Source organism: Salmonella sp. A7 (assembly GCF_020181675.1).
Classification (GTDB): Bacteria; Pseudomonadota; Gammaproteobacteria; order Enterobacterales; family Enterobacteriaceae; genus Salmonella; species Salmonella enterica.
The window spans coordinates 173,014-403,699 of the sequence record NZ_CP084001.1 but is presented as its reverse complement, the minus strand read 5'-3'; the positions used below and the strand labels follow the sequence as shown (position 1 = coordinate 403,699).

192 protein-coding genes, 1 tRNA gene, 2 other RNA genes and 5 pseudogenes (2 of these 200 running past the window's edge) are annotated in these 230,686 nt (G+C 53.9%); 83 read left to right on the top strand and 117 right to left on the bottom strand.

The genetic code is table 11. The features are described from left to right. Positions 1–415: the 3' portion of a cAMP-activated global transcriptional regulator CRP gene (gene crp, locus LCS67_RS01790; protein ID WP_000242758.1), read on the top strand. Its footprint begins 218 nt before the window's first position; the window shows 415 of its 633 coding nt (coding positions 219–633); its start codon lies off the left edge, out of view; its stop codon occupies positions 413–415. A 48-nt stretch (positions 416–463) separates the two neighbouring features. Next, on the top strand, positions 464–2,551 hold the full coding sequence (locus LCS67_RS01785; protein ID WP_000269311.1) for a YccS/YhfK family putative transporter: 2,088 nt from the start codon (positions 464–466) through the stop codon (positions 2,549–2,551). Between the two features lie 42 nt (positions 2,552–2,593). Here the strand turns inward: LCS67_RS01785 and argD are convergent, their stop codons facing one another. From argD to ppiA, 5 genes are all read right to left on the bottom strand, one after another. Then, positions 2,594–3,811, bottom strand: a complete 1,218-nt coding sequence (gene argD, locus LCS67_RS01780) for a bifunctional acetylornithine/succinyldiaminopimelate transaminase (RefSeq protein WP_000190027.1) — start codon at positions 3,809–3,811, stop codon at positions 2,594–2,596. An 85-nt stretch (positions 3,812–3,896) separates the two neighbouring features. Beyond that, positions 3,897–4,460, bottom strand: a complete 564-nt coding sequence (gene pabA, locus LCS67_RS01775; protein ID WP_000601879.1) for an aminodeoxychorismate synthase component 2 — start codon at positions 4,458–4,460, stop codon at positions 3,897–3,899. Between the two features lie 31 nt (positions 4,461–4,491). Then, positions 4,492–5,094 (bottom strand): putative adenosine monophosphate-protein transferase Fic, encoded by a 603-nt coding sequence (locus tag LCS67_RS01770; RefSeq protein WP_001280675.1) that lies wholly within the window; start codon positions 5,092–5,094, stop codon positions 4,492–4,494. Beyond that, positions 5,084–5,251 carry a YhfG family protein gene (locus tag LCS67_RS01765; protein ID WP_001519136.1) on the bottom strand — a complete coding sequence of 56 codons (168 nt, stop codon included), beginning with the start codon at positions 5,249–5,251 and terminating at the stop codon, positions 5,084–5,086. The genes LCS67_RS01770 and LCS67_RS01765 overlap by 11 nt, the downstream gene beginning before the upstream one ends. Before the next feature lie 113 nt (positions 5,252–5,364). Further along, complete coding sequence (gene ppiA / locus LCS67_RS01760; RefSeq protein WP_000920478.1) at positions 5,365–5,937, bottom strand: peptidylprolyl isomerase A; 573 nt, start codon at positions 5,935–5,937, stop codon at positions 5,365–5,367. 276 nt (positions 5,938–6,213) lie between these two features. Between ppiA and tsgA the strand changes: the two genes are divergently transcribed. The 7 genes from tsgA to LCS67_RS01725 all read left to right on the top strand — a co-directional run bounded on the left by tsgA (position 6,214) and on the right by LCS67_RS01725 (position 19,662). Further along, positions 6,214–7,395 carry an MFS transporter TsgA gene (tsgA, locus tag LCS67_RS01755; RefSeq protein ID WP_000185265.1) on the top strand — a complete coding sequence of 394 codons (1,182 nt, stop codon included), beginning with the start codon at positions 6,214–6,216 and terminating at the stop codon, positions 7,393–7,395. A 319-nt stretch (positions 7,396–7,714) separates the two neighbouring features. Beyond that, positions 7,715–10,258 carry an NADPH-nitrite reductase large subunit gene (nirB, locus tag LCS67_RS01750; RefSeq protein WP_000049256.1) on the top strand — a complete coding sequence of 848 codons (2,544 nt, stop codon included), beginning with the start codon at positions 7,715–7,717 and terminating at the stop codon, positions 10,256–10,258. Further along, entirely contained in the window at positions 10,255–10,581 is a 327-nt protein-coding gene (nirD, locus tag LCS67_RS01745; RefSeq protein ID WP_000084812.1) for a nitrite reductase small subunit NirD, read from the top strand. Before nirB ends, nirD begins: the two co-directional genes overlap by 4 nt. A gap of 264 nt (positions 10,582–10,845) precedes the next feature. Further along, positions 10,846–11,655 (top strand): nitrite transporter NirC, encoded by an 810-nt coding sequence (gene nirC, locus LCS67_RS01740; RefSeq protein ID WP_000493571.1) that lies wholly within the window; start codon positions 10,846–10,848, stop codon positions 11,653–11,655. Positions 11,656–11,666: 11 nt separating this feature from the next. Continuing rightward, positions 11,667–13,040, top strand: coding sequence for a siroheme synthase CysG (gene cysG, locus LCS67_RS01735; RefSeq protein ID WP_000349904.1), 1,374 nt, complete (start codon positions 11,667–11,669; stop codon positions 13,038–13,040). 336 nt (positions 13,041–13,376) lie between these two features. Beyond that, positions 13,377–19,298 carry an autotransporter domain-containing protein gene (locus tag LCS67_RS01730; protein WP_155982828.1) on the top strand — a complete coding sequence of 1,974 codons (5,922 nt, stop codon included), beginning with the start codon at positions 13,377–13,379 and terminating at the stop codon, positions 19,296–19,298. A gap of 193 nt (positions 19,299–19,491) precedes the next feature. Then, complete coding sequence (locus LCS67_RS01725; protein ID WP_000472321.1) at positions 19,492–19,662, top strand: YhfL family protein; 171 nt, start codon at positions 19,492–19,494, stop codon at positions 19,660–19,662. A 144-nt stretch (positions 19,663–19,806) separates the two neighbouring features. On the opposite strand, the gene trpS is transcribed toward LCS67_RS01725, so the two are convergent. The 12 genes from trpS to LCS67_RS01665 all read right to left on the bottom strand — a co-directional run bounded on the left by trpS (position 19,807) and on the right by LCS67_RS01665 (position 30,092). Next, positions 19,807–20,811 carry a tryptophan--tRNA ligase gene (gene trpS, locus LCS67_RS01720; protein WP_000165562.1) on the bottom strand — a complete coding sequence of 335 codons (1,005 nt, stop codon included), beginning with the start codon at positions 20,809–20,811 and terminating at the stop codon, positions 19,807–19,809. Continuing rightward, a complete protein-coding gene (gph, locus tag LCS67_RS01715; RefSeq protein ID WP_000359652.1) occupies positions 20,804–21,562 on the bottom strand; it encodes a phosphoglycolate phosphatase in 759 nt (252 codons plus the stop codon). Before gph ends, trpS begins: the two co-directional genes overlap by 8 nt. Beyond that, the gene (gene rpe, locus LCS67_RS01710; RefSeq protein WP_000816283.1) at positions 21,555–22,232 is read right to left on the bottom strand and encodes a ribulose-phosphate 3-epimerase; all 678 of its coding nucleotides are present in this window, start codon (positions 22,230–22,232) and stop codon (positions 21,555–21,557) included. The genes gph and rpe overlap by 8 nt, the downstream gene beginning before the upstream one ends. A gap of 17 nt (positions 22,233–22,249) precedes the next feature. Beyond that, positions 22,250–23,086 (bottom strand): adenine-specific DNA-methyltransferase, encoded by an 837-nt coding sequence (gene dam / locus LCS67_RS01705; protein WP_000742132.1) that lies wholly within the window; start codon positions 23,084–23,086, stop codon positions 22,250–22,252. A gap of 180 nt (positions 23,087–23,266) precedes the next feature. Next, positions 23,267–24,544: a cell division protein DamX gene (gene damX / locus LCS67_RS01700; RefSeq protein WP_000343143.1), complete on the bottom strand. Its 1,278-nt coding sequence runs from the start codon at positions 24,542–24,544 to the stop codon at positions 23,267–23,269. A 97-nt stretch (positions 24,545–24,641) separates the two neighbouring features. Beyond that, positions 24,642–25,730, bottom strand: a complete 1,089-nt coding sequence (gene aroB / locus LCS67_RS01695) for a 3-dehydroquinate synthase (protein WP_000439821.1) — start codon at positions 25,728–25,730, stop codon at positions 24,642–24,644. A 56-nt stretch (positions 25,731–25,786) separates the two neighbouring features. After that, a complete protein-coding gene (gene aroK, locus LCS67_RS01690; protein ID WP_000818621.1) occupies positions 25,787–26,308 on the bottom strand; it encodes a shikimate kinase AroK in 522 nt (173 codons plus the stop codon). Between the two features lie 464 nt (positions 26,309–26,772). Next, positions 26,773–28,011: a DNA uptake porin HofQ gene (gene hofQ, locus LCS67_RS01685; protein WP_031567546.1), complete on the bottom strand. Its 1,239-nt coding sequence runs from the start codon at positions 28,009–28,011 to the stop codon at positions 26,773–26,775. Beyond that, positions 27,926–28,327, bottom strand: a complete 402-nt coding sequence (locus LCS67_RS01680) for a HofP DNA utilization family protein (RefSeq protein WP_000648142.1) — start codon at positions 28,325–28,327, stop codon at positions 27,926–27,928. Before LCS67_RS01680 ends, hofQ begins: the two co-directional genes overlap by 86 nt. Next, a complete protein-coding gene (locus LCS67_RS01675; RefSeq protein WP_000992473.1) occupies positions 28,317–28,790 on the bottom strand; it encodes a hypothetical protein in 474 nt (157 codons plus the stop codon). The genes LCS67_RS01680 and LCS67_RS01675 overlap by 11 nt, the downstream gene beginning before the upstream one ends. Beyond that, complete coding sequence (locus LCS67_RS01670) at positions 28,774–29,313, bottom strand: PilN domain-containing protein (protein WP_000951391.1); 540 nt, start codon at positions 29,311–29,313, stop codon at positions 28,774–28,776. The genes LCS67_RS01675 and LCS67_RS01670 overlap by 17 nt, the downstream gene beginning before the upstream one ends. Next, complete coding sequence (locus tag LCS67_RS01665) at positions 29,313–30,092, bottom strand: hypothetical protein (protein WP_000874742.1); 780 nt, start codon at positions 30,090–30,092, stop codon at positions 29,313–29,315. Before LCS67_RS01665 ends, LCS67_RS01670 begins: the two co-directional genes overlap by 1 nt. Positions 30,093–30,212: 120 nt before the next feature. Between LCS67_RS01665 and mrcA the strand changes: the two genes are divergently transcribed. Further along, positions 30,213–32,765: a peptidoglycan glycosyltransferase/peptidoglycan DD-transpeptidase MrcA gene (gene mrcA, locus LCS67_RS01660; RefSeq protein WP_000673815.1), complete on the top strand. Its 2,553-nt coding sequence runs from the start codon at positions 30,213–30,215 to the stop codon at positions 32,763–32,765. 95 nt (positions 32,766–32,860) lie between these two features. On the opposite strand, the gene nudE is transcribed toward mrcA, so the two are convergent. Beyond that, positions 32,861–33,424: an ADP compounds hydrolase NudE gene (gene nudE, locus LCS67_RS01655; protein ID WP_000045725.1), complete on the bottom strand. Its 564-nt coding sequence runs from the start codon at positions 33,422–33,424 to the stop codon at positions 32,861–32,863. 322 nt (positions 33,425–33,746) lie between these two features. Here nudE and igaA point away from each other — a divergent pair, with 322 nt between their 5' ends. From igaA to hslO, 4 genes are all read left to right on the top strand, one after another. Continuing rightward, positions 33,747–35,879 (top strand): intracellular growth attenuator protein IgaA, encoded by a 2,133-nt coding sequence (gene igaA, locus LCS67_RS01650; protein WP_000104092.1) that lies wholly within the window; start codon positions 33,747–33,749, stop codon positions 35,877–35,879. Between the two features lie 64 nt (positions 35,880–35,943). Further along, positions 35,944–36,612, top strand: a complete 669-nt coding sequence (gene yrfG, locus LCS67_RS01645; protein WP_001520508.1) for a GMP/IMP nucleotidase — start codon at positions 35,944–35,946, stop codon at positions 36,610–36,612. Between the two features lie 10 nt (positions 36,613–36,622). Next, positions 36,623–37,024: a ribosome-associated heat shock protein Hsp15 gene (gene hslR, locus LCS67_RS01640; protein WP_000660721.1), complete on the top strand. Its 402-nt coding sequence runs from the start codon at positions 36,623–36,625 to the stop codon at positions 37,022–37,024. A gap of 24 nt (positions 37,025–37,048) precedes the next feature. Beyond that, on the top strand, positions 37,049–37,927 hold the full coding sequence (gene hslO / locus LCS67_RS01635) for an Hsp33 family molecular chaperone HslO (protein WP_001135571.1): 879 nt from the start codon (positions 37,049–37,051) through the stop codon (positions 37,925–37,927). A 108-nt stretch (positions 37,928–38,035) separates the two neighbouring features. On the opposite strand, the gene LCS67_RS01630 is transcribed toward hslO, so the two are convergent. Continuing rightward, positions 38,036–39,745, bottom strand: a complete 1,710-nt coding sequence (locus LCS67_RS01630) for a DUF4153 domain-containing protein (protein ID WP_031567536.1) — start codon at positions 39,743–39,745, stop codon at positions 38,036–38,038. 379 nt (positions 39,746–40,124) lie between these two features. On the opposite strand from LCS67_RS01630, the gene pckA reads away from it, so the two are divergent. Beyond that, a complete protein-coding gene (gene pckA, locus LCS67_RS01625) occupies positions 40,125–41,744 on the top strand; it encodes a phosphoenolpyruvate carboxykinase (ATP) (RefSeq protein ID WP_001265689.1) in 1,620 nt (539 codons plus the stop codon). Positions 41,745–41,818: 74 nt separating this feature from the next. On the opposite strand, the gene envZ is transcribed toward pckA, so the two are convergent. Both envZ and ompR read right to left on the bottom strand, forming a co-directional pair. Continuing rightward, positions 41,819–43,171: a two-component system sensor histidine kinase EnvZ gene (gene envZ / locus LCS67_RS01620; RefSeq protein ID WP_001253818.1), complete on the bottom strand. Its 1,353-nt coding sequence runs from the start codon at positions 43,169–43,171 to the stop codon at positions 41,819–41,821. Then, positions 43,168–43,887, bottom strand: a complete 720-nt coding sequence (gene ompR / locus LCS67_RS01615; RefSeq protein ID WP_001157751.1) for a two-component system response regulator OmpR — start codon at positions 43,885–43,887, stop codon at positions 43,168–43,170. Before ompR ends, envZ begins: the two co-directional genes overlap by 4 nt. 225 nt (positions 43,888–44,112) lie before the next feature. On the opposite strand from ompR, the gene greB reads away from it, so the two are divergent. The 6 genes from greB (at position 44,113) to LCS67_RS01585 (ending at position 51,438) form a co-directional block, all read left to right on the top strand. Next, positions 44,113–44,586 carry a transcription elongation factor GreB gene (gene greB, locus LCS67_RS01610; RefSeq protein WP_000856695.1) on the top strand — a complete coding sequence of 158 codons (474 nt, stop codon included), beginning with the start codon at positions 44,113–44,115 and terminating at the stop codon, positions 44,584–44,586. Between the two features lie 98 nt (positions 44,587–44,684). Further along, entirely contained in the window at positions 44,685–47,015 is a 2,331-nt protein-coding gene (locus tag LCS67_RS01605; RefSeq protein WP_031567535.1) for a Tex family protein, read from the top strand. A gap of 436 nt (positions 47,016–47,451) precedes the next feature. Next, positions 47,452–47,679 carry a ferrous iron transporter A gene (gene feoA, locus LCS67_RS01600; RefSeq protein WP_001160955.1) on the top strand — a complete coding sequence of 76 codons (228 nt, stop codon included), beginning with the start codon at positions 47,452–47,454 and terminating at the stop codon, positions 47,677–47,679. Positions 47,680–47,697: 18 nt separating this feature from the next. Further along, on the top strand, positions 47,698–50,016 hold the full coding sequence (feoB, locus tag LCS67_RS01595) for a Fe(2+) transporter permease subunit FeoB (protein WP_000736970.1): 2,319 nt from the start codon (positions 47,698–47,700) through the stop codon (positions 50,014–50,016). A gap of 12 nt (positions 50,017–50,028) precedes the next feature. Further along, on the top strand, positions 50,029–50,265 hold the full coding sequence (gene feoC / locus LCS67_RS01590; RefSeq protein WP_000157589.1) for a [Fe-S]-dependent transcriptional repressor FeoC: 237 nt from the start codon (positions 50,029–50,031) through the stop codon (positions 50,263–50,265). 234 nt (positions 50,266–50,499) lie between these two features. Next, positions 50,500–51,438: an Rpn family recombination-promoting nuclease/putative transposase gene (locus LCS67_RS01585; protein ID WP_000235947.1), complete on the top strand. Its 939-nt coding sequence runs from the start codon at positions 50,500–50,502 to the stop codon at positions 51,436–51,438. A 35-nt stretch (positions 51,439–51,473) separates the two neighbouring features. On the opposite strand, the gene bioH is transcribed toward LCS67_RS01585, so the two are convergent. Beyond that, complete coding sequence (bioH, locus tag LCS67_RS01580) at positions 51,474–52,244, bottom strand: pimeloyl-ACP methyl ester esterase BioH (RefSeq protein WP_000998138.1); 771 nt, start codon at positions 52,242–52,244, stop codon at positions 51,474–51,476. A gap of 37 nt (positions 52,245–52,281) precedes the next feature. On the opposite strand from bioH, the gene gntX reads away from it, so the two are divergent. The 3 genes from gntX (at position 52,282) to gntT (ending at position 55,292) form a co-directional block, all read left to right on the top strand. Further along, positions 52,282–52,965 carry a DNA utilization protein GntX gene (gene gntX / locus LCS67_RS01575; protein WP_000958733.1) on the top strand — a complete coding sequence of 228 codons (684 nt, stop codon included), beginning with the start codon at positions 52,282–52,284 and terminating at the stop codon, positions 52,963–52,965. Positions 52,966–53,023: 58 nt separating this feature from the next. After that, on the top strand, positions 53,024–53,599 hold the full coding sequence (gene nfuA, locus LCS67_RS01570) for a Fe-S biogenesis protein NfuA (RefSeq protein WP_000619387.1): 576 nt from the start codon (positions 53,024–53,026) through the stop codon (positions 53,597–53,599). A 376-nt stretch (positions 53,600–53,975) separates the two neighbouring features. Continuing rightward, positions 53,976–55,292: a gluconate transporter gene (gene gntT, locus LCS67_RS01565; protein ID WP_001131741.1), complete on the top strand. Its 1,317-nt coding sequence runs from the start codon at positions 53,976–53,978 to the stop codon at positions 55,290–55,292. A gap of 118 nt (positions 55,293–55,410) precedes the next feature. Here the strand turns inward: gntT and malQ are convergent, their stop codons facing one another. Continuing rightward, on the bottom strand, positions 55,411–57,489 hold the full coding sequence (malQ, locus tag LCS67_RS01560) for a 4-alpha-glucanotransferase (RefSeq protein WP_000428707.1): 2,079 nt from the start codon (positions 57,487–57,489) through the stop codon (positions 55,411–55,413). Positions 57,490–57,498: 9 nt separating this feature from the next. Further along, complete coding sequence (gene malP, locus LCS67_RS01555) at positions 57,499–59,892, bottom strand: maltodextrin phosphorylase (protein ID WP_079971672.1); 2,394 nt, start codon at positions 59,890–59,892, stop codon at positions 57,499–57,501. Positions 59,893–60,485: 593 nt separating this feature from the next. Between malP and malT the strand changes: the two genes are divergently transcribed. Then, positions 60,486–63,191 (top strand): HTH-type transcriptional regulator MalT, encoded by a 2,706-nt coding sequence (gene malT / locus LCS67_RS01550; protein WP_000907030.1) that lies wholly within the window; start codon positions 60,486–60,488, stop codon positions 63,189–63,191. A gap of 24 nt (positions 63,192–63,215) precedes the next feature. Here malT and LCS67_RS01545 read toward each other — a convergent pair whose 3' ends face one another. The 3 genes from LCS67_RS01545 to glpE all read right to left on the bottom strand — a co-directional run bounded on the left by LCS67_RS01545 (position 63,216) and on the right by glpE (position 65,300). After that, the gene (locus tag LCS67_RS01545; protein ID WP_000815084.1) at positions 63,216–63,974 is read right to left on the bottom strand and encodes a DeoR/GlpR family transcriptional regulator; all 759 of its coding nucleotides are present in this window, start codon (positions 63,972–63,974) and stop codon (positions 63,216–63,218) included. A gap of 93 nt (positions 63,975–64,067) precedes the next feature. Beyond that, positions 64,068–64,898, bottom strand: a complete 831-nt coding sequence (gene glpG, locus LCS67_RS01540) for a rhomboid family intramembrane serine protease GlpG (protein WP_000928701.1) — start codon at positions 64,896–64,898, stop codon at positions 64,068–64,070. A gap of 75 nt (positions 64,899–64,973) precedes the next feature. After that, positions 64,974–65,300: a thiosulfate sulfurtransferase GlpE gene (gene glpE / locus LCS67_RS01535; protein WP_000434523.1), complete on the bottom strand. Its 327-nt coding sequence runs from the start codon at positions 65,298–65,300 to the stop codon at positions 64,974–64,976. A gap of 198 nt (positions 65,301–65,498) precedes the next feature. Here glpE and glpD point away from each other — a divergent pair, with 198 nt between their 5' ends. Further along, on the top strand, positions 65,499–67,007 hold the full coding sequence (gene glpD / locus LCS67_RS01530; protein ID WP_000448181.1) for a glycerol-3-phosphate dehydrogenase: 1,509 nt from the start codon (positions 65,499–65,501) through the stop codon (positions 67,005–67,007). 46 nt (positions 67,008–67,053) lie between these two features. Here the strand turns inward: glpD and LCS67_RS01525 are convergent. The 10 genes and pseudogenes from LCS67_RS01525 to asd all read right to left on the bottom strand — a co-directional run. Further along, a pseudogene (locus tag LCS67_RS01525) lies at positions 67,054–67,473 on the bottom strand (hypothetical protein); the annotation flags it as partial. Then, the gene (locus LCS67_RS01520; RefSeq protein ID WP_031567492.1) at positions 67,467–68,174 is read right to left on the bottom strand and encodes a hypothetical protein; all 708 of its coding nucleotides are present in this window, start codon (positions 68,172–68,174) and stop codon (positions 67,467–67,469) included. The gene LCS67_RS01520 and the pseudogene LCS67_RS01525, both read right to left, overlap by 7 nt. A 9-nt stretch (positions 68,175–68,183) precedes the next feature. Then, positions 68,184–68,591 (bottom strand): annotated as a pseudogene (locus tag LCS67_RS01515) (PstS family phosphate ABC transporter substrate-binding protein); the annotation flags it as partial. Positions 68,592–68,722: 131 nt separating this feature from the next. Beyond that, positions 68,723–69,265: a hypothetical protein gene (locus LCS67_RS01510; RefSeq protein ID WP_000338410.1), complete on the bottom strand. Its 543-nt coding sequence runs from the start codon at positions 69,263–69,265 to the stop codon at positions 68,723–68,725. 99 nt (positions 69,266–69,364) lie between these two features. Next, on the bottom strand, positions 69,365–71,812 hold the full coding sequence (glgP, locus tag LCS67_RS01505; protein WP_000993424.1) for a glycogen phosphorylase: 2,448 nt from the start codon (positions 71,810–71,812) through the stop codon (positions 69,365–69,367). A gap of 19 nt (positions 71,813–71,831) precedes the next feature. Next, positions 71,832–73,265, bottom strand: coding sequence for a glycogen synthase GlgA (glgA, locus tag LCS67_RS01500; protein WP_001197669.1), 1,434 nt, complete (start codon positions 73,263–73,265; stop codon positions 71,832–71,834). Beyond that, the gene (gene glgC, locus LCS67_RS01495) at positions 73,265–74,560 is read right to left on the bottom strand and encodes a glucose-1-phosphate adenylyltransferase (RefSeq protein WP_000253995.1); all 1,296 of its coding nucleotides are present in this window, start codon (positions 74,558–74,560) and stop codon (positions 73,265–73,267) included. Before glgC ends, glgA begins: the two co-directional genes overlap by 1 nt. Before the next feature lie 14 nt (positions 74,561–74,574). Continuing rightward, on the bottom strand, positions 74,575–76,551 hold the full coding sequence (glgX, locus tag LCS67_RS01490) for a glycogen debranching protein GlgX (RefSeq protein ID WP_031567481.1): 1,977 nt from the start codon (positions 76,549–76,551) through the stop codon (positions 74,575–74,577). Continuing rightward, entirely contained in the window at positions 76,548–78,734 is a 2,187-nt protein-coding gene (glgB, locus tag LCS67_RS01485; RefSeq protein WP_000098553.1) for a 1,4-alpha-glucan branching enzyme, read from the bottom strand. Before glgB ends, glgX begins: the two co-directional genes overlap by 4 nt. Positions 78,735–79,111: 377 nt before the next feature. After that, positions 79,112–80,218 (bottom strand): aspartate-semialdehyde dehydrogenase, encoded by a 1,107-nt coding sequence (gene asd, locus LCS67_RS01480; RefSeq protein WP_000799940.1) that lies wholly within the window; start codon positions 80,216–80,218, stop codon positions 79,112–79,114. Positions 80,219–80,344: 126 nt separating this feature from the next. Here asd and LCS67_RS01475 point away from each other — a divergent pair. Next, positions 80,345–80,719 (top strand): annotated as a pseudogene (locus tag LCS67_RS01475) (MarC family protein); the annotation flags it as partial. On the opposite strand, the gene gntU reads toward LCS67_RS01475, so the two are convergent. The 5 genes from gntU to LCS67_RS01450 form a co-directional block, all read right to left on the bottom strand. Next, complete coding sequence (gene gntU, locus LCS67_RS01470; protein WP_000105950.1) at positions 80,642–81,982, bottom strand: gluconate transporter; 1,341 nt, start codon at positions 81,980–81,982, stop codon at positions 80,642–80,644. The pseudogene LCS67_RS01475 and the gene gntU sit on opposite strands and share 78 nt — an antisense overlap. Further along, positions 81,979–82,512, bottom strand: coding sequence for a gluconokinase (gntK, locus tag LCS67_RS01465; RefSeq protein WP_000108342.1), 534 nt, complete (start codon positions 82,510–82,512; stop codon positions 81,979–81,981). The genes gntU and gntK overlap by 4 nt, the downstream gene beginning before the upstream one ends. A gap of 138 nt (positions 82,513–82,650) precedes the next feature. Then, positions 82,651–83,646, bottom strand: coding sequence for a gluconate operon transcriptional repressor GntR (gene gntR / locus LCS67_RS01460; RefSeq protein ID WP_000730239.1), 996 nt, complete (start codon positions 83,644–83,646; stop codon positions 82,651–82,653). 129 nt (positions 83,647–83,775) lie between these two features. Continuing rightward, positions 83,776–84,471: a pirin family protein gene (locus LCS67_RS01455; protein WP_000639793.1), complete on the bottom strand. Its 696-nt coding sequence runs from the start codon at positions 84,469–84,471 to the stop codon at positions 83,776–83,778. A gap of 123 nt (positions 84,472–84,594) precedes the next feature. Then, positions 84,595–85,632: an oxidoreductase gene (locus tag LCS67_RS01450; protein ID WP_000172381.1), complete on the bottom strand. Its 1,038-nt coding sequence runs from the start codon at positions 85,630–85,632 to the stop codon at positions 84,595–84,597. 467 nt (positions 85,633–86,099) lie between these two features. Here LCS67_RS01450 and yhhY point away from each other — a divergent pair, with 467 nt between their 5' ends. The 5 genes from yhhY to LCS67_RS01425 all read left to right on the top strand — a co-directional run bounded on the left by yhhY (position 86,100) and on the right by LCS67_RS01425 (position 90,900). After that, positions 86,100–86,588, top strand: coding sequence for an N-acetyltransferase (gene yhhY, locus LCS67_RS01445; protein WP_001290279.1), 489 nt, complete (start codon positions 86,100–86,102; stop codon positions 86,586–86,588). 264 nt (positions 86,589–86,852) lie between these two features. Then, positions 86,853–88,067 (top strand): PfkB family carbohydrate kinase, encoded by a 1,215-nt coding sequence (locus LCS67_RS01440; RefSeq protein WP_000667447.1) that lies wholly within the window; start codon positions 86,853–86,855, stop codon positions 88,065–88,067. A 15-nt stretch (positions 88,068–88,082) separates the two neighbouring features. Next, on the top strand, positions 88,083–88,844 hold the full coding sequence (locus LCS67_RS01435) for a glutamine amidotransferase (protein WP_001066509.1): 762 nt from the start codon (positions 88,083–88,085) through the stop codon (positions 88,842–88,844). 53 nt (positions 88,845–88,897) lie between these two features. Then, positions 88,898–89,869 (top strand): DMT family transporter, encoded by a 972-nt coding sequence (locus tag LCS67_RS01430; protein WP_001038949.1) that lies wholly within the window; start codon positions 88,898–88,900, stop codon positions 89,867–89,869. Next, the gene (locus LCS67_RS01425) at positions 89,866–90,900 is read left to right on the top strand and encodes a phosphotriesterase (protein WP_000675715.1); all 1,035 of its coding nucleotides are present in this window, start codon (positions 89,866–89,868) and stop codon (positions 90,898–90,900) included. The genes LCS67_RS01430 and LCS67_RS01425 overlap by 4 nt, the downstream gene beginning before the upstream one ends. A gap of 44 nt (positions 90,901–90,944) precedes the next feature. Here the strand turns inward: LCS67_RS01425 and ggt are convergent, their stop codons facing one another. Further along, positions 90,945–92,687, bottom strand: coding sequence for a gamma-glutamyltransferase (gene ggt / locus LCS67_RS01420; RefSeq protein WP_000805102.1), 1,743 nt, complete (start codon positions 92,685–92,687; stop codon positions 90,945–90,947). 125 nt (positions 92,688–92,812) lie between these two features. Between ggt and LCS67_RS01415 the strand changes: the two genes are divergently transcribed. Next, positions 92,813–93,229, top strand: coding sequence for a DUF2756 family protein (locus tag LCS67_RS01415; RefSeq protein ID WP_000826035.1), 417 nt, complete (start codon positions 92,813–92,815; stop codon positions 93,227–93,229). Between the two features lie 12 nt (positions 93,230–93,241). Here LCS67_RS01415 and ugpQ read toward each other — a convergent pair whose 3' ends face one another. The 11 genes from ugpQ to livK all read right to left on the bottom strand — a co-directional run bounded on the left by ugpQ (position 93,242) and on the right by livK (position 103,725). Continuing rightward, a complete protein-coding gene (ugpQ, locus tag LCS67_RS01410) occupies positions 93,242–93,982 on the bottom strand; it encodes a glycerophosphodiester phosphodiesterase (RefSeq protein WP_000073553.1) in 741 nt (246 codons plus the stop codon). After that, positions 93,979–95,049, bottom strand: coding sequence for a sn-glycerol-3-phosphate import ATP-binding protein UgpC (locus LCS67_RS01405; RefSeq protein ID WP_000907832.1), 1,071 nt, complete (start codon positions 95,047–95,049; stop codon positions 93,979–93,981). The genes ugpQ and LCS67_RS01405 overlap by 4 nt, the downstream gene beginning before the upstream one ends. Positions 95,050–95,051: 2 nt before the next feature. Continuing rightward, on the bottom strand, positions 95,052–95,897 hold the full coding sequence (ugpE, locus tag LCS67_RS01400; RefSeq protein WP_000572196.1) for a sn-glycerol-3-phosphate ABC transporter permease UgpE: 846 nt from the start codon (positions 95,895–95,897) through the stop codon (positions 95,052–95,054). Further along, entirely contained in the window at positions 95,894–96,781 is an 888-nt protein-coding gene (ugpA, locus tag LCS67_RS01395) for a sn-glycerol-3-phosphate ABC transporter permease UgpA (protein WP_000099303.1), read from the bottom strand. Before ugpA ends, ugpE begins: the two co-directional genes overlap by 4 nt. A 104-nt stretch (positions 96,782–96,885) precedes the next feature. After that, positions 96,886–98,202, bottom strand: a complete 1,317-nt coding sequence (ugpB, locus tag LCS67_RS01390; protein ID WP_000624747.1) for a sn-glycerol-3-phosphate ABC transporter substrate-binding protein UgpB — start codon at positions 98,200–98,202, stop codon at positions 96,886–96,888. 232 nt (positions 98,203–98,434) lie between these two features. Beyond that, a complete protein-coding gene (locus LCS67_RS01385) occupies positions 98,435–98,713 on the bottom strand; it encodes a hypothetical protein (protein WP_000621258.1) in 279 nt (92 codons plus the stop codon). 163 nt (positions 98,714–98,876) lie between these two features. Further along, positions 98,877–99,590: a high-affinity branched-chain amino acid ABC transporter ATP-binding protein LivF gene (gene livF, locus LCS67_RS01380; RefSeq protein WP_000416114.1), complete on the bottom strand. Its 714-nt coding sequence runs from the start codon at positions 99,588–99,590 to the stop codon at positions 98,877–98,879. A gap of 1 nt (position 99,591) precedes the next feature. Continuing rightward, positions 99,592–100,359 carry a high-affinity branched-chain amino acid ABC transporter ATP-binding protein LivG gene (gene livG / locus LCS67_RS01375; protein WP_000082083.1) on the bottom strand — a complete coding sequence of 256 codons (768 nt, stop codon included), beginning with the start codon at positions 100,357–100,359 and terminating at the stop codon, positions 99,592–99,594. Continuing rightward, complete coding sequence (gene livM / locus LCS67_RS01370; RefSeq protein ID WP_000803764.1) at positions 100,356–101,633, bottom strand: branched chain amino acid ABC transporter permease LivM; 1,278 nt, start codon at positions 101,631–101,633, stop codon at positions 100,356–100,358. Before livM ends, livG begins: the two co-directional genes overlap by 4 nt. Beyond that, complete coding sequence (livH, locus tag LCS67_RS01365; RefSeq protein ID WP_000003007.1) at positions 101,630–102,556, bottom strand: high-affinity branched-chain amino acid ABC transporter permease LivH; 927 nt, start codon at positions 102,554–102,556, stop codon at positions 101,630–101,632. Before livH ends, livM begins: the two co-directional genes overlap by 4 nt. A 59-nt stretch (positions 102,557–102,615) precedes the next feature. Next, the gene (livK, locus tag LCS67_RS01360; RefSeq protein WP_000822976.1) at positions 102,616–103,725 is read right to left on the bottom strand and encodes a high-affinity branched-chain amino acid ABC transporter substrate-binding protein LivK; all 1,110 of its coding nucleotides are present in this window, start codon (positions 103,723–103,725) and stop codon (positions 102,616–102,618) included. A gap of 421 nt (positions 103,726–104,146) precedes the next feature. Here livK and panM point away from each other — a divergent pair, with 421 nt between their 5' ends. Then, positions 104,147–104,530, top strand: a complete 384-nt coding sequence (panM, locus tag LCS67_RS01355; RefSeq protein WP_000778873.1) for an aspartate 1-decarboxylase autocleavage activator PanM — start codon at positions 104,147–104,149, stop codon at positions 104,528–104,530. Then, entirely contained in the window at positions 104,508–104,642 is a 135-nt protein-coding gene (locus tag LCS67_RS01350; RefSeq protein ID WP_001517957.1) for a hypothetical protein, read from the top strand. The genes panM and LCS67_RS01350 overlap by 23 nt, the downstream gene beginning before the upstream one ends. 83 nt (positions 104,643–104,725) lie before the next feature. On the opposite strand, the gene livJ is transcribed toward LCS67_RS01350, so the two are convergent. The 5 genes from livJ to ftsY form a co-directional block, all read right to left on the bottom strand. Next, positions 104,726–105,829 (bottom strand): branched chain amino acid ABC transporter substrate-binding protein LivJ, encoded by a 1,104-nt coding sequence (gene livJ, locus LCS67_RS01345; RefSeq protein ID WP_001528146.1) that lies wholly within the window; start codon positions 105,827–105,829, stop codon positions 104,726–104,728. 321 nt (positions 105,830–106,150) lie between these two features. Then, on the bottom strand, positions 106,151–107,005 hold the full coding sequence (rpoH, locus tag LCS67_RS01340; RefSeq protein ID WP_000159621.1) for an RNA polymerase sigma factor RpoH: 855 nt from the start codon (positions 107,003–107,005) through the stop codon (positions 106,151–106,153). Positions 107,006–107,250: 245 nt separating this feature from the next. After that, the gene (ftsX, locus tag LCS67_RS01335) at positions 107,251–108,306 is read right to left on the bottom strand and encodes a permease-like cell division protein FtsX (RefSeq protein ID WP_001081707.1); all 1,056 of its coding nucleotides are present in this window, start codon (positions 108,304–108,306) and stop codon (positions 107,251–107,253) included. Next, the gene (ftsE, locus tag LCS67_RS01330; protein WP_000617729.1) at positions 108,299–108,967 is read right to left on the bottom strand and encodes a cell division ATP-binding protein FtsE; all 669 of its coding nucleotides are present in this window, start codon (positions 108,965–108,967) and stop codon (positions 108,299–108,301) included. Before ftsE ends, ftsX begins: the two co-directional genes overlap by 8 nt. A gap of 2 nt (positions 108,968–108,969) precedes the next feature. Next, positions 108,970–110,445, bottom strand: coding sequence for a signal recognition particle-docking protein FtsY (gene ftsY / locus LCS67_RS01325; protein WP_023213327.1), 1,476 nt, complete (start codon positions 110,443–110,445; stop codon positions 108,970–108,972). Positions 110,446–110,570: 125 nt separating this feature from the next. Here ftsY and rsmD point away from each other — a divergent pair, with 125 nt between their 5' ends. Then, positions 110,571–111,167 carry a 16S rRNA (guanine(966)-N(2))-methyltransferase gene (rsmD, locus tag LCS67_RS01320; RefSeq protein ID WP_000753844.1) on the top strand — a complete coding sequence of 199 codons (597 nt, stop codon included), beginning with the start codon at positions 110,571–110,573 and terminating at the stop codon, positions 111,165–111,167. Then, a complete protein-coding gene (locus tag LCS67_RS01315; protein ID WP_000906762.1) occupies positions 111,157–111,426 on the top strand; it encodes a DUF1145 family protein in 270 nt (89 codons plus the stop codon). The genes rsmD and LCS67_RS01315 overlap by 11 nt, the downstream gene beginning before the upstream one ends. A 21-nt stretch (positions 111,427–111,447) precedes the next feature. Here the strand turns inward: LCS67_RS01315 and LCS67_RS01310 are convergent, their stop codons facing one another. Then, positions 111,448–111,819, bottom strand: a complete 372-nt coding sequence (locus LCS67_RS01310; protein WP_000042850.1) for a DUF2500 domain-containing protein — start codon at positions 111,817–111,819, stop codon at positions 111,448–111,450. 141 nt (positions 111,820–111,960) lie between these two features. Between LCS67_RS01310 and LCS67_RS01305 the strand changes: the two genes are divergently transcribed. The 3 genes from LCS67_RS01305 to tcp all read left to right on the top strand — a co-directional run bounded on the left by LCS67_RS01305 (position 111,961) and on the right by tcp (position 116,709). After that, positions 111,961–112,587, top strand: coding sequence for a lysoplasmalogenase (locus tag LCS67_RS01305; protein ID WP_000964735.1), 627 nt, complete (start codon positions 111,961–111,963; stop codon positions 112,585–112,587). An 80-nt stretch (positions 112,588–112,667) separates the two neighbouring features. Then, positions 112,668–114,866: a Zn(II)/Cd(II)/Pb(II) translocating P-type ATPase ZntA gene (gene zntA / locus LCS67_RS01300; RefSeq protein ID WP_000106673.1), complete on the top strand. Its 2,199-nt coding sequence runs from the start codon at positions 112,668–112,670 to the stop codon at positions 114,864–114,866. Positions 114,867–115,065: 199 nt separating this feature from the next. Beyond that, positions 115,066–116,709 carry a methyl-accepting chemotaxis citrate transducer gene (tcp, locus tag LCS67_RS01295; RefSeq protein ID WP_000789669.1) on the top strand — a complete coding sequence of 548 codons (1,644 nt, stop codon included), beginning with the start codon at positions 115,066–115,068 and terminating at the stop codon, positions 116,707–116,709. A gap of 23 nt (positions 116,710–116,732) precedes the next feature. On the opposite strand, the gene tusA is transcribed toward tcp, so the two are convergent. Further along, a complete protein-coding gene (tusA, locus tag LCS67_RS01290; RefSeq protein ID WP_001541054.1) occupies positions 116,733–116,978 on the bottom strand; it encodes a sulfurtransferase TusA in 246 nt (81 codons plus the stop codon). A 169-nt stretch (positions 116,979–117,147) separates the two neighbouring features. On the opposite strand from tusA, the gene LCS67_RS01285 reads away from it, so the two are divergent. Both LCS67_RS01285 and LCS67_RS01280 read left to right on the top strand, forming a co-directional pair. Next, complete coding sequence (locus LCS67_RS01285; protein WP_001531644.1) at positions 117,148–117,813, top strand: 7-cyano-7-deazaguanine/7-aminomethyl-7-deazaguanine transporter; 666 nt, start codon at positions 117,148–117,150, stop codon at positions 117,811–117,813. A gap of 72 nt (positions 117,814–117,885) precedes the next feature. Next, a complete protein-coding gene (locus tag LCS67_RS01280; protein ID WP_001245277.1) occupies positions 117,886–118,443 on the top strand; it encodes a DcrB family lipoprotein in 558 nt (185 codons plus the stop codon). A gap of 3 nt (positions 118,444–118,446) precedes the next feature. Here the strand turns inward: LCS67_RS01280 and LCS67_RS01275 are convergent, their stop codons facing one another. Then, a complete protein-coding gene (locus LCS67_RS01275) occupies positions 118,447–119,706 on the bottom strand; it encodes an MFS transporter (protein WP_077906276.1) in 1,260 nt (419 codons plus the stop codon). A gap of 89 nt (positions 119,707–119,795) precedes the next feature. On the opposite strand from LCS67_RS01275, the gene LCS67_RS01270 reads away from it, so the two are divergent. The 3 genes from LCS67_RS01270 to nikR all read left to right on the top strand — a co-directional run bounded on the left by LCS67_RS01270 (position 119,796) and on the right by nikR (position 121,968). Then, a complete protein-coding gene (locus LCS67_RS01270; protein ID WP_000179588.1) occupies positions 119,796–120,845 on the top strand; it encodes an AI-2E family transporter in 1,050 nt (349 codons plus the stop codon). 51 nt (positions 120,846–120,896) lie between these two features. After that, on the top strand, positions 120,897–121,475 hold the full coding sequence (gene acpT, locus LCS67_RS01265; RefSeq protein ID WP_000284366.1) for a 4'-phosphopantetheinyl transferase AcpT: 579 nt from the start codon (positions 120,897–120,899) through the stop codon (positions 121,473–121,475). A 91-nt stretch (positions 121,476–121,566) separates the two neighbouring features. Continuing rightward, a complete protein-coding gene (nikR, locus tag LCS67_RS01260) occupies positions 121,567–121,968 on the top strand; it encodes a nickel-responsive transcriptional regulator NikR (protein ID WP_001190057.1) in 402 nt (133 codons plus the stop codon). Between the two features lie 102 nt (positions 121,969–122,070). Here nikR and LCS67_RS01255 read toward each other — a convergent pair whose 3' ends face one another. The 4 genes from LCS67_RS01255 to LCS67_RS01240 form a co-directional block, all read right to left on the bottom strand. After that, complete coding sequence (locus tag LCS67_RS01255; protein WP_001214764.1) at positions 122,071–123,195, bottom strand: ABC transporter permease; 1,125 nt, start codon at positions 123,193–123,195, stop codon at positions 122,071–122,073. Beyond that, a complete protein-coding gene (gene rbbA / locus LCS67_RS01250; RefSeq protein ID WP_000987350.1) occupies positions 123,195–125,936 on the bottom strand; it encodes a ribosome-associated ATPase/putative transporter RbbA in 2,742 nt (913 codons plus the stop codon). The genes LCS67_RS01255 and rbbA overlap by 1 nt, the downstream gene beginning before the upstream one ends. Continuing rightward, entirely contained in the window at positions 125,933–127,000 is a 1,068-nt protein-coding gene (locus tag LCS67_RS01245) for an HlyD family secretion protein (RefSeq protein WP_000359836.1), read from the bottom strand. The genes rbbA and LCS67_RS01245 overlap by 4 nt, the downstream gene beginning before the upstream one ends. Positions 127,001–127,305: 305 nt before the next feature. Further along, on the bottom strand, positions 127,306–128,502 hold the full coding sequence (locus LCS67_RS01240) for an NAD(P)/FAD-dependent oxidoreductase (protein ID WP_000439244.1): 1,197 nt from the start codon (positions 128,500–128,502) through the stop codon (positions 127,306–127,308). Between the two features lie 230 nt (positions 128,503–128,732). Between LCS67_RS01240 and pitA the strand changes: the two genes are divergently transcribed. Further along, positions 128,733–130,229 carry an inorganic phosphate transporter PitA gene (gene pitA / locus LCS67_RS01235; protein ID WP_100521901.1) on the top strand — a complete coding sequence of 499 codons (1,497 nt, stop codon included), beginning with the start codon at positions 128,733–128,735 and terminating at the stop codon, positions 130,227–130,229. 140 nt (positions 130,230–130,369) lie between these two features. On the opposite strand, the gene uspB is transcribed toward pitA, so the two are convergent. Next, positions 130,370–130,705 carry a universal stress protein UspB gene (gene uspB / locus LCS67_RS01230; RefSeq protein ID WP_000626193.1) on the bottom strand — a complete coding sequence of 112 codons (336 nt, stop codon included), beginning with the start codon at positions 130,703–130,705 and terminating at the stop codon, positions 130,370–130,372. Between the two features lie 387 nt (positions 130,706–131,092). Between uspB and uspA the strand changes: the two genes are divergently transcribed. After that, on the top strand, positions 131,093–131,527 hold the full coding sequence (uspA, locus tag LCS67_RS01225) for a universal stress protein UspA (RefSeq protein WP_000323565.1): 435 nt from the start codon (positions 131,093–131,095) through the stop codon (positions 131,525–131,527). Positions 131,528–131,851: 324 nt separating this feature from the next. Beyond that, entirely contained in the window at positions 131,852–133,324 is a 1,473-nt protein-coding gene (dtpB, locus tag LCS67_RS01220; protein WP_001098274.1) for a dipeptide/tripeptide permease DtpB, read from the top strand. Between the two features lie 91 nt (positions 133,325–133,415). Here dtpB and rsmJ read toward each other — a convergent pair whose 3' ends face one another. The 3 genes from rsmJ to LCS67_RS01205 all read right to left on the bottom strand — a co-directional run bounded on the left by rsmJ (position 133,416) and on the right by LCS67_RS01205 (position 137,676). After that, on the bottom strand, positions 133,416–134,174 hold the full coding sequence (rsmJ, locus tag LCS67_RS01215; protein ID WP_001165130.1) for a 16S rRNA (guanine(1516)-N(2))-methyltransferase RsmJ: 759 nt from the start codon (positions 134,172–134,174) through the stop codon (positions 133,416–133,418). A 6-nt stretch (positions 134,175–134,180) separates the two neighbouring features. Then, positions 134,181–136,223 (bottom strand): oligopeptidase A, encoded by a 2,043-nt coding sequence (gene prlC / locus LCS67_RS01210; protein ID WP_000184178.1) that lies wholly within the window; start codon positions 136,221–136,223, stop codon positions 134,181–134,183. 181 nt (positions 136,224–136,404) lie between these two features. Continuing rightward, on the bottom strand, positions 136,405–137,676 hold the full coding sequence (locus LCS67_RS01205) for an acid phosphatase (RefSeq protein ID WP_000766150.1): 1,272 nt from the start codon (positions 137,674–137,676) through the stop codon (positions 136,405–136,407). Positions 137,677–137,886: 210 nt separating this feature from the next. Here LCS67_RS01205 and LCS67_RS01200 point away from each other — a divergent pair, with 210 nt between their 5' ends. Together LCS67_RS01200 and gorA are read left to right on the top strand one after the other, a co-directional pair. Beyond that, complete coding sequence (locus LCS67_RS01200) at positions 137,887–138,729, top strand: 23S rRNA (adenine(2030)-N(6))-methyltransferase RlmJ (protein WP_000954235.1); 843 nt, start codon at positions 137,887–137,889, stop codon at positions 138,727–138,729. A gap of 104 nt (positions 138,730–138,833) precedes the next feature. Then, positions 138,834–140,186, top strand: coding sequence for a glutathione-disulfide reductase (gorA, locus tag LCS67_RS01195; RefSeq protein ID WP_000160765.1), 1,353 nt, complete (start codon positions 138,834–138,836; stop codon positions 140,184–140,186). Between the two features lie 46 nt (positions 140,187–140,232). On the opposite strand, the gene fraE is transcribed toward gorA, so the two are convergent. From fraE to LCS67_RS01170, 5 genes are all read right to left on the bottom strand, one after another. Next, positions 140,233–141,276, bottom strand: coding sequence for a fructose-asparagine asparaginase (gene fraE, locus LCS67_RS01190; protein WP_000702755.1), 1,044 nt, complete (start codon positions 141,274–141,276; stop codon positions 140,233–140,235). Between the two features lie 58 nt (positions 141,277–141,334). Beyond that, a complete protein-coding gene (locus tag LCS67_RS01185) occupies positions 141,335–142,654 on the bottom strand; it encodes an anaerobic C4-dicarboxylate transporter family protein (RefSeq protein ID WP_000498935.1) in 1,320 nt (439 codons plus the stop codon). A gap of 53 nt (positions 142,655–142,707) precedes the next feature. Further along, positions 142,708–143,553, bottom strand: coding sequence for a fructose-aspartate kinase (gene fraD / locus LCS67_RS01180; RefSeq protein ID WP_000028427.1), 846 nt, complete (start codon positions 143,551–143,553; stop codon positions 142,708–142,710). A 63-nt stretch (positions 143,554–143,616) separates the two neighbouring features. Beyond that, a complete protein-coding gene (gene fraB, locus LCS67_RS01175; protein ID WP_077916009.1) occupies positions 143,617–144,594 on the bottom strand; it encodes a 6-phosphofructose-aspartate deglycase in 978 nt (325 codons plus the stop codon). A gap of 175 nt (positions 144,595–144,769) precedes the next feature. Continuing rightward, complete coding sequence (locus LCS67_RS01170; protein WP_000572566.1) at positions 144,770–145,489, bottom strand: GntR family transcriptional regulator; 720 nt, start codon at positions 145,487–145,489, stop codon at positions 144,770–144,772. Positions 145,490–145,814: 325 nt separating this feature from the next. Between LCS67_RS01170 and LCS67_RS01165 the strand changes: the two genes are divergently transcribed. Beyond that, entirely contained in the window at positions 145,815–147,464 is a 1,650-nt protein-coding gene (locus LCS67_RS01165) for an alpha,alpha-trehalase (protein ID WP_000934254.1), read from the top strand. A 12-nt stretch (positions 147,465–147,476) separates the two neighbouring features. On the opposite strand, the gene LCS67_RS01160 is transcribed toward LCS67_RS01165, so the two are convergent. Further along, positions 147,477–149,066 carry an STY4199 family HEPN domain-containing protein gene (locus LCS67_RS01160; protein ID WP_000185004.1) on the bottom strand — a complete coding sequence of 530 codons (1,590 nt, stop codon included), beginning with the start codon at positions 149,064–149,066 and terminating at the stop codon, positions 147,477–147,479. Between the two features lie 280 nt (positions 149,067–149,346). Here LCS67_RS01160 and LCS67_RS01155 point away from each other — a divergent pair, with 280 nt between their 5' ends. Continuing rightward, positions 149,347–149,703 carry a glycoside hydrolase family protein gene (locus LCS67_RS01155; RefSeq protein ID WP_001120252.1) on the top strand — a complete coding sequence of 119 codons (357 nt, stop codon included), beginning with the start codon at positions 149,347–149,349 and terminating at the stop codon, positions 149,701–149,703. A 5-nt stretch (positions 149,704–149,708) separates the two neighbouring features. Here the strand turns inward: LCS67_RS01155 and LCS67_RS01150 are convergent, their stop codons facing one another. Further along, complete coding sequence (locus tag LCS67_RS01150; RefSeq protein ID WP_001196081.1) at positions 149,709–150,311, bottom strand: response regulator transcription factor; 603 nt, start codon at positions 150,309–150,311, stop codon at positions 149,709–149,711. A gap of 631 nt (positions 150,312–150,942) precedes the next feature. Here LCS67_RS01150 and LCS67_RS01145 point away from each other — a divergent pair. The 3 genes from LCS67_RS01145 to LCS67_RS01135 all read left to right on the top strand — a co-directional run bounded on the left by LCS67_RS01145 (position 150,943) and on the right by LCS67_RS01135 (position 154,616). Beyond that, complete coding sequence (locus LCS67_RS01145; RefSeq protein ID WP_001556251.1) at positions 150,943–151,842, top strand: LysR family transcriptional regulator; 900 nt, start codon at positions 150,943–150,945, stop codon at positions 151,840–151,842. A 72-nt stretch (positions 151,843–151,914) separates the two neighbouring features. After that, positions 151,915–152,943, top strand: a complete 1,029-nt coding sequence (yhjD, locus tag LCS67_RS01140; RefSeq protein ID WP_000191230.1) for an inner membrane protein YhjD — start codon at positions 151,915–151,917, stop codon at positions 152,941–152,943. A 350-nt stretch (positions 152,944–153,293) separates the two neighbouring features. Beyond that, positions 153,294–154,616 (top strand): MFS transporter, encoded by a 1,323-nt coding sequence (locus LCS67_RS01135; protein WP_001148981.1) that lies wholly within the window; start codon positions 153,294–153,296, stop codon positions 154,614–154,616. Between the two features lie 39 nt (positions 154,617–154,655). Here the strand turns inward: LCS67_RS01135 and LCS67_RS01130 are convergent, their stop codons facing one another. Together LCS67_RS01130 and pdeH are read right to left on the bottom strand one after the other, a co-directional pair. Next, positions 154,656–156,716 carry an AsmA family protein gene (locus LCS67_RS01130; RefSeq protein WP_000158670.1) on the bottom strand — a complete coding sequence of 687 codons (2,061 nt, stop codon included), beginning with the start codon at positions 156,714–156,716 and terminating at the stop codon, positions 154,656–154,658. Between the two features lie 109 nt (positions 156,717–156,825). After that, on the bottom strand, positions 156,826–157,593 hold the full coding sequence (gene pdeH / locus LCS67_RS01125) for a cyclic-guanylate-specific phosphodiesterase (protein WP_000595623.1): 768 nt from the start codon (positions 157,591–157,593) through the stop codon (positions 156,826–156,828). A gap of 228 nt (positions 157,594–157,821) precedes the next feature. Between pdeH and LCS67_RS01120 the strand changes: the two genes are divergently transcribed. Next, complete coding sequence (locus LCS67_RS01120; protein ID WP_000037591.1) at positions 157,822–158,751, top strand: sugar kinase; 930 nt, start codon at positions 157,822–157,824, stop codon at positions 158,749–158,751. Positions 158,752–158,804: 53 nt separating this feature from the next. On the opposite strand, the gene LCS67_RS01115 is transcribed toward LCS67_RS01120, so the two are convergent. The 9 genes from LCS67_RS01115 to bcsR all read right to left on the bottom strand — a co-directional run bounded on the left by LCS67_RS01115 (position 158,805) and on the right by bcsR (position 174,661). Next, complete coding sequence (locus LCS67_RS01115; protein ID WP_001163183.1) at positions 158,805–160,292, bottom strand: M16 family metallopeptidase; 1,488 nt, start codon at positions 160,290–160,292, stop codon at positions 158,805–158,807. Positions 160,293–160,511: 219 nt separating this feature from the next. Next, positions 160,512–161,798 (bottom strand): C4-dicarboxylate transporter DctC, encoded by a 1,287-nt coding sequence (gene dctA / locus LCS67_RS01110; RefSeq protein ID WP_000858228.1) that lies wholly within the window; start codon positions 161,796–161,798, stop codon positions 160,512–160,514. Positions 161,799–161,955: 157 nt separating this feature from the next. Beyond that, positions 161,956–163,962, bottom strand: a complete 2,007-nt coding sequence (gene hmsP, locus LCS67_RS01105; protein WP_001266362.1) for a biofilm formation regulator HmsP — start codon at positions 163,960–163,962, stop codon at positions 161,956–161,958. A gap of 173 nt (positions 163,963–164,135) precedes the next feature. Next, the gene (gene bcsC, locus LCS67_RS01100) at positions 164,136–167,678 is read right to left on the bottom strand and encodes a cellulose synthase complex outer membrane protein BcsC (protein ID WP_031567364.1); all 3,543 of its coding nucleotides are present in this window, start codon (positions 167,676–167,678) and stop codon (positions 164,136–164,138) included. Beyond that, positions 167,660–168,769: a cellulose synthase complex periplasmic endoglucanase BcsZ gene (bcsZ, locus tag LCS67_RS01095; protein ID WP_000988811.1), complete on the bottom strand. Its 1,110-nt coding sequence runs from the start codon at positions 168,767–168,769 to the stop codon at positions 167,660–167,662. The genes bcsC and bcsZ overlap by 19 nt, the downstream gene beginning before the upstream one ends. Before the next feature lie 3 nt (positions 168,770–168,772). Beyond that, positions 168,773–171,073, bottom strand: a complete 2,301-nt coding sequence (bcsB, locus tag LCS67_RS01090) for a cellulose biosynthesis cyclic di-GMP-binding regulatory protein BcsB (RefSeq protein WP_000823821.1) — start codon at positions 171,071–171,073, stop codon at positions 168,773–168,775. 10 nt (positions 171,074–171,083) lie between these two features. Next, positions 171,084–173,708 carry a UDP-forming cellulose synthase catalytic subunit gene (bcsA, locus tag LCS67_RS01085; protein ID WP_001275342.1) on the bottom strand — a complete coding sequence of 875 codons (2,625 nt, stop codon included), beginning with the start codon at positions 173,706–173,708 and terminating at the stop codon, positions 171,084–171,086. After that, positions 173,705–174,457, bottom strand: a complete 753-nt coding sequence (bcsQ, locus tag LCS67_RS01080; protein ID WP_000996123.1) for a cellulose biosynthesis protein BcsQ — start codon at positions 174,455–174,457, stop codon at positions 173,705–173,707. Before bcsQ ends, bcsA begins: the two co-directional genes overlap by 4 nt. After that, positions 174,458–174,661 carry a cellulose biosynthesis protein BcsR gene (gene bcsR, locus LCS67_RS01075; RefSeq protein ID WP_000282616.1) on the bottom strand — a complete coding sequence of 68 codons (204 nt, stop codon included), beginning with the start codon at positions 174,659–174,661 and terminating at the stop codon, positions 174,458–174,460. A gap of 244 nt (positions 174,662–174,905) precedes the next feature. Here bcsR and bcsE point away from each other — a divergent pair, with 244 nt between their 5' ends. From bcsE to bcsG, 3 genes are read left to right on the top strand one after another with little or no spacing between them, the layout of a single operon-like run. After that, positions 174,906–176,477 (top strand): cellulose biosynthesis c-di-GMP-binding protein BcsE, encoded by a 1,572-nt coding sequence (bcsE, locus tag LCS67_RS01070; RefSeq protein ID WP_001205759.1) that lies wholly within the window; start codon positions 174,906–174,908, stop codon positions 176,475–176,477. Beyond that, entirely contained in the window at positions 176,474–176,665 is a 192-nt protein-coding gene (bcsF, locus tag LCS67_RS01065) for a cellulose biosynthesis protein BcsF (protein ID WP_000988321.1), read from the top strand. Before bcsE ends, bcsF begins: the two co-directional genes overlap by 4 nt. Then, positions 176,662–178,341 (top strand): cellulose biosynthesis protein BcsG, encoded by a 1,680-nt coding sequence (gene bcsG, locus LCS67_RS01060; protein ID WP_000192016.1) that lies wholly within the window; start codon positions 176,662–176,664, stop codon positions 178,339–178,341. The genes bcsF and bcsG overlap by 4 nt, the downstream gene beginning before the upstream one ends. Positions 178,342–178,422: 81 nt before the next feature. Here bcsG and LCS67_RS01055 read toward each other — a convergent pair whose 3' ends face one another. Next, on the bottom strand, positions 178,423–178,530 hold the full coding sequence (locus LCS67_RS01055) for a type I toxin-antitoxin system toxin Ldr family protein (RefSeq protein WP_001537650.1): 108 nt from the start codon (positions 178,528–178,530) through the stop codon (positions 178,423–178,425). A 372-nt stretch (positions 178,531–178,902) separates the two neighbouring features. On the opposite strand from LCS67_RS01055, the pseudogene LCS67_RS01050 reads away from it, so the two are divergent. Next, positions 178,903–179,055, top strand: a pseudogene (locus LCS67_RS01050) (PLP-dependent transferase); the annotation flags it as partial. Between the two features lie 117 nt (positions 179,056–179,172). Further along, the gene (locus LCS67_RS01045) at positions 179,173–180,471 is read left to right on the top strand and encodes an aromatic amino acid transport family protein (RefSeq protein WP_001150175.1); all 1,299 of its coding nucleotides are present in this window, start codon (positions 179,173–179,175) and stop codon (positions 180,469–180,471) included. A 100-nt stretch (positions 180,472–180,571) separates the two neighbouring features. Here LCS67_RS01045 and dppF read toward each other — a convergent pair whose 3' ends face one another. From dppF to LCS67_RS01010, 7 genes are all read right to left on the bottom strand, one after another. Further along, a complete protein-coding gene (gene dppF / locus LCS67_RS01040; protein ID WP_100521902.1) occupies positions 180,572–181,585 on the bottom strand; it encodes a dipeptide ABC transporter ATP-binding subunit DppF in 1,014 nt (337 codons plus the stop codon). Continuing rightward, the gene (gene dppD, locus LCS67_RS01035; protein WP_001196509.1) at positions 181,582–182,565 is read right to left on the bottom strand and encodes a dipeptide ABC transporter ATP-binding protein; all 984 of its coding nucleotides are present in this window, start codon (positions 182,563–182,565) and stop codon (positions 181,582–181,584) included. The genes dppF and dppD overlap by 4 nt, the downstream gene beginning before the upstream one ends. A gap of 10 nt (positions 182,566–182,575) precedes the next feature. Then, a complete protein-coding gene (dppC, locus tag LCS67_RS01030; RefSeq protein WP_000084690.1) occupies positions 182,576–183,478 on the bottom strand; it encodes a dipeptide ABC transporter permease DppC in 903 nt (300 codons plus the stop codon). Positions 183,479–183,487: 9 nt separating this feature from the next. Beyond that, a complete protein-coding gene (gene dppB, locus LCS67_RS01025) occupies positions 183,488–184,507 on the bottom strand; it encodes a dipeptide ABC transporter permease DppB (RefSeq protein ID WP_000938843.1) in 1,020 nt (339 codons plus the stop codon). Positions 184,508–184,663: 156 nt separating this feature from the next. Continuing rightward, complete coding sequence (dppA, locus tag LCS67_RS01020; protein ID WP_000028047.1) at positions 184,664–186,271, bottom strand: dipeptide ABC transporter periplasmic-binding protein DppA; 1,608 nt, start codon at positions 186,269–186,271, stop codon at positions 184,664–184,666. Between the two features lie 558 nt (positions 186,272–186,829). Further along, positions 186,830–188,155 carry a uracil-xanthine permease family protein gene (locus tag LCS67_RS01015; RefSeq protein ID WP_001136076.1) on the bottom strand — a complete coding sequence of 442 codons (1,326 nt, stop codon included), beginning with the start codon at positions 188,153–188,155 and terminating at the stop codon, positions 186,830–186,832. Positions 188,156–188,212: 57 nt separating this feature from the next. Next, positions 188,213–189,337, bottom strand: a complete 1,125-nt coding sequence (locus LCS67_RS01010) for an aryl-sulfate sulfotransferase (protein ID WP_031567339.1) — start codon at positions 189,335–189,337, stop codon at positions 188,213–188,215. 149 nt (positions 189,338–189,486) lie between these two features. Between LCS67_RS01010 and LCS67_RS01005 the strand changes: the two genes are divergently transcribed. Next, on the top strand, positions 189,487–190,494 hold the full coding sequence (locus LCS67_RS01005) for a substrate-binding domain-containing protein (protein ID WP_031567337.1): 1,008 nt from the start codon (positions 189,487–189,489) through the stop codon (positions 190,492–190,494). On the opposite strand, the gene LCS67_RS01000 is transcribed toward LCS67_RS01005, so the two are convergent. The 5 genes from LCS67_RS01000 to LCS67_RS00980 all read right to left on the bottom strand — a co-directional run bounded on the left by LCS67_RS01000 (position 190,485) and on the right by LCS67_RS00980 (position 193,615). Next, a non-coding RNA gene (locus LCS67_RS01000) (RtT sRNA) lies at positions 190,485–190,618 on the bottom strand. The two genes, LCS67_RS01005 and LCS67_RS01000, sit on opposite strands and share 10 nt — an antisense overlap. A gap of 35 nt (positions 190,619–190,653) precedes the next feature. Further along, positions 190,654–190,787, bottom strand: a non-coding RNA gene (locus tag LCS67_RS00995) — RtT sRNA. Between the two features lie 34 nt (positions 190,788–190,821). Then, positions 190,822–190,898 (bottom strand) — tRNA-Pro (locus LCS67_RS00990). A 90-nt stretch (positions 190,899–190,988) separates the two neighbouring features. Beyond that, on the bottom strand, positions 190,989–192,680 hold the full coding sequence (gene eptB / locus LCS67_RS00985; RefSeq protein ID WP_001269248.1) for a kdo(2)-lipid A phosphoethanolamine 7''-transferase: 1,692 nt from the start codon (positions 192,678–192,680) through the stop codon (positions 190,989–190,991). Between the two features lie 230 nt (positions 192,681–192,910). Further along, entirely contained in the window at positions 192,911–193,615 is a 705-nt protein-coding gene (locus tag LCS67_RS00980) for an autotransporter outer membrane beta-barrel domain-containing protein (RefSeq protein WP_000637073.1), read from the bottom strand. Positions 193,616–193,771: 156 nt separating this feature from the next. Between LCS67_RS00980 and tag the strand changes: the two genes are divergently transcribed. Further along, positions 193,772–194,353, top strand: coding sequence for a DNA-3-methyladenine glycosylase I (gene tag / locus LCS67_RS00975; protein ID WP_001188424.1), 582 nt, complete (start codon positions 193,772–193,774; stop codon positions 194,351–194,353). Next, the gene (locus LCS67_RS00970) at positions 194,331–194,771 is read left to right on the top strand and encodes an N-acetyltransferase (RefSeq protein WP_000619902.1); all 441 of its coding nucleotides are present in this window, start codon (positions 194,331–194,333) and stop codon (positions 194,769–194,771) included. Before tag ends, LCS67_RS00970 begins: the two co-directional genes overlap by 23 nt. On the opposite strand, the gene LCS67_RS00965 is transcribed toward LCS67_RS00970, so the two are convergent. After that, positions 194,740–197,073 (bottom strand): molybdopterin guanine dinucleotide-containing S/N-oxide reductase, encoded by a 2,334-nt coding sequence (locus tag LCS67_RS00965; protein WP_000148461.1) that lies wholly within the window; start codon positions 197,071–197,073, stop codon positions 194,740–194,742. The two genes, LCS67_RS00970 and LCS67_RS00965, sit on opposite strands and share 32 nt — an antisense overlap. A gap of 152 nt (positions 197,074–197,225) precedes the next feature. Here LCS67_RS00965 and LCS67_RS00960 point away from each other — a divergent pair, with 152 nt between their 5' ends. Then, positions 197,226–197,888: an OmpA family lipoprotein gene (locus LCS67_RS00960; RefSeq protein ID WP_000747548.1), complete on the top strand. Its 663-nt coding sequence runs from the start codon at positions 197,226–197,228 to the stop codon at positions 197,886–197,888. 229 nt (positions 197,889–198,117) lie between these two features. Continuing rightward, positions 198,118–199,092, top strand: a complete 975-nt coding sequence (gene ghrB, locus LCS67_RS00955; protein WP_000804678.1) for a glyoxylate/hydroxypyruvate reductase GhrB — start codon at positions 198,118–198,120, stop codon at positions 199,090–199,092. Between the two features lie 49 nt (positions 199,093–199,141). Here the strand turns inward: ghrB and LCS67_RS00950 are convergent, their stop codons facing one another. After that, positions 199,142–199,852: a DUF3053 domain-containing protein gene (locus LCS67_RS00950; protein WP_000190524.1), complete on the bottom strand. Its 711-nt coding sequence runs from the start codon at positions 199,850–199,852 to the stop codon at positions 199,142–199,144. A gap of 438 nt (positions 199,853–200,290) precedes the next feature. Between LCS67_RS00950 and LCS67_RS00945 the strand changes: the two genes are divergently transcribed. The 3 genes from LCS67_RS00945 (at position 200,291) to cueP (ending at position 201,792) form a co-directional block, all read left to right on the top strand. After that, positions 200,291–200,581 (top strand): HTH-type transcriptional regulator, encoded by a 291-nt coding sequence (locus LCS67_RS00945; RefSeq protein WP_000455790.1) that lies wholly within the window; start codon positions 200,291–200,293, stop codon positions 200,579–200,581. 287 nt (positions 200,582–200,868) lie between these two features. Then, complete coding sequence (gene cspA / locus LCS67_RS00940; RefSeq protein ID WP_000014594.1) at positions 200,869–201,081, top strand: RNA chaperone/antiterminator CspA; 213 nt, start codon at positions 200,869–200,871, stop codon at positions 201,079–201,081. A 171-nt stretch (positions 201,082–201,252) separates the two neighbouring features. After that, the gene (gene cueP, locus LCS67_RS00935) at positions 201,253–201,792 is read left to right on the top strand and encodes a copper-binding periplasmic metallochaperone CueP (protein WP_000047140.1); all 540 of its coding nucleotides are present in this window, start codon (positions 201,253–201,255) and stop codon (positions 201,790–201,792) included. Positions 201,793–202,163: 371 nt separating this feature from the next. Here the strand turns inward: cueP and LCS67_RS00930 are convergent, their stop codons facing one another. The 7 genes and pseudogenes from LCS67_RS00930 to LCS67_RS00900 form a co-directional block, all read right to left on the bottom strand. Then, positions 202,164–202,649: a GNAT family N-acetyltransferase gene (locus tag LCS67_RS00930; RefSeq protein ID WP_000533909.1), complete on the bottom strand. Its 486-nt coding sequence runs from the start codon at positions 202,647–202,649 to the stop codon at positions 202,164–202,166. Then, on the bottom strand, positions 202,637–202,924 hold the full coding sequence (locus tag LCS67_RS00925; protein ID WP_000965889.1) for a DUF1778 domain-containing protein: 288 nt from the start codon (positions 202,922–202,924) through the stop codon (positions 202,637–202,639). The genes LCS67_RS00930 and LCS67_RS00925 overlap by 13 nt, the downstream gene beginning before the upstream one ends. Positions 202,925–203,269: 345 nt before the next feature. Beyond that, positions 203,270–204,175, bottom strand: coding sequence for a hypothetical protein (locus tag LCS67_RS00920; protein WP_000952518.1), 906 nt, complete (start codon positions 204,173–204,175; stop codon positions 203,270–203,272). 364 nt (positions 204,176–204,539) lie between these two features. Next, positions 204,540–204,968: pseudogene (locus tag LCS67_RS00915) on the bottom strand (transposase); the annotation flags it as partial. Between the two features lie 388 nt (positions 204,969–205,356). Continuing rightward, complete coding sequence (gene glyS, locus LCS67_RS00910; protein ID WP_001291743.1) at positions 205,357–207,426, bottom strand: glycine--tRNA ligase subunit beta; 2,070 nt, start codon at positions 207,424–207,426, stop codon at positions 205,357–205,359. A 9-nt stretch (positions 207,427–207,435) separates the two neighbouring features. Further along, positions 207,436–208,347: a glycine--tRNA ligase subunit alpha gene (gene glyQ / locus LCS67_RS00905; RefSeq protein WP_001168556.1), complete on the bottom strand. Its 912-nt coding sequence runs from the start codon at positions 208,345–208,347 to the stop codon at positions 207,436–207,438. 138 nt (positions 208,348–208,485) lie between these two features. Next, a complete protein-coding gene (locus LCS67_RS00900) occupies positions 208,486–208,788 on the bottom strand; it encodes a YsaB family lipoprotein (RefSeq protein WP_000605592.1) in 303 nt (100 codons plus the stop codon). 165 nt (positions 208,789–208,953) lie between these two features. On the opposite strand from LCS67_RS00900, the gene LCS67_RS00895 reads away from it, so the two are divergent. Further along, entirely contained in the window at positions 208,954–209,949 is a 996-nt protein-coding gene (locus tag LCS67_RS00895) for an acyltransferase (RefSeq protein ID WP_001182575.1), read from the top strand. 22 nt (positions 209,950–209,971) lie between these two features. On the opposite strand, the gene LCS67_RS00890 is transcribed toward LCS67_RS00895, so the two are convergent. The 3 genes from LCS67_RS00890 to xylA form a co-directional block, all read right to left on the bottom strand. Continuing rightward, a complete protein-coding gene (locus LCS67_RS00890; protein WP_000340932.1) occupies positions 209,972–210,325 on the bottom strand; it encodes a YiaA/YiaB family protein in 354 nt (117 codons plus the stop codon). A 174-nt stretch (positions 210,326–210,499) separates the two neighbouring features. Further along, positions 210,500–211,954 carry a xylulokinase gene (gene xylB / locus LCS67_RS00885; protein ID WP_000275311.1) on the bottom strand — a complete coding sequence of 485 codons (1,455 nt, stop codon included), beginning with the start codon at positions 211,952–211,954 and terminating at the stop codon, positions 210,500–210,502. A 99-nt stretch (positions 211,955–212,053) separates the two neighbouring features. Further along, a complete protein-coding gene (gene xylA / locus LCS67_RS00880; RefSeq protein ID WP_001149561.1) occupies positions 212,054–213,376 on the bottom strand; it encodes a xylose isomerase in 1,323 nt (440 codons plus the stop codon). A 362-nt stretch (positions 213,377–213,738) separates the two neighbouring features. Between xylA and xylR the strand changes: the two genes are divergently transcribed. Further along, complete coding sequence (xylR, locus tag LCS67_RS00875; protein ID WP_000459824.1) at positions 213,739–214,917, top strand: D-xylose utilization transcriptional activator XylR; 1,179 nt, start codon at positions 213,739–213,741, stop codon at positions 214,915–214,917. A gap of 60 nt (positions 214,918–214,977) precedes the next feature. Here the strand turns inward: xylR and LCS67_RS00870 are convergent, their stop codons facing one another. Then, positions 214,978–215,802, bottom strand: coding sequence for a protein bax (locus LCS67_RS00870; RefSeq protein ID WP_001562170.1), 825 nt, complete (start codon positions 215,800–215,802; stop codon positions 214,978–214,980). Between the two features lie 315 nt (positions 215,803–216,117). Between LCS67_RS00870 and LCS67_RS00865 the strand changes: the two genes are divergently transcribed. Together LCS67_RS00865 and avtA are read left to right on the top strand one after the other, a co-directional pair. Then, complete coding sequence (locus LCS67_RS00865; protein WP_080183711.1) at positions 216,118–218,145, top strand: alpha-amylase; 2,028 nt, start codon at positions 216,118–216,120, stop codon at positions 218,143–218,145. Between the two features lie 173 nt (positions 218,146–218,318). After that, a complete protein-coding gene (gene avtA / locus LCS67_RS00860; RefSeq protein ID WP_000144384.1) occupies positions 218,319–219,569 on the top strand; it encodes a valine--pyruvate transaminase in 1,251 nt (416 codons plus the stop codon). A 36-nt stretch (positions 219,570–219,605) separates the two neighbouring features. On the opposite strand, the gene LCS67_RS00855 is transcribed toward avtA, so the two are convergent. Then, on the bottom strand, positions 219,606–220,079 hold the full coding sequence (locus tag LCS67_RS00855) for a 4Fe-4S dicluster domain-containing protein (protein ID WP_001078819.1): 474 nt from the start codon (positions 220,077–220,079) through the stop codon (positions 219,606–219,608). Between the two features lie 116 nt (positions 220,080–220,195). Further along, a complete protein-coding gene (yiaJ, locus tag LCS67_RS00850) occupies positions 220,196–220,996 on the bottom strand; it encodes an IclR family transcriptional regulator YiaJ (protein ID WP_000081340.1) in 801 nt (266 codons plus the stop codon). Positions 220,997–221,225: 229 nt separating this feature from the next. On the opposite strand from yiaJ, the gene yiaK reads away from it, so the two are divergent. The 10 genes from yiaK (at position 221,226) to araD (ending at position 230,247) form a co-directional block, all read left to right on the top strand. Continuing rightward, positions 221,226–222,224: a 3-dehydro-L-gulonate 2-dehydrogenase gene (gene yiaK / locus LCS67_RS00845; protein WP_000869005.1), complete on the top strand. Its 999-nt coding sequence runs from the start codon at positions 221,226–221,228 to the stop codon at positions 222,222–222,224. Positions 222,225–222,235: 11 nt separating this feature from the next. Continuing rightward, complete coding sequence (locus tag LCS67_RS00840; RefSeq protein WP_000576101.1) at positions 222,236–222,700, top strand: YhcH/YjgK/YiaL family protein; 465 nt, start codon at positions 222,236–222,238, stop codon at positions 222,698–222,700. 23 nt (positions 222,701–222,723) lie between these two features. Continuing rightward, complete coding sequence (locus LCS67_RS00835) at positions 222,724–223,656, top strand: DUF4862 family protein (protein WP_000794994.1); 933 nt, start codon at positions 222,724–222,726, stop codon at positions 223,654–223,656. A gap of 138 nt (positions 223,657–223,794) precedes the next feature. After that, positions 223,795–224,268 (top strand): 2,3-diketo-L-gulonate TRAP transporter small permease YiaM, encoded by a 474-nt coding sequence (gene yiaM, locus LCS67_RS00830; RefSeq protein ID WP_000832313.1) that lies wholly within the window; start codon positions 223,795–223,797, stop codon positions 224,266–224,268. A 2-nt stretch (positions 224,269–224,270) separates the two neighbouring features. Next, on the top strand, positions 224,271–225,548 hold the full coding sequence (gene yiaN / locus LCS67_RS00825; RefSeq protein WP_000301820.1) for a 2,3-diketo-L-gulonate TRAP transporter large permease YiaN: 1,278 nt from the start codon (positions 224,271–224,273) through the stop codon (positions 225,546–225,548). Between the two features lie 11 nt (positions 225,549–225,559). Beyond that, entirely contained in the window at positions 225,560–226,546 is a 987-nt protein-coding gene (yiaO, locus tag LCS67_RS00820; protein ID WP_000766331.1) for a 2,3-diketo-L-gulonate TRAP transporter substrate-binding protein YiaO, read from the top strand. Positions 226,547–226,549: 3 nt separating this feature from the next. Further along, complete coding sequence (locus LCS67_RS00815; RefSeq protein WP_000074063.1) at positions 226,550–228,046, top strand: FGGY-family carbohydrate kinase; 1,497 nt, start codon at positions 226,550–226,552, stop codon at positions 228,044–228,046. Continuing rightward, positions 228,043–228,693: a 3-keto-L-gulonate-6-phosphate decarboxylase UlaD gene (ulaD, locus tag LCS67_RS00810; RefSeq protein ID WP_000089520.1), complete on the top strand. Its 651-nt coding sequence runs from the start codon at positions 228,043–228,045 to the stop codon at positions 228,691–228,693. Before LCS67_RS00815 ends, ulaD begins: the two co-directional genes overlap by 4 nt. Positions 228,694–228,697: 4 nt before the next feature. Beyond that, the gene (locus tag LCS67_RS00805; RefSeq protein ID WP_001244036.1) at positions 228,698–229,558 is read left to right on the top strand and encodes an L-ribulose-5-phosphate 3-epimerase; all 861 of its coding nucleotides are present in this window, start codon (positions 228,698–228,700) and stop codon (positions 229,556–229,558) included. Beyond that, on the top strand, positions 229,552–230,247 hold the full coding sequence (gene araD, locus LCS67_RS00800; RefSeq protein ID WP_023137414.1) for an L-ribulose-5-phosphate 4-epimerase: 696 nt from the start codon (positions 229,552–229,554) through the stop codon (positions 230,245–230,247). Before LCS67_RS00805 ends, araD begins: the two co-directional genes overlap by 7 nt. 148 nt (positions 230,248–230,395) lie before the next feature. Here araD and LCS67_RS00795 read toward each other — a convergent pair whose 3' ends face one another. Next, positions 230,396–230,686, bottom strand: the 3' end of a protein-coding gene (locus LCS67_RS00795) for an AraC family transcriptional regulator (protein WP_000891808.1). 525 nt of this gene lie beyond the right edge of the window; only the last 291 of its 816 coding nucleotides appear in the window; its start codon lies off the right edge, out of view; the stop codon is at positions 230,396–230,398.

The following is a 230,686-nucleotide window of genomic DNA, read 5'->3' as shown; positions in this document are numbered from 1 at the left end:
ACTGGGCCTGTTTGAAGAAGGTCAGGAACGCAGCGCCTGGGTACGTGCGAAAACCGCATGTGAGGTCGCTGAAATTTCCTACAAAAAATTTCGCCAATTAATCCAGGTCAACCCGGATATTCTGATGCGCCTCTCTTCCCAGATGGCTCGTCGCTTACAAGTCACCTCTGAAAAAGTAGGTAACCTCGCCTTCCTTGACGTCACCGGGCGTATCGCTCAGACGCTGCTGAATCTGGCGAAACAGCCCGATGCCATGACGCACCCGGATGGGATGCAGATCAAAATCACCCGTCAGGAAATCGGCCAGATCGTCGGCTGCTCCCGCGAAACCGTTGGTCGTATTTTGAAAATGCTGGAAGATCAAAACCTGATCTCCGCGCATGGCAAGACCATCGTCGTCTACGGCACCCGTTAATTCCGTCAGAATGGCGCGTTTTATCATGCGCCATTTTTGTTTGCATCGATGTGGCGAAGACTGATTTATCACCCAGAGATTAATTACGCACTACGGCAAACGCTGGTGCTGTGCCTGCCTGTGGCTGTCGGTTTATTGATAGGCCAACTACACCTGGGCTTGCTTTTCTCTCTCGTTCCCGCCTGCTGCAACATTGCAGGTCTGGATACCCCGCACAAACGTTTTTTTAAACGCCTGATCATCGGCGCGTCGCTGTTCGCCGGATGCAGTCTGGTAACGCAACTTCTGCTGGCGGAATCCATCCCCCTGCCGTTGATCCTGACCGGGCTCACGCTGGTGCTTGGCGTGACGGCGGAAATTAGCCCGCTTCACGCGCGGCTACTGCCAGCGTCGCTGATTGCCGCCATCTTTACCCTGAGTCTTGCGGGATACATGCCCGTCTGGGAGCCGCTGCTCATTTATGCGCTGGGCACGCTATGGTACGGCGTGTTTAACTGGTTTTGGTTCTGGCTATGGCGCGAACAGCCGCTGCGCGAGTCATTGAGTTTGTTATACCGTGAACTGGCCGATTATTGCGAAGCGAAATACAGCCTGCTCACCCAACATATCGATCCGGAAAAAGCGCTGCCTCCCCTGCTGATACGCCAGCAAAAAGCGGTCGATCTCATTACCCAGTGTTACCAACAGATGCATATGCTTTCGGCGCACAACAATAATGATTACAAGCGTCTACTGCGGGCTTTTCAGGAAGCGATGGATTTGCAGGAGCACATCTCCGTCAGCTTGCATCAGCCGGAAGAGGTACAGAAACTGGTAGAACGCAGCCATGCGGAAGAGGTGATTCGCTGGAATGCGCAAACGGTCGCCGCCCGCCTGCGCGTGCTGGCGGATGACATTCTTTATCATCGTCTGCCGACGCGCTTCTCCATGGAAAAACAGATTGGCGCTCTGGAGAAGATCGCCAATCAGCATCCTGAAAATCCGGTAGGCCAGTTCTGCTATTGGCACTTCAGTCGAATCGCCCGTGTGCTGCGTACTCAGCGGCCGCTGTACGCCCGCGACCTGATGGCCGATAAACAGCGTCGTCTGCCGCTACTTCCGGCGCTGAAAAATTATATGTCGCTTAAATCGCCGGCGCTACGCAACGCCGGACGCATCAGCGTGATGATGAGCATCGCCAGTCTGATGGGCAGCGCGTTGCACCTGCCTAAACCGTACTGGATCCTCATGACAGTGCTGTTTGTCACCCAAAACGGCTATGGCGCGACGCGCGTACGTATTCTGCATCGTTCGGTCGGAACGCTGGTCGGCCTGGTGATTGCCGGCGTCACGCTGCACTTACATATTCCCGAAAGCATTACGCTGGCGGTCATGCTGGTACTAACGCTGGCAAGTTATCTGATTATTCGTAAAAACTACGGCTGGGCGACGGTCGGCTTTACGGTGACGGCGGTATACACCATCCAGTTACTGACGTTAAACGGAGAGCAGTTTATTGTGCCGAGGCTGATCGATACGCTGATTGGCTGTTTAATTGCCTTTGGCGGCATGGTCTGGCTGTGGCCGCAATGGCAAAGCGGGCTATTACGTAAAAACGCCCATGATGCGCTGGAAGCCGATCAAGAAGCTATCCGACTGATCCTCAGTAACGATCCGCAGGCCACCCCGCTCGCTTATCAAAGAATGCGGGTCAACCAGGCGCATAACACGTTATTCAACTCGTTAAATCAGGCAATGCAGGAACCCGGGTTCAATACCCACTATCTGTCGGATATGAAACTGTGGGTCACGCACAGCCAGTTTATTGTCGAGCATATCAACGCCATGACGACGCTGGCGCGGGAACACACCATGCTGACGCCGGATCTGGCGCAGCGCTATCTGGAATCTTGCGAGATTGCAATTCAGCGCTGCCAGCAGCGCCTGGAGTACGACAGGCCAGGCGGCTCCGGCGATGTCAATATTCTGGAGTCGCCGGACATGCCGTCACATGGCTTATTGAGCACTCTGGAGCAACATTTACAGCGCATCATTGGCCATCTGAACACCATGCACACCATTTCGTCGATGGCCTGGCGTCAGCGTCCGCATCACGGTATCTGGCTGAGTAAGCGGCTACGGGATACAAAAGGTTAAGTCCGACTGCCGGATGCGCTACGCTTATCCGGCAATCCGCCATCAGGCCACCACCTTCCCTACCGCCTGCGCAAAGCGCTGCATTCCTTCATTGATATCCGCCTCTTCCACCACCAGCGACGGGGCAAAACGCATCACGTCGGCTCCGGCATTGAGCACCATCACGCCGGCCTCCGCTCCTGCGTACAGAAAATCGCGCGCCCGGCCTTTGTACTTCGGCTTCAGTTCCGCGCCAATCAGCAGCCCCATGCCGCGAATATCGCTGAAAATGTCAAATTGCTCGTCAATCGCCTGCAAATGTTGCACAAACTGTTGCCGCTTAGTGTGAATGCCTTGTAGTACCTCTGGCGTATTAATAATATCGAATGCCGCGCCAGCCACCGCACAGGCTAGCGGATTGCCGCCATAGGTTGAACCATGCGAACCGACATGGAAGGCCGAGGCGATCTCCTGCGTGGTCAGCATGGCGCTCACCGGAAAACCGCCGCCTAACGCTTTGGCGCTGGTGAGGATATCCGGCGTGACGCCGTAGTGCATATAGGCAAACAGGTCTCCGGTGCGCCCCATCCCGCACTGCACTTCATCAAACACCAGCAACGCCTGATGCTTGTCACACAGGTCGCGTAACCCTTTGAGGAATTCCGGTGTAGCCGCCTGCACGCCGCCTTCACCCTGAATCGGCTCGACCACCACCGCGCAGGTGTGGTCATCCATTACCGCTTTCACCGCATGGAGATCGTTGAAGGGAACGTGAATAATATCGGCGGGTTTCGGCCCAAAGCCGTCGGAATATTTTGGCTGCCCGCCGACAGAGACGGTAAACAAGGAACGGCCATGAAAGGCGTTATGGAAGGCAATGATTTTCGTTTTGAACGGGCTATGGCGCACGCAGGCATAATGACGCGCCAGTTTAAAAGCGGTTTCGTTCGCTTCGGTGCCGGAATTCATAAACAGCACGCGCTCGGCAAACGTGGCGTCGATCAGTTTACGTCCCAGACGCAACGCTGGTTCATTGGTAAAAACGTTACTGGTATGCCACAAGGTTTCCCCCTGGGATTTCAGCGCCTCGACCAGTGCCGGATGGCAATGGCCCAGCGCAGTCACTGCAATCCCGCCGGCGAAATCGATATACTCTTTGCCCTGCTGATCCCATACGCGGCTGCCTTTACCTTTGACCGGAATAAAGTCCGCCGGTGCATAAACAGGCAGAATCACCTCATCAAAAGTTGCGCGCGTAATAGCCGTTTGTTCAGTTGCCATATCATTACCACCCGGTTAAGTAGAAATGCCAGTGAAATTATAATCATAAAATATGAATAAAAAATCACTCAATAGCAACCACAAATCAACGCCGGAGGAAATTTTCCAGCAGAGCGTGTCCTTGTTCGCTGAGAATACTTTCCGGGTGGAACTGCACGCCTTCCAGATCCCACTCGCGGTGGCGAATGCCCATAATCTCCTGCGTTTCACTCCAGGCGGTGATCTCAAAACACTCTGGCAACGTGGCAGGGTCGACAATCAGCGAGTGGTAACGTGTCACGGTTAACGGGCTGGGCAATCCCCGAAACACGCCCTGTCCATTATGCGTAACAGGTGACGTTTTACCGTGCATCACTTTCGCTGCCCGCACCACCGACGCGCCAAAGGCCTGCGCCATCGCCTGATGACCCAGGCAAACGCCCAGCATCGGAATACGTCCGGCATAATGGCGGATAACCGCCAGTGAAATGCCAGCGTCATTTGGCGTACAGGGGCCAGGAGAGATAACGATTTTTTGCGGGTTCAAAGCGTCAATGTGCGCCAGCGTCAGCGCATCATTGCGCCGGACCTGCACTTCCGCGCCCAGTTCACAAAAATACTGGTAGAGGTTCCAGGTAAAGGAATCATAGTTATCGATAAGCAGGATCATGGCGGCTCCGGGTCAGTAGAACCGCACTATTTTACTCAGTTTCGCGAGCTTCGCTTATCGCTTTCTGAAAAATCGCCTGCAAAGCGGAGAGATCGCCCATCGCGCCGCTCTGGTTCGCCTGCTTCCATGTTTCAACCGCAATACCTTGCCAACTCAGCGCGTAGCCTGCATGTAGCGCCAGCTGTTCAAAGAAGATGCGCTGCGCCAGCCCGCTCCCCAAACGAAACGGATGAAGCACGTTAATTTCACAGTAGTAATGCGCCAGCCGCTCGACAAACTTCTCGTGCGCCAGACCGACCAGATAGCCCTCTTCTTCCAGATCCTGCATCAGAGCGTTGCCCTCTTTTTCGATATAGGCAAAGTGGCAGAAACGGGTATCGCCCTGGTAAATATCGACCTCCCGCAATTGCCCTGCCCAGTCGAAAATATCCTGATAGAGCTGGCGATGAATCGCGCACAGATGAGGCAAGCCGCGTACCAGCGGCCCCAGTTCAATCGTGGCGGCGCGGAGCGCGGTCATTTCATATGCCGCTTGCGCCAGTCGCTGGGCCTGATGAATCCCCAGCCGATTACGCATCACATTCAGCCCCGGATAGAGGTACGGATCGCGCCCTTCGCCAAATTTATCGCTCATAGTGCCTCCGAAGCTCGTCAAGACGTGCCAGCGCTTCATCGGCGGTCAGGGTTACTAAGGGGATCTCAATACCTTCGAGACGGCGGCTTTGCTGGAAGTTAACGTTGCGCCGCTGTTCCCAAAAGCGTGACTTTTGTTTATCGGTAAGTTTCTTCACCGGGCCTCCCTGAATATGTCTGTGCTTGACCACAAGTATAAGCAGCAATTTCAGGTTACGCTGAGACAGGGAGAAAACGCGGGCGGCTCGCACCCGCGCAGTCATATTTTATTTTATGGCAGGACTTTCGCGGAAAGGATAACGACTGGTTTTGTCGGCACATTCTGATAAGGCCCGACATCGTGCGTCGGTACCTGTGAGATTTTATCGGCGACATCCATACCTTTTACCACTTTTCCAAATACCGCATAGCCAAAGTCGCGCTGGCCGTGGTCGAGAAAAGCGTTATCCGCGACGTTAATAAAGAACTGGCTGGTGGCGCTGTCTTTATCTGCGGTGCGCGCCATCGCGATCGTGCCGCGAGTATTACGCAGACCGTTGTCGGCTTCATTCTTAATCGGCGGATTCGGTTTCTTCTGCTGCATCTGCTCGTTAAAACCACCGCCCTGAATCATGAAGCCAGGAATAACGCGGTGAAACGTAGTGTTGTTATAGAAACCACTGTTGACGTAATCGACAAAGTTTTTCACAGAAACCGGCGCTTTCTGGCTGTTCAGCTCCAGCTCAATATTCCCGGCGGAGGTGGTTAACAGCACATGAGGATCGCCTTTTGCTGCCAACGCTGCGGGAGAAAGAGCAGAAAGAGCGAAAACAGCTGCGACAGCCGCCAGAGTCGATTTGAGCATGAGATTTCCTTAAAGAGAGCAGAAATAAAGCAAGTGGAATGATTTTAAAGAGCCTTCCTGGGCCAGGCCAGCCCTTTACCTAATTTTACGTATATGAAACAAATGTAACGTTACGACGCAACGCCGTATTCTTGCAATATGATGTGACAAACATCACATTAAAAAATGTAATGAACATTACTATCACTAATAATTATTTAAATGCATCACAAAAGCGCCTAAAATCTGCCCGCTTAACGCGCCCTCCACGCGCTTCACTTCTCTTCAAGGCCAGACATGACTAACAGCAACCGCATCAAGCTCACATGGATCAGCTTTCTTTCCTACGCCCTGACCGGGGCGCTGGTGATTGTCACCGGGATGGTGATGGGAAATATCGCAGACTATTTTCAGCTGCCCGTTTCCAGCATGAGTAACACCTTTACTTTTCTGAACGCCGGGATTTTGATCTCGATCTTCCTCAATGCGTGGCTGATGGAAATCATCCCGCTGAAAACACAGCTACGCTTTGGCTTTATCCTGATGGTGCTGGCGGTGGCCGGGCTGATGTTCAGCCATAGCCTGGCGTTGTTCTCAGCGGCGATGTTTGTGCTGGGGCTGGTCAGCGGGATCACCATGTCGATTGGCACCTTCCTGATTACGCAACTGTATGAAGGGCGTCAGCGCGGTTCCCGACTGCTGTTTACCGACTCCTTCTTCAGCATGGCGGGGATGATTTTTCCTATGGTCGCCGCCTTCCTGCTGGCGCGTAGTATTGAGTGGTACTGGGTCTACGCCTGCATCGGCCTGGTCTACCTGGCGATTTTCATCCTGACCTTCGGCTGTGAATTTCCGGCGCTGGGTAAACATGCGCAGCACTCTCAGGCACCTGTCGCCAAAGAAAAATGGGGCATTGGCGTACTGTTTCTCGCCGTCGCCGCGCTGTGCTATATCCTCGGTCAATTGGGCTTTATCTCCTGGGTGCCGGAATATGCCAAAGGCCTCGGCATGAGCCTGAATGACGCCGGGGCGCTGGTGAGTGATTTCTGGATGTCCTATATGTTTGGTATGTGGGCGTTCAGCTTTATCCTGCGCTTTTTCGATCTGCAACGCATCCTGACCGTACTGGCGGGTATGGCGGCGGTCCTGATGTATCTGTTTATTACCGGCACGCAGGCGCATATGCCGTGGTTTATTCTGATGCTGGGCTTCTTCTCCAGCGCCATTTATACCTCCATCATTACGCTGGGATCGCAGCAAACGAAAGTGGCCTCGCCTAAGCTGGTTAACTTTATTCTGACCTGCGGCACCATCGGAACGATGCTGACCTTCGTCGTCACCGGCCCGATTGTGGCGCACAGCGGTCCACAGGCGGCGTTACTCACCGCGAATGGTCTGTATGCGGTGGTCTTTGTGATGTGCTTTGCGCTCGGCTTTGTGTCCCGTCATCGTCAGCATAGCGCGCCAGCGGCGCATTGATAATGATTGCCGGAGGGCGACGCGATGCGTCTTATCCGGCCTACAGCGTAAGCTGTTGGTAGGCCGGATAAGGCGACGTCGCCCTCCGGCACTCTATCCCCCCCTCCTGACGAGGTAGGCCTGTTGGTCTAAAAACCCCTCATTTTGTATGTTATTTGTACAAACCTGAAAAGCCTGACAATTCCGCCACTTATAAAAATCCAGACAAATCAGCCATATACCCATTAAGAGGTATATAAAGGTGAATTTGATTTACATCAATAAGCGGGGTTGCTGAATCGTTAAGGTAGGCGGTAATAGAAAAGAAATCGAGGCAAAAATGAGCAAAGTCAGACTCGCTATTATCGGTAATGGTATGGTCGGCCACCGCTTTATTGAGGATCTCCTTGATAAATCCGACGCTAGCCTGTTCGACATTACCGTGTTCTGTGAAGAACCCCGTAAAGCCTATGACCGTGTCCACTTATCATCCTACTTCTCTCACCACACCGCGGAAGAGCTCTCTCTGGTGCGTGAAGGATTTTACGAGAAGCACGGCGTGAAGGTACTGGTTGGCGAACGCGCAATTACCATTAACCGTCAGGAGAAAGTGATTCACTCCAGCGCGGGTCGTACCGTTTATTATGACAAGCTGATCATGGCGACCGGTTCATATCCGTGGATTCCGCCGATTAAAGGCTCCGAAACCCAGGATTGCTTCGTTTACCGTACCATTGAAGACCTCAACGCTATCGAAGCCTGCGCCCGTCGCAGCAAGCGCGGGGCGGTGGTCGGCGGCGGTCTGCTGGGGCTGGAAGCCGCTGGCGCGCTGAAAAACCTCGGCGTGGAAACGCATGTCATTGAATTTGCGCCAATGCTGATGGCGGAACAGCTCGATCAGATGGGCGGCGAGCAGCTACGTCGCAAGATCGAAAGCATGGGCGTGCGTGTACACACCAGTAAAAACACGCAAGAGATTGTTCAGCAGGGTAACGAAGCGCGTAAGACTATGCGTTTTGCCGACGGCAGCGAGCTGGAAGTCGATTTTATCGTCTTCTCTACCGGTATTCGCCCACGCGACAAGCTGGCTACCCAGTGCGGTCTGGCCGTCGCGCAGCGCGGCGGGATCGTGATTAACGACACCTGCCAGACGTCCGACCCGGATATCTACGCTATCGGCGAGTGCGCCAGTTGGAACAACCGCGTTTACGGTCTGGTCGCACCGGGCTATAAAATGGCCCAGGTCGCCGTTGACCATATCCTCGGCAGTGAAAACGCCTTTGAAGGGGCGGATCTCAGCGCCAAGCTGAAGCTGCTGGGCGTGGACGTCGGCGGCATCGGCGACGCGCATGGCCGCACGCCGGGCGCGCGTAGCTACGTTTACCTCGATGAAAGCAAAGAAGTCTACAAACGTCTTATTGTCAGCGAAGATAACAAAACGCTGCTCGGCGCAGTACTGGTCGGCGACACCAGCGATTACGGCAATTTGCTGCAACTGGTACTGAACGCCATCGAACTGCCAGAAAACCCGGATTCGCTGATCCTGCCGTCGCACGCGGGTAGTGGTAAACCCTCTATCGGCGTGGATAAACTGCCGGACAGCGCGCAGATCTGCTCCTGCTTCGATGTGACTAAAGGCGATCTGATCGCCGCTATCAATAAAGGCTGTCATACCGTGGCGGCGCTGAAAGCGGAAACCAAAGCCGGAACCGGCTGCGGCGGCTGCATCCCGCTGGTGACGCAGGTACTGAACGCCGAACTGGCGAAACAGGGTATTGAAGTCAACAACAACCTGTGCGAGCACTTTGCTTATTCTCGTCAGGAACTGTTCCACTTAATCCGCGTGGAAGGCATTAAAACCTTTGAAGAACTGCTGGCGAAACACGGTAAAGGCTACGGCTGCGAAGTGTGTAAGCCGACCGTCGGTTCGCTGCTGGCGTCGTGCTGGAACGAATACATCCTCAAACCGCAGCACACGCCGCTACAGGATACTAACGATAACTTCCTGGCGAATATCCAGAAAGACGGCACCTACTCGGTGATCCCGCGCTCGGCGGGTGGTGAAATCACCCCGGAAGGTCTGGTGGCCGTGGGTCGTATCGCCCGCGAGTTTAACCTCTATACCAAAATCACCGGTTCTCAGCGTATCGGTCTGTTTGGCGCGCAAAAAGACGATCTGCCGGAAATCTGGCGTCAACTGATTGAAGCGGGCTTCGAAACCGGTCACGCGTATGCCAAAGCGCTGCGGATGGCGAAAACCTGCGTCGGCAGCACCTGGTGCCGCTACGGCGTGGGCGACAGCGTCGGTTTCGGCGTGGAGCTGGAAAACCGCTACAAAGGCATTCGTACCCCGCACAAGATGAAGTTCGGCGTCTCCGGCTGTACCCGTGAATGTGCGGAAGCGCAGGGTAAAGATGTGGGTATCATCGCCACTGAGAAAGGCTGGAACCTGTACGTTTGCGGTAACGGCGGCATGAAACCTCGTCATGCGGATCTGCTGGCAGCCGATCTCGATCGCGAAACGCTGCTCAAGTATCTCGACCGCTTTATGATGTTCTACATCCGTACCGCCGACAAACTGACCCGTACCGCACCGTGGTTAGACAACCTGGAAGGCGGCATCGACTATCTGAAATCGGTCATTATCGACGACAAGCTGGGCCTGAACGAACATCTGGAAGAAGAGATGGCGCGCCTGCGCGCAGCGGTGGTCTGCGAGTGGACGGAGACCGTCAACACCCCATCCGCACAGGTTCGTTTCAAACACTTTATCAACAGCGACAAGCGCGACCCAAATGTTCAGGTTGTGCCGGAACGCGAACAGCATCGTCCGGCCACGCCGTATGAACGTATCCCGGTCACTCTGGTGGAGGAAAACGCATGAGCCAGTGGCAAAACATCTGCAAAATCGATGACATCCTGCCGGGAACCGGCGTCTGCGCGCTGTTAGGTACTGAACAAGTCGCGATTTTCCGTCCTTACCATAGCGATCAGGTATTCGCGATCAGCAACATCGACCCGTTCTTTGAAGCCAGCGTGCTGTCTCGTGGACTGATTGCGGAACACCAGGGCGAACTGTGGGTCGCCAGCCCGCTGAAGAAACAGCGCTTTCGCCTGAGCGATGGTTTGTGCATGGAAGACGAACAGTTTTCTGTGAAACATTACGACGCGCGGGTAAAAGACGGCGTGGTGCAGTTGCGCGGTTAATTATTTTTGGGAGGCGCAACGCCTCCCCTTTTTTGTATTTTTTTCATTTTAATTGTTATCACAAAATCATTTGTACTGCATCGCGGCGGCAACTGAGCAACAAATTCGTCAGGAACGAATTTGAACAGCCGCTGGCTGCCTTCGGTGAGGGACAAGGATGTCCCTCATTAATCCCCAGTCACATAGTTCACTATGTGACTGGGGTGAGCGAGGGCAGCCAACAAAGAGGCAGTGCAAAGGATGAAGTGAGAAAAGGATAATCAAATGTTTACAGACACTATCAATAAGTGTGCGGCTAACGCTGCGCGCATCGCACGCCTGTCGGCGAATAATCCGCTCGGCTTCTGGGTCAGTTCGGCAATGGCCGGGGCTTATGTCGGTCTCGGCATCATTCTTATTTTCACCCTCGGCAATCTGCTCGACCCGTCCGTGCGTCCTTTGGTAATGGGTGCCACTTTTGGTATCGCCTTAACGCTGGTCATCATCGCCGGTTCCGAACTGTTTACCGGCCACACCATGTTCCTGACGCTGGGCGTCAAAGCTGGCACCATCAGCCACGGTCAAATGTGGGCTATCCTGCCGCAAACCTGGCTCGGCAACCTGGTCGGCTCCGTCTTTGTCGCCCTGCTTTACAGCTGGGGCGGCGGCAGTTTGTTGCCGGTCGATACCAGCATCGTTCACTCAGTCGCGCTGGCGAAAACCACCGCGCCCGCCACGGTACTGTTCTTCAAAGGCGCGCTGTGTAACTGGCTGGTTTGTCTGGCAATCTGGATGGCGATCCGCACCGAAGGCACGGCAAAATTTCTTGCTATCTGGTGGTGTCTGCTGGCGTTTATCGCTTCCGGCTACGAGCACTCTGTCGCGAATATGACGCTGTTCGCCCTCTCCTGGTTTGGTCATCACAGCGACGCTTATACCTTGTCCGGAATCGGACACAATCTGTTGTGGGTCACTCTGGGTAATACTTTGTCCGGCGTCGTGTTCATGGGATTGGGTTATTGGTATGCTACGCCGAAATCGGAGCGTCCGGCTCCGGCAAAAATCAATCAGCCAGAGGCTGCTGCCAATAATTAAGGGGTAATGTCGTGGACCATTTGCCTATATTTTGTCAATTACGCGACCGCGACTGTCTGATCGTCGGCGGTGGCGATGTCGCAGAACGCAAAGCACGGTTATTGCTGGAAGCAGGCGCACGTTTAACGGTCAATGCGCTCACCTTTATTCCACAGTTCACCGTATGGGCAAATGAAGGCATGTTGACTCTGGTTGAGGGACCGTTCGACGAAACGCTTCTCGACTCGTGTTGGCTGGCGATCGCGGCTACCGACGACGATACCGTCAACCAGCGCGTCAGTGAAGCGGCGGAGTCACGCCGCATCTTCTGCAACGTGGTGGATGCGCCGAAAGCCGCCAGCTTTATCATGCCCTCCATTATTGACCGCTCGCCGCTGATGGTCGCCGTCTCCTCGGGCGGCACTTCTCCGGTGCTGGCGCGTCTGCTGCGCGAGAAACTGGAGTCGCTGCTGCCGCAGCATCTGGGGCAGGTCGCGCGCTACGCCGGGCAACTCCGCGCCCGAGTGAAAAAGCAGTTTGCCACGATGGGCGAACGTCGTCGCTTCTGGGAGAAATTTTTCGTCAATGACCGACTGGCGCAGTCGCTGGCGAATGCCGATGAGAAAGCGGTTAATGCGACAACCGAGCACCTGTTTAGCGAACCGCTGGATCACCGTGGCGAAGTCGTGCTGGTTGGCGCCGGGCCGGGCGATGCCGGACTGCTGACGCTGAAAGGATTACAACAAATCCAACAGGCGGATATCGTGGTTTACGATCGCCTCGTCTCCGACGACATTATGAACCTGGTACGCCGCGATGCCGATCGGGTCTTTGTGGGGAAACGCGCGGGTTACCACTGCGTCCCACAGGAGGAAATCAACCAGATCCTGCTGCGTGAAGCGCAAAAAGGTAAACGCGTGGTACGCCTGAAAGGCGGCGATCCCTTTATCTTTGGTCGCGGCGGCGAAGAGCTGGAAACGCTGTGCCATGCCGGTATTCCTTTCTCGGTCGTGCCGGGGATTACCGCGGCTTCCGGCTGCTCCGCCTACTCCGGTATTCCGCTAACCCATCGCGATTACGCCCAGAGCGTACGTCTGGTCACGGGTCACCTGAAAACCGGCGGCGAGCTGGACTGGGAAAACCTGGCGGCAGAAAAACAGACGCTGGTGTTCTACATGGGGCTTAATCAGGCAGCAACTATCCAGGAAAAACTGATCGCATTCGGTATGCAGGCCGATATGCCGGTTGCGCTGGTAGAAAACGGCACCTCCGTGAAGCAACGCGTCGTCCACGGTGTGCTGACGCAGCTCGGGGAATTAGCGCAACAGGTTGAAAGCCCGGCGCTGATTATCGTTGGCCGGGTCGTTGGTTTACGCGATAAATTAAATTGGTTCTCTAATCATTAATTAAAATAAGGCCCTGTTATTCAGGGCTTTATTTTACAACTACTCGTAACCCCAAATTATTTTTACTTAAAATTAAATTAAGCAATCCATTTTAAATACACCACGTGAATTTAAATATTAATAATATTGCGTAAAAACCCTTTTCTTCGTCAAATTCCCCTATCATTCATTCACCTAATAAATAACACCGTTAAGCACTCAATTTGACCTGACCTGGTTATCGGGTGATAAAATAAACACTAAAGCATAATTTTCTTCTGGCCATTTCATCATTGCCTGTATCGCTCTCTGCATATGTTTAGTACGCAAGGAAAATATTAATTAAGGATGAACCCTATGCAAAAGAAAAAACTTATTTCTATCGCGATCGCTTTAACGCTACAAAGTTATTACATTCCGGCCATCGCCGCAGAAAATAACGATGATGAAAAAGAATGTCCCAGTAATATCTCCTCCCTGCCTAAAGAAAAACGCGCAAAACTCTCACCGACCTGCCTTGCTACATTACCTGAAAATGATAATCACTGGGGCTGGGTTGCTGGCGGCGTTGCTGCGCTGGTCGCAGGTGTGGCTATTGGCGTTGAAAATAACGGTGGCGGAGATTCTACTCATTCTTATACCCCCCCTACGCCCGACAATGGAGGCAACGTCACTCCGCCCGACGATGGCGGCAGCGTCACCCCGCCCGACGATGGTGGCGATGACGATGTGACCCCGCCTGATGATAGCGGCGATGACGATGTCACCCCGCCCGATGATAGCGGCGATGACGATGTAACCCCGCCTGACGATAGCGGCGATGACGATGTGACCCCACCCGATGATAGCGGTGATGACGATGTAACCCCGCCTGACGATAGCGGCGATGACGATGTGACCCCGCCAGACGATAGCGGCGATGACGATGTGACCCCGCCTGACGATAGCGGCGATGACGATGTGACCCCGCCTGACGATAGCGGCGATGATGATGTGACCCCGCCCGATGATAGCGGCGATGACGATGTGACCCCGCCTGACGATAGCGGCGATGATGATGTAACCCCGCCTGACGATAGCGGCGATGACGATGTAACCCCGCCTGACGATAGCGGCGATGACGACGACACACCCACAGATAATTCTGTTACTACCTTCAGCAACGGCGTCACCATCGATAAAGGCAAAGACACCCTGGCCTTCGATAGCTTCAAACTGGATAACGGCAGCGTTCTCGAGGGCGCCGTGTGGAATTATTCAGAACAGGATGACCAGTGGCAGTTGACCACCGAAGACGGCAAAACGCTGAACGTCACCGGCTGGGACGTGACTGACGCCAATGCCGCCGTGATTGAAGGCACCCAGGAAAACGGTCTCTACTGGAAGTACGACAGCCGGGGCTATCTGATTATTGCCGACGATAACACCACGGTTATCACCGGCGACGGCGAATCGCATACCTCCGATCGCGGCATGGATATCAGCGGCCAGGATCGCACCGGCGTGATTATTTCCGGCGATCGAACCGTCAACACGCTCACCGGGGACTCCAGTGTGACCGACGGCGCCACCGGCATGGTGATCTCCGGCGACGGCACCACCAACACCATTTCGGGCCATTCAACGGTAGACAACGCCATCGGCGCGCTGATTTCCGGTAATAATACCACCACCGATTTTTCCGGCGACATTACCGTGAGCGGCGGCGGCACCGCCATCATCATCGATGGCGACAACGCCACGGTTCAGAATACCGGTACTTCCAGTATCAGCGGCGCAGGCTCCACTGGCACCACCATTGACGGCAATAACGCGCGCGTCAGCAACGACGGCGATATGACCATCACCGACGGCGCCACCGGCGGCCATATTATCGGCGACAACGCGGTTATCGATAATGTCGGGGACACCACCGTCAGCGGCGCGGGGTCCGCTGCGTTGTATGTCGATGGCGATAACACGCTCATTATCAATGAAGGCGATCAGACCATCTCCGGCGGCGCGACCGGTACGCGAATTGACGGCAGTAAGGCCCGTATCGCCAATACCGGCGATATCGCAGTGGATGGCGCAGGCTCTGCCGCTGTAGTTATCAATGGCGACAACGGCAGTCTGACCCAGGCGGGCGATCTGCTGGTCACCGACGGCGCGATGGGTATCATCACCTACGGCACCGGAAATGAAGCAAAAAATACCGGTAACGCCACCGTCCGCGATCAGGACTCGGTGGGTTTTGTGGTCGCTGGCGAACAAAACGCCTTCCGCAACAAAGGGAATATTAACGTCAGCCTCAACGGCACCGGCGCGCTGGTGAGCGGCAATACGTCACAGGTTACGCTGGATGGCGATATTAACGTTATTTCCGTGCAGGACAGCGATGGCGTATTCCGCGGCGCGACGGGCGTAAACGTGAGCGGCGACAGCAACACCGTCAATATCGCAGGCAACGTGAATATGAGCGCTGAGTTCGAGCAAAATTCTTTGATCGCCGGCGATACCCCGCTAACCGGCGTCACCGTTAACGGCGCCAACAACGATATCACCCTTGATGGCACATTTGACATCAACGTCGGCGATCTGTCGACAGTCAGTGGACAAGCGTTGAGCGTTATCGGTCTGAACGTTACGGGCGAGGGTAACAACGTAGATATCCGCGGCGGTATTAGCATTACCCATAGCCAGAATACGGATGGCTCGGTCAGCATCGTCACAGGCATCAATCTCAACGGCGACAGCGAAGTTACGCTAAGCGGTCAGTCCACAATAGATACAGCCACCATGATAGGAGGCGCTGTCACACTGGCCAAGGTCAGCAACGGCGGTTCTCTGATTCTGGATGACAATTCAATCATTGATATTAATGTCAATTATATAGATGTTAGCGCTTCCATTAACAATGCGCTATTAGTCGCTAACGGAGAAAATTCATCAATTGCGAACCAGGGCGATATCACAAGCCACGGCGTCTATTCCATTATGCGCGTCGACAATGGCGCAACTATCAGCAACAGCGGTGAGATCCTGGTTTACGCAACCAGTAACGGCGGCGGCGACGATCGTACTGCCGTTGCCCGCGCCGACGACGCAGGTTCGGTAATTCATAACCAATCTGGCGGTGATATCACCATCATATCTGACCAGCAACCTGTAAAATATAAAGGTTTTTCCTTTTTCCCGCTGAAATGGTACAACCATACCTTCTATGCAATGCTCGCTTCTGGATATGGCGATGTTGTCAATGATGAAGACGCCGCCATCCATTTGCAGGGCGCAGGCGTATATGGCGTTAGCGCCATCAAAGGAGCGGCGCTAAACGCAGGCGATATTTATCTGGATGGTTTTGTCCCGACGCTGGACGATGAAGGTGATATTACCAGCACAAGCTACTGGCATCCGTCATCGCTCTATCTCACCAGTGCAGGTATGGTCGCAGGCTCAACTGATGGCGGTGACGGCGACGCCACAGCCACCAATACCGGCACCATTAACGTAAATAACGCCGGGTTCGGCATGATGGCGCTCAATGGCGGCACCGCCATTAACCAGGGCACCATTAATCTCACCGCCGATGAGGGCGTCACCAAAATTGATGATAACCAGCTGGTCGGCATGGCGGCGCTCAACGGCGGGACCGTCATCAACGATACCACTGGCACCATCAATATCGATGCCTCTTACGGTAAACCGTTCCTGGCCGACAACAACAGCAGCGTGATTAACTACGGCACCGTGTGCTTTGACAGCAACTGTCAGAGCAGCGACCAGTACAACCCGACCGACAGCAACGTCTCCCTGGCTTTTGCTGATGGCGATGTCATTACCGCCGCAGGTGAAACGCTTACTGGCGAAACCATTATCACCAGTCCGATCGCAACGCAGACCGTACACGTCACCAACGCAGGCATCGTCAGCGGCGGCAAGGTCACCGTCAGAAATTACGGTGATGTCACCAACGAGTCCACCGGCAGCATCAGCAGCGTCGGCATCGACAAAGGCGGCGTCTATACCAACGAGGGAACAACGGCTGCCGTTTCCGTAGACGGCGGCGTGTTCAACAATACCGGCACCGTGACCGGGAAAACGGGGACCACGGTAGCGGGTTCCATTATCAACAACAGCGGCTCCATGAACGCGGTTGAGCAGTGGGCCAGCACCATGAATAACACAGGCACAGTGTCGGCCTGGGTCGGCGCATCGGGCAGTACGGTACTGAATAACTACTCAGGCGGCGAAATCGATAAGCTGAACTTTACCGGTGCCGCAACCGTTAATAACGCAGGGATCATCAACAATGGTTCTGTTGATAAAGGCGGTACGTTTAATAACCTCGAAGGCGGCGTTGTAACGCTAATAAACGACGGCCTGTGGGCTGGCGCCTTCAATAACTGGGGAACGGTGAATAGCGATGCCGATATCGCCACCGGCGGGAGCGGGCACACCCTGTATAACGGCAGCACCGGTGTTATTAACGGGCAGATCACCACGGCGAAAAATAACGGCGGCAGCAAGGCGATTAACGACGGCACCATCAACATTGATAAAACCGGCAATGTGGCGATGTCGGCGCATGGCAGCGCGAAGATGGTCAACAACGGTGAAATTAACGTCGGTACTAAAGGCACCACGCAGACCGGCATGGTCGGGATGCAGCTTGAGTCTGATGCCAAATCCGATGCGGTTATCGAAAACAACGGCACTATCAATATCTACGCCAGCAATTCTTATGCATTCAGTCAACTGAGCAGCAACGGCCATATCGTCAACAACGGTACGGTCTATATTGATGACAGCGTAACCGGCTCCGGCTTTATCAAGCAGAGCGGTAAAACCATCGAAGGCAGCGGTGAAAACGGCGACGGTACGGAAGTGCATTATGTTGACTTCATTGCGCCAACGGAACCGACCATTAACGATGGCATGGCGACCGTGACCACCGGCGACAGCGCAGGCTCATCCACCACCAACAACCTGTCCGGCTACGTGGTCGGCACCAGCGCCGACGGCAGCGCCGGTAAGCTCAAGGTCAGCAACGCCAGCATGAACGGCGTGGAAATCAACACCGGCTTTGCCGCAGGTACCGCCGACACCACCGTCAGCTTCGACAACGTGGTCGAAGGCAGCAACCTGTCTGACGCCGGCGCTATCCAGTCCACCACCGTGGTGTGGAACGCGCAGGGAAGCCAGGACAGCGACGGCAACGTTGACGTCACCATGACCAAAAACGCCTATGCCGATGTGGCGACCGACGCCAGCGTCTCCGGCGTGGCGAGTGCGCTCGACGCCGGTTACACCAACAACGAGCTGTATACCAGCCTCAACGTTGGCACCACCGCCGAACTGAACAACGCTCTGAAACAGGTCAGCGGCGCTCAGGCCACCACCGTGTTCCGCGAAGCGCGCATCCTCAGTAACCGCTTTAACATGCTGGCCGACGCGGCCCCGCAGATTAAAGACGGCCTGGCGTTTAACGTAGTGGCGAAAGGCGATCCGCGCGCTGAACTGGGCAACGACACTCAGTACGACATGCTGGCGCTGCGCCAGAAGCTGGATTTGACCACAAGCCAGAATCTGACGCTGGAGTACGGTATTGCGCGTCTGGATGGCGACGGTTCAAAAACCGCGGGCGATAACGGCCTGACCGGCGGCTACAGTCAGTTCTTCGGCCTGAAGCACAGCATGGCGTTTGAAGAAGGTCTGGCGTGGAATAACAGCCTGCGTTATGACGTGCATAACCTGGACAGCAGTCGCTCCGTCTCTTACGGCGACACCAACAAGGTGGCGGATTCCGACGTACGTCAGCAGTACCTTGAGTTCCGCAGCGAAGGGGCAAAAACCTTCACTCTGATGAGTGATACGCTGAAAGTCACGCCGTATGCCGGGGTGAAATTCCGCCACACCATGGAAGATGGCTACAAAGAGCGCAGCGCCGGAGATTTTAACCTGTCCATGAACTCTGGCAACGAAACGGCGGTAGACTCTCTTGTCGGTCTGAAGCTGGATTACGCCGGGAAAGACGGTTGGAGCGCCACCGCTACCCTGGAAGGTGGCCCGAACCTGAGCTACAGCAAGAGCCAGCGTACAGCGTCATTACAGGGTGCGACGGGTCAATCGTTCGGCATAGATGACGGTCAAAAAGGCGGCGGCGTTAATGGCCTGGCAACCATCGGCGTGAAATATAGCAGCAATGATACTGCGCTACATCTGGATGCGTACCAGTGGAAGGAAGACGGTATCAGCGATAAAGGCTTTATGCTTAACGTTAAGAAAACATTTCGTTAAATAAACGACATTATATAACACTAATACAGGCCGCTTATTATTAAGCGGCCTTTTTTAAATCAGATTTCCAGGTAAAGATGAAGTCCTTATTTGGACTACCTGCATGGTTTATTAATTGCTATCGTACTATACGCTAAATAGATCTTATATTTATTCCACCATTAGTGTTCGTTTTATCAACAAGGATTTTGACATGTTCAAATTTGTAAAAATTGCCATTGTGGCAGGGGTTCTGGCAACGCTCACCGCCTGTACCGGTCATATCGAAAACAAAAAAAACAACTGCAGCTACGATTATTTGCTGCACCCTGCAATTTCTATTTCTAAAATTATTGGTGGTTGCGGCCCGGCTGCCGATCAATAATAGAAACGACTGCGCAGATACAAAAAAACCGGGATTTTCCCGGTTTTTTTACAGGTCAGATAAACGGTACGGCGCAGATGCCTTGTCCAACTTACGCTCGTTTGTAGGCCCGATAAGCTCGCGCCATCGGGCACGCAATACCCCTTACGGTTTCGCCACAAAGCCAATGGCTTCGTAAACGGCTTTCAGCGTTTCGGCCGCACGTGCGCTGGCTTTTTCCGCCCCGTCTTTCATCACCTTCTGCAAGAACGCTTCGTCGTTGCGGAAACGATGATAGCGCTCCTGCAACTCAGACAACATTCCGGAAACCGCCTCCGCCACTTCGCCTTTCAAATGGCCATACATTTTACCTTCAAACTGTTTTTCCAGTTCAGGAATGCTCTGACCGGTCACGGCGGAAAGAATATCCAGCAGGTTAGAGACACCCGCTTTCTCTTTCACATCATAACGCACTACCGGCGGCTCGTCGGAGTCAGTGACCGCTCGTTTGATTTTCTTCACTACCGATTTCGGATCTTCCAGCAGGCCGATCACGTTATTACGATTATCGTCCGATTTGGACATTTTCTTTGTCGGCTCCAGCAGCGACATCACGCGCGCGCCGGATTTTGGAATAAACGGTTCCGGTACTTTGAAAATATCGCCATACAGCCCGTTGAAACGCTGGGCGATATCGCGGCTCAGTTCCAGATGCTGCTTCTGATCTTCGCCTACCGGCACCAGATTGGTTTGGTACAACAGGATGTCTGCCGCCATCAGCACCGGGTAATCAAACAGGCCGGCGTTAATGTTTTCCGCATAGCGCGCAGATTTATCTTTAAACTGCGTCATACGGCTCAGCTCGCCGAAATAGGTATAGCAGTTCAGCGCCCAGCCAAGCTGCGCATGTTCCGGCACATGGGACTGAACGAAAATAGTGCTCTTTTCAGGATCAATACCACATGCCAGGTACAGCGCCAGCGTATCCAGCGTCGCTTTACGTAGCTGCTGCGCGTCCTGACGCACGGTAATAGCATGTTGGTCTACGATGCAGTAGATGCAATGATAGTCATCCTGCATGTTTACCCACTGACGCAATGCCCCCATATAGTTGCCAATGGTCAATTCACCTGAGGGCTGTGCGCCACTAAAAACGATGGGCTTAGTCATTTTTTATTTCCTGGTTATCGCTATGCGGAAGCCCAAGTGCGGGCAAAAGATCGTTAAAACTGTCATAAATGACGTCCGGCTCGCTAAGAGCGATCGCTTCGCCATAATTGTAGCCGTATGTCAGGCCAACCGAAGGGCAGCCCGCCGCTTTTGCAGCCTGAATATCATTACGCGAATCGCCGACAAAAAGCATCTGCTCCGGCATCATGCCCAGCCGGCTTGCCACCAGCAACAGCGGCTCCGGATGCGGCTTCTTATTTTGCACATCATCGCCGCCGATAACCACACTAAAGTATTTGGCGATATCAAGCGATTCCAGCAACGGCGCGACGAACGGCGTCGGTTTGTTGGTCACCAAACCTAATGACAATCCGCTGGCGTGCAGCGCGCCCAGCGTGTCGGCGACATGCGGAAATAAAAAGGTGCCTTCTTCCGCCACTTCGCCATAATACCTGTCGAACAGTTTACGCAGAATGCGTACCTGTTCCTCGGCAGGAATATCTTCATCAACGGGCGGTTTCCCCATCGTCTTACGCAGCGTGGCGCGCTCCTCGCGAGCCCAGGTCAGCGCGCGTTCCATCAATACGTCTGCGCCGTTACCAATCCAGGTAATCACGCGCTCCTCGCCCGCGACCGGCAGTTCCAGCGCATACAGCGCCATATCCACCGCAGCGGCAAGACCCGGCGCGCTATCCACCAGCGTGCCGTCAAGATCAAAGGCGACGCCCCGAATATTCTGCAACTTATCCATGACTTACCTTTGCCAGCTCACTGCGCATTTCATCAATCACTTTTTTGTAGTCGGGCTTATCGAAAATTGCCGACCCCGCAACAAACATGTCCGCGCCTGCTGCGGCGATCTCGCCGATATTGTTCACCTTCACTCCGCCATCCACTTCCAGGCGAATGTCGTAACCGGACGCATCAATGCGGCGTCGCACTTCGCGCAGTTTATCCAGCGTCTGCGGAATAAAAGACTGGCCGCCGAAGCCTGGGTTCACGGACATCAGCAGGATCACATCCAGTTTGTCCATGACGTAATCGAGATAACTGAGCGGCGTTGCCGGGTTGAATACCAGCCCCGCTTTACAGCCGTGCTCTTTAATCAGCTGTAGCGTGCGGTCAACATGTTCGGAGGCTTCCGGGTGAAAGGTAATGATGCTCGCGCCAGCGGCGGCAAAGTCGGGCACGATACGGTCGACTGGCTTGACCATCAGGTGGACATCAATAGGCGCGGTAATACCGTACTGACGCAGGGATTTCAGCACCATCGGGCCGATAGTCAGGTTCGGCACATAGTGATTATCCATGACGTCAAAGTGTACAACATCAGCACCGGCAGCCAGCGCTTTGGCGGTGTCTTCACCCAGGCGAGCAAAATCAGCCGACAGAATTGAGGGGGCAATCAAATACTGTTTCATCCGCTTCTCCTTGAGAATTATTTTCTTGCAGGCGTGGCGACTCCTGGTTGGTACAGAGCCAGCAGTTCGTCCACCTTTTTACGTGTGCCGCCGTTGCTGCTTATACTGCGTCTAACTTTGACGACATGCAATTTTGCGAGTTGATACCACTCGCGTGTGAGCGCCGTATCATGGTTGGAAATGAGCACCGGTATCCGGTTACTGACCAGATTCTCAGCGATTTCCGCCAGATGCGCTTGTTGCGTCAGGCTAAAACTATTGGTGTGATACGCTGTGAAGTTAGCCGTGGCGGACAACGGCGCATAAGGCGGATCGCAATAGACCACCGACGACTTGTCCGCACGCGCCATACTGTCTGCGTATGACTCACAGTAAAAGAACGCATTCTGCGCTTTTTCTGCAAAGTGGTACAACTCCGCTTCCGGGAAGTAAGGTCTTTTATAACGACCAAACGGTACATTAAATTCCCCGCGCAAGTTATAGCGACAGAGTCCGTTATAACCGTAGCGGTTCAGATATAAAAACAGTACCGCCCGACGAAAGGGGTCCTGGCAGGTGTTGAACTCCTCACGGAGTTGGTAATAGACCTCAGCCTGGTTAGTTTCAGGCATAAACAGCTCGCGCGAAGCCTGTACGTACTCGTCAGTACGTAACTTCACGATGTTATAGAGGCTAATAAGGTCGCTGTTGATATCGGCGAGGATATAACGAGAAAAGTCGGTGTTAAGAAACACCGATCCGGCACCCACAAAAGGTTCGACAAGGCACTCGCCTTTTGGCAAATGTCGTTTGATATCATCAAGCAGAGGGTATTTTCCCCCTGCCCACTTCAAAAAAGCGCGATTTTTTTTCATGCTGACTAACTAATTACACCTTCTCCGGCTGTGGAGAAAGCTCCGACAGCATCCTGCGCTTTAGGCTGTGCCGCGTTGCTTTACGGCGCATTTGACGGTAGCAAATGCGCCCCTCGCGCCTGTCCTGAACAAAAATAGCTGTCAGCGACACTCACAGGCAATTGCAGGACACAGCCTGGATTATTTCAGATCGGCCTGAACCTGATGCAACGGTTTTGCCCACGGGTTTTTCGCCTGCACATCGGCAGGTAAGGTGGACACCGCACGTTTAGCATCTTCTTTCGAAGCATACATCCCCGTTACCAGCACATACCACGGCTGTCCATTACGCGTCGTCTCGTATACCACATAATTTTTCAGGTTCTCTTTCTTCGCCCAACCGTTCAGGTTGTCGTAATTTGAAGAACTACTGAGCTGCAATGTGTAGTGGCTGGATGGCGCGCTCTTTAACGCGCCAACGTTGCCGGCGCTTTTTCCGCCGCCTGCGACAGGCGTTGTCGAGGCTTGCGCTGGCTTCGCGGTTTGTACCGGCGCAGTGCTTGCCGTCGCTGTCGGCGCAGCCGTCGTGGTGGTCGCTTTCGGCGTCGCGGCTGGCGCTGCCGGTTCCGTGCGTTTCACTGGCGCGACCGGTTTCTTCGGTTCCGCAGTCGTGGTTTTCGCCGTGGTCTGCGGTTTCTTAGGTTCAATGACGGCCTGTTTACGTTCCGGACGCGTGGTATGACGCTCGGCAGGTTCGCTAACCGCCGCCTGACGCGTCGTGCTGCCATTGCGAACTGGCGCGACGGTGGCAGGCTCTGTCGGCAACGTAGAGTTCACCGCAACATTGTTCATCTGCTCTGGATTCTGCGTCAGCGCATTATTCAGATCGCCCTGCACTTCCACGCGCTGCTGACCGTCAGCGACCACAGGCGACTGTCCCTGCGTCGGCGTTGAAGAAATCGGCGGCAACGAAATATCCTGCGACGTATTGCCCGCGGTTTGTTCTGCGGAGGTGGCGCCCGGCGCAGGCTGGGTCGCATTCGCCTGATCGGCGGCGTTACCGGAAAGATCGATACTCTTTTCGCCAGAGGCCGACGGCTCGCTGGAAGACGTTGAGGGGGCTTTCAGCGCGGAGCCGATACCGATAATCAATAGCAGCAGCACCAGTACGCCAACGCCCATCATCATGTACTGACGAGAGGCTGGCTTATGGGCCGCTTTTTTACGCTTACGTGGACGGCGTTCAACACGCTCTTCGTCCACCGTATCGTCTTCATCGGATTCGTACTCTTCTTCAACTTCAGGTTCTTCACTACGCGCTTTACGCGTACGCGTCGGACGGCGATCGTCGGCATCCAGATCAACGTCATCAAAGTTGATCTGTGGCTCATTATCGCGTTCTGAAGATTGACGAGAACGACCAGTACGACGATCGCTGGGATCGGGTTTCAGCTCGTCTTCTGGTTTGAATTCATCCATTTAACACCCCACTCAAAGGTTAATGCTTACGACATTGCACATAACCTGAAGCTAAAAGACTGACATCTACGCAATATCAGTCTGACCTTTCTTATTGTTACGCCTGCTGACAGTCAGCAATCGCGCTAAGAACGACTTCGTGCGACACTCCGCCGCGCACTTCACTTTTCCCTATGGCCAGCGGAAGCACTAAACGCAGCTCCCCCGCTAACACTTTTTTATCTCGCAGCATGTGCGGCAAATAGTCCTGCGCGGACATCTCGCAAGGGCCATTGACTGGCAACCCGGCCCGTTCGAGTAGAGCGATGATGCGCTGCGTATCAGCAGAACTGAACTGCCCCAAACGCTCGGATGCGCGCGCAGCCATCACTATACCTGCGGCAACGGCTTCACCATGTAACCAATTGCCATATCCCATTTCCGCTTCAATGGCGTGGCCAAAGGTATGTCCAAGATTCAGTAAAGCACGTAAGCCCGCTTCACGCTCGTCGGCGGCAACAACTTCGGCTTTCAGCTCGCAACAACGACGAATACAGTACGCCATCGCCGGGCCGTCCAGACGCAATAGCGCATCCAGATTCTCCTCAAGCCAGGTGAAGAAGTCTGCGTCGAGTATAATGCCGTATTTGATCACCTCTGCCAGTCCCGATGCCAGTTCGCGTGCGGGAAGCGTTTTCAGGCAATCAAGATCGACAACCACAGAAGCGGGTTGGTAAAACGCGCCAATCATGTTTTTGCCAAGGGGATGGTTGACGGCGGTTTTCCCGCCCACGGAAGAATCAACCTGCGACAGTAAGGTAGTTGGCACCTGGATGAAACGTACGCCTCGCTGGTAGCTGGCCGCCGCAAAACCGGTGAGATCGCCAATCACGCCGCCGCCAAGCGCGACCAGCGTGGTATCACGACCATGCGGTTTTTTCAGTAACGCCGTAAACACCGTATCCAGCACCGTCAGGCTCTTATACTGCTCGCCGTCAGGAAGAATCACGCTGTCTACGTTAACGCCTGCCCGTTCGAGTACGCCGCGAACCTTGTCCAGATAAAGCGGCGCCAGGGTTTCGTTGGTCACTAACATGACCTGATCGCCTGATTTCAGCGGCAAGAATGAAGCTGGTTCGTTAAACAAACCAGCCGCGATGGTGATCGGGTAACTACGTTCCCCGAGAGTGACTGTAATCCTCTCCATGACGCGACATCCACCTTAGTTACTTGTGCCCGCTTACCCAGCGTATTCTGCTTGAATTAGTTGCTTTCCAGCATATGAATAATCTGGTTTGCCACAACCTTAGCGCTTTGATCGTCGGTGCGAATGGTGACGTCGGCAATCTCTTCGTACAGCGGATTGCGTTCGTTAGCCAGCGCTTCCAGAACTTCGCGAGGCGGTGCTTCAACCTGCAACAGCGGGCGTTTTTTATCACGCTGCGTGCGCGCCAGTTGTTTTTCGATGGTCGTTTCAAGGTAGACCACGACGCCACGCGCGGAGAGACGGTTACGCGTTTCACGCGATTTTACAGAGCCACCGCCGGTTGCCAGCACAATACCCTGTTTTTCCGTCAATTCGTTGATAACTTTTTCTTCACGATTACGGAAGCCGTCTTCACCTTCAACATCGAAGACCCAGCCCACATCAGCTCCGGTTCGTTTCTCAATCTCTTGATCAGAATCGTAAAATTCCATATTGAGTTGTTGAGCTAACTGGCGCCCAATAGTGCTTTTTCCGGCACCCATAGGCCCAACCAGAAAGATATTGCGTTTCTCTGCCATTTTTTCGGTACTACTAAGACTATTCGTTAATGGTAAACCCGCTTCACAGACACCCAGCGCAGCAGGACATGAACTGAAACCTCATAAGATATTGCGAGAGTCAGACTGAAAATTATCTCAATACTCAAGCGGGTTTGGCAACTGAATAAATCACCAAGCCTGATTGTTGCAAAACCCGAGTTAGCGTTGCCGGATGGCGACCAGAACAACATATCCGGCCTACAAATTGCTCTACTTTCAAACAATTGTGCGCAATTCGCAGAACCAATACGTCTGCATCAGCGGACATTCAGCCGTTTATCATCGGTCTTATGCACACCTTCGGCAAGGCAAAGCGCATTAATCAATGCGTCAGCAACGAAAAGCACGACTCTCAAATCGGTACTCCTTGTATGCTAAATACATCCGCACGTCAAATCCCGCAGATGCGTTCAGTGCAAAAACAGCGCTTTTTTATGCATAAATTATTCTGTCGCCACCAGTCTGGGGGTGATAAACACCACTAATTCGCGTCGCTCGTCCTCTTTGCCGTCATGGCGGAAGAGCTGACCAAGCCAGGGAATATCCCCCAGCAGCGGCACGCTATCGCTACCCGATTTATTTTTTCGCGAAAAAATACCGCCCAGCGCCAGCGTCTCGCCGCTTTTTACCTCTACCTGCGTTTCAATTTCCTGTTTATCTATCGCCAGCACTTCACCATCAGCCTGTTGTAGTACCTGACCGGGGACATTCTGGCTGATATGTAACTTCAGGCGGATGCGCCCTTTTTGCAAAACGGTGGGCGTCACCTCCATTCCCAGCACCGCTTCTTTAAATTCCACGGAGGTCGCGCCGCTTTCGCCGCTGGAAACCTGATAAGGAATTTCGCTGCCTTGCTTGATACTGGCTGGCTGCAGATGGGAAGCCAGCAGCCGGGGGCTGGCGATAATATCCAACTGCTGCTTTTGCTCCAGCGCTGACAGCTCCAGATCCAGCAAGCGTCCGTTAATGCGCCCGATGTTAAACCCGACGCGTGAGGTGGCGGCGGCGACGGATAAATCACTGGAAAGCGTCGTCACGTCACCCACCGAGCCCGCTTGCGTCGCGTCAGCCAGCGTCCACTTTACGCCCAGTTCCCGTAGACTCTTTTCGTTAATGGTGACGATATGCGCCGCCAGCTCCACCTGCGCCACCGGCAGATCCATTTGCGATACCCATTTTTCCAGCTCCGCCAGGGCCGCGCGGTTATCGCGCAACAGCAGGCGGTTGGTGCGCTTATCTACCATGATGGTTCCCTTCGCGCTCAGGAGTTTCTCGCCCGCTTTCGCCAGTTCGGCGGCATCGGCGTATTGCAGGCTAATGCTGCGGTTTTCCAGCGGTAAATTAGCCTGAAGCCTTAACCGCTCGGCATCCTGCCGCGCACTGTGTTCTTTCTGCCAGGCCTGTGAATGAACATGAAGAATATTCCCCTCCTGACGCAGCACCAACCCCGCGCTATTGACCACCGTCTGTAGCGCCTGTTTCCACGGCACATCCGTCAGATGTAGCGATAATGTCCCGCTGACGTCCGGCGACACCACCAGATTCTGCCGATCCTGCTCGGCTAAAGTCTGCAAAACCTGCACCACAGGGACGTCGTCAACCACCAGCGTCACTTTCGCCGCTTTTCCCGCCTGTGCGGCGGGCATCAAGACTATCAGTATTATGGCTATCCATCGCTTCATTGCCCGCTCCCTGACGTAGCCACCGCCACTGCGGCGGCGCACAATTTTTACCGGTCGTTAACGTTAAGGCTTCCGCCGTCAGGCGGACAATCGTCCAACCGTTTTCCAGCGTCTGCCCTTCTTCCACTCGCCGCCATTTTTGCTGGCTGTCTTTAAGAATGCCTGTCCATCGCTCGCCTTTACGCACCGCGCCCTGATACCGCCACTGCGAGAGTTCGGCTATCCGGCAGCGATCTTCCGGCGGGCGGAAGGGATCGCGCATTCCTGTCAACGTCAGCAAACAAAAACAGAGCAATACACTACGGCTAGCCTTCATTCGCCAGGCGCTCCAGTTGCAGCGTTATCAATAATTCCGCCCCCTCTCTACGCAATGAAAACCGACTTACGCTCATCTCGCTTTCGGCCAACCGGACAAACAGTGACGGCACCGCATCCCAGGACGTTTTCAGCGCCATTTCTCCCCCCTGCGCCGATGGCTGCCAGTGCAGCAAACGCAGGGGAGGAGCCTGGAAATCTAACGGCGAAAAAGGACGCGGATTTTCCACGGTGCGCCCGAAAAGCGGTTCAGCCGCGACGCTCAGACGGCGCAGATGACGCCACTGTTGCCGGGCGGCCTCGCGCTTCTGGCTTAACCGCATTTGTTGCGTATCCAGCGTTTTCCAGCCGGGATAGCCCACAGATAACGCGACCATCAGCGTCAGGCACAGCACGCCTGCACACCAACAAAAAACCCGACCACGGCGCGACATCCCGTACCAGATATCAAAGAGCGCGTTCACGGGCGGCGCTCCTCGTTAACTGATAATGGAACTGCCAGCGCCCTTGCGCATCCTGCCGCGTGGTGCCCGTGCGGTTTAGCGGAAAACTGACATAGTGACGAAGCGATGTCTCAAGCGTGAGCAGGGCGTCAAACGTTCTCGCCAGCCCTTCCAGCTCTAGCGTCTCTTGCTGATAATTGAGGCTTGTCAGCCATGCCTGCTCTGGCAACAGGTTGGCAAGGTCAGTCAAGATAGATTGCCAGGCTTGCGTCAGTTCACGCTGCGCCTGACGTTGTAATCGCGCCTGTTGCTGCCGCTGACGCTGCTGCAACTGCGGTATGTTCGCCGCAAGCGCCGTCGTGCGTCCGTTTTCCGCCGTCAGTAGCAGTTCATTAATCCTCCCCTCCTGCCAAAAAACCAACCGGGCGATCGTCGCGAGGCTTGCTATCAGCAGCAGGGACGCGCCCCATACCACGCACCACAGCCGCAGACGCGCTACGTAATGTTGGCGCCGCCAGGGGAGCAAATTGACAGAATGCGCCATCAGCGTATCTCCCCCATGGCTAAACCCAGCGCAATCGCAAAGCGATAACCGTCCGGCGGAACCGGCGGTTGGCGGACGGTAACGACGCGCCAGGGGTCGAATTCGCCTTCGGCGCATAACGAAATATGTTCCGGCACGACGGATAACGTCGCGGCAAGATCATGCAGCGTCGTCGCCTCGCGCGCCGATTTACGCCCCCACGCATAGCGCGTCGCCCACAGCCACTGGCTCTCATCGCGCCAGACCAGACATTGCCGCCCCGAAGGTATAAACGGCAGCAAGCGCTGTAACGCGCAGGCATCGGGAGTTACAGCAGCGATGCGCACATTGAGCGTTTGCGCCAGCGTTAACAGCGCTGAAATTTCTTTGCTTTGCACGGCGGTAACGTTGAACGCGGGGCTCAGCGCATCGTCCTGAAAGTCGAAACGCAATAAGTCCGGATCCATATCCAGCTCACGCGCCATCGTTTGTGAAAGCCATGCGACTTGCTCACGTTCCCGCAGACGCATCGGCGGATGTGGAAAAGCGCGTTGCAATGTCCGATTTGCGGGAAAAGAGAGATAAATACGGTGACGTAGCGGCAGCTCGCGGCTCCAGGGTCGCAGTACGTGAGCCAGCGATTGCGGGTCAGGAATCGTACCCTCTGCCGTGGAGGCGTTCATCAGCGGCAGTCGCCACCAACGTTGCAGAGACCAGCCCGATGCGCCGCGAATAACGGCGATGGCCAGCGCTTCATGCTGCTGAATATGCAATCCTATTTGCCAGGTTTTAAAAGCCATAACGGTCGATCTCCTTATCACCCGTCGCGTTAACGGGTATATCAATGCGTCTGGCTTGCCTTTATACTACCGCGCGTTTGTTTATAAACTGCCCAAATGACACTAAATGGGAAATCTCCAGTGAAGTTCGTAAAGTATTTATTGATCCTTGCAGTATGTTGCATCCTGCTGGGAGCAGGCTCGATTTATGGCCTTTATCGCTATATTGAGCCGCAGCTACCTGACGTCGCGACATTGAAAGATGTGCGTTTGCAAATTCCGATGCAGGTTTACAGCGCGGATGGCGAACTTATCGCGCAATATGGCGAAAAACGTCGTATTCCCGTTACGCTCGATCAAATTCCGCCGGAAATGATCAACGCCTTTATCGCCACCGAAGATAGCCGCTTTTATGAGCATCACGGCATTGACCCGGTAGGTATTTTCCGTGCGGCCAGCGTCGCGCTCTTCTCCGGTCACGCATCGCAGGGAGCAAGTACCATTACCCAGCAACTGGCGCGAAACTTCTTCCTTAGCCCCGAACGCACGCTGATGCGCAAGATCAAGGAAGCGTTTCTGGCGATTCGTATTGAGCAGTTGCTGAATAAAAATGAGATCCTCGAACTCTATCTGAACAAGATCTATCTCGGCTACCGCGCCTATGGCGTTGGCGCGGCGGCACAGGTCTACTTTGGTAAGACGGTCGACCAGCTTAGCCTAAGCGAAATGGCGGTTATCGCCGGGCTACCTAAAGCGCCTTCTACCTTTAACCCGCTCTACTCGATGGATCGGGCGATAGCGCGCCGTAACGTAGTGCTTTCGCGAATGTTAAGCGAGGGATATATCACTCAGGCGCAGTACGATCAGGCCCGTAGCGAACCTATCGACGCAAATTATCACGCGCCGGAAATCGCCTTCTCCGCACCTTATCTGTCGGAAATGGTGCGCCAGGAAATGTATAACCGTTATGGCGAAAGCGCCTACGAAGATGGTTATCGTATTTACACGACCATCACCCGCAAAGTGCAGCAGGCTGCGCAACAGGCGGTACGTAATAACGTGCTGGACTATGACATGCGCCACGGTTATCGCGGCCCGGCGAATGTGCTATGGAAAGTGGGCGAAACGGCGTGGGACAGTAAAAAAATTACCGATACGTTGAAAGCGTTGCCGACCTACGGACCGCTGCTTCCCGCCGTGGTCACCAGCGCTAATCCGCAAGAGGCGACCGCTTCGCTTGCCGACGGTACGTCCGTTTCGCTACATATGGAAGGAATGCGTTGGGCGCGGCCTTACCGCTCGGATACACAGCAGGGGCCGACGCCGCGTAAAGTTACCGATGTCGTCCAGACAGGTCAGCAAATCTGGGTTCGTCAGGTGGATAACGACTGGTGGCTGGCGCAGGTACCGGAAGTGAACTCCGCGCTGGTTTCGCTTAACCCGCAAACAGGCGCAGTACTGGCGCTGGTCGGCGGTTTCGATTTTAATCAGAGTAAATTTAACCGCGCGACGCAAGCTTTGCGTCAGGTGGGGTCGAACATCAAACCGTTCCTCTACACCGCCGCAATGGATAAAGGGCTGACGCTCGCCAGTATGCTCAACGATGTGCCGATTTCCCGCTGGGACGCCGGGGCAGGTTCAGACTGGCGTCCGAAAAACTCCCCGCCGCAGTACGCCGGACCGATTCGTTTACGCCAGGGGCTGGGGCAGTCGAAAAACGTGGTGATGGTACGCGCCATGCGCGCCATGGGCGTCGACTATGCGGCGGAGTATCTGCAACGCTTCGGCTTCCCGGCGCAGAATATCGTGCATACCGAATCGCTGGCGCTGGGCTCCGCCTCCTTCACGCCGATGCAGGTTGCGCGCGGTTATGCGGTGATGGCGAACGGCGGTTTCCTGATCGACCCGTATTTCATCAGCAAGATTGAGAACGATCAGGGCGGCGTGATCTTCGAAGCGAAACCGAAAATCGCCTGCCCGGAGTGCGATATCCCGGTCATTTACGGCAATACGCAGAAATCCGACGTGCTGGAAAACACCAATGTGGAAGAGGTCGCGGTTTCGCAAGAGCAGCAAAACAGCGCCGTACCGATGCCTGAGCTGGAACAGGCAAACCAGGCGCTGGTCGCGCAAAACGGCACGCAGGAGTACGCGCCGCATGTGATCAATACGCCGCTGGCGTTTCTGATCAAAAGCGCGCTGAACACCAATATCTTCGGCGAACCCGGCTGGATGGGTACCGGCTGGCGTGCGGCGCGTGACCTTAAACGTCGCGATATCGGCGGCAAAACCGGTACGACCAACAGCTCGAAAGACGCATGGTTCTCCGGCTATGGTCCTGGCGTCGTCACTTCCGTATGGATCGGCTTTGACGATCACCGCCGTGATTTAGGCCGCACTACCGCTTCCGGCGCGATCAAAGATCAAATCTCCGGCTATGAGGGCGGCGCGAAGAGCGCGCAACCTGCATGGGACGCCTATATGAAAGCCGTGCTGGAAGGCGTGCCGGAACAGCCGCTAACGCCGCCGCCGGGCATCGTCACGGTGAATATCGACCGCAGTACCGGACAACTGGCGAGCGGCGGTAACAGCCGTGAAGAGTATTTCATCGAAGGCACGCAGCCGACACAACAGGCGGTACACGAGGTGGGAACCACCATTATTGATAATGGTGAAACACACGAACTGTTCTGATCAAAAAAGGCGCTCCGGCGCCTTTTTTATTGTGTTTAGCGGATGACGGCGAACGGGGAGACGAACTTTCCGTTGGCTTGATCAACGCCGCGCCATCAGGCAATTCGGCCCTGCGCTTTCAACCACTCGCGTACCAGAAACAGCGCGCTGACGTTGCGGGCCTCGTTAAAATCGGGGTCTTCCAGCAGATCCATTAAATGCGCCAGCGGCCAGCGTACCTGCGGCAATGGCTCAGGCTCGTCGCCTTCCAGCGACTCCGGATAGAGATCTTCCGCCACCACGATATTCATTTTGCTGGAAAAATAAGAGGGCGCCATGCTGAGTTTTTTTAAGAAGGTCAGGTTATGCGCGCCAAACCCGACCTCTTCTTTGAGCTCCCGGTTCGCCGCTTCAAAAACGGTCTCGCCCGGGTCGATCAATCCTTTCGAGAAGCCCAGCTCATAGGATTCGGTTCCCACCGCATACTCACGAATAAGAATCAGATGCTCATCAACGATCGGCACAATCATTACCGCCTCACGGGTTGATGGTCGCATACGTTCATACACGCGACGCACGCCGTTGCTGAACTCCAGATCCACGCTTTCTACGTTAAACAGTCGGGATTGTGCGACGGTTTCCACTTTCAGAATGGTGGGTTTTTGTAATGATTTGCTCATTGTGAGAATCTTTGCAGTGTAATCTGTGGTCATTGTGCGACATACCGCACGGTTTCGGCAATGCGAATTGCCGTTTATTTACATTTATGTAACGTAATAAAAATTAATTCTTATTTCAAATTAAAAGTCAATAGGTTGAAATAACTCCAGGAATTTGCTGATATTCCGTTTTTGGTGGTATTGCTATGATTTGCCTTCACTGGGATGCGCTTTACAATGCTCAAGTTCAACTCCACGCTTGCCGATAGCCAACCACAGAAAAATGTTTATTGGACAGGGTGCGACTGACCACGCCTGACAGACTTAGTAAGATGGGGAAAGCATGAGCACCATTCTGATTTTTATAGCTGCTTTGCTGGCCTGCTCTCTACTGGCAATATGGCGGTTCCGGGTAAAGTCCAGACGAGGGAGCTTACCGTGGATCAGCGCCTTTCAGGACGCGCAAACGCGTAAACTGTTGCCCGAAGAGCGCAGCGCGGTAGAAAACTATCTCGATAACCTTAGCCAGATCCAGCAAGTTCCGGGGCCGACAGGCGCCAGTGCTGCGCCCATCTCGCTGACGTTGAACGCGGAAAGCAACAGTGTCGTGATACTGACCCACTCCATCACCCGCTACGGCATTACCACTGACGATCCTAATAAATGGCGCTACTACCTCGACTCCGTCGAAGTCCATCTGCCGCCTTTCTGGGAACAGTACATCAATGATGAAAACAACGTTGAGCTGATCCTCACGGATACGCTGCCGCTGGTGATCTCTTTAAACGGCCATACGCTGCAAGAGTATATGCAGGAGTCGCGCGGTTACGCGCTACAGAATACGGCCTCTACGCAGGCGTCGATTCGCGGCGAAGAGAGCGAGCAGATTGAGCTGTTGAATATCCGTCAGGAGACCCACGAAGAATATGCGCTCAGCCGCCCGGCTGGCTTGCGCGAAGCGTTGTTAATCGTCGCCTCCTTTTTGTTATTCTTTTTCTGTCTGATAACACCAGACGTTTTTGTACCGTGGATGATAGGCGGCGCGATCCTGCTGCTGGCAGCCGGACTTTGGGGACTTTTTGCTCCGCCGTCGAAAAGCGCGCTGCGGGAAATTCACTGTCTGCGGGGAACGCCCCGCCGCTGGGGACTGTTTGGGGAGAATAATCAGGAGCAGATTAACAATATTTCGCTGGGCATCATCGACCTTATTTACCCTGCCCACTGGCAACCCTACATTACGCAGGATCTTGGGCAACAAACGGATATTGATATTTATCTTGATCGCCATGTCGCCCGCCAGGGCCGGTTTTTATCCCTGCATGATGAAGTGAAAAACTTTCCGTTGCAGCACTGGTTACGCAGCACTGTTATTGCTATCGGTTCGCTGCTGGTGTTGTTTATGCTGCTGTTCTGGATCCCGCTGGATATGCCAATCAAGTTCACGCTATCGTGGATGAAAGGCGCGCAAACCATTGAAGCGACAACGGTAAAACAGCTTGAAAAAGCTGGCGTGCGGGTGGGCGATACGCTGCACCTGAGCGGTAAAGGAATGTGTAATATTCATTCCGGGGCGACCTGGAGCGGCCAGTCTAACTCACCGTTTATGCCGTTCGATTGCTCGCAAATCATCTGGAATGACGCGCCTGCGCTACCGTTGCCGGAATCAGACCTGGTGAATAAAGCGATGGCGCTAAGCCAGGCGGTAAATCGTCAGCTCCATCCAAAACCCGAAGACGACTCGCGCGTCAGCGCATCTTTACGCTCCGCGATCCAAAAATCGGGCATGGTATTATTAGATGATTTTGGCGATATTGTTCTGAAAACCGCTGATTTGTGCGCGGCGGAAGACGAGTGCGTGCGTCTGAAAAATGCGCTGGTTAATCTCGGTAACAGTAAGGACTGGAACGCGCTGGTGAAACGCGCGAACGCCGGCAAACTGGACGGCGTCAACGTGCTGCTACGCCCCGTAAGCGCAGAGTCGCTGGAAAATCTGGTCACGACCTCAACGGCGCCGTTTATTTCTCGCGAGACCGCGCGTGCCGCCCAGTCGCTGAATAGCCCCGCTCCCGGCGGATTCCTGATCGCCAGCGATGAAGGCAGCGAACTGGTTGATCAGGCCTGGCCGTCAACGCCGCTGTATGACTATCCCGCGCAGGAACAGTGGAGCGCCTTCCAGCGTCTGGCGCAAACGCTCATGCAGACGCCATTTAGCGCCGAGGGCATTGTCACCAGCGTGTATACCGATGCCAACGGCACGCAGCATATCAGCCTGCATCGTATCCCCGATAAATCCGGCTGGTGGCGTTACCTCGGTACCACGCTGCTGATGCTGGCAATGATAGTGAGCGCGGTCTACAACGGCATTCAGGCGTTCAGACGTTATCAACGCCACCGTACCCGTATGGCGGACATCCAGGAATACTATGAAAGCTGCCTCAATCCCAGGTTAACCGTCTCTCCGGAAAATCTCATCTGATCGCGCCGCCGTGCGACAGGGTATGCTACCCTGTCGCGCAAATTGCGTTACCCTGGAGTTCCCCATGCATATTGATATTGACTGGCAAAACGTGGATACCGTTTTGCTGGATATGGACGGCACGCTGCTCGATCTCGCGTTCGATAACTATTTCTGGCAAAAGCTGGTACCGGAAACCTACGGCGCGCAGCAGGGTATTTCGCCACAGGACGCGCAGGAATATATTCGTCAGCAGTATCATGCCGTACAGCATACGCTAAACTGGTACTGTCTGGATTACTGGAGCGAGCGTCTGGGTCTGGATATTTGCGCTATGACGACGGCGCAAGGGCCGCGCGCCGTTTTGCGCGACGATACCGTACCGTTTCTGAATGCGTTAAAAGCCAGCGGAAAACGTCGGATTCTGCTCACCAATGCGCATCCACATAACCTGGCGGTGAAGCTGGAGCATACCGGTCTGGCCTCACACCTTGATTTATTACTTTCCACCCACACATTTGGTTATCCCAAAGAGGATCAGCGGTTATGGCGCGCTGTCACTGAGGAAACGGGAATAAGCGCAGAGAAAACGCTGTTTATCGATGACAGCGAACCGATTCTCGACGCCGCCGCCCGGTTTGGTATTCGCTACTGTCTTGGCGTGACGAATCCTGATTCCGGCCTGGCGGAAAAGCACTATACGCGCCATCCGTCCCTGAACGACTACCGCCGTCTGATCCCCTCGCTGATGTGAAGGAGACGCCATGAAAGAAAAGTCCTCCGTTGAGGTCAGACTGGATAAATGGCTGTGGGCCGCGCGTTTTTATAAAACCCGCGCGCTGGCCCGCGAGATGATTGAAGGCGGTAAGGTGCATTACAACGGCCAGCGCAGTAAGCCGAGCAAAATCGTCGAGCTGAACGCTACCCTTACCCTGCGTCAGGGAAATGACGAACGGACGGTGATCGTTAAAGCCATCACCGAACAGCGCCGTCCGGCCAGCGAAGCCGTCGCTCTGTATGAAGAGACGGCGGAAAGCGTGGAAAAACGCGAAAAAATGGCGCAGGCGCGCAAGCTTAACGCCCTGACCATGCCGCATCCGGACAGGCGACCGGACAAGAAAGAGCGCCGCGACCTGTTACGATTTAAACACGGCGACAGCGAATAACTGTCACCCGCAAGAGAGATGATTATGCCGCAACATGACCAATTACATCGTTATCTGTTTGAAAACTTTGCCGTTCGCGGCGAGCTGGTGACCGTTTCGGAAACCTTGCAACAGATCCTCGACAATCATACCTACCCGCAGCCGGTGAAAACCGTACTGGCCGAACTGCTGGTCGCCACTAGCCTGCTGACCGCGACGCTGAAGTTTGCCGGTGACATTACGGTACAGCTCCAGGGCGACGGGCCGTTAAGCCTGGCGGTGATCAATGGCAATAATCAGCAGCAGATGCGCGGCGTGGCTCGCGTTCAGGGCGACATCCCTGACAATGCGGATCTCAAAACGCTGGTTGGCAACGGCTATCTGGTGATCACCATTACGCCGGAAGAGGGTGAGCGCTATCAGGGCGTGGTGGGTCTGGAAGGCGATACTCTGGCGGCGTGCCTGGAAGATTACTTCCTGCGCTCCGAGCAGTTGCCGACGCGCCTGTTTATCCGTACCGGCGATGTCGACGGTAAACCGGCGGCAGGTGGAATGTTGCTTCAGGTGATGCCGGCACAGAATGCGCAGGCGGAAGATTTCGACCATCTGGCTATGTTGACGGAAACCATTAAAAGCGAAGAGCTGCTGACGTTACCGGCAAATGACGTGCTGTGGCGTTTGTATCACGAAGAAGAAGTCACGCTCTACGATCCGCAAGATGTTGAATTCAAATGCACCTGTTCACGCGAACGTTGCGCGGGCGCGCTGAAAACATTGCCGGATGAAGAAGTGGACAGCATTCTGGCGGAAGAAGGCGAAATCGATATGCACTGCGATTACTGCGGCAATCATTATCTGTTCAATGCGATGGATATCGCGGAGATCCGTAACAACGCCTCTCCTGCCGATCCACAGGTTCATTAATCGCCTTTCAGTCGACAACATCATTGCCTGATGGCGGCGCTTATCTGGCCTACAGCATCCCGCTCCGTAGGCCGGATAAGACATTTATGCCGCCATCAGGCAAAAAGCTTACTCGTTGTAGTAATCCACATCCAACCGCTGACCATCAACAATGATATCGCGCCAGGCTTTGGGGGCTGAGTCTAACCGATGCCCGGCAATCGCGTGCAACAGTTGCGTCTTAGAAAACCCGTCCGGCAATCGGGCGAACGCTTTCTGCGTCCATTTCCCCTCTTTTAAGCCGTAGACCTGGCTCTCGGCAACAATAAAGTTATACAGCACCTGCTCAGGCTGACCGTCGCCGTTAAGATCCTGACTCACCAGCACGCAGGCATCCGGTTCAAGGCAGGAATCGTCCGAATAACTCTGCTCTTTGACAAACGCCCAAAATGCGGCATCCGGCTTCTGGCTACCGGGCGCAATCATCACCACCCGCGCTAAATCGTCCGCCGTCGGAGAGACCTTATTTCTCTGCAAAAACGTCATCAGTTCACGATTGCGCTTTCTGTTCTGCGTAAACGCCTCGTCATCCCGCAACGATTTCAGCGCTTCCTGGCCAGGTTTGCCGCTGTGATCCAGCATATACAGGCTGATCTGATCCGCAGTAATTTTACCGCTATGGTAACGCACCATATGGCTGTTGACGCTAATACGCCAGACATCAAGTACAGGCGAGGCCAGCAACAGCAATATCACCAGCGTTAACAAAGAGACGCTCAGTATCACCTTGCCTTGCCACTCACCAGGGTCGCGTCCGCGGCGTAACAGACCGATCAGATAACCGAAGGACCATACCAGCAAGACAGACGCCGTCAGCGCGCCATACAGACGATCCGGCGTCCAGCCGTATTGCTGAATGCGTACCCATAACGCCCAGCCCGCCAGCAGCATATATATCGGGGCAACGCACAGCGAGGCGCTAATCATGCCGCGTAGTACGCGCGGATAGGGTAATACGCGCTTTTGCGGTTCGTTGACAATCGCCACGAGGAGCAGCAGCATCAGCGTCAGCGTGGATAGCAGCCCCGCAGCGGAAACACGCGCAGAAATCGCCTCCAGTCCGGTAAAGGGTAACGTCACAATAAACAGCAATGCCAGCAGCGACACCACCGGCAGTAAACCCGTCGCGATCAGCGTCAGCAGCTTTTGCACCGCCGCCACAAGGCGCGACTGCGTGCGGGCGAGAATGACCGCCAGCGCCGTAATCAGGCCGATGGTCACATAAATAAAGGCTTCAGTTTCAAAGAAAAGGGTGCTGAAAAAGCGGATGCCCACCAGCCTGAATAGCGCGCTCCAGAGCAGAAGCACCAGCCAGAACAGTCCGTTGGCGACCAGGACGATAAACAATGTCAGTACGTTATGCCATAACCGCAGATAAAACTGGGGATAACGCGCCGAACCGGTTTGCGAATGTAGCTGATATTGCATCCAGGGCAATACCAGCATCGCCATCAACACAAGCCGGAGACCATACAGCCAGAGGAGCTCAGCCAGGCGCCATTTCTCCACCGCCTCAACCTGCCATTTCAGCCAGCCGCTCATTGCCAGCACGACCACAAAGATCAGCCCCAGCCAGCCCCACAGCGCGCGCTGTTTAAAAGAGACCACGGTAAGCAATAGCATTGACGACAACGCTATCGTCGCAGGCATACCATAGAACAGCCAGTCGCTATTTTGTGGTACCAGCCAGGCCATCAGCAGGTAGCACAAGACGCCCTGCAGCAAACCGGTGAGCAACATACCCCAGCGAGTAGTACGTGAAAGCGCTACACTTTCCATGTCGTTATCCAGAATGATGAGAAAGTCGCATTATTGCATCATCTGTTCACCGCCAGGCGTCGTCATGCATAATTCAGAAAAAAACGCAGAGAGGTGAATCGATATTGTTAATGTTGGTGTTACGTAACTTTCTTACATGAATGCGATTACAGTCACATTATGTCGGTCAAAAACACTTCCTTTTAACGTTTTCAGAACATTTTCCACAACAAAAGTAGGTTTCCTGCCATAATAACCGCCGCTGCGTGACAGGAGTCACAGTGTTTTTCGTCAATCGTGATTTTGTCCAGATACGTAAATCTATGAGCCTTGTCGCGGTTAACCAACCTCAAAAAACCTTACTATTTTCGGTAATATATATTGGCTAAGGAGCAGTGATATGCGCGTTAACAATTTAACCCCGCAAGATCTCAAGGCTTATGGTATCAACGACGTCCAGGATATCGTTTACAATCCCAGCTACGACACCCTTTATCAGGAAGAACTTAATCCTGGTCTGGAAGGCTATGAGCGTGGCGTGTTAACTAACCTGGGCGCTGTTGCCGTTGATACCGGTATTTTTACCGGTCGTTCGCCTAAGGATAAGTACATTGTTCGCGACGACACCACGCGTGATACGCTGTGGTGGTCCGATAAGGGTAAAGGTAAAAACGATAATAAGCCGCTTTCTCAGGAAACCTGGCAACACCTGAAAGGTCTGGTGACGCATCAGCTTTCCGGTAAACGCTTATTCATTGTTGATGCGTTCTGCGGCGCAAATGCCGATACGCGTCTTTCCGTGCGCTTTATTACGGAAGTCGCCTGGCAGGCCCACTTCGTTAAAAATATGTTCATTCGCCCAACGGACGAAGAGCTGGTAGGCTTCAAACCTGACTTTATTGTCATGAACGGCGCGAAGTGCACCAACCCGCAGTGGAAAGAGCAAGGGCTGAACTCGGAAAACTTCGTGGCGTTCAACCTGACTGAACGTATTCAGCTTATTGGCGGCACCTGGTACGGCGGCGAAATGAAAAAAGGGATGTTCTCGGTAATGAACTACCTGCTGCCGCTCAAAGGTATCGCCTCAATGCACTGTTCCGCCAACGTGGGTGAAAAAGGCGATGTCGCGGTCTTCTTCGGCCTTTCCGGTACCGGAAAAACCACTCTGTCCACCGACCCGAAACGTCGTCTGATTGGCGATGATGAGCACGGTTGGGATGACGACGGCGTGTTCAACTTTGAAGGCGGCTGCTACGCCAAAACCATCAAACTGTCGAAAGAAGCGGAGCCAGAAATTTATCATGCGATTCGCCGTGATGCGCTGCTGGAAAACGTCACCGTGCGCGAAGACGGCACCGTTGATTTCGATGATGGTTCCAAAACCGAAAACACCCGCGTCTCTTACCCGATCTATCATATCGATAACATCGTTAAGCCCGTGTCCAAAGCAGGTCACGCCACCAAGGTTATCTTCCTGACGGCGGACGCCTTCGGCGTGTTGCCGCCGGTTTCCCGTTTAACCGCTAACCAGACGCAGTACCACTTCCTGTCGGGTTTCACCGCTAAACTGGCCGGCACCGAACGCGGCGTCACCGAACCGACCCCCACCTTCTCCGCCTGCTTCGGCGCCGCGTTCCTGACGCTGCACCCGACGCAGTATGCTGAGGTGCTGGTGAAACGTATGCAGGCAGCAGGCGCGCAGGCTTATCTGGTTAACACCGGCTGGAATGGCACCGGCAAACGTATCTCCATCAAAGATACGCGCGCGATTATCGACGCCATTCTGAACGGTTCTCTTGATAACGCGGAAACCTTCCGTCTGCCGCTGTTCGATCTGGCGATCCCGACTGAACTGCCAGGCGTGGATACCCACATTCTCGACCCGCGTAACACCTACGCGTCGCCGGAACAATGGCAGGAAAAAGCCACCGCGCTGGCGAAACTGTTCATTGAGAACTTCGAGAAGTATACGGATACCCCGGCAGGCGAAGCGCTGGTTAGCGCCGGACCGAAGCTGTAAGGAACAGGCCGGATGGCGGCTTTGAACGGCGTCATCCGGCGTTAAGAAGAAAGGGAGGGTAATACCTCCCTTTCTTATGCCTCTTTTGTCGTCCCCTGGACGCGAGCCACAGGAACCGGTAGCCAGGCGCGAATTGACAATCCGCCACGCTCGCTGGTGCCAATCTCCAGCATCCCGTTATGGTTATCGATAATGCGCTGCACAATCGCCAGCCCCAGCCCTGTGCCGCTGGTGCTACGGGCGCTGTCGCCGCGTACAAAAGGCTGGAACAGATGTTTACGCTGCTCCGGCTTAATGCCCGGCCCGTCATCTTCTACCTGGAACCAGGCGCGATGCGACTCGGTGCCGCTACTGACCTTAATCCAACCGTTGCCATAACGGGCAGCATTAACCACCATATTCGCCACCGCGCGCTTAATCGAGAGCGGGTGCATTTTCACCTGGATACTGCCTGCCTGAAGCGCAGTGTTAATCTCACGCTCATAGCCGCTTTCCGCCGCAATCACCTCGCCCAGTACGGAATTGAGATCCGCCATCTCCATTGGCATTTCCTGACCGGTACGCAGATAGTCAATAAACTGTTCGATAATGGCGTTACACTCTTCGATGTCTTTATTGATCGACTCCGCGAGATAACCGTCTTCCTCGCCCATCATCTCCGTCGCCAGACGAATACGGGTCAGCGGCGTGCGCAAGTCGTGGCTGACGCCCGCCATCAATAGCGTACGGTCATCAGCCAATTGTTTCACGCCGGCTGCCATATGGTTAAACGCCCGAGTCACAGAGCGCACCTCAGAGGCGCCATATTCACGCAGCGGCGGCGGAATAATTCCCTTCCCTACCTGCAGGGCGGCATGTTCAAGATCCACTAACGGTCGGTTCTGTATACGAATAAACAGCCACGCGCCGCCTATCGCCAGGAGCATAATCGCCAGCGTGTAACGGAAAAGCGGAGAAAAATCGCCCTGATGAATCTCGGTCAGCGGCACGCGCACCCAGATATTGGGCGACAGCCAGGTTTTGAGCCACACGACAGGCGAGCTTTTGTTGACCTCAACGCGCACTTCCGTCGGGCCGCCTAATTGCTGCGCCATCTGGTGGCTTAAGAATTCGTAGTGTTGCGCCCAACGCAGCCCGGCCTCTTCGGCGGCTTCGTTGGTGTAGAGAGAGATCCCCAGCTCGCGATAGATTTCCCGACGAAACGCAGGCGGCACGACTAACTGCGTGCCGTCCTCCAGTTGCAGCTTATCGGTCATCAGCATACGGACTTCGTAAGCCAGAACCTTATTAAACTGCTGGAGGCTCGGCAAAATCGCGAAGTTCAGCACCACCAGGTAGGTCGTCACCAGGCTGACGAACAGCAAAGTGACGATGAGCAACAGCGTGCGGGCAAATGAACTTCGCGGCGAGAAGCGCATTCGCCTCATGCTTTAGAACCGTCCGGTACGAAGACGTAGCCCAGGCCCCAGACGGTCTGAATATAACGCGGATGCGCCGGATCTTCTTCCACCATACGGCGCAGGCGGGAGATCTGGACGTCGATGGAGCGTTCCATCGCGGAATACTCGCGGCCACGGGCCAGATTCATCAGCTTATCGCGAGAGAGCGGCTCGCGCGGGTGGCTTACCAGCGCTTTCAGTACCGCAAACTCCCCGCTGGTCAGCGGCATCGGTTCATCTTCACGGAACATCTCGCGCGTACCGAGGTTCAGTTTAAACTTACCGAACGCGATAACGGCCTCTTCCTGCGACGGCGCGCCGGGCAGTTCGTTTGCCTGACGACGTAGCACGGCGCGGATACGCGCCAACAGCTCGCGCGGGTTAAACGGTTTAGGAATGTAGTCATCGGCGCCGATTTCCAGCCCGACGATACGGTCAACCTCTTCACCCTTCGCCGTGACCATAATGATCGGCATTGGATTACTCTGACTACGCAGGCGACGACAAATCGACAGACCATCTTCACCTGGCAGCATTAAATCCAGTACCATGAGATGGAAAGATTCACGGGTCAGCAGACGATCCATCTGCTCGGCGTTAGCGACGCTTCGAACCTGGAAGCCCTGCTCGGTCAAATAACGTTCCAGTAGCGCCCGCAGACGCATATCGTCATCAACCACCAGAATCTTATAATTCTCTTGCATTGTCTGTACTCCCAAAGGTTCGCAACAAATGTAAGTGTGTATTCTTAAAAAAGCTCACGTGAGTCACCAGCAAATTCTGGTATGAATTTCAGGCTAAATTGTTACAAAGCATATTTAACAGCAGCTTAAATATACAATTAATCGGCAACCCCATTATTTATTCTGTCGGGACGATCACGTTATACCCCGTGTGCGCAATATCGACAGCAAAGGTAAATCAACGAGATGAAAACGCCCCTGATCACCCGCGAAGGGTACGAAACACTCAAACAAGAGCTCAATTATCTCTGGCGTGAAGAGCGCCCGGAGGTCACCAAAAAAGTGACCTGGGCTGCGAGTCTGGGCGACCGCAGCGAGAATGCCGACTATCAGTATAATAAAAAGCGCCTGCGTGAGATCGACAGACGCGTCAGATATCTGACCAAATGCATGGAAAATCTCAAAATCGTGGATTATTCCCCGCAGCAGGAGGGCAAAGTCTTCTTCGGCGCCTGGGTGGAAATTGAAAATGATGACGGCGATACGCTGAAGTTCCGCATTGTCGGCTACGATGAAATTTTCGGACGTAAGGATTACATCTCTATCGACTCGCCGATGGCGCGGGCGCTACTGAAAAAAGAAGTGGGCGATCTGGCGGTGGTCAACACCCCTGTCGGCGAAGCAAACTGGTACGTCAATGCGATCGAATACGTCAAATAAGACAAGAAGAATCCTAAGCCCCCGCTGATGGCTGGCATTTTTGCCAGCCAATCCGTATAACTATCCCCTGATTTTTATCCTGAAGACGAAGCTAACCCATGATGAATGATTCTTTCTGCCGCATTATTGCGGGTGAAATCCAGGCAAATGCCGGGCAGGTTGAAGCTGCCGTTCGCCTGCTTGACGAAGGGAACACCGTGCCGTTTATCGCACGTTATCGTAAAGAAATCACCGGCGGTCTGGATGACACGCAGTTGCGTAACCTGGAAACGCGTCTGGGCTATCTGCGTGAGCTGGAAGACAGACGTCAGGCCATCCTCAAGTCCATTTCCGAACAAGGCAAACTGACCGATGAGCTGGCTGGCGCCATCAACGCTACGTTAAGTAAGACCGAGCTCGAAGACCTCTACCTGCCCTATAAACCTAAACGCCGCACCCGTGGACAAATCGCCATTGAAGCCGGCCTTGAGCCGCTGGCCGATCTGCTCTGGAACGAACCGTCCCACGATCCTGACGTGGAAGCGGCAAAGTACATTGATGGCGACAAAGGCGTGGCGGACACGAAAGCCGCGCTCGACGGCGCACGCTACATTCTGATGGAGCGCTTTGCCGAAGACGCCGCATTGCTGGCGAAAGTGCGTGATTACCTGTGGAAGAACGCCCATCTGGTCGCCACAGTCGTGAGCGGCAAAGAGGAAGAAGGGGCAAAATTCCGCGACTATTTCGACCATCATGAGCCCATTGCTAACGTCCCGTCTCACCGTGCGCTGGCCATGTTCCGTGGTCGTAACGAAGGCATTCTGCAACTTTCGCTCAATGCCGACCCACAATTTGATGAGCCGCCGAAAGAAAGCTACTGCGAGCAAATCATCATGGACCATCTCGGCCTGCGGCTGAATAACGCCCCGGCGGATAGCTGGCGCAAAGGCGTAGTGAGCTGGACGTGGCGTATCAAAGTCTTAATGCACCTCGAAACCGAACTGATGGGCACCGTGCGCGAACGTGCGGAAGATGAAGCGATTAACGTGTTTGCCCGTAACCTGCACGACCTGCTGATGGCAGCCCCCGCAGGCCTGCGCGCCACGATGGGCCTTGATCCTGGCCTGCGTACCGGCGTAAAAGTCGCTGTCGTTGACGGCACCGGCAAGCTGGTGGCGACGGATACCATTTATCCGCATACCGGTCAGGCGGCCAAAGCGGCTACCGTGATCGCCGCGCTGTGCGAAAAATACCACGTCGAACTGGTCGCGATTGGCAACGGTACGGCCTCGCGTGAAACCGAACGCTTCTATCTCGACGTACAGAAACAGTTCCCGAACGTGACGGCGCAGAAAGTGATCGTCAGCGAAGCGGGGGCGTCCGTGTATTCCGCTTCTGAGCTGGCGGCGCAGGAGTTTCCGGATCTCGACGTCTCCCTGCGCGGCGCGGTCTCTATCGCGCGTCGCCTGCAGGATCCGCTGGCGGAACTGGTGAAAATCGATCCGAAATCGATCGGCGTCGGCCAATATCAACACGATGTCAGCCAGACGCAGCTGGCGCGTAAGCTGGATGCGGTGGTCGAAGACTGCGTAAACGCCGTCGGCGTCGATTTGAATACCGCCTCCGTACCGCTGCTGACCCGCGTCGCGGGCTTAACGCGCATGATGGCGCAAAACATCGTCGCCTGGCGCGATGAGAACGGTCAGTTTCAGAACCGCCAGCAACTGTTGAAGGTGAGCCGTCTGGGGCCGAAAGCGTTTGAGCAGTGCGCGGGCTTCCTGCGTATTAACCACGGCGATAACCCGCTGGATGCCTCCACCGTCCACCCGGAAGCCTATCCGGTTGTCGAACGCATTCTGGCGGCGACGCAGCAAGCGCTAAAAGATCTGATGGGCAACAGCAACGAATTGCGTCACCTCAAGGCCGCTGATTTTACCGACGATAAATTCGGCGTGCCGACCGTGAGCGATATCATCAAAGAGCTGGAAAAACCGGGCCGCGACCCGCGTCCTGAATTTAAAACCGCGCAATTCGCCGATGGCGTCGAAACCATGAACGACCTGCTGCCGGGGATGATTCTGGAAGGGGCGGTCACTAACGTCACTAACTTCGGCGCGTTTGTCGATATCGGCGTTCATCAGGATGGCCTGGTGCATATCTCCTCGCTCTCGAATAAGTTCGTTGAAGATCCGCACACCGTGGTGAAAGCGGGCGACATCGTGAAGGTGAAAGTGCTGGAAGTGGATCTGCAACGTAAGCGTATTGCGCTGACGATGCGTCTGGACGAACAGCCCGGCGAAACCGCCGCTCGCCGCGGCGGCGGTGCCGATCGCGATCAGGGCAACCGCCCGGCATCTAAAGCGGCGAAACCGCGCGGTCGTGACGCCCAGCCAGCCGGTAACAGCGCCATGATGGACGCGCTGGCAGCCGCAATGGGAAAAAAACGCTAATCGGGTAATACGCAGGCCGGGTTACTTCTTATCCGGCCTGCGATTTTGCAATACGCCCAACCCTTTCTTTTTTAATTAACAATTAAATCTTACCCATTAGAATCTGTTAATTAATTTCCTTCTGCTATCCGCACTATTAATTATCACTTTATTAACAGATGAAACCTTAATTAAACATTAAAAACGGTGAATATTTGCACATTAGGGGTATTTGCAAAAAGACAAATAAATGTTGAGCCATATCAACATCGGCGCAAATTATCGCTTATTTGTACATTCCGTCACATTTTAATCGTTGAAGATAGAAACCATTCTCATTATCATTGTGTTGTTGATTATTTACTCTTTCCTTCGTTGGCTAAACATCGGGTCTCCTGCCGCCCCCCTGAGCGCCGCATGAGGTATACATCCAGTTAGTAAGAAACAAGTAGGTCGTATGCAATTCACTCCTGACACTGCGTGGAAAATCACCGGCTTTGCGCGTGAAATCAGCCCGGCGTATCGTCAAAAGCTGCTTTCGCTCGGCATGTTGCCCGGTTCTTCATTTAATGTCGTCCGCGTCGCGCCCTTAGGCGATCCGATCCATATCGAAACACGACGCGTGAGTCTGGTTTTGCGTAAAAAGGATTTGGCGTTAATAGAAGTGGAAGCGGTTTCCTGTTAATACAGTGAGTCTATAAAAATGAAAAAATTAACCATTGGTTTAATTGGTAATCCTAATTCCGGCAAGACCACCTTATTTAACCAACTCACCGGCGCGCGTCAGCGCGTGGGGAACTGGGCGGGCGTCACCGTCGAGCGTAAAGAGGGCCAGTTCGCGACAACTGACCACCAGGTCACGCTGGTAGATTTACCCGGCACCTATTCTCTGACGACCATCTCGTCACAAACCTCTCTCGACGAACAGATCGCCTGCCACTACATCCTGAGCGGCGACGCCGATCTGTTGATAAACGTTGTAGACGCCTCCAATCTGGAGCGCAACCTCTATTTGACGCTGCAGCTGCTGGAGCTGGGTATCCCCTGTATTGTCGCGCTCAATATGCTGGATATCGCTGAAAAACAGCAGGTTCGTATTGATGTCGACGCTCTGTCCACGCGTCTGGGTTGTCCTGTCGTACCGCTGGTATCGACTCGCGGTCGCGGTATCGAGGCGCTGAAACTGGCCATTGACCGTCACAACGCTAACGACAACGTCGAACTGGTGCATTATGCCCAGCCGCTGCTGCGCGAAGCGGATTTCCTGGCCGACGCGATGGCCCAGGAGATGCCTTTACAACAGCGCCGCTGGCTGGGTCTGCAAATGCTGGAGGGCGATATCTACAGCCGGGCTTACGCAGGCGAGGCGGCACAAAACCTGGACACCTCCCTTGCCCGTCTGAAGGACGAAATGGACGACCCGGCGCTGCATATCGCCGACGCCCGTTATCAGTGTATCGCCGCTATTTGCGACGTGGTCAGCAATACCCTGACAGCCGAACCCAGCCGCTTCACCAGGGCGGTCGATAAAATTATCCTGAACCGCTTCCTCGGCTTACCGATTTTTTTGTTCGTGATGTACCTGATGTTCCTGCTCGCCATTAACATCGGCGGCGCGTTGCAACCCCTGTTTGATGCCGGTTCCGTCGCCATCTTTATTCATGGCATTCAATGGATTGGCTACACGCTGCACTTCCCGGATTGGTTAACCATCTTCCTGGCGCAAGGTCTTGGCGGCGGGATCAATACCGTCCTGCCGCTGGTGCCGCAAATCGGGATGATGTACCTGTTCCTCTCTTTCCTTGAAGACTCCGGTTATATGGCGCGCGCGGCCTTCGTCATGGATCGCCTGATGCAGGCGCTGGGACTACCGGGTAAATCCTTCGTGCCGCTGATTGTCGGCTTCGGCTGTAACGTACCTTCCGTGATGGGTGCCCGCACGCTTGACGCTCCGCGCGAACGCCTGATGACCATCATGATGGCGCCGTTTATGTCCTGTGGCGCGCGCCTGGCGATTTTCGCCGTCTTTGCCGCCGCCTTCTTCGGGCAAAACGGCGCGCTGGCGGTCTTCTCGCTGTACGTGCTGGGTATTGTCATGGCGGTATTAACCGGCCTGATGCTGAAGCATACCATTATGCGCGGCGAAGCCTCTCCGTTTGTGATGGAGCTGCCGGTTTACCACGTCCCGCATATCAAGAGCCTGATCATCCAGACCTGGCAACGCCTGAAAGGTTTTGTACTACGCGCCGGTAAAGTCATTATCATCGTGAGTATTTTCCTGAGCGCGTTTAACAGTTTCTCGCTGAGCGGCAAAATCGTCGATAACATTAATGACTCCGCCCTCGCCTCCGTAAGCCGCATCATCACGCCAGTCTTTAAACCGATCGGCGTCCATGAGGATAACTGGCAAGCGACCGTGGGTCTGTTTACGGGTGCCATGGCGAAAGAAGTTGTCGTCGGTACGCTGAACACGCTCTACACCGCCGAAAATATTCAGGACGAAGCGTTTAATCCTGCCGACTTCCACCTCGGCGATGAACTGCTGGGCGCGGTTGACGATACCTGGCAAAGCCTGAAAGACACCTTTAGCCTGAGCGTACTGGCTAACCCGATCGAAGCGAGTAAAGGTGACGGCGAAATGGCGACCGGCGCGATGGGCGTGATGGATCAAAAATTCGGCAGCGCCGCAGCGGCGTACAGTTACCTGATTTTCGTCCTGCTTTACGTACCGTGTATCTCGGTAATGGGCGCTATCGCCCGCGAGTCCAGCCGCGGCTGGATGGGCTTCTCCATCCTGTGGGGGCTGAATATCGCCTATTCGCTCGCCACGCTGTTCTACCAGGTTACCAGCTTCAGTCAACACCCGACATACAGCCTGATCTGTATTCTGGCAGTGATCGTCTTTAACGTTGTGGTGTTAAGCCTGTTGCGCCGCGCCCGCAGCCGTGTAGACATTGAACTGCTGGCAACCCGCAAAAACGTCAGTTCCTGTTGTTCGGGCACTGCGGGCAATTGTCACTAAGGGATGTAAAAAATGGCTTCATTGATACAGGTTCGCGATCTACTGGCGCTACGGGGGCGTATGGAGGCAACGCAAATCAGCCATACGCTGCACGCTCCGCAGCCCATGATCGACGCCATGCTGAATCAACTGGAGATCATGGGTAAAGCGGTACGTATCCCGGAAGAACCGGACGGCTGCCTTTCAGGCAGCTGTAAAAGTTGTCCGGAAGGTAAAGCCTGCCTGCGCGAATGGTGGGCCTTGCGTTAGCCTTCGCCGGGTAGCGACGTAACGCGTCTTATCCGGCCTTTATCCCGCGTTATGTTGCCCGGTACGCGTCACGCTGCCGGGCAATTTTGCGTCATGCCTTCCACAAAGATGAAAGCGTTACCGCCGTGCGCATTTATCTCCCCATGCGCCTCGCAAGCGCACTAATCCTCTACTGCAATCAGCCCGGTCTGCGCGTAGTGTCACGCCATTGAACTTCACCGATGACGGATCGATATGGCGACCTCAACAACATCCACGCCGCATGACGCGGTATTCAAACAGTTTTTATGCCACCCCGATACTGCACGGGATTTTTTGGAAATTCATCTCCCGTCGACATTACGTCAAATCTGTAATCTGAATACGTTACGGCTGGAGTCCGGTAGCTTTATTGAAGAGGATTTACGCCCCCATTATTCCGATATTCTTTGGTCGCTGGAAACAAGTGAAGGTGAAGGTTACATTTACGTGGTTATTGAACATCAGAGTACGCCGGACGCGCATATGGCATTTCGGCTGATGCGTTACGCGATGGCTGCAATGCAACGGCACCTGGAGGCCGGGCATAAGACGTTGCCGTTAGTGGTGCCAATGCTGTTTTACCACGGAAACCGCAGCCCGTATCCGTTCTCATTATGCTGGCTGGATGAATTTGCCGACCCGGTGATGGCGCGTAAGCTATACGCCACCGCCTTTCCTCTGGTCGATATTACGGTCGTGCCGGACGACGAGATTATGCGGCACCGACGCGTCGCGCTGCTGGAACTCATACAAAAACACATCCGCCAGCGCGATCTGATGGGGCTTGTCGAACAGCTGGTCGCCCTACTGGTTAAGGGATACGCTAATGACACCCAGCTTCAAAGTTTGTTTAATTACATGATGCACACTGGCGACGCCGCGCGCTTCAATACGTTTATCCGCCAGGTGGCTATGCGTATCCCACAGCATAAGGAGAAGATCATGACTATCGCAGAAAGATTACGTCAGGAAGGGCATCGTAACGGGTTACAGAAAGGGTTACAGAAAGGGCTACAGCAAGGCAAACAGGAAGGCCAACGGCTCGCCGCATTGCGCATTGCCCGCTCCATGCTAAACGATGGTTTCGATCGCGATACCGTGCTTAGGGTTACCGGGCTGGCGCCTGCCGATCTGGCATCTGAAAACCATTAATCTGGCAGAATGGTCCGGGCCCGGCAACGCCCTGGTTACAGCGATGATTTTAGCGTCATCAGCGCCTGACAAAACGCCGCCGGATGCGAGATAAACGGCGCATGGGCCGCCTTCGCCATTATCTGTGATGTACTGTGCGGCCATAACGTATCGAGCAAAGGCACAATTTTACGCGGCACCAGACCGTCCAGATAACCATACAAACGCAAAAACGGCATGTTCACATTTTTAAGCGCTTCTCGTAGATCGACCGTTTTTAAGATTTCCAGTCCGCCATTGAGCACGTCTACATCCGGCATAGGCTGCGCCAGCACCACGCTTTTTAAGGTGCGGGCATCCTGACGCGCCGTCTCCGTCCCTAACGTTTGCAGCGCCAGAAAACGCTCCACCGTGCGCTGAAAATCGTCGCTAAGCTGCTGCTGGAATCCACCGAGGATTTCCGGTTTTATTCCCGGCCACCCCTCACGCGCGCTAAAGCATGGCGAAGAGGCGACTGTCACCAGCGCCTGAACGCGTTCAGGGTGTGTGAGCGCCATCTGACTCGCCACCAGGCCACCCAGGCTCCAGCCAAGCCAGATAGCCTGGTCCGGCGCGTTCTTCGCTACCTGCGCCGTCATCTCTTCAAACGTCATAGCGCCAAACCCCGAACTACGGCCATAGCCCGGCAAGTCGACCAGATGCAGCGTAAAATGCGAGCCGAGTTCCTCGCGAATGCAATGCCATACCTCCGCGTTCAATCCCCATCCGTGCAGCAGCACAAGATGACAATTTCCCTCGCCGTAGGTCTGCCACCAGATGTCATTCATCAGTTACTGTTCTCTTTTGTCTAACAAGGATGCACCTATGCTAACAGTACCAGGATTATGCTGGCTATGCCGAATGCCGCTGGCGTTAAGCCACTGGGGGATTTGTTCCGTATGCGCGCGCGCCGTTCGTCAGCGCGTCAGCCTGTGTCCGCAATGCGGATTACCTGCCGCGCATCCTTCGCTCCCCTGCGGTCGCTGCCTGCAAAAACCACCGCCCTGGCAGCGTCTGGTGAGCGTCAGTGACTATACGCCGCCCTTGAGTTTACTGGTGCATCAGCTTAAATTTACCCGCCGCAGCGAAATTGCCGCCGCTCTGGCGCGTCTACTGTTGCAGGAAGTACTCATGGCGCGCCGCAGCACTGGCTTGCAGCTTCCCGACAGAATCGTCAGCGTTCCGCTCTGGTCGCGCCGACACTGGCGGCGGGGATTTAACCAAAGCGATCTGTTATGTCAACCGTTAGCGCGCTGGCTTGGCTGCGCGTGGGACAGCCAAACCATCACGCGGGTACGGGCGACCGCAACACAACATCATCTCAGCGCCAGGTTACGTAAGCGCAATTTGAAAAACGCGTTTCGCCTTGAATTGCCGGTACAGGGTCTCCATATGGTTATTGTGGATGATGTCGTCACTACCGGAAGTACCGTCGCGGAAATCGCGCAACTGCTTTTGCGCAACGGCGCAGCGACTGTCCAGGTATGGTGCCTGTGTCGAACCTTGTAGAGCCTCGATGATGGGCGTATTATAACCAACTAAAATAGTCAACTATTAGGCCATTACTATGATCCGTATTTCCGATGCTGCACAAGCGCACTTTGCCAAACTGCTGGCAAATCAGGAAGAAGGGACGCAAATCCGCGTATTTGTCATTAATCCCGGCACTCCTAACGCAGAGTGCGGCGTTTCTTATTGTCCGCCCGACGCCGTAGAAGCCACCGATACTGCACTGAAATTTGACCTGTTGACCGCTTATGTCGACGAGCTGAGCGCGCCCTATCTGGAAGACGCGGAAATTGATTTCGTGACCGACCAGCTAGGTTCTCAACTTACATTGAAAGCGCCAAACGCGAAGATGCGCAAAGTGGCCGATGACGCGCCGCTGATGGAGCGCGTGGAATATGCTCTGCAATCGCAGATTAACCCGCAGTTGGCGGGCCACGGCGGTCGCGTCTCGCTGATGGAAATTACCGATGAAGGCTATGCAATTCTGCAGTTTGGCGGCGGTTGTAACGGTTGCTCGATGGTTGACGTCACGCTGAAAGAAGGGATCGAGAAACAGTTGCTGAATGAATTCCCGGAACTGAAAGGGGTTCGCGATCTGACCGAACACCAGCGCGGCGAGCACTCATACTACTAAGATTTTCCCCGCATCCATGCCCGATGGCGCTTGCGCCTGTCGGGCCTTGTCTGCGCCACCGTAGGCCGAATAAGGCGTCTACGCCGCCATTCTGCGCCATCAGCCACATCTCAGAACGATGGTCCTTCTTCTTTCGCCGATAACATGACCTGTGTCTCATAATTTAAATTTTGCCTGCCAGGGTCATTTTCAACACCCATATGTTACCCGTATCATTCTTATGGGCACCTAACATCCATATAACATCTGACTACGCTCATTCGTTTCAACGGTAATCAGTATTGGTGCTATTGCGACTCTGTTCCCGTCGGGAACAACAGGAATTTGTCGTCGAAACAATGACGTTACCCATAACAAAGTAAAGGCCAGGTAAATCATGCCATTAGTCATCGTTGCTATCGGTGTTATCTTGTTACTTCTTCTGATGATCCGCTTCAAAATGAACGGATTTATCGCCCTTGTCCTGGTAGCGCTCGCTGTCGGGTTGATGCAGGGAATGCCGCTGGATAAAGTCATCGGCTCCATCAAAGCCGGTGTCGGCGGTACGCTTGGCAGTCTGGCCCTGATTATGGGGTTCGGCGCCATGCTGGGCAAAATGCTTGCCGACTGCGGTGGCGCTCAACGTATCGCCACTACCCTGATCGCGAAATTTGGTAAAAAGCATATTCAGTGGGCCGTAGTGTTAACCGGCTTTACCGTCGGCTTCGCTCTGTTCTATGAAGTGGGCTTCGTTCTGATGCTGCCGCTGGTATTCACCATTGCCGCAGCGGCGAATATCCCGTTACTGTACGTCGGCGTGCCTATGGCCGCGGCGCTCTCCGTCACACACGGTTTCCTGCCGCCGCACCCGGGCCCAACCGCGATCGCCACGATTTTCCATGCCGATATGGGTAAGACGCTGCTGTTTGGTACGATTCTGGCAATCCCGACCGTGATCCTTGCCGGCCCGGTTTACGCCCGTTTTCTGAAAGGCATCGATAAGCCGATCCCGGAAGGCCTGTACAGCGCGAAAACTTTTACGGAAGAAGAGATGCCGGGCTTTGGCGTCAGCGTCTGGACGTCGCTGGTTCCGGTGATTCTGATGGCGATGCGTGCGGTTGCCGAGATGATTCTGCCAAAAGGCCACGCTTTCCTGCCCGTTGCCGAGTTCCTGGGCGACCCGGTAATGGCTACGTTAATTGCCGTACTGATTGCGATGTTCACCTTTGGCCTGAACCGCGGGCGTTCCATGGATCAGATTAACGATACGCTGGTCTCTTCCATCAAAATTATCGCCATGATGCTGCTGATCATCGGCGGCGGCGGCGCGTTCAAGCAGGTGCTGGTCGATAGCGGCGTGGATAAATACATCGCTTCAATGATGCATGAAACCAATGTCTCTCCGCTGTTGATGGCGTGGTCTATCGCGGCGGTGCTGCGTATCGCGCTGGGCTCCGCGACTGTCGCGGCGATTACCGCAGGCGGCATTGCGGCGCCGCTGATCGCCACTACCGGCGTTAGCCCTGAACTGATGGTTATCGCAGTCGGTTCCGGGAGCGTGATTTTCTCTCACGTCAACGACCCGGGCTTCTGGCTGTTCAAAGAGTATTTCAATTTGACTATCGGCGAGACCATTAAATCCTGGTCGATGCTGGAAACGATCATCTCCGTCTGCGGCCTGATCGGCTGTCTGCTACTGGGTATGGTGGTTTAAGCGAGGCGGCTTGTAGGCCGGATAAGGCAGCAATGTGCGCCAGGATTGCCTGATGGCGCTGCGCTTATCAGGCCTACGTGCTCTCACCATCATAAAGCCGGGGAAATCCCCGGCTTTATTACTTCTTCTTCGCGGCCGCTTTTCGGCGCTTATCCAAATCCTTAATCAGCTTGTTTACGCCCTCATCGGCAAACATCTGCTCCAGCGTGGCGGTGAGCTTCCGCCGCCAGTTTTTATACTGATCGCTGGTGCCCGGTACGTTAACCGGATCGGCCATATCCAGCCAGTCCTCCGGCTGAAGCCCCAATAGACCGCTGTTACTGTCGGCGATATAGCGCTGAAGTCCGCGATTTAGCGTTGGCGTCATCGACATTAACGATGCCTTATGCCCGGCGCGTTTTGGCAGACAGCCATATTTATGCAGCGCGTCCAATAGCCCCTGTTTCGCCCGCTCGCGATCCTCATACAGCCCGCGCAGAATCACTTCATCCGGATAAAGCCCCAGAGCTTTACCCAACGTCAGGTCACCGCATTCCCAATAGCCGCGCAGCGTGGGGAGATCGTGCGTCGAGGCGACAGCCATCGATTGTTGCGGATACGCGCCTGGCGCGCGGAAGTTTTTCTCAAGGTCATTTTCAAACCACAGCACTTTATAAGAATAGACCCCGCTATCGCGCAGCTTGCCGACAATCTCAACTGGCACCGTCCCCAGATCTTCGCCTATCACCATACAACGGTGACGTTGGCTCTCCAGCGCCAGAATAGCCAACAGATCGTCAACCGGATACTGAACATATGCCCCGCGATCCGCGGTTTCGCCATACGGTATCCACCACAGACGCAGCAACGACATGACATGGTCAATGCGCAACGCGCCGCAGTTTTGCATATTGGCGCGCAGCAGGTCGATAAAGGGCTCATACGCCCGGGCGACAATGATATGCGGGTCCATCGGCGGCAGCCCCCAATTCTGACCGAGCGGGCCGAGGATATCCGGCGGCGCGCCGACAGATGCTTTCAGGCAGTACAGCTCCCGGTCGCACCAGGTTTCCGCGCCGCCTTCCGCTACGCCAACCGCCAGATCGCGGTACAGACCAATCGGTAGTTTAAAACTCTGGCAGGTATCCCAGCAGGCGGCGAATTGGCGCCAGGCCAGCCACTGAAGCCAGAGGTAAAACTCCACCTCTTCGCGGTGCGCTTCACAGAATTGTTTTACAGCGGGAGACTCTACCGACTGGTACGCCTCCGGCCAGGCTGGCCAGCCCCAGCGCTGCTCATCCTCTTTCACCTGATACGCATGCAGCGCGTCGAATGCCGCCTGCCAGTAAAGGCTCTCGCCTTCACGGGCGATAAAGTGACGAAACTCCGCCATTTGCGCATCGTCGCGAGCGGCAAAGCGCGTCCACGCCATCCGCAGCGCCGTGATTTTCAGCGCGGTAACGGTAGCGTAATCCACCCATTGCGCATCGCGCGCCTGTCGCAGCTTTTGCTGTGTGGCGGGCATTTGCCACCATGCCTGCGCCTCTTCGCTCAGGCGGAAATCTTCGACGGCATTGACGTCGATATATATCACGTTCAGCCAGCGACGAGACGAGGGGCTGTAGGGACTGGCGCTCTCCGGATTCGCCGGATAAAGCGCGTGGATCGGGTTCAGGCCGATAAACGCGCCGCCGCGTGTCGCCACGTCGACCAGCATCGACTTTAAATCGCCGAAATCGCCAATACCCCAGTTTTTTTCTGAACGCAGAGTATAAAGCTGGACGCAGGCCCCCCACAGTTTTTTCCCTTCCAGTAGCGCCTGCGGCTCATAGCATCGCGGCGGGGCGACGATAATACGGCAGTGCGTACGCTGTTCATCCTGGGTCAACGTCAGGGTGTGGTAGCCCTCCGGCAATGTAGCCGGAAGGTTAAGTTTTTTACCGCCCGTCACGCGCCCTTTGTAATGCACGCCCTCTTCCGTAGTCAGCAGCCAGGCAAACTCACCGTGCCCCTCTACCGGCAACGCCATTTTTTTACCCGCGGTATAAACCTTCACATTCGGCACGACCGCCTGTGGTCCTGTTGTCGTGCCGTGCATCGCCGCCAGCAAACGTCTCTTGGTTTCAGCGCCAATAGACTGCGGTTTGCCATGAGCATTGATGTAACTGGGGCTGATCCCCGCCGCCAGCGCGGCACTATCGAGACGTTTATTTTCCATCGCGCTCCCTTAGCGTTTTGCCTGCCAGATACGGGCCTGATAATCGCGAATAGAGCGATCGGAACTGAACATACCGCAGCGCGCGGTATTGAGGATCGCGGCGCGCGTCCACGCTTCCTGGTCGCGATACAGTGCATCCACCTGCTTTTGCGCCTCGACATAAGCGGCGAAGTCCGCCATGACCAGGTACGGATCGCCCCCCTGTTTGCCGAGGCTATGCAGCATCTGGTCAAAGGCATGTTTATCGCCATCGCTGTATTGACCGCTTTCCAGCTCTTTTAGCACCGCATCCAGCACTTTGTCTTTTTTACGCCATTTCACCGGATCGTAGCCTTTGGCTTTGAGCGCCTTGACCTCTTCCACAGTATGGCCAAAGATAAAGATATTCTCTTCACCCACCTTCTCAGCGATTTCAACGTTAGCGCCGTCCAGCGTTCCCACTGTCAACGCCCCGTTCAGCGCCAGTTTCATGTTGCCGGTGCCGGACGCCTCTTTCCCGGCAGTGGAAATTTGCTCGGAAATATCCGCCGCCGGAATGAGCATTTCCGCCGCCGAGACGCAGTAATCCGGCAGGAAAACCACCTTCAGCTTATCACCCACCGCCGGGTCGTTATTAATGGCTTCCGCAACCTTATTGATAGCAAAAATGATGTTCTTCGCCAGGTAATAGCCCGGCGCCGCCTTCGCGCCAAACAGGAATACGCGCGGTACGCGGTCGGCCTGCGGGTTTTCGCGGATCTCTTTGTACAGCGCCAGAATATGCAACAGATTCAGATGCTGACGCTTGTACTCGTGCAGACGTTTGATTTGAATATCAAAAATCGCATGGCTCGAAATCTCAATCCCGGTACGGGCCTGGATAAATTTCACCAGGCGCTCTTTGTTCGCCCGTTTGATGTCGCGATATTGCTGACGGAATTTGGCGTCGTCAGCGTATTTTTCGAGGTTGATCAACTGGTCGAGATCGTTAGCCCACTCTTTTTTCAGCGTTTTATCCAGCAACGCCGCAAGCTGCGGATTGCACTGTTTGATCCAGCGACGCGGCGTAATGCCGTTGGTGACATTGTGGAATTTGTTCGGCCAAAGCTGGTGATATTCCGGGAACAGATCTTTCACCACCAGATCGGAGTGCAGCGCCGCCACACCGTTGACCGCAAAGCCGCTGACCACGCACATATTGGCCATGCGCACCTGACGGTCATGCACCACCGCCAGTTTTGCCCATACCTGCTTATCACCAGGCCAGGTGTTATCGACCAGCGTCTTAAAGCGGTCGTTAATCTGCTTGATAATCTGCATATGACGCGGCAGCAGCGCTTTCACCAGCTTCTCATCCCAGCACTCCAGCGCTTCCGGCATCAGGGTGTGGTTGGTGTAGGCGAAGGTTTTGCTGGTGATAGCCCAGGCGTCATCCCAGCTCAGTTGGTGCTCGTCAATCAGCACGCGCAGCAGTTCCGGAATGGCGATGGTCGGGTGAGTATCGTTCAACTGAATGACCTCGTAATCCGCCAGCTCATGCAGTTTGCGTCCGGCCAGATGATGGCGACGCAGAATATCCGCTACCGAGCAGGCGCACTGGAAGTATTGCTGCATCAGACGCAGTTTTTTGCCCGCCGTGTGGTTATCGTTGGGATAAAGCACCTTCGTCAGTTTTTCCGCATCGATACCCTGCTGTTCCGCCCGCAGGAAAGCGCCATCGTTGAATTTGGTCAGATCAAACGGATGCGCGTGGGTCGCCTGCCACAAACGCAGCGGTTGCGCGACGCCGTTACGATAGCCTAACACCGGCAGATCCCAGGCCTGGCCTGTAATCACAAAGCCTGGCTCCCAGCGCCCTTCTTTGGTGACTTTACCGCCGATCCCAACCTGGACGTCCAGCGCCTCGTTGTGGCGGAACCACGGATAGCTGCCGCGATGCCAGTCATCCGGCGCTTCCATCTGCTTGCCTTCAACAAATGACTGACGGAACAGCCCATACTGGTAGTTCAGACCATAGCCCGTAGCGGACTGCCCGACGGTGGCCATCGAATCGAGGAAGCAGGCGGCCAGACGTCCCAAACCACCGTTGCCGAGCGCCGGATCGACTTCCTCTTCCAGCAGATCGGTCAGATTAATATCGTGCGCTTTCAGCACATCGCTAACGTCCTGGTACCACCCCAGATTTAACAGGTTATTTCCCGTCAGGCGGCCAATCAAAAATTCCATCGAAATGTAGTTCACATGACGCTGGCCTTTTGTCGGCTGCGCTACCGGTTGCGCGCTCAGTAATTCCGCCAGCGCGCCGCTAACGGCCTGCCACCACTGACGAGGCGTCATGTCGGACGCCGACAGTAAACCGAAACGCTGCCACTGACGCGTCAGGGCGGCCTGGAATTGATCTTTATTGAAGGTTGGCTGTGACATAGGAAATCCGTCCTCGGGTAATAAAACAACGTTATCGCTAGTTTGCCAGGCTCGATGTTGACCTTCCTCCTCCCGGCAATGATTAGGGAGGGAGGAGGAGCGGGGATGAGCATAAAAGTGTGATCGCCGCCACTAACCCCTGTATAAACGCGCCGATTCCTGTCAACGACACTCAGTGTTACGCATAATCAAATGAATAAACAGAAATAACAGTAAATCGCGAAGGGGTATTTTCGAAGATTATATGAACGCCGAAATAGTTTCTTATCTGAAATATTCAGCGGCGGGAGATTCACTAACTAAACATAATTAATTAAACGCCTGGTATCGTCATTGTGTTAAATCCGCATCATGTCCAGGACATTATTTACAATAACGAAAATATGACCTCAGCCCAGCTCTGACGCTCGTTTCAACCGCGCTGAATACTTTTTTAATACCGTTATTTAGAATTGTGACAGAGTGCAAATTCAGACACATAAAAAGTCTGCTTAGCTTGCATTAAAATGCTTTCTGGCCGACCTTATATCTATTAATTACGAAGCGCAAAAAAAATCGCAGTTCCCCCCATTTCCCACAGTGAAGTGATTGCTATGTTGATTCCGTCTAAATTAAGTCGTCCGGTTCGTCTCGACCATACCGTGGTTCGTGAGCGGCTGTTGGCTAAACTTTCCGGCGCGAACAATTTCAGGCTCGCCCTGGTAACCAGTCCTGCTGGCTATGGGAAAACCACGCTTGTCTCACAGTGGGCGGCGGGCAAAAATGAATTAGGCTGGTACTCTCTCGACGAAGGCGATAACCAGCAAGAGCGGTTCGCCAGTTACTTAATTGCCGCAATCCAACAGGCCACCGGCGGACACTGCTCTACCAGCGAAGCGATGGCGCAAAAACGTCAGTACGCCAGCCTGACGTCCCTCTTCGCACAGCTCTTTATTGAACTGGCGCAGTGGCATCGCCCGCTTTATCTGGTGATTGACGATTACCATTTGATTACCAATCCGGTGATTCACGACGCGATGCGCTTTTTCTTACGTCATCAGCCGGAAAATTTCACCCTGGTGGTGTTATCGCGTAATTTACCGCAACTGGGCATCGCTAACCTGCGCGTGCGCGATCAGCTGTTGGAAATCGGTAGCCAGCAGTTGGCTTTTAACCATCAGGAAGCAAAGCAATTTTTTGACCGTCGTCTTTCGTCGCCCATTGAAGCCGCTGAGAGCAGCCGCATGTGCGACGATGTTGCCGGTTGGGCCACTGCGCTACAGTTGATCGCCCTCTCCGCGCGCCAGAACCATACCTCTGCGCATCACTCCGCCCGCCGTCTTGCTGGGATTAATGCCAGCCACCTTTCTGATTATCTGGTGGACGAAGTACTGGATAACGTGGATGTCAGCACCCGACATTTTTTACTTAAAAGCGCGATCTTACGCTCAATGAATGACGCGTTGATCGTGCGTGTGACCGGCGAAGAAAACGGCCAGATGCGGCTGGAGGAGATTGAGCGCCAGGGGTTATTCCTACAACGCATGGACGACACGGGCGAGTGGTTTAGCTATCACCCGTTGTTTGGTAGCTTTCTGCGCCAGCGTTGCCAGTGGGAACTGGCGGCGGAACTGCCGGAGATCCACCGCGCGGCCGCAGAAAGCTGGATGGAACAAGGTTTTCCCAGCGAAGCTATACATCATGCGCTGGCGGCGGGTGACGCGCAAATGCTGCGCGATATCCTGCTTAATCATGCGTGGGGGCTGTTTAATCACAGTGAACTGGCGCTGCTGGAAGAGTCATTAAAAGCGCTGCCGTGGGAAAGCCTGCTGGAAAATCCGCGGCTGGTGTTGTTACAGGCCTGGCTGATGCAAAGCCAACACCGCTACAGCGAAGTGAATACGTTGCTGGCGCGCGCCGAGCAAGAGATCAAAGGGGTCATGGACGGCACGCTGCATGCTGAATTTAACGCGCTGCGCGCTCAGGTCGCCATCAACGACGGCAATCCGGAAGAGGCAGAGCGGCTGGCGAAACTGGCGCTGGATGAGCTTCCTCTCGCCTGGTTTTATAGCCGCATTGTCGCGACCTCCGTTCACGGCGAAGTGCTGCACTGTAAAGGCGATCTCAGCCAGTCTTTATCGCTGATGCAGCAAACCGAACAAATGGCGCGCCATCATGACGTCTGGCATTACGCGCTATGGAGCTTAATTCAACAAAGTGAAATTCAGTTCGCCCAGGGATTCCTGCAGGCCGCATGGGAAACGCAGGAGAGAGCCTTCCAGTTGATCAAAGAGCAACATCTGGAACAACTGCCGATGCATGAGTTTCTGGTACGTATCCGCGCGCAATTGCTGTGGGCGTGGGCGCGCCTTGACGAAGCGGAAGCCTCGGCGCGCAGCGGTATCGCTGTGCTGTCCACCTTCCAGCCGCAACAACAGTTGCAGTGTTTGACGCTACTGGTGCAGTGCTCGCTGGCGCGCGGCGATCTGGATAATGCCCGTAGTCAGCTTAACCGACTGGAAAATTTATTAGGCAATGGTCGTTATCACTGCGACTGGATCTCTAACGCCGATAAGGTGCGTGTCATTTACTGGCAGTTAACCGGCGACAAAAAATCCGCCGCCAACTGGTTACGTCATACGCCCAAACCGGCGTTTGCCAATAACCATTTTCTGCAAGGGCAATGGCGGAATATCGCCCGCGCGCAGATCCTGCTGGGCGAATTCGAGCCTGCGGAAATCGTGCTGGAAGAGTTAAATGAGAATGCCCGTAGCCTGCGCTTAATGAGCGATTTAAACCGCAATCTGCTGTTACTCAATCAGCTTTACTGGCAATCCGGGCGGAAAAACGACGCCCAGCGCGTATTGCTTGATGCCTTACAGCTCGCCAACCGCACCGGATTTATCAGCCATTTTGTGATTGAAGGCGAAGCCATGGCGCAACAATTGCGTCAGCTTATCCAGCTCAATACGCTGCCGGAGATGGAGCAGCATCGCGCGCAGCGCATCCTGCGAGAGATTAACCAACATCACCGGCATAAATTCGCCCATTTTGACGAAGGCTTCGTCGAGCGCCTGCTTAACCATCCGGATGTCCCGGAGCTTATTCGCACCAGCCCGCTCACCCAGCGTGAATGGCAGGTGTTAGGGCTTATCTATTCCGGTTACAGCAACGAACAGATTGCCGGCGAACTGGCGGTGGCCGCGACCACCATTAAGACGCATATCCGCAACCTCTACCAGAAACTCGGCGTCGCGCACCGTCAGGACGCGGTACAGCACGCGCAGCAGTTGCTGAAGATGATGGGGTACGGGGTTTGACGTGTGCCTGATAAGACAGTCTCTTTAGCACAGCTCTAATTGAATATGGTGGTCGGCAATCACCTGCATCACGCCCGGCGGCGGCAGGGTATCGGTGTAGACCGCATCGACCATACTAATGCTGCCCATGTTTACCATCGCGTTACGGCCAAATTTAGAGTGATCCACCACCAGCATCACATGGCGCGAATTTTCGATAATCGCGCGCTTGGTGCGTACCTCATGGTAGTCAAATTCCAGCAACGAGCCGTCGCTATCAATACCGCTAATACCGAGAATGCCGAAATCGAGACGGAACTGGGCGATAAAGTCCTGCGTCGCTTCGCCAATAATGCCGCCGTCGCGGCTGCGGAGTTCACCGCCGGCGAGGATAATACGAAAATCCTCTTTCGCCATTAGCGTGTTCGCTACGTTCAAATTGTTGGTCACGATCCGCAAATTACTGTGCCCTAACAGGGCGTGCGCTACGGCTTCCGGCGTCGTGCCGATATCAATAAACAGCGTTGAACCATTGGGGATCTGGGCCGCGACTTTGCGAGCGATGCGCTCTTTTTCTTCCGTTTGCGTCGCCTTACGATCGTGCCACGGCGTGTTCACCGAGCTGGAGGGCAACGCCGCGCCGCCGTGGTGGCGCAAAATCATATTCTGTTCCGCCAGATCGTTAAGATCCCGACGAATGGTTTGCGGGCTGACAGAAAAATGCTCCACCAGCTCTTCCGTACTGACGTACCCCTGTTTTTTCACCAGTTCAATGATCGCGTCATGCCGTTGTGTTTGTTTCATGAATAATCTCTGAAAGTAACCAACCTTGCGCCGGATAGCGGCATTCGCCCTACCCGGCCTGGAAAAATATCTCGACCACAGGCCGGATACGCCTCACGTTCGTTTTCGTGCATTCAGCGTATCAACAAAGGCCATCGCTAAACCGACGATAAGCCCGGCGATGTGCGCGCCGTTCGCCATAGACATGCCAAACCAGTCAAACCAACCAGCGACTATCCACAATAATGCAAAAATAATTAAGCCGCGCTGGAGGTAAATTCCGCTTTGCGGATCGCGCTCTCCGCGCAGCCACACGTAACCCATCAGCGCATAGACGACGCCAGACAGCCCGCCAAACCACGGGCCGCTAAATTTCTGCTGTACATAGCCGCTTAGCAGCGCGCTTATCACCGTAATGACGATTAATTTACCGCTGCCCAGGCGCTTCTCTACCGCCCCGCCGAGATACCACCACCACAGCAGGTTAAAAAGAATATGCATCAGTGAGAAGTGCATAAAGATATGGGTGAAGTAGCGCCAGAATTCAAATTTTAAAACCGGATCGAACGGCCACGCCAGCCACACCATCACCGTCTGATCGCCGATGAGACTCATCGCGATATAGACCAGCACGCAGGCGAGCATCACGATCCAGGTAACAGGGCCGGCTCGTTCACGCAGCGTGGCGAGAAAGGGAAAACGGCGGTAGCGTAGCCCGCTGTTCGTCTGCCCGGACTGCCAGCTAGCCGCCAGATAACGCGGATCGCCGGGATTTTCTATAAACCGCGCCAGCTCGACCCGCACACGTTCGGCCTGCGATTCATCTGCCAACCAGATATCGCTTTGATTATGTTGCTGAATAGTAAGAATGACGCCCTGGGTGGCCATGTAATCAACAAATGCCTGCGCCACGCGAGGATTCGCAAAGGAAGTAATCATCAACATTATTGCTGTCGCTTAGTCCATACAAAAGAAGACAGTATATATACCCTTCTCGTCGGAGGCTGCATCTTTATGGGATTACGCGCCATTCGCGACATCGGCAGGGAAACGGCGATGCCAGGCCTCAAACCCGCCATCAATGCTGTAAACCGCATCATAGCCTTGCTGGAGCAGATACTGCGCGGCGCCTTTACTACTGTTGCCGTGATAGCACATTACCATCACGGCGGTATCGAAACCATGCTCACGCATAAACGCGCCCAGCGTATCGTTAGTCAAGTGAAACGCCTGCGGCGCATGACCCATGGCATAACTTTGCGGATCGCGAATATCGACCAGCACCGCCGCGCCCTGGTGCAGTTTCTGATACGCCTCTTCTACAGTGATACATTCAAATTGTTCCATGAATCGCTCTTTCATTATTGCCGGTGAAGCCAATTAAGGCATTTTATCGCCCAGTGTACGTTGACGGAGTAGCTTAACGCCATAATGTTATACATATCACTCTAAAATGTTTTTTCGATGTTACCAATAGCGCGTTTCTTTGCTATTATGTTCGATAACGAACATTTTTGAACTTTAACGAAAGTGCAAGAGGGCAGCATGGAAACCAAAGATCTGATCGTGATAGGCGGGGGCATTAACGGTGCAGGCATCGCGGCTGATGCCGCCGGACGCGGTTTGTCCGTACTCATGCTGGAAGCGCAGGATTTGGCCTGCGCAACCTCTTCCGCCAGTTCGAAACTTATCCACGGCGGCTTACGCTACCTTGAACACTACGAGTTCCGTCTGGTCAGCGAAGCGCTGGCAGAACGTGAAGTGCTGTTGAAAATGGCGCCGCACATCGCCTTCCCGATGCGTTTTCGTCTGCCGCACCGCCCGCATTTACGTCCGGCCTGGATGATCCGTATCGGTCTGTTTATGTACGATCACCTCGGAAAACGTACCAGTTTACCCGGTTCCACCGGTGTGCGGTTTGGCGCAGATTCGGTACTCAAACCTGAAATCGTGCGCGGATTCGAATACTCCGACTGTTGGGTAGACGATGCGCGTCTGGTGCTGGCTAACGCACAGATGGTGGTGCGTAAAGGCGGCGAAGTCCTTACCCGTACTCGCGCAACCGCCGCTCGTCGGGAAAATGGCCTGTGGATTGTCGAAGCGGAAGATATCGACACCGGTAAAAAATATGTCTGGCAGGCGCGCGGACTGGTTAACGCCACCGGACCGTGGGTCAAACAGTTCTTCGACGAAGGGATGCATCTGCCGTCACCGTATGGCATCCGCCTGATCAAAGGCAGCCATATCGTCGTGCCGCGCGTCCATAATCAGAAGCAGGCGTATATTCTGCAAAACGAAGATAAACGTATCGTCTTTGTCATTCCGTGGATGGAGGAGTTTTCGATCATTGGCACAACCGATGTCGAATATAAAGGCGATCCGAAAGCGGTAAAAATCGAAGAGAGCGAAATTAATTACCTGTTGAAGGTCTATAACGCGCACTTCCAGAAACAACTGGGGCGCGATGACATCGTCTGGACGTACTCCGGCGTCCGTCCGCTGTGCGATGATGAGTCCGACTCACCGCAGGCGATCACTCGCGATTATACCCTGGATATCCATGATGAAAACGGCAAAGCGCCGCTGCTTTCCGTGTTTGGCGGTAAGCTCACGACCTACCGTAAGCTGGCCGAACACGCGATGGAAAAACTGGCGTCTTATTATCCAGGCATCGGGCCGGCATGGACCAAAACGTGCGTACTGCCCGGCGGCGACATCGACGGCAGCCGCGAAGATTACGCGGCGAAGCTGCGTCGTCGTTATCCGTTCCTGACGGAATCGCTGGCGCGCCACTATTCGCGCACTTACGGTAGCAACACGGAGTGGATTCTCGGCGAAACTACGTCACTGCTTGATTTAGGCGAAGATTTCGGTCATGAGTTTTACGAAGCGGAACTCAAGTACCTGGTGGATCACGAATGGGTGCGCCGTACTGAAGACGCTATCTGGCGTCGCACCAAAGAAGGCATGTGGCTGACCGCCGAGCAGCAATCCCGCATCACCCAGTGGCTGGCGGCGTATGTTGAGAAACACCAACTTTCACTGGCGTCGTAATAAAATCCGGGGCGGTTTATACCGCCCTTTTCGCCACATACTGCATTCACTCGCCGGGTTTTGTACAGCCGTGCATATGATTAGTGATACGGTAGCGCTCGACACTTATTTTGGTAATAAAGAAGGGTTTTGCCAGCGCTTCGCTATTCCAGAGAGTTTTCCCCGTTTTACACCAGCTTTTATGAGTAAAGTTGGCATAATGAACCACGCTCTCCTCCCCCAGCCCCCTTTCAAAATGCGCGCGTTTATCACCGTCGGCCACGCTAAAGTCAGCATAAAAAAGATTGCTGTCCAGGTTAAACGTCATTTCTATTTCACTGGCGGACGATGGAAAGAACACAGGCAGCCAGGTCCAGATACCGGACTGCTCGGGTATGGCGGCATAATCAGGAAAATAGCTTACCAGGCGATCATCGCAGGCGGTCAGCACAGCGATGATGCTCAATGCAGCGCCCCACCTCACCACACCGGTAGCCGCCGTTTCTCAAACGGCCAATATACAAAGCGCGCCTGAGCAGCATTGAGGCGAATAAAGACCTCACGCGGCAAATGAAAGCCAGGCCTGGTACACAACTCCTGACAGCTCGTACAACTTTCCTCGCAACCGCTTTTAGCCTGATAGAACCGGGCGTATAGCGTCAACGCCGACTGCTTTTTCCTGAATACCCTCAGGCTATTGTCGTTGTGGTATTTCAAGGCGTCCTTAAATACCTGAAAGATAAAAATATCAGTCGCATCGCTGTACTCACGAAGGCCACGCGTGGCTATCACGCTCCGCTGCTGATGAAAACCCTGCGCGGAAAAAATGACCGTGAAATCATCGAGTGTTTTGATATCGCAGGTATGAGCTGGCACCACATCAATATAAGGATCGAAGTCCAACGACGCACCGCAGGCGCTAATACGGCTAATCGTATCAGGCTCAAGAGAAAATCCAGGCCAGATACCACTAGATGTTAAGCCAATCCCTAACATGACATCATATACATGCAGCCCTTCCAGCCCCTGCGCGCCCATGAATGCTTCACTCTCGTCGAGGACCTGATTAATCAGCTCAGCAACAATATCTTTATGCCACGAAGTGGATTCACGCCGTGCAATACGAATATCAGCGTCGCTGGCCGGGTCTACGCCTACCAGTTCCACATATAATTTAACCTCTTCCATTTAGTCCCTTTATTTCGCGGCCGGATACAGCGGTACATATCCCACATCCTGCACCAACTGTTGTCCCTGCGGGCTTAGAAACCAGTCCACCAGCTTTTGTGTTTCCGCTGTGGGGTGTTCACGGGTGACCATATAAACATCAACCGTGTACGGGTAACTGCCGTTACGAATATTTTCAACCGTCGGCGCAACATCGTTTATCGCCAGTAATTTAATCTCTTTATTGCTGTGCATCTGCGTAGCGTAATAGCGGAAGGCGTAGCCAATTGCGCCGTGAGTGTTGCGATATTCGGCAATTACCTTAATCATGCCGTCCATTACGCTCACTACTTCAGTTTTCTGTGGCGACATCATCCGGGTATTTTTCATTACTTTCGCCAGCATCACCGTCTGGCTGCCAGAATCTATAAGCCTTTCAGACCGCTGACGAAGCTATTGGCGCTGTTTGATGTTGGGTTACGCTTCGCCCCACCCAACAAGTCCAAAATATCAATGCGTTACAAATTTTCGTTGGATGCAATCCAACATTTACTAGGCTCCGGCGTTTGTCAGTAGCCTCCTTTATCTGGAACTTTGCGAATAAGCACTAACTCATTGCCATTGAGAAGATAATAATCATAAGACTTCTCCAACGACTCAGTGGTTTTATAAGCTACCAGCAATCGACTCTTTTTATCCATATACAGAATCTCTTCACCTATAGGCTGCGGCTCTTCGTCCGTCCCGCTATAATAGACCTGAAAGGTGTGGGATAACGCGCGCCCTGTTCGCTTGTTGATAAAAGCAATAACATGACACCCAGAACCGCCGCAGCCCCATTCGGTCTGGGCATACTCACCCGCAAAAACTGCGTCGTTCTGCAATGCTTCTTTGAAACGTGTGTGGAACATATTGGTGAACTCATCCGTGCGGTCTACGCTTGTCGCCGTTTTCCCATGATAAATAACCGCAGGGTAATCTTTACCTTTTGGTAAGGCGTCTTCTGCCAGGCCCAGCGGTGAAATCATCTCCAGCAACAGAATTGAAGAAATAAATGCAATAGCCTGTTTTTTCACAGTCCATAAATATTTATTTAATAAATCAGCATCCATACAATTATTCATCCTAAATATAAAAATGGGCAATCGCGATATTCGCTACCACCCATCTTAATAGCTTAATAAAAATATTAAGTCACATCGGAAAAATAATCACAACCGCACCGGATCAATATGCCAGATATTTTCGGCATACTCTTTGATGGTTCTGTCCGATGAGAAGTAGCCCATATTGGCAATGTTGAGCATCGCTTTCGTCGTCCATTCTTCCGGGCGACGATACAACTCATCCACCTTATCCTGGCAGTCCACGTAGCTGCGGTAGTCCGCCAGCACCTGATAGTGATCGCCAAAGTTAATCAGCGAATCTACCAGATCGCGGTAACGACCTGGCTCTTCCGGATTAAAGACGCCGCTACCAATCTGCGTCAGTACCTGATGTAGCTCTTCATCTTTTTCATAATAGTCGCGAGGCTTATAACCCTGCCTGCGCAACGCTTCCACCTCTTCGGCAGTATTACCGAAGATAAAGATATTCTCCTCGCCGACATGCTCCTGCATCTCAACGTTCGCGCCATCCAGCGTACCAATGGTGAGCGCGCCGTTCAGGGCAAATTTCATATTACTGGTGCCGGAAGCTTCTGTCCCTGCCAGCGAAATCTGCTCAGACAGGTCAGCAGCGGGAATGATTACCTGCGCCAGGCTGACGCTGTAGTTCGGGATAAACACTACTTTCAGCTTGTCGCCAATCTGCGGATCGTTGTTAATCACTTTCGCTACGTCGTTGATCAGATGAATAATGTGTTTTGCCATGTAATAGGCGGAAGCCGCCTTACCGGCAAAAATATTCACCCGCGGCACCCAGTCGGCCTCCGGATTTTCTTTAATGCGGTTATAGCGGGTAATGACATGCAGTACGTTCATCAACTGCCGCTTGTATTCGTGAATACGCTTAATCTGCACGTCAAATAACGCTTTAGGGTTTACCACCACATTCAGTTGTTGCGCTATCACTACCGCCAGCCGTTTTTTATTTTCCAGCTTCGCCTGACGCACCGCATGATTGACCAGCGGATAATCACAATGCTGTTTCAGCTCGCTGAGCTGACTAAGATCGGTACGCCAGGTACGACCAATATTCTCATCCAGCACGTCAGACAGCGGCGGGTTTGCCAGCGCCAGCCAGCGGCGCGGCGTAACGCCGTTAGTGACGTTACAAAAACGGGTCGGGAAAATCTTCGCAAAATCCGCGAACAGCGACTGCACCATCAGGTTGGAATGGAGTTCAGAAACGCCGTTGACTTTATGGCTGACCACCACCGCCAGCCAGGCCATCCGTACCCGGCGACCGTTCGACTCATCAATAATCGACGCGCGACCAAGCAGGCTGGTATCGTTGGGATATTGCTCCTGCAACGTTTTCAGGAAATAGTCGTTAATCTCGAAGATAATCTGCAGGTGACGGGGCAGAATTTTCCCCAGCATATCGACAGGCCAGGTTTCCAGCGCCTCGCTCATCAGCGTATGGTTGGTATAAGAGAAGACCTGACAGCACACCTCAAACGCGTCGTCCCAGCTAAATTTATGTTCATCGATCAGCAGACGCATCAGCTCCGGAATTGACAGCACCGGATGGGTATCGTTGAGGTGAATGGCGATTTTATCCGCCAGATTCTCATAGGTTTTATGCAGTTGATAATGACGGTGCAGGATATCCTGCACTGTCGCCGAGACCAGAAAATACTCCTGACGCAGGCGTAGCTCTCGTCCGGAATAGGTGGAATCGTCCGGGTAGAGCACCCGTGAAACGTTCTCAGAGTGGTTTTTATCTTCCACCGCCGCAAAGTAGTCGCCCTGGTTGAATTTACCGAGGTTGATTTCACTACTGGCCTGCGCATTCCACAGCCGCAGTGTGTTAGTGGCGTCGGTGTCGTAACCGGGGATGATCTGATCATACGCGACGGCCAGAATCTCTTCCGTCTCAATCCAGCGCGCTTTTTTACCTTCCTGCTGAATGCGCCCGCCAAAAAGCACTTTATAGCGTGTATTGTGGCGCTTGAACTCCCACGGGTTGCCATATTCCAGCCAGTAATCCGGAGATTCTTTTTGCCGCCCGTCGACAATATTCTGCTTAAACATGCCGTAATCGTAGCGAATGCCATACCCGCGACCCGGTAATCCTAGCGTCGCCAGCGAGTCCAGGAAGCAAGCCGCCAGCCGTCCTAAGCCGCCGTTGCCAAGCCCTGGGTCATTCTCTTCATCGATCAGCTCTTCGAGATCTAAGCCCATGGCCTCCAGCGCGCCTTTAACGTCGTCATAAATGCCCAGCGAGAGCAGCGCGTTAGAGAGGGTACGACCAATCAAAAACTCCATCGACAGGTAATAAACCTGCCGGGTTTCCTGCGATAATTGGGCTCGATTAGAACGCAGCCAGCGCTCCACCAGACGATCGCGCACCGCGAACAATGTGGCGTTCAGCCATTCATGTTTATTGGCAATGACCGGGTCTTTACCAATCGTAAACATCAGCTTATAGGCAATAGAATGCTTAAGCGCCTCAACGCTGAGTGTGGGCGATGCATAAGTAAACGGAGCATTCATATAAATGATTCCTGGATGACTATTTCAAGCGATAGTACAGCTCGCGGTATGATTTCGCGGCAACTTGCCAGCTAAAATCCATCGCCATCGCCTGCCGTTGTACAAACCGCCAAAGCGAAGGCCGTGACCACAACACAAAAGCACGCCGAATCGCGCGTAGCAACGACCAGGCGTTACTGTCTTCGAAGACGAAACCGCTGGCGATACCGTCCGCCAGATTTTCCAGCGAACTGTCGGAGACCGTATCGGCCAACCCCCCGGTACGCCGCACCAGAGGCAGCGTGCCATACTTTAAGCCATATAACTGCGTTAAGCCGCACGGTTCGAAACGACTGGGCACCAGAATGACGTCCGCGCCGCCCATAATGCGATGCGAGAAAGCTTCGTGATAGCCGATCTGTACGCCAACCTGCCCTGGGTGTTCCGCCGCCGCCGCGAGGAACCCCTCCTGAAGCACCGGATCGCCCGCGCCGAGTAGCGCCAACTGCCCGCCCTGCTCCAGCAGCCCCGGTAACGCCTCCAGCACCAGATCCAGACCTTTCTGGTTGGTCAGACGGCTTACCACGGCGAACAGCGGCACTTTGTCGTTAACCTTCAACCCCATCGCAATTTGTAGCTGACGTTTGTTTTCCGCCTTCTCTTCCAGGGTATCGCGCGTGTAGCGCGACGCCAGCAGCAGATCGGATTCCGGGTTCCAGATCTTCTCATCCACGCCGTTCAGTATGCCGGACAAGCGCCCTTCCAGATGACGCTGACGCAGCAGGCCTTCCATACCATAAGCAAACTGCGGTTCGGTAATTTCACGCGCATAGGTCGGGCTCACCGCCGTAATATGGTCGGCATAGTACAAACCGGCCTTCAAAAAGGAGAGTTGTCCGTTGAACTCCAGCCCATGCATATTAAAGAATGACCACGGCAGTTCGATGTCATCCATATGCTTTGCATAAAACATGCCTTGATAGGCCAGGTTGTGTACGGTAAAGACCGATTTCGCCGGCCGCCCGCGCGCCGCCAGATAGGCGGGCGCCAGCCCGGCGTGCCAGTCATGGGCGTGCACCACGTCGGGGCGCCAGAATGGATCAAGTCCGCAGGCCATTTCACAGCCGACCCACCCTAACAGGGCAAAGCGCAGCACGTTATCGGTATAAGCATATAAATTCGTATCGTGATAGGGACTGCCTGGACGCTCGTACAGATGCGGCGCGTCGATCAGATAAATGCCCACGCCGTTATAATGCCCGAACAGCAGCGATATCTTACCGGCGAAAGTATCGCGGCGGCTCACCACATGCGCATCGGGTATCCCCCGACGGATATCGGGAAACCCTGGAAGCAGAACGCGAACATCAACACCATCCGCAATTTGTGCCGCAGGCAACGCGCCTATCACATCCGCCAGCCCCCCAGTCTTCAGCAGGGGGAACATCTCTGAACATACATGTAAAACCTGCATTATCGCTCCTGTTTGACCTGCAGTTTGCGCAGCATTTCACGCGTGACCAGTACAATACCTTCTTCTGAACGGTAGAAACGACGAGCGTCCTCTTCCGCATTTTCACCAATCACCATGCCTTCCGGGATAATACAGGCACGGTCAATAACACAGCGACGTAAACGGCAGGAGCGCCCTACCCAAACCTCAGGTAACAACACTGCCGAATCAATATTACAAAAAGAATTTATTCTCACCCGTGGGAAGAGCACAGATTGCACCACCACCGAACCGGAGATAATGCAGCCGCCGGAGACCAGCGAGTTCAGCGTCATACCGTGGCTACCGGAGCGGTCCTGCACGAATTTCGCAGGCGGTAGCGATTCCATATGCGTACGGATAGGCCAGTTCTGGTCATACATATCCAGCTCCGGCGTCACCGAGGCTAAATCCAGGTTCGCCTTCCAGTAAGCTTCCAGCGTACCTACATCGCGCCAGTACGGTTCGGCTTGTGGATCGGACTGCACGCAGGAGAGCGGGAAAGGATGCGCGTAAGCCATACCTTCGCGGGTGATTTTGGGGATAATGTCTTTACCGAAATCGTGGCTGGACGCGTCATCTTTATCGTCTGCCGCCAGCAATTCATACAGGTAATCGGCGTCAAAAACGTAAATGCCCATACTGGCCAGCGATTTGCTGGCGTCACCAGGCATTGCGGGGGGATTCGCCGGTTTTTCGACAAAATCAATAATCTTGTCGCTTTCATCGACCGCCATCACGCCGAACGCCGTCGCTTCTTTGATCGGCACCGGCATACAGGCCACCGTGCAACGCGCGCCCTTTTCAACGTGATCGATCAACATACGCGAGTAGTCCTGCTTATAGATATGATCGCCTGCCAGGATGACGACATATTCCGCTTTATAGCGACGAATAATATCCAGGTTCTGGGTCACCGCGTCTGCCGTGCCGCGATACCAGTTTTCGCCCTTCATACGCTGTTGGGCTGGCAGCAGATCGACAAATTCGTTCATCTCTTCGCTAAACAGTGACCAGCCGCGCTGAATATGCTGCACCAGCGTATGGGACTGATACTGAGTGATCACGCCGATACGGCGAATCCCGGAGTTCAGACAATTAGATAAGGCGAAATCGATGATGCGGAACTTCCCACCAAAGTGGACGGCTGGTTTGGCGCGTTTGTTCGTTAAATCTTTTAGACGCGTGCCGCGGCCGCCGGCCAGGATTAGGGCAACAGATTTCAATGGCAGCTGGCGCGCCAACATTACACGATCGTTCTTCTCTAAACTCACCATGATTAACTCCTTTTTTATCCTCTCTGGAACACACACAGTCCATGCGCAGGTCCCTGCCAGACCGCCGTTATCACCGGATTATCCTCTCCAGCGAATGGGGGAACGGCGCGCCATTCCCCTTCGGGTAAAACTATATCTGTCACCTCAAGCGTGGCATTTATCGCAATCAGAAAACGGTCCGACAACAGAATTTGCATCAGCTTAGGCCCGTTTTGCCACTCATCCGCACTCAAGGGTTGTGCTTTTTTATTCAGCCAACGCACGTTGCCATCGCCTTCTTCCCACCAGCTATTGCCGGTTAAAGCCGGTATCTGCTGACGCAAACGAATCAGCGCGGCGGTAAACGTGGTTAACCCACGGTTTGCCTGCTGCCAGTCCAGCCAGGTTAAGGCATTATCCTGACAGTAGGCGTTATTGTTGCCGTGCTGGCTATGGCCGTGTTCATCGCCTGCCAGCAGCATCGGCGTTCCCTGAGAGAGCAGTAGCGTCGCCAGCAGGGCATGAATGCTGTCGCGCCGCCGCTCCATTAAATCAAGCGGACCGCCTAATCCTTCTTTACCATGATTGTCGCTGTAATTGCTGTTGGTGCCGTCGCGATTTTCCTCACCGTTCGCCTCATTGTGTTTCTGATTGAAACAGACGCAGTCCCGGAGCGTAAAACCGTCATGCGCCGTGAGCAGATTGACAGAGGCGCCGGGCGTGCGGCCATTGCGTTTAAACACATCGCTGGAAGCGGCGAAACGACAGGCAAATTCCCCCGTCGTCAGGTTACGCGGCAACCAGAATCGGCGGGCCGCATCGCGAAAATGATCGTTCCACTCGGCAAACGGTGGCGGAAAATTCCCGACCTGATAGCCGCCCTCGCCAATATCCCACGGTTCAGCAATCAGCTTGACCGTTGATAACACAGGACACGCTTTAATCGCGGCGAACAGCGGCGCATCCTGGCGAAACGTCGGCGTGCGCCCCATGACGGACGCCAAATCAAAACGAAAACCATCGACATGACAGGTTTCCACCCAATAGCGCAAACACTCGCACGCGTATTCCACCACGCCAGGATGGCTTAAATTGAGCGTGTTGCCGCACCCCGTCCAGTTGTGATAATCGCCATCGTCCCTTATCCAATAATAGCTACGGTTATCAATTCCGCGCAGGGAGAAGGTTGGACCGTCCAGATCCAGCTCGGCGCTATGGTTTAATACGATGTCCAGAATGACCTCAATCCCCGCGCGATGCAGCGCTTTCACCGCGTCGCGAAACTCGTCCAGCGCCGTCTCGGGCGAACTGGCCCAGGCGGGATGCAGCGCGAACATCGCCATCGGGTTATAACCCCAATAATTGGTCAGTCCCATACGTTGCAGGCGCGGCTCGCTGGCAAACTGCGCCACCGGCAACAGTTCCAGCGCCGTAATGCCAAGCTGTTTGAAATACGCCACCATGACCGGATGACCGAGCGCTTTATAGGTGCCGCGTATCTCCTGGGGGAGTTCCGGATGCAGGTAGGTCAGCCCTTTGACATGCGCTTCATAGATGACCGTTTTTCCCCACGGCGTGCGCGGCGCGGCGTCATCTTCCCAGTCATAATGGTCGCTGATTATCACGCTTTTCGGCGCCACCGCCGCGTTATCGCGGTAATCCGGTTCATCGTGTCCGCCGTGCAACAGCGGATGATCTTTTAGTTCGCCCTCCACCCGGCGCGCATAAGGATCAAGCAGTAACTTCGCCGGATTAAACCGATGCCCCTGCGCTGGCTGCCACGGGCCATGTACGCGATAGCCATAGCGCAAACCAGGCCTGGCGCCTGCCAGATAACCATGCCAGACATCGCCGCGACGTCCTGGCAGGTCATAGCGGCGCTCATTCCCTCGGGAATCAAAAACGCACAGCTCTACGCGCTCCGCATGGGCGGAAAAGAGCGTGAAATTCACGCCATGACCGTCATACGTTGCGCCATGCGGCGTTGCTTCGCCGATCGCAAGCTGCGTCATTCCCCCTCCCGCATCAGCCAGATCGTCGCCAACGGCGGTAACGTCAGGCTAAGAGAGTGCTGACGGCCATGGCTTTCGATCTCATCGCTGTGCACCACGCCGCCGTTGCCGGTGTTGCTACCGTGATAATGCATCGAATCAGTATTGAGAATTTCACGCCAGCGTCCCGGCTGGTTGATGCCAAAACGGTAGTCGTGGCGAGGAACGGGCGTAAAGTTGCTGGCGACGATGATCTCGTTACCGGCTTTATCACGGCGTACAAAAATCAGTACCGAGCGTTCATTGTCATCGACCACCAGCCACTCAAAGCCGTAAGCATCAAAATCCAGCTCATGCAACGCTTTATGGTGGCGATAGGTGTGGTTGAGATCGCGTACCAGACGCTGAACCCCGTGGTGCCAGTTATCGCCCCCCTCCAGCAAGTGCCAGTCGAGGCTGGCGTCATGGTTCCACTCGCGTCCCTGGGCAAACTCATTCCCCATAAACAGCAGTTTCTTGCCGGGGAAGGCCCACATCCAGCCATAGTAGGCGCGCAGGTTGGCGAATTTTTGCCACGCATCGCCCGGCATACGATCGAGAATGGATTTCTTGCCGTGAACCACCTCATCGTGCGACAGCGGCAGAACAAAGTTTTCGGTATGGTTGTACAACATACCAAAGGTCAGCTTGTCGTGATGATACTGGCGGTACACTGGGTCCAGCTTCATATAGTCCAGCGTGTCGTGCATCCAGCCCAGGTTCCACTTGTACCAGAACCCCAGGCCGCCCGTTTCCGGTGGACGCGTCACGCCAGAGAAGTCTGTCGACTCTTCCGCCATGCTGACCGCGCCGGGCACCTGCTCGCCAATAATGCGGTTGGTATTGCGCAGAAACTCAATGGCTTCCAGGTTTTCACGACCGCCGAACTCGTTCGGTATCCACTCGCCCTCTTTGCGGCTGTAGTCGCGGTAGATCATAGAGGCCACCGCATCGACACGCAGCGCATCAATCCCAAAACGCTCCATCCAGTACAGGGCGTTGCCCACCAGATAATTACTGACTTCACGACGACCATAGTTGTAGATCAGCGTATTCCAGTCCTGGTGATAGCCCTCGCGCGGGTCGCTGTGCTCATAGAGGTGGGTGCCGTCAAACTCCGCGAGGCTAAATTCATCGGACGGGAAATGGCCCGGCACCCAGTCGAGAATGACGTTAAGGCCCGCCGCATGGGCCGCATTGATGAAATAGCGGAAGTCGTCCCGCGTACCAAAGCGGCGGGTCGGCGCGTAGAGACCGGTCGGCTGGTAGCCCCAACTGCCGTCAAACGGATGTTCGTTGACCGGCAAGAGTTCAAGGTGCGTAAAGCCCATCCATTTGGCGTAAGGCACAAGCTGATCCGCCAGCTCACGATAGCTCAGCCAGAAATTGTTATCCGTATGGCGGCGCCATGAACCTAAATGCACCTCATAAATCGAGATCGGCGCATCAAACTGATTGGCTTTTTGTCGTTCTTCGCTTGGCGTCACTTTCTCCGGCAGTCCGCAAATCATCGACGCCGTTTCCGGACGCATCTGCGCCTCAAAAGCATAGGGATCGGCTTTAATGCGCAGATTACCGTTCGCATCAAGCAGCTCGAATTTATACAGTTGTCCATTATGCGCGCCGGGGATAAACAGCTCCCAAATACCGCTCTCTTTGCGCAGACGCATCGGGTGGCGACGCCCATCCCAATAGTTGAATTGCCCGACAACCGAAACGCGACGAGCATTAGGCGCCCAGACGGAGAAACGGGTGCCGGTGACGCCATCCATCGTATCGGCGTGCGCGCCCAGCGTTTCATAAGGACGCAGGTGGGTGCCTTCCGACAATAGCCAGGCATCCATTTCCTGTATTAATGGACCAAAACGGTAAGGATCGTCGATGAGGTTCTGCTGTCCGTGCCAGGTCACGGCGAGCTGATAGCGAAAGAAATTTTTACGTCGGGGTAAAACGCCGCAGAAAAAACCGCGAGCGTCGAGACATTCCAGTTTGCCGACTTTACGTCCGGTTTTGGGCTCAATCACCCATACGTCGGTGGCGTCAGGTAATAGGGCGCGGACTTCTAGTCCGGCTTGGGTCTGGTGCATTCCGAGTACGGAAAAAGGGTCCGCAAAATGTCCTGCAATTAGCGCATTAATCACGTCTCTATCGATACGACTGGACATGGTTTGTCATCCTGTTTTGTGGCGTCACTCCATCTCACTGAATTCAACATCAGGTAGTGACACTTCTTTGACCTGAACGGCGCAGCACACTGTGCATCCTATCTGCGTCGTCCTACCTTCAGGTTAGGCTTAATACCCGTGGGATTAAGCTACCCTTAAAGAATAGCCAATGCTCTGCTTAACTCCTGATAAAAATGAAACATCTGCGTTTACTCCTGTATTACGCAAAAAAAAGGGTGACGATGCACCCTACATATCAATCTGACGTCTGCTTGCCGACTACACCTTATCTGGCGGATATTGCTGGATGGCGGCGCTGACACGCCTTATCCGGCCTACAGAACCACACGCAGGCCCGATAAGCGCTGCAATAGCTACTACGCCAACTGGCGCAGCATTCGACGCAGCGGCTCGGCGGCACCCCATAACAACTGGTCGCCTACGGTAAACGCCGACAAGAACTCTGGCCCCATGTTCAGCTTACGCAGACGACCAACCGGCGTAGTCAACGTGCCGGTCACCGCCGCCGGGGTTAATTCGCGCATAGTGATATCACGATCGTTCGGCACCACTTTCGCCCACGGATTATGTGCCGCCAGCAGTTCTTCCACCGTCGGAATGGATACCTCTTTTTTCAGCTTGATGGTGAACGCCTGGCTGTGACAGCGCAGCGCGCCGACGCGCACACACAAACCATCAACCGGGATCACAGAGGCAGTATTGAGGATCTTGTTGGTTTCCGCCTGGCCTTTCCACTCTTCGCGGCTTTGGCCGTTATCGAGCTGTTTGTCGATCCAGGGGATCAGGCTTCCCGCCAGCGGTACGCCAAAGTTATCAACCGGCAGCTCGCCGCTGCGGGTCAATGCCGTAACTTTGCGTTCAATATCAAGAATTGCGGAAGACGGCGTCGCCAGTTCATCGGCGACATGGCCATACAACTGACCCATTTGGGTTAACAGCTCGCGCATATGGCGCGCGCCGCCGCCGGAGGCGGCCTGATAGGTCGCGACGGATACCCAGTCAACGAGATTATGGGCAAAGAGACCGCCCAGCGACATCAACATCAGGCTAACGGTACAGTTACCGCCCACAAAGGTCTTCACGCCATTGTTCAGGCCGTCGGTAATCACGTCCTGGTTGACCGGGTCGAGAATAATAATGGCATCATCTTTCATGCGCAGCGTAGAAGCTGCATCAATCCAGTAACCCTGCCATCCGCTTTCGCGCAGCTTTGGATAAATTTCGTTGGTATAATCGCCGCCCTGGCAAGTCACGATGATATCGAGCGCTTTTAGCGCATCCAGATCAAAAGCGTCCTGTAGCGTGCCGGTGGAGGTGTCGCCGAAGGTGGGCGCCGCCTGTCCAAACTGGGAGGTAGAAAAGAAAACAGGGCGAATAGCGTCGAAATCGCGCTCCTCTACCATGCGTTGCATGAGAACAGAGCCGACCATTCCGCGCCAGCCGATAAAACCAACATTTTTCATAGCGTTTTTTTCCTGCAAAGAGATGTGCTGTGTATGCGCGCCAGTATCCTGTGGCGCATCCTTCACCATACAAAAAGCAGCCAAAGTCGCAAGTGAAATTAATCAATGATAGCGAAGCCATCAGTAATGCGACTTATCCTGCCTTACCGCGCAAGCAGAAAGTCCAGTGGCGATTATCAGGGAATTTGCGTTAGGAAGGGAATCATTTCCGTCGCTGTTTTATTGATCCTAATTATGGATCAGCGTAGAAATTTGCCTGCTTTTATGCGCGTACTGAAACATGGCGAGGCAAAATGTCGTTGGGCGATTGCCATGCACACCTCAATAAAAAAACCGGGTAGCGATTACGCCTTACCCGGCTTACGGTGTCGATATGTGCCCGTTTCCAGGCCCGGTAAGCACAGCGCCACCGGGCAACAAGACTCAGCTCAGCAGTTGGAAAGCAATCATTCCGACAATCGCGCCGACCGTGCCGAGGATAGTTTCCATCATCGTCCAGGTCTTCAGCGTCTGCGCTTCGGTCGCGCCGGTAAATTTACCGAACAGCCAGAAGCCGGCGTCGTTAACATGAGAAACCACAATTGAACCGCCGGCGATACAGATAGAGAGCGCCGCCATCTGCGCGCCGGAGAAATTCAGTTGCTCAATGACCGGCATCACCAGACCGACCGCGGTTAAACACGCCACGGTCGCGGAACCCTGAATGATGCGCACCGCCGCCGCCAGCACAAAGCAGGTAATGGCAATCGGCAGCCCCATGCCGGTTAACGCTTCGCCCAGCGCCGGGCCGACGCCGGAGTCAACCAGTACCTGTTTGAACACCCCGCCTGCGCCAATCACCAGCAGAATAATGCCCGCCGGTTGCAGCGCGTGGCCGCAGATTTCCATCACTTTGTCTTTCGGCATCCCCTGACGCATCGCCAGGCCGTAAATCGCTACCAGACAAGCGACCAGAATCGCAGTGAAGGGGTGGCCGATAAACTCAAACCATTCGTAAGCGGTGGAACCTTCCGGCACAAAACGCGCGGCGATCGTTTTCAGTCCTACCAGCACCAACGGCAGCAGGATCAGCGACAGGCTGAAGCCGAAAGAAGGCATTTTGCCTTCGCCCAGATGCGGCTCGGTAATGTCGTCAGGAATACGCAGCTCAACGTAACGGCTGATAAAATTCCCCCACAGCGGCCCGGCGATAATCATGCCAGGAATGGCGGCGCACAGCCCAATCAGGATCATCCAGCCGAAATCAGCATGCATCTGGGAAGCCAGCAGCATCGGCGCAGGCCCAGGCAACAAAAACGCCGCGGCTGCCGCCACGCCCGCAAACAGCGGAATGACCAGCTTCACCAGGTTTGTGCCGGTATGACGCGCCATTGAGAACGCCACGCTTATCAGCAGCACAATCGCCACTTCAAAGAACAGCGGGAGCGCGCAAATCAAGCCGGCCAGGCCAATCGCATAGTGCGCGCGGTTATGGCCAAAGGATTTAAGCATCTTGACGGCTATCTGATCGACCGCGCCGGTTTCATGCAGAATTTTACCGAACATCGCCCCCAGCGCGACCACAATCGCCAGGAAGCCCAGCGTGCCGCCCATCCCTTTTTCCATGGTCGCGGCGATTTTATCAAGCGGCATCCCTGAAAAAAGCCCCGCGCCCATTGAGACGACCATTAACGCGACGAAGGCGTGCATACGCGCCTTCATCACGAGAAACAGCAGCAGTAAGACGGAACCGACGGCGGTTAAAACCAGTGTTAATGTACTCACAGCGTACTGCCTTTATTGATGACCTCAATGGTGCTCGCCACGACGCCTTCCAGCGGCTGGTCGATATCCACCACCAGAACATCGCGTTCGTCGGCACCCGGCTCTTGCAGCGTTTCAAACTGCGTCACCAGCATCTGGGTTTTGAAGAAATGACCTTTGCGCGCTTTCAGACGGCTTTCAATGACGTCGAAATCACCTTTCAGATAGATAAAAGAGAGGTTCGGGTTTCCCTCGCGCAGCAGGTCACGATAATGTTTTTTCAATGCGGAACAGACAATCAGCGAGATTTTATTGGTACGCTGCATCGCAAAAGCGGCGTCGTTCAGCGCCTGTAACCACGGTTTGCGGTCATCATCATTCAACGGCTCGCCGGAAGCCATTTTTTCAATATTGCAGCGCGGATGCAGAAAATCGCCGTCCAGAAACGCGGCATGAAGCTGATGCGCCACGGCGCTTGCGACAGCGGATTTACCGCTGCCTGATACGCCCATCAGAACGTAAACGTGGTGATCATGATTAGTCGTGCTCAAAGCGGGCCCCCACTCTACAAGTTGCAAAATTTGTTACGGGTAACTGTTATCGGTAACATTGTCCAACCGCACCATTCACGACGCAATGACCATTCGTGCCAAAAGTGAATAAGTGTGAGCTACTTCAAAGTTGTCAGACTAAATAGATCCGCCCGGTGACAAGGTGAAACCTAAATCTAACATTTTCGGCGTGACCGTTTCGCCGCGAATGCGGGCCAACAGACGTTCCGCGCCAATGCTGCCCATTCGCTCGCGCGGCGTCAGGACGCTTGCCAGACGCGGTTCCATCACCTGGCCGATGTCATGACCGTGGAACCCGGCGATCGCCATGTCGTCCGGGATTTTTAGCCCCAGGCGCTGGCATTCGAAGGCCGCCCCCACCGCCAGGTCATCGTTGGTGCAAAAAATACCGTCAAGCTGTGGGTATTCGCGTCGCGCCTGGCGCATGAGTTCGATACCGGAAGAGTAGGATGAAGATTGCTCCATCATCACACTGTAAGGAACCAGGCCTGCGTCCCGCATCGCCTGTTCATAACCCTTCTGCTTGATGATAGTACGTTCGTCGAGGCGCGCCCCCAGATAGGCGATATGACGATGACCGCGCGCGATAATCGCGGCGGTCATCTGGCGCGCGGCCTCGAAGTTGTCAAAACCAACGGCAATATCGAGACACGGCGACTGGCTGTCCATCAGTTCCACCACCGGAATCCCGGCGACTTCGATCATTTTTAAGGTGCGCGGCGTATGGGTACGCTCAGTGAGGATCAGGCCGTCGATATTCCAGGAGAGCATCGATTCCAGGCGCTCCTGCTCCATCTCCGGTTTATAGCCGTAGTGCGCCAGCATGGTTTGATAACCATGCGCGTCGGTGACAGCCTCAATGCCGCGTAACACTTCCGCAAAGACCTGGTTGGTTAAAGACGGCAGCAGAACGCCAATGGCGCGGCTGGTGGCGTTGGAAAGAATGTCAGGCGCGCGATTAGGAATGTACCCGAGCTCATCAAGCGCAGCCGCAATTTTACCCCGCAGCGCGACGGAGACCTGCTCCGGATTACGCAAAAAACGGCTGACCGTCATTTTGGTCACGCCCACACGGTCGGCCACATCCTGAAGTACGGGTCTTTTCTTTTTCATCGTCCTGAAAGGTATAAAAGGGATAGATTTGCCCAGTTTACCACGGACGTGCGGAATTAATGACAAACGATGAAAAGCCGGATGGCAACGCTTTCGCGTCTTATCCGGCCTACAAAAGGTTACAGCACGTTAGACTGGCGGCAAGTCAAACAACAACACTTCGCTGTCGCTGTCGGCATGAATCGAGATTGCCTGCTCATCCCAAATCGCCAGGCCGTCGCTGGTCGTCGCTTTGGTACCGTTAATGGTCACGTTACCTTTTACCACCTGGATCCAGACGCGGCGTTCAGCGGCAATCTGATGCACCGACTGTTCATCTTTGAGCAGCGCCCAGCGGTACAGCTCCATATCCTGGTGGACCTTCAGCGAACCATCGCGAGCATCTGGCGAAAGCACCAGTTGCTTGCCCTGCGCGGCGTCGAAGCGACGCTGTTCGTAGCGCGGCGTGATGCCGGTTTCTTGCGGAATGACCCAGATCTGATACAGCCGCAGACGATCCGTTTTGCTCGGGTTGTACTCGGAGTGGCGAACGCCGGTCCCGGCGCTCATAATCTGGAATTCACCGGCCGGAACCTGTTCTTTATTGCCCATACTGTCCTGGTGTTCTACGGCACCTTCCAGCACATAGGTCAAAATTTCCATGTCTTTATGCGGATGCGTGCCGAACCCCTGGCCTGCGTCGATCACATCGTCGTTAATCACACGCAGCGCCGAGAACCCCATAAAGTTCGGATCGTAATAATCGGCAAAAGAAAAAGTATGCCAGGAGTCAAGCCAGCCATGATTCGCATGACCGCGGTCGTTTGCTTTGCGTAAGTAGATCATTGTATTCACCCCCAGATGTTTTCGATGGAATAAGTGTGGACTCATTCCGTCCGGGATCATAGAGGGTGAAAATTGACTCCTCTGTTCAAAAAATATGAATAAGCGCAGAGGAGTCTGTAATGGCTATTTAGCGAGGGTTATCGTCGCAGGCGATGCCTGTTCGAAAGCACGTTCGAGGATTTCCAGATTGGTAAGAACTTCAGATTCCTTGACGTAATTAGGCATACCGACGGTCAACGTCTGGTACAGCGCATCATAAACACGACCATAGTCACCCGTTTCCGGTTTCACCTCTTCTTTCACCGTAACGCCGTCGTCATTGACATACTCCAGCACACCGACGGATTCGTCAGCGGCGAAACCGGGTTCACCGGGCATAATGTTCGCTTTCAGGCTGGTTTCTTGTTGATCGATACCGTACTTCACAAACGAACCTTTAGTCCCATGCACGATAAATTTCGGGTAATCAATTTTCACCAGATGGCTGGTTTTAACGATAGCCTTCAAATCGCCATAAAACAGTTGCGCTTCAAAGGTGTCATCCGGATTCGCTTTATTACGCAGGCTACGAATGTCATACGCGACATGATCCGGGCGGCCAAATAGCGAAATAATTTGATCCATGGTGTGGACGCCAAGTCCGTAGAAAGCGCCATCCTGCGGCAGGCCCGGTTTGGTTTCCGCCACGGGTCGGTAGTAGTCAAAATGGCTTTCAACTTCGACAATCTTGCCCAGTTTCCCGCTCTCAATCGCTTTTTTAGCCGTGAGAAAACAGGAATCAAAACGCCGATTCTGATATGGCGTGACGGTCAGTCCTTTGCTTCGCGCCAGGTCGAACAACACTTTTGCCTGCGCCAGCGTCGGCGTGAAAGGTTTCTCAACCAGCACATTTTTACCCGCTTCCAGCGCGCGTTTGGCGTATTCGAAATGGCTGTCAGCATGCGTACAGACGATCACCAGTTTTACCTGCGGATCGCCCAACACCTCATCCAGATCGCTGGTGAAGTGAATATGCGAATACTGCGGCGCCTGCTCTTCCGGTTTAGCGTGACGACGGAAAATATGCGCGACATGCCAGGCATCTTTCCGATTCAGAACGTAGGGGAGATGGTAACGGGTGGTACTTTTGCCGAATCCAATAAATGCGCAGTGTAAGGTCATGAGACGATCCTTTTGAAGATGATTGTCTACACCATAGCGCAAAGCGTGAAGAGACTGAATGTTGGATTCTTTGCCGGATGCGGCGTTGCCTTTTTGGGCCTACAAAAGCAGATGCCTCAAGATCGGCCGTCGGCGTCGCGGTCAGTTTGTTCACGGCAAGCGCGCAGGGCCCGGAGCGTACTAAATGTACGTGGGGAGCACGAGCACTTCCCGGGGACAAAATGACAAGTAAGCCAGGCTGAAACAAAACCCAAAAAAAAAGCCAGCAAAAGCTGGCTAAAATAATACTGGAAGCAATGTGAGCAATGTCGTGCTTTCAGGTTCTCCGTAGGGGTTTCCCTGAACGCAAGGCAATAATAATCATTCTCATTCGCACTTGTCTACTTCTTTTTGCAAAAAAATGCGGTTGACGGAATTTTCTTTCTCAGCGAGTGTAAATACACAATTAACCCTGCAGGAGATAAGGAATGAGTGAAATAGTGATACGCCACGCTGAACCGAAAGATTACGACGCCATTCGTCAGATCCACGCCCAGCCGGAGGTGTACCACAACACGCTACAGGTTCCTCATCCTTCCCTCGAAATGTGGCAGGCGCGGCTAACCGAGCAAGCCGGGGTTAAACAACTGGTTGCCTGCATTGACGATATTGTCGTTGGCCATCTTTCTATTCAGGTCACCCAACGTCCCCGCCGCAGCCACGTGGCCGATTTTGGTATCTGCGTGGATGCCCGGTGGCACAATCGCGGTATTGCCAGCGCGCTGATCCGCACGATGATCGACATGTGCGACAACTGGCTGCGCGTCGAGCGTATTGAGTTAACGGTGTTTGTTGATAACGAGCCCGCCGTGGCGGTGTATAAGAAGTACGGCTTTGAAATCGAAGGCACCGGTAAGAAATACGGCCTGCGCAACGGTGAGTACGTTGATGCGTACTTTATGGCGCGCGTGAAATAGCGCTTCCCCGCCCCACCCTGTGGGGCGAAACGTCACAAACCTTCACAATATTCCAGTTATTGCAACCTACTTCCCCTATATCAAAACAATAACCATCTGAATTTCATGGTTATTGCCGCTTTAAGCTTTATCACCGTTTTTTCCGTAATTTTAGCAATATTAATATTACATTTTTGTTTTTTTTTGGTTTCTGCCATCACTTTATGGTGACAATCACAACAATATACTTCTCCCGGGACTAATTTAACCACGGTGAGGTAAAAAATGAAATTTGAACGCCATCATAGAATATTGAAGGAACTCAGTATTTCGGGAGTTGTAAAAGTTTCAAATCTGGCGAAAAGTCTCAAGGTAACAAAGGAAACTATTCGTTCAGATCTCAATGAACTTGCCGGACAGGGATATCTTACTCGCTGTCATGGTGGTGCATTTATTACCCTTGATTCTCTTGATAACGTCGCAAAAAATGAAATTGCTTATGTGCTGGAAAAATATGAATCAGCGCAGAAAAATAAAAAAGGTCTCTCTGCCATGAAAAATAATGTATGTGTTATTGGCTCGTTCAATGTTGATATTATCAGTTATCTACCGAGATTACCCTCAACGGGAGAATCATTGCTGGCCGATAAATTTATTTTTTCACCCGGCGGTAAGGGATGTAATCAGGCATTAGCAGCAAGCTATGCCGACTCTGATGTGCATTTTATTACTAAAGTCGGCTCAGACCATTTTAGTGATTACGCCATTAATTTTATAAACTCATCAAAAATCCATAAAAGTGTTATCTACCAGACCAAAGAAACACAAACAGGTACAGCAACCATCATGGTGAATGGAGATACCGGAGATAACGTCATCGCTATCTACCCTGGCGCCAACATGACAATTTCCCCTGATGAAATCACCATTCAGAAAGAAGCCATTATTCATTCAGATATTGTTCTTGTCCAACTGGAGACGAATTACGAAGCGCTGCAGCAAACAATTCGTCTCGCACAAAAAAATGACATACCGGTCATCATCAATCCAGCGCCATACAATGACATGGTTAACACCATCATTGATAACATTGACTATATTACGCCAAATGAAACGGAAGCAGGCCTGCTGGCCAATATGGCGGTTAATGATATCGAATCAGCCAAATGCGCGGCCAAAATTATTCATCAGAAAGGCGTCAAAAATACCATTATTACATTAGGTAGCAAAGGTTCGCTTGCTTATGATGGCACACAATTCATCTATTCCCCGGCATTTCCGGCAGTTGTAAAAAATACGGCGGGAGCGGGTGACGCTTTCAATGGCGCCCTCGCATCTGGTCTTGCAAAAGGAAAGTCACTGGCATCCGCATTGTGCTACGCCAGCGCATTTGCCTCACTTGCGGTTGAAACGCCTAATGCCTCTGATATGCCGGAAAACGACTCCGTTCTTCATCGTATTCAGGGTTCACATTACAAACAAACTATCTCTACTCACTAAATCAAGGAGCAGACTATGAACAATACGCAGAAAAAACTAAAGGTGCTCTTTATTGGAGAATCCTGGCATATTCATATGATTCATTCAAAAGGTTATGACAGTTTCACCTCCAGTAAATATGAAGAAGGCGCTACATGGTTACTGGAATGCTTGAGGAAAGGCGGCGTTGATATTGATTACATGCCTGCCCACACGGTACAAATTGCCTTTCCAGAGAGTATTGACGAATTAAACCGTTACGATGTGATTGTTATTAGCGACATTGGTAGTAACACCTTCCTGTTGCAAAACGAGACATTTTATCAGCTAAAAATAAAACCAAACGCTCTGGAGTCCATTAAAGAGTACGTCAAAAATGGCGGAGGACTACTCATGATTGGCGGTTATCTGTCATTTATGGGTATTGAGGCAAAAGCCAATTATAAGAACACCGTTCTTGCTGAGGTTCTGCCAGTTATTATGCTTGATGGCGATGACCGGGTAGAAAAGCCAGAGGGTATCTGTGCTGAGGCTGTCTCACCTGAACATCCTGTTGTTAACGGGTTCTCAGATTATCCGGTATTTCTTGGATATAACCAGGCCGTCGCCAGAGACGATGCCGATGTCGTATTAACAATAAATAATGACCCATTGTTAGTGTTCGGTGAATACCAACAGGGTAAAACCGCCTGCTTTATGAGTGACTGCTCCCCACACTGGGGAACCCAGCAGTTTATGTCATGGCCATTTTATACCGACCTGTGGGTCAACACGCTTCAATTCATCGCCAGAAAATAAAAAACAATGGAGTAACGAAAGTTACTCCTTTTATAAAATATAAGGATTGATGTATGAACAAGAATAAGTACTCAACCCCCTTACTGATGCTTGCCACCATCTTAGCCGGTATGCTTTCCCCGATGCAGTCTGCCGTTAATGGGCAGTTAGGACATTGGTTACAAGACGGTAATGCTTGCGCAGTAATCTCGTTTGCCAGCGGTCTGGTCGTCATGTTTTTTATTATTATTGCGCGCAAAGAAACACGCCAGCAATTCGCCTCAATCCCTACTCTGATTAAAAAGAGAAAAATCCCGCTATGGAATTGGTTTGCAGGATTATGCGGGGCTATGGTCGTATTTTCTGAAGGCGCATCCGCCAGCGCGCTGGGCGTTGCCACCTTTCAAACGGCATTAATTTCTGCCCTGCTTCTTTCCGGCCTGCTGTGCGACCGTTTTGGCATCGGTGTGGAGGAGAAGAAATATTTTACGCCATGGCGCATTACTGGCGCATTGTTCGCCGTTATCGCCACCATTTTTGTCGTGTCGCCACAGTGGCACTCAACCTCGTTTATCCTGCTCGCTATCCTCCCCTTTTTGGCAGGGTTACTCGCTGGCTGGCAGCCTGCGGGGAATGCGAAAGTCGCCGAGGCAACGGGCTCCATGCTGGTGTCCATTACATGGAACTTCATCGTCGGCTTTTGTGTCCTGGGCGCAGCGCTGGCGATACGTATCGCATTAGGCCATGTCACCATCCAGTTACCCGATACATGGTGGATGTATCTCGGTGGTCCGCTGGGTCTGCTGTCCATCGGGCTAATGGCGATTCTGGTGAGAGGCTTAGGACTATTGATGCTGGGCGTAGCGTCAACAGCAGGCCAACTGCTTGGCTCAGTGCTAATTGATGAATTGATCCCTTCATTAGGCAATACGGTCTACCTGGTCACCATCATCGGTACGCTGTTCGCGTTAGTCGGTGCGATTGTGACCACCATCCCTGAATACAGAGCATCCAAAATGGCGCAAAGAATGGAGGTGTCAGAATGAAAGGTTTCCTGCAAACCGTAACAGGCCCGGTGGCGCATACGGATATGGGGCTGACGCTACCGCATGAACATCTGTTTAACGATCTGTCTTCGGTCGTAGACGAGCCACATTATACTTTTTCACAGCAACTGGTGGGAAAGAAAGTCAGTGCTGACCTGCAGTGGGGGTTGAAACACGACCCATACTGCTGCGCCGATAACATGGACCGCAAAGAGATTGATGATGTTATCTTCGAAATCAATAACTTTATGTCTTTGGGCGGCAGGACGATTGTCGACGCCACCGGTTCAGAATCCATTGGGCGGGATGCCTCAGCGCTACGAGAAGTTGCCTTAAAAACGGGTTTGAATATCGTTGCGTCATCCGGACCTTATCTGGAGAAATTTGAAAGTACCCGGATCCATAAACCTGTTGAGCTGTTAGCCTCACTCATTGATAAAGAACTGAATCAGGGTATTGGCGAGACGGATATTCGCGCTGGCATGATCGGTGAAATCGGCGTATCTCCCGCGTTTACCCAAGCGGAGCGTAACAGCCTGCGGGCAGCGTCTCTGGCACAATGTAACAACCCCCACACGGCGATGAATATCCATATGCCAGGGTGGCTGCGACTGGGTGATGAGGTGCTGGATATCGTGCTGGAAGAAATGAACGTTTCTCCGGCAAAAGTCTCGCTGGCGCATTCGGACCCTTCAGGAAAAGATGTCGTCTATCAACGTAAAATGCTCGACCGTGGCGTATGGCTTGAATTTGACATGATTGGTCTGGACATCACCTTCCCAAAAGAAGGTGTCGCGCCGGGCGTTCAGGAGACCGCAGATGCAGTAGCGAATCTGATTGCACTGGGTTACGCCGACCAAATCGTTTTAAGCCATGATGTTTTTCTCAAACAGATGTGGGCGAAAAATGGCGGAAATGGCTGGGGGTTTGTCCCGAATGTCTTCCTCGCCTATCTGGCTGCTCGCGGAGTAGACAACGATACTCTGCGCAAGCTTTGTATTGATAATCCAGCCCGATTACTCACGGCATAATCTGCAAATAGCCCGGTGTCTGACACCGGGCCTGGAATTAAAAATCAGTATCCCGCCGTTAAATCATCCACCGAACGCGGGTCAGACGCGCCGTACAGTTCGCCATCCGGTCCAACCATAATACTTTGGGTGCTGCCCATCGCTTCTTTCAGCGCGACTTTCTGCCCTTTCTGTTCCAGCAACTTCAGCGTATCGGGGCTGAAGCCCTTTTCTACCCGCAGTTCGTCCGGCAACCATTGATGATGGAAACGCGGCGCGTTGGTCGCTTCGGCGACGTTCATACCAAAATCAATGCTGTTCACTACCATTTGCAGCACGGTAGTGATGATTCGACTCCCGCCAGGGCTGCCGGTCACCAGCCAGGTTTTGCCCTCTTTAACGACGATAGTCGGCGACATCGACGACAGCGGACGCTTCTTCGGACCGACCGCGTTAGCATCGCCGCCCACCAGGCCATAAACATTAGGTACACCGGGTTTAGCAGAAAAATCATCCATTTGATTATTCAGCAGAATACCGGTATTTCCCGCCACAATTCCTGTGCCGAAGGTGGTGTTCAGGGTATAGGTCACCGCCACGGCATTGCCGTCTTTATCCACCACCGAGAAGTGGGTGGTCTGGTTGCTTTCATACGGGGCGAGCTTGCCCGGTTTTATCTGGCTGGAAGGTTTGGCCTTGTTGATATCAATTTGATCGGCCAGCGTTTTCGCATAGGCTTTGTGGGTCAGCGCCTGCCACGGCACTTTCACAAAGTCCGGATCGCCCAGATACTCTGAGCGGTCGGCATAGGCGTATTTTTCCGCTTCCGCCATGATTTGCATGGCATCGGCGCTGCCAAAGCCGTACTTCTTCATGTCGAAATTTTCGAGGATATTCAGGATCTGTACGATGTGAATACCGCCCGAGGATGGCGGCGGCATGGAGAAGACCTGATACTCGCGATAGTCACCACTGATTGGCGTACGCTCAACGGCTTTATAGCTGGCTAAATCCTCTTTGGTCATCAGACCGCCGTTCTTCTGCATTTCCCCGGCAATCTGGTCGGCAATCGCCCCTTTATAAAACACATCCGGGCCGTTTTCGGCAATCATTTCCAGGCTTTTCGCCAGATTCTTCTGGACCAGCTTATCGCCTTTTTTCAGCGGCTCGCCGTCTTTCCAGAAAATGGCTTTGCTGTTTTCATGATTAGGGATCACTTCGCTGCCGTAAGTTTTTAAGTCGTCGGCCAGCGCATCGTTAACCACAAAACCCTCTTCCGCCAGCTTCATCGCCGGACGCACCACTTTATTCAGCGGCATCGTGCCGTATTTCTCCAGCGCCAGCGAGAACCCCGCCACGGTACCCGGCGTACCGGATGCCAGATGCGACGTCAGCGACTTTTTCGCATCGGCGTTACCCTGCTCGTCGAGGAACATATCACGGGTCGCGCCAGCAGGCGCCATTTCACGAAAATCAATCGCCGTAGTAGCGCCATCTTTAGTGCGCAGCAGCATAAATCCCCCGCCGCCCAGATTCCCGGCTTGCGGATGCGTGACAGCCAGCGCATAGCCCACGGCGACGGCGGCATCCACAGCATTACCGCCCTGCTTTAAGATATCCACGCCAACCTGCGTCGCCATTGCATCCACGGACGCCACCATCCCTTGCGTCGCCCGCACAGGATGAAAGACATCTTCTTCAACACCATAGGAGACTGGCGGCGCGACGGGAGGATTGGCCACCGCGCTAAACGTCCCCCCGGCCAGCAGAGCGGCGATCGCCACCCAGCGCATAAACGTTGGTTTCATCGTTGTTTTTCTCCAGATAAATGGGTGTATGTCCCGTTTAATCCTGGTCCACAACGCTTAAAAAATCATCATCATGGCGAAATAGAGGTACACTTAAAAAGAGGCCTCATCGGGAGGAGACGACAATGAAACGCTTACTACTTATTACGGCTTTGTTACCCTTTGCTGTATTGGCCCAGCCAATTAACACTATGAATAATCCTAATCAGCCAGGTTATAAGATTCCCAGCCAGCAGCGTATGCAGACGCAGATGCAAACGCAGCAGATTCAGCAGCAGGGTATGTTGAAACAACAGATGCAAACGCAGGCGCGCAGCCAGCAGCAAAATCTACAGTCGCAGTTGAATGCCAATACGCAGCGGGTTCAGCAGGGACAGCCGGGCAACGGTATGCTCGGTCAGCAAACGCTGCCCAATACGCAGGGCGGAATGCTCAGCGGCAGCGGAAATCCGGACCGGATGCTAAACCATTCCCAGCCAATGTTGCAGCAGGGCAGCGGTACGCCGCAGCCTGACATCCCGCTGAAAACCATCAGCCCTTAAAACTGACGGCCCTTAAAACTGAAAGTGAGGGCCGATGTCATCAATGCGATCGGTGCAGATACAATCCACGCCCCAGCGCAGCAGCTCTGCCGCCCGCTGGGGCTGATTGACGGTATACACCAGAATCCGCAGACCCGCGGCCTTAATCTCTTGCACTCGCGTCTCATCGAGTAATTTATGGTTGAGATGGAGGGAAACACAGCCCAGACGGGTCGTCAGTTCACGCCAGTCTTCACGCCATTTATCCAGCAGTAACCCGCGCGGCAGTTCAGGTGCTGCCGCCTGCGCCGCTTCCAGCGCCTCTATCTCAAAGGAAGAAAGCAGCGGCGGCGTCATCCTGGCCCACAGTTCGCGGGCGGCCAACGCCACGACGCGTCCTGTTAGCCTTCCGCTCCCCGTTGTCGGTTTGATCTCAATATTCGCCATCATGCCGTGTTTACGGCAGCGCTCCGCCACCTGCGAAAGCAACGGCAGCGGCTCGCCTTTAAATTCGCCGCTAAACCAACCGCCAGCGTCCACACGCAATAAATCCTGCCAGTTCAACTCGCCCGCCACGCCCCAACCGTTGCTGGTGCGCTCCAGGTTATCGTCATGCAGCAGGAAAATTTCGCCGTCTTTCGACAGCTTGGCATCAAACTCAATCATGGTGTGCCCGTATCGCGCGCCCACGTCAATCGCCGCCAGAGTGTTTTCCGGCGCCAGTTTACCGCCGCCGCGATGGGCGACAATGTGGGGATAAGGCCAGTTACTCATACACGTTGTCCTGTTTCGCCATCAAAAAGATGCCGCTGATGTTCCGGCAGATGCAGCCATAGCGTACTGCCCGCTGCCGGGCGCTGCTGATGCGCCAACCGCACCACCAGTTTCTGATCGCCCCAGCGCCCATGCGCCAGATTATCCGCGCCCAGAATCTCCAGCGTGTCTACCGTTAACGGCACGCCGCCTTCCGCCTGCGAGCTTAACGCAATATGCTCCGGGCGGATACCTAGCGTCATTTTACGTCCGGCATGACCCCGATAGCCCGCACCTATCGGCAACGCCAGACCGCCAGGCAATTCGAAACGGTCGCCGGAAGCGCTGATAACGCCGTCCAACAGGTTCATCGCCGGGCTGCCGATAAAGCTCGCCACGAAGCGACTGGCCGGTTTTTCATACACCTCTACCGGCGTGCCAATCTGTTCTGCGACGCCTTTATTCATCACCATCACCCGCTGGGCCAGCGTCATCGCCTCTACCTGATCGTGAGTAACATAGAGCGAGGTGGTACGAAGACGACGATGCAGATGTTGTAACTCCAGACGCATCTGCACGCGCAGCTTGGCGTCGAGGTTAGAGAGCGGTTCGTCGAATAAGAAGACTGCCGGCTCGCGGACGATCGCGCGCCCCATTGCCACGCGCTGCCGTTGACCGCCGGAAAGCTCGCGTGGACGGCGTTTAAGCAGGCCGTCCAGCTCCAGAATGCGCGCCGCCTCCCGCACGCGTTCTTCAATATGCGCTTTGCTCATACCGCGAATTTTTAGTCCCCACGCCATGTTCTCCTCTACGCTCATATGGGGATAGAGAGCATAGTTCTGAAATACCATCGCGATGCCGCGATCTTTGGGCTCCATCTCGGTGACCCGTTTGCGATCAATCCAGATATCGCCGCCGGTCACGCGTTCCAGACCGGCCACCATCCGCAACAACGTTGATTTGCCGCAGCCGGACGGCCCGACCATCACGATAAATTCGCCATCCGCCACGTCCAGCGTTAACGGTTGAATGACCTGGGTTTTGCCGTCCCAGCTTTTGGTTACTGCCTGTAGTTTTAAACCAGCCATTTTTATTTCTCACTGTCCACTAAACCACGCACAAACGCCCGTTGCATGGCTAACACAATTACGACCGGAGGGATAAGGGTGAGCAGCATTGCCGCCATCACCTGGTTCCATTGCGTGGTACCTTCGCCGGTAGCGATCATCCCTTTGATACCCGCTACGGCAGTGCCAAGATTCACGTCGGTGATAATCAACAGCGGCCACAGATACTGGTTCCAGCCGTAGATAAAGGTGATGACGAATAACGCCGCCAGGTTGGTTTTTGACAGCGGCAACACGATGTCGCGGAAAAAGCGCATCGGCGACGCGCCGTCAATACGGGCCGCCTCCACCAGTTCATCCGGAAGCGTCATGAAGAACTGACGAAACAGGAAAGTGGCGGTAGCGGACGCCATCAGCGGTAGCGTCAGACCAGCATAGCTGTCGAGCATTTTCAGGTTGGCGATCACTTCCACCGTCGGGAAGATACGTACTTCAACCGGTAGCATCAGGGTGATAAAAATCATCCAGAAGAACAGGTTACGCAGGGGAAAACGAAACCAGACGATGGCGAATGCGGAAAGCATAGATACCGTGATTTTGCCTACCGTAATGCTGAACGCCATAATGAAACTGTTAAGCATCATCAGCCAGAATGGCGCGCTATTAACACCGACGCCGTTGACCCAAATAGTTTTGATATTCTCCAGTAACTGCGTGCCGGGAAGCAGCGTCATCGGCGTCTCAAACACCGCGCGGTCGTCCAGCGTTGCCGCGACAAACGCGACATACAGAGGAAACAAAATGACCGCGATCCCCAGAATCAGCATGGTATGGCTGAATATTGTCAGCCCGCGACGATTCTCTATCATTGGTAACGCACCTTACTTTCCACATAGCGGAACTGCACCACCGTCAGAATGATGACGAGGAACATCAACACCACCGACTGCGCGGCGGACGCCGAGAGATCCAGACCGGTAAACCCTTCGCGATAAATCTTATAAATCAGCGTCGTGGTGGCTTGTACCGGCCCGCCGGCGGTCGCGGCGTCGATCACCGGGAAGGTGTCGAAAAAGGCATACACCAGGTTGACCACCAGCAGGAAGAAACTGACCGGCGCAATAAGCGGCAAAGAAAGCCGGAAGAAACGACGAATCGGCCCGGCGCCGTCAATGGCCGCCGCTTCCACCAGCGAGCGGGGAATAGATTGCAGCGCGGCAAAGAAGAATAAAAAGTTGTAACTAATCTGCTTCCAGACTGACGCAAATACCACCAGGAACATCGCCTGACCGCTGTTTTGCGCGTGGTTCCAGTCATAGCCGAATTCGCCGAGGAAATGGGTGATTAATCCCCGCCCCGGGTTAAACAGGAAAATCCACAATACGGCGGCGACGGCGGGCGCGACGGCATAAGGCAGCAGCATCAGCGTCTGATAAAAACGGCTGCCGCGCACCACGTAATCCACCAGGGCGGCGAAAAACAACGAGACCAGCAGGCCGCTAAACGTGACCAGCGCGCTGAATTTAATCGTAGTCCAGAAGGCGTCGAGATAATAACTGTCGTGAAAAAGCGCGACGAAATTCTCCAGCCCGACAAATTGGCTGGAAAAACCAAACGGATCGACGCTTTGCAGCGAATACCACAGCGCTTCGCCCGCAGGCCAGATAAAGAAAATAACGGTGATAACCAACTGCGGGGCAACCAGTAAATACGGCAGCCAGCGCGAGCGGAACACCGGACGGGATGATGACATGAAGGTTCTTTTCCTGGAAGGTGTCGGATGGCGGTGCAAGCACCTTATCCGGCCTACAAACGCTGTAGGCCTGATAAGCGCAGCGCCATCAGGCACTTATACACTTAAGATTTGCTCGCTTTCTCAAAACGACGCAGTAACTGATTCCCGCGATCCACCGCGGTATCCAACGCCTGTTGTGGGGTTTTCTTCCCGGTCCAGACGCTTTCCAGCTCTTCGTCCACGATAGTACGAATCTGCGGCATATTGCCCAGACGCAAGCCTTTGGTGAAGGGTAACGGCGGCTTATTCAACATCTGGCGAGTGGCGATATCCGCACCGGGGTTTTTATCGTAATAACCCTGCTCGCGGGTCAGCTCGTAGGCGGCGGTGGTAATCGGCAGGTAGCCAGTTTTTTGATGCCATTCAGCAGCGTTTTCCGGTTTTGCCAGGAAGTCGAGGAATTTGGCGACGCCGGTATAGGTTTCTTTATCTTTACCCTGCATGACCCATAGGCTGGCTCCGCCGATAATGGCGTTTTGCGGCGCGCCCTTGATATCAGCGTCGTACGGCATCATACCCACGCCATAGTTAAATTTGGCATACTGGCGGATATTGGCGAGCGAACCGGAGGACGCGGTTGTCATCGCGCAGTCACCGTTATAAAACTTCTCGGTAGACTCGTCCTTACGCCCAACATAGCTAAAATCGCCTTTTTTATTCATCTCTTCCAGCAGCGCGATATGTTTCACCTGCTCTGGCTTATTAAACTCCAGCACCGCATCTGTACCGTCAAATCCATTGTTTTTACTGGCGAAGGGGAGACCGTTCCAGGCGCTGAAGTTTTCCAGTTGGATCCAGCCTTGCCAGCCGCTGGCGTAACCGCATTTCATGCCTGCCGCTCTCAGTTTCGCGGTATAGTCAGCCAGCTCCTGCCAGGTTTTCGGCGGCTGTTCCGGATCTAAACCGGCTTTCTTAAAGGCGTCTTTGTTGTAGTACAGTACCGGCGTGGAGCTGTTAAAGGGCTGGGAGAGCAGATGCCCGCTTTTAGCATCGGTGTAGTAGCCTGCAACGGTTGGTACAAACTGGGACTCGTCAAAGTTAATACCGGCGTCTTTAAACACTTCATAAACCGGCTTAATGGCTTTCGAGGCCATCATGGTCGCCGTCCCAACCTCATAAACCTGCAATATTGCCGGCGCGTTGCCGGTACGGAATGCCGCGATCCCGGCGCTCAGGTTCTGTTCATAGTTCCCCTTATAGACCGGAACGATTTTGTAATCCGGATTGGCCTGGTTGAAACGTTGCGCCAGTGAATCAACTTCTTTGCCTAACTCCCCTTCCATTGAATGCCAGAATGGAATAGTGGTGACGGCCAACGCCTGACCCGTAAATGCCAGACTCAGCGCCAGTCCTAAAGCTGTATGTCGTAACGATATCATCGGTTATCTCTCTTTTTGTGCCGGGATGCGCGATATCACGCGTTTTATGTTCGCGGGGGTAACATGACATGCTCGAATGACAGAAAAATAACTTTTTTATTACAAAAAAAAGATAGTAAGGCGACAGAGAGATGGCAAGGCAGTGAAAGCGCCGGAAAAGAAAAGTGGGAGCTACGGCACGTCTGACAGCGTAATGCTGACCAGACATGCGTTATTTGGCTGGCGTCAGCAGTTAATCACGATGAGAATACTTTTTGTACTGATTTTGTAAGCGCCGCTGATCTCGCCGCTCGCGTTCACGCTGAATGTCGGATTTTTCATCCTCCCACGTTGCACAATCCGGATGATGACGCACTTCGCAGGTCGTTGCGGCCAGTGGATTAGGCGTTGCGGTTTCTTCTTGCCAGATAGCAGGATCGCGGGGATCAAAATCGTTTGAGGTTAAGGCGTTAACACTGAACGAAGCCGCGAACAACAGCGTTCCCATTATGCAGGCGCCTGAACGTATCATCCTTGCTCCTTCTTCGGTGGTTATAGTTGATAACTATTCTCAACTATAACATATTGGTACGAAAAATGTTCTACTGATTTGCCGAATGGCGAGTAATCCGCCAGGTCCGGTAAGCGGTAGCGCCACCGGGCGCGTTTGCCAGATGGCAGCTGTAAACTGCGCCTTATCCTCCCAGATAGGCGCTGCGCACCGCTTCGTTCGCCAGCAGTGCATCACCGGTATCGGATAGCACCACGTGGCCGTTTTCCAGCACATAACCGCGGTCGGCGAGCTTCAGCGCCTGGTTAGCGTTTTGCTCGACAAGGAAGATGGTCATACCCTGCTCGCGCAACTGCTCAATGGTGTCGAAGATCTGCTGGATGATGATCGGCGCCAGCCCCAGCGACGGTTCATCCAGCAGCAATAGCCTCGGCTGGCTCATCAGCGCGCGGCCAATCGCCAGCATCTGCTGTTCGCCGCCGGACATGGTACCCGCTCGTTGGATACGGCGTTCATGCAGGCGCGGAAACAGCTCGTACACCCATTTGATACGCTCCTGAAACCGATCGCGCTCGGCAAAAAAACCGCCCATCGCCAGGTTCTCTTCCACCGTCATCCGCGAGAAGACGCGCCGCCCTTCCGGTACTATCGCCACCGCTTCACGCATGATTTTCGCCGTCTGCCAGTCGGTGATGTCTTTACCGTCAAACACCACCCGTCCGCTGGAGGCGCGCGGATCGCCGCACAAGGTGCCAAGCAGCGTCGTTTTCCCCGCGCCGTTAGCGCCAATCAGGGTAACGATTTCCCCCTGGTTGATGTGCAGACTGACGTCGTGCAGCGCCTGAATCTTGCCGTAGTGGGCGCTGACTTTTTCAAACGTTAACATCGTTTTTTCCATCTTATGCCTCACCCAGATAAGCGCGGATGACGTCCGGGTTGTTGCGGATCTCTTCCGGCGTGCCGTTCGCCAGCGGCGTGCCCTGGTTCACCACGTAAATGCGATCGGAAATGCCCATCACCAGCTTCATATCGTGTTCAATCAGCAGGATAGTGGTGTTGTGATGGTTACGTAGTTCGGCAATCAGCTCATCCAGCTCTTTGGTCTCTTTCGGGTTAAGACCAGCCGCCGGTTCGTCGAGCATCAGAATTTCTGGCTGCGTCACCATGCAGCGGGCAATCTCCAGCCGGCGCTGGTCGCCGTAGGCCAGATTACTGGCCTGGCGGTTGGCATGTTCCAGCAGGCCAATACGCTCAAGCCAGGTCGCCGCGCGGTCCAGCGCTTCACTTTGCGCGCGGCGGAAAGCGGGCGTTTTCAACAGGCCGGAAAAGAGGCCCGTTTTCAGTTGCTGGTGCTGCGCCACCAGCAGGTTTTCAATCACCGTCATTTCTCGAAACAGGCGCACATGCTGGAAAGTGCGTACCACGCCCATGCGGGCGATCTGCTGGCCCGGCAATCCTTCCAGATGCCGCTCGCGCAACGTGATCGTACCGCCTGTCGGCTTATAAAAACCGGTCAGGCAGTTAAACACCGTCGTTTTACCCGCGCCGTTAGGGCCAATCAGCGACACAATTTCCCGCTCACGCAATTCCAGCGATACATTGTTGACCGCCAGCAAACCGCCAAAGCGCATCATCAGGCCGTTAACCGCTAATAATGGCTGACTCATGCCTGCTCTCCTTTCGCCTGACCACTTTTCAGCTTCAACTGCGGACGCGTCATCGGCAGCAATCCCTGCGGGCGCCAGATCATCATCAACACCATCAAACCGCCGAGCATCAACATGCTGTATTCGTTGAAATCGCGCATCAACTCGCGCGACACCACCAACAGAACCGCCGCCAGGATCACCGCAAACTGCGAGCCCATTCCGCCCAGCACCACAATCGCCAGCACGAAGGCGGATTCGGCGAAGGTGAAGGATTCCGGGCTGACAAAGCCCTGGCGGGCGGCAAACAACGTCCCGGCGAAACCGGCAAACGCGGCGCTGATAGTAAAAGCGGTCAGCTTGATGCGCGTCGGGCTTAAACCTAATGAGCGACAGGCGATCTCATCTTCACGCAACGCTTCCCACGCCCGGCCCAGCGGCATACGCAGCAGGCGGTTAATGACAAACAGCGACAGGACCACCAGCAACAGGGCCACCAGATAGAGGAAAATGACCCGGTCGGATGGGTCGTACTTCACGCCAAAGAAATTGCTGAAGGTATCCCAGCCGCCTTCGCGGGTGTTGCGGCTAAACTCCAGACCAAACAGCGTCGGTTTGGGGATCTGGCTGATACCGTTCGGGCCGCCGGTAATTTCAGTGTTGTTGAGCAGCAGGATACGGACGATTTCGCCGAAGCCGAGCGTCACAATCGCCAGATAGTCGCCGCGCAGGCGCAGTACCGGGAAGCCGAGCAGGAAACCAGCGGCGGCGGAGACCAGTCCCGCCAGCGGCAGGCAGGTCCAGAAACCCAAACCATAATAGTGGTTGAGCAGCGCAAAGGTATAAGCGCCGATGGCGTAAAAGCCGCCGTAGCCCAATACCAGCAGGCCGGACAGCCCCACCACCACGTTCAGCCCCAGACCGAGGATGATATAAATCATGGTCATAGTGGCGATATCCACGCTACCGCGCGACACCATAAACGGCCACGCCACGGCGATAACCAGCAACGCCATCAGAAACAGCTTTTGCTTAACGGTAGAGCCATCGATCGCCGGCAGAATAAACTTCGGTCCGGAGACGTGCTTCACCGCTTTCTGGAACATCGGACGCAGCAACTGAAAGAAAAAAACCACTGCCGTACCGATAAAGATCCACTGCCAACGGATGTCGGCGGCGGTATCCACCACCAGTTTGGTGCCGTCCAGCTCCAGTTGTACGCCCATGAAGACGCCAGCCAGAACGAAGAACATCGCCGCAGAGAACAGAGCCATCGCAATATGCATCGGTTTCATACTTTCTCTACCTCCGGACGCCCCAGGATACCGGTCGGCATCACCAGCAGTACCAGAATCAGCAGAGCGAACGACACGACATCTTTATATTCGGTACTTAAATATGCAGACGAGAGCGCTTCGGCAACGCCCAAAATCAGACCGCCGATCATCGCGCCCGGAATGCTGCCAATACCGCCCAGCACCGCCGCGGTGAACGCTTTCATCCCGGCCATAAAACCGATGTAGGGGTTAATCACGCCGTAAAATTGCCCAAGCAGCACACCCGCCACCGCCGCCATTGCCGCGCCGATAACAAACGTTAGCGCAATGACGCGGTCGGTATTAATGCCGAGCAGGCTGGCCATTTTCAGATCCTCCGCGCAGGCGCGGCAGGCGCGGCCCATCCGGGAGTAGCGAATGAAAATGGTGAGCGCCAGCATAGCCAGAAAGGTGACTATCCAGATAACCGCCTGCATGGTGGTGATGGACGCGGAAAAGTTTTCGCTGCTGCCCACAATCCACTGGCCGTTAAACAGGCTGGGTAACGCCACGTCGCGCGAACCTTCCGTCAGGCTGACGTAGTTTTGCAGAAAGATAGACATCCCGATGGCGGAAATCAGGGCGATCAGGCGCTTGGAGTTGCGCACAGGCCGGTAAGCGACTCGCTCGATACTCCAGCCGTAGGCGCTGGCAATAATAATCGCGCCGATAAATCCGGCGGCCACCAGGAGCCAACTGGTGTCTATTCCCATCATCATTAGCGCGGCGATGATCATAAAAGAGACGTAGCTGCCGATCATATACACCTCGCCATGAGCGAAGTTGATCATGCCGATAATGCCGTACACCATCGTATAACCGATAGCAATCAGCGCGTAGGTGCTCCCCAGCGTGACGCCGTTAAACATCTGCTGCAAGAAATAGAGAAACTGCTCGGACATAAGGTAACCTTTTTAAACCCGCCCGGCGTGCGGGCGGTGGGATAACTTATCTTCTGGCATTACTTCGCGACGGTTGACGAGCCGTCGGCGTGCCACTGGAAGACGCCAAATTCAAATCCCTTAAGATCGCCTTTTTCATCCCATTTCAGCGGCCCAATAACGGTATCAGCCCCGTTAGCTTTAAGATCTTTCACCAGATCCAGCGGAGCATGGCTGGCGCTACGCGTCATTGCGGTCGCCAGTGACTGGACGGCGGCGTAGGTGATCCAGACATACGGACCGCTGGGATCTTTCTTGTCGGCTTTCAGCGCCTCGACAATCGCTTTATTCGCCGGGTCCTGGTCATAACGTTTTGGCATCGTCACCAACATGCCTTCCGCCGCACCGCCCGCAATATTGGACAGCGACGCGTTACCCACGCCTTCCGGCCCCATAAATTGCGTTTTCAGGCCATTAGCCCGCGCCTGGCGCAGCATCTGCCCCATTTCCGGGTAGTAGCCGCCGTAATACACAAAGTCGATATTCTCTTTTTGCAAGCGAGCAATCAGGGCGGAGAAATCTTTTTCACCGGCGGTAATACCATCAAAAAAGACAATATTGGCATTGCCCTGCTTCAGACCATCCTGCACGGAGCGCGCCAGTCCTTCGCCGTATTGCTGTTTATCGTGAATGATAGCGATGCGCTGCGGTTTCACCGTTTCCAGGATATATTTCGCGGCTGTTGGCCCCTGGGAGGAGTCCAGGCCGGCGGTACGCATAATGTACTGATAGCCGCGCTGGGTCAGCTCCGGGTTAGTCGCCCCCGGGGAGATCATCAGAATACCTTCATCTTCATAGATATCGGATGCTGGCTGAGTAGAAGAAGAACACAAGTGACCAATAACGTACTGAATACCGTCGTTAACGATTTTGTTGGCCACCGCCACCGCCTGTTTTGGATCGCAGGCATCATCGTACTCTACGCCGACCAGCTTATCGCCTTTAATACCGCCTTTAGCGTTGATGTCTTTAATGGCCTGGCGCGCGCCGTTAAATTCCATATCGCCCCATTGCGCTACCGGGCCGGACATCGCCCCGACTATGGCGACTTTAATATCATCTGCCATTGCCCCCTGCGAGACTGCTAATGCAACAATCCCTGCGATTATTGTTTTCGCTTTCCGTTTCATGTGCCTGTATCCCCATTCGTGATGTTATATGTTTTGTTTTTTGCTGGTTAAAAAGCAGACTGTACTTTTTATAAATGGTGCGCTTTTTACTGACTCATTAATGAGTTAGCGCAGCATTTAAAGCATAATAAGATTAAAATCTCTATTTTTCAGTCTATTAAGGAAAGATAATATTCTGCTTTTCGCTATAGATAAACAAAAAAAAGCACGCTTGTCAGCATAAAATAACGGCATATTAAGCGGAATAATTCACTAGCATTCAGGGAATTATGCTGCCTGTTTTCCATTCTCTAATGCTTCAAACTGTAATTATCGTTGTTAAAAAATTAATAACCTGGTAAATGACACAAAAAAGAGAAAGCATCTGGCCTGCCTGTTTCGGTACACTGATCGCATCTTTTGAAATCGGGACAAGCCGTCGATGAAGCTGACTATCCTTCGTTTAGAACACTTTAGCGCTCAGGATCAGATCGATCTGGGCAAAATCTGGCCGGAATATTCCGCCTCCTCATTAAGCGTAGATGAAACGCACCGGATTTATGCCGCGCGGTTTAACGAGCGTTTGTTGGGCGCCGTAAGAGTGACGCTGAGCGGAACGCAGGGCGCGCTGGATTCCTTACGCGTGCGTGAAATCACCCGTCGTCGCGGCGTCGGGCAATACCTGGTAGAAGAAGTCATCCGCGATAATCCCAACGTCTCGTCGTGGTGGATGGCGGATGTCGGTGTTGAAGACCGCAGCGTGATGGCCGCGTTTATGCAGGCGTTAGGTTTTACCGCCCAGCATGACGGCTGGGAGAAGCGCTAAAAGAAAGCCGGATGGCGCTGACGCTTATCCGGCCTACATGCCGGGAGAAAAGATAAAAACCACCTCGCAATTTTCCAAGAATTTCGCGTTGCAGGCAGGCGGCAAGTTATGAAATCCCCGGGAGCTTACATAAGTAAGTGACCGGGGTTGAATAACGTAGCCAACGCACCTGCAGCGCGAAAGGCGCCAGGAAAATTACTTAGCGTCTGTCGCCGTACCGTTCGCATGCCAGTCAAATACGCCGAACTCAAATCCTTTCAGATCGCCTTTCTCATCCCACGACAGCGGTCCCATTACGGTGTCGACCGTGGCGCCTTTCAGGTATTTGGCAATTTCCGCCGGATCGTCGGAGTGGTTCAGCCCCGCCTGTAAGGATTGCAGCGCGGCGTAGGTGGTCCACACGAATGCGCCGCTAGGATCTTGTTTCTTGGCTTTGATGGCATCCACAATCGGTTTGTTCGCTGGCACCTGATCGTAGTTCTTCGGTTTGGTGACCAGTAAGCCTTCCGCCGACTCTCCGGCGATGTTAGACAGCGAGACGTTCGCGACCCCTTCCGGCCCCATAAACTGAGTTTTCAGCCCTGCGGCGCGGGACTGGCGCAAAATCTGCCCCATTTCCGGGTGATAACCGCCGTAGTAGACAAAGTCGATATTCTCTTTTTTCAGACGCGCTACCAGAGTGGAGAAATCTTTTTCGCCGGCGGTGATGCCGTCAAAGAATACGACGTTAACGCCGCCTTTCTTCAGACCGTCCTGCACCGCGCGCGCCAGCCCTTCGCCGTACTGCTGCTTATCGTGGATAATCGCGATGCGCTGCGGTTTTACCTTCTCCAGAATATACTTTGCCGCCGTTGGCCCCTGGTCAGAGTCCAGACCGGTGGTACGCAAAATCAGGTTATAGCCGCGTGCGGTCAGCTCCGGCGCGGTCGCCGCCGGGGTTATCATCAGGATGCCTTCGTCTTCGTAGATATCAGACGCTGGCTGTGTGGAAGAGGAGCATAAGTGACCGATAACATACTTGATGCCGTCGTTCACCACTTTGTTAGCGACAGCTACCGCCTGTTTCGGGTCACAGGCGTCGTCATATTTCACCGCGACGAGCTTATCGCCTTTAATACCGCCTTTCGCATTGATATCGGCAATTGCCTGTTCCGCACCGGTAAACTCCTGATCGCCATACTGCGCTACCGGACCGGACATCGCGCCGACAACCGCGACTTTAATGTCCTCTGCGAATGCCATATGGCTTAATGACAGGGCGATACATCCTGCCAATAACGTTTTACCCTTCATATTCATCCTGATAATCCCCATTATTCTGGTTGTTACGTGTGTTGTGGTGTTATTGTTCAGCACTTTATTTCGATTATTGGCTAGCTAACCGTGCTTTAGCAGCATACTCTGCTAAAACATACCCGATTTTTATTACTTTGGAATAGCTAAATTTACATTCAGATAACAGATTTGTGTCGGTGGGGGAGAGGAAGGGCCCGTAGGCCCGATAAGCGAAGCGCCATCGGGCAAACGTGTTGCCGGATGGCAGCGTAAACGCCTTATCCGGCCTACAAAAAACAAAACCCCCGAATTCACATTCGAGGGTTCATTGGCAATTCGCGAAGATTACGCTTCGATCGCAGCGCGAAGCTTTTTCATGGCGTTCTTTTCAAGCTGGCGCACACGCTCAGCGGAGACGCCGTAACGATCGGCCAGCTCCTGCAACGTAGACTTATTGTCTTCGTCCAGCCAGCGAGCGCGGATAATATCCTGGCTACGCTCGTCGAGCCCCTGCATCGCATCGGTCAGTCGGTTGGCGGCCTGCTCTTCCCAGTTATCGTCTTCAATGCCGTCGGCAAAGTTAGACGATTTATCCTGCAGATACAGCACCGGCGCCATTGGCTGGCTGTCGGACTCATCGTCCGAAGACATGTCAAACGTCATGTCCTGCGCCGCCATACGCGACTCCATCTCACGCACGTCTTTACTGGAAACACCCAGTTCGCGCGCCACCATTTCAACCTCATCCTGATTAAACCAGCCCAGACGCTGCTTGGTTTTACGCAGATTAAAGAACAGCTTACGCTGCGCTTTCGTGGTTGCGACTTTAACGATACGCCAGTTACGCAGCACGTATTCGTGAATTTCTGCTTTAATCCAGTGTACGGCGAAGGAAACCAGGCGCACGCCTACTTCCGGGTTAAAACGACGTACGGCTTTCATCAGGCCGATGTTGCCTTCCTGGATCAAATCCGCCTGCGGCAGACCATAGCCCGCATAGTTACGAGCAATATGAACAACAAAGCGCAGGTGAGACAGGATCAGCGTTTTAGCTGCTTCCAGATCGCCCTGGTAATGCAGCCTTTCAGCCAATGCCCGCTCCTCGTCAGCCGATAACATCGGCCACGCGTTCGCCGCCCGGATATAAGATTCCAGGTTGCCAACAGGGGCTAAAGCTAAATTTTGCATTTCTTTGGTCATTCAAATCCTCTCAATCAGTATTGCCTGGCACCGTCAGCGAGCAACAACCGTGCCAAAGCCGATGAGCAACGAGAATATCACCCACTCTTTTATCAGACAGTGATTTTATCCACAAGTTCAATGTAACACTGTGCATAATTTGCACAAATCTTGTGACATAAAGATGACGCGCGGGGAAGAGACAACAGGGACTCTTTCCCTGCGAACGGAAGCCCATTGCAGGGAAAGATTATACCACGATTTTATCAATCGGGAGTAAAGTGACGTAAATGTTGCACCGTGGCCAGCCAGGCGGCGATCCAGCCAATCATGGAACAGACCAGCAGCAGCAACAGGCACTCATCGAACGATAAGCCATTGAGATCAAACTTCGTGCCGAAGACCTGCGCCACTTCAGTCACCGCCGATGATAAACGCATCACCAAAATTTCAGACAATATCAGTGAAAGAAACGCGCCGGAAAAACCGAGCAACGCGCCGCCATAGAGGAACGGACGCAGGATAAAGCCATCGGTCGCGCCAATCAGCTTTTGCACGTTAATGGTATCGCGACGGGCAAAAATGCTCAGGCGCACGCTGTTGCCGATAACGAGGAAGACCGCCGCGACCATCAGCACGCCAATCATCGCCGACACGCGGCCCACCAGCCCGGTGAGCGCCGCCAGGCGCGCAAACCAGCTATCATCCATGCGGACTTCGTCAATGCCGTTAATCTGCGAGATACGGTCGCGCAGCGTATTAAGCGAGGCGGTACTCTGGAAGTCCAGCTTGGGGATCACCACCGCCACCGCCGGCAGCGGGTTCTCTTCCAGCATATCCAGCGCGCCGCCAAAACCCGACCAGTTGCGGAATTCTCCCAGCGCGTCCTCACGGGACAGGTAGTTGACCTTCTCAACGCCCTGCTCGGCCTGAAGCTGCCCAACAACCCGCGCCGCCGCGTCATCATCCAGCGTTTTTTGCAGATAAACGGTGATCTGCGGCGACGGATAGTACTGAGTCGCCGCCTGGTTGACGTTCTTATAGACCATGTAACAGACGCTGGGCAGCGTCAGGGAGATGGCGATCACCATCACCGTCAGAAACGTCGCCAGCGGTTTGCTTTTCAGATCTTGCAGCGCGCCGTGCCAGGCATAGCGCACCTGTTCATTAAAGACATTTGTTTTACGTGAGTTCGGTTTCGGCGTCGGCTTCTGGCGTCCTGGCGCGTTGCGCCCGCCGCCTGTTCCGCCGCGAGACTTACGCAGTCGATCCAACCGTCCGCCGAACTGCCTGATTTGGTTAATCGCGTCGCGCCTATTCATTGGCCAGGCCTCCATGCAGATGTCCATCGCTCAGGACGAGCTGCCTATAGGAACGACGGGAGATAAGTCCAATATCGTGCGTCGCCATCAGTACCGTCACCCCTACGCGGTTAAACTCTTCAAACAGACGTAAAATCCCTTCCGACAATGCGTCGTCCAGGTTCCCGGTCGGTTCATCCGCCAGCAATACCGCTGGCTTATTGACCACCGCGCGGGCGATGCCCACGCGCTGTTGTTCGCCTCCGGAGAGTTGAATCGGGAAGTTTCTCGCTTTGTCCAGTAGTCCAACCTTATCCAGCGCCGCCGACACACGACGACGGATATCATCGCCGCTGGCACCGGCAATGATTAACGGTATCGCCACATTGTCATAGACCGTGCGATCCATCAGCAGATGGTGATCCTGGAAAATCATCCCAATCTGGCGGCGCAAAAACGGCACTTCGCGGTTTTTCAGGCGCGTAATATCATGCCCGCTGAAGAAGATTTTGCCGGCGCTGGGCCGCTCAATCCCACAGATTAGCTTCAGCAGGGTACTTTTCCCCGCGCCGGAGTGGCCGGTCAGAAACGCCATCTCGCCTGGCCGCATATGGAATGTCACTCCCTGCAGCGCTTGTCTCCCGCCGAGATAGGCCTTGCTGACATGTTCAAAGCGAATCATTGTTAATCCTCTCGGGCAAAAAGTGCCTCAATAAAATCGTCCGCCTTAAACGGACGCAAATCCTCGATACGTTCGCCCACGCCAATGTAACGAATAGGAATGCCAAACTGGTCAGCTACCGAGAAAATCACCCCGCCTTTCGCCGTACCGTCCAGCTTGGTCAGGGTAATACCGGTTAAGCCTACCGCTTCATGGAACAGTTTGGCCTGGCTTACCGCGTTCTGTCCGGTGCTGGCGTCAATGGTCAGCATAACTTCATGTGGCGCTTCTTCGTCCAGCTTTTTCATGACGCGAACGATTTTTTTCAGCTCTTCCATCAGGTGCGACTTGTTCTGCAAACGCCCTGCCGTATCGGCAATTAATACATCCACATTACGCGCCTTCGCGGCCTGGATAGCGTCAAAAATCACCGAGGCGGAGTCCGCGCCGGTATGCTGGGCGATAACCGGAATGTTGTTACGCTGTCCCCAGACCTGTAGCTGTTCGACCGCCGCCGCGCGGAAAGTATCCCCCGCCGCCAGCATCACTGATTTACCCTGCTGCTCAAACTGGCGCGCCAGTTTACCGATAGTAGTGGTTTTACCCACGCCGTTCACGCCAACCATCAGAATAACAAAAGGCGTTTTACCTTCAATATTAAGCGGTTCGTCTACCTTCGCCAGAATCTCGCCCATCTCGTCTTTCAACAGACCATACAGCGCCTCGGCATCTTTAAGCTGTTTGCGGCTGGCGCCTTCCGTCAGATTAGCGATAATCTTACGCGTGGTTTCTACCCCGACATCAGCGATGAGCAACTGCTCTTCCAGCTCCTCGAACAAATCATCGTCGATTTTCTTGCCGCGGAACAGACTGATAAATCCGGAACCGAGATTTTCTTTGGTTTTCAGCAGGCTGCGTTTCAGGCGGGCAAAGAAACCTTCTTTAGTCGGTTTTTCCTGCTCCTGAACGATCGCTTCCACCGGCGCGTCTTCTTCCGCTGGCGGAACAACCATCACCGCCTCTTCCGCCGCCTGAGCGGCCAGCGCCTGCGCTTCCAGCTCTTCGTCGGTGAATTTCGCCGCGTTTTCGCCCTCTTCTTCTACCGCGGCAATGACCTCTACGGTTTCCGCTTCGGCCTGCCACTCTTCCGGCGAGATAGCCTCGTCTTTGACCTCTTCCGGCAGCGGCAATTCTTCGCGTTCCACCGCGATCTGCGGCGCTGCCGTCTCAACAGCCGTCGCGGGCTCCGGCTCTACCGGCTGCGGTTTTTCGCTCTCCTGAACTTTCTCAGTAACGTCCACCACCTCTTCCGCAAAGGCTTCGGTTTCTGCTTTGCTGTGCGCGGGCGTTTGCGCATCTACGTCTGCCGCCGTTTCAACAGGGGGCTCAACCGGTCGTTGTTCCTCAACAATCTGTTGTTCTTCGGTCTGTTCCTGCTTCTGCTCTTTATCACCGAAGCCCAACCAGGAAAAGAAGCCACGTTTTTTCTGTTTTGCCATCTGCGACTACACCCCTCGCGGCGCTATATACATGGAAGCTAAAAAAATGATGAAATAGTCTATCACTTAACTTAATTCACATCACCGCCTGGAATAACTTGCAACAGGCGGTTCGAGCAAGAGAAATGAAAAAAACGACTCACTCTGGCAGCGGCCAAATCCGCATTATTGGCGGGCAATGGCGTGGCCGTAAATTACCGGTTCCGGACAGCCCGGGTCTGCGTCCCACCACCGATCGCGTGCGCGAAACGTTATTTAACTGGCTGGCTCCGGTAATGGTAGACGCCCATTGTCTGGATTGCTTTGCCGGCAGCGGCGCTCTGGGCCTGGAGGCGCTATCGCGTTATGCGGCCCAGGCAACGTTACTGGAAATGGATCGCGCCGTATCGCAGCAGTTGCAAAAAAATCTGGCGACGCTGAAAGCCAACAATGCTCGCGTCGTCAATACCAATACTCTGGCCTTCCTCAGCCAGCCGGGAACGCCGCATCACGTCGTCTTTGTCGACCCGCCGTTTCGTAAAGGGCTGCTGGAAGAGACGTTACAATTGCTGGAAACCCAGGGATGGCTGGCCGACGACGCGCTAATCTACGTAGAAAGCGAGGTGGAAAACGGTCTGCCGCCCGTTCCGGCGAACTGGGCATTGTATCGAGAAAAGGTGGCCGGACAGGTCGCTTATCGTCTGTATCAGCGCGACGCGCAAGGAGAAAATGATGTTGATTAATCTGGGCCGCTTATTAATGCTCTTCGTGTGGGCATTTTTGATTCTTAATCTGGTGCAACCCTTCCCGCGCCCGCTCAATATCTTCGTCAACGTGGCGTTGGTGTTCATGGCGCTGATGCACGGTATGCAGTTGGCGTTGCTGAAATCAACGATACCGAAAGAGGGTCCGCAGATGACGACGGGAGAGAAAATCCGCATTTTCCTGTTCGGCGTGTTTGAGCTGCTGGTCTGGCAGAAGAAGTTTAAGAACAAAAAATAACGTTTGCTGCCGGATGACGGTTTATTCGTTATCCGGGGTACGGCTAACAAACCCGACGAACCGCGTTCCCTTATAGCTCAGCGTACCTTGATCGCCCACCGTCAAAGCGTGGTACTGCTGCGCTTGTAAACGGAACGTTTTTTCCAGACCGCCATTGAGCGGCTTAAAACTTGCCTCATAGCGCATACTGGTTCCCGCCGGGCTCACTTCCTGCTGGCGAGAGCGTCGGTCATTAACCGGCTTCTCCCGTTTATTGCTGACCACGACCAGCTTTTGCTGTAACGGCGCCGCCTCATTAGCGGCTTTTTCCCGCCGTTGCTGAACGAAGCGGAACGACGCGGCAACTACGATTAATGCAATGATTATAATGAAGAAAAGCGGTGGCTTACTCATACTGTTAACCTGTCAGAAAATGCGGAAATAAGCATACCCTGCCCGTTATAGTGTTGTCATCTGACCGTCACGGCCTCTACACTGAATAATAGAGCCGCAAGCATACCGTTTGCGAAAAAATAACGAATTCAAGGAATTAAGATGCTTTGGTCGTTTATCGCTGTCTGCCTGTCCGCATGGCTGTATGTGGACGCCTCCTATCGCGGGCCAGCCTGGCAACGCTGGGTTTTTAAGCCCGTCACGTTATTACTGTTGCTGTTACTGGCCTGGCAAGCGCCGATGTTTGACGCCATCAGTTATCTTGTGTTGGCCGGGCTGTGCGCCTCGCTGGTCGGCGATGCGTTAACGCTCTTACCGCGTCAACGCCTGCTGTACGCCGTCGGGGCATTTTTCTTATCGCATCTGCTCTACACCATTTACTTTGCCAGCCAAATGACGTTGTCGTTCTTCTGGCCGCTGCCGCTGGCGTTACTGATAGTCGGCGCGTTGCTTATCGCCGTTATCTGGACGCGACTGGAGGAGCTACGCTGGCCGGTATGTACTTTTATCGCCATGACGCTGGTCATGGTCTGGCTGGCGGGCGAACTGTGGTTCTTCCGCCCAACGGCGCCAGCCCTTTCGGCCTTTACCGGCGCGACGCTGCTGTTTATCGGCAATATCGTCTGGCTGGGTAGCCATTACCGCCGCCGTTTCCGGGCGGATAACGCGATTGCCGCCGCCTGCTACTTTGCCGGACACTTCCTGATTGTTCGCTCGCTGTACCTGTAAATAATAGCGCTTGACTCTGGAGTCGACTCCAGAGTGTATCCTCCGGTTAATGAGAAAATTATCATCAACCGGAGGACGTTATGTCGACCCCTGATACCGATGGCAAAAAAGTCCCGCCCTTTACCTCCTTCAGATTAGCCCCGGCAATACAGAAGGCCGATAGCTGCTGCTGCGAAGAACATTGCGCGTCCAGCGCGCCTGTTTCTACTGCCGTGGCAGGCACGCGCTATACCTGGAAAATCTCCGGCATGGACTGCGCCGCCTGCGCTCGAAAAGTGGAGAATGCGGTACGCCAAATTCGCGGCGTCAACCAGGCGCAAGTGCTGTTCGCCACCGAAAAGTTAGTGGTCGATGCCGACACCGACCTCCGCGCGCAAATTGAACGCGCCGTACAGAAGGCGGGTTATACCTTGCGTAGCGAAGATTCGCGCGACGCCGCGCCTGAATCTCGTCTTAAAGAGAACCTGCCGCTTATTACGCTGATCATTATGATGGCGATAAGCTGGGGGCTGGAGCAATTTAACCACCCGTTCGGCCAACTGGCCTTTATCGTCACCACTCTGGTCGGTCTGTATCCTATTGCCCGCCAGGCGCTGCGGCTGATGAAAAGCGGCAGTTGGTTCGCTATTGAAACGCTGATGAGCGTCGCCGCCATTGGCGCGCTGTTTATTGGCGCGACGGCGGAGGCGGCAATGGTATTGCTGCTGTTCCTCATCGGCGAGCGCCTGGAAGGATGGGCCGCCAGCCGCGCCCGTAAAGGCGTCAGCGCGTTAATGGCGCTTAAACCGGAAACGGCGACCCGTCTGCGCGACGGCGTACGGGAAGAGGTCGCTATTAATACCCTGCGACCGGGCGATATTATCGAAGTCGCCGCCGGGGGGCGTTTACCCGCCGACGGTAAACTGGTTTCCGGTTTCGCCAGCTTTGATGAAAGCGCGCTCACCGGCGAGTCTATCCCAGTGGAGCGCGCAACGGGCGACAAAGTCCCGGCAGGCGCGACCAGCGTTGACCGTCTCGTCACCCTGGAGGTGCTATCTGAACCTGGCGCCAGCGCGATTGACCGTATCCTGACGCTGATTGAAGAGGCGGAAGAGCGCCGTGCGCCCATTGAGCGGTTTATTGACCGTTTCAGCCGCATCTACACGCCAGTCATTATGGTCATCGCGCTGCTGGTGACGCTTATTCCGCCGCTGATGTTCGATGGCGGCTGGCAGGAGTGGATTTATAAAGGGCTGACGCTGCTGCTCATCGGCTGCCCGTGCGCGCTGGTGATCTCCACGCCCGCGGCCATTACCTCCGGGCTGGCGGCGGCGGCACGGCGCGGCGCATTGATTAAAGGCGGCGCAGCGCTGGAGCAACTGGGCCGTATCACGCAGGTTGCCTTTGATAAAACCGGTACGTTGACCATCGGTAAACCACGGGTGACGGCGATTCATCCGGCAAGCGGTATCAGCGAGGCTGAACTGTTGGCGCTGGCGGCAGCCGTAGAACAAGGCGCTACGCACCCGCTGGCGCAGGCTATTGTCCGCGAAGCGCAGACACGCGATCTGGCGATCCCGACGGCGGAATCGCAGCGAACGCTGGCCGGCACCGGAATTGAAGCGCAGGTTAACGGCGAACGTATTCTGATTTGCGCGGCGGGAAAACAGCCTGCGGCAGCGTTTGCCGGGCAAATTAGCGAACTGGAAAACGCCGGGCAGACGGTGGTTCTGGTGCTACGTAACGAGACCGTTGTTGGCGTCCTCGCCCTCCAGGATACGTTGCGTGACGATGCGCGCGACGCCATCCGCGAACTGCATCAGTTAGGCGTTAACGGCGTGATTCTGACCGGCGATAACCCACGGGCGGCGGCAGCGATTGCCGGCGAGCTGGATCTGGCGTTTAAAGCCGGACTACTGCCGGAAGACAAGGTGCGGGCAGTCACCGCCCTTAACCAACAAGCGCCGCTGGCGATGGTGGGCGACGGCATTAATGATGCGCCCGCGATGAAAGCCGCCAGTATCGGAATTGCGATGGGCAGCGGTACTGACGTCGCGCTGGAAACGGCTGACGCCGCCCTTACTCATAACCGTCTGCGCGGGTTAGCGCAGATGATTACGCTGGCGCGCGCTACCCACGCGAATATCCGGCAGAACATCACCATTGCGCTGGGGCTGAAAGCTATTTTCCTGGTGACGACGCTACTGGGTTTTACCGGGCTATGGCTGGCAATCCTGGCGGATACGGGAGCCACGGTATTGGTGACCGCCAATGCGCTACGTTTGCTGCGTAAAAACTAATCTTCTCCCACCCGGCGGCGTCGTGTCGCCGGGTTATCCCGCGATATTCCTTTCTTTGTACATATTATTCACGCGAAAATTATTTATTTTCTATTACTTATCAAACCATTAATCAGAAATAGCGTGATTTGATGTAAGGTTAATTTTTATCCAACCGATATTGATCATACCGTCTACAAAATAAGGAATGTTAGGCACTATGAAAAATATCAAAGTCATCACCGGCGTTATCGCGACGCTGGGCATATTTAGCGCCTTATTGCTGGTGACAGGAATACTGTTTTATTCCGCCGTCAGCAGCGATCGGCTGAATTTCCAGAATGCGAGCGCGCTGAGTTACCAACAACAGGAACTGGGCGGCAGTTTTCAGACATTGATCGAAACCCGCGTTACCATTAACCGCGTGGCGATACGCATGTTAAAAAATCAGCGCGATCCCGCCTCGCTGGACGCCATGAACACGCTGTTAACCAACGCTGGCGCGTCGCTCAACGAAGCGGAAAAACATTTCAACAACTACGTGAACTCCGAAGCGATCGCGGGAAAAGATCCGGCGTTGGATGCCCAGGCCGAAGCCAGCTTTAAGCAGATGTATGACGTTTTGCAGCAGTCTATCCACTATCTTAAAGCCGATAATTACGCCGCCTATGGCAACCTTGACGCGCAAAAAGCGCAGGATGACATGGAGCAGATATATGACCAGTGGCTCTCTCAAAATGCGCAATTAATAAAATTAGCCAGCGATCAGAATCAGAGCAGTTTTACCCAGATGCAATGGACGCTGGGGATAATTCTACTTATCGTGCTCATCGTACTGGCGTTTATCTGGCTGGGGCTGCAACGCGTTCTACTCCGCCCGCTGCAACGGATTATGGCGCACATTCAAACTATTGCTGACGGCGATCTTACCCATGAGATAGAGGCTGAAGGACGCAGTGAAATGGGTCAACTGGCCGCCGGTCTCAAAACGATGCAGCAGTCGTTAATCCGTACCGTCAGCGCGGTGCGCGATAACGCAGACTCTATCTATACTGGCGCAGGCGAAATTTCCGCTGGCAGCAGCGACCTCTCTTCCCGTACCGAACAGCAGGCCTCGGCGCTGGAGGAGACCGCCGCCAGCATGGAACAGTTAACCGCCACGGTACGGCAAAACACCGATAACGCACGACAGGCGACGGGTCTGGCGAAAACCGCATCAGAAACCGCGCGTAAAGGAGGACGCGTGGTGGATAACGTAGTGAATACCATGAACGATATCGCCGAAAGCTCGGAAAAAATCGTGGACATCACCAGCGTGATTGACGGTATCGCCTTCCAGACTAATATCCTGGCGCTGAACGCCGCGGTAGAAGCCGCCCGCGCCGGCGAACAGGGGCGAGGATTCGCGGTCGTGGCCGGAGAGGTACGTACGTTGGCCAGCCGTAGCGCGCAGGCCGCCAAAGAGATCAAAGTGCTGATTGAAAACTCCGTGTCGCGCATTGATACCGGCTCTACGCAGGTACGCGAAGCGGGAGAAACCATGAAAGAGATCGTCAACGCCGTGACTCGCGTGACCGATATTATGGGCGAAATCGCCTCTGCCTCCGATGAGCAAAGCAAAGGCATTGAGCAGGTGGCGCAGGCGGTATCGGAAATGGACAGCGTGACGCAGCAAAACGCCTCGCTGGTAGAGGAATCCGCAGCAGCGGCAGCGGCGCTGGAAGATCAGGCTAACGAACTTCGTCAGGCGGTCGCCGCGTTCCGCATCCAGAAACAGCCTCGTCGGGAGGCGTCGCCAACGCCGTTAAGCAAAGGTTTAACGCCACAGCCCGCCGCAGAACAGGCGAACTGGGAAAGCTTCTAATCAGAATGTTATCTGCCGTGCGGTTAATGCGCTTTACGCAATAAATAGCGGTACGGCAGACCCTCCGTCTCTTGCGCCAGCAAATCGTGTTCCATAAAGGTACAGAACCCCGGAATATCACGCGTTGTCGCCGGATCGTCGGCGATAATCAGCAATGTTTCGCCAGTTTGCATGTTGCGCACCGTTTTGCGCACCATCATTACCGGTTCAGGGCAACGCAGCCCCAGGGCGTCAAGCGTATGGTCAGGGGAGGAAAACAGATCGCTCATCTTCGTCTCAATGGTAGAAAAACGGCGATATTTTACGCCCATCTTCGTCAGTAAGCCAGGCAGGTTAACGATTGCGTGAAAATTAGCCATTGCAATGCCAGCGCAAAACAGTATTATGCGGCGGTTCTTTATTGGGTTCCCTCACCCCATCCAACAAAAAGGTCACAATATGACTCCGTTTACACAATCACAGCGCATAAAAGCGTTGTTCTGGCTATCGCTATTCCATTTACTGGTGATCATTTCCAGTAACTATCTGGTGCAGCTCCCCATCACTATTTTTGGTTTCCACACGACCTGGGGCGCGTTTAGTTTTCCTTTTATTTTTCTCGCCACCGATCTTACCGTGCGTATTTTTGGCGCACCGCTGGCGCGCCGCATTATCTTCGCCGTCATGATCCCCGCGCTGCTGGTGTCGTATGTGGTGTCATCGCTGTTCTATATGGGCGCCTGGCAAGGTTTCGCCGCGCTGGCGAACTTTAATCTGTTTGTCGCCCGTATCGCCGCCGCCAGCTTTATGGCCTACGCGCTGGGACAGATCCTTGATGTCCATGTGTTTAACCGCCTGCGCCAAAATCGTCGCTGGTGGCTGGCGCCGACCGCTTCAACGCTGTTTGGCAATATCAGCGATACCCTTGCCTTTTTCTTCATTGCGTTCTGGCGAAGCCCCGATGCCTTTATGGCCGAGCACTGGATGGAAATTGCGCTGGTGGATTATTGCTTTAAGGTGCTCATCAGCATTATTTTCTTCCTGCCGATGTACGGCGTTCTACTGAATATGTTGCTGAAAAAGCTGGCAGATAAATCTGAAATTTCCCCATTACCGGCAAGTTAAAGGTTCGTTTTCCGAGTTGTGATAAGATGAGCGAATGAGCCGTTATGGCCGTTTATCGAAAGGAAGAAGTCAATGCGCAATTTGGTTAAATATGCCGGTATTGGCCTGCTGGTTATGGGGCTTGCGGCCTGTGATAACAACGATACAAAAGCGTCGGCAGAAAGCGCCGCCGCAGAAAGCCAGGCCTCCGGTCAGCCCATCAGCCTGATGGATGGCAAACTCAGTTTCTCACTGCCGGCGGATATGACCGATCAAAGCGGTAAGCTGGGCACCCAGGCGAATAATATGCACGTTTATTCTGACCCGACGGGCCAGAAAGCGGTGATTGTTATCGTCGGCGATAATACCGATGAAGCGTTGCCAGTGCTGGCGAACCGCCTGCTTGAGCAACAGCGTAGCCGCGACCCGCAGCTTCAGGTCGTCACCAATAAGTCTATTGAGCTCAAAGGCCATACGTTGCAACAACTGGACAGCATTATCTCCGCGAAGGGCCAGACAGCGTACTCTTCCATCGTGCTGGGCAAAGTGGATAACCAATTGCTGACGATTCAGGTCACGCTGCCTGCGGACAATCAGCAAAAAGCGCAAACCACGGCTGAAAACATCATCAATACGTTAGTTATTAAGTAACCTTTACGATGATGATGCGGCCTCCGGCAGTGCAGACGGAGGCCGTTTTTTTAAGCGCCAGGTCAGCAATAGCGCCATCGCTACCAGCCCGGCTGCCGCCAGATAAATCACCGGCACGCCCGCCCAGGTCATCACCAGCCCCGCCAGCGGCCCGGTAACCCCCAAAGACATATCCATAAAGACGGTATAGGTCGCCAGCGCCGCGCCCTGGTTCTGCGGCGGCACGGCTTTGACGGCCACCACGCCCAGCGCCGGAAAGACCAGCGAAAACCCCATCCCCGTGAGTAAAACGCCGATTTTTGCCATCCACGGCATGGCTGCCGTTCCCACCAGTAACAGACCAATAATCTCCACGCCAAAGCAGATCATGGCGACATTCAACCCGCCTAAACGATTGATGCCGTTAGGGAACAGCAAACGCGTGCCGACAAACGCGACGCTAAATAACGTGAGCGCAAAGGCGGCGCCATCCCAGCCTTTAGCATCATAAAATAAGGTAATAAACGTCGCGATGACGCCAAACCCTGCCGAGGCCAGCGCCAACGCCATACCATACAGCCAGACACGCCCCAGCACCGCGCGAAACGGCAGCGGCTTGCCTTTGTTCGCCTTCACCGACGGACGTGGAAGCGCTAACAGTATCGCCAACAGCGCCACGCCCATCACCGTTAGCGCCAGCCCCTGTAACCCGCCCCAGGCATAACACAGCACGCCCAGCGGCGCGCCCATCGCCATTGCGCCGTAGGTGACGATACCGTTCCAGGAGATAACCCGACCAATATGCAACGACCCAACGACGCCGACGCCCCACAGTGTCGAACCGGTGCCGGCAAAACTTTGCCCAATCCCCAAAATCACGCGACCCAGCCCCAGTAGCAACAAACTGATCATCGGCCAGGCGCTGGCGATATCCGCCAGCTGGTAGCCGAGTCCGCTTAAAAAACAGCCGCATAAGCCAAAGACAACGATTTTTTTCGGCCCTAATACATCCGCATACCGCCCGGCATGGGGACGGCTTAACAGAGTGGCGAAGTATTGCAGGCTGATAATAAGCCCCGCCCAGAACGCGCTGAATCCCATCGCATCATGCACATAGCCGGGCAAGACGGCGAGCGGCAGGCCGATGGTCAGGTAGCTGGCAAAGTTAAACATCACAATGGAGACAATACGCAGATTGAGGCGCAATCCGTTTAGCGCCGGTTCAGCGACGGGTTCGGGCATGAGTATCACCGCATTTTTACAACATGTTTTCTTTTCTATCATGGCGCGCGGTGAAAATCAGTAGTGAGATTCAGATTATCGGTATCAGGGCAGCCGCTACACTTAGAAAAAAACACAACAAGGAAAACTTCATGGCAACCGCTCAACCCGACAAAACGGGTATGCATATTCTGCTGAAACTGGCCTCCCTGGTTATTATTCTCGCCGGGATTCATGCCGCGGCGGATATTATTGTACAACTCTTGCTGGCGCTCTTTTTTGCCATTGTTCTTAATCCATTAGTGACCTGGTTTATTCGTCGGGGCGTGAAGCGACCGCTGGCGATTACTATCGTGGTGGTCGTCATGCTGATCGTGCTTACCGCGCTGGTGGGTGTGCTTGCCGCATCGCTTAATGAATTTATCGCTATGCTGCCTAAATACAGCAAGGAGCTGACGCGTAAAGTCTTACACCTTCAGGAGTTAATGCCCTTCCTGAATTTACATATGTCGCCGGAACGTATGCTCCGCGGGATGGATTCCGATAAAATCATGCTCTTCACCACAACATTAATGACCGGCGTATCGGGCGCGATGGCAAGCATTGTGCTGCTGGTGATGACCGTGGTTTTTATGTTGTTTGAGGTGCGTCACGTGCCTTATAAATTACGTTTCGCGCTAAACAATCCACAAATCCATATTGCCGGCCTGCACCGCGCCCTGAAAGGTGTCTCGCATTATCTGGCGCTGAAAACGCTGCTCAGTCTATGGACGGGCGCGATTATCTGGCTGGGGCTGGCGTTAATGGATATTCAGTTTGCGCTAATGTGGGGCGTACTGGCCTTTTTGCTCAATTACGTTCCTAATATCGGCTCGGTGATTTCCGCCGTTCCCCCCATGATTCAGGCGCTGTTATTTAACGGCTTTTACGAGTGCGTACTGGTCGGCGCGCTCTTTTTGGTGGTCCATATGGTGATTGGCAACATTATGGAGCCACGCATGATGGGCCATCGTCTGGGAATGTCCACGCTGGTGGTATTTCTTTCGTTATTGGTCTGGGGATGGCTATTAGGCCCGGTCGGGATGCTCTTGTCCGTTCCTTTGACCAGCGTCTGCAAAATCTGGATGGAAACTACTAAAGGCGGCAGCAAACTGGCGATCTTGCTGGGGCCAGGCCGACCGAAAAGCCGTTTACCGGGATGAGGCGACAGATGCTACAATCTCCTCTTCTTCATAGGCAACGTTGGTCCTGATATGTACCAGATCGTTCTGGGAAAAGTGTCAACATTAAGCGCAGGTCAATTGCCCGACGCGTTAATCGCTCAGGCACCGCAGGGCGTTCGCCGGGCAAGCTGGCTGGCCGGGCGCGTGCTGCTTTCCCGTGCGCTCTCGCCGCTACCGGAGATGGTGTATGGCGAACAGGGTAAACCGGCTTTTTCCGCCGGAACGCCGCTGTGGTTTAACCTCAGCCATAGCGGCGACACTATTGCTCTGTTGCTTAGCGACGAAGGTGAAGTCGGCTGCGATATTGAAGTGATCCGCCCGCGCGATAACTGGCGTTCGCTGGCAAATGCGGTATTCAGCCTCGGCGAACATGCTGAAATGGAAGCGGAACGTCCGGAGCGACAACTGGCGGCCTTCTGGCGTATCTGGACGCGTAAAGAAGCCATCGTAAAACAACGCGGCGGCAGCGCCTGGCAAATCGTCAGCGTGGACAGCACGTTGCCCTCTGCCTTGTCGGTCAGCCAGTGTCAGCTCGATACGCTCAGTCTGGCAGTCTGTACCCCCACACCGTTTACGCTGACGCCACAGACGATAACAAAAGCGTTATGACACATTAATTTTTCCCTCTGGCGGCGGACGTGTGTTACAAAATGCGGAGCTTCCCATGCGCCGACGCGCCATACCAAAAGGTTTAATTCAGATGCAACGTGTCACCATCACCCTTGATGACGATTTACTGGAAACGCTGGACAGCCTGAGCCAGCGACGCGGCTATAACAATCGCTCCGAAGCGATCCGTGATATTTTGCGCGGCGCTCTGGCGCAGGAGGCCACCCAGGAACACGGTACACAAGGTTTCGCGGTACTTTCATATGTTTATGAACATGAGAAACGGGATTTAGCCAGCCGCATCGTCTCCACCCAGCATCATCATCATGATTTATCCGTCGCCACGCTGCACGTCCATATCAACCACGATGACTGTCTGGAGATCGCCGTTCTGAAGGGCGATATGGGCGACGTACAGCATTTTGCCGATGATGTTATCGCCCAGCGCGGCGTGCGCCACGGCCACTTGCAGTGTTTGCCGAAAGAAGACTAACGCCCCAGCGCCTTACCGGGGGCGCTTCGCTTGCCCGGCCTACGCTCGCACGTCTGTCGTTTGTAGGCCGGATGAGGCGCAGCCGCCATCCGGCAATAATGTTTACGCCATCGTGCCAATCGTTTTTCTGAAGCGTAACAGCGCTATCAGGAAGAACACGCCGCCTATCGCCAGCAGGGTCAGGAACTGCGGCCAGACGATGCTCAAACCTGCGCCGCGATAAAGAATAGCCTGGGCAAGGCTGACAAAATGCGTCGTCGGCATGGTCAGCATAATATCCTGCACCGCCTGCGGCATACTTTCGCGCGGCGTGGAACCGCCGGAAAGCATTTGTAGCGGCAACAGTACCAGAATCATTAATAACCCCAGCTGCGGCATCGAACGGGCGATGGTGCCCATAAAAATCCCAATTGAAGTGGTGGCGAAAAGGCTCAGCGCCACGCCCAACATAAACAATGGGATCGATCCTTCAATCGGTACGCCAAGTACGCCTTTCACCATCAACATCAAAGACAAACCGGAAACCACCAGCACGACCAGCCCCATCGACCACACTTTCGCCATCATGATCTCAAAGGGCGTGACCGGCATCACCAACAGATGCTCTACCGTGCCGTGTTCTCGCTCGCGGATCAGCGCCGATCCGGTCAGCACTATCGCCAGCATGGTAATGTTGTTGATAATCGCCATCACGCCGCCAAACCACGCCGGGTCCAGATTTGGGTTAAAGCGCATCCGAATCTCCAGCGACACCGGCTGAACGTTATCTCCCCGCGCGCGCGCCACAAAGCTGTTGACCTCGCCGCTAATAATATTCTGGATATAACTGTTGCCGGTAAACGCCTGGCTCATGCGCGTCGCATCGACGTTAACCTGAATATCAGGCTGACGTCCGGCCAGCACATCACGCTGGAAATTCGGCGGAATATTGACCGCAAAGGTATAGCGTCCGGCATCCAGTCCGGCATCCATTTCCGTTGCCGTAATCATCTCCGGCGGCAGAAACCACGGGCGGTAAAAACTATTCACAATACGGTTCGACAACTGTGACTGATCCATATCGGCGATGGCTATAGGGGCAAGATGCAACGAACCGGGCAGGACGGTAGCGGAGGAGTAAACCGAAATCGTAAAGGCGAAGACGATCAGCGACAGCATCGCTTTGTCGCCCAGCAGACTGCGCAGTTCTTTGACGCCGAGGTTATAAATATTACGTAATCCGCGCATTACCCCTCCTGTTTTTTCAGCAGCAGAATGCTCAGACCCATCACCACCGGGACGGCAATCAGTAACGGCATAAATAACGGCCAGAGATCGGACAGATCCAACGCTTTGGAAAACGTCCCGCGCGCGATCGTCAGAAAATGGCTGGTCGGGTAGATCTCGCCGATCCATCTTCCCGGTCCTTCCAGCGAAGCCACCGGATCGATCATGCCGGAAAATTGTGTTGCCGGAATGAGGGTAATAATCGACGTCCCAAAAATAGCGGCGATTTGGCTCTTCATAAACGTAGAGATCAGCAGCCCCAGACCGGTGGCGATGATGACGTAAAGTAGCGCCGCGAGGGTAAGCGTGAGAAAGCTGCCTTTCAGCGGCACGCCGAACACAAAGACCGACAGCGCGCACAGTAGCAAGAAGTTCAGCATACCCAGCGCGATATACGGCAGTTGTTTACCCAGCAAAAATTCGCTGCGCGTCGTCGGCGTTACGTACAGATTAATTATCGACCCCAGCTCTTTCTCCCGCACCACGCTCAGGGCACTAAGCATTGACGGGATCATCATGAGCAGCAGCGGAATGACCGCCGGAACGATAGCGGGCAGACTTTTCACATCCGGGTTATAACGATAGCGCGTTTCAATGTTGAGCAGCCCGGTCTGTTTAACCGGGTTCGGCTGACGACTTGCCGCCTCCTGCAGCCAGCTTTGGTGCATCGCCTGAACGTACCCCTTCACCGTCTCGGCGCGGCTGGGCATGGCGCCATCCACCCAGACGCCAATCTGCGCTGGCGTACCGCGAGCAATATCGCGGCCAAAATTAGGCGGGATCTCAATGGCAACCGCCAACTCTCCCGAACGCATCCGCCGGTCAAGCTCGTCATAGCTGGCGAGCGGCGGCTGTTCGATAAAATAGCGCGATCCCGCCAGATTGAGCGACCATGCCTGGCTGCTGACAGTTTGATCGCGGTCGAGTACGGCAAAACGCAGGTTCTCCACGTCCATACTGATGCCATAGCCCATAATCAGCATCAGAATTACCGTTCCCAGCAGCGCCAGCGTCGAGCGTACCGGATCGCGGCGTAGCTCCAGCGCTTCGCGGCGACTGTAGCTGAACAAACGCCGGAAGCTCAATCCCTGCCACGACGGTTTACCTGACGCGGCGGGCGTCTGGGATGGCGGTATTGGGGTTTCAGGAGCCGCTCCCGCAGCTTCCTGTAGCCAAGAAATAAACGCCGCCTCCAGATTGGCCGCGCCCCGCTGTTGCACCAATTCCTGCGGCGTACCGCTGGCGAGCACTTTACCGGCGTGCATTAATGACATTCGGTCGCAACGTTCCGCTTCGTTCATAAAATGGGTCGAGATAAAAATCGTCACCTTATCCTGACGCGAAAGATCGACCATAAGCTGCCAGAACATATCCCTGGCGACCGGATCAACGCCGGACGTTGGCTCATCAAGAATCAGCATTTCCGGGCGATGGATCACCGCTACCGCCAGCGATAAACGCTGGCGGATACCGAGCGGCAACGAAGCGGGGAGCGTATCTTCCACCTCCGTTAGCATAAAGCGTTCGATCATCTGCGCGACGCGCGCCGGGATCTCCGCTGGCGGAATATGAAACAGGCGGGCATGAAGTTCCAGATTCTGCCGCACGGTGAGTTCGTTATAGAGCGAAAAAGCCTGCGACATATACCCGACCCGGCGACGGGTATCGATGTCGTTCGGGTCTACCGGCTGGCCAAATAGCCAGGCCTGGCCTTCGCTGGCGGGAAGCAGACCGGTCAGCATTTTCATGGTGGTCGATTTGCCGCAACCGTTTGAACCAAGGAAGCCAAAAATCTCGCCGCGCGGAATGCGGAAATTAACATGGTCAACCGCGACGAACTTACCGAAGCGCATGGTCAGATCTTTCGCCTCAATGGCAATCTCTTCCTGCTCAGCGTGATAGGGCGGGATCACCACTGGCTTATGCGCCTGGCGCTGCGCTTCTGGCAACAGGGCGATAAACGCCTGTTCCAGCGTCGCGCTATGGGTTTTTGCCCGCAGTTGCTGCGCGCTGCCGGTTGCCAGTACCTCGCCCGCATTCATCGCCACCAGCCAGTCAAAACGCTCCGCCTCTTCCATATAGGCCGTTGCGACCAACACGCTCATATTGGTCTGCCGTTGGCGGATACTGTCGATTAAGTCCCAGAACTGAGCGCGGGAGAGCGGGTCCACGCCGGTGGTAGGCTCATCAAGAATCAGCAATTCCGGGTCATGAATCAGCGCACAGCACAACCCCAGCTTTTGTTTCATCCCACCGGACAGCTTCCCGGCAGGACGGTCACGAAACGGCGCCAGGCCGGTGCTGTTCAGCAGCTCGGTAATACGCGCTTCGCGTTCAGCTTTGTCATGACCAAAGAGACGAGCGAAAAAATCGACGTTCTCATAAACCGATAACGTGTGATAAAGGTTTTTCCCCAGCCCCTGCGGCATCCAGGCGATGCGCGGACAGACGTCGCGGCGATGTTTCGCATCGCGCATATCGCCGCCCAGGACGATAACGTTCCCTTGCTCAATCACCCGCGCGCCAGAAATCAGCGACAGCAGGCTCGACTTACCCACCCCGTCCGGACCAATCAGCCCGACCATACTACGGGCGGGAATGTCCAGCGTGATATTGTTCAGCGCGACCGTTTTTCCGTAATGCTGGCTCACCCCCTCAAGCTGCGCCACGGGAGGAACAGGCACCAGCGTCAGCGACATCATTGCGACAACCTCACGCTTAGAGCGTCAGGCCAGGGCACGCGCTCATCCAGACGAACCCATGCCATTCCCGGCAAACCGGTTTTGACATATTCCAGATGCTGTCGCAGCAGCTCTGGCGGAATACGCGCTTTGACGCGGAACATCAGCTTTAACCGTTCATCGTGGGTTTCCACGGTTTTGGGTGTGAACTGCGCCACGCTGGCGACAAAACTGATCGTCGCCGGAATACGCAGATCCGGCGCGGCGTCCAGCACCAGTCGCGCTTCGCCGCCGATCTTCAACAACCCCGCCTGTTCGGTCGGCAGGAAAAATGTCATATAAACGTCGCTGAGATCGACCATGTTCAACACCCGGCCGCCAGCCGATAACACTTCGCCCGGCTCCGCAACGCGGTACTGCACGCGTCCATCGCGCGGCGCTTTTAATTCGCTGTCGTCGATGTCGGCGACAATACGCCGCTCGGTCGCCTGCGCCGCTTCCACGCGCGTTTGCGCCTGGATAATACTGGTACGCGCCGCCTCAATCGCCGCTTTTGCCGCAGATACCTGCGCTTTGGCGGTCTCCAGGGCGGCGCGCGCGCTTTCCGCCGCCGCGCGATCGTCATCTAACTGTTGTACAGATACCGCGCCACGCTGCGACAGCGAACGGGAACGCACGTGACGTTTAGAGACGGAGTCCAGCTCAGCTTCCCGCTGTTTGACGACCGACTGCGCGGCGCGCATTTCACTCTGGCGTTGCTCCAGCAAGGCGCGGGCGGCGGCAACTGCGCTCTCGGCCTCTTTAATCTGCGCAATCGCCTCCAGCCGCTGCTCCTGCAGCACGCGGGTATCCATTTTCGCCAGCACCTCGCCCTGACGAACGAACTGCCCTTCCGAAACGAGGATGGTATCAATACGCCCGGCAATCTTAGTGGCAATATCCACTTCGGTGGCTTCAATTCTGCCGTTGCTGGCGGCAAACCCCTCCGGTATTCCCGCAGGGCGCAGCATCCACCAGGCTATCGCGGCCACCGCCACAAGAATCCCCGCTCCCCACCACACCAGATGACGCTTCATTTTGTCCATAATCGACCCGCCGTAATCCCTGTTGTCTAACCATGCGTGTCACAAAGTCCGCCGGGCGTGCGCTCAGCGGGGGTTTCCATTCGGGATAAGAATGAAAAAAGAAAAGGGGCCAGACGACGAACAGACGCCGATGAAGCGCTCGCCGTCAAAGGGAGTGAATGATGTAGGTACCCGGAAAAGAGGGAGTAATGTTGTCATCATCAGCGTTCCTGGCCGTAAATGAAACACGCATACTCATAACTGCTATAAATCGATACTAACACCTCTGTCCGGGATGTCTATTCGCTTATTGTTTGTAATGGTACTTAGCGTTTTGCCGCCAAATCCTGCGCGCAGGCCCAGGCGCTCGACCACGCCCACTGGAAGTTATAGCCGCCCAACCAGCCGGTGACGTCCATCACTTCGCCGATAAAATAGAGACCCGGCACGCGGCGCGCTTCCATAGTCCGCGATGATAGTTCGTTTGTATCCACGCCGCCCAGCGTCACTTCCGCTGTCCGATAGCCTTCGGTGCCGTTAGGCTGCACTTGCCAGGCCGTAAGCGTGTCAACTAACGCCTGCTGGTCACGAACGTTCAACTGCCTGAGCGATACATCCGGGATGTGCCCCAACTGTTGTAAACACTCCACCAACCGTTTCGGCAAATGCATCGCCAGCGTGTTCTTCAGACTCTGGTTCGGGTGCGCGTTACGCTGTTCATTGAGAACGTCTTCCAGCGAGAGGTCCGGCAATAAGTTAATGCTCACTAACTCGCCCGGTTGCCAGTAGCTGGAAATCTGTAAAACAGCGGGGCCGGACAGCCCACGATGGGTAAAAAGTAGGTTTTCCCGAAATACCGTGCCATTGCGGGCGGTAATCACGCAGGGCACAGAGACGCCAGACAGCGTCTGGAGCTGTTCTAACAGCGGCTTATGCAGCGTAAAGGGCACCAGCCCGGCGCGCGTCGGCAACACCTTGAGACCAAACTGTTCGGCGATTTTATAGCCAAACGGCGATGCGCCAAGCCCCGGCATCGACAGGCCGCCGCTGGCAATCACCAGCTTTTGCGTAGTCACCGTCTCGCCGTTCAGCGCCAGTATGAAACCCGACTCATCACGCTCGACGCTCAGTACCTCGCTACGCAGGCGCATCGTTACGCCGCCTTTGTCGCACTCGGCAACCAGCATATCGACAATGCGTTGGGCGGAATCATCGCAAAAAAGCTGTCCCAGCGTTTTCTCATGCCAGGCTATCCCATACCTGCCGACCAGATCGATAAAGTCCCACTGGGTATAGCGGGCTAATGCTGATTTGCAAAAATGGGGGTTCTGGCTCAAATACGCAGCAGGCTCAACATAAAGATTAGTAAAGTTGCAGCGTCCACCGCCGGACATGAGGATTTTACGTCCTGGCTTCTTGCCATTATCGACGAGCAGCACGCGGCTACCCGCCTGTCCTGCCTGCGCGGCGCAAAACATGCCCGCTGCGCCAGCGCCTATAATAACGGCATCAAACCTTTCCACGTCGCCTTCCTCTCTCAAATTCGGGCGGGAATTGTAAAGTTTCCTCAGTGGTCGCACCAGCGCGAAAAGCGCCTGAAAATGGTATTCATCTGAAATATATAAGATAATTCTTTAGTGATATCAAACAAAGCACGAAGTACATCAAAAAAAGTCTATATTTCACTTTGCCCGCGCCGCCAAAGTCACTGATAATGCGCCGCGTTCATGTCCTCAAAATGGCGTAACGTCCTATGCTACATTTGTTTGCTGGCCTGGATTTACATACCGGGCTTTTATTATTGCTTGCTCTGGCTTTTGTGCTGTTCTACGAAGCGATTAACGGCTTCCATGACACAGCCAATGCAGTCGCAACCGTGATTTACACCCGTGCGATGCGTTCGCAGCTGGCGGTTGTCATGGCGGCGGTGTTTAACTTTTTTGGCGTTTTGCTGGGAGGTCTCAGCGTGGCGTATGCCATTGTGCATATGCTACCGACGGATCTCCTGCTCAACATGGGTTCCGCGCACGGCCTCGCTATGGTCTTTTCCATGTTGCTGGCGGCGATTATCTGGAACCTCGGTACCTGGTATTTCGGGTTGCCGGCGTCCAGTTCCCACACGCTGATTGGCGCCATTATCGGCATCGGTTTAACCAATGCGATGATGACCGGCACGTCAGTGGTGGATGCGCTTAACATCCCGAAAGTTATCAATATTTTCGGTTCACTCATTATCTCCCCTATTGTCGGTCTGGTATTCGCCGGCGGTCTGATTTTCTTGCTGCGCCGCTACTGGAGCGGTACTAAGAAACGCGCCCGTATCCACCTGACGCCAGCCGAACGTGAAAAGAAAGACGGCAAGAAAAAGCCGCCGTTCTGGACGCGTATCGCGCTGATCCTCTCAGCTATCGGCGTGGCGTTTTCGCATGGCGCGAACGATGGTCAGAAAGGCATTGGCCTGGTCATGCTGGTGCTGATTGGCGTCGCGCCTGCGGGTTTCGTGGTCAATATGAATGCCTCCAGCTACGAAATCACCCGTACGCGCGATGCTATCAACAATGTCGAAACGTACTTTGAGCAGCGTCCTGACCTGCTGAAAGCCGTCACCGGCGTTGACCAACTGATTCCCTCTCCGGAACCGGGCGCAACTGAACCGACTGAATTCCACTGCCATCCGGCTAACACCATTAACGCGCTTAACCGTGCGAAAGGGATGCTGGCAAACGTGGAAAGCTACGACAAGTTAAGCGTTGAACAGCGTAGCCAGTTGCGTCGCATTATGCTGTGCATTTCCGACACGACCGACAAAGTCGTGAAATTGCCTGGCATAAGCAGCGATGACCAGCGCCTGCTGAAAAAGCTGAAGACCGATATGTTAAGCACCATTGAGTATGCGCCGGTGTGGATCATTATGGCAGTGGCGTTGGCGCTGGGTATTGGTACGATGATCGGCTGGCGTCGCGTGGCGACCACTATCGGCGAGAAAATTGGTAAAAAAGGCATGACGTATGCGCAGGGAATGTCGGCGCAGATGACGGCGGCAGTCTCTATCGGTCTTGCCAGCTACACCGGTATGCCAGTTTCTACCACTCACGTCCTCTCCTCTTCAGTGGCGGGAACCATGGTCGTTGATGGCGGCGGGTTGCAGCGTAAAACCGTGACCAGCATTCTGATGGCCTGGGTATTTACGTTACCGGCGGCGATTATTCTTTCCGGCGTGCTGTACTGGCTTTCCCTGAAGATTATTTAAGCCAAATGGGCCGGATAGCGCTGTCGCTAATCCGGCCTGTCAGAATGAAGCAACACAGGCCTGACAGGCCGCTACAAGCGGCGTCATCCGGGAGGCTTATCTAACACAAGCGGGTCAGGAAACTGGCCCGCTTTTTTTATTCAGTGCCAAATCATGAGCGCAATCAAGCTCACCACCACCAAACCGCATAACGCGCTGGTCAGCAGAAACTGGCGGCGCACGCGTTCACAACGGCGAATAAATTCTTCATCATGATGATCGCGATAGCGCTGAGCGTAGATATACCATACCAGGCGCACCTGTTTGTTGGGCTGACCATGCGTGGTAAAGAAGCCGCCGCCATCGACATATTGATAGAGCAAAGGATCGCAACCACGAAGTACCACTAACAGTGCGCGTAGCGATGAGAAATAGCGCGCCATATTAACAATGCAAACGACACATAAAGCCCAGAATAGTGAGACGGTGCTTATCATATCTCCTCCCCGGCGACCCGCCCACGGAGTTCCTCTCCGGGACTACCGCTCCCCGATACCCTGCCAGACAATCAGTGAAAGAGTACTACGAAAGCCGTCCATATTAGCGCTCCGCATTCGAACGGCTCTTATACACATTGTAGGAGATCAGTTAATTTTTTTACCAGAAGGTTAATCACTATCAATGCAATTCCCTGAAAATTTTGTTTAACTAGCTGGCAAGCAAGGCAGATTGACGGATTATCTTGGTCGCTATAATGTAAGGATAGTTATGGTAAACGGCTGAGCTAGCCCCGCGCATAGAGTTCGCAGGACGCGGGTGACGCGGCGGCATAAGAAACGCCAGTAGCTCAATGGTCATCGACAACTTATGGAAGGAGTAACACTATGGCTTATAAACACATTCTTATCGCAGTTGATCTCTCCCCGGAAAGTAAAGTTCTGGTTGAAAAAGCGGTCTCTATGGCGCGCCCCTACAACGCGAAAATCTCCCTCATCCACGTTGACGTGAATTATTCAGACCTGTACACCGGTCTGATTGACGTCAATCTGGGCGATATGCAGAAACGTATCTCCGAAGAAACCCACCACGCGCTGACCGAGCTGTCTACCAACGCTGGCTACCCTATCACTGAAACCCTGAGCGGTAGCGGCGATTTGGGTCAGGTGCTGGTTGACGCCATCAAGAAATACGATATGGATCTGGTCGTTTGCGGTCATCACCAGGACTTCTGGAGCAAACTGATGTCTTCTGCGCGCCAGCTGATCAACACCGTTCACGTTGACATGCTGATTGTTCCGCTGCGCGACGAAGAAGAGTAATACTTGCCGTGCCGGCTGGCGGCTAAGACCGCATCTGGTCTATAGTCAATCAGGTTGGCCTGAACCATCAGGCAAATTCCGGCTCTCAACAACAACGCCCGCTTATGTGGGCGTTTTGTTTATCCCCCCTTCTTCGCAGTACTCAGTACATCATTCCATCACACCAAACATAATTAGTGTGATCCACTAATTAGTTTGCGTATCATTTGTATAATAACCTATTGATCAGGCTAATAACCGCAGTCTATATCAGGGTAAGTCTTTTCGGCGCGTTTTGATATACGCGCTCATACGTTTCGGGATGGCATTAAAAGGCGAAGGAATATGAATACAACTGCACCTACGGGCTTGCTGCAGCAACCTCGTCCATTTTTCATGATCTTTTTTGTAGAATTATGGGAACGATTTGGCTATTACGGCGTCCAGGGCATCCTGGCGGTCTTTTTCGTTAAACAATTGGGTTTTTCTCAGGAACAGGCCTTTATTACCTTTGGCGCTTTTGCGGCGCTGGTTTATGGCCTGATCTCCATCGGCGGCTATGTTGGCGACCATCTGTTAGGGACTAAACGCACCCTGGTCCTGGGCGCGATTGTGCTGGCGATTGGCTATTTTATGACCGGCATGTCGCTATTAAATCCCGATCTGATTTTTATCGCACTGGGTACGATTGCCGTGGGCAACGGGTTATTTAAAGCCAATCCCGCCAGCCTGCTCTCTAAATGCTATCAGCCTAAAGATCCCCGGCTGGATGGCGCTTTCACCCTGTTTTATATGTCGATTAACATCGGTTCTTTGTTATCGCTATCGCTGGCGCCGGTGATTGCCGATAAATTTGGCTATGCGGTGACCTATAATCTGTGCGGCGCTGGTTTAATTGTTGCGCTTCTGGTGTACTTCGCCTGCCGTGGCATGGTGAAAAATATCGGTTCTGAACCGGATCATAAACCGCTACGTTTTCGTAATTTGCTGCTGGTACTGCTCGGCACCGTCGTCATGATTTTCCTCTGCGCCTGGCTGATGCACAACGTTAAGATTGCCAATCTGGTGCTCATCGTCCTTTCTATCGTCGTCACTATTTTCTTCTTTCGCGAAGCGTTTCGTCTGGATAAAACCGGCCGCAATAAAATGTTCGTGGCGTTTATTCTGATGATTGAAGCCGTGCTGTTTTACATTCTGTATGCGCAGATGCCTACCTCGCTGAACTTCTTTGCGATTAATAACGTACATCATGAAATTCTTGGATTCGCCATTAACCCGGTGAGTTTTCAGGCGCTGAACCCATTCTGGGTGGTCGTCGCCAGTCCGGTACTGGCAGCGATTTACACCCGACTGGGTAGCAAAGGCAAAGATCTGACTATGCCGATGAAGTTTACGCTCGGCATGTTCCTCTGCGCGCTGGGTTTTCTGACCGCCGCCGCCGCCGGGATGTGGTTTGCCGATGCGCAAGGATTGACGTCGCCGTGGTTTATCGTGCTGGTGTATCTGTTCCAGAGTCTGGGCGAGCTGCTGATTAGCGCGCTGGGGCTGGCAATGGTCGCCGCTCTGGTGCCGCAGCATCTGATGGGTTTTATTCTGGGAATGTGGTTCCTGACCCAGGCCGCCGCCTTCCTGCTCGGCGGTTATGTGGCGACCTTCACTGCCGTACCGGAAAACATCACCGATCCGTTGCAGACGCTGCCAATTTATACCGGCGTCTTTAGCAAAATTGGTCTGGTAACGCTGGCGGTCACCGTGGTGATGGCCATTATGGTGCCGTGGTTAAACCGAATGATTAATACGCCAGATACCGAACAGTAATACTCAGTGCCGGATGCGGCTTACGCCTTATCCGGCCTACAAATAATTGAGAATCGTAGGCCCGATAAGCGCAACGCCATCGGGCAATCCGTTACTCCGTCAGAGGGGTTCCGGCATAAATATCAAACCGATGCCCTTTGGTAACGATGGCGTTGGGCGTCGCGACATCCGCCAGCGGCGGCGCATAATCGGGACGTTTGACCACCACGCGTTTGGTCGCCAACTGACGCGCCGGTTCCAGCAGTCCGTCGGCGTCGAGATCCGGCCCCACCAACGACTGAAATACCCGCATCTCTTTCTTTACCAGCGCGCTTTTCTGCCGGTGAGGAAACATCGGATCGAGGTAGACCACCTGCGGGCGCGGCGTGATATCGGTTAACGCCGTCAGGCTGGAAGCATGAATCAACTGCAAACGTTGCTGCAACCACGGACCGATGTCCGCATCGGCGTAGCCGCGCGTCAGACCGTCGTCGAGCAACGCGGCGACCACCGGATTACGCTCCAGCATCCGCACGCGGCAACCGACGGATGCCAGCACAAACGCATCGCGCCCCAGTCCGGCCGTGGCATCAACCACGTCCGGCAGATAATCGCCTTTGATACCAACGGCTTTCGCCACCGCTTCGCCGCGCCCGCCGCCGAACTTACGTCGATGGGCCATCGCGCCGCCGACAAAATCGACAAAAATACCGCCGAGCTTCGGTTCGTCGCGCTTGCGCAGCTCCAGATGTTGCGGCGTCAATACCAGCGCCATCGGGTTGTCTTCGTCATGCTCCAGTCCCCAGCGGGCAGCCAGAACAGATAAGGCGCCGTCTGTGGCGCCCGTTTCATCCATTAAGCAGATTTGCACGTAAAATCAGCCTTTAATCCCGTAATGCTCCAGCATCGCGTCCAGTTGTGGTTCACGGCCACGGAAGCGTTTAAAGAGTTCCATCGGCTCTTCAGAACCACCGCGAGTCAGGATGTTATCAAGGAACGACTGACCGGTCTCACGGTTGAAAATGCCTTCCTCCTCAAAGCGGGAATAAGCGTCCGCCGCCAGTACGTCGGCCCACAGATAGCTGTAGTAGCCTGCTGCATAGCCGCCAGCAAAGATATGGCTGAACGCGTGTGGGAAGCGGCCCCATGTCGGTGACGGCACCACGGCGACCTGTTTTTTAATTTCAAAGAGCGTCTCAAGAATTTTCGCCCCTTGCTGCGGGTTAAATTCCGCATGCAGACGGAAATCAAACAAACCGAACTCCAGTTGACGCAGAATAAACAGCGCCGCCTGATAGTTTTTCGCCGCCAGCATTTTATCCAGCAGTTCCTTCGGCAACGGCTCGCCGGTTTCATAGTGGCCGGAGATAAACGCCAGCGCTTCCGGCTCCCAGCACCAGTTTTCCATAAACTGGCTTGGCAGTTCGACCGCGTCCCACGGCACGCCGCTGATACCGGAGACCCCGGCGGTCTCAATGCGGGTCAGCATATGATGCAGGCCATGACCAAACTCGTGGAACAGGGTGATCACTTCGTCATGGGTAAACAGAGCGGGTTTACCGTTCACCGGACGGTTGAAGTTACAGGTCAGATAAGCGACCGGCTTTTGCAATGTGCCGTCCGCCTTACGCATCTGGCCGACACAGTCGTCCATCCACGCCCCGCCGCGTTTGTGTTCGCGCGCGTACAGGTCAAGGTAGAAGCTGCCGCGCAGCTCGTTATTTTCGTCATACAGTTCAAAGAAACGCACTTCCGGGTGCCAGACATCAACGTCAGTACGCTCTTTGGCGGTGATGCCGTAAATACGTTTCACCACTTCAAACAGGCCATTCACGGCTTTGTTTTCCGGAAAGTACGGGCGTAGCTGCTCATCGCTGATGCTGTACAGGTGCTGTTTTTGCTTTTCACTGTAGTACGCGATATCCCACGGTTGCAGCTCCTCAACGCCAAATTCGGCTTTGGCGAAGGCGCGCAGCTGGGCCAGCTCTTTTTCCCCCTGCGGACGGGCGCGTTTCGCCAGATCGGTTAAGAAATCGAGCACCTGCTGCGGATTTTCCGCCATCTTGGTGGCCAGCGATTCATGGGCATAATTTTCGAAGCCCAGCAGTTGCGCCAGTTCATGGCGCAGCGCAAGAATTTCTTCCATCACCGGGCTATTATCCCACTTACCGGCGTTCGGCCCCTGGTCGGAGGCGCGAGTGGAATAGGCGCGATACATCTCTTCGCGCAACGCCTGGTTGTCGCAGTAGGTCATGACCGGCAGATAGCTCGGGATATCCAGGGTCAGCAGGTAACCTTCCTGCTCTTTGGCTTCCGCCTGGGCTTTAGCGGCGGCGAGCGCGCTTTCCGGCATTCCCGCCAGCTCGGCTTCGTCGGTGATGAGCTTCGTCCAGCCCATGGTGGCATCGAGCACGTTGTTGCTGTACTGGTTGCCCAGCTCAGACAGGCGAGTGGCGATTTCGCCGTAACGCTGCTGTTTCTCTTTCGGCAGGCCGATGCCGGACAGTTCAAAATCACGCAGCGCGTTATCAACCGCTTTCTTCTGCGCGGTATTCAGAGTGGCGTAATGATCGCCGTCGCGCAGGTCGCGGTACGCATTGTACAACCCTTCATGTTGCCCAACCCAGGTGCTGTATTCAGACAGCAGCGGCAGCGTCTGTTCGTAGGCTTCACGCAGTTCCGGACTATTTTTCACCGAGTTTAAGTGGCTAATTGGCGAGAAAATACGCCCCAGAACATCGTCAGCTTCCGCCAACGGCTGGCAGAGATTTTCCCAGCTATACGGCGCGCCATGCGCCACAACGCCTTCTACCGCCGCCCGGCAATCGGCCAACGCTTTGGTGACCGCAGGCACCACATGCTCCGGTTTAATTGCAGAAAAAGGCGGCAGTGAAAAAGACGTTAGTAATGGATTGGTCATATGCGCAGTCCTGTAGAAGAAGGTGAGTGGAGCGCGCTTTTGGCGCTCTCGCGATGAGATCTAGAATGGGGGATAGTAAGGGGAATTTCAATGATGGACAGCGTACAGACGTGGGTATCGCTGCAATAAGCCGCCCCTTTAACATCATCCCGGCTTACGTTTTATAAGCCGGGTGACAACGTCAGCGCGTTTTTCTCGCCATCTCGTAAGCAGCGGACAGATCCAGACGCTGCCAGAACTGTTGATCCTCGGTCTCGCCCGACAACGGATATCCTGCCGGTAACGCCGTCTCTTCCATTAACGCCTGACGCTGCGCTGGCGACAGGTTCGGCAGCGCTGTCTGTAGCAGAACATCGGCGCCTTTTGGTATTTTCAACGGCTGATGCTCGCCTTTCTGTTGCGGCAGGTTATAAGTCATGGTGAAGCGGTAGAAGGTATGCATAGCCGGATCGCGATACGGATCGTCTTTTCCGGCCGATGCCGCGCATTCGACAATCGTCGTACCGCACTCTTTCACCAGCGCCTCGCGCAGTTGGGCGCGAGCTTCGTTGAATAACGTACGATAATACGGATCGTTAAGATAATGCGCGACATTACGCTGCGCGACCATCCGCGCGCCCATAACATCCAGCGGATAGTGTACGCCAAGGACCAGGCGAGAATAGCCATAACGCGCGCCACGAATCACCAGCGCATCAAAGCGTTCCGGGATCATTTCCGCCATCAACAGCGCATCCGTATAACCGGTATTCGTGTGTCCGCTGGGAAAAGCACCGCCACCTGCGGTATAAGGATGACCATCTTTTACCACCACATCATCCGGCGTCAAATGGATAGTATTACCCGGCACCTGGTAAGGACGCGGGTAATGAAAATATTTTTTCGCCGCGCCGGTGCTGACTTCCGAGGCTTTAATCAACGCTGCCGCTTTGCCCAACTCACCTTTATCATAAGCGGCGAGAAATGCCCGCCCCAGCCGCGGCCCCATTGCGTCGCTCAGGAAATAGAGATACTCCACGCTTTCCGCATCCGCCAGCGCCTGGTGACGGGTATTAACATCGGCATCGTGATTAATCGCCGTCACCGTCGCCAGATTGTCTTTCAATACTGCTTCCGGCAATGTATTGAAGGCGGAAAGTAGGGTAATCCCCATCTGTTGATTCTCAGTAGTATGAAAATCATAACCGCTAGCCTGTAACCAGGCATTATCCGCCTGGATGGAATTCTGTCGCATCTGAGCCAGGGCGTCGCGAGTCAACGCGGCGGTATCGCCTTGTAATGCCTTACGCAACTGTGTCAGCCATTGAGCCTCAAGGTCATTAAAGGCGACGCTCGCCGAGTCGGGCGTCACGCTTTTTGCTATCGACTCCGCCTGGGACAGGGGAATATCTTTCGCCAGTGCCGGCATCGCCAGCGCCAGAGATGACGCCAGTACAGTAATGTGTAGTTTCATTATGGTTCCTTTCATTAAAAATAACGCCAGGTCAAAACTACTACCTTGCCCACAGGCGATGCTGGCCTGCGCAGTTGACGGTTTGATGATACGAACACGTCTTGCAATACTTTCACAACGCGCGAAACAACATGGCGGTACTGGGGTAATCTGCGCGGATCTGCGGTAAACTATCGGCTAACTTGTTTACTTCCCGGAATATCTGCATCCATGCTCAGTTATCGTCACAGCTTTCACGCTGGCAACCACGCCGACGTCCTTAAACATACCGTTCAGAGCCTGATCATCGAGTCGCTAAAAGAGAAAGAAAAACCGTTTCTCTATCTGGACACGCACGCGGGCGCGGGGCGTTATCAGTTGGGCAGCGAACATGCTGAACGTACCGGAGAGTATCTGGAAGGCATCGCCCGTATCTGGCAGCAGGACGATCTGCCCGCCGAACTGGAACCGTATATTAGCGTCGTAAAACATTTCAACCGTAGCGGGCAGTTACGCTACTATCCGGGCTCCCCGTTAATCGCCCGCCAGTTGCTGCGTGAACAGGACAGTCTGCAACTCACGGAATTGCATCCCAGCGACTTCCCACTGTTGCGCGCGGAGTTTCAAAAAGACAACCGCGCCCGCGTGGAACGCGCTGACGGCTATCAGCAACTGAAAGCCAAATTGCCGCCGGTTTCCCGCCGCGGTCTGATCCTCATTGACCCGCCTTATGAAATGAAAACCGACTACCAGGCGGTAGTCAGCGGCATCAGCGAGGGTTATAAACGTTTCGCCACTGGTACATACGCGCTATGGTATCCGGTGGTGCTCCGCCAGCAAATTAAGCGCATGATTCATGAGCTGGAGGCCACCGGCATCCGTAAAATCCTGCAAATTGAGCTGGCGATCCGCCCGGACAGCGATCAGCGCGGGATGACGGCGTCCGGTATGATCGTGGTTAACCCGCCGTGGAAACTGGAGCAGCAGATGAACAACGTGCTACCGTGGCTGCACAGCAGGTTGGCGCCAAACGGTCACGGACACACTTCGGTAAGCTGGATCGTGCCGGAGTAATCACAGCCATCGGTGGAACCTTTCACCTTCAGGTATACAATCGCGAATATTTTGGCGGGTAGCGCAGAATCTATCCGTCCGACAACGAACATAAAGGAGCGGTCATGACCAAACACTATGATTACATCGCTATCGGCGGCGGCAGCGGCGGTATCGCCTCGATTAACCGCGCCGCTATGTACGGCCAGAAATGTGCGCTCATCGAAGCCAAAGAGCTGGGCGGCACCTGTGTTAACGTGGGCTGCGTGCCGAAGAAAGTGATGTGGCATGCCGCGCAGATTCGTGAAGCGATTCATCTGTATGGCCCGGACTACGGTTTTGACGCCACGATTAATCAGTTCGACTGGAGCAAGCTGATTGCCAGCCGTACCGCGTATATTGACCGCATCCATACTTCATACGACAACGTGCTGGGCAAAAATAACGTGGATGTGATTAAAGGCTTTGCCCGCTTTGTCGATGCCAAAACCATTGAAGTGAACGGCGAAACCATTACCGCCGACCATATTTTGATCGCTACCGGCGGCCGTCCAAGCCATCCTGAGATTCCAGGCGTGGAATACGGCATTGATTCCGACGGTTTCTTTGCGCTGTCGGCCTTGCCGGAGCGCGTCGCGGTGGTAGGCGCAGGTTATATCGCCGTTGAACTGGCTGGCGTTATCAACGCGCTGGGGGCGAAAACGCATCTGTTTGTCCGTAAACATGCGCCGCTGCGCAGTTTTGACCCAATGATTAGCGAAACGCTGGTTGAGGTGATGAACGCCGAAGGCCCGCAACTGCATACTCACGCCGTGCCGAAAGCGGTGGTGAAAAACGCCGACGGCAGTCTGACTCTGGAACTGGAAGATGGCCGCAGTGAAACCGTTGATTGCCTGATCTGGGCCATTGGTCGCGAACCGTCGACCGACAATATTAATCTGGCGGCAGCGGGCGTGAAAACCAATGAAAAAGGTTACATCATCGTTGATAAATGGCAGAACACGAACGTAGAAGGCATTTACGCCGTTGGCGATAACACCGGCGCAGTGGAGTTAACGCCAGTCGCCGTCGCCGCCGGTCGCCGTCTCTCCGAACGCCTGTTTAACAACAAGCCGGACGAGCATCTGGACTACAGCAACATCCCGACCGTGGTCTTTAGCCATCCGCCTATCGGCACCGTCGGATTAAGCGAGCCGCAGGCGCGCGAGCAGTACGGCGACGAGCAGGTAAAAGTCTATAAATCATCGTTTACCGCTATGTATACCGCGGTGACGACGCACCGCCAGCCGTGCCGTATGAAGCTGGTCTGCGTCGGGCCGGAAGAAAAAATTGTGGGTATCCACGGTATCGGCTTCGGCATGGATGAAATGTTGCAGGGCTTCGCAGTGGCGCTGAAGATGGGCGCTACCAAGAAAGACTTCGATAATACCGTCGCTATTCACCCGACCGCATCGGAAGAGTTTGTGACCATGCGTTAATATCTTGTGCGCCCATCTTCAAGGGTGGGCGCACAAGCCTGCATGATTAATACGTACTGAAATAACTCTGGATCAGTTCCGGATTACGCGTCTGAGTTAATGCCGTCATCAGCAAGACTCGCGCCTTCGCCGGGTTGAGCGAGTCAGACACCAGCCCTGGCTGCCCTTTATCCAACGGTACGACGCCGTTTCCGGTGCGGGAAGCGCGCACCACGATAATCCCGGCTTTCTCCGCTTTTTTAATCCCCGCGTCGCTGCGTACCGAGACCGAACCTGCGCCGGTTCCGGCATAAATAATACCGTCCGCGTGATGGGCGATCGCCGCATCATACATATATTCCGGGTCGTCCTGATAGCCGTAAATAATCACCACATTGGGTAATTTTTTGATATTACGTACGTCAAAAACAGATCGCAGGGTATGAATTTTTTCCACCCGCGTTTCGAACTGTGGCTGACCATTAACGATGACCCCCAGATAGCCCTCTTCCGGCGCTTTAAAGGTATCCAGAGTCGTGGCATTAGTTTTCGTCACAAAGCGCGCCGAACCAATACGATCGTTTAAAACCACCATCACACCGCGTCCCTTCGCATTCGGGTCAGCAGCCACCGTGACCGCTTCCAGCAGGTTCATTGCGCCATCGGCGCTGATTGCCGACGCGGGCCGCATTGCAGCGGTAAACACCACCGGTTTGTCGCTTTTCACGGTCAAATTAAGAAAGTAGGCGGTTTCATCGAGCGTGTCAGTGCCATGAGTAATAACCACACCGTCAACATCGTCCCGCGCCAATAACGCATTCACCTTCTGTGAAAGTTTCAGGATGATATCGCTGGTCATATTTTCGCTACCAATATTCGCCACCTGCTCGCCGTCAACGCGAGCGATATTATTCATTTCCGGCACGGCATTTATTAATGTTTGCACGCCAAGTTCACCAGATTTATATCCGGCGGTTTGCGTATTATTGGCTGCCGTCCCGGCGATAGTACCGCCTGTCGCGAGAATAACAATATGCGGTAGTGACGTTGTGCTAAATACACAGTGGCTGATGAGCAGCAACACGGTGGCCATGAAAACTCTAATTTTCATTTTCTTCCTCTGAATTAAAAATAATAAGTGACGTGTGCTATAAAAAATTTAATAACAATCAGGCCAGAACCATTTTTCCTATTAACAGCCCGACAATGACCGAGACAATCACGTTAACTAATCCCGGACGCATAAAACTATGGTTAAGCACATATTTGCCAATACGCGTCGTACCGGTATCGTCAAACGCCAGCGCCGCCAGACACTGCCCTGCCACCGGAATAAAGAAATAGCCGTTAACGGCAGGCCAGGAGCCGATTAACGCATAAGCGGGCAACCCTAACGCCAGCCCCAGCGGCAACAGAATTAACGTCGTTGCCGCCTGGCTGCTGACCATAGCGGACACGAAAAACATCATAATGGCGATAAGCCAGGTATGCTGTTGCAATAGAGTTTGCACTTCTGCCTTAATCAACGCGATATGACCATTCACGAACGTCTCACTCATCCAGGCCAGGCCGAAGGCGCAGACAATCGCCAGCGCGCCCGCCCGAAATACCGTACCGCTGATAATTTGATCGACCTGCGGCCGGCATAACAACACAATCAGGCAGGCAAAAGAGAGCATCGTAATCTGGATAGCGGCGGACATCGAAAGCGGTTGTAGCCCTTTCGCTGTCTCCACCATGGGCCGAAGCGCCGGAATCAATCCTAAGAGAACGATAACGATCGCGCTGGTCAGAAATAACGCCACCGACAATTTGGCGCGCGAAGTGACCACCGTATTTTTACTTTCTTTCTGCGCAGGTTTAATTAACCCTTCAGCAAGCCGACGTTGATATTCCGGATCGTCTTTTAACTCTTTTCCTTTATTAAAGGTCGCTATTGCCCCCATCGCTACGCCGATTAACGTGGCGGGCACGCAAATCATCATAATGGTTGAAATAGAGACGCCCAACGGCGCCATTAAACCAATCATCGCCGCCATGGCGGCAGATATAGGACTGGCGGTGATCGCCTGTTGCGATGCAATAACAGAAATAGATAAAGGACGTTCCGGTCGAATACCTGAATCCCGTGCGACTTCAGAAATAACCGGCAGCAAGCTATAAACGACATGCCCCGTTCCTGACATAAACGTGAAGATATAACAGATAAACGGCGCTAATAACGTAATGTAACGAGGGTGGCGACGCAGAATTTTTTCCGCCAGTTTGACCAGTAAATCCAGCCCGCCGGAGGCCTGTAAAGATGCGGCCGCCAGGACAACAGAAAGAATTATCAGAATAACATCAATCGGTGGCGTAGAAGGCGTCAGACCAAAAATAAAAACCATCACGCCGACGCCTAACCCGCCGACCATCCCTAAAAATACGCCGCCGATCCTGGCGCCTATCATCAGGGCCACAAGGATAAAACATAATTCCGTCCAAAACATACTTCCTCCTGGGTTATCTGGAGTGAGTGTCGCTTTACATTGAGGGACGTAACCTATTGTGCAAACGGTTTACCAAAACCAAATGCGCCGTAATGAGATAAAATCTGCGCCGCCGATTTCCCGCCCTGCCACATGGCGCGTAACACGCTTTCTTTATCGGGTTCCGCCATACCCGATTGCAAAATGGAAAGCAAAAAACCGGTTAAGAAGGCGTCGCCTGCGCCCAGCGTATCGACAGGTTCGATATAAACAGGTTGCCACTCCAGATAATCCGCGCCGGAAAAATAATAAACTTTTTCATGCCCGCAGGTGGCAATAATATGCCGACAGCCATAACGATAAAGTTTATTGAGTTTTATTTTGATTTCATCTGGCGATAACCCGCTGCAGGAGATAAATCCGTAATCTACCCACGGGCATACCTTTTCAAAATAGTCGTCTGTACCGCGCCCGGAAAAATCAAAAGAGAGTAAGACGGTTTGTTGTTTAATTTTCTCCAGCTCCGATTCCAGATGGCCGTTAATACTGGAATGGACTAATGTAAATTGTGATATATAGCGAAGATCATCGTCAGACAGGCTAAAAGGATGTTCCCGCAATACGCCGTTTTTGTTGCTGGCGACAAATTGTCGATCGCCATGCGAGAGACGGATACAAGCATATCCATTTTCGCCGGTATAATGGCGGCTGTGAGAGATATCTATCTGTAGCTGGTGTAATACATCCTGTACGTGCTGCGCGGCGTCGTCATTGCCAAACGCCCCCATAAACGCGCTGGGGATGTCTGCTAATTTCGCATAGACAGCAAAATTTAATGCATTACCGCCGGGGTACATGATGCCGGAATGCAGGTATTTATCGACAACGTTGTCGCCAATACCCAATACGCTGATGCTCATCATTATTCCTTGTTTGTCTTTACAATAAAAAGCGTCCCTGCTTTTTTATCCATCCTGATGTAATTAATATTCCACTTTCCACATATAGCGGCGCGTCGTTAACGGATGCTGGCGCGCCTCAGCTAACGCCCGATTGTAAACGGGATAAACGTTATTAAAGAGAGAGTGGTTAAAGTAATCAATAACCGTGGTTTTAATGGTCGATAGCCCCAGCTCTTTCGCATCGACAACTTCAATCCGGCGGCCATATTTTTTCAGGAAGTTTAACGCGCGTTCATCCACCGCCCGCGTATTGCCCTCGGAAAACTGGAAGAAGAAAGGCGTATTCGCATCGGTAATTTCAAACGGCCCGTGGAAAAACTCACCGCTATGAATACAGGCGGAATGTATCCATTGCATTTCCATAAAGATACAGATGCTCTGTAGGTAGGCTGCGCCATAGCCCGCGCCGCTGGCGACGGTGTAAATGACTTTATCGTCTTTATATTCCTGCGCGAACGCCTGCGCACGCTCCGCAACCTGCTCGCAAGCGCGCCAGACGATACGGTTGATTTTGCTGACGCCATCCTGAAAATCGTCGTAGTGCGCATACCCTTCCGTCTGCTGGAGCAGTTCGACCGCACTCAGCAGGCCTTTCATCGTTTTCTCTCCGGCAATATCTTTACCGTCGCCAAACGTGTACGTTTCCACATAGTCGCAATGCGCCACCAACGGTGAATCCATTACCCAGGTTAAACCAATGACCGGCGCGCCGTGTTGACGGGCGATTTCAGCCGCTTTAATTGTCTCTGGCGTATTACCTTTGTGGGAGGCGACAACCACAACGGCATTTTCTCCCAGCGCTACCGGCGGGTTGTTAATAAATTCTCCGCTGTTATACAGACCGACAGTCAACGCTTTCGCTTCTTTTTCTAAAAATGCTTTCGCCGGATAGAACGCCGCATAAGAACCGCCGCACGCCACGTAATAGACGTGTCTAACGCCCCCTTTCTCTGCCTGGCTGGTCACAATATTGCTAACTGTCTCTTTCATACCCATCATGCTTTCCTCTGGTTCCATCAATGATACAGGCGAGGATTCGCCATAAATGACTCATAATGTATTGTTATTTTTATATGACATTTAAAGACATTTGATCAAGATGGAAACCAAAAAAAATCGGGATCCGCGAGCTGGATCCCGATTCAGCCTGCTCTTCGTTAGCGTAATGCTGACATCATACGGTAAACCGTATTTTATCGCCGACAATCAACTGTTGCGAAACGCAGGAGAGTTCTCCTTTGTTATCAATCATTTCACTTTTTATCAGGATCAGCGGATAACCCTCGTTGACGCCAAGATAATGGGCGACTTCAAAGCTGGCATAAACCAGTTCGATCATCTTACGGGAGTGGGTAAACCATAAATGGTATTTCTCGCGTAAGCATTCATACAAAGAGTGATTATTAAGATCTTCGTCCAGCAAAAACGCAAAACGTGGGGGAAGATGTACGGTTTCCAGCGATACCGCCACATCGTCGGCATAGCGGATACGTTCAATGACGACCGCTTTTTCGCCATCGTTCATATTCAGTAACGCTTTTGTCTCATCGTCTACCGATTCAAAAACGGATTTGATGGTGCGTGACCCCGGGCGACGTCCCTGAGACTGGCATAACTCGCTGAAACTCATGATGCCGGTCATGCTGCGCTGAAATTTCTCACCAGAGACAAAGGTGCCTTTGCCGGAGACACGGGTCAGCAAATTTTCACGCGTCAGCGCATCCAGCGCCTTACGGACCGTGACCCTGCTCACCTGCCAGCGCGCGCTCAGTTCATTTTCCGTCGGGATCTGCTGGCCTGGTTTATACTCTCCACGCGCAATGGCCTCTTTTAAGGCGGCTTCAAGCTGCTTATAAAGCGGTTTGGCGCTTTTACTGTCGGGTTGCTCGATCATTTGTATCCATTTGTATTATCATGGTGCCATAGCTTGTATTATAACTATTTACGTTACCTTTGCTTGTGAATCCACGCCATGCGGCGATGTAGTGATACCGCTATGAAACGAATGTTCTGATTTTAGGTCTGGGACGGGCGCCATGAAAATAGGATTTTCGCAATATTATTCAGTAACTTATGAAGTGTTTTTCTTGAGAGGCAAATTGTAAAATGTGATCTACCGCACACTTTGCCACTCAGGTATCGAAGCGAATGTCTACGCTTAATAGACAGCCGGGCAACACCCGTATCTTTTACGACGCAAGCCGGAGGTCCTTGTCATTATGCTCAACCAGAAATTAAACCCCACGCCTTCTGAAGATCTGACTATTGATGTCGATCTGCTTTATGAAACAGACCCGTGCGAGTTAAAGCTGGATGAAATGATCGAGGCGGAACCGGAGCCGGAGATGATCGAGGGGCTTCCCGCCTCTGACGCCCTGACCCCTGCCGATCGGTATCTCGAACTGTTCGAGCATGTACAGTCAACAAAACTGTTTCCAGACAGTAAAACGTTCCCGGACTGCGCGCCGAAGATGGACCCGCTTGATATCCTGATCCGCTACCGTAAGGTCAGACGCCACCGTGATTTTGACTTACGCCGCTTCGTCGAGAACCATTTCTGGCTACCGGAAACCTTATCCAGCGAGTATGTCTCTAACCCCGAAAACTCGCTCAAAGAACATATTGACCAGCTTTGGCCGATACTGACGCGCGAACCGCAGGATCATATTCCGTGGTCTTCGCTGCTGGCGCTGCCGCAATCCTATATCGTGCCGGGAGGCCGTTTTAGCGAAACCTATTATTGGGACTCTTATTTTACCATGCTGGGTCTGGCGGAAAGCGGGCGCGAAGACTTACTTAAATGTATGGCGGATAATTTCGCCTGGATGATTGAAAACTATGGCCATATTCCCAACGGCAACCGGACCTATTATCTGAGCCGCTCGCAGCCGCCGGTTTTCGCCCTGATGGTTGAACTGTTCGAAGAAGATGGCGTGCGCGGCGCACGGCGTTATCTCGACCATCTCAAAATGGAATACGCCTTCTGGATGGACGGCGCCGAATCGCTGGCACTCAACCAGGCTTATCGCCACGTTGTGCGGATGCCGGACGGTTCCCTGCTGAACCGCTACTGGGACGATCGCGACACGCCGCGCGACGAGTCCTGGCTGGAAGATGTCGAAACCGCAAAACATTCCGGTCGTCCACCCAATGAAGTCTACCGGGATTTGCGCGCCGGGGCGGCGTCCGGCTGGGACTATTCTTCACGCTGGCTACGCGATGCGGGCCGGCTTGCCAGCATACGTACGACCCAGTTTATCCCTATCGATTTGAACGCTTTTCTGTATAAACTGGAGAGCGCTATCGCCAATATTTCAGCACTGAAAGGCGAACGTGACACCGAGGCGCTATTTCGCCAGAAAGCCAGCGATCGACGCGCCGCCGTGAACCATTATCTGTGGGATGATGAAAACGGCTGTTATCGGGACTATGACTGGCGACGCGAAGAAATGGCGCTCTTTTCCGCCGCCAGTATCGTGCCGCTGTATGTCGGTATGGCGAACCATGAGCAGGCCGACCGTCTGGCAAACGTGGTACGCAGCCGTCTGTTAACGCCCGGCGGGATTATGGCGACCGAATACGAAACCGGCGAACAGTGGGATAAACCGAACGGCTGGGCACCGCTGCAATGGATGGCGATTCAGGGCTTCAAACTGTATGGCGACGATATGCTGGGCGATGAAATCGCCCATAACTGGTTAAAAACGGTGAACCATTTTTATCAGGAGCACCATAAACTGATCGAGAAATACCATATTTCCGGCGGTACGCCCCGCGAAGGCGGCGGGGGCGAGTATCCGCTACAGGATGGATTCGGCTGGACCAATGGCGTGGTGCGCCGCCTGATTGGCCTTTACGGAGAGCCTTAACCTGCTCCGGCCTCAGTGAATCGCATCATAAATGGCTGACTGAATTTTCAGCCATTTTTTATTGTCTGCGCTGGGCCGGGCCTGAGCGCGCAGTCGGGCCTGCTCCGTATCGTGCTGCTGGCGCGTCACAACAGCCGGAACGGTGCAAAACGTTTGCAAATAGGTTTTATGCATCGCGGTCAGCGGCGCGCCGCTCGACATGTCATGACTTAACGTTGTGATAAATCGTCGGCAGGGTTTGACCTCATCCATCAGCGCGGGATAACGCAACAACAGTTGCAGCACCTCGGTATGTCCTGCCGCAAACGCCTGCTCCGTCCACGCGAGCTGCCAGTTCATTCCGCCCTGGAGGAACAGCGCCGTCACCCGCGTATCATTGCGCTCTATCGCCGCCCGCATGGTAAACGCATCCCAGGTAATCCCCATATGATTGAGCGTTTCCCGCGCGGAAGGCGCCTCGCGCGGCGGTTCATCCTGCGCCATTGCGGGAGCTTGCCCGTTATCGGAGCCTGGCGACGACGAACTAAATAGCCAGAACGCGCCCGCCAGTATCGCCAGCGTCATGACGCCAACCGCGCCCCACAAAGCGCCGGAAATAAGTTGCTCACGCTCTTCAGGCGTACGCGGAGGCCGCTTACGCGGTGGTTCTATGCTCTCGCTAATCTCATGCTTATCTCCCCCGGCCTGCCGATCTTTAAGCCGCGCGGTTTCCCAGAACTGGCGCAATTCACGTTCATCCGCCAGCAGAAACGAAGCGGGATTCACGCGGGTACGTTTTTCGGCATAGGCGCGCTGGATGGGCCGAACGATTTGCTGATACTGAACGTTTAGCAGCATAAGCTGCGCTGAGGTGAGCGGCTGCCTGGCGATAACCTCGTTTCGCGCGAGGCGACAATCATCCAGAAACATACGCAGAGTGGTGCGCGACTCGGCGAACAGCGTTAACGCTGAGGCGTCATTAAAAATTCTGACGTAATGACGGGCAAACAATTTTTTATCGACCACCATAAGCGCCAGTTCGCTGAACAACATGCCCTCCAGCGCATGTTGATCTTCTCCCTGTTTTAACCACTGGCGCAAACGGTCCGGGCCAAAATGTTGCTTGAGGTAGTGATTCAGCGACGCCCGATCCGGCCATGCGCGCGCAATAAGCGCTTTTAACGTCAGTTCTATCGCCCGAAGCTGACGCTGCGCCTCAAGATGCGCCTCCTGGTCGGGGTCTTCCAGCTCAGTTTGATACGTCAGTAGCGGCTGCTGCTGACGTAGATGTTCCAGCGAGGTGACAAAACGCAACGCGGCAAGGAGTTGATTTTCGCTCACCTCTTGCCCGCTGTCATACTGGGGAACATGCTGCTGAAGGTGACGCAGTTGCAGCATAAACTGGCTCAACTGCGCGTCATTTATCCGCAATTTTTTCGCCACCGCGCCCCAACCGCCCAGGTTAAGACGCGCCTGCTCAAGTTGTTCCATGAACCACCGGGGCTCTTTTCCCTCTGTGGTATGAATACCCAGCAGCAGCAGGATTTCTATTGATGCCTGGCGGATAATCCCCAGGCTATGCTCAAAAGGCGCGCGTGTCGCCTGCGAAGCGCTATTCGTCATTATCTTCCCTAAAAAGACGATCCCGCGACGAGATCTTCGTTTTCTTTTAATTATGTTTTTTCATAGATATAACAGATTTAGCCACATTTCAGTGACTTAATCTTAATGATTGCAAATTTATAAGAAGATCGGTTACTAACCAAAAACATCAGTTTTTCATTCTGTCAACGCGGCGTGACGCTGAACGGCATAGACCTTTTCCCTGCCTGCGTTTGGCCGTCTGACCGCTAGCCACGCGTGCAGCACACTTTATAATCGCGCTTTTTATGAGAAAGATGCCATGCCGCACATTTCATCTCGCTTTAGCTCCGCCTGCATCGCGTTTATTAAACAGTGGCAGGGTCTGTCGCTGGAAAAGTATCGCGATCGGCAGGGTAACTGGGTGATTGGTTACGGGCATATGTTGACGCCGGATGAGACGCTGACGTTCATTACGCCCGAACAGGCGGAGGCATTCTTGCTGGATGACCTCAATAGCTGCGATATGCTGCTACAGAATTGTTTGCCGGAACTTAATGATCGGTTTCAACGCGAAACGCTTATTGCGCTGATGTTCAGCATCGGACATCAGCGTTTTTTATCATTAATCAATACGGGTGATATTTCACAGCCAGAAATAAGCGGACTGCGAATTTAACGTCGTTAATTCGATTCATTTAACATCATGGCGGCCTGGGTACGATTTTTTACATCCAGCCGCCGGTAAAGCGACTCCAGATGCGCTTTAACCGTCCCGGTACTAATATTTAACGCCCGCCCAATTTGTTTATTTGATTCTCCTGCGGCAAGCATCTGTAAAATTTCCCGCTGGCGGGCGCTTAACGCTTTTATATCACGGGACTCCAGCTCCGTTGAATTTAACCAATCCCCCGGTAAAAACATCATCCCGCGAGCGACAGCATTGAGCGCAAGGACAAAGGTTTCGGCATCAGAATCGCGTGGCACCACGGCCTGAACGTTAAATTGCATGACTTCATGCAGCCACTTTTGACTGCCATCCATCGCCGTGATAATAATCTTCACCTCCGGAAATTGCTGCGCGATTCTTTGTAACACCTCGCGGCAAAATTCAGCATCCAGGCCGCTATCCAGCATGACCAGCGCATCCGGCGCGCTTTCTATTTTTTGCCAGAGTTCTTCTGCCTGACCGACACTCTGGATACTTATTCCTGGAATGTGCTGCTGCAAACTGATTTTCATTCCATGAATAAATATTGACTGCCTGTCAAACATGATTACCTGCATTACTTTTCTCCACCTGGGTAAGATAATAGTCTCAAGATGAGGAAGGGTATTACCCGTAGGGTAAAATAAGAAGTCGCCATTTGGTATAGGCCATTTTACCGATAGTCATTGGTTGAGGAAGGGAAAGGTTATGAATATTTACAGCTTCAACATCGGGATTACAGAATTCGCTAAAATTAGCCTTTTAAAGTAAGGAATATCTTATTAGTACAAACAGACAAGGCTAATTTGAATATTAATTCAATGAAGAGTACGCCTGGCGCGTCACAAAGGAAATATCTGCTTTTCACCTGATGTGTTACAAAAAATAAAGTAGCACATTTTGTTAAAAAATTAATCAATCCGCCTAAAAACTGCGACGATGGGTCAATGACAATACCGTGTATGTACATGCATTTCTCTGCCCCACTACACCCGCTGTTATCGGCGTGTTTTACCGCCCTCGTCCCGTTTATCGGCTTTTTGACGCTAAAAAGCCTGGCCGGAAGGCGATAAATCCGCCGAGCAACGCGATCAGACGTATTCGTCACGCGAGCAATGATTGCGAAAGGGCTTATTAGATGCTAGAAAATCAATAAAACCAGCCGCTTCAGCGTCACTGTTTCAATAAAAACAATAATAGAGCCTGATGATGGATAAAATATATGCAATGAAATTGTTTGTACGCGTGGCGGAACGGGAAAGTTTTTCCCGCGCAGCAGAGGATATCGGCCTTCCCAAAGGCAGCGTCTCACGGCAAATACAAGCGTTAGAACATCAACTGGGCATCCGCCTGCTCCACCGCACCACCCGGCGGGTACAGCTTACTCAGGACGGAATGGTTTACTACGAACGGGCAAAAGATTTGTTGAGTAACCTGGATGAACTGGAAGGTCTTTTCCAGCCTGATCCCGCCAGTATCAGTGGCAAAATACGGGTAGATATACCGCCATGTCTCGCAAACAGCCTCATCATGCCGCGCCTGCCCACTTTTTTGCATCAGTATCCCGGCATTGCGCTGGAACTTTGTAGTAGCGATCGACAGGTCGATTTACTACGGGAAGATTTCGACTGCGTGGTGCGTACAGATCCGCTACATGCGCCAGGGATACTGACGCGCCCGCTTGGCAAACTGAGAAGGGTGAACTGCGCCAGCCCACAATACCTGGCGCGCTTTGGGTATCCAGAAAACCTTGACGATCTCGCCTCACATGCGGTGGTGCATTATTCATTGACGCCGGGAGTCTCTTCACCGGGTTTTGCCTTTGAAACTCCCCACGGTATGCAGTGGGTAAAAACCGGCGGAATGCTAACGGTAAACAGTACGGAGACCTGGCATACGGCCTGTCTGGCAGGATTAGGAATCATTCAGACGCCGCGCATTGCTGTACGGGAGGCGTTACGCGCCGGAACGCTCATTGAAATTTTACCGCAATATCGCGCCGCTCCACTGCCGGTGACGCTGCATTATCCCCATCGCCGTAATCTTTCCCGCCGGGTACACCTGTTTATGGTATGGCTGACTGAAACCATTAAAGAGGCCGCAGAGTAGCCGCATTTTCAGCATCCACCGGGGAGAAGCTATACTGACATATTCTATTAATGATGAAGGACTACCGACCTGATGACGCAGGAAAATGACGTAAAACGCCCTATTCAGGAACTGGAGCACGACCCGATACAAAAAATAGAAACGCAGCCGCATGACGCCCCGGAAAAAAACGAAAAGGCAAATCAGGCGTTGCATTCCGTCACCTCCCTGGTGCAAAAAATTCAGCGTCAACCAATGGTGGCCCACCTCATTCGCGCGACCGAACGTTTTAACGATCGACTGGGTAATCAGTTTGGCGCGGCTATCACCTACTTTTCGTTTCTGTCGATGATCCCGATAATGATGGTGTCCTTTGCCGCGGCAGGTTTTATCCTCGCCTCGCACCCTAATCTACTGGAAGATATTTTCAGCAAGATATTGATGAATGTGAGCGATCCTACGCTGGCGTCCACGCTTAAAAATACGATTAATACGGCGGTTCAACAGCGTACCACGGTAGGGCTGGTCGGACTGGGTATCGCGCTCTATTCCGGCGTTAACTGGATGGGCAACCTGCGGGAAGCGATTCGCGCCCAGTCACGGGACGTCTGGGAGCGCAAGCCGCAGGATCAGGAGAAAATCTGGCTCAAATATCTACGCGATTTTATCTCGCTGATTGGATTATTAATCGCTTTAATCATTACGCTGTCCATTACTTCCATCGCCGGTTCCGCCCAGCAGATGATCATCTCCGCCTTGTATCTCGACAGCATCGAATGGTTAAAACCGGCCTGGCATTTGATCGGTCTGGCCATCTCTATTTTTGCCAACTATCTGCTTTTCTTCTGGATTTTCTGGCGACTGCCTCGCCATCGTCCCCGTAAAAAAGCGTTGATTCGCGGGACATTTATTGCCGCTATCGGTTTTGAGGTGATTAAAATCATTATGACCTATACGCTGCCGTCACTGGTGAAATCGCCTTCCGGCGCAGCGTTTGGCTCCGTACTCGGTCTGATGGCCTTCTTCTACTTTTTTGCCCGTCTGACGTTATTCTGCGCGGCCTGGATAGCCACCGCCGAATACAAGGACGACCCGCGAATGCCGGGTAAAACGCAACGCTAGTCTGCGGCTTGCTGCCGAATGGCACGCACGGCGTCGTCATTCGGCCTACTGCTGTGTGTACCCAGGCCGGGCAAGCAAAGCGTACCCGGCGGTACAATCAGGCACGTCCTTCCGCCTCATCTCATTGTTTCAGCATATAAATCCAGTAATTAACTTTTATTTAACCAGAAACCAGTTTTATCCACCAATTCTAAAATTATGTGAAGCATTTCATAGACGCAAAATGGCTGGCTTAAACATTATCCCCTTTTTGCGCTTTTTTTGACCATTTTTGGCTTTTGTTACACATTGAAATATAACTTTTGCTGTGCGTAATATGGCTATTCGTTCGCTAAAAATAAGAAAATAGTATGCAAGCAACCGCCACAACACTCGACCATGAGCAGGAACATGTTCCGGTAAACTCACGCAATAAAGTCGTTATTGCCTCGCTTATCGGCACCGCAATTGAGTTCTTCGACTTCTATATTTACGCCACCGCTGCGGTGATCGTGTTCCCCCTTATCTTCTTCCCCCAGGGCGATCCCACTGCGGCAACGCTACAATCGCTCGCCACCTTCGCTATCGCGTTTGTGGCGCGTCCGATCGGCTCTGCGCTATTCGGCCACTTCGGCGACCGGGTAGGCCGCAAAGTCACGCTGGTGGCTTCGCTGCTGACGATGGGGATCTCCACGGTCATTATCGGTCTGTTACCGGGCTACGCGACGATAGGTATTTTCGCGCCGTTGCTGCTGGCGCTGGCGCGTTTCGGTCAGGGACTGGGGCTGGGCGGCGAATGGGGCGGCGCAGCGTTATTAGCGACGGAGAATGCGCCGCCGCGCAAACGCGCGCTGTATGGCTCCTTCCCGCAGTTGGGCGCGCCGATCGGCTTCTTCTTTGCCAATGGCACCTTCCTGTTGCTCTCCTGGCTGCTGACCGACGAGCAGTTTATGAGCTGGGGCTGGCGCGTGCCGTTTATCTTCTCGGCGGTGCTGGTGATTATCGGCCTGTATGTGCGCGTGTCGCTGCATGAAACGCCGGTGTTTGCGAAAGTCGCCGCAGCGAAAAAACAGGTAAAAATACCGCTGGGCACGTTGCTGACGAAGCATGTCCGCGTAACCATTCTCGGCACGTTTATTATGCTGGCGACCTACACGCTGTTCTATATCATGACCGTCTATTCCATGACTTACAGCACTGCCGCCGCGCCGGTGGGGCTTGGCTTGCCGCGCAATGAAATACTGTGGATGCTGATGATGGCGGTGATTGGTTTCGGCGTGATGGTGCCCGTCGCCGGCCTGCTGGCGGACGCATTTGGCCGTCGGAAAAGCATGGTCATCATTACCACGCTCATCATTCTCTTCGCGTTGTTCGCCTTTACCCCGCTGCTGGGTTCAGGCAATCCAGCGCTGGTATTCGTGTTCCTGTTGTTGGGCCTGAGCCTGATGGGGCTGACCTTCGGCCCAATGGGAGCGCTGCTGCCGGAGCTATTTCCGACGGAAGTGCGCTATACCGGCGCATCGTTTTCCTACAATGTGTCATCGATTCTGGGCGCTTCCGTCGCGCCGTATATTGCCGCATGGCTGCAAAGCCACTACGGGCTGGCGGCGGTAGGGGTTTACCTGGCGTCAATGGCGGCGCTGACGCTGATTGCACTGCTGTTAACCCATGAGACGCGTCATCAGGCGTTGTAATAGGGCGCCGGATGGCATCATCCGGCGCTACGTTTCACGTTACTGCTTCATCTGCGTTAAAATCGTCCGGCACTGATTGGCTTCGCCTTCAGAGGGCGAAATGAGCGCCAATAGCGCGGCGGCGGGCGTTACCAACGTCGCCAGCGCTGCCGCAACCGCGCCGCGCGCAATCAGCGGGCCGGGCTTGACGCCCGCCTGCGGATTTTTAAATGTCCCGCGCACGTACAGCGGCGATCGCAGCGTAATAATACGAATCCCTTTACTTTCCGGATCAATGGTTAAATCGAGCTGTTCAGAGGCGAAGCTCGCCGTACCGGTCACGTTAATCAACGCATTTTCTGTATCAAAAGCAAAAATTTGCGGTCGCGCCACGCCGTTCGCAATATTGAGATTCGCCGCCGCGCAGTTAACCCGCACTTCGTCATCGCCAAAAATCTGCCCGACAATATAGTTGCCGACGTTCAGCCCCACGATTTCCATCAGGTTGCGGCTAATCAATCCATCATTCATCAATAATTTCAGATTGCCGTTACTGTTGCCAAGCAGCGCGGCGACCGAGTTGCCCGTCCCGCGAATATCCGCATCGCCGTTCAGCTCGCCCAGCGTTTTCTGCATCAGCTCCACATCCGGCATCAGTTCTTTAAGCTTCAGCCGACGCGCCTGTATATCCGCCCGCCCCTGCATTGGCTTTTGATCCCCTTCCAGATGGATGTTGGAGACAATACTGCCGCCTGCCAGACCAAACTTCAGCGGCTGTAGACGTAAGTCGGCGTTTTTCAGGATGATATGGGTCGAAAGATCGCTAATCGGTAGACTGCCGCCATGCTCAATACGTCGGCCTTTAAACCGGACATCGGCGTCCATAACGTCCCATTTGTCGGTTTCAAAGCGATCGTAAGGCAACACTTTATCCGCCGGCTGAACATTCTTCTCGCCTTTGCGCTGTTCAGACCGTTTCGACTGCTCAGCGTCTTTCCCGGAATCCACGCCAATCAGCGGCCCAAGATCGGCCAGTCGTAACTGGCGCGATTCGACATCGCCTTCCAGTTTAGGGCGCGGTTTACCGGTGGTATAAGTGAGGGAGCCGTGGATATCACTGTCGCCAATGCGCCCGTTAAAACCGCGATAATCAAATACCGATGACTTTTCGGCGTCAATTTTCGCCACCAATCGCCCATCGGTCTCAAACGGCGGCGTATCCGGCAGCAGCACGCCGGTTAAATCATATAAATCGCCCAGTGAATCGCCAGAGAATTTAAGCCGCAGATCGACGCCGCCCATTTTCATCGGCTCGTTCACCACGCCGCTAAAAGCCACCCGCGTGTTGCCAGAGCGGAAATCGGCCTGCACAGGAAAAGGCATACTTTCGCTGCGTAGCGCCAGCATACCGCCTATTTTGCCCGTACCGGTCAACGGTTCCCCGTTATAACGCCCCTGCGCCTTTAGGCCGAAGACATAGTCGCCCACGCTGGATTTGTCTGCTTTGCCTTTCGTTCCCGTCACTTCGCTGAACGGCAACGGTTTGCCTAACGGATCGATCAGAATAGTGATATCCGCCTTGCTGACCTTATCATCGATCGCGATTCGCCCCTGGTCGAAGAGAATATTATCCAGCCGGAAGGACCAGGCGGAAGGTTTAGCATTGGGGTCCGTATTCTTGTCTTGCGCGAGGTTAAAGGTCCAGTTATTGGTTTTCTCGGACAGACGAATAAGACGCGCGTCGGGTTTCACCAGTTTGATCCACGGCAGCCAGACGGTTTTGGTCAGGAGCGCCAGCGGAGCAAGCGTCGCCTCAACGCGTGGCAGATGCACCATCGTGACTTCCGGAATATCCGGCGGATTGCCGAGAATGACGTCTTCCGCGTGAACATGCGGCCACGGTACCCAGCTTCGCCAGCCGGTCTCCTGTTTTTGGCGTTCCCACACCACGCCTAAATCGCCGCGAATAGCGAAAGGCCGGTTCAATTCGGTAGAGACTTTCTGGTTGATGGTCGGTTTGAGGCGGTTCCAGTCAAATGTTGCGATCAACAAAATCACTATGGCGATCAACAACAAGAAAGTCCCTGTGATGGCGGCGGTTATTTTGCCTGCTTTAGTCATGTGTTATTTCCTCACTTCTTCCCTTGCCTGTCCTAAAGATAGTTCAGCCAGACGAAAAAGGAGGATGACCGCGCCTCGTAATACCACGTATTACGGGAACAGTCTGGCATTACAGGGTCAGAATCACCTCTTCGAGCGATATCAGCGGCACGGGTCGAGAAAGAAAATAGCCCTGGGCGGCAAAGGCGGGCGAACGCTGCACATCACGCCACTCTTCCAGCGTCTCCACGCCCTCGACAATAACGCCGCGGCAGTAGCGGTTCATCAGTTGCAGCAGCAGAATGAACAGGTTGCGCCCCTCCGCGGACTGGCGCAGCATGACGAACAGCTCTCGCGCCACTTTAATGTAGTCATAACGCACTTCGCTCAGCGCTGAAAAATTGGCCATACCGGTACCAAAATCATCCAGCCACAGCGGGCCGAACTCACACATCGAGGCGAAAGAGGAGTCTTTCGGCAAACGAATATGTTCCACCAGTTCGAAACGCAGCCAGGGTAAGCGCTCCATCGCTGCCAGAATGTCCGGCTGTCGTCGCATGGCAATCAGCGTAGGGCCGTCGACATTGACCGATGCCAATAAGTGATGGCGAGTGAAAAAATCCGCTTTTTGTTCAAGCTGATGAAGTTGTTCTTTCACTACGTCAATGCGGTGTCGAACCGCTAACTCCGCGAAATAACGATCCGGGGCAATACGTCTGGAAGGGTTATCAGGATGGGTGACGACAGTGAGAAGTTCAACCGCCATCAGACGGCCATCCGTCTGGTATATCGGCTGGTAAGTATAGGCACGCTCGCATTGCAGCCAATAGCGCCGTTCCTGCAAATTTTCTATACCTGCATCAGGAACGCGTAGCTGCTGGATAACCTGCTTTATCATCTCAGTTGTCCTGTTAATGGGAGTGTGACTGTCCGGACTCGTCAAAGGTTATCGGCGTTCAGGCAGAGAACTTTACCCTCGGTCCCTGGCAAAATAAAAACAGACCACGAAACTTGTCAAAAATACGCACTTGCTCAAAAAAATAATGGACCGATGTTTTAATATTATTGACCACTAAACATCCACAGCGCACACTAACGCTAATTTTTACAGATCAGGTTCACGACTATGTCTAAAAAGATTGCCGTGATTGGCGAATGCATGATTGAGCTGTCGCAGAAAGGCTCTGATGTTCAGCGCGGTTTCGGCGGCGACACGCTGAATACCTCCGTTTATATTGCCCGTCAGGTCGATTCTGCCGCTCTGGCCGTTCACTATGTGACGGCGCTGGGTACCGACAGTTTCAGCCAACAGATGCTGGAGGCGTGGCAGCATGAAAATGTGGATACCTCGCTAACGCAGCGGATGGAAAACCGCCTGCCAGGCCTCTATTACATCGAAACCGATGATACTGGCGAGCGTACCTTCTACTACTGGCGTAACGAAGCGGCAGCGAAATTCTGGCTGGAGAGCGAGCAGTCAGCGGCTATCTGCGAGACGCTGGCGACCTTCGATTATCTCTACATGAGCGGCATTAGCCTCGCGATTTTAAGCCCGACCAGCCGTGATAAGCTGCTGTCTTTATTGCGTGAATGTCGGGCCAACGGCGGGAAAGTCATTTTTGATAATAACTATCGCCCGCGTTTATGGACAAGTCGCGAAGAAACGCAGCAGGTCTATCAAAAGATGCTGGAATGTACTGATATCGCCTTCCTGACACTGGACGATGAAGACGCGCTATGGGGTCAGCAACCCGTGGAAGAGGTCATTGCCCGCACCCATGCGGCAGGCGTGCAGGAAGTGGTGGTAAAACGCGGGGCGGACTCATGCCTGGTCTCGATTCAGGGCGAGGCGCTCATTGACGTTCCGGCAGTAAAACTGCCGAAAGAGAAAGTGATAGACACCACTGCCGCAGGCGACTCCTTCAGCGCCGGTTATCTGGCCGTTCGTTTGACGGGCGGCAGCGCGACGGATGCCGCGAAGCGCGGACACCTGACGGCCAGCACGGTGATTCAGTACCGTGGGGCCATTATTCCGCACGACGCGATGCCGCAGTAAGTCATTCGCTCTTGCCCGGTGGCACTGCGCTTACCGGGCCGGCAGGCGGCAGCTTACTGTGCCGCCGGTGTCTCCGTCACTTCCGGATGCGTCTCATCTGCTTCAACAGCGGCGGCAGTTGTCGGGACCATGATTTCATCCCACGTCGCCTTTAACGCCTTCATATTAAATTCCGGCTCGCCTTGCGGTTGCAGCAAAATTAATGCCATCTCCTGCGATAGCTGCTGACGTAGATTCTGATTGAGCATATCGACGGTCAGGCTGTTGAGGAAATTCTGGCGCAGCTTCTGATACTGCTCCGGCGCGATATCCACCACCTGATTCTGCAGCGAGCGCATACGCTGTCCAGTCAAAATGTCAGTATCGGTACGCGCGTAGGTCGCGAACAGCTTTTGCAATTCGAGATTTTTCTGCGCCACCAGCGCAGTAAACTCCTCTTCCGACAAACCTTTGTCGCGTACTTTCGCCAGTTCATTCGCCACCAGGCTCAAATTGGTATTGAGCTTATCATTAGGTGATTCAATGTTGATGGCGCACTGCGCGCGCAGAAACAGAACCCGGCAGTCAAACCCCAGACCAATATCTTTCGCGTTATTTTTAGTAAGCTCTTGCTGGATATGCCAGAACAGCGCTTCGCGCGCCAGATCCGCCTGCCAGTAGCGCAACAGCGCCGCCGACTCGCGAATCGGTTGCCACGGCGTATCCCACATAATGGAGAGACGATCCTGGCGCACCGCATCGGTCATAATGCTCACTGATTCCGCCCGCAGCGGCGAAAGCGTCGGCACCGGGGCGGGCGTTTCGCGTTTACCTTTCAGCGTACCGAACGTTTTATTGATCTGCTCGGCGACGGAGCGCGCATCAATGTTGCCGACAACAATCAGCGTCATGGCATCCGGGGTGTACCATTTTTCATAGAAAGCCTGAATTTTGGCTGCGTCTACCGGCTGCTTTAACGGTTCCGCGGGATCGTGCCCCAATAACGCCGATCCTTTCAGCCGATAACGCCACCAGCCCTCTTTAGTATCTGCTGGCCACGTCGCAACCATATCTTCGCTGCTTAACGCATGATTCACCGTCTCTGGCGTAATGGTTAATTTACCGGAGACGTTAGCCAGATAGGTCAGCGCTTCTTTCAGCAGATCGTTACGGTTATTGGGTAAACTGAGGTTATAGAGCGTGGAATCATAAGAAACAATAACGGGCGGCATGGGACGTTTCGGATCAAACCCTTGCTGCCATAAAGAACGTGCCTGTGCGGCATCCAGACCACCGCTTTGCGTCAGCGCGATACGGGGAATTGCATGGCTGAACCCGCTCTGTTGCGTACTTTCGGTGAGCGAACCGGTATTAACCTGGAGACGAACTTCAATACGATCGCTGGGGCGCTGAGGCGTAGCCAACACTTGCCACTGTAACCCATTAGCCAGCGTCCCCTGTTGCCATGCCGGATCGGGCTGGAGCGCATCTGCCTGCACATAGCCGGCAGAGGCCAACATCAACAGACTGCCCGCTAAGAGTCGAATTTTTGTGCCCTGCATGTGAACCCCTGATCAACAATCCTGGTAATAAAAAGACAGCCCCGGCAGGGATGCCTGAATATGACGTAAAAACACTTCGTGTTAGACCGCGAGAACCTAAAAATGTCACGGAAGAAGTGAAATAATCCCTAAGCATCATGCTGTATGCTTTGGGCGCAGGGGTCAATTATGCGCAAACACCCGCAGTCCTGGAAGGGACTACGGGCATAAGTGGCGAGATTAGGAGGAAATTTCGTGCGTTTTGCCATCCGGCGCACGATTATTAAGCACATCGTCCAGCTTTTGGTGATCTAACTCTTTCACCCATTTGGCAACCACCACCGTCGCCACGCCGTTACCCACCAGGTTAGTCAGCGCGCGCGCTTCGGACATAAAGCGGTCGATACCGAGGATTAACGCCAGTCCCGCAACCGGTAAATGGCCTACGGCGGAGATAGTGGCCGCCAGCACGATAAAGCCGCTTCCGGTCACGCCCGCAGCGCCTTTTGACGAGAGCAGCAGCACGACCAGCAGCGTTATCTGGTGGAAGATATCCATATGGCTGTTGGTCGCCTGGGCGATAAACACCGCCGCCATCGTCAGGTAGATAGAGGTGCCATCGAGGTTGAACGAATACCCCGTCGGGATCACCAGCCCTACCACCGACTTACGGCACCCCAGTTTTTCCATCTTATCGAGCATACGCGGCAACGCTGACTCGGAAGAGGAGGTGCCGAGCACAATGAGTAATTCTTCCCGGATATAGCGAATAAATTTAAAAATGCTAAAGCCCGTTACCCGTGCAATCGTCCCCAGCACTACCACCACGAAGAGAATACAGGTGATATAGAAGCAGATAATGAGCTGCCCCAGTTGCACCAGGGAACCGACGCCGTATTTACCGATGGTGAAGGCCATCGCGCCGAATGCACCAATCGGCGCCAGGCGCATGATCATATTGATGATGCCGAAAATGACCTGCGAAAAACTCTCAATCACATTGAAAATGAGCTGGCCTTTGCTGCCCAAACGGTGCAGCGCAAAACCAAACAACACCGCAAACAGTAAGACCTGCAGAATGTTGCCGCTGGCAAACGCGCCGATCACACTGCCCGGTATAACATCCATCAGGAAGGCAATAATGCCCTGCTCCTTAGCTTGTGCGGCATAAACGGCCACCGCCTGCGCATCCAGCGTTGCCGGATCGACGTTCATCCCGGCGCCAGGCTGCACGACGTTGACGATGATAAGACCGATAATCAGCGCAATCGTACTGACAATTTCAAAGTAAAGCAGCGCGACCGCGCCGGTACGGCCCACCGCTTTCATGCTTTCCATGCCTGCGATGCCCGTCACGACAGTACAGAAAATGACAGGAGCGATGATCATCTTAATGAGCTTAACGAACGCGTCGCCAAGCGGTTTCATTTGTGCGCCCAGTTCAGGATAGTAATGGCCAAGGAGAATACCAATGGCGATTGCTGTCAGGACCTGAAAATAAAGACTTTTGAACAGAGAGGTTTTCATAGGGTGTCCTTGAAGTAAAAACCACAGGTCTTGTAAGGTTATGAGTAACCTGCGGCCTTAAAATAACACCCACACAACATGACAGAAATGCGCCAGGATCATAATTGAAACAAAAATGTTAAAAAGTTTGAGCTGGCTCGCACAAGCGCGACCTTTTTTAACTTTTGTAATCAGGATTTTCGTGCGACAGATACCGTTCTTCAAAGATATCCGCGGGAACGGGCCGAGCAAACAGGAAGCCTTGCGCGACGTTGACTCCCGCCTGTTCCAGCCACGCGCGTTGCGCCTCGTTCTCCACGCCCTCGGCAATCAATTGTAAATTAAGACTGCGGGCCATCAGGATAATCGCCGTCACCATACTGTGATCATCCGGTAACCCATCGACAAACATTTTATCAATTTTAAGGATATCGACCGGTAGCGACTTCATATGCTGTAACTGGCGCAGCCCCGCGTAACCCATGCCAAAATCATCCAGTGCGATACGCACGCCAGCATTACGTAACGGACGTAAGATAGCGACGGCAGCGTGCGGATCGTCGATACGGCGGCTTTCAGTGACCTCAAGAATCAGCGTACCTGGTTGAATACGATAGCGGTTTAACAATTCCAGCAGCTCCGACACCATGCCAGGGTGCATGAGCTGTAACGCGGAAAGATTGACGGAGAGCGGCAATGTCACGCCTCGCTCCTGCCAGGCGGCAAGCTGGCGACAGGACTCTTCCAGCACCCAATGGCCCACCGTGACCATCAGGCCGCAGGATTCAATGCGCTCAATCAGTCCCTCCGGTAATTCCCAGCTACCGTCCGGCTGCTGCATACGTAACAAGGCTTCGGCGCTTAATACGTTGCCGCTGCGCATCTCGACCTGCGGCTGCAGCCAAATGGCAAACTGATGGTTATCCAGCGCGGTAAGGATATCGCTCTCTTCGGTAAGGCGCTGTTGAGCGGCCTCCATCTGCGCCGGGTCAAAGAACTGGATCTGATTTTTACCTTTTCGGCGCGCGGTAAACGCGGCGGAGACGGCGCGACCATAGAGCTCTTCGGCGGTCAGATCGCCATAATACATCGCAATGCCAATACTGCAGCTTGGGCGCAGTTGAATACCCTGAATGGGTAGTCGTTCATTAATGATAGTGAGTATTTGCTGACCTAATGTGATGGCGTGCCACGGCTCTTTGACGCCGTGGGCGATAATGGCAAAGTCATAGCCGCTGACCTGCGTAAGCACCATGCGCGGCGCCAGCACCGACTTCAGCTTCTCAACCAACGTCAGTAATAGAATCTCCCGCTGCGTTTCTTGCAGCACGCCTGCCGTGTCACGCAACGTTTCGCACGTCACGATAATAAGCGCGGTGGTCTGTTGGCGGGTGATAACCTGTTCCAGCAGCGCCATTAAAAAGGCTTTATTGGGCAGCTCGGAAACCGGAAAACGCATCGCGTTGTCCGTTTGCTCCTCGCGTTGACGCTGCATAAGCTGCTGGTTGAGGTTATAGCTGCGCACCAGCATCCCAATTTCATCATCCTGATGCAGACGCGGCAACGCCAGCTGATGTCCGATCAGCTCCTGCTGCGGAATGTCGTTCAGCTCGCGGGCGATTTTGCGCAGCGGATGCACAATCAGGCGGTTTACGCACCAGGCGATGGCCACCGTCAGGATCAGCGATAAAAGTAAGTAAATGGTCACTAACGTAGAGAGCGCGCTCATGACGAATTTGTACATACGGTACGAATCCGCCTGCAATACAAGGTAGGCCAGCGGTTGCGGATTGGCGGGACGCTCCAGCGAATAAACCGGCAAAGAAATTTGTACCGGCAGTTCGAAGAGACGCGTCACCATAACCGGGACGGGGCGTTCAGGAATGAAGCGCTTACGCAACGCCTGGAACTGATTCGGCAATACCACATCGGCGCGACTCACCACGCCCGCAGGTTTAATACTTTCCAGAATGGTTTCCGCGCCGGGGAGATCCGCTTTTAAAATCGCGGAAGAAAGAGGTTCCCGAACAGATCGCGCGATGCTTTCCAGTTGCGTAGCCGTGTTGTAGCGGTTCTGCTGTACCAGATGGAACAACAAAACGGTGCAAAAGACAAAAACAAACACCATGACAACGGCCGCAACCATTGCCATCTGTTTAATTGTTAACGAGCGGCTGACGCGCAAATTGACTCTCCCTGGATATCCCGGACTGCCGCCTGAGTATACCCGATTGCTGCGGCATTAAGAGAGGCTGTATCTGAAAAGGACTTTTCTGAATAACGGTTAATGATAGCGTCTGATGGCGCTGCGCTTCTCAGGCCTACGATGCCTGTCAATTCGTAGGCCTGACGCAATGATTACCAGTCAGCGTAAGGCACCAGAGGCTGTGGCGGTAAATCCATATCCCCCTGCCAGCCCGCCGCGGAATAACGGACATACAGCAGCAGATGACTGGGGGTATAGTCTTTCGCCTGCTGAATATCGACAGCCGTACCCACAAACCAGTTGGCAGTGACCCGGCGTTCAATGAGCGCCCGTGCGGTATAGCCAAATCCCTGGCTGCTACCGCCGCCGTTGGTCTGGTCACGCGCATCCTCCTGATAATCCGCCGGGATCAAATTCATCAGCGGATAACGCGGCATGGTACGGTTGCGGGAGTGCGACCAGGATACCGAGCCGCCTAGCTCCCACGACCAGTTTTCCGTACGCTGCCGCCACATCACCGGCACCGCAAACGACAGGTATTCCTGCGGGCTATAATAACCGCCCTGACCCAGTGAATAACCGCTCAAATCCTTGTCGTAATGCCAGATCATGTTATTCAGCCCGACGGTAACGCGGCGGTTATTCTCGTTAATCACCTTATAGTAATAACCGGTCATCCAGCGCACGCGCCAGTTATCTTCCACATTTTTACCGCTCAACTGGTCGCCGCTGAGCGACGCCCAGACACCGTTTGCTTCGCCTTTATCATAGCTGAGACTGACGCCGCCGCCGTTGGCCCGCACGCCGCCCCATTTGGTGCCGGTATTGCTGCTGGCGTCCTTTTGCCCGCCAAACGCCAGCAGCGAGCTGGAGATCGGGCGACGATGCGCGTTCAGGGTATAACCCAACGGCCCGATATCGTCGCTATAGCTGACGCCGCCGACCACATCAACGACATTAAAGCCCATCGGCGTCGTGCCGATATCCCAGCGCCAGGTCTCATTCTGCCAGCCGACCGCCACGCTCGCGCCCGTATCGGCCTGGCTACGATGTCCGCTGCATTTCTCCAGCGTACAGGTACCCCAGTTATTATCGTATTTTCCATCCGCATCCGTAGAGAAGCGGCCAACATCCATATTCACCATATCAGTACGAAAGAACGCCCGCCCGTCCGACCAGGGCGCATCCACCTGAAGCATCGTGGTATGCGCCTTCAGATCGGAGTAGCCGCCAGTCCCGCTCGACCCCCAATAATCGTGCGCCAACGTGACATTGAGATCCTGCTGACGGTACAACTCCGCCGCATCGCTACGCACGCCGCGTTTTAGCCAGTCATCTTTTTCATCATTGCGCGTCAGGCGGGTAAAGGTATCGTTATCCTGGGGACGAACCGGCGTAATCGCCGCGGCGACCATTGCGTCTTTGTAGGTCTCCAGCGCCCGCTGCGGCTCGCCCGTTTGCGCCTGAAAAGCGGCGGCGTCACGCAATACCATCGCGCTTTCCATTGATGGCGGCTGTGCTTTTGCCTGCGGCGTAATGCGGTTGAAGGTCCGCGCCGCCGCCGTGATATCGCCAAGCTGGAGCTGCGCCTGCGCGACGCGGCGCTGCATGTTAAGAGAGGTGATTTGCGACGCAGGCAGCGCCGCCAGTTGAGCGCGCGCCGCAGCGTTATCGCCCTGTGCGATGTCGATTTCCACCCGCCCCAGCATGGCATCGACATTACCCGGCTCCCGCGCCAGAACGGCGTCATAAGCGGCGCGGGCCGCCTCATTATCGCCACGCTGCTGCGCCCAGTCCGCCAACGTTAACTCAATGCGCGTAGAGGGAGGCTGCTGACGTAACAACGCTTCCGCTTCGCGTTCTTTGCCGCTATCGCGCAAGCGGTTAGCGCTTTCCAGCACCTGGTTACTTTGCAATCGGCCCGCCAGTTCCTGAATATTGCTGTTCCACTGGCTGGTCGGCAGGGTATTGAGATGCGCCAGCGCCGCCCGGTCCCGATCGCTGCCGGAAAGATAAAGCCCATAAGCATAGACCTGTTCCGGATCGTTTGGCTTCTGCTGCGCCAGAGAGCGCATTTGCGCATCGGCCTGGGCGTGCTGCCCGGCCTGCCACAGATCGCGTGACAGTCGGTACGTCACCCACACGCTCCCCGGATCTAATGCCAGCCGACGACGGTGCAGTTCTGCGGCCTGCGCCCATTTGCCCTCGCTTTCCAGCGTTTCCGCCTGCTGCGCCAGACGGTCATTTTCCAGACTGCGTTCGATATCGTCGATACTGCGCCGCTGGCTGGCGGAAAGAGAAGCGATAAACGCGGCGGCTTTTTGCGGCGACTGCTGGCGATAAAGATTCGCCAGCCCGCGTACAGCATTTGTATTACCGCTATCCATACGCAGCGTCTGCTGATAATAACGTTCGGCGGCGGCATTATCTTTGCGCGCCATCGCCACATCCCCCAGCCCCAGCACCGCGTAGCTGTCGGTGTTATCCACTGCTCGCGCCTGCTGATAGAAACGCTCCGCCTGGGCTAGATTATTCGCTTTTAAGGCCGCGTCGCCCTGCTGAATTAACAGCCAGTAGCGATTGACCTTCAGCAGACTCTCCCACTTATCGCGGCTGCTGCTGTGCGGCGCCATCGCCAGCGCCTTTTCAAACTGCGCGACGGCGCGGGCGCGATCGCCACGCTGTGAGTATGCCTGCCCCAGCGCGCCGACCGCCTCGCTGTCGTCCTGCCGGGCGCTCACCGCCTGCTGCAATTGCGCAATGGCCTTACCGCCTTCTCCGGCATTAACCGCCGCGATGCCCTGCGAGCGCGCGCGGAACGCCGGATCGGCTAACTGTTTTTGCTGCTCGCTAAGCTGGGCGCGGGCGGCAGACACGCTATCGCCTTCGCTAAACTGCGTCAGATAGTCTTGCAACGCTTTTACGCTGGCGTCGCTCACCGGGAGATCTTTTATCTGCTGGTACCAGATGGCGGAGGCCGCGCTGCGTCCCGTACTGGATTTCGCCATCTGTTTTAGCACCGCAAATCCCTCATCGCGCCGCCCGCTGGCGAACAACAGTTGCGCCAGCGCATTTTGCAGAGCGTTATTACCCGGACTGACGGCATTGATTTTCTGTAGCTGGTTAATCGCTTCGTGACGGCGGGCGGGCAATTTCGCCACGGTCGTCCAGTATTCGACCGCCAGTTCGCCCTCCGGCGGATAACCTTTAAACAGCTTGTCGTAGCTGGCGATCGCTTGTTCAGTATGGCCGGTCGTCGCCAGTAAACGCGCCTCCTGCAAAGACTGACGTCCTTGCGGCGTGGAGAGCAGCATCGCGGTGCGGGAAGATTGATACGCCGTCGACTCCGGCGCCAGTTGCGCCAGCCGGTCAAGTAGCTTCTGCGCCCCGTCGCTATCCCCCTGGCGCAACAGATAGCGGAAACGGGCGGCGATAACCTGTGGATCATTGGGGTCGATCAGCTCCAGGCGATAGAGCGACTGACGGACTAAGTCCTCACGGTGCGTGGCCTCGCCCAGCCGAACCTGCTCCAGCAACTGTTGCTGCGCGGAGGTCGCTGCGCCGGCAAGCGGTGTTAGCGCCATACCAAGCGATAAACCCAACAATGCCCGAGAAACGCCCCTTTTGCCAGGTAAGGCGTTTCGACCTCCAGCCGGCAAAAAAGCGTGCATGAGACTTAACGTGAACTTACGCATTCCTGGCCCCAGTCAGGTAATAATTCACCTTTGACGGTGAAGCGAAAACGGTGCTGATCCCAGCCTTGTCCAAAGAGAGTCAGCACATAGTTGTAATAGGCATCGCTGCCAGGAAAATGGTCTGCGACCCGCTGTCGCTGCACGGCCTGGGCGTCGCGATTTTGCAGGAAAGGCAGTAAGGCGGCGGAAAACCCGACCGGCCCCGTCCCTTGCGCGTTCCCGCTGACGACATCCACTTTCTCCGGTGGAACGCCGTTTTTCATCGTTAACGTCGCCATCGGTTTAAATCGCGCCAGTAAACGCGCTTTTTGCGGATCGCCATCATGCATCATTCCCGCCCATAAATAGACGCGAATCGCATCGTAGCTACTGATCAGCGTCTTTTCCGCTTTCAACTGCCAGCCTTGCTTGCTTTCATAACGCACCCAGTCCGGCGAGAAACCTTTCGGCGCGGTTTCCAGCAAAAGCCGCAAATTGGTTTCCCGTAGCGTCGACCACGGCGCGCCAAAACGGCTAAAGTATTGCGCCAACTGCGGCGGCAGATAGCTTGGGTTAAAACGCCAGCTATTCGCCTCGGCAAAGCCGATTTTGCCAGGTAGCAGCATTGAGCCCAGCCCCGGCACATTCACGACCTCTTCGCGGGCGATGCGTTTTAGCAACGCCGTGCCCACCTCGGTATAACGCGTCTCTTTCCACAGACGACCGGCCTCCAGCAGCGACCATGCCATCCAGATATCGCCGTCGGACGCGGAGTTGCTGTCCAGCACCGACCAGGTGTCGGGATCTTTTTGCCCCCACAGCCAGGCGGGCAGATGTTCACGCAGCGATCCCTGCGCCAGATTGTTTTGCGTCCAGTTAAACAGTTGCGCGAACGCCGGTCGATCGTTCGCTGCCAGGGCAAAGAACATGGCGTAGCTTTGCCCTTCGGAGGTGGTAATTTTTCGCGCATCGCCCGGATCGATAACGCGTCCCTGCTGGCTAATGTAATCTTTCTTGAACTGTTCCCACGCAGGCCAGCTACAGGCTGCCTGCGCATTTATTGCCGTCAGCATGACGAGCATCGTTATCCATCCGCGCAGCATAGTCATCATGCGTTACTCATGGTCAGGGTCGAGACGACGGCGACTGAGAATACGTAGCAGACGCCACAATACCCACGCCAGTAATACCACACTGAGGGCCGCCAGTACCGCCAGCAGCACCGGGTGATTCGCCAGCGCATACCACAGCCGCTCAAACCACGGCAGATGTCCGACGTAATAGATATCGCCAACGCGCAGACTGTGAACGCCGGACTCGCGGATCACCGCCACGGAACCAAACATCGCGGCGCGTTTACCGCTGTCATTCACGGCGTCGTTCAGTAGCTGGTAGCCGCGTGGGCTGTCAGCCAGCAGAGCAATCACGCTGCGCTGATCATTAAACGGCGACTGGAAGCCCACCACCGCCGCCATCGGGCCGCTGGCGGTGACGGTGGACTGCGCATCCGCCGCACGATCGGCCTCATCCGGCATAATCGACGGGAAAGCGGTCTGCCGCATCGGGGTTTTTACCCAGCTTTGTGTCGCCTGCACCAACAGATCGATACGCTTATCATCTTTTAGCTTGCCCGGAATAGCGCCAATAATCAGCAGATCGGCGTCTTTGTCGGCTATCTGAGCGCTATCATCGGTGATGGTCAGATTAATTGCCGGGAAACCGGTCTGCCCGCCAATGGCGCCGACCGTATTCAGCAGCGTTTCCATTTGCGCTTCGGTTGGGGTCTTCGGCATCACCGCCAGCGTGTCAGACAGGTCGGCCATCCGGCTGAACGGGAAACCCGCATTGGCGAACGCGCGTAAATCCGGCATCGCGATAAAGTGGTAATATTTCGAAAAATCGATAGTGGAGTCATCCCCTATCACCACATGATTCGGTACCGGCTGGAAGGTAATACAGTTGTCCACCGACCCGCCCGGCATCGGGTTCATGTAGCGGAAGTCAAAACGTAGTTGGTTCATCGCCCCCAGTTTGAGCGCCGGAATAGACACATCCGTTTTACCATCCAGCAGTCCCTGAAGTACCGGCAAGCGCAACAGGAGTCGATTAGTTTCCTGCGTGCTATTAAGGCTAAAGGCTTGCAGGAACTGGTTATTCAGACTGATATCCAGCCGTGAACTGTCTTTGGTCGGCGGCGAGGTATAACGGTAGTTGAGATCCATATCAATACCGTTGCTACGCAGCAAATAGAGGTCCGGCGGCAGATTCAAAGAAACGTTGATGGGCGCCGGCTCCAGCCCACTCGACTGGAGCTGCTCTTCATAGGTTTTCAGCTCGCCAAAAGTGACCGGGCGATCGGTACGCACCCAGTTCGGCGCATCATACGGTTTGCGCGCCAGCAGCGGTTTTACATCGTTGACCACCACTCTGGAACCACGGAAGAGAATATTCCCTTGCGCGATACCTTTTGCCGCCTGCAACAGGTCTTTATCATCTCGACCAAACACAACCAGCAACTTCACATACGGATTATCCGGATGGCTCATCATCTCGATAACCGGCGCGTTAACCGCAGGATGATCGCGTAGGAAATCGGGGCGTCGATCGTTGGTGGCGAACACGATCGCATTGCGATCCGGCAGGTGATTATACAACACCGGGAAGCGCTGACCGCGCCAGCCCGCCCGCGAGCCAAACCAGGACGCGACAATAGAAGCCGCCTGCTGCTGCGTCAGATCCGGCATGTCAGCAAACACTATCGGCAACGTCACCGGACGGTTATCCCGCGGATCGAAAAACGGCACCGGAAAGTGGGACAGATCGTTATTCACCGCCAGCATGTTATAGGTCAGATCCAGGGCGCTATTTCGCCCGATGTCTAACCACAGAGTACTGCTGGCCGGGTTTTCACACACGTCGCGATAGTGGCCGACAAACTCCAGCCGCACCCGGTTAAAGTCGGTGATAAATAGCGGATTGATAGGTACCTGCGCCAGCGTCTTTTTCCCCAACTGCTCTTTTGTCACCGGCAGTACGCCCATCAGTTCGTCATTGAGATAAACCTTGAGCTGCGACTGAACCGGCAGGAGCGACGGCGAGGGCGTATATTCCAGATTCAGCACCGCTTTCGACGCCACTTCATCGCTGCGCATACCAAATTCAATGCCGCCGTTAGGGTTAACGCCACGCAGCGCCATACTACCCGGCGGCGGCGCGATTTGCGCAAAGGTCAGCTTGACCTCGCGCGAAGGCGCGGTCTGCGCCACGACGGGCGCCTCAGTTGCGGGCGACTGCGCAGGCTCGGTGGGTTCAGCATTTATCAATGGCGGCGTAGCAGGCGCCGCCGCCGTCATGAAAGCAGGAAACGCGCTTAATCCTATTACCGCCGCACACATCCAGGACAATTTTCTTTTCATCGCATTATCATCATTGTTGAGCCTGAGCCATAACCCGATCCGACGGCTGTATCGCCGCTTGCCGCTCCGGGCGACGCGGAATAAACGATACAATCCAGGCAATTAACGCCGTCAACGATCGGAAAATTACTTTTACTGAAGGCGGCGCGAATTCCGCGAGGTGGCGATATCCGCGGAAGCCCAGCTTCAGAATATCCAGCAAGCTTTCCAGCGGTTTATCTTCCGGGAAGCTATCTTGCCAAAGCGCCCACGTATCGGCGCGCGCGAAGGTACACTGCACAAAATCAATATGTTGTTTGGTGGTGAGCGGCATCAGTTGTAGTCCGACCTCATTGCCCGTTACGCGCACCACCTGCGTTGGAAAGACATATTCCTGCTGCCCGCGTTTAAGCAACAGATTCACTTTCTGCCCTTCCAGCACCTGCGCCTGACCGTTGATCTTGATGCCTAACCCGCCGTCGGAGAAGTCATGTACGGTACAGGAGAACAAATGTCCATCTTCGCGGGCGATGGCCCCCGGCATGGCAATCTCGACCCGATGCGCGCGCCTGACCTGTTTACTCTCTACCGAAACCGCAACCGCGCCGCCGAGAATGACCAGGTTGTAGAAGACCCACACCAGGCTAACGATGACGGTCAGCGTTTCATTTTCCGGCCCGTAATAGTATCGCCATACGCCCGCCGCCACGCCGAGCAGGTTAAGCAAGACAAGGAAGATATACGGACGCGAGATTACCCAGTCGACGTACTTCTCTTCCACCAGCCCGCCTTTCGCCGTGACGTTAAATTTCCCTTTGTGCGGATTGATCAACGCGACCAGAGTCGGCGGTGCGATATACCATGCCAGTACCGTTTCATAGATTTCACTCCAGAAAGAGTGACGATACTTGCCCTGAATCTTCGAGTTAGTCAGGCTGGCGTGGACCATGTGCGGTATCACAAATAGCGCAATCATCAACGCAGGCGCATAAATGATATAGGCGTGCAGCAGCAGAAAAGCCAGCGGCGCGGTCAGAAAGATCAGACGCGGAATGCCGGACAAGAAATGGAACATCGCGTTGAGGTAGCACAGCCGCTGCGCCAGTTTTAAGCCTTTACCAAACAGAGGGTTATCGAGGCGGAAAATTTGCACCATGCCCCGCGCCCAACGAATACGCTGCCCGATATGCGCCGACAGGCTTTCCGTCGCCAGCCCCGCCGCCTGCGGAATGCGCATATACGCTGAGGTATAACCTCGCCGGTGCAGCCGGAGCGAAGTATGCGCATCTTCCGTCACCGTCTCAACGGCGATACCGCCAATCTCATCCAGCGGCTTACGGCGAATCACCGCGCACGATCCGCAAAAGAAAGTGGCGTCCCACATATCGTTACCGTCCTGCACCAGTCCATAAAACAGCGTGCCTTCGTTAGGCGTTTTACGAAAACGTCCCAGGTTGCGCTCAAACGGGTCCGGGGAGAAGAAATGATGCGGCGTCTGCATCATCGCCAGCTGTTTTTCTTTCAGGAACCAGCCCATTGTCATTTGCAGAAACGAGCGTGTCGGCACATGGTCGCAATCGAAGATCGCCACAAACTCGCCTTTCGCGTGTTTTAGCGCATTGTTGATGTTGCCGGCTTTGGCGTGTTCATGCGTGGCGCGGGCAATATAATGCACGCCGACATGCCGGGCAAACTGACGAAATGATTCGCGTCCGCCGTCATCAAGGATCCAGATATTCAGCTTGTCCTTCGGCCAGTCAATGCCAAGCGAAGCGTAAATGGTATTTTTGACCACGTTAAGGTCTTCGTTATAGGTCGGTACAAAAATATCCACCGTCGGCCACTGCGACATCTCTTTCGGCAACGGCACCGGTTGACGATTTAACGGCCACACCACCTGGAAGTACCCCAGCACCAGCACAATCCAGGCGTAGGTTTCCGCAAACAGTAGGATCAGCCCGCACACCAGACTGACCGGGTCGTCCCAATTTAGCGTCGAGGTATAGCGCCACCAGATATAACGACAGGAGACCGTTAGCGACAGCACGATGAGCATCAGCGCGGAAAAGCGTCCCGGCATACGTCGTACCAACAGCGCAACGCCCCACAGCAATAGCAGAAAGATAAATTGCGATAGCGGGTTAAATGGCTGCGTAATACAGATCAGCGCCAGTATCAGTGAAAAGGTCACGATAACGCCCAGAATAAAACGCCGGGCGCCGTTGCTAAGATGTCCCAGCTCTTTTTCCTTTTCCAGGTGCGTTGTCTTTTGGCGCACCCGTTCCGGTAAGGTATCCATCCATTGATGGTAACGTCCACGAACGTCCTTCAGGCGCGCAAATGACCGCCAGCGCGGTTCATGACGTTCTTTAGTCGACGAGATCATCACCAGCCAGAGGGTCTGAATGAGGTAACGGGCCGGGTCCAGCGGGCGCGGGCGGGCGGCGTTAATATGCGGATAAAGCGCTTTATGCCCGTCGCGAATACGCTGCCAGCGCGGATGCTCAAGCGGAAACACTATCCACGCCAGAATCGTCCACAGGCAGCCGAGCGCTGCGCTAAACGGCGACGCGCCGTGGCGGCGGTAACCCTGATAGCGCTCGCTCAAGCGCGCGCTAACCGGCGGGATAAGCAGCCACCGGGAAAGGGCGCTCATCGCAGGCTCCCGGCGGACGTTTTGTCGCCCGCATCATGCAGCAGGCACCAGTTCGCCAGCGTTAACACCTCTTCGGCAGCTAACGAATCGCTGCGATATTCGCCTAACGGCTGTTTCGACGCCATGCACTCCGCCATCGCCTCATCGCGATGGATCACAATGGGCAGCAACCGGCGCTGGCTTTGCAGCCAGACCTGGTACAGATCGTCCTGTAACTGACTGCCAATGCGTAAGTCATTGATCAGAATATGCGCTCCGGCAGGCAACGCCTGCTGATGAAGGCGAATATGGCAGTTAGCGTCAACCCGGGCTACCGCCAGCGTATGGTCGCAGAGGCTCACCAGTTGCCGTGTCAGCGGTGACGCGCCGTAGGGCAAGTCCAGTAAAATCCAGCTATAACGTCCGCTCGCTTTCAGCGCCTGGATAGCCGATCCGATCTCTCCCAGAGTCTCCTGCCAGGCCTGCGGATTTTCCCGCTCTTGCGCGGTGAGCTGTCCAAACGGCAGTAGATCAAGCTGTGAGGTATAACGTAATCCGGCATCGCGCCAGTCCTGGCCGTCCAGCAACGATCGCGCCCAGCCACCCTGATGGACAAAGTCGACGTTAAACGACATGCGCAGCAGGTTATCGGGGCTGGCGTCAATCACCAGGACATTTTCCCCTAAGATTTGTAACGCCCAGGCGAGTGCTGCGGTGAGAGATGTGGTTCCCACCCCGCCGCGCACGCCCTGCAGTCCCAGAATCGCCATTCATGGCTTCCTTAATGAATGTGGTTGCGCAAATTCAGCCAGGAGTGGCCATCTTTTAATCGCCGCCGCCAACTGTTCGCGTTGGGAAATATCGGTATAATCTATTTCGGGTAGTGAAAACGCCTGGCTTAATGCCAGAAAATCATTTTGAAAAGTGTAGCCCAACGTTGGATCGGACTGAGCGCCAGGTTCATTGTTATACATTCTGGTTGCTCCTTTTTAAATATTTCTCACTGGCAGCATTACGCCCCGTCGTCAATACGGGAGAACGCGCATTTTTCATCTTTCCGTGACTTCATTTATAATGTGTAAAAATGCAAAGCGCAGAGTTACAGGGCATCCTGCCGGACAAATTGATTCACATGCTAAATCTGATGCGTTTTAATTTCAATGTTAGGTTTATTTCTGTGCTTTCGCTAGTAAACTGATAAACAGTTAAAATAGTGACATGAGGGACACTGTGGACCCCGTATTTTCTCTCGGCATCTCATCATTATGGGATGAACTGCGCCATATGCCAACCGGCGGCGTCTGGTGGGTTAACGCCGATCGCCAGCAAGATGCCATCAGCCTGGTGAATCAAACGATTGCGTCACAAACGGAGAATGCAAATGTCGCCGTCATCGGCATGGAAGGCGATCCTGGCAAAGTAATCAAATTAGATGAATCTCACGGTCCGGAGAAAATCCGCTTATTTGCCATGCCGGATTCAGAAAAAGGGCTATACTCTTTGCCCCACGATTTGCTTTGTTCTGTTAACCCGACGCATTACTTTTTCATTCTTATTTGTGCAAATAACACGTGGCGGAATATAACGTCAAAAAGCCTGCATAAATGGCTGGAAAAAATGAATAAATGGACTCGTTTTCATCACTGTTCATTGTTGGTTATTAACCCTTGTAATAATAGCGATAAACAGTCCTCGTTGTTGATGGGCGAGTATCGCTCACTTTTCGGCCTCGCCAGTTTACGTTTTCAGGGCGACCAACATTTGTTCGATATTGCCTTCTGGTGTAACGAAAAAGGCGTCAGCGCCCGACAGCAGTTATTGCTGTGTCAGCAGGACGAACGCTGGACGCTATCCCATCAGGAGGAGACGGCAATTCAGCCGCGTAGCGACGAAAAACGCATTCTTAGCCACGTCGCCGTCCTTGAAGGCGCGCCGCCGCTCTCGGAACACTGGACGCTTTTCGACAATAACGAAGCGCTATTCAACGACGCACGCACGGCGCAGGCCGCGACAATTATTTTTTCGCTTACACAGAACAACCAAATCGAGCCGCTTGCTCGTCGCATTCATACTTTGCGACGCCAGCGGGGAAGCGCGCTGAAAATTGTCGTGCGCGAAAATATCGCCAGTTTGCGCGCCACCGATGAGCGCCTGCTGCTGGGCTGCGGCGCGAATATGATCATTCCCTGGAACGCCCCGCTTTCACGCTGTCTGACGCTTATTGAAAGCGTGCAGGGGCAGCAGTTCAGCCGTTACGTACCGGAAGACATCACCACGCTACTGTCGATGACGCAGCCGTTGAAACTGCGCGGTTTTCAGCCGTGGGATACCTTCTGCGATGCCATCCATACGATGATGAGCAACACCCTGCTCCCCGCCGACGGGAAAGGCGTTCTGGTCGCGCTGCGCCCGGTGCCGGGCATTCGGGTTGAGCAGGCGTTGACATTATGTCGACCAAACCGAACCGGCGATATTATGACCATCGGCGGCAACCGTCTGGTGCTGTTTTTATCATTCTGCCGGGTCAACGATCTGGATACCGCGTTAAACCATATTTTCCCTTTGCCGACGGGCGATATTTTCTCTAATCGTATGGTCTGGTTCGAAGATAAACAAATCAGCGCCGAGCTGGTGCAGATGCGCTTATTGTCGCCGGAACTGTGGGGAACGCCGCTACCGCTGGCAAAACGCGCCGACCCGGTAATAAATGCCGAACACGATGGCCGCATCTGGCGTCGTATTCCTGAACCCCTGCGATTGCTCGACGACACCGCGGAGCGTGCATCATGATGACCATCAGCGATATCGTGCAAATTATTCTTTTTTGCGCGCTGATTTTCTTTCCGCTGGGGTATCTGGCGCGTCATTCACTACGCCGTATCAGTGATACGACCCGGCTGCTATTTGCCAAACCTCGTTATGTAAAACCAGCCGGAACTCTGCGCCGCGCTACGAAAGTCAAGGCAGACAAAAAATGACTCAGCATACTCAAACTCCTTCAATGCCTTCTCCGCTCTGGCAATACTGGCGCGGTCTTTCCGGCTGGAACTTCTATTTTCTGGTCAAGTTTGGCCTGCTGTGGGCAGGCTATCTGAATTTTCATCCTTTACTGAATCTGGTATTCATGGCGTTTCTGCTCATGCCAATACCAAAGTATCGCCTTCACCGGTTGCGCCACTGGATTGCCATTCCCGTCGGCTTCGCGCTGTTCTGGCACGATACCTGGCTGCCCGGCCCGCAAAGCATTATGAGCCAGGGGACGCAGGTGGCGGAATTCAGCTCCGGTTATCTGCTCGATCTGATCGCCCGTTTTATTAACTGGCAAATGATCGGCGCCATCTTCGTACTGCTGGTTGCCTGGCTATTTTTATCACAGTGGATTCGGGTCACGGTGTTTGTGGTCGCCATCATGGTATGGCTGAATGTCCTGACATTAACCGGCCCGGTTTTTACGCTGTGGCCGGCAGGCCAGCCAACCGATACGGTGACGACGACTGGCGGTAATGCAGCCGCTAACGTCGCGACAGCGGGCGATAAGCCGGTCATCGGCGATATACCTGCGCAAACCGCGCCGCCGACGACCGCGAATTTGAACGCCTGGTTGAACACCTTCTATGCCGCGGAAGAAAAGCGGAAAACGACGTTCCCGGCGCAGCTTCCGCCTGATGCGCAGCCGTTCGACCTATTGGTCATCAACATTTGTTCGCTCTCCTGGTCGGATGTCGAAGCGGCAGGCCTGATGTCACATCCGCTATGGTCGCACTTTGACATTTTGTTTAAACACTTTAATTCCGGCACGTCTTACAGCGGCCCGGCGGCCATTCGTCTGCTGCGCGCCAGCTGTGGTCAACCATCGCATACCCGACTTTATCAACCAGCCGATAACGAATGTTATCTGTTTGATAATCTTGCGAAGCTGGGCTTTACTCAGCATCTGATGATGGATCATAACGGTGAATTTGGCGGCTTCCTGAAAGAAGTTCGCGAAAACGGCGGTATGCAGAGCGAACTGATGAACCAATCCGGCCTGCCAACCGCCCTGCTGTCATTCGACGGCTCGCCGGTATATGACGATCTGGCGGTCCTGAACCGCTGGTTGACAGGGGAAGAACGTGAAGCCAATTCCCGCTCCGCGACTTTCTTTAACCTGCTGCCGCTGCACGATGGCAACCACTTCCCCGGCGTCAGCAAAACGGCGGATTATAAAATCCGCGCGCAGAAACTGTTCGATGAACTGGACGCCTTCTTTACCGAACTGGAGAAATCCGGGCGTAAGGTGATGGTGGTGGTCGTACCGGAGCACGGCGGCGCGCTGAAGGGCGACAGAATGCAGATCTCAGGCCTGCGCGATATTCCCAGCCCCTCCATCACCAACGTCCCGGCGGGCGTGAAATTTTTTGGCATGAAAGCCCCGCATGAGGGCGCGCCGATTGATATTAACCAGCCGAGCAGCTACCTGGCGATTTCCGAACTGGTCGTACGCGCCGTGGACGGTAAGCTCTTTACCGAAGACAGTGTGAACTGGAACAAGCTGACCAGCAATCTGCCGCAAACCGCGCCGGTTTCAGAAAACGCTAATGCGGTGGTGATTCAGTACCAGGGTAAGCCCTACGTTCGTCTGAATGGCGGCGACTGGGTGCCTTACCCGCAGTAAACCGAAAAAGGCCGCAAGGTTTCCCCTGCGGCCTGGTTCGGGCGCATGTTGCCATTACGGCGGACAGACGCTCAAAACGCGTTACTTCCTGTCACGTAGCCAGTTGACGATCACACTGGCGATAATGCCAGCAATGATCGGCGCTGCCAGATCGTGCCAGAAGGCCACGCCCAACTGCGTAAGCGTCATATAGCCGCCTTGTTGCAATGGCAACCGTTCGCGGCTATCCTTGATATGTTGAGGTTCAAGTTAGCCCCCGTCAGGTTGCCAGGTTTATACCAGTCAACGTGCGGGGGTTTTCTCTATCCAGCAACCTATGCCGCCGGGGATCAAGCCCCCGCAACATTGCGCCTCACCGGGTAAACCCGGCTTGCTGCTGATATTACGGCAAAATCCCCGTCCCGGCACGGCGCTAACGTACAATCTGCGTGACGCTTCGCAGACGATTATTTTTATTTGCCAGAATACATTCAGCATTTCTGAGGCTGGCAGTCAGCCGCTCAATTCTGTAAATTATGCCTCCTCGCGGCCAGTCCCGGTGATACCGAAACCCTCGTTCAGCATCCTGCGTCTATGACATATTCGCCTGTTGCGCCAGAGGAATGGCTAAAAGCAGGTATTACCGACGAACTTATCCGTCTTTCAGCGGGACCTGAAGATCCCGACGATATTATTCATGACCTTGAACGCGCCAGCAGAAAAGCAGCATTCTGACGATTGCTCGGCGAACCGCTGTCACCGGTTTGCCGCATCGGGTATCAAGGCACTATAGCCTGGTTATAGGCAGCATTCTTTATGAGAGAGCTGCCTATATTTTGGGCAGGGGGCTCTATGCAGGACGACACATTACCATTAAATAACAGTAACGCTACGACCACACCGCTTTCAACGAGATTACCGTTTACAAAATATGATTTTGGCTGGGTGCTCTTGTGTATCGGTATGGCGATCGGCGCCGGTACCGTCTTAATGCCAGTGCAAATCGGTCTCAAGGGGATCTGGGTATTTATTACCGCTTTTATCATCGCCTATCCCGCTACCTATATTGTGCAGGATATTTATCTAAAAACGTTATCTGAAAGCGAAACCTGTGACGATTATACGGATATTATCAGTCACTATCTTGGCAAAAACTGGGGCGTTTTCCTCGGTGTAATCTATTTTCTTATGATTATCCACGGGGTGTTTATTTACTCCCTGTCGGTGGTGTTTGATAGCGCCTCCTATATCAAAACCTTCGGCCTTACTGAGGCCGATCTTTCGCAGTCTATTATCTATAAAGTCGCGATTTTCGCCGTACTGGTGGCGATTGCCTCCGGCGGGGAAAAGTTATTATTTAAAATTTCCGGCCCGATGGTGGTGGTAAAAGTCGGGATCATTCTGATATTCGGTTTCGCTATGATCCCACACTGGAATCTTGATAATATTTCCGCCTTTCCCGCCGCATCGGTTTTCTTTCGCGACGTACTGCTCACTATCCCATTTTGCTTCTTTTCTGCGGTCTTCATTCAGGTGCTAAACCCAATGAACATCGCCTATCGTAAGCGCGAGCCTGACCGTGTGCTGGCCACCCGGATGGCGATTCGCACGCATCGCATTAGCTATATTACGCTGATTGCCATTATTCTCTTTTTCTCGTTCTCGTTTACCTTTTCGATTAGCCATGAAGAGGCGGTATCAGCGTTCGAGCAGAATATTTCCGCCCTTGCACTGGCAGCTCAGGTAATCCCTGGCCATATCATCCACATTACCTCTACCATCCTCAATATTTTTGCCGTACTTACCGCGTTCTTTGGTATTTATTTAGGTTTTCACGAAGCGCTTAAAGGTATTGTGCTGAATGTATTGAGTCGTATTATGGATGTCAAAAACGTCAACCCACTGTTACTGACATCTGGAATCTGTGTCTTTATCGTGGTGACTCTGGTTATTTGGGTTTCGTTTCGCGTCTCAGTATTGGTCTTTTTCCAGTTAGGCAGTCCGCTTTATGGCATTGTCGCGTGTATTATTCCCTTTTTCCTGATTTATAAAGTAGCGCAACTGGAAAAATTACGCGGCCTGAAAACCTGGCTTATTCTGTTATATGGAATATTGTTGTGCCTGTCGCCGTTATTAAAATTGATTGAATAAGTCGTACCGGAGAGCCATGCCCGGTGGCGCTACGCTTACCAGGCCTACAGGTACGGTGTAGGCTTGATAAGGCGCAGCCGCCATCCGGCATAAAACGCAATTAACTCAGCGGCTTCTGCGGGTTTTCATCCTGATCGACGGCAAAGCAGGCCACCAACTGGCCGTCGTACTCTTTAAGCTGCGGCTGTAACTGCGTACAGGGTCCGAAGCGACGGCGGCAGCGGGCGTTGAAGGCGCAGCCCGGCGGCGGGTTCAGCGGACTTGGCAACTCGCCGGTCAGCTTAATCCGCTCACGGCGATCGTCCGGATTCAGCCGCGGCGTGGCGGAGAGCAACGCCTGGGTATAGGGATGACGTGGATTGTTAAAAATCTGCTCTTTGGTCCCTTTCTCCACGCAGCGACCTAAGTACATGACCATCACTTCATCGGCGATGTGTTCCACCACCGACAGGTCGTGCGAGATAAAGACATAAGACAGCCCCATATCCTGTTGCAAATCCATCATCAGGTTCAGCACCTGGGCGCGCACCGACACGTCGAGCGCGGAGACCGGTTCGTCGGCAATCACTACGTCCGGATCAAGCATCAGACCGCGGGCGATAGCGATACGCTGACGCTGGCCGCCGGAGAACATATGCGGATAGCGGTCGTAGTGCTCGGTTTTCAGCCCCACCTTCGCCATCATCGCCAGCGCTTTTTCACGACGCTGCGCTTTACTCAGGCTGGTATTGATCAGCAACGGCTCTTCCAGAATTTTCCCCACTTTCTTGCGTGGGTTCAGGGAACCGTAGGGGTTCTGAAACACAATCTGAATTTTCTGCCGCCGCAGTTTCTGCGCGTGCGGATCGTGTTTGAGCAGATCCTGCCCCTGGTAATAAAGCTCGCCGCCGGTTGGCGTTTCAATCATCGTCAGCAGGCGGCCCAGTGTGGATTTTCCACAACCGGACTCCCCCACTACGGCCAGCGTTTTACCGCGTTCGAGATTAAACGACACGCCGTCCAGCGCTTTTACCAGCCGTTCCGGAGAAAAGATCCCCTTCTTCACCGGATAGTGTTTTTTCAGGTCGATAGCCCGCAACAGCGGCTGTTGCAAGGTGGCCTCATGCGTACTCATAGTGTGGGCCTCCCGGCATCATCGAGTGGGTAATGACATTTTGACTGACGTCCATCGTCCAGTTGGTTGAGAGCAGGTTCTTCCGCACGACATCTGTCCGTGGCGTAGGGGCAGCGCGGGTTAAGCAGACAACCCGTCGGTCGGTCATATTTCCCCGGCACCACGCCCGGCAGCGACGCCAGACGCGCTTTATCTTGCGCAAACTCTGGTAACGCACGTAGCAATGCCTGGGTATACGGATGACGCGGCGCGCGGAAAATATCCTGCGCAGCGCCTGTTTCGACGACCTGCCCGGCGTACATGACGATAATTTTGTGCGCCGCTTCCGCCACCAGCGCCAGGTCATGGGTAATCAGCACCAGCGCCATGTTCTCTTTTTGCTGCAACTCCAGTAGCAGCTCAATGATTTGCGCCTGAATGGTCACATCCAGCGCCGTGGTCGGTTCATCGGCAATTAACAGCTTTGGTCGACAGGCTATTGCCATCGCAATCATCACGCGCTGACTCATGCCGCCAGAAAGCTGGTGCGGATAGACATCCAGACGAGAAGCCGGATCGGGAATGCCCACCTGGTTCAACAGGTCAATCGCTCGCTGACGACGGGTTTTCTTGTTCCCGCCCTGGTGTACCTTGATGGCTTCCATAATCTGAAAGCCAACGGTATAGCAAGGATTGAGGCTGGTCATCGGGTCCTGGAAAATCATCGCCACTTCAGCGCCCACCAGGTTGCGACGTTCCTTCTCGGAAATGCGCTTCAGATCCTGTCCGTTAAAGAGCAGGTTTTCCGCCATCACGCGGCCTGGGTAATCGATAAGCCCCATAATCGCCAGCGAGCTGACGGATTTGCCGGAACCAGACTCGCCGACAATACCGACCACCTCACCCTGCTTCACGCTGTAGCTAATGCGGTCGACGGCTTTGAACGGTGTCCCTTCGTCGCCGAAGTGCACCGATAATTGATCTACATTTAATAACGCCATCTCGAACCTCTTACTGCTTCAGTTTGGGATCGAGCGCGTCACGCAGACCGTCACCCATCAGGTTAAATGCCAGTACCGTCAGCAGAATCGCCAGCCCCGGGAAGGTCACGACCCACCAGGCGCTTTGCGCGAACTGCAATACGTCAGAGAGCATGGTGCCCCACTCCGGCGTTGGCGGCTGTGCGCCCATGCCAAGAAAGCCGAGGGCGGCCATATCGAGAATGGCGTTAGAGAAACCGAGCGATGCCTGAACAATCAGCGGCGCAAGGCAGTTCGGGAAAATATTGACGAACATCTGACGCATTGCGCCTGCGCCCGCCACGCGGGAGGCAGTCACATAATCGCGGTTCACCTCTACCAGAACCGCCGCGCGGGTTAAGCGGACATAGTGCGGCAGCGCCACAAACGTCAACGCCAGCGCAGCGTTGCCGATGGAGGGGCCGAAGATCGCCACCAGCACCAGCGCCAGCAGCAGGCTCGGCAGGGCCAGCATAATATCGACCACGCGCATGATGATGTTATCGACCAGACCGCCGAAGTAGCCCGCGACCAGGCCGAGAATAATCCCCATTACCAGCGACAGGACGACCACCAGACAGCCGACCAGCAGTGACAAACGCGCGCCATACATCAGGCGCGAGAGGACATCGCGACCAACATCATCCGTTCCCAGAATATGCGCCCAACTGCCGCCTTCCTGCCAGACCGGCGGCGCCAGCAGCGCATCGCGGAACTGCTCTGCCGGGTTGTACGGCGCAATAAAGTTGGCAAACACCGCAATCAGGATCACGATGAGAACATACGCCAGCCCGACGACCGCGCCTTTATTGCGTTTGAAATAGTGCCAGAACTCCCGCAATGGCGTCATGGGCGCCGGTGCGGCATTAACATTATTTTCAGTAACCTGTGACATGATGGCCCCTTACTTCTTATGCCGAATACGCGGGTTCACCACGCCGTACAGCAGGTCTACCAGCAGGTTGACGAGAATAATCATCGTCGCTACCAGTAACACGCCGCCCTGCACTACCGGATAATCGCGGCGTTGCAGCGCATCGATCAGCCAGCGCCCCAGACCGGGCCACGAGAAGATAGTTTCTGTCAGAATCGCGCCCGCCAGCAGCGTCCCGACCTGCAGGCCGATCACGGTAACGACTGGCAGCATGGCGTTACGCAGAGCATGGACGATAATGACGCGCATCCTGGTCAACCCTTTGGCGCGTGCGGTACGGATGTAATCCTCCCCCAGCACTTCCAGCATCGACGAACGGGTCATACGCACAATGACGGCCAGCGGGATTGTGCCGAGCACCATCGCAGGCAGGATCATATGCGCCAGCGCATCAATAAAGTTACCCTCTTCGCCCCAGATAGCGGTGTCGATCAGCATAAAGCCCGTCAACGGATTGGTATCATCAAGGAACACCATATCGCTCACGCGCCCGGAAACCGGCGTCAGGTTCCAGTGGACGGAGACCAGCATGATCAGCATCATGCCCCACCAGAAGATAGGCATAGAGTAACCGGTCAGCGCCAGGCCAACGGCAGTGTGATCGAAGATAGAACCGCGCTTCACTGCGGCCAGCACGCCCACCGGAATTCCCACGGCGACGGCAAAAATCATGGCGCAGACGCCAAGTTCCAGCGTCGCTTTAAAGCGAGGTACGAACTCGTCCCACACAGGGATTCGGCTTTTCAGCGAGATGCCTAAATCGCCATGCATCACCCCCCAGATATAATGGAGGTACTGCTGCCACATCGGTTTATCAAGACCGAGTTCAGCCAGCAGTTGAGCATGGCGCTCAGGGGAAATACCTCGCTCACCCGCCATGATCATCACCGGATCGCCGGGGATCATGTGGACAAAGGCAAAGGTGAGAAGGGTAATACCGATAAACGTCGGGATAACGAGTCCCAAACGTCGGAGAATGAACTGCAACATAACCCGAATTCTCTCTCATGACGCACGGCCTGGAACCGTGAGTCTGTATTGCTCACAAATCTTATCCCACGCAAACTGCATCGCGGATAAAGCATTACGCCGGATGGCGCTGCGCTTATCCGGCCTACACAACACCGGGGCGCAGCGCTCTTTTAATTATTCGACAGAGACGTTTTCGAAGTGATGTTTGCCTAATGGATCAACCACATAGCCTTTAACTTCTTTACGCACTGGCTCATAAACCGTGGAGTGAGCGATGATCAGCGCTGGCGCCTGGTCATGCATCACGACCTGGGCCTGTTTATAGAGTTCAATACGCTTGTTGTGGTCATCGGTCGCACGCGCAGGCTGAATCAGGTCTTCAAACGGCTTGTAGCACCATTTTGAATAGTTGGAGCCTTGCTGGGCGGCATCGCAGCTGAACAGCGTGGCGAAGAAGTTATCCGGATCACCATTATCGCCGGTCCAGCCCATCATCACCGTCTGGTGCTCGCCATCTTTAGCGCGCTTGAGGTATTCGCCCCATTCATAGGTGACAATTTTGGCCTGAACGCCAATCTTCGCCCAGTCCGCCTGGATCATTTCCGCCATACGACGCGCATTCGGGTTATAGGGACGCTGTACCGGCATCGCCCACAGATCGATGGTGAAGCCTTTTTCCAGACCGGCTTCTTTCAGCAGCGCCTTCGCTTTTTCCGGATCGTAGCCGTAGTCTTTAATATCGTCGTTGTAGCCCCACATTGTCGGCGGGATCAGGTTTTTCGCCGCAACGCCCGCGCCCTGATAAACGGCTTTGATGATGGCCTCTTTATTCACGGCATAGGTCAACGCCTGGCGAACTTTGACGTCATCCAGCGGTTTTTTCTGTACGTTATAGGAGAGATAACCCACGTTCAGACCGGCCTGCTCCATCAGGTTGATGTTTTTATCTTCTTTCATGCGCGCAATATCCGCCGGGTTCGGATACGGCATCACCTGACATTCGTTCTTCTGCAGTTTGGCGTAACGCACAGAGGCGTCAGGCGTGATGGAGAAGACCAGACGGTCAATCTGCGGCTTCGTGCCCCAGTAGCCGTCAAAGGCTTTGTAGAGAATGCGGGAATCTTTCTGATATTGCACCAGTTGGAACGGGCCAGTGCCGACCGGGTTCAGATCCACTTTTTCCGGCGTACCGGCTTTCAGCATGTTGTCAGCATATTCTTTGGAAAGAATAGAGGCGAAGTCCATGGCTAAATCGGCAAGGAACGGCGCTTCCGGACGCGTCAGCACAAACTGCACCGTGTGATCGTCTACCTTCTTCACTTCGCTAATCAGATCCGGCAGCCCCATGCCTTCAAAGTATTCATAGCTGCCGCCAGACACTTTATGGTACGGGTTCTGCTCGTTTTTCTGCCGGTCAAAAGAGAACACGACATCATCGGCGTTCAGCTCGCGCGTCGGTTTGAAATCCTTGCTGGATTGCCATTTCACCCCTTTACGTAGGTGGAACGTATAGGTTTTACCGTCTTCGCTGATATCCCACTTCTCAGCAAGACCCGGGATCACTTCCGTGGTGCCGGTTTTGAATTCAACCAGACGGTTATAGATAGGTACGGAGCTGGCATCATAGGTGGTGCCAGACGTAAAGAGCTGTGGGTTAAAGCCTTCCGGCGAGCCTTCTGAACAATAAACCAGGGTTTTGGCCTGCACGCTGGCTGCAACGGTCATGGCCACCAGGCTCAAACCAAGCTTCAGCATCCCTGACTTCTTCAAGGAAATACTCATTCTTCTGCTCCAATAATTGTGATGTATGTTGTTTTGCCCTTTGCAAAGGCTTTTACCGCCCGGCCTTTTTTGTTTTTTACCTGGTCAGGTCAGTAGTGAGAGGTGGGGATTCCGTTCGCATAATCGACTGAGTTGCAGTGCGGATTCTCCATAAAATGCCCCTCATTCCCTACAATCTGTCAATAGAATGTCAAAACGTCAATACAGGTAACCAGCTTTTACAACAACGGTGAGAATTAACAAACAAAGATTAAAAAAAGTTCAGAAGGGTATTTTCAGCAGGGAAATTTGTGCTATAGGCAGAAAGGCAGAGTTATTCACTTAATATTTTGCAACAGTTAGTGATTAACAATTAGACATTAATTGAAAAATTTCTTTCGATATGTTGATTATCTGAGCGATTAATACCACTAACGCTAAAACGCACAGGCGAAAATGCTGAGGTTATCCATAAGCCGTGTGCAAAAAAGAGTTATCCGGACATTGAAAAACACCATCGAATATGTCACAAAATTGTAAATAAGTAGGCCGTCGTGCGGCCTACCGCGATCACAAAAACTAACTTTTGACCCTGGCCTGCGTGCGCTTTTCGCTCCAGTTAAACAACGAGTTCACCAGAATCGCCGTCAACGTCCCCGCTGCCATGCCGTTGCCAAAGACCATCTGTACGCCCGCCGGGAAATTCTGATACAGGCCGGGTACCAGTATAGGAAGCATTCCCATGGCCAGCCCCATCGCCAGCGCGTAGGTTTTACCCGGCGTATGCAGTGGCTCACGCGCAATCATATCAATGCCGATGACCCCGATAATGCTGAAGACAATCACCGCCGTACCGCACACCACCGAACCTGGCAAACAGGTCGCCAGACGTACCAGCGGCGCGAATATGGCAATCAGGATTAACAACCCTCCGGCAGCCGCAGTCACGAAACGCGATTTCACATTAGTAGTGCGTACCACCCCAATATTTTCGCCGGAGGTGATAATTAAGGAGGTGCCAAAAATCCCCCCCAGCAGCGACATTACCGCATCACCACGAATGGTGCGTGGAATCGCCTGCTGCACATTTTGCGTAGAATTGACTATTTCCGCGGTCGCAATCGTTTGCCCGGTTGCTTCAGCCATAGAGATGACCGCGTAAATCAGCAACGGCAGCGAGGCGGAGAGATCAAAAATCGGCCAGCCGAACGGCAAAAGCTGTGGGAAACTAAACAGCGGCCCGTGACCAACACCGCTAAAATCGGTGCTGCCCAGCGCCATTCCCAGCAACGTTCCCGCTAAAAGGCCGAACATCACCGCCAGCTGGCGCAAAATACCGCTAAACGCCAGCGCGAAAATCAGCGTTATCAGGATAGTCCCCAGCGATAAAATGATACTGGTTGGATGAGCGAAGTCGGCGCTCCCTGGCTGGCCAATGATCAACCCGCCGTACAGGCGAATAAGGTTAATCGACACCATTAGCAGCATGATGCCAATGATAAAGGGGGGAAAATGGTGCAGGCAGCGGCGGAAAATCGGCAACGCGATAAAGTAGAACAGCGAGGTCAGAATTACGGCGCCAATCGCGGTCTGGATATTGGTCTGTAAAGCGATCGCAACGAAAATCGCAATCGGCGCGCCCCCCGGTACCATAATAAACGGCAAACGCGCGCCCACCCCTTTCACACCCAGGCTTTGCAGAATAGCGCCCAGACCGCACATCAGAAAGGTCGCGCTAAGTACCGAGGCGGTCACCGTATCGGTAAAGTGGAGCGCTTTGGCGATCAGGAAGACGGAGGTAATGGGGGTGGCGGCAACGACCAGCACATGCTGAAGCGCCAAAAGTAAGGTGGTTTGCCAGGGTAATGCATCGTTATCCGGCGTAGTAAGGCCAGGTTGCGGCATGATTAACTCCCATAAAACATCAAAAAAATAACCGCCAGCGCGGGCTGGCGGTCTGTATTATTTCAACCAACTAATGGCATCAGCGGCATAGCGATGCGCACGGAAGGCGCTGTTCTGTTTTCCAGGAATAATGCCTTTACTGAGGTGCTCCGGATATTCATTAAAGAACGGAATGATATATTCCCATACCGTTTCGCCTTCCGGGGTGACTTCAAACAGGCGGCCAAACGCCGATTCACAGATAAAGGTGTTGCCGTTCGCCAGCCGCTGCGCGCTCCCCATATACGGCGAGAAAAACGCCGACGGGAAGATATCGCGATACTGCCAGGTAATCGCTTTGGTCTGCGGATCGAACTCCAGCACCGTGGAATGCGGCGAGGTGACGCCGGGACGCAGGTTGCCGTTATCGAAAACCAGAATCGACCCGTTCTCCATCTCAACCGGCGTGTGCTGCTGCGCTACCACTTCCGGCCCTGCATGCCAGATAACCTTCCCGCTCTCTTTATCCACGGCAATGACGCCAGACGTAGTGCGCAGGCTCATCAGCACCAGGCCATCACGGGTGACGGACAGGCCGTTAATCATCGGCCAGTGGCGGCGATCGAAAATATCATGAATCGGGAAATCTTCCGGATTCAAATGCTCCCAGGCACGCCATTCCCAGACCACTTCACCGTCGCGATTGACCTCTTTGACGACGTCGCTCTGAATCACGCCGTCCGGCGCATCGCGGCGCGGGTCGCCGCCGGTAACACGGGCGGCGATATCGGCAGGTAACTGCGACGCGGCGGTATACAGCAGATTACCGTTCGCCAACCATTGCGCATCATGGTGATGGTAAATATCTTCGTAATGCCAGACGATTTCGTTATCCGGCGTCACTTCGTAGAAGTCGCCGCCGTGCCAGAGATCCCACGCCGGATAGAGGTTCGCTGAAGTGCGGTGGCTGCCGTTATAACCCAGATTACCGTTCGGCAGCAGCACCGCATCACGCCCGGCGCGAACCGGAAGCTGCCACTGATGCGCGACTTCGCCCTGCTCGTCCACCAGGTAAACCCGCCCTTCGGCGGTTTGCGGCGCAAAAAGCGTATAGCCGCCAAAGCTCTTCGCTTTATCAGCGTAGATAAGGCCCGCCGGACGGCGTCCAAGGGTGAAAGTCGAATCCTGAGTTAAGTGTGCCACATCGCCTCCTGAGGAATAAATTTGCGCCAAAATACCCCATTAAAACGTTTTAATGAAGAGTTTTTTACGATCCTCACCGAAAAAAAGCAAACGTTACCGTCTGGTAAATATGCTACCCTGTGCGCAAACTTTCGAAGGTCAGGAAGCAGATGGCTGTTCAAAATAAAAAACGCGCAAAGTTGATTGATGTTGCCCGCCATGCAGGCGTGTCGCCAGGGACGGTATCCAATGCCTTGCACAACACCCGCTTTGTCGAGCCGCAGACGCGACGGCGTATTGAAGAGGCCATTGTTGCGCTCAACTACACGCCGAATATTCGCGCCCGCCAGTTGCGAACCGGCAAAACCAATACCATTGCCTTGCTCTCTTCGGTGCCGCTGGCAATTGCCTCCGGCGCGTCACGACTGGGATTTATGATGGAGGTGGCGTTAACGTCCGCGATGATGGCGCTGGAAAAACAGCATGCGCTGATTCTGGTGCCGCCGGGGGCAAATCCACTGGATGCCGTCAGCTTTGACGCGGCGATCCTGATTGAGCCGGCGGAGAACGACCCGCAGCTCCAGGCTCTGGCGCAAGCGGGCATTCCCTGCGTCACCATTGGCCGCACGCCGGGCACCGACACGCCTGTGCCGTGGGTTGAGCTGCACTCGGCGGCAACAGCACAGCTTCTGCTAACGCATCTGGAGGCCTCCGGCGCCAGCAAATATGCGTTATTTGTCGGTAACACACGGCGAACATCAGTTCTGGAGAGCGAAGCGGCTTACCAGCGCTGGTGCGCGGGGCGCCAGGCCCCCGTCGTCTACTCTCTCAATGAAAGCGAGGGTGAAAATGCCGGCTACCAGGCCGCGCAGCAGCTATTACAGGCGCATCCCGACGTTGACGGCGTGCTGGTGCTGATCGACACCTTTGCCAGCGGCGCGGTACGCGCTTTTCAGGAACAAGACATCGCCATACCTGAACAAATGCGAGTGGTTACCCGCTATGACGGTATCCGCGCGCGCGAATCGCTGCCGCCGCTGACGGCAGTGAATATGCATCTTGATGAGGTGGCGCGACAGGCAATCACACTATTATTTGATTTGCTGACGGGCAAGAAGGTCAGTCACAGCGACGGGATCATGCCTGAACTGGTGGTGCGAGCGTCAACCTGCCGGTGATAGAGGATGACTCGCCACTGCGTGGCTCGCCCTGCGGGCCGTTGCTGACGCAACGTTCTCTCGCTTCGCTCGGGTCGAACCTCTTGCCCCCGGAGGTTCTCATCCTCGTCAGGCTTCAGATACAAAAAAACCCTGCTCGTTGAGCAGGGTTTCTGAATTTGGTCGGTGATAGAGGATGACTCGCCACTGCGTGGCTCGCCCTGCGGGCCGTTGCTGACGCAACGTTCTCTCGCTTCGCTCGGGTCGAACCTCTTGCCCCCGGAGGTTCTCATCCTCGTCAGGCTTCAGATACAAAAAACCCTGCTCGTTGAGCAGGGTTTCTGAATTTGGTCGGTGATAGAGGATTCGAACCTCCGACCCCTTCGTCCCGAACGAAGTGCGCTACCAGGCTGCGCCAATCACCGAATGCGGGCGCATCTTACTGCTCAGGCGCACGCCCGTCAATCCCTTAGTCGCAAAATACAATTCAATCGGCGAGAAAGTCGGCAGACAACCTACTTCGCGGCGACTTTCTGCGCATCGGGAATATGGCACCAGTTGTTGTTCTGGTTAATGCCGCCATTCGGCGATGTATACCCCAGGCAACCCATTATCGTATCGTACAGCTCCACATGACGACGCGGCACTTTGATCTCCGCCTGCTGCTTCAGGTGAGCGAACATCTGCGCATGTTGCGGACTGGCAAGATATTTATCCGACATCCATACCAGCATCGGAACACGGAATTGCTCCGGCGGCGCCATATTGCGCGGCGTACCGTGCAAATGTTCGCGTTCGTTAATCGACTCGCCGTGGTCAGCCGCGTAGAACACAATCGCTTTTTTATCACGTAGCTGATCGAACACACTGGTAATAAAGTGATCCACATAGGTCACGGAGTTATCGTAAGAGTTGATCATCTGCGCTTTCGTGCAGCCGCTATCGACCCCAATACATTCGGGCTTCCACTGAGCGTAGCTGCGCGGATAACGTTGCGTATAGTTAAAATGCGACCCCTTAGTATGCAAGATAATCAGATGCTTACCCTCCGGATTCTGGGCAAGCGAGTTCTGCATCTCATCAATCAACAACATGTCATCAACCGTTTTACCGCGGTTACGCGGCTCGGCGCCGATCTGCTCGCGGTAGGAGATATTATCCGCCATGGTATTGCTATAGAACCACATCTCGCTCTGCATGGCGTACAAATCGGAACTGAATCCGAGCTGTTTGAGAACGGCAAACACATTCTGCTCTTTTAAGGTACGCTGCGGGTTATTATCCGCCCCGCCTTCCCGTACAAACATACAGCGTAAAGAAAGCTTCGTCGCGGTATCGCAGGAATAGCCGCGGAACGCCGCCAGATTTTTTTCCTGCGCCAGCTTCGGCGTGGTATTACGCTCGTAGCCGAAAATCCCCATGTGATCCCAACGGGTCGTCTCACCGATAATGAAAACAACGTAGGTGTCATCCCCATCCTTCGGCGCAACATAGGTAAATTTCCTGGCCGGGTTTATTAACGAATTATTGTCCGACGACTCATCTACCTGCGCCCAGGCATACAGCCCTAACGCAGATAACCAGTTTGAAGGCAGATAGGAGTTCGCCACCACGCCGCCATAGCTGGGTAAGTCGATACCTGTCGCCCGTTCAACCTTTTTTTGCTGTATATCCAGCAGGCGGATAGGCGCCCACACCATTACGCCTGCGAGTACCACTACAGCGGCGCTGCGAAAACGCTGCCCCGGCGTACGTAGCTGGCGCAACAACGTGTAGCGACAGTGGTTACTCCAGATAAAGATGAGCGGAAGCAGGCTCACGGCAATCAGCCACAATACGAAGTGCAGCCCCACCACCTCTTTCGAGAGATCGATATCGGTGGTCATAACAGACGCAATAATGCCGTAGCCAATCACCACGTTCAGGAAGGTCATGTAATAACTGGCGCCAGCGGAAAACAGCACCACCAGCGTGGCCAGCACACGCCAGACGCGTCGGCCAAACAGTGAAAGAAGACGAAGTAAGAAGAAAGTGACCAGCACCGTGGCGCCAAGTTCGACAACTGCGGAGAGGCCTTTCCAAATGGTAAATTCTTGCGCATAACTGCCGAAACGGCGGTAAAACACGGCGCAATTCATAAACAGACCGATATAGAGCGCAAGCAAGAAACTAAGTTTCTGCTGCGTCATCGATTTAATGTATCTCATGCAAACAAACCCTGGGAATCGGGATAAAAACGACCTGTACAACGATTTTTTAATCAAACAGGTAAATATGCGGCTAACGCAGATGTGAGAAAGTCTACCAGCGCGGCTAAGTAGACCACAGGAAGCGCAAAAAGTGTCTATAGAGAATGTGATTGACCTATATATTTTTGTAAATATATAGACAGGGTATTAGATGAACTTCTAATAAGTCCAGGCGGCGGTTTATCTCGTTAAAAGCGAGCGCTCACCCCCAGGGTATACAAATAATCGCTATCCGTAGCGCTATTTTCCGCCTGGGAAAACGCCGCATACGCCGCCATGTGCGGGTTAAGTAACACGTCCGCGCCTACGGTGACATCCAACCAGTTTCCCGCCTGATTTCCTGCGGTCATACGACTCAACCCGGACTGCGCTTTCCAGATATTTTCCCCAAACTGTTGGTTATAGCTGATTTGCGCCCAGGGACGGACATCGCCGAACTGCGAGTTTACCCGCCAGCCTAACGTACTGACGCTGGCGTGCCATAACGGATCGGTAAGCGCTAATGTCGTCGCGCTATCGCCATATTCGTTATACATTGATGACGTCGAACCGTCGTAATGCAGCGCCGCGACCGGCCCAGTGGTCACGCGTCGGGAAAGCGGAAAATTCCAGCCCATACTGATACCGCTGGTCGCATCAAGCGGGGTTTCATCCGCCAGGCTAAGCACCGGACCCACCGTATTTTGCGTAGACTGAATACGTTCGGCCAGTATGTCGTTGTAATTCGGTTGGTGATCGCTGTCCCAGGTATAGCGTTCCGTCGTATGCCCCGGAGCCGCTTCAGCGATATATTCTTGTTGCCAGGCATACGTGGTATTGATAAAAAACGAGCAGGCCATAAGGCCCGCCAGACAACGCAATGTCCGGCGACCACGGCGTTTTCTTACAATCATCAACGCGACTCCAGAGTAGAGCCGAATTCGGCGATATTATTGTCATTGAATGAAGGATGTCGGGCATCAGCCCTGTATTAACTATTGTCCTTTTAGCGGGCCCGTCAAGGCGGGTTGAAGGAAATTTTCGCGGTAACCACAATAACGAGGAAGTCTATGCAGCGTTGCGACTGGGTCAGCCAGGACCCCCTTTATATTGCCTATCATGATAACGAGTGGGGCGTACCGGAAACCGATAGCAGAAAGCTGTTTGAAATGATCTGTCTTGAAGGTCAACAGGCCGGTTTATCCTGGATCACCGTGCTTAAAAAGAGGGAGAACTACCGCGCCTGTTTTCATCAGTTTAACCCGGTACGCATCGCAGCTATGCAGGAGGAGGATGTTGAACGCCTGCTGCAGAACACGGGCATCATACGACATCGCGGTAAAATTCAGGCCATTATCAGTAACGCCCGCGCCTGGCTTGCGATGGAGCAAAACGGCGAGTCTTTCGCCGATTTTGTCTGGTCATTCGTTGATGGCCAGCCGCAGATCACCCAGGCGGCCAGCCTGGGTGAGATCCCTACCTCAACACCTGCGTCCGATGCGCTTGCTAAGGCATTGAAAAAACGCGGTTTCAAGTTTGTCGGTACGACTATCTGTTACTCCTTTATGCAGGCGTGCGGACTGGTCAACGACCATATTACCGGCTGTTTTTGCCATCCGGGAGAAAAACATGATTCGCAAATCCCAGAGTGAAGACATGGCGTCTATTCTGGCGCTGTGGATGAAAAGTACCATTTATGCCCATCCCTTTATCGAAGAACGTTACTGGCACGAGAGCGAAGCAATTGTACGCGACGTCTATTTACCCGCCGCGCAAACCTGGGTATGGGAGGAAAATGGACAACTGAAAGGCTTCGTCAGCGTACTGGAAGCCCGTTTTGTCGGGGCGCTATTTGTCGCCCCCGACGCGTTAAGACACGGCATTGGCAAAGCGCTTCTGGAATATGTCCAGCAACGTTTTCCTCTGCTGAGCCTTGAGGTTTACCAGAAAAATCAATCCGCCGTAAACTTCTACCATGCGCTTGGTTTTCGTATTGAAGATAGCGCCTGGCAGGAGGATACCGCCCACCCCACCTGGATTATGAGTTGGCAGGCGGATCAAACGCCGTAAGCGGTAGCGCCGGGCCGGTATATTTCTCAAACCAGACCAGCGCGGTGTTGCCCGCACAACCGTTCCCCAGCCGGGAACTGGGAAGATCTTTTGTCAGGACGTTTACCGCGCCGTTTTTGCATATGCCGCCTGCGGTAGGTTCAGGGTCCGGCCATGCGCCTTCGTGAATACAGATAACGCCGGGCCGAATTCCGTCGGTAACGACCGCGCCCGCCAGAACCTGCCCGCGATGATTCCAGACGCGTACCGTATCGCCATCGACGATTCCACGCGTTGTCGCATCCTGCGGATGAATCGTCACCGGTTCGCGTCCGGCTACCGCATACCGCTCCCGTAACGAACTGTAGTTAAGCTGGCTATGCAGACGGTGCGCCGGATGCGCGGAAAGTAGCTGAACCTGCCCCGCATCAGCGTTCCCGTGCCACTCATCCGGCACCAGCCACATCGGATGGCCGGGACAATCCGCGTAACCATAGCTGGCAATGCGCGCAGAATAGATTTCGATTTTGCCGCTGGCCGTTTTTAGCGGATGGTTATCAGGATCGCGGCGAAAATCCGCGAAGCGCACAAACTGCGCGTTGGCGGGATTTTCCGGCATCTCCAGTAAACGGTTAGCCTGCCAGAATGCGGCAAACGGCGGCAGCGTCACCCCCTGGCTGGCGCCACGCTGGGCGGCAATATTGTAGAAAGTCTCCAGCCACGCCAGTTCACTTTTTCCTTCGGTGAACCGAGCGTAACCGCCGGCTTCCCACCGTTCGCTCAGTTCAGCAAAAACGTCAAAATCATTCCGCGCCTCCCACCGGGGCGACACGACCTGCTTCATCGGCGCCAAATGCTGATTGCTATAGTCGCCGGTCATGGTTAAATCGTTACGCTCATAGCTGGTGGTCGCAGGCAGAACAATATCCGCGTGTTTCGCGGCGGCCGTCCAGAAACATTCTGAGATAACGACCAGTTCCGGTTTTTGCCACGCGCGAATCAGACGGTTGGTATCCTGATGATGGGTAAAGTTCGCGCCACCCGCCCACCAGATAAAACGAATATCCGGGAAGCGGCGATCCATCCCATTGTGTTGGTAAAACCCACCGGGGTTTTCCAGCGCCTCGACAATACGCGCCACCGGTATTTTATCTACCGCATCGACCCCGCCAGGGAGGCTTCCCTGCATCGAGGCTAACACGGCGGCGCGGCGCGTCGGGTTTCCGCCGTTAGCAAAATGATAAGAAAAACCAAACCCGCCGCCAGGCGTACCAATTTGCCCCAGCATTGCGGCCAGCGTGACGATCATCCAGTGCTTTTGCTCGCCGAACTGCTGACGCTGCATTCCCCAACCGGCCATCAACATGGTGGTGTTATGATGAAATATTTCCGCCAGTTCACGAATTTTCACCGCAGAAACGCCGCAAATTTCCGCCGCCCATTCCGCTGTTTTGGCCGTACCGTCGGTCGTGCCCAAAAGATAGTCGGCGAAGCGGTCATAACCCGTCGTGCAGCGGGCAAGGAACGCTTCATCCTGCCAACCGTTTTCCACCAGCGTATGGGCGATTCCCAACATTAACGCCACATCGGTGCCCATATGTGGGGCGATCCACTCCATCTTATCGCCAAAAAAGTCGACGCTTTCCGATCGCATCGGATCGATGCAGATCAGGCGCTTGCCGCTTTGTCGCAACGCCGCAAAATAGTCGAGCCCCTGTTCATCCGAGGCATTCCAGGCAATTTTCAGAGTATTCAGCGGGTTCGCGCTCCAGAGCACCACCACCTCGCTGTGTTCCAGCACCACCGGCCAGCTAGTCTGCTGCTGGTAAACCTCGTTGCCACCCACCACATAAGGCATGATAGCCTGCGCCGCGCCGGTGGAATAATCGCCAAGATGGCCGGTATACCCTCCCGCCAGCGCCATGTAACGCTGCAATAGCGTAGCCGCTTTATGCAATACGCCGTTCGAACGCCAACCGTAGGAGCCGGCGAAGATGGACGATGGTCCATAACTTTCACGAATACGTTTGTGCTGAGCGTGGATCAGATCCAGCGCGTCATCCCAACTTACGCGAACAAACTCATCCTGCCCGCGTATGCCTTGCGGCTTATCGGGAGAAGCCAGGAACCCTTTACGCACCATCGGGAAGCGAACCCGCGTTTTACTGTGAACCTGGTCATGCACAACGGTTTGCAGGGAGTTTTGGTGTGCCGTCGGGAGTTCGCCATACGAGGCAAAAATGCGTTCTCCGTCGGTTTCAACGCGGACTGGCCCCCAGTGTGCGGCGGTCAATACCGAGTGACGCGATGGTGCGTGGGTCAAGGTTCGCTCCTGAATTATTGGGATTATTTATTTTGCCGATCAATGTTACTTACAAATTTCAGAGTTTTCCCTGGAATTTTCTTCATGTGCAGACGTCATAATCAACCGCCACGGTCGCTGTGGTAAAAATAAAAAAGTGATAAGGATTTAAGATGAAAAAACGTGTATTTGTGATTGCTGCCATCGTGAGCGGCGCCCTGGCAGTATCTGGCTGCACAACAAACCCTTACACCGGCGAACGCGAAGCAGGTAAATCCGGCATTGGCGCGGGTATTGGATCGCTGGTCGGCGCAGGCATCGGCGCGCTCTCCTCCTCCAAAAAAGATCGCGGTAAAGGCGCGCTGATTGGCGCGGCGGCTGGCGCGGCGCTGGGCGGCGGCGTGGGTTACTACATGGACGTACAAGAAGCAAAACTGCGTGACAAAATGCGGGGCACAGGCGTTAGCGTGACGCGAAGCGGCGATAATATCATTCTGAATATGCCGAATAATGTCACCTTCGACAGCAGCAGCGCGACGCTGAAACCGGCAGGCGCTAACACGCTGACCGGCGTGGCGATGGTGCTGAAAGAGTATCCCAAGACCGCCGTCAATGTGGTGGGCTACACCGACAGTACCGGTAGCCACGATCTGAATATGCGTCTGTCGCAGCAGCGTGCTGACTCCGTCGCCAGTTCGCTGATCACCCAGGGCGTCGACGCCAGCCGTATCCGTACCAGCGGAATGGGTCCGGCGAATCCGATCGCCAGCAACAGTACGGCAGAAGGTAAGGCGCAAAACCGCCGCGTCGAAATTACCTTGAGTCCATTGCAGTAAACTACCGTACCGGGTAAAGCGGTATGCTTTACCCGGCCTGCATTACTCCCTCGCCATTCCCTCGCCAAACCGGATACATCGCGCATCATTCGGTATTCATTCATCATTTACCACAACACGGCTGCCGACAGCGGGGAAATTGGCTGGTCGATGATGGCTAAACGGGTTAATAATAAGCCTGTTCCGGTTGGCGCATGCCGCGCTTACCTTTTGATTTACGGAGAGTCGCATGAAGCCGTCCATCATTCTCTACAAAACCCTGCCTGATGATTTGCTGCATCGCCTGGAGGCGCATTTTACCGTCACCCAGGTACCGAACCTGCATCCGGAAACGGTCGCGCGACACGCGCAGGCATTTGCCAGCGCGCAAGGCCTTCTGGGCGCCAGCGAAACCGTTAACCGCGCGCTGCTGGAAAAAATGCCGGCGCTACGCGCGGCGTCGACCATCTCGGTGGGATACGATAATGTCGAGGTGGACGCCCTTACTGCCCGCAAAATAGTCCTGATGCACACGCCTGCCGTTTTGACGGAAACCGTTGCCGATACGGTGATGGCGTTGATGCTGGCCACTGCCCGCCGCGTGGTGGACGTCGCAGAACGGGTTAAAGCGGGTGAATGGACGGAAAGCATTGGCCCGGCATGGTTTGGCGTCGATGTGCATCACAAAACACTCGGTATCGTTGGGATGGGGCGTATCGGGATGGCGCTGGCGCAGCGAGCGCACTTTGGGTTTACCATGCCGGTTCTCTATCACGCCCGTCGGCGGCATCAGGAGGCGGAAGACCGTTTTAACGCCCGCTACTGCGATCTGGATACGCTGTTGCAGGAGGCTGATTTTGTCTGCGTGATCCTGCCGCTAACGGCAGAAACGCGACATCTGTTTGGCGCAACACAGTTTGCCAGAATGAAATCGTCCGCCATTTTTATTAATGCCGGACGCGGCCCGGTGGTCGATGAAAACGCGCTGATTGCCGCGCTGCAAAACGGTGAAATATATGCGGCAGGTCTGGATGTTTTTGAACAGGAACCGCTATCCGTGGATTCGCCCTTGCTGAACATGTCTAATGTCGTCGCGGTACCGCATATTGGCTCGGCAACGCATGAGACGCGCTATAACATGATGGCCTGTGCGGTGGATAATTTGATTGATGCGCTGCAGGGAAAAATAGAGAAGAACTGCGTCAATCCGCAGGCGGCGGGATAACGCTACAGGCCCGATAAGCGCTGGCTTGCGCTTATCGGGCAGACTGTCATCACTGAGTCGCGTTTACCGCCGCCGTCCAGGCCTGATTAAACGCCTGATGCTGCGAGGCCAACGGCCCAATCAGCGCATTATATTGGCTGGCCTGCTGTGAGGTCGGGAACTGAATGCCGTTCGCGACAAAGCTCACCTGCTCGCCCTGTTGCGCAATATAATCGCCCACTTGTACCAACTGCTGCGTAAAGATCTGCGCCGCCGGGATCAGCGGCTGCAAAGCATCTGCCGGCACGGTGACTACTTTTTTGTAGACCTGATCAAACACAGGCTTCAGGTCATCGGCCTGCTTTAACGCGCCATGCGCGGCATCAGCCTGCAGTTTTGCATTCTGCAACTGTTGCGCCAGCACGCCTAACGAACCATTTGCCTGCCGCAGCGGCTCACGTTGCGTCATATAATCCTGCGGAACGCGGATGGCGTTAACGCTATCGACCACCGGGCGCAGACCGGAATCCATCGCCTGGTTTACCTGCTGCGAGTAGCCATACAGTATCGCGTAATCAGACACAAACGGACCAAACTGTTTTTTCTGATCGGCCGTCAGCGTTGGTAAACGCTCTCCGCTACGCATTGCTGTATTCTGCAGGAAATCGACAAACGCTTTGCGCTGATCGCCTTCTTTATCAAAACACCCGCTCAGGCTAAACACCATTAATAACGCCACAACAGGCGCAAACCAGCGAGAGCAGGACTTACCTGTCGCCATTGTTAATACTCCTTTCACCCAAAAATGCGCACAACGACACCTGCGTGCCTGACGGCTTACAAGGATAGTCCAGGTCAGGCTTGCAGGATACCCTTTCCACGCGATCTTGTAGCGGAAAATTATGTTTATCTGCATCAATGCTTAATTTGTTATTTTATTGTTAATTTTTAACCTGACACTGCGACAAAAAACGCGGCAAGAAAGCTTTCCAGCGGGGGATGTAATATTTTTTTAATCTTTACAATTATTTTCTGAAAGACGGATATACCTTCCTGGATCAAATTGTTAGCGTCCTAAAAGTCGCGTAGCGTAAGGCATCGAAACGAATCGATAGCGCTTCCTGGCGGCGCGTCGCCCCCCACCCGCAAGTTTCCCGACTATTCTTAAGAGGCTTCGATGCACTTCACGATCCCGCTGTGTGATTTACAGGAGTTCTCAATGGAATATAAAGATCCGATGTTTGAGCTGCTGAGCAGCCTGGAACAAATTGTTTTTAAAGATGAAACGCGAAAGATCACCCTGACGCAAAAACCCAATCCTTTTACCGAATTTGAACAGTTACGGAGAGGGACGGGACTAAAAACAGATGAATTCGCCAGAGCGCTGGGCGTAACGGTTGCCATGGTTCAGGAATGGGAATCGAAACGCGAAAAACCCACGCCAGCAGAGCTCAAATTGATGCGCCTGATACAGGCGAACCCACGCTTAAGTAAGCAATTGATGGAGTAATTTTTACCCCTCTCTGTTTTAACGGTCCTGCGTAAGGACCGTTTTCCCCGCCCGATTCCTGACCTGGAGAAATAAAGTAAAATAAAAGTTGCATCGCCCGGCATTACATGAGTTAATGTGCTCAACGGTTTGACGTACAGACCATTAAAGCAGTTTAGTAAGGCAAGTCCCTTCAAGAGTTATCCATTAGATACCCCTCGTAGTGCGCATTTCCTTAACGCTTAAAAAATCTGTAAAGCACGCCATAACGCCGAAAGGCACACTTATTTTTTAAAAGGTAATACACTATGTCCGGTAAAATGACTGGTATCGTAAAATGGTTCAACGCTGATAAAGGCTTCGGCTTTATTACTCCTGATGACGGTTCTAAAGACGTGTTTGTACACTTCTCCGCTATTCAGAACGATGGTTACAAATCTCTGGACGAAGGTCAGAAAGTTTCCTTCACCATCGAAAGCGGCGCTAAAGGCCCGGCAGCTGGTAACGTAACCAGCCTGTAAGCTTAAAAAGCTCAGAATTTTGAATCCCTGCCTGATGGCGGGGATTTTTTTATTCCAATTCCCCCTCTCCCCCAGCATAACTTTGCATTACTTTACCCTGCGTTCCTTTGACCTTTCCCTTAGGGGAACCCCTATAGTAGGCAGGGAGATTGTTCACAAGGAATTGAAGTTATGTCGAAATCATCATGGTTATTACTTTTGGGTTTATGCGCCAGCGGCTCCGCGCTTGCGGCATCCGCAGAATCCGCTTTTCTGGCGCAACATGGGCTGGCGGGAAAAACGGTTGAGCAGATCGTGGATACGATTGATCAGACGCCGCAGAGCCGTCCTTTGCCTTACTCCGCGTCGATTACCAGTACCGAGCTCAAATTATCTGACGGAGAGCAGATTTATACGCTACCGTTAGGCGACAAATTCTATCTCTCTTTTGCGCCCTATGAATGGCGGACACACCCCTGTTTTAACCACAGCCTTTCCGGCTGTCAGGGAGAAATGCCGAATAAACCGTTCACTGTAAAAGTGACAGACAGTAAAGGCGCTGTCATCGTACAAAAAGAGATGCAAAGCTATCGAAACGGATTTATCGGTGTTTGGCTACCGCGCAATATGGAAGGGACGCTGGAAGTAAGCTACAACGGTAAAACGGCGTCACATGCCATTGCCACCAGAGATGACAGCCAGACCTGTCTGACGGAATTACCATTACGTTAAAAAAATGCCCGATAACATAATGGGTTATCGGGCCTACAAAGCGCCAACAAGATAAAATTAACAGGGTGCCTTGAGAATGCATAACGCCACAAGAATGGCAGAGGTGGGCTCACTTTGTACTGACCCCAAAAACCTGGACAGATTAACCGAGGCATCAGAGAAAGAGTCCATTTAATACATGGGCTCTTTTTTGTTTCTGGCTATAACTAAATAACATTGTCCGCAATCGGAATATCCATTCCGTTGCTTTCTTGCATCACGCGGATTCCTGTCTCATCAATATTTTGTTCGTCGTATTCTTCCTGAATTTAACCTTAGACGTTCTATCAAATTATCGCTTATAGCGATTTGAACGTAACAGTCTTTGCATTCTATTGAGGGAGCCTAAGGAACAAAGTTCGCTGCTGAGTTTGTGATGATTTGAAACCATGGTGAATGTAGAAATTTTTGGCTTCTTCGGTAAGTGCATGAACCATGATTGCACGTACACCAATATTCTCGGCAACCCGATAGCAACGAAGCACTGCATCATGAAGTAAATCAGCACCAAGCCCTTTTCCATGGAATGAGAGATCGACAGCAAGACGGGCAAGTATAATGACAGGGATGGGATCTGGCATGTTACGCCGAAGGTTGCCTGTCGCTTCTGTATGGTTGACGCTACCGGTGGCCAGAGAGTAAAAACCGGCTACTTGCTTCGTGTCTTTCTTGCACACCACAAATGTTCTGGCCGCTCCGAGAGCCTGGTTTTTGAGGCCCTTTTGCTTCAACCAGTCATCGAGCACAGCTTCACCGCTGACGAACTCAGCTACCTGATGAAAAGCGGACAAAGGTTCTGGTGCTGTTACACGTCCCACTGAGGTTTCCTTGCCAGCAGTTTTTCGATAACAGGATCATCTGCGACCGGTGCATCAAGCAGATTGATGAACTCCTCATATTGCTCATCGTTAAAGTTAAATACACGGCGGTCAAGGATCACATTCTCGGCAGCCCGGCAGGCCGTTTCCAGAATGAAATCTGTACGTGACTTGTGAAGGATTTCCGCAGCTGCATCAATGAGCGCCCGCTGCGATTCCTTAGCTCTAAGGTTAAGTTGAACATCTGATTTCATGAGACACCCCTTGTATAGCATTTGCTTTACAATGATAGCACAACCACCATGTATAGCAAACGGTATACATCAAGTCGTCGTTTTTCATTTTTTGAATACTGATGTCCGCTTTGTGCCAGCAGCGGACATTACCAGAGCCCCATTATATTAATCAATAAGTCGCACATCGGCCTAGTGAGTTTTATCCAAATAAGATTTTACAGCCAGTTATCATGGTAAACGTCATTATCAGATAAAAGAACTGGCGTTGTGAAAGCGAGGGAAAGCAACCTTTTCTGGCCAGCGTATAGATGACACCTGAAAGTAAAATAAACGCAGTTGTTGAAGATGGGAGTTCACTGAGTAAAATCCAGAATGAGCGATCCATCAATACATTTCACCGTTGCCAAAACGGAATGTTATATTTTGTTTTCTGGTGTCCCTCACGCCTCCCATGCTGAGCAAATTTTCAACAACGGTGTTTATTGACGAGCTCGGTATTTCATCATTAAAGAATGATTGTCTAACTGGTCCTGAAACCAAATCGACATTATTTATTCTCTCAAATGACATTTTCCCTGAGAAGCCAGAACTGCATAGTGAATGAAGCTGAATACGGATGAAGCCACTGACATATGCAGCAAACCACGGCCTGCTGAATACCGTTGTGTATTTTTTTTCTGAGGGCCATAGGTAGCTGTCCAGTTCTCTGCAGTTGTAGTTCAGTGTGTTTCCATCAATGTGTAAATATCCATACATTCTGAATCCAAACCATGGAAAGCTAATATGAGGATTGACTGTGTTGGTACGGCCCGCCAGAGCTGTCCGTTTGGCAAGCAACACTAAACATCTGTCTGTTTCATCGAGTACTTCATACCAGGAAACCGGAGCTGGCTCTCCCCAGTATTCTTCGTTGTACAGGCAATTATAGATCTGAACGATATCCAGAGCGTTTAATGTCATTATACGGTCATTCACCACAGCCTCTATTAAGGTGCCCTTCAGCGCTGCTAATTGGGATAATCGTTGAAGATCAGATGCTGCCAGACGGTTTCTGTATGTCTGGAGTTCTTCTCGCATGTGAGCAACGATTTGCTGATCCTCGATAGCTATATCACTGGTGGTGTGATTTAGCAGATCTCCCCAGCTAGAAAACCGATAAAAATACGCGACCATCTCATAGGCATGGTTCAATTGAACATTGCAGTGATCCCTGAGAAAACGGGCTTGTTTGCGAAGCTGATCGAGTGAGGGGACATATCGGTGATTGTTAACATTGATGCGTGAGAGCATTGCATATGCCTTTTACAAATACTCTGCGGCCTGTAAACACAGAGCAAAGTTAAAAGGATATGCTCTGAAAACTAAGGGGTAAAAAGCGCGTTGGCGGATTTGTCTACAGGCTGACAGGTCTGCGCATAACCTGCTAATTAGGTTATTAAAAAATCCAGTTACAGTCAATAGTCTGTGTTAAATATGTGCTAATCACTTAACTGCCCCCCCAAGGCAGCTAAAGTTTCATAACCCGTTTTCTACATATTTTATTCTTAGGGAAAGTGAAGTGCTATCAACGTCCGCTCCTCTCTCATAGCAGACATTTGCGTAACCGTATCCACCAACGTTCAGGTTCCCTGATAGCATCCCTGTACAGACCTTGTTAATTTCTGCCTGGATAGCTCTTTAGGCGGTATTCAACCGGGCTGAGTCCGTTAAATCTAAGGCTAATTCGTCGGGTATTGTAGTATCGTATGTAATCCTCAATAGCTATCTTAAGTTCATCAATATCCTTAAATTTACTGGTGTAAAAACTTTCTGATTTTAAAGTCCCGAAAAAACATTCTGCACAGGCATTATCAAGGCAGTTGCCTTTGCGGGACATACTTTGGATGATGCCAAACTCTCGTAACTGGTACTGGTACCATCAATGACGGTATTGCCAGCCCTGATCTGAATGAAGAACCGGATTGGTACCCGCATCAAGTCTGGCAAATGCCTTCATGAGTATGTCATCGATCATCGGCATGGTTGGACGTTCTGAAATACTGTAGGGGATAGCTTCGTTATTGAAGAGATCAATAATGGGCGCAGTGCACTTTTGATTTATATACCCTTCATACTTCAAGTTGCTTATGTGTTGGCTACGCTCGCTCACCCCAGTCACATAGTTATCTATGCTCCTGGGGACTCACTCCCTTGCCGCCTTTAAGCAACTCGAATTATTTTGGGTATAGTCAGGTGGGGCTTTTCTCTGTCTGCCTTTTGATGAATACCTGAGACAAACAGTCTCAAGCACCCGCAGCTATTCTAACGCCAATATCCGTACCGCCAGCGTTAATGTATTCCTGAAATATTTTTGCCAATCAATAGAAATAACCGCGTCTATGAGTTACAGAATTATTAGCGAATCGACTAGCACTCTTTACGTTATAAAAAAACCTGCCCGAGAGCAGGTTTTTATTTATTTAACTGAACGCTTATTGCAGTAACGAAATATCCGCAACCTGCAGGAACAGTTCGCGTAGTTTCGACAACAGCGTCAGGCGGTTGATACGGATATCTTTCTCTTCCGCGTTAACCATGACATTTTCGAAGAATTCATCCACCGGCGCGCGCAGAGCAGCCAGCTCAATCAACGCTTCCTGATAACGACCATCGGCAAAGTACGGCTGAAGCTTATCACGCAGCACAACCAGATGTCTGGCCAACTCAATTTCCGCCGCTTCTTTCAGTACGGAGGCGTGGACGATATCGTTCAGCGGCTCAGTGGCTTTCGCCAGGATGTTGGAGACGCGCTTGTTCGCCGCCGCCAGCGCAGAGGCTTCTTCCAGGGTGCGGAAGTGCGATACCGCTTTCATACGAGCATCGAAATCTGCCGGACGGGTCGGACGACGCGCCAGTACCGCCTGGATGGTGTCGACGGTGTAACCTTCGTCCTGATACCAGGCGCGGAAGCGACCCAGCATAAAATCGATCACATCATCGACTACGTTGGCGTTGGTCAGCTTGTCGCCATACAGACGCGCCGCTTCTTCGGTCAGCGTTTGCAGATCAAGGTTTAGGTTCTTCTCAACGATGATGCGCAGCACGCCCAGCGCGGCACGACGCAGCGCAAACGGGTCTTTGTCACCTTTCGGATGCTGACCAATACCGAAGATACCCGCCAGAGTGTCCATCTTATCGGCGATCGCCAGCGCACAGGCCACCGGGTTAGACGGCAGGTCATCACCGGCAAAGCGCGGCTGATACTGCTCGTTAAGCGCCACAGCGACATCTTCCGCTTCACCATCGTGACGCGCGTAGTGCATCCCCATCACACCCTGGGTGTCGGTGAACTCGAAGACCATGTTGGTCATCAGGTCGCACTTAGAGAGCAGGCCCGCACGAGTGGCGTGGTTAACGTCAGCGCCAATCTGACCGGCAATCCAGCCCGCCAGCGCCTGAATACGGTCGGTCTTGTCGCGCAGCGTGCCCAGCTGTTGCTGGAACAGCACGGTTTGCAGACACGGCAGATGATCTTCCAGACGTTTTTTACGGTCGGTATTGAAGAAGAATTCAGCATCCGCCAGACGCGGACGCACCACTTTCTCGTTACCGGAGATAATCTGGGTCGGATCTTTCGATTCGATATTCGCGACGAAGATAAAGTTCGGCAGCAGCTTGCCCGCGTTGTCATAAACCGGGAAATACTTCTGGTCGCCCTTCATGGTGTACACCAGCGCTTCGGCAGGCACGGCGAGGAATTTCTCTTCGAATTTCGCCGTCAATACCACCGGCCATTCCACCAGCGAGGCGACTTCTTCCAGCAGGCTTTCGCTCAGGTCGGCATTACCGCCAATCTTGCGTGCTGCTTCTTCAGCGTCCGCTTTGATTTTGGCTTTACGCGCTTCGTAGTCCGCAATGACTTTACCGCGCTCCAGCAGAATTTGCGGGTACTGGTCAGCATTGTCGATAGTGAACTCAGGCTGACCCATAAAGCGATGGCCGCGAATGACGCGGTCAGACTGAATACCCAGAATAGTCGCCGGAATCACTTTATCGCCCAGCAGCAGAGTCACAGTGTGTACCGGACGCACGAAGTGGACGTCAGACGCGCCCCAGCGCATCAGTTTCGGGATCGGTAGTTTCGCCAGCGAGGTGGCTACCATGTTCGGCACCAGCGCTTCGGTACTTTCGCCCTTCACGTGGGCGCGATACAGCAGCCATTCGCCTTTGTCGGTCTTCAGACGCTCGGCCTGATCAACGGTGATCCCGCAGCCGCGCGCCCAGCCTTCTGCCGCTTTGCTCGGTTTGCCTTCGGCGTCGAACGCCTGGGCAATCGCCGGACCACGTTTTTCGACTTCGCGATCGGGCTGAGATTCAGCAAGATTCGCCACTTTCAGCGCCAGACGGCGCGGGGCGGCAAACCATTCAACGTTACCGTGCGCGAGGCCGGCGTTATCCAGCTCCGCAGTGAAGTTCGCAGCAAAGGACTCAGCCAAACTGCGCAGTGCTTTTGGTGGCAGCTCTTCAGTGCCGATTTCCACCAGAAAAGTTTTCTCAGACATGGCCGCCTCTTACTTGTCTTTGTTGCACATCGGGAAGCCGAGGGCTTCACGGGAAGCATAATAAGCCTCTGCCACTGCTTTGGTCAGGGTGCGAATACGCAAAATGTAGCGCTGACGTTCGGTGACGGAGATAGCTTTACGCGCATCCAGCAGGTTGAAGCTATGGGCGGCTTTCAGAATACGCTCGTAGGCCGGCAGCGGCAGCGGGTTTTCCAGTGCCAGCAGCTGCTGGGCTTCTTTCTCATACTGCTCGAAGCAGGTGAATAAGAAATCCACATCGGCGTATTCAAAGTTATAGGTGGATTGCTCCACTTCGTTCTGATGGAACACGTCGCCGTAGGTGGTTTTACCCAGCGGGCCATCGCTCCAGACCAGGTCGTAAACGCTGTCCACGCCCTGGATATACATCGCCAGACGTTCCAGACCGTAGGTGATTTCACCGGTCACCGGCTTGCACTCCAGGCCGCCGACCTGCTGGAAGTAGGTGAACTGCGTCACTTCCATGCCATTCAGCCACACTTCCCAGCCGAGTCCCCAGGCGCCCAGCGTCGGGTTCTCCCAGTTATCTTCCACGAAACGGATATCGTGAATGGTCGGGTCCATACCCAGCTCTTTCAGAGAACCGAGATACAGCTCCTGAATATTCTCCGGAGACGGCTTAATCACTACCTGGAACTGGTAGTAGTGCTGTAAGCGGTTCGGGTTTTCGCCGTAGCGGCCATCGGTCGGACGACGAGAAGGCTGCACATAGGCAGTCGCCATCGGCTCTGGCCCCAGCGCGCGCAGGCAGGTCATTGGATGAGAAGTTCCCGCGCCGACTTCCATGTCCAATGGTTGAACAATGGTGCAGCCCTGGCGAGCCCAGTAATCCTGTAAGGTCAGGATCAAGCCCTGGAAGGTCCTGGTATCAAACTTTTGCATATTATTTCGTGCTGGATACGTGTGGATTTAAAGGAAGGAGCCAGTATACCCGCTGGATGCGAGATATACAGTATGAAACCGGTTTGTTTAGCGAAAATTGCCGGATTTCGCGGCATCACACCTCACCAGGCGCGGCTTTTACCGCATAGAAAGATGTAAAAACTGCCCATCTGCATCAAAAGAGCAGACAAAACTCTCTTTACGGAAGGTATTACCACGCATCTCATAGCTCCCCTGAAACTGCTCGAAGCCGGTAACAGCAATTTTCTGTGCGCCAGTGTTGTAACGCTGCGCCGCCTGGGCTTTACACAATGCTTCCATATCCAGCGTGCGTGTTGGGCTCACTTTACTCTGCTGGGCTTTTTGCGTCGGTGGCGGTGTCGCTGTGCATCCCACCAGAGCGATGGCTATCATCACAGTACAGAAATACTTCATTATCATTTTTATTACCGTCTGGTTTGCTGGTCAGTCTTATTATTAAGGTTTGTGGGTAGCAGACACATTGTGCGAATCTCCTTACGCCATCACAAGATGTAGCGTAGAAAGTCAGATTTTTCCAGTGAGCCACCGCGCTGGAACTCTATTGAAACGGAAGCTGAGGAACTGATGCAGCCTAAAATTAACTGGATTGATAACCTGCGAGGGATCGCCTGTTTAATGGTAGTGATGATCCATACTACAACGTGGTACATCACCAACGCCCACAGCGTCAGCCCGCTAAACTGGGATATTGCGAATGTCCTGAATTCGGCTTCGCGCGTTAGCGTTCCCCTGTTTTTTATGATTTCAGGCTATCTTTTTTTTGGCGAGCGCTGCGCGCAACCGCGGCATTTTTTACGTATCGCCCTGTGCCTTATCTTTTACAGCGTTGTCGCCCTGGCTTACATTTCACTTTTTACTTCGATCAACGTCGAGCTTTCGCTAAAAAATGCGCTGCAAAAACCCGTGTTTTACCACCTGTGGTTTTTCTTTGCGATTGCGGTGATCTACCTGGTATCGCCATTAATCCAGGTAAAAAACGTGAGCGGCAAAATGCTCCTGACGCTGATGGTGGTCATTGGTATTATTGCCAACCCAAATACTGTGCCGCAAAAAATCGGCGGCGTTGAATGGTTGCCCATCAATCTGTATATCAGCGGTGACACGTTCTACTACATTCTCTACGGTATCCTGGGCCGCGCCATTGGAATGATGGAGACGCAAAAGTCATCGCTGACGCTTATCTGCACTGCCCTGTTCATCATCGCGGTATTTGTTATTTCTCGCGGCACATTGCATGAATTACGCTGGCGCGGAAATTTTGCCGATACCTGGTATCTGTATTGCGGTCCCATGGTGTTTATTTGCGCCGTCTCACTGTTCACGGTAGTTAAAAATAAGCTGAATGCGCGGACGTTACCTGGACTGGGGCTTATCTCCCGCCACTCGCTGGGTATTTATGGTTTCCACGCGCTGATTATCCATGCGCTACGTACTAATGGTCTGGAGTTAAAACGTTGGCCGCCGTTAGACATCGTGTGGGTTTTTGCCGCGACGGTGACAGGAAGCCTGCTACTTTCCATGCTGTTACAGCGTATTGATAAACGGAAATGGGTTAGCTAAACGACAATGATGGCTCCGGCCATCATTCATCATCACTGTAGGAAGCGTAAAGATCGGTTCCATATATACTGACCCCCAGCGCCACCAGACACAGTATTTTCAGCGCGCCCGCCAGCGCCAGGTTAAATACGCCGACCGCGACCATGCCGATGCCAAGCAACAGCAAAGATTTACAACGAGAAAGCAAGCGGTCATTCCCCGTGTGTTCCTGGCGAATTAAGACAGGAAAACCGCACATGACGATTGCCGCAAAAAAATATCCCTTTTCGCTTAATGTATGACAGCCTGGCCACAGTCCCACCAGGTATACCACTGCACCGACGACTAACATTCCCAGGCCGAATATCCGTTTCCTGCGCGCAACGTGATCGTCCATCTCACTCTCCTTGTGGTTGAGTGAGACACATTAAGCGAAGAAATAGCGATGAAAAAGGCGCCTGCTTAGCAATAATATAAAAATCAGAAAACACACATACTTACTTCGATATAATTCAATAGAATCAATATTTACGGGAAATGCCTTTCAGCCAAAACCGAAAGGCATTCTGACTTATGACATCAACGGCAACAGCTGCTGATAGAGTCGACGGAAGGTTTCACGACGTTGTTGATAAACCGCATGACGCTGCGCATCAGGATAATGCGCCTGCTCCAGCGGCAACTGCGGCAATACATCGGCGAGCGGAGTCTGTTTATTCACCGCAATTTGCGCCAGACGCGCCGCGCCCAGCGCTGGTCCCACATCGCCGCCAGTACGATAATCAAGCTGTAGCCCGCTAATATCAGATAGCATCTGACGCCAGTATTCGCTGCGCGCCCCGCCGCCGATAAGCGTCACGCTGGCGGGCTTGACGCCGCAGGCGTGAACCACATCCATGCCATCCGCCAGAGCATATCCCACGCCTTCCAGTACCGCCCGCGCCAGTTCCGCCGGGCCATGCTGATGGGTTAAACCAAAGAAAACGCCTTTTGCCTGCGGATTATTATGCGGCGTGCGCTCGCCGGACAGGTACGGCAAAAACCAGATCGGATCGGTATGCTCATCCGCCTGCTGTGCGGCGGCAATCAGCGCCGGGACGTTCTCCTGCCCGGTGAGTTTAGCCGCCCAGTCCAGACAAGAGGCGGCGCTCAACATCACAGACATTAAATGCCAGCGTTCCGGCAGCGCATGGCAAAAACTGTGTACTGCGCTCTCCGGTTTACTCAGAAAGCCGTCGCTGACGGCAAAATAGACGCCCGATGTTCCAAGTGAGAGCATCGCCTGTCCGGCATCGATCATTCCTACGCCGACCGCGCCAGCCGCATTGTCGCCGCCGCCCGCCACCACAGGTACTGCTGGCATTCCCCATGCGCTGGCTACCTCTGGCAGCAACGTTCCGGTAATGTCACTACCTTCAAATAACGCTGGCATCTGCTGTCGGGTTAAATGACAGGCGTTGAGCATAACGTCGCTCCAGTCGCGCTTTTTCACGTCCAGCCACATCGTTCCTGCCGCATCCGACATATCGCTGGCAAAGACGCCCGTCATTCGCAGCCGCAGAAAATCTTTCGGCAGCAGAACTTTGTCTATCTGGCGGAAAATATCCGGTTCGTGGCACTGCACCCAGACTAATTTGGGCGCGGTAAAACCGGGCATCATCAGATTACCGGTTATCGCACGCGACTGCGGCACCTTTTTTTCCAGCCAGGCGCACTCTTCGCTACAGCGTCCGTCATTCCATAAAATCGCTGGTCGCAGAACCTGCTGACGGCTATCAAGCAATGTCGCGCCATGCATTTGTCCGGCGATGCCCAACGCCCGAACGCCACTTAACGACTGTTGCCGACCTAAACCTTTAACCGCACGATCCGTCGCCTGCCACCACTGCTCTGGTTCCTGTTCCGACCATAAGGGATGCGGACGCGATACGGTCAGTTTTTCAGTATGCGTAGCCAGCACATCGCCCTGCTCATTCAACAGGATAGCTTTTACACCCGATGTACCAAGATCGATCCCGATATACATAGTGTGGGTTCCTTTACTGAAAGCGCCCGGCAGCGCTACGCTTACCGGGCTAATCACGACTACAGGCCGGGCTAACGCGGAGTCGCCCGGTAGATAGGGTTATTTATCAAACAGATAACGGTTAACCAGATTTTCTAACAGCTCCTGATGACCGCTTTGATGTACTGGCGCCAGATTATGCTGCTCCGCATACTGCGCCAGTTCGCCTAAGGAGAGTTGTCCTTTCAGAATCTGCTGCCCCAGCTCACCATTCCAGCCGGCATAGCGCTTCGCCACGCGTTTATCCAGCTCGCCGTCTTCAACCATACGCGCGGCGATTTTCAGCGACAACGCCATCGTATCCATCGCGCCGATATGACCGTAGAACAGATCGTATTTATCGGTGCTCTGGCGACGAACTTTGGCGTCGAAGTTGAGACCGCCCGTCGTGAATCCGCCCGCTTTCAGGATTTCGTACATCACCAGCGCGTTCTCTTCAACGCTAATAGGGAACTGATCGGTATCCCAGCCCAGTTGCGCATCGCCGCGGTTGGCGTCAACGGAGCCAAAAATACCCAGCGCGATAGCGGTCGCGATTTCATGGTGGAACGAATGGCCCGCCAGCGTGGCGTGGTTCGCCTCAATGTTCACTTTGATCTCTTTTTCCAGGCCGAACTGTTTGAGGAAGCCATAGACCGTTGCAACGTCATAATCATACTGATGTTTTGTCGGTTCCTGCGGTTTCGGTTCAATCAGCAGCGTGCCCTGGAAACCCATTTTATGTTTGTGCTCGACCACCATTTGCATAAAGCGGCCAATCTGTTCGCGTTCCTGGCGCAGATCGGTATTCAGCAACGTTTCATAACCTTCGCGCCCGCCCCACAGGACGTAATTTTCGCCGCCCAGTTTATGCGTGGCGTTCATTGCCGTAACCACTTGCGTCGCTGCCCAGCTAAAGACCTCCGGGTCCGGGTTAGTGGCGGCGCCTGCGCCATAGCGCGGGTTGGTAAAGCAGTTCGCCGTTCCCCACAGCAGTTTTACGCCGCTCTGCTCCTGTTTCGCCGCCAGCACATCCACCATCTGCGCGAAGTTGTTTTTATATTCTTTCAACGACGCGCCTTCCGGCGACACATCCACGTCATGGAAGCAATAAAAAGGCACATTCAGTTTGTGGAAAAATTCAAACGCCACGTCCGCTTTGCGTTTCGCCAGCTCCAGCGCTTCGCCCGGTTGCTGCCACGGACGATTAAACGCGCCTACACCAAACATATCCGCGCCGTTCCAGCAGAAGGTATGCCAGTAACAGGCCGCGAAACGCAGGTGATCTTCCATACGTTTACCTAAAACCAGCTCGTCGGGATTGTAATGACGAAATGCCAGCGGGTTAGTCGATTGAGGGCCTTCATAGCGAACACGATCGAGTTGGTCAAAATAAGCCTGCATAGTGAGCTCCATAATCAGATAAGACGGCAAGTAAACGACATAACGTCATACTGGAATTTCCTGATTTATTGCTCAATTACGTTATTTCACACCGCTATTAAGAGAATCCCCAAATGTGCTCTGGCTCTCAAAAAAACGCTGAAAACCACAGAAGAAAAAAGCGATCGCGATCGAATCCTGGCAAATAAACAAAAAACCGTAATATATAGATAAGAAATGACAATTGTCATCCGCCGTTTGCTGTGATGAATTTCGCATAACGTTTCAGGCGCAAAATAATTTGTCATCATTCGCCAGACCGTTATGTCAGCCGTTTTGATAGTATCCATGAGTCCAGGTTCACTTTTGCAGGATATATCCTCATGTTTGATAAACGTCACCGCATCACTCTGTTATTTAACGCGAATAAAGCCTATGACCGTCAGGTAGTGGAGGGGGTGGGTGAATATTTACAAGCCTCGCAATCCGAATGGGATATATTTATTGAGGAAGATTTCCGTGCCCGTATCGATAACATTAAAGAGTGGTTAGGCGACGGCGTTATTGCCGATTACGATGATGACGATATCGCTCAATTATTGGCCGATGTCGACGTACCCATTGTCGGGGTCGGCGGTTCTTACCATCTTGCTGAAAATTATCCCGCCGTTCATTACATCGCCACCGATAATCATGCGCTCGTTGAAAGCGCTTTCCTGCATTTAAAAGAAAAAGGCGTCAACCGCTTCGCGTTTTACGGTTTGCCCGACTCCAGCCGCAAACATTGGGCGGCGGAACGGGAATACGCCTTTCGTCAGCTGGTCGCCGAGGAAAAATACCGCGGCGTAGTCTATCAGGGGCTGGAAACCGCGCCGGAAAACTGGCAGCACGCGCAAAATCGCCTCGCCGACTGGCTTCAGACGCTGCCGCCGCAAACCGGCATCATTGCCGTAACGGATGCCCGCGCCCGTCACGTATTGCAGGCCTGCGAACACCTGCATATTCCGGTGCCGGAAAAACTTTGCGTTATCGGTATTGATAACGAAGAGTTAACCCGTTACCTGTCGCGCGTCGCGCTTTCCTCCGTCGCGCAGGGGGCGCGGCAAATGGGCTATCAGGCAGCTAAACTGCTGCACCGTTTGCTGGCGCGCGAAGAGATGCCGTTACAGCGCATTCTGGTGCCGCCGGTGCGCGTCATTGCGCGCCGCTCGACAGACTATCGCTCCCTGACCGATCCGGCGGTTATCCAGGCGATGCACTTTATTCGTAACCATGCCTGTAAGGGCATTAAAGTCGAGCAGGTGCTGGACGCGGTTGGGATTTCACGTTCAAACCTGGAAAAACGTTTTAAGGAAGAAGTTGGCGAGACGATACATGCGCTGATCCACGCCGAAAAGCTGGAAAAAGCGCGTAGTTTGTTGATTTCTACCACGTTGGCGATAAACGAAATTTCGCAAATGTGCGGCTACCCGTCACTGCAATATTTCTATTCGGTGTTTAAAAAGGAGTACGTCACTACGCCTAAGGAGTATCGCGACCAGCATAGTGAAGCGTTGTTGTAGTTTATCCAGCCTACAGATGCCTTGTAAGCCGGATAGCGTAGCGCCATCCGGCACACAGAATTACATATGCGCGGCGATCAGACGCTGGTTGTCCTGGTACATCGCGAACAAGTAGTTGTTATAGCGCGACCCCTGGGTAGAGTAACCCTTCAGCTTATGAATCATCGCCGTGGCGGTGACTTCCTGATCCGCCTTACGCAGTTGGGCGCGCGACTTGCGGAAAGAGGAATAAGCCGGATGCGTGTTCAGGTTGGCGACATACGCGCTCACCGACTCCTCAACCGACGCGAATTGCGAGTAACCTTTCACCTTACCCGGCGTATTGGTACAACGCCCTTTCGTACACTTCATGCCGAACAGGTTGTTGTTGCTACGCGCCAGTTTAGAGGTTCCCCAGCCGCTTTCCGCCGCCGCCATCGTCGCCACCATGCTGGTTGGGATAATGTCGACGCGCTCCAGCAATGTATTCCACGGAATACGACGCGTGTTGCCGGACCAGCTCACTTTATAGCGCTTCGCGATATCTTTCATACGCGCGCGCTCAGACGGCGACCAGCGGTTCTGGTACTGTTTTGAGATCAGCCAATTACGGTCCGCGGTAATCGCGGCATTTTGGCTGGTGATGTAAGGCATAACGGTCCGGAGAAACGCTTTTTTTCTGGGGGTTCCGGAAGGGTATTTTCGCAAATCAGGAAGTGAACTGCTCTTTGCACTATTGCGAGAATACTCTTGTTTACTGCTAACCTGTTTATAACTTTTCTCGGTTATGTGGGACTTTTGACTCGTTTGTGTTGCGTGCGTCTTTGCCAGCACCTCACCCGAAAATGCGATGGTGAGTAACATAAGAATCATTGCCCCATATCGTCGCATGGGAGTCAATATCATTAGGTCTCCTGGTCGGATTGATACATTCCAACACCTTTTATTTTTCACGAAGTTAAGGTTTGAACCCCAAATTCTAGCAAAAATAGGCTTAAAAAGCACCTCAGGGAATAGTCTTAATCCGAAACTATGTCAACTATTAACGATAACAGACAGCAATAATGCCAATAAAATGTGGTGCTTATCGCAAATAGAGGCGTTTTTTTGCGCCTCGTCGCTCACCCTCGCGCCTCCTCCTGCGCGACTCTCTGCGGGGGAGGAGTTCATTCGCCTAAAAACCAGGCAAGCTGATGAATATTGCCCACAAAGGATAGCGTGATGAAACTTGCCGCCTTCGCTCTGACGCTGATACCCGGTATCGCGATCGCCTCATCATGGACCTCGCCCGGTTTTCCAACGTTCTCGACGCAGGAAACCGGACGCTTTACCAGCCATGCTGCATTAACAAAAGGTACACGCGCGTTAACGCTCCATATTGACCAGCAGTGCTGGCAGCCCTCCGGCGCCATAAAACTCAACCAGATGTTGTCGTTAAAACCCTGCGAAGGCGCGCCGCCGCAATGGCGTTTGTTTAAAGATGGCGACTATACGATAACGGTAGATACCCGATCCGGTACGCCGACCCTGTTGTTATCGATAAAAACTGAACCTGAACGCACCGCGCAGCTCGCCTACCAGTGTCCCGTCTGGGATGGTTCGCCGCTCACGCTGGATGTTCGCCAAACCTTTCCGGAAGGGACGGTAGTGCGCGATTATTACAGTGGTCAAACCGATACCGTCCAAAACGGGCAAATCACGCTGCGACCTGCCGACAGCCACGGGCTTTTATTGCTGGAACGCGCGGAAACCCATGCATCAGCGCCTTTTAACTGGCGCAACGCCACCGTTTATTTTGTGCTTACGGATCGTTTTCGCAATGGCGATCCAACCAACGACCACAGCTATGGTCGCCATAAGGATGGTATGCAAGAGATTGGCACTTTCCACGGCGGCGATTTACGCGGGTTGACGAGTAAACTGGACTATCTACAGCAATTAGGCGTGAACGCCTTGTGGATAAGCTCGCCGTTTGAACAGATCCACGGCTGGGTCGGCGGCGGGACAAAAGGCGATTTTCCTCATTACGCCTATCACGGCTATTACACTCAGGACTGGACGACGCTGGATGCCAATATGGGCAGCGAAGCCGATCTCCGCGCGCTGGTCGACGGCGCGCATCAGCGCGGCATCCGTATTTTATTTGACGTAGTAATGAATCATGCCGGTTACGCCACGCTGGCGGATATGCAGGAGTATCAGTTCGGCGCGCTCTATTTATCCGGCGCGGAACGGCAAAAAATTCTCGGCGATCGCTGGACAAACTGGCGACCCGCCGCCGGACAAAGCTGGCACAGCTTTAACGACTACATCAACTTCAGCGACAGCGCCGCCTGGGAAAAATGGTGGGGGAAAAAGTGGATTCGTACCGATATTGGCGACTACGACAGTCCGGGATTTGACGATTTAACCCTGTCGCTGGCCTTCCTGCCGGATATAAAAACGGAATCTACTACGCCTTCCGGCCTACCCGCGTTCTATGCCAACAAGCCTGATACTAAAGCAAAGTTCATTGAAGGCTATACGCCACGGGATTATCTGACTCACTGGTTAAGCCAGTGGGTGCATGATTACGGCATTGACGGGTTCCGGGTCGATACTGCCAAAAATGTTGAGCTTCCTGCCTGGCAACAGCTAAAAACCCAGGCCAGCGCGGCATTACGCGAGTGGAAGCAGGCCAATCCGGACAAAGCGCTGGATGATAGCCCGTTCTGGATGACTGGCGAAGCGTGGGGCCACGGCGTCATGAAAAGTGATTATTATCGCTATGGTTTCGACGCGATGATCAATTTTGATTATCAGGAGCAGGCCGCGAAAGCGGTCGATTGCCTGGCGGAAATGGGGCCAGTCTGGCAGCAGATGGCGGATAAACTGCAGGATTTCAACGTATTAAGTTACCTCTCCTCGCATGATACGCGCCTTTTCCGTGAGGGCGGTGATAAGGCGGCGGAACTGCTGCTGCTTTCGCCGGGCGCGGTGCAGATCTTTTACGGCGATGAATCCGCTCGTCCCTTCGGCCCCACCGGCTCCGACCCCCTGCAAGGCACCCGTTCAGATATGAACTGGCAGGACGTGAGCGGAAAGTCAGCCGCAGCCGTCGCGCACTGGCAGCGTATTAGCCAGTTCCGCGCCAGACATCCCGCCATCGGCGCAGGCCAACAAACCACGCTGACGCTAAAACACGGGTACGGTTTTGTACGCCAGTACGGCGACGATACGGTGATGGTCGTCTGGGCAGGCCGCCGCTAATCATGGCGCTACCGGTCCCCTCGCGTACCGGTAGCCCCTTCAAAATAAAAAACTAACCTGATAAAAATTTGTAGCATAAAACATCAATACCACCGCCTGACCCCCATTTGCGCCCCGCCATTTGTAGCGTTATGGTTATCCACTTTGACAGACAGTTCGATAGATCACCCGTTATGACATTTTCACTTTTCGGCGATAAATTTACCCGCCATTCAGGCATTACCCGCCTGATGGAGGATCTCAACGACGGCTTACGCACCCCAGGCGCCATCATGCTTGGCGGCGGTAACCCGGCACACATCCCTGCAATGCAGGATTATTTCCAGACGCTACTGACAGAGATGGTAGAAAGCGGCAAAGCCGCTGATGCGCTTTGTAATTATGACGGTCCCCAGGGAAAAACGGCGCTACTGAATGCACTGGCCGTACTGCTACGTGAAACGCTGGGATGGGATATCGAACCACAGAATATTGCGCTGACAAATGGCAGTCAGAGCGCGTTTTTCTACTTATTTAATCTCTTCGCCGGACGTCGCGCCGACGGCAGTACGAAAAAGGTACTATTCCCGCTTGCGCCGGAATACATCGGCTATGCGGATTCCGGTCTGGAAGACGACCTCTTCGTTTCGGCGCGCCCGAATATTGAACTGCTGCCGGAAGGCCAGTTTAAGTATCACGTCGATTTTGAGCATCTGCACATCGGCGAAGAAACGGGGATGATTTGCGTCTCGCGCCCGACCAACCCAACCGGTAACGTTATCACCGACGAAGAGCTGATGAAGCTGGACAGACTGGCGAACCAGCACAACATCCCACTGGTGATTGATAACGCTTATGGCGTACCGTTTCCGGGCATTATCTTTAGCGAGGCGCGCCCGCTGTGGAACCCCAATATTATCCTATGCATGAGCCTCTCAAAGCTGGGACTGCCCGGTTCCCGCTGCGGGATTATCATCGCCAATGATAAGACGATTACCGCCATTGCCAACATGAACGGCATCATCAGCCTTGCGCCCGGCGGCATGGGTCCGGCGATGATGTGCGAAATGATTAAGCGTAACGATCTGCTGCGGCTGTCGGAAACGGTTATCAAACCTTTCTACTATCAGCGCGTTCAACAGACGATCGCGATCATTCGTCGCTATTTATCCGAAGAACGCTGCCTGATTCATAAACCGGAAGGCGCAATATTTTTGTGGCTGTGGTTTAAAGATCTGCCGATTACCACCGAGCTACTCTATCAACGCTTGAAAGCGCGCGGCGTGCTGATGGTGCCGGGCCACTATTTCTTTCCCGGGCTGGATAAACCCTGGCCGCACACACACCAGTGTATGCGGATGAACTACGTGCCTGAACCGGACAAAATCGAGGCGGGCGTAAAAATTCTGGCAGAAGAGATAGAACGCGCCTGGCGTGAAGGCTGACGGCTATTCCGGCCATCATGCAGGCCGGAACGACATTCAGAAAGGTTGAGAATAGAGGCGCTGGCGCTGCACGTGTGCTGCGTCAACGCACTGTAACGCACTGGTCGGGCAGGCTTCCACGCACGCCGGCCCCGCTTCCCGATGCCAGCAAAGATCGCATTTAATCGCCTGCGCGCCTGACGTGGACGCCACCACGGTCATCGCGCCAAACGGGCAAGCCAGCATACAGCTTTTACAACCAATGCAGCGCGATGGCGTCACGAAGATATGCCCCCGATCACGTCGAATCGCCTGTACCGGGCAGACATTCGCGCACGGCGCGTCCTCACACTGATGGCAGACCGTGGCCGTGGTGAAGCTATCCTCTTTTATCACCCGGATACGCGGCACAAAGTCCGCCGTCGTCACCGCCGCGCTATTCTGCTGTTCCTGGTGCGACACCACGCAGGCGACCTCGCAGGTACGACACCCGATACACGCCGACGCATCCGCCATAATAAACCGGTTCATTGTTCTCCCCCTGCGTTAAAACGCCAGAATGCCAGAGAGCCATTCCCCGCCGCTTTGATCCCACTACGCAAACGGACAAATTTTGTCAGATGCCTGATAAAACCTGGCGAGCTGTCTTATTCGCGAACGGTAAATCCCAGCTCATTAGAGATAGCCTGTGCGGTTTCACGCAACGGTTTGAGCAGATTTTTCTCGCCGATCTGTTTTAGCCGTGACGTCGACAGTGAAATAGAAATGGCGTAAGGCACTCGATGGTGAATATCAAACACAGGCACAGCAATACAGGAAACGCCCAGTTCATTTTCTTCGCGATCCATTGCCATGCTGGTTTCACGAATTTGCGCCAGCTCATCGTACATTGCTGGTAAATCGGTAATGGTGTTGCGAGTCAGCGGCTGGATCTGATCTTTATGGCTTTCCCAGTAAGACGCCACATAATCCGGCTGACCAAACGCCATATAAATTTTCCCCATCGCCGAGCAGTACAGCGGCATATGCTGGCCAATGTAGGCGCGCGTGCGCAGCATACCGGTGGTCGGTTCCAGCTTATAAATCAGGATAGCGTGATCATCTTCACGGCTGGAAAAATTCACCGTCTCGCCGGTGGTCAGGTTGAGCGCCTCAAGGTGCGGTGCCGCAACGTGGATGATATTCAGCGATGACAGGGCTTTTTGGCCGACGGCAATAAACTTTGTCGTCAGACGGTAGCTCCCGGCCGCCGGCGCTGGCGTCACGTATCCGCAGGATTGAAGCCCCTGCAACAAACGATGGACGGTACTCTTGTTCAACCCCGCCAGCTCCGACAGGTGCGCCAGCGGGCAACCGTTCGGGTAGTTACTCAAAATTTCTATCAACATCAGGCCACGAAACAGGCTCTGACTCCCCGCAGGCTTCTCTTTATCGTTGTTCTGGCTCATCAGAAAACTCTCTCCTTTCTTGGGCGATCAGATGGTAGCTCAAAGTGTGTTGCAGTTCACGATATCAGCATAAAAAACATAACCCGATGATTTTAATCGTTTTTAAAAACCTTCTCTGGCGTTGCCATGTCAATTTTTGATCTATATATTTGGAACTACATTTCGTATTATGAAATTTATCGACAAAAAAACATACTAAAATTTCTAACAATCGACCAGGAGAACAGGGATGAAAGTAACTTTCGAAGAGTTAAAAGGGGCCTTCTACCGCGTCTTGCGGTCGCGGAATATTGCGGAAGATACCGCCGACGCCTGCGCGGAAATGTTCGCTCGCACCACCGAGTCCGGTGTCTATTCCCACGGCGTGAACCGCTTTCCCCGCTTCATCCAGCAACTGGATAACGGCGACATTATTCCTGATGCTAAACCGCAGCGAGTTACCAGCCTCGGCGCCATCGAACAGTGGGATGCTCAGCGCGCTATCGGCAACCTGACGGCGAAAAAGATGATGGACCGGGCCATCGAGCTGGCTTCCGATCATGGTATTGGCCTGGTGGCGTTACGTAATGCTAACCACTGGATGCGCGGCGGCAGCTACGGCTGGCAGGCGGCGGAAAAAGGCTATATCGGCATTTGCTGGACCAACTCCATCGCCGTCATGCCGCCGTGGGGCGCGAAAGAGTGCCGTATCGGTACCAATCCGTTGATCGTCGCCATCCCGTCTACGCCGATCACGATGGTAGATATGTCGATGTCGATGTTCTCTTACGGCATGCTGGAGGTTAACCGCCTGGCCGGCCGCGAGCTTCCTGTTGACGGTGGATTTGACGATGAAGGTAATTTGACCAAAGAACCGGGCGTTATCGAGAAAAATCGCCGCATTTTACCAATGGGTTACTGGAAAGGCTCTGGTCTGTCGATTGTGCTGGACATGATTGCCACCCTGCTTTCCAACGGTTCTTCCGTTGCCGAAGTGACCCAGGAAAACAGCGATGAATATGGCGTCTCACAGATTTTCATCGCCATAGAAGTGGATAAGCTGATCGATGGCGCAACCCGCGATGCCAAACTGCAGCGGATTATGGATTTCATCACCACTGCTGAACGTGCCGACGACAACGTCGCGATTCGGCTGCCTGGCCACGAATTTACCAAACTGCTGGATGACAACCGCCGTCACGGTATCACCATTGACGACAGCGTCTGGGCCAAAATTCAGGCGCTGTAAGGAGCCACATCATGATTTTTGGACATATCGCGCAGCCTAATCCGTGCCGGTTACCGTCGGCCATAGAGCAGGCGCTCGATTTCCTGCGCAATACGGACTTTCGCACGCTGGAACCTGGCGTAGTGGAAATCGACGGCAAAAATATCTTCGCGCAGATTATCGATATGACCACCCGCGACGCTGCTGAAAATCGTCCGGAAGTCCATCGCCGCTATCTGGATATTCAGTTTCTGGCATGGGGCGAAGAGAAAATTGGGGTTGCCATTGATACCGGTAATAATCAAATCAGCGAGTCATTATTAGAACAGCGCGATATTATTTTTTATCACAACAGTGAACATGAATCATTCATTGAAATGATACCGGGAAGTTATGCCCTGTTTTTCCCGCAGGATGTTCATCGTCCCGGTTGTAATAAAAGCATTGCTACGCCGATACGGAAAATAGTCGTAAAAGTCGCCATAGACGTTTTATAAAATAGAGTTTACTGGAGCACAAAATGAAAAATAATACCGGTTATATTATCGGTGCGTACCCTTGTGCACCCTCATTTCACCAGAAGAGTGAAGAGGAAGAGACGGAATTCTGGCGGCAACTCTCTGGTACTCCGGATATCCGGGGGCTGGAGCAGCCTTGTCTTGAACATCTTCACCCGCTCGGCGACGAGTGGTTATTGCGCCATACACCAGGGAACTGGCAAATCGTGGTCACCGCGATAATGGAAACCATGCGCCGCCGTAGCGAAAACGGCGGTTTTGGATTAGCGTCCAGTGACGAGGAACAGCGTAAAGCCTGCGTGGAATACTACCGTCATCTTTATCAGAAGATCAATAAAATCAATGGGAACAATACCGGCAAAGTCATAGCCCTTGAGCTTCATGCCGCCCCGCTGGCGGGCAATCCGAACGTGGCGCAGGCAACCGACGCCTTTGCGCGCTCATTAAAAGAGATTGCCAACTGGGACTGGTCCTGCGACCTGGTGCTTGAACACTGCGACGCGATGACCGGCCCCGCACCGCGCAAAGGATTCTTACCGTTAGTAAACGTACTGGAAACTATTGCCGACTATGACATAAGCGTCTGCATTAACTGGGCGCGCTCGGCTATTGAAGGGCGGGATACCTCTCTACCGCTGATCCACACGCAGCAGGCCAAACATGCTGGAAAACTCGGGGCGCTGATGTTCTCCGGCACGACACAAAGCGGAGAATACGGCGAATGGCAGGACCTCCATGCTCCGTTTGCACCTTTCTGTCCACAAAGTCTGATGACGGAGAAACATGTTAAAGAACTCATTACCGCCGCAGCTCCCGAACGGTTGCAGTTTACCGGCATTAAATTGTTGGAAATCAATGCCAGCGCCGATATTAATCACCGCATAAATATATTACGTGATGGTATTAATATGATGAAAAAGGCCACACGCAGCTAACCTGAATTAAACATCATCACCTTAATCCTCGGCCTGCAACTCAACGTTGCGCCGACCTAATATAAACCAAACATAAGAAATTAAGTTCCACTATTCAGCATCGAAAGAAATAAGTTTCTATAACCTGATGGAGTCGTTATGAAGCGGGTACTTGAGGGCATACTTGCGGTATTAATTGCCGTACTTTCCTGCATTGTATTTATTAACGTTATTTTACGTTACGGTTTTGAGAGCAGTATTTTGTCGGTAGATGAACTATCACGTTATCTATTTGTATGGCTGACGTTTATTGGCGCCATCGTGGCATTTATGGATAACGCTCACGTTCAGGTCACTTTTGTGGTGGAAAAACTTTCGCCAGCGAATCAGCGTCGTCTCTCGCTGCTGACGCATTCACTGATTTTATTGTTATGCATCGCATTAGGCTGGGGCAGCCTACAAAAAGCACTGCAGGACTGGAGCGATCACTCGCCAATCCTCGGTTTACCGATCGGCCTGATGTATATCGCCTGTCTGCCCACAAGCGTTGCCATCGCGTTAATCGAGCTGCGTCGGCTTTATCACTTAATAACGCGTAACGATTCCTTTCAACAACCACAGCAAGGAGCCTAATCATGGCCGTGGTGATATTTCTCTGCTGCCTGCTCGGCGGGATCGCGATAGGTTTACCCATCGCCTGGTCGCTGCTGCTTTGCGGCGCTGCTCTGATGGCATACCTGGATATGTTTGACGTGCAGATTATGGCGCAAACTTTGGTTAACGGCGCGGACAGCTTCTCCCTGCTGGCCATTCCCTTTTTTGTTTTGGCCGGTGAAATCATGAACGCGGGCGGCCTGTCAAAGCGAATCGTCGACCTGCCGATGAAGCTGGTCGGCCATAAGCCCGGCGGCCTGGGCTACGTGGGCGTTATTGCGGCAATGATTATGGCCAGCCTTTCCGGCTCTGCGGTAGCAGATACCGCTGCGGTCGCCGCGCTGCTGGTGCCGATGATGCGCTCCGCAAACTATCCGATCAACCGCTCCGTTGGGTTAATCGCTTCCGGCGGGATCATTGCGCCAATTATTCCGCCCTCGATTCCTTTTATTATCTTCGGCGTTTCCAGCGGCTTGTCGATCAGCAAGCTGTTTATGGCCGGGATCGCACCGGGCATCATGATGGGCGCGGCGCTTATGCTCACCTGGTGGTGGCAGGCCGGGCGATTAAATCTCCCTTCTCAGCCTAAAGCAACACCGCGTGAAATCTGGCAATCATTGGTTTCAGGTATCTGGGCGCTGTTTTTACCGGTGATTATTATCGGCGGCTTCCGTTCCGGACTTTTCACGCCAACGGAAGCAGGAGCGGTTGCCGCGTTTTACGCCCTCTTTGTCGCCGTGGTTATCTATCGGGAATTAACGTTTTCCAGTCTCTACCACGTGCTGGTCAATGCCGCCAAAACGACGTCAGTCGTCATGTTTCTGGTGGCCGCAGCTCAGGTATCCGCCTGGCTGATTACGATCGCGGAATTACCCATGATGGTGTCAGATTTGCTGCAGCCGCTGGTCGACTCTCCGCGACTCTTATTTATCGTCATTATGATCTCAATTATGGTCGTCGGTATGGTGATGGACTTAACGCCAACGGTGTTAATTCTTACCCCTGTATTATTGCCATTAGTTAAAGAAGCCAATATTGATCCGATTTATTTCGGCGTCATGTTCATTATTAACTGCTCTATTGGATTAATCACACCGCCCGTTGGCAACGTCCTCAACGTTATTTCCGGGGTAGCAAAATTGAAATTTGATGACGCGGTAAGAGGTGTATTCCCTTACGTTGTCGTACTGATGTCGTTGCTGATTTTATTTATTTTTATTCCCGAGCTAATTATCACACCGCTTAAATGGATTAATTAAAGGATAATATTATGAAATTACACGTTATTGCTCGTTCATTATTGATAGCAGGTCTGACAGTTTTCAGCGTGTCGTCTCTGGCGGCACAATCTTTACGTTTTGGTTATGAAACACCGCAAACTGACTCCCAACATATTGCCGCGAAAAAATTTAACGAATTATTAAAAGAAAAAACCAACGACGAATTAACGCTAAAACTCTTTCCTGACAGCACATTAGGTAACGCCCAGGCAATGATCAGCGGGGTGCGCGGCGGAACTATTGATATGGAAATGTCCGGTTCGAACAATTTCACCGGCCTGGCCCCTGTATTCAACTTACTTGATGTCCCCTTCCTGTTTCGCGATACCGCGCATGCGCATAAAACGCTCGACGGCAAAGTCGGCGATGAACTGAAAAAATCACTCGATTCAAAAGGGTTAAAGGTCCTCGCCTACTGGGAAAACGGCTGGCGCGACGTCACCAACTCCCGCGCGCCGGTAAAAACGCCGGGCGATTTGAAAGGCTTAAAAATCCGCACTAACAACAGCCCAATGAATATCGCGGCCTTTAAAATCTTCGGCGCGAACCCTATTCCGATGCCGTTCTCCGAAGTCTATACCGGCCTCGAAACCCGTACGATTGATGCCCAGGAACACCCTATCAACGTCGTGTGGTCAGCGAAATTCTATGAGGTACAGAAATACCTCTCCCTCACTCATCACGCCTATTCGCCTCTGCTGCTGGTGATCAATAAAGCCAAATTCGACGCTTTAAGCCCGCAGTTCCAGGAGGCACTGCTGAGTTCCGCCAAAGAAGCGGGTGACTATCAGCGCAAACTGGTCGCCGAAGATCAGCAAAAAATTATCGATGGCATGAAAGAAGCCGGAGTTGAAGTCCTGACCGACATCGACCGTAAAGCCTTCAGCGATGCGCTGGGCAGCCAGGTGCGCGATATGTTCCTGAAAGACAACCCGCAGGGCGCCGATCTCCTGAAAGCCGTGGACGAGGTGCAATAAGTCATGAGTAACTACTGGCTGGGGTTAGATTGTGGTGGGAGTTGGCTAAAAGCCGGATTGTACGATGGCGCAGGCCGGGAAGTAGCGGTGCAACGCCTGCCGCTGCACGCTTTAAGCCCGCAGCCAGGCTGGGTTGAACGCGATATGACCGAACTGTGGCAACAGTGCGCCTCGGTCATCAACAAACTGCTGGCGCACACGGGGGTGAACGGTTCACAAATCCGTGGTCTGGGTATTTCAGCTCAGGGTAAGGGCCTGTTCCTGTTAGATAAAAGCGATCGGCCATTAGGTAAAGCGATACTCTCTTCCGACCGTCGCGCCATGGAAATTGTCCAGCGCTGGCAAAAAGAAGCGGTTCCGCAAAAACTCTACCCGCTGACCCGACAAACCCTGTGGACCGGGCATCCGGTCTCCCTTTTACGCTGGGTAAAAGAGAATGAGCCGCAGCGCTACGCGCAGATAGGCAGCGTCATGATGACGCATGACTATCTGCGCTGGTGCTTAACCGGCGTGAAAGGCTGTGAGGAGAGCAACATCTCCGAGTCCAACCTCTACAACATGGCGACGGGCCAGTACGACCCGCGCCTGACCGAGTGGCTGGGCATCAGTGAAATCGACAGCGCGCTGCCCCCCGTGGTGGGTTCAGCCGAAATATGCGGGGAGATCACCGCTCAGGCGGCCGCCATCACCGGTCTGACGGTGGGCACTCCCGTCGTCGGCGGCCTGTTTGACGTGGTTTCCACCGCCCTTTGCGCCGGTATTGAGGATGAATCAACGCTCAATGCGGTGATGGGGACCTGGGCCGTCACCAGCGGCATCGCTCACGGTCTGCGCGACCATGAGGCCCATCCTTACGTCTATGGCCGCTACGTCAATGACGGGCAGTATATCGTTCACGAAGCCAGCCCGACCTCTTCCGGCAACCTTGAATGGTTCACCGCCCAGTGGGGCGACCTCTCTTTTGATGAGATCAACCAGGCGGTTGCCAGCCTGCCGAAAGCCGGTAGCGACCTCTTTTTTCTGCCGTTTCTCTACGGCAGCAATGCCGGACTGGAGATGACCTGCGGTTTTTACGGGATGCAGGCGCTGCACACCCGCGCGCACCTGCTGCAGGCGATTTATGAAGGCGTGGTCTTCAGCCATATGACCCACCTCAACCGCATGCGTGAACGTTTTACCGACGTTTGCGCCCTGCGCGTTACCGGCGGACCGGCCCACTCCGACGTCTGGATGCAGATGCTGGCGGACGTCAGCGGCCTGCGCATTGAGCTGCCGCAGGTGGAGGAGACCGGCTGCTTCGGCGCGGCGCTGGCTGCCCGCGTCGGAACCGGCGTATATCGCAATTTCCGCGAGGCCCAACGCGACCTCCGGCACCCGGTGCGCACGCTGCTGCCGGACATGGCCGCGCACGCCCTCTATCAGCGTAAATACCGCCAATACCAGCATTTGATTGAAGCACTACAGGGCTATCACGCCCGTATTAAGGAGCACGCATTATGAGCCGACCACTACTGCAACTAGCGCTCGACCACACCAATCTGGAAGCAGCCCAGCGCGATGTCGCCCTGCTACAGGATCATGTCGATATCGTTGAGGCTGGCACCATCCTCTGTTTAACCGAAGGCCTTAGCGCGGTGAAAGCCCTGCGAGCGCAGTGCCCGGAAAAAATCATCGTCGCCGACTGGAAAGTGGCCGATGCCGGTGAAACCCTGGCGCAGCAGGCTTTTAGCGCTGGCGCCAACTGGATGACTATCATCTGCGCTGCGCCGCTCGCAACCGTCGAGAAAGGCCATGCCGTTGCCCAGTCCTGCGGCGGTGAAATTCAAATGGAACTGTTCGGCAACTGGACGCTGGACGACGCCCGAGACTGGTATCGCGTCGGGGTTCGCCAGGCGATTTATCACCGCGGACGCGATGCGCAGGCCAGCGGGCAGCAGTGGGGAGAGGCGGACCTGACGCGTATGAAAGCGTTGTCCGACATCGGCCTTGAGCTGTCAATTACCGGTGGTATTACCCCGGCCGATCTACCGCTGTTCCGCGACATTAACGTTAAGGCATTTATCGCCGGACGTGCGCTGGCAGGTGCCGCCCATCCGGCGCAGGTCGCCGCCGAATTCCACGCCCAAATTGACGCCATCTGGGGATAACAACATGCGTAATCATCCATTAGGTATTTACGAGAAAGCACTGGCGAAAGATCTCAGTTGGCCGGAGCGGTTGGTGCTGGCAAAAAGCTGCGGTTTTGATTTTGTTGAGATGTCGGTGGACGAAACGGATGAACGTCTCTCACGCCTGGAGTGGACCTCGGCCCAACGCGCTTCGCTGGTGAACGCGATGCTGGAAAGCGGCGTCGCCATCCCGTCGATGTGTCTCTCCGCCCATCGCCGTTTCCCTTTTGGCAGCCGCGACGAAGCGGTACGCCAGCGGGCGCGTGAAATCATGACCAAAGCCATTCGCCTGGCGCGCGACCTGGGGATCCGCACCATCCAGTTGGCAGGTTACGACGTCTATTACGAAGAGCACGACGAAGGCACCCAGCAACGTTTCGCCGAAGGGCTGGCGTGGGCGGTAGAACAGGCTGCGGCTGCGCAGGTGATGCTGGCGGTGGAGATCATGGATACCGCGTTTATGAACTCCATCAGCAAGTGGAAAAAGTGGGACGAGATGCTTTCGTCACCGTGGTTCACCGTTTATCCAGACGTCGGCAACCTCAGCGCCTGGGGGAACGACGTGACCGCCGAACTGAAGCTGGGGATTGACCGTATCGCCGCTATCCACCTGAAAGACACGCTGCCAGTGACCGGTGACAGCCCCGGCCAGTTCCGAGACGTGCCGTTTGGCGAAGGATGCGTTGATTTTGTTGGCATCTTCAAAACGCTGCATGAGCTGAATTATCGCGGTTCATTTCTGATTGAGATGTGGACAGAGAAATCCAGTGAGCCGGTGCTGGAAATTATCCAGGCCCGCCGCTGGATTGAATCACGGATGCAGGAAGGAGGTTTCACATGTTAGAGCAACTGAAAGCCGAGGTGCTGGCGGCCAACCTGGCCCTCCCGGCGCACGGGCTGGTCACCTTTACCTGGGGCAACGTCAGCGCGGTCGATGAGACGCGCAAACTGATGGTCATTAAGCCTTCCGGCGTTGAATATGAGGTAATGACCGCCGACGATATGGTGGTGGTAGAGATCGCCAACGGCAAGATCGTTGAAGGCAACAAAAAACCGTCGTCCGATACCGCGACCCATCTGGCGCTCTATCGGCGCTATCCGCAGATCGGCGGGATCGTGCATACCCATTCCCGCCATGCGACGATCTGGTCGCAGGCCGGGCTCGATCTGCCCGCCTGGGGCACCACCCACGCCGACTATTTCTATGGCGCGATCCCCTGTACCCGGCTGATGACCGTTGAGGAAATTAACGGCGAGTACGAGTATCAGACCGGCGAGGTGATTATTAAAACCTTTGAAGAGCGCGGTCTGGATCCGGCGCAAATCCCGGCGGTATTGGTTCATTCACACGGCCCGTTTGCCTGGGGTAAAAACGCCGCCGATGCCGTCCACAACGCCGTGGTGCTTGAGGAGTGTGCCTATATGGGGCTGTTCTCGCGCCAGCTGGCCCCGCAGCTACCGGATATGCAGCCTGAACTGCTCAATAAACACTATCTGCGTAAACACGGCGCGAACGCCTATTACGGGCAGTAACAGCCTATGTCGGATGGCGGCTGCGCCTTATCCGACCTACAAGACTTGCAATATCAATACGTTGTGATGAACTCTTGTAGGCCCGATAAGCAAAGCGCCATCGGGCATTCAGTTTGCAACCGCGTTGTCAGAGGGCCAAAGATTATACTCAAGAATTAACGTGTTCCTTACTGTAGCGCCGCTTCCAGGCGGTAGGCGTCAGGCCGGTGTGCTTGCGGAAGATCTGGCGAAAGTAACCAACGTCATTAAAACCGCACCGCTCCGCCACCTCTTTTAACGAACGCGCGTCGCTAATCAGCAACTTTTCCGCCTCGCGCACCCGCTGGCGGTGGATGGCTTCCGTTAGCGTAAGGTGAAATACCCGCCGATAAACGCGTCCCAGATAATCCACATTGCAATGCAGTTCTTTCGCCAGAACTGAGCTGGAAAGCGGCAGGTG

Bases quoted from the DNA above. Each gene is read 5' to 3' on its own strand.
- LCS67_RS01785 (WP_000269311.1), top strand. From the start codon at position 464: ATGTGGCGAAGACTGATTTATCACCCAGAGATTAATTACGCACTACGG.
- argD (WP_000190027.1), bottom strand. From the start codon at position 3,811: ATGGCAACTGAACAAACGGCTATTACGCGCGCAACTTTTGATGAGGTG.
- pabA (WP_000601879.1), bottom strand. From the start codon at position 4,460: ATGATCCTGCTTATCGATAACTATGATTCCTTTACCTGGAACCTCTAC.
- LCS67_RS01770 (WP_001280675.1), bottom strand. From the start codon at position 5,094: ATGAGCGATAAATTTGGCGAAGGGCGCGATCCGTACCTCTATCCGGGG.
- ppiA (WP_000920478.1), bottom strand. From the start codon at position 5,937: ATGCTCAAATCGACTCTGGCGGCTGTCGCAGCTGTTTTCGCTCTTTCT.
- tsgA (WP_000185265.1), top strand. From the start codon at position 6,214: ATGACTAACAGCAACCGCATCAAGCTCACATGGATCAGCTTTCTTTCC.
- nirB (WP_000049256.1), top strand. From the start codon at position 7,715: ATGAGCAAAGTCAGACTCGCTATTATCGGTAATGGTATGGTCGGCCAC.
- nirD (WP_000084812.1), top strand. From the start codon at position 10,255: ATGAGCCAGTGGCAAAACATCTGCAAAATCGATGACATCCTGCCGGGA.
- nirC (WP_000493571.1), top strand. From the start codon at position 10,846: ATGTTTACAGACACTATCAATAAGTGTGCGGCTAACGCTGCGCGCATC.
- LCS67_RS01730 (WP_155982828.1), top strand. From the start codon at position 13,377: ATGCAAAAGAAAAAACTTATTTCTATCGCGATCGCTTTAACGCTACAA.
- LCS67_RS01725 (WP_000472321.1), top strand. From the start codon at position 19,492: ATGTTCAAATTTGTAAAAATTGCCATTGTGGCAGGGGTTCTGGCAACG.
- trpS (WP_000165562.1), bottom strand. From the start codon at position 20,811: ATGACTAAGCCCATCGTTTTTAGTGGCGCACAGCCCTCAGGTGAATTG.
- gph (WP_000359652.1), bottom strand. From the start codon at position 21,562: ATGGATAAGTTGCAGAATATTCGGGGCGTCGCCTTTGATCTTGACGGC.
- rpe (WP_000816283.1), bottom strand. From the start codon at position 22,232: ATGAAACAGTATTTGATTGCCCCCTCAATTCTGTCGGCTGATTTTGCT.
- dam (WP_000742132.1), bottom strand. From the start codon at position 23,086: ATGAAAAAAAATCGCGCTTTTTTGAAGTGGGCAGGGGGAAAATACCCT.
- damX (WP_000343143.1), bottom strand. From the start codon at position 24,544: ATGGATGAATTCAAACCAGAAGACGAGCTGAAACCCGATCCCAGCGAT.
- aroB (WP_000439821.1), bottom strand. From the start codon at position 25,730: ATGGAGAGGATTACAGTCACTCTCGGGGAACGTAGTTACCCGATCACC.
- aroK (WP_000818621.1), bottom strand. From the start codon at position 26,308: ATGGCAGAGAAACGCAATATCTTTCTGGTTGGGCCTATGGGTGCCGGA.
- hofQ (WP_031567546.1), bottom strand. From the start codon at position 28,011: ATGAAGCGATGGATAGCCATAATACTGATAGTCTTGATGCCCGCCGCA.
- LCS67_RS01680 (WP_000648142.1), bottom strand. From the start codon at position 28,327: ATGAAGGCTAGCCGTAGTGTATTGCTCTGTTTTTGTTTGCTGACGTTG.
- LCS67_RS01670 (WP_000951391.1), bottom strand. From the start codon at position 29,313: ATGGCGCATTCTGTCAATTTGCTCCCCTGGCGGCGCCAACATTACGTA.
- LCS67_RS01665 (WP_000874742.1), bottom strand. From the start codon at position 30,092: ATGGCTTTTAAAACCTGGCAAATAGGATTGCATATTCAGCAGCATGAA.
- nudE (WP_000045725.1), bottom strand. From the start codon at position 33,424: ATGAGCAAATCATTACAAAAACCCACCATTCTGAAAGTGGAAACCGTC.
- igaA (WP_000104092.1), top strand. From the start codon at position 33,747: ATGAGCACCATTCTGATTTTTATAGCTGCTTTGCTGGCCTGCTCTCTA.
- yrfG (WP_001520508.1), top strand. From the start codon at position 35,944: ATGCATATTGATATTGACTGGCAAAACGTGGATACCGTTTTGCTGGAT.
- hslR (WP_000660721.1), top strand. From the start codon at position 36,623: ATGAAAGAAAAGTCCTCCGTTGAGGTCAGACTGGATAAATGGCTGTGG.
- hslO (WP_001135571.1), top strand. From the start codon at position 37,049: ATGCCGCAACATGACCAATTACATCGTTATCTGTTTGAAAACTTTGCC.
- LCS67_RS01630 (WP_031567536.1), bottom strand. From the start codon at position 39,745: ATGGAAAGTGTAGCGCTTTCACGTACTACTCGCTGGGGTATGTTGCTC.
- pckA (WP_001265689.1), top strand. From the start codon at position 40,125: ATGCGCGTTAACAATTTAACCCCGCAAGATCTCAAGGCTTATGGTATC.
- envZ (WP_001253818.1), bottom strand. From the start codon at position 43,171: ATGAGGCGAATGCGCTTCTCGCCGCGAAGTTCATTTGCCCGCACGCTG.
- ompR (WP_001157751.1), bottom strand. From the start codon at position 43,887: ATGCAAGAGAATTATAAGATTCTGGTGGTTGATGACGATATGCGTCTG.
- greB (WP_000856695.1), top strand. From the start codon at position 44,113: ATGAAAACGCCCCTGATCACCCGCGAAGGGTACGAAACACTCAAACAA.
- LCS67_RS01605 (WP_031567535.1), top strand. From the start codon at position 44,685: ATGATGAATGATTCTTTCTGCCGCATTATTGCGGGTGAAATCCAGGCA.
- feoA (WP_001160955.1), top strand. From the start codon at position 47,452: ATGCAATTCACTCCTGACACTGCGTGGAAAATCACCGGCTTTGCGCGT.
- feoB (WP_000736970.1), top strand. From the start codon at position 47,698: ATGAAAAAATTAACCATTGGTTTAATTGGTAATCCTAATTCCGGCAAG.
- feoC (WP_000157589.1), top strand. From the start codon at position 50,029: ATGGCTTCATTGATACAGGTTCGCGATCTACTGGCGCTACGGGGGCGT.
- LCS67_RS01585 (WP_000235947.1), top strand. From the start codon at position 50,500: ATGGCGACCTCAACAACATCCACGCCGCATGACGCGGTATTCAAACAG.
- bioH (WP_000998138.1), bottom strand. From the start codon at position 52,244: ATGAATGACATCTGGTGGCAGACCTACGGCGAGGGAAATTGTCATCTT.
- gntX (WP_000958733.1), top strand. From the start codon at position 52,282: ATGCTAACAGTACCAGGATTATGCTGGCTATGCCGAATGCCGCTGGCG.
- nfuA (WP_000619387.1), top strand. From the start codon at position 53,024: ATGATCCGTATTTCCGATGCTGCACAAGCGCACTTTGCCAAACTGCTG.
- gntT (WP_001131741.1), top strand. From the start codon at position 53,976: ATGCCATTAGTCATCGTTGCTATCGGTGTTATCTTGTTACTTCTTCTG.
- malQ (WP_000428707.1), bottom strand. From the start codon at position 57,489: ATGGAAAATAAACGTCTCGATAGTGCCGCGCTGGCGGCGGGGATCAGC.
- malP (WP_079971672.1), bottom strand. From the start codon at position 59,892: ATGTCACAGCCAACCTTCAATAAAGATCAATTCCAGGCCGCCCTGACG.
- malT (WP_000907030.1), top strand. From the start codon at position 60,486: ATGTTGATTCCGTCTAAATTAAGTCGTCCGGTTCGTCTCGACCATACC.
- LCS67_RS01545 (WP_000815084.1), bottom strand. From the start codon at position 63,974: ATGAAACAAACACAACGGCATGACGCGATCATTGAACTGGTGAAAAAA.
- glpG (WP_000928701.1), bottom strand. From the start codon at position 64,898: ATGTTGATGATTACTTCCTTTGCGAATCCTCGCGTGGCGCAGGCATTT.
- glpE (WP_000434523.1), bottom strand. From the start codon at position 65,300: ATGGAACAATTTGAATGTATCACTGTAGAAGAGGCGTATCAGAAACTG.
- glpD (WP_000448181.1), top strand. From the start codon at position 65,499: ATGGAAACCAAAGATCTGATCGTGATAGGCGGGGGCATTAACGGTGCA.
- LCS67_RS01520 (WP_031567492.1), bottom strand. From the start codon at position 68,174: ATGGAAGAGGTTAAATTATATGTGGAACTGGTAGGCGTAGACCCGGCC.
- LCS67_RS01510 (WP_000338410.1), bottom strand. From the start codon at position 69,265: ATGGATGCTGATTTATTAAATAAATATTTATGGACTGTGAAAAAACAG.
- glgP (WP_000993424.1), bottom strand. From the start codon at position 71,812: ATGAATGCTCCGTTTACTTATGCATCGCCCACACTCAGCGTTGAGGCG.
- glgA (WP_001197669.1), bottom strand. From the start codon at position 73,265: ATGCAGGTTTTACATGTATGTTCAGAGATGTTCCCCCTGCTGAAGACT.
- glgC (WP_000253995.1), bottom strand. From the start codon at position 74,560: ATGGTGAGTTTAGAGAAGAACGATCGTGTAATGTTGGCGCGCCAGCTG.
- glgX (WP_031567481.1), bottom strand. From the start codon at position 76,551: ATGACGCAGCTTGCGATCGGCGAAGCAACGCCGCATGGCGCAACGTAT.
- glgB (WP_000098553.1), bottom strand. From the start codon at position 78,734: ATGTCCAGTCGTATCGATAGAGACGTGATTAATGCGCTAATTGCAGGA.
- asd (WP_000799940.1), bottom strand. From the start codon at position 80,218: ATGAAAAATGTTGGTTTTATCGGCTGGCGCGGAATGGTCGGCTCTGTT.
- gntR (WP_000730239.1), bottom strand. From the start codon at position 83,646: ATGAAAAAGAAAAGACCCGTACTTCAGGATGTGGCCGACCGTGTGGGC.
- LCS67_RS01455 (WP_000639793.1), bottom strand. From the start codon at position 84,471: ATGATCTACTTACGCAAAGCAAACGACCGCGGTCATGCGAATCATGGC.
- LCS67_RS01450 (WP_000172381.1), bottom strand. From the start codon at position 85,632: ATGACCTTACACTGCGCATTTATTGGATTCGGCAAAAGTACCACCCGT.
- yhhY (WP_001290279.1), top strand. From the start codon at position 86,100: ATGAGTGAAATAGTGATACGCCACGCTGAACCGAAAGATTACGACGCC.
- LCS67_RS01440 (WP_000667447.1), top strand. From the start codon at position 86,853: ATGAAATTTGAACGCCATCATAGAATATTGAAGGAACTCAGTATTTCG.
- LCS67_RS01435 (WP_001066509.1), top strand. From the start codon at position 88,083: ATGAACAATACGCAGAAAAAACTAAAGGTGCTCTTTATTGGAGAATCC.
- LCS67_RS01430 (WP_001038949.1), top strand. From the start codon at position 88,898: ATGAACAAGAATAAGTACTCAACCCCCTTACTGATGCTTGCCACCATC.
- LCS67_RS01425 (WP_000675715.1), top strand. From the start codon at position 89,866: ATGAAAGGTTTCCTGCAAACCGTAACAGGCCCGGTGGCGCATACGGAT.
- ggt (WP_000805102.1), bottom strand. From the start codon at position 92,687: ATGAAACCAACGTTTATGCGCTGGGTGGCGATCGCCGCTCTGCTGGCC.
- LCS67_RS01415 (WP_000826035.1), top strand. From the start codon at position 92,813: ATGAAACGCTTACTACTTATTACGGCTTTGTTACCCTTTGCTGTATTG.
- ugpQ (WP_000073553.1), bottom strand. From the start codon at position 93,982: ATGAGTAACTGGCCTTATCCCCACATTGTCGCCCATCGCGGCGGCGGT.
- LCS67_RS01405 (WP_000907832.1), bottom strand. From the start codon at position 95,049: ATGGCTGGTTTAAAACTACAGGCAGTAACCAAAAGCTGGGACGGCAAA.
- ugpE (WP_000572196.1), bottom strand. From the start codon at position 95,897: ATGATAGAGAATCGTCGCGGGCTGACAATATTCAGCCATACCATGCTG.
- ugpA (WP_000099303.1), bottom strand. From the start codon at position 96,781: ATGTCATCATCCCGTCCGGTGTTCCGCTCGCGCTGGCTGCCGTATTTA.
- ugpB (WP_000624747.1), bottom strand. From the start codon at position 98,202: ATGATATCGTTACGACATACAGCTTTAGGACTGGCGCTGAGTCTGGCA.
- LCS67_RS01385 (WP_000621258.1), bottom strand. From the start codon at position 98,713: ATGATACGTTCAGGCGCCTGCATAATGGGAACGCTGTTGTTCGCGGCT.
- livF (WP_000416114.1), bottom strand. From the start codon at position 99,590: ATGGAAAAAACGATGTTAACGTTTGAAAAAGTCAGCGCCCACTACGGC.
- livG (WP_000082083.1), bottom strand. From the start codon at position 100,359: ATGAGTCAGCCATTATTAGCGGTTAACGGCCTGATGATGCGCTTTGGC.
- livM (WP_000803764.1), bottom strand. From the start codon at position 101,633: ATGAAACCGATGCATATTGCGATGGCTCTGTTCTCTGCGGCGATGTTC.
- livH (WP_000003007.1), bottom strand. From the start codon at position 102,556: ATGTCCGAGCAGTTTCTCTATTTCTTGCAGCAGATGTTTAACGGCGTC.
- livK (WP_000822976.1), bottom strand. From the start codon at position 103,725: ATGAAACGGAAAGCGAAAACAATAATCGCAGGGATTGTTGCATTAGCA.
- panM (WP_000778873.1), top strand. From the start codon at position 104,147: ATGAAGCTGACTATCCTTCGTTTAGAACACTTTAGCGCTCAGGATCAG.
- LCS67_RS01350 (WP_001517957.1), top strand. From the start codon at position 104,508: ATGACGGCTGGGAGAAGCGCTAAAAGAAAGCCGGATGGCGCTGACGCT.
- livJ (WP_001528146.1), bottom strand. From the start codon at position 105,829: ATGAATATGAAGGGTAAAACGTTATTGGCAGGATGTATCGCCCTGTCA.
- rpoH (WP_000159621.1), bottom strand. From the start codon at position 107,005: ATGACCAAAGAAATGCAAAATTTAGCTTTAGCCCCTGTTGGCAACCTG.
- ftsX (WP_001081707.1), bottom strand. From the start codon at position 108,306: ATGAATAGGCGCGACGCGATTAACCAAATCAGGCAGTTCGGCGGACGG.
- ftsE (WP_000617729.1), bottom strand. From the start codon at position 108,967: ATGATTCGCTTTGAACATGTCAGCAAGGCCTATCTCGGCGGGAGACAA.
- ftsY (WP_023213327.1), bottom strand. From the start codon at position 110,445: ATGGCAAAACAGAAAAAACGTGGCTTCTTTTCCTGGTTGGGCTTCGGT.
- rsmD (WP_000753844.1), top strand. From the start codon at position 110,571: ATGAAAAAAACGACTCACTCTGGCAGCGGCCAAATCCGCATTATTGGC.
- LCS67_RS01315 (WP_000906762.1), top strand. From the start codon at position 111,157: ATGTTGATTAATCTGGGCCGCTTATTAATGCTCTTCGTGTGGGCATTT.
- LCS67_RS01310 (WP_000042850.1), bottom strand. From the start codon at position 111,819: ATGAGTAAGCCACCGCTTTTCTTCATTATAATCATTGCATTAATCGTA.
- LCS67_RS01305 (WP_000964735.1), top strand. From the start codon at position 111,961: ATGCTTTGGTCGTTTATCGCTGTCTGCCTGTCCGCATGGCTGTATGTG.
- zntA (WP_000106673.1), top strand. From the start codon at position 112,668: ATGTCGACCCCTGATACCGATGGCAAAAAAGTCCCGCCCTTTACCTCC.
- tcp (WP_000789669.1), top strand. From the start codon at position 115,066: ATGAAAAATATCAAAGTCATCACCGGCGTTATCGCGACGCTGGGCATA.
- tusA (WP_001541054.1), bottom strand. From the start codon at position 116,978: ATGAGCGATCTGTTTTCCTCCCCTGACCATACGCTTGACGCCCTGGGG.
- LCS67_RS01285 (WP_001531644.1), top strand. From the start codon at position 117,148: ATGACTCCGTTTACACAATCACAGCGCATAAAAGCGTTGTTCTGGCTA.
- LCS67_RS01280 (WP_001245277.1), top strand. From the start codon at position 117,886: ATGCGCAATTTGGTTAAATATGCCGGTATTGGCCTGCTGGTTATGGGG.
- LCS67_RS01275 (WP_077906276.1), bottom strand. From the start codon at position 119,706: ATGATAGAAAAGAAAACATGTTGTAAAAATGCGGTGATACTCATGCCC.
- LCS67_RS01270 (WP_000179588.1), top strand. From the start codon at position 119,796: ATGGCAACCGCTCAACCCGACAAAACGGGTATGCATATTCTGCTGAAA.
- acpT (WP_000284366.1), top strand. From the start codon at position 120,897: ATGTACCAGATCGTTCTGGGAAAAGTGTCAACATTAAGCGCAGGTCAA.
- nikR (WP_001190057.1), top strand. From the start codon at position 121,567: ATGCAACGTGTCACCATCACCCTTGATGACGATTTACTGGAAACGCTG.
- LCS67_RS01255 (WP_001214764.1), bottom strand. From the start codon at position 123,195: ATGCGCGGATTACGTAATATTTATAACCTCGGCGTCAAAGAACTGCGC.
- rbbA (WP_000987350.1), bottom strand. From the start codon at position 125,936: ATGATGTCGCTGACGCTGGTGCCTGTTCCTCCCGTGGCGCAGCTTGAG.
- LCS67_RS01245 (WP_000359836.1), bottom strand. From the start codon at position 127,000: ATGGACAAAATGAAGCGTCATCTGGTGTGGTGGGGAGCGGGGATTCTT.
- pitA (WP_100521901.1), top strand. From the start codon at position 128,733: ATGCTACATTTGTTTGCTGGCCTGGATTTACATACCGGGCTTTTATTA.
- uspB (WP_000626193.1), bottom strand. From the start codon at position 130,705: ATGATAAGCACCGTCTCACTATTCTGGGCTTTATGTGTCGTTTGCATT.
- uspA (WP_000323565.1), top strand. From the start codon at position 131,093: ATGGCTTATAAACACATTCTTATCGCAGTTGATCTCTCCCCGGAAAGT.
- dtpB (WP_001098274.1), top strand. From the start codon at position 131,852: ATGAATACAACTGCACCTACGGGCTTGCTGCAGCAACCTCGTCCATTT.
- prlC (WP_000184178.1), bottom strand. From the start codon at position 136,223: ATGACCAATCCATTACTAACGTCTTTTTCACTGCCGCCTTTTTCTGCA.
- LCS67_RS01205 (WP_000766150.1), bottom strand. From the start codon at position 137,676: ATGAAACTACACATTACTGTACTGGCGTCATCTCTGGCGCTGGCGATG.
- LCS67_RS01200 (WP_000954235.1), top strand. From the start codon at position 137,887: ATGCTCAGTTATCGTCACAGCTTTCACGCTGGCAACCACGCCGACGTC.
- gorA (WP_000160765.1), top strand. From the start codon at position 138,834: ATGACCAAACACTATGATTACATCGCTATCGGCGGCGGCAGCGGCGGT.
- fraE (WP_000702755.1), bottom strand. From the start codon at position 141,276: ATGAAAATTAGAGTTTTCATGGCCACCGTGTTGCTGCTCATCAGCCAC.
- LCS67_RS01185 (WP_000498935.1), bottom strand. From the start codon at position 142,654: ATGTTTTGGACGGAATTATGTTTTATCCTTGTGGCCCTGATGATAGGC.
- fraD (WP_000028427.1), bottom strand. From the start codon at position 143,553: ATGAGCATCAGCGTATTGGGTATTGGCGACAACGTTGTCGATAAATAC.
- fraB (WP_077916009.1), bottom strand. From the start codon at position 144,594: ATGATGGGTATGAAAGAGACAGTTAGCAATATTGTGACCAGCCAGGCA.
- LCS67_RS01170 (WP_000572566.1), bottom strand. From the start codon at position 145,489: ATGATCGAGCAACCCGACAGTAAAAGCGCCAAACCGCTTTATAAGCAG.
- LCS67_RS01165 (WP_000934254.1), top strand. From the start codon at position 145,815: ATGCTCAACCAGAAATTAAACCCCACGCCTTCTGAAGATCTGACTATT.
- LCS67_RS01160 (WP_000185004.1), bottom strand. From the start codon at position 149,066: ATGACGAATAGCGCTTCGCAGGCGACACGCGCGCCTTTTGAGCATAGC.
- LCS67_RS01155 (WP_001120252.1), top strand. From the start codon at position 149,347: ATGCCGCACATTTCATCTCGCTTTAGCTCCGCCTGCATCGCGTTTATT.
- LCS67_RS01150 (WP_001196081.1), bottom strand. From the start codon at position 150,311: ATGCAGGTAATCATGTTTGACAGGCAGTCAATATTTATTCATGGAATG.
- LCS67_RS01145 (WP_001556251.1), top strand. From the start codon at position 150,943: ATGGATAAAATATATGCAATGAAATTGTTTGTACGCGTGGCGGAACGG.
- yhjD (WP_000191230.1), top strand. From the start codon at position 151,915: ATGACGCAGGAAAATGACGTAAAACGCCCTATTCAGGAACTGGAGCAC.
- LCS67_RS01135 (WP_001148981.1), top strand. From the start codon at position 153,294: ATGCAAGCAACCGCCACAACACTCGACCATGAGCAGGAACATGTTCCG.
- LCS67_RS01130 (WP_000158670.1), bottom strand. From the start codon at position 156,716: ATGACTAAAGCAGGCAAAATAACCGCCGCCATCACAGGGACTTTCTTG.
- pdeH (WP_000595623.1), bottom strand. From the start codon at position 157,593: ATGATAAAGCAGGTTATCCAGCAGCTACGCGTTCCTGATGCAGGTATA.
- LCS67_RS01120 (WP_000037591.1), top strand. From the start codon at position 157,822: ATGTCTAAAAAGATTGCCGTGATTGGCGAATGCATGATTGAGCTGTCG.
- LCS67_RS01115 (WP_001163183.1), bottom strand. From the start codon at position 160,292: ATGCAGGGCACAAAAATTCGACTCTTAGCGGGCAGTCTGTTGATGTTG.
- dctA (WP_000858228.1), bottom strand. From the start codon at position 161,798: ATGAAAACCTCTCTGTTCAAAAGTCTTTATTTTCAGGTCCTGACAGCA.
- bcsC (WP_031567364.1), bottom strand. From the start codon at position 167,678: ATGCGTAAGTTCACGTTAAGTCTCATGCACGCTTTTTTGCCGGCTGGA.
- bcsZ (WP_000988811.1), bottom strand. From the start codon at position 168,769: ATGATGACTATGCTGCGCGGATGGATAACGATGCTCGTCATGCTGACG.
- bcsB (WP_000823821.1), bottom strand. From the start codon at position 171,073: ATGAAAAGAAAATTGTCCTGGATGTGTGCGGCGGTAATAGGATTAAGC.
- bcsA (WP_001275342.1), bottom strand. From the start codon at position 173,708: ATGAGCGCCCTTTCCCGGTGGCTGCTTATCCCGCCGGTTAGCGCGCGC.
- bcsQ (WP_000996123.1), bottom strand. From the start codon at position 174,457: ATGGCGATTCTGGGACTGCAGGGCGTGCGCGGCGGGGTGGGAACCACA.
- bcsR (WP_000282616.1), bottom strand. From the start codon at position 174,661: ATGTATAACAATGAACCTGGCGCTCAGTCCGATCCAACGTTGGGCTAC.
- bcsE (WP_001205759.1), top strand. From the start codon at position 174,906: ATGAGGGACACTGTGGACCCCGTATTTTCTCTCGGCATCTCATCATTA.
- bcsF (WP_000988321.1), top strand. From the start codon at position 176,474: ATGATGACCATCAGCGATATCGTGCAAATTATTCTTTTTTGCGCGCTG.
- bcsG (WP_000192016.1), top strand. From the start codon at position 176,662: ATGACTCAGCATACTCAAACTCCTTCAATGCCTTCTCCGCTCTGGCAA.
- LCS67_RS01055 (WP_001537650.1), bottom strand. From the start codon at position 178,530: ATGACGCTTACGCAGTTGGGCGTGGCCTTCTGGCACGATCTGGCAGCG.
- LCS67_RS01045 (WP_001150175.1), top strand. From the start codon at position 179,173: ATGCAGGACGACACATTACCATTAAATAACAGTAACGCTACGACCACA.
- dppF (WP_100521902.1), bottom strand. From the start codon at position 181,585: ATGAGTACGCATGAGGCCACCTTGCAACAGCCGCTGTTGCGGGCTATC.
- dppD (WP_001196509.1), bottom strand. From the start codon at position 182,565: ATGGCGTTATTAAATGTAGATCAATTATCGGTGCACTTCGGCGACGAA.
- dppC (WP_000084690.1), bottom strand. From the start codon at position 183,478: ATGTCACAGGTTACTGAAAATAATGTTAATGCCGCACCGGCGCCCATG.
- dppB (WP_000938843.1), bottom strand. From the start codon at position 184,507: ATGTTGCAGTTCATTCTCCGACGTTTGGGACTCGTTATCCCGACGTTT.
- dppA (WP_000028047.1), bottom strand. From the start codon at position 186,271: ATGAGTATTTCCTTGAAGAAGTCAGGGATGCTGAAGCTTGGTTTGAGC.
- LCS67_RS01015 (WP_001136076.1), bottom strand. From the start codon at position 188,155: ATGCCGCAACCTGGCCTTACTACGCCGGATAACGATGCATTACCCTGG.
- LCS67_RS01005 (WP_031567337.1), top strand. From the start codon at position 189,487: ATGGCTGTTCAAAATAAAAAACGCGCAAAGTTGATTGATGTTGCCCGC.
- eptB (WP_001269248.1), bottom strand. From the start codon at position 192,680: ATGAGATACATTAAATCGATGACGCAGCAGAAACTTAGTTTCTTGCTT.
- LCS67_RS00980 (WP_000637073.1), bottom strand. From the start codon at position 193,615: ATGATTGTAAGAAAACGCCGTGGTCGCCGGACATTGCGTTGTCTGGCG.
- tag (WP_001188424.1), top strand. From the start codon at position 193,772: ATGCAGCGTTGCGACTGGGTCAGCCAGGACCCCCTTTATATTGCCTAT.
- LCS67_RS00970 (WP_000619902.1), top strand. From the start codon at position 194,331: ATGATTCGCAAATCCCAGAGTGAAGACATGGCGTCTATTCTGGCGCTG.
- LCS67_RS00960 (WP_000747548.1), top strand. From the start codon at position 197,226: ATGAAAAAACGTGTATTTGTGATTGCTGCCATCGTGAGCGGCGCCCTG.
- ghrB (WP_000804678.1), top strand. From the start codon at position 198,118: ATGAAGCCGTCCATCATTCTCTACAAAACCCTGCCTGATGATTTGCTG.
- LCS67_RS00950 (WP_000190524.1), bottom strand. From the start codon at position 199,852: ATGGCGACAGGTAAGTCCTGCTCTCGCTGGTTTGCGCCTGTTGTGGCG.
- LCS67_RS00945 (WP_000455790.1), top strand. From the start codon at position 200,291: ATGGAATATAAAGATCCGATGTTTGAGCTGCTGAGCAGCCTGGAACAA.
- cspA (WP_000014594.1), top strand. From the start codon at position 200,869: ATGTCCGGTAAAATGACTGGTATCGTAAAATGGTTCAACGCTGATAAA.
- cueP (WP_000047140.1), top strand. From the start codon at position 201,253: ATGTCGAAATCATCATGGTTATTACTTTTGGGTTTATGCGCCAGCGGC.
- LCS67_RS00925 (WP_000965889.1), bottom strand. From the start codon at position 202,924: ATGCTATACAAGGGGTGTCTCATGAAATCAGATGTTCAACTTAACCTT.
- LCS67_RS00920 (WP_000952518.1), bottom strand. From the start codon at position 204,175: ATGCTCTCACGCATCAATGTTAACAATCACCGATATGTCCCCTCACTC.
- glyS (WP_001291743.1), bottom strand. From the start codon at position 207,426: ATGTCTGAGAAAACTTTTCTGGTGGAAATCGGCACTGAAGAGCTGCCA.
- glyQ (WP_001168556.1), bottom strand. From the start codon at position 208,347: ATGCAAAAGTTTGATACCAGGACCTTCCAGGGCTTGATCCTGACCTTA.
- LCS67_RS00900 (WP_000605592.1), bottom strand. From the start codon at position 208,788: ATGATAATGAAGTATTTCTGTACTGTGATGATAGCCATCGCTCTGGTG.
- LCS67_RS00895 (WP_001182575.1), top strand. From the start codon at position 208,954: ATGCAGCCTAAAATTAACTGGATTGATAACCTGCGAGGGATCGCCTGT.
- LCS67_RS00890 (WP_000340932.1), bottom strand. From the start codon at position 210,325: ATGGACGATCACGTTGCGCGCAGGAAACGGATATTCGGCCTGGGAATG.
- xylB (WP_000275311.1), bottom strand. From the start codon at position 211,954: ATGTATATCGGGATCGATCTTGGTACATCGGGTGTAAAAGCTATCCTG.
- xylA (WP_001149561.1), bottom strand. From the start codon at position 213,376: ATGCAGGCTTATTTTGACCAACTCGATCGTGTTCGCTATGAAGGCCCT.
- xylR (WP_000459824.1), top strand. From the start codon at position 213,739: ATGTTTGATAAACGTCACCGCATCACTCTGTTATTTAACGCGAATAAA.
- LCS67_RS00870 (WP_001562170.1), bottom strand. From the start codon at position 215,802: ATGATATTGACTCCCATGCGACGATATGGGGCAATGATTCTTATGTTA.
- LCS67_RS00865 (WP_080183711.1), top strand. From the start codon at position 216,118: ATGAAACTTGCCGCCTTCGCTCTGACGCTGATACCCGGTATCGCGATC.
- avtA (WP_000144384.1), top strand. From the start codon at position 218,319: ATGACATTTTCACTTTTCGGCGATAAATTTACCCGCCATTCAGGCATT.
- LCS67_RS00855 (WP_001078819.1), bottom strand. From the start codon at position 220,079: ATGAACCGGTTTATTATGGCGGATGCGTCGGCGTGTATCGGGTGTCGT.
- yiaJ (WP_000081340.1), bottom strand. From the start codon at position 220,996: ATGAGCCAGAACAACGATAAAGAGAAGCCTGCGGGGAGTCAGAGCCTG.
- yiaK (WP_000869005.1), top strand. From the start codon at position 221,226: ATGAAAGTAACTTTCGAAGAGTTAAAAGGGGCCTTCTACCGCGTCTTG.
- LCS67_RS00840 (WP_000576101.1), top strand. From the start codon at position 222,236: ATGATTTTTGGACATATCGCGCAGCCTAATCCGTGCCGGTTACCGTCG.
- LCS67_RS00835 (WP_000794994.1), top strand. From the start codon at position 222,724: ATGAAAAATAATACCGGTTATATTATCGGTGCGTACCCTTGTGCACCC.
- yiaM (WP_000832313.1), top strand. From the start codon at position 223,795: ATGAAGCGGGTACTTGAGGGCATACTTGCGGTATTAATTGCCGTACTT.
- yiaN (WP_000301820.1), top strand. From the start codon at position 224,271: ATGGCCGTGGTGATATTTCTCTGCTGCCTGCTCGGCGGGATCGCGATA.
- yiaO (WP_000766331.1), top strand. From the start codon at position 225,560: ATGAAATTACACGTTATTGCTCGTTCATTATTGATAGCAGGTCTGACA.
- LCS67_RS00815 (WP_000074063.1), top strand. From the start codon at position 226,550: ATGAGTAACTACTGGCTGGGGTTAGATTGTGGTGGGAGTTGGCTAAAA.
- ulaD (WP_000089520.1), top strand. From the start codon at position 228,043: ATGAGCCGACCACTACTGCAACTAGCGCTCGACCACACCAATCTGGAA.
- LCS67_RS00805 (WP_001244036.1), top strand. From the start codon at position 228,698: ATGCGTAATCATCCATTAGGTATTTACGAGAAAGCACTGGCGAAAGAT.
- araD (WP_023137414.1), top strand. From the start codon at position 229,552: ATGTTAGAGCAACTGAAAGCCGAGGTGCTGGCGGCCAACCTGGCCCTC.